Origin of the sequence: Nannocystis pusilla, assembly GCF_026626665.1 — a bacterium.
Taxonomy (GTDB): Bacteria; Myxococcota_A; Polyangia; order Nannocystales; family Nannocystaceae; genus Nannocystis; species Nannocystis pusilla.
Genome location: NZ_JAPNKE010000002.1, coordinates 10,115,443 through 10,346,128, shown reverse-complemented (window position 1 = coordinate 10,346,128; position 230,686 = coordinate 10,115,443). Strand labels below are relative to the sequence as shown.

Below are 230,686 nucleotides of genomic sequence, written 5' to 3'. Positions count from 1 at the left end.
GCGCGGAGGCGCTGCTGCGCGAGGGCGTGCCTCCGGCCACCCTGTACCACCGCCTGGTCACGCCCAAGACCCCGAGCGGCGGGCGCTGATCGGCGCGGAACCGAGCCCCGCGCGCGCCTGCGAGCCGGCTGCCGACACCGCGAAGCGGTCGCCGATTGGGTGATACTTCCGCGGTGCCGGACACACCGACTGCGCAGCTGCCGGGCGTGCAGCTCCTCGAGGAGGTCGGTCGCAGCGCGCGGAGCGTGGTCTACCGGGCGCGGCGCGGCGACTTCGTGGTGGCCGTCAAGCTCCTGCGCACCGACGCCGGCGGCGACGCCGAGGCCGCGCTGACCTTCCGCCGCGAGGCCGCCACGCTGGCGACGCTGTCGCACCCGTGCGTCGTCCAGGTGTTCGAGATCGGCGACGCCGGCGGCCTGCCGTACGTGATCATGGAGTACGTCGAGGGCCGCACGCTGGCCGCGCGCCTGGCCGCCGGACCGCTGTCCGAGGTCGAGGCGATCCAGCTCGGCGTGCAGCTCGCGGGCGTGCTCGGCGAGGTCCACCGCCGGCGCCTGCTCCACCGCGACCTGCGGCCGCAGAGCGTGGTGTACCCGCCGAACGCCAGCGGCTTCGTCAAGCTGGTCGACTTCGACCTCCGCCTCGACGCCGCGCCGCCGGGCGCCGCCGGGCCCGCGGCCTACCGCGCCCCCGAGCAGAGCGGCATGGTCGGGCGCACCGTCGACGCCCGCTCCGACCTCTACGCGCTCGGGGCCATGCTGTTCGAGGCCGTCTCGGGCCGCCCGCCCTTCCTCGCCCGCGACCCCGATGAGCTGCTGCGCCAGCACGCGGTGCTCGCCCCGCCGCCGCTGCGCGAGCTGGCCCCGCGCTGCTCGCCCGCGTTCGCGGCCGCGGTCGCCCGCCTGCTGGCCAAGGACCCCGACGACCGGTTCCAGTCGGGCGAGGAGACCGCGCGGGCCCTGCTCGCCATCGACGAGTCCGTTGCGACAGGTCCTTTCGGACATATCTCGAAGGACAGGCTCGACGGCCCGCTGGTCGGCCGCGAGCCCGAGCTGCGCCGGCTCGAGGAGGCCCACGCGCGCGCCCGCGAGGGCCTCGGCGGCGGCGTGCTGGTCAGCGGCGAGCCCGGCAGCGGCAAGTCGCGGCTGCTCGCGGCGTTCGCGGCCGCGCGGGCCGCCGAGGGTGTACCTGTCCTCGCGGTCAGGTGCCAGGCCGAGGCGCGGCCGCTCGCCGGCCTGCGCGCCGCCGTCGACCCGCACCTGCGGAGGCTGCGGCCCGACAACACCGCGCTGGCGGGCGGCGACGGCGGCGAGCTGGTGTCGGCGACCGTCGACGCCCTGGCCCTGATCGCCGAGGCCCACCCGGGCGCCGTGCTGTGGGTCGACGACGCCGAGGTCATCGACGAGGCGACCCTGGCCGCGCTGCGCCTGTTGGTCGGGCGGATCGCCGAGCTCCCGCTGCTGCTGGTCGCCGTCGGCCGGTTCGAGCGCTGGGCCGGCGAGCTCGATCGCGACGGCGCGTGCGAGTTCCTCGCCCTCGAGGCCCTGTCCGAGCCCGCGGTCGCGCGCCTGATGGCCTCGCTGCTCGGCCAGCGGCGCGTCGACGACGGCCTCGTGCGCCTGGTCGCCAACCGCAGCGGCGGCCTCCCGCTCGGCGTCATCGAGTACGTGCGCGCCATGCTCGACGGCGGCGTGCTGCGGCCCTACTGGGACGTCTGGCAGGTCGAGGTCGCCGGCCTCGCCAGCCTGCACCTGCCCGGCGACGTCCAGCAGCTCCTGCTGAGCCGCGTCGCCCACCTCAGCGAGCGCACGCGCGACGCCCTGCGCGCCGCCGCGGTCCTCGGCCCCGAGATGAGGCCGGCCCTGCTCTGCCGGGTTTTGGCCCGCGCGCCGCAGGCGGTCGCCCACGCCCTCACCGAGGCCGCGGCCGCGCGCCTGCTCGAGCGCGGCCCGCAGGGCGACTTCAGCTTCGTCCACAACCGCGTGCGCGAGGCCTTGCTGGCCGGCCTGGACGCCGCCGGCCTCGCCTCCTACCACCAGCGCGTCGCCGAGGCGCTCGACGGCCCCGACGTCGATGGCGACGGCCTGCACCGCCTGGCCCACCACTACCTCGCGGGCGACCACTCGAAGCCCGACCGCGCGATCGAGATCTGCCTGCGCGCCGGTCGTCTGGCCCAGGCCGAATCGGCCGACGAGGACGCGTACCGCTACTTCCGCCGCGCCGACGAGCTGCGCGCCCGCGTCGGCCTGCCGCCCGACCCGCGCCTCGACGAGGGCCTCAGCGAGGTGTGCAGCCGCACCGGCCGCCACGACGAGGCCGACGTCCATGTCTCTCGGGCCATGTCCCGAGAGCAAGATCCGCTGCGGCGCGCCCAGCTGCTGCGCAGGCGCGCCCGCGTCGAGCTGTTCCGGCACGAGCACAGGCGGGCGCTCGCCAGCCTGGCCGCCGCGTTCGCCGAGGTCGGCGCGACCATGCCGTCGCGCAGCCCGCTGGCCCTGGCGCTCAGCGCCGTCATGGGCCTCGTGGCCGCGCTGATCGCCGTCACCGGCGTCGGCCGGGCCCCGCCGCCCCGCCGCCCGCGCGCCCTGCTCCTGGCCCAGCTCTACGACGACGCCGTGCGCGTCGCCTACTTCGACATCCGCCCGGCCACCCTGCTGCAGGCCGTGGTCCGCCAGCGCTACTACGGCGAGCGGCTCGGCCCCTCGCCCGAGCTGGCGCGGGCCAAGACCGCGCTCGGCATCGTCTACGCCGCCGTCGGCCGCTCGCACGCCGCCCGCCGCTGCGCCGCCGAGGCGGTGGCGATGGCGGCCGCCGCCGGCGACCGTCGCACCCTCGCGCGCGTCAGCTTCTACGCCGCCGCGATCCACGAGACCTGCGGCGACGTCCTCGCCGCCGAGCAGATGCTCACGCGCACCCTCGCCGAGCACCACCGCTGGCTCGAGAGCTGGGGCCTCGCCTTCACCCACCAGTTGCTCGCGCTCAACCTCTGGGCGCGCGGCCACGACGCCCGCGCGCAGGCGGTCCTGCGCCGCCTCAGCGTCGAGCTCGAGCTCGAGGGCGACCGCACCACCCGCCAGGCGATGGTCCTCACCCACGCCCTGCAGGCCGTCGTGCTCGCCGGCGCCGGCCGCCGCGACGAGGCCCTGCGCCACCTCGGCCAGGCCCGCAGCGGCGGCATCGCCTTCCCCGAGGACCACGGCCAGCTCGCCAACCTCCTCGGCCTCGAGGCCGTCACCCTGATCTTTCTGCACGAGCCGATGGCCGCCGTCGACGACGCCATCGCCCGCCTCGACGCCCTGCCGCTGCGCCCGCGCCAGGTCCCGTACCACGTCCGCTTCGCCTACGCCTTCGCCGTCCACGCCCGCCTCCACCAGGCCCTCGCCGCCCCGCCGGCCCAGCGCGGGCCGCACCTGGTCCGCCTGCGCGCCGCCGTCGACACCCTCGCCCTGCTGCCGAACCACCCGGTCCTGCGCGGCTTCCTCTTGCTTGGCCGATCGGGCATGTCCTGGATGACAGGTCTCTTCGACCATGCCCTTACGGACCTGTCCGAAGCGGAGCAGATCGCGTTCGCCAGCGAGAACCGGTGGCTGCGCTGCGAGGCGCTGCACCAGCGGGCCCACGCCCTGTGCGGCGCCGGGCGGGTCGACGCCGGCCGCCGCGAGGCCCGGGCCGCCGCCGCGCTGGCCGAGGAGCTCGGCTGGCGCCCGCGGGCCGAGGCGATCCGCCGCGCCTTCGACCTCGGCGCCGGCGCCGACCCGCGCGCCGGCGGCGACGGCCACCTCGGCGACGTCCAGGCCGCGCGCCTGCGCCGTCACCTCGACGCCCTGCTCGAGCTCAGCCTCGCCTCCGCCACCGCGCGCGCCTTCGAGGAGCAGGCGCGGATCGCCATCGACGAGCTCGCGCGCCTGCTCGCCGCCGAGCGCTGCGCCCTGTTCCTGTGCGACGACGCCGGCCAGCTCGAGTTCAAGGTCGGCCGCGACGCCCGCGGCAACGAGCTCGCGGCCGACTTCGGGGTCGTGCGCGACGTCGTCGAGCAGGTCCAGAGCACGCGCGAGCCGGTCGTCGTGTCCGGCGAGGACCGCGGCGGCCGCGGCCGTCACAGCGCCATGGCGGCCCCGCTGATCCTCAAGGACCGCATGATCGGCATCGTCTACCTCGACAACCGCCTGGTCCGCGGCGCCTTCACGAGCGGCGACGTCGAGATCCTGTGCGCCATCGCCGGTCACATCGCCATCGCCCTCGAGACCGCCCGCGCCGCCCGCCTCGAGGCCCAGGTCGTCGCCGCCGCGCAGGAGAAGTCGGCCCTGCTCGAGCACGCCACCAGCGCCGTCGGCATCGGCATCGCCGTGCTGCAGCCCGACGGCGAGCTCGCGCGTCACAGCCCGATCCTCGCCGACATGACCCGCCGCTGGCCCTCCGTCGCCGACTGGTGGGCCGGCGCCGCCCGCCAGCTGCTGCTGCCCGAGCCGCGCCCGTGCCCGCACTGCGGCGAGATGCAGTCGCTCGGCCGCAGCGTCGCCGACCTCGTCCAGGACGGCGAGCGCCAGGTGTTCGAGATCACCTTCACCGGCCACTTCCACGAGCTCGACCTCAGCACCCCGGGACATGTCCTTTTGGTCAGCGACATCACCCCGCGCAAGATCTCTGAGGAGAACCTGCTGCGGCTCAACGAAGAGCTGACCGCCGCGCGCGACCAGGCGCTGGCGGCCAGCCGGGCCAAGAGCACCTTCCTCGCCAACATGAGCCACGAGCTGCGGACCCCGCTCAACGCCATCATCGGCTTCAGCGAGATGCTCGTCGAGGACGCCGAGCACCTCGGCAACCGACAGATGGTCACCGACCTCGGCAAGATCCGCATGTCGGGCGCCCACCTGCTCGACCTCATCAGCACCATCCTCGACCTCAGCAAGGTCGAGACCGGCAAGATGCAGCTCGAGATCGTCGAGTTCTCGCTGCAGGCGCTGGTCGCCCGCGTCTCCGCCATGCTCACGCCGATGATCGCCAAGAACCGCAACATGCTGGCGCAGGCGATCCAGGCCGACCTCGACACCATGATCGGCGACGAGACCAAGGTGAAGCAGATCCTCTTCAACCTGCTGTCGAACGCCGCCAAGTTCACCACCGACGGCGTCATCACGCTCGGGGTCGAGCACGAGGTCGACGAGGCCGCGGGGCGCGACGACATCGTCTTCACCGTCGAGGACACCGGCATCGGCTTCCGCCCCGACCAGATCGACAAGCTGTTCCAGGACTTCTACCAGGCCGACATGTCGACCACCCGCAAGTACGGCGGCACCGGCCTGGGGCTGGCCATCGTCCACCGGTTCTGCCGCTTGATGGGCGGCGAGATCGGCGTCTCCAGCGAGCCCGGGATCGGCTCGACCTTCCGCGTCCGGCTGCCGCGCCACCTGGTCGCTGAGCCGCACAACGAGGTTCCCGCCGCCTGACCGCCGGCCGGCGCCCGGCCGCCGGTGCGCGTTGCGCCAGGTCCGCAGCCCCGGAGAACGCACGCAGGGACTTCCCTCCGGCCGCACGGGCGGACGCTGGCCCTCGTGGGGTGCTTTTGGCGACAATGGCGGGGCCAGATGACGGACGCGCCCATCTTGCGGCGGTGGCTCTCGTGGGTCCAGGGGCTCGTCCCGGCGCAACTCCGGCGCGACCCCGTCACGCGTCGTCGCTCGCTGCTCGCGCTCGGCATCCTCGGCGCCAACCTCATCGTCGGCAGCGCCCTCCTGATCCCGCTGGCGATGATCGGCGAGCCGGAGCTCCGCCGGATCGCGCTCGTCAACACCATCGCCTGCCTGCTGCTGATGCTGCTCGGCGTGCTGTTCCTGCGCCGCGGCTCGCTGTGGCTGACCGGCAACTGGATCTGCGCGATCCTCTACGCCGGCTTCGCGTTCGCCACCTGGACCGGCGGCGGCGTGCGGGCCCCGTTCACGATCTGCCTGGCCCTCCTGCCGATGCTCGCCGGCATCATCGCCGGCCGCCGCAGCGGCCTCGCGTGGGGCTGCATCAGCGTCGCCACGCTCACCGCCGTCTACGTCGCCCAGGCCAGCGGCGTCGAGCTGCCCGAGGTCACCCACCCCGAGACGACCGTGCTGCTGGCCTTCGGCGCGCTCGCCGGCACGACGATCCTGGTCACCTGGATGACCTCGTTCTCGGAGGCGACGAAGGAGGCCGCGATCGTGCAGATCGAGCAAGCCTCGGCGCAGCTGGCGGCGGCGATCCAGGAGGAGGAGAAGGCGCGCCACGCCGCCGACCAGGCGATCGCCGCCAACGCCGCCAAGTCGGCCTTCCTGGCCACCATGAGCCACGAGCTGCGGACCCCGCTGAACGCGATCCTCGGCTACAGCGAGCTGGTCGTCGACGAGCTGCGCGACCGCGGCGGCGGCAACGAGGACCTGATCGACGACATCCGCAAGGTCCACGCCTCCGGTCGGCACCTGCTCGGGCTCATCACCGACGTCCTCGACCTCACGCGCATCGAGGCCTCGCGGCTCGAGCTGAGCCCGACCGACTTCGACCCGGCGCGGCTGCTGCGCGAGGTCGCGGAGATCTTCATCCCCCTGGCCCTGCGCAACAACGACGTCCTCACCCTCGACCTCGGCGACGACACGGGCCTCGTCCACCACGACGCCACGCGCGTGCGTCAGGTCGTCATCAACCTGGTCGGCAACGCCATCAAGTTCACGCGTGACGGCACCGTGACGGTGCGGCTGCGCGGCGACCCCGACAAGTTCGAGGTGTTCGTGGAGGACACCGGGATCGGCATCCCGATCGACAAGATCGAGCGGATCTTCGAGCCCTTCACCCAGGTCGACGCCTCGAGCACGCGCCGCTACGAGGGCACCGGGCTCGGCCTGGCGGTGTGCCGGCGCCTGGTCTCGCTGATGGGCGGCGCGATCGAGGTCCGCTCCTCGGTCGGGCGCGGCAGCTCCTTCACGGTCCGGCTGCCGCGGCGTTACACGATCCCCGAGCACACCGCGTCCGTGACCACCAGCGCCTTCTGAGGCGCCGTCCGCACGCACTTTTCTCGGGTTGCGCCCGGCTCGCCGTCCGCCGTTCTCGCGCTGTGTGCTGGGGCACGAGTTCGCGCGTGACCCCACCCGCGACGCCTGGTAGATTCCGCGCGCCATGACGAAGGGCACCACGTCGCTGCTCCTCCTCGCTTGCTTCGCCGCCGCCGCCGGAGTCGCGGCCTGCAAGCGCCCCAACGCCGGCTACGCGCTGTCGCCGTGGGACGCCACCGCGATGTCCGGCTGCGACCAGCACGGCCCGCTCGCGCGCACCTGCAACGAGTGCAACGGCGGCGACCTCAAGGCCTGCCTCGCCGTCGCCACCGAGTACGAGTCGCGCCACGACCTGTCCCGCGGTTATCGCGACCTCAACACCGCGGCCAGCTTCTACGGCCGCGCCTGCGAGCTCAATTACATCCCTGCCTGCGTGCTGCTCGGCAACCACTACTCGGTGGTGCGCCCCGAGCCGCCGGCCCGCCAGGACGCGATCAAGGTGCGCGACGCCTCGTGCGCCGAGGCGACCGCCGCGTGCAGCAAGAAGGACGCGCTCGCCTGCCGCATCGAGGGCATGTGCCTGAGCGACGAGTGGCTGGCCCGCAAGAGCCCGCCCGACTACCCGAAGGCCATCGCGGCGCTCAACTCGGCCTGCGAGCTCGGCGACGCGATCGGCTGCGCCCGCCTCGGCTGGCTGCAAGCCGCCACCAGCAAGGACGAGTCGTCGCTGTCGCAGGCGTTCGCCGCCTACCAGAAGGCCTGCGACCGCGAGCTCGCCGAGGGCTGCGTCGGCGTCGCGGCCTACCTGCAGCACGGCATCGGCACCCCCGCCGACCCCGACAAGGCCCGCACGATCGCCAGCGAGTGGTGCGCCCGCGGCTCGCTCGAGGCCTGCCACGCCGAGACCGGCCACTACACCGCGCTGTCGGCCCTCCTGGCCGACGACGCCGCCACCAAGACCTGGACCCCGCCCGACACCAAGCGCCTCAACGCGCTCGACCTCCAGGTCGCGTGGTCGCAGGGCATCGGCCGCACCGGCTTCTGCGTCGAGCCCACCGGCGCCGTCGACAAGATCACCACCCTCGACTCGGTCGGCGACCCCGCCGTCGACCAGGTCCTGCGCGATACCGTCAAGAACTGGAAATTCCCGCGCCACCCGAGCACCCCGATCTGCGTCAGCCACGAGCACAACTTCGTGTTCGCGGTGCGCCCGTGGATCTTCCGCAGCTACTACATCGTCACCAACCAGTGGGTCACCGCCCGCGGCGGCGTGACGATGCTCGACCACGACTGGCAGCGCCCCGCCCGCAACCGCTGAGCCCCGCGCCCTGCGGCGGCCGCGAGCCTGTCTGCGCCCGCCTCGCCCAGCGCAAGGTGGGCGTCGTGCTACGATGACCTGCGTGCGCGCCGACGCCTCACGCCTCGACCTCGAGGACCGAGCCCACGCGCGTTCGGTCCTCGATCTCCGCGGCGACGAGCTCGACCTCACCGGCGTCGTCCCGGCGCTGGAGCGCCTCGTCGCCCGCTGGCGCCCGTCTCAGGTGTGGCTGTTCGGCAGTCGGGCTCGCGGCGAAGCGACGGCCGAGAGCGACTGGGACCTGCTGGTCGTCGTCCCCGACGCGACCCCGGACGACGACCTCGATCCGCTGGTGGGCTGGCAGCTCCGCAAAGAGTCGCGGGTCCGGGCCGATCTCATCCCCTGTCGTGAGGGCGACTTCCGCGCAGATCGCGACACCCCGAACACGCTCGCCCACGAGGCCGCCCACCGCGGCGTGCTGATCTATGAGCGTTGAGAGCAGGATCGCCGGCTTCTTGCGCGTGGCCCACGAGGACCTCGCGGGAGCGCGTCTGCTCGCCGCCGCGAACAACCGCAACGCGATCTACCTGTGCGAACAGTCCGCCGAGAAGCTGATCAAGGCGATCCTCACCTCGGAGGGGATCCACGTCGGCATCAAGCACGAGCTCGACGTGCTGGTCGACAAGCTCCCGGACGAGAACCCGATCAAGTCATCGCTCCGGGACATCGAATATCTCGGCGCCTACGCGACCTCCTATCGATATCCCACCGACGACGGCAAGGTCCGCCGCGTTCGCCGGGAGCATCGCGTCAGCGACGCGATCGCTGCCGTCGAGGCGGTGCTCGTCGCGGTCGCCGCCCGCTTCGAGGTCGACCTCGAGCATCCGGACGCTCCAGCCCGTCACTCGCGGCCCATTCGCTGACTCGTAACATCGATGGACACGCGGCGAGCTCGCGTGCTCCCATGACCCATGCCCGAGCTCGCGCAGCGACTGGCCGAGTTCGCGGCCCACGTCGGCGCGCTCGCGGGCGACGAGCACGACGCGCGCGGCTTCTGCGAGCGGCTGTTCCGCGCCTTCGGCTGGCCTGACCTTCACACCGCCGGCGCCGAGTTCGACGCCCCGACCCGGCTCGCCTGGGGCCCGACCCTGCTGCTCGAGCTGCACCCTCGCGGCACCGCCCTCGCCGCGGAGGCGCGCCGGCTCTTCGAGCACTGGCAGTATCACACCTCGCACCCGCGCTACGTCGCCCTCTGCGACTTCGCCGAGCTCCTTTTGTATGACTTCGCCGCCCAGGTCCGGGAGCCGATCGATCGCCTTTCGCTCGCCGACCTGCCCGGCGATCACGCCGCCCTGAATTTCTTGCTCCGCGAGCCGCGACCGCCCGTCTTCCGCAGCGATCGCGTCGCCCTCACGCGCGAGGCCGCCAGCCACCTCGCCGGCCTGTTCGACCTCCTCGTCGCGCGCGGCACCGATCGCAACCTCGCCCGCCAAATCACCCTGCGCTGCGTCCACGCCCTGTTCGCCGCCGGCCTGGGGCTGATGCCGCGCGACCGCCTCGAACAATCACTCGCGTCCATGGAGCTCTCCGGGGAAGAACACGATCTCCTCGCCCGCGCCGCCGACCTCGACTGGTCCAGGGTGCAGCTCCCGGTGTTCGGCGATCTGTTTCAAACTGCGATGGACCCCGCACGCCGCCACGCTCTCGGGGTCCACTTCACCAGCGAGGCCGACATCCAGCGGATGGTCCTGCCGAGCCTCGTCCGCCCCTGGCGCGAGCGCATCACCGCCGCCGATTCTCCTGAAAAACGACTCGCACTTCACGACGAGCTCGCGCGCCTGCGGATCCTCGACCCCGCGTGCGGCAGCGGCAACATCCTCTGCGTCGCCTACCGCGAGCTTCTCCACCTCGAGGCCGATCTTCTCTCGCGCTTGCCGATCGAGGCCTCTCTCGCTACTCGCATCTCGCTCGCCAACCTCTGCGGCATCGACCGCGACCCGTTCGCAGTCGAGCTCGCGCGCATCACCCTGCAGCTCGCCGAGCTCAGGCCCGACGCGAGCTCGGCCTGCCGAGCTCACGTCCTCTTTCACAGCCCGACCTCTGCGTCGCCGACGCTCTCTTCACCGACTGGCCGGCTGCCCACGTGATCCTCGGCAACCCGCCGTTTCAGGCCAAGAACAACATGCAGCGCGAGTTCGGCCCCGAGTACCTCCGCCGCCTGCGCGCCGCTTATCCGCGCGTCTCGGGCCGCGCCGACTACTGCGTCTACTGGTTCCGCAAGGCCCACGACGTCCTCCCGCCCGGCGGCCGCGCCGGCCTCGTCGGCACCAACACCGTCCGCCAGAACGCGTCGCGCGACGGCGGCCTCGGCCACATCGTCGCCGACGGCACCATCACCGAGGCCGTCGCCGCCGAGGTGTGGTCCGGCGACGCCGCGGTCAACGTCTCGATCGTCAACTGGATCAAGCACGCCGACGTCCCGGGAAAAAGTTCCTCTCGTGGCAGACCGGCGACGCCGCGCACAGCCCGTGGCAGACCGTCGAGGTCGAGCGGATCGGCCCCTCGCTCAGCCCCGCCACCGACGTCAGCGCCGCCCGCTCCTTGCGTACCAACCTCGCCGCCGCCTGCTGCTACCAGGGCCAGACGGTCGGCCACGACGGCTTCCTCGTCGCGCCCGCCGACGCGCGCAGCATCCTCGCCGACGCCGGCGCCAACGCGGCGGTGCTGTTCCCCTACCTCGGCGGCGACGACCTCCTCGGCCGCCGCGACGGCGCCCCGAGCCGCCACGTCATCGACTTCGGCGAGCGCGACCGCCTCGCCGCCGAGGCCTTCGCCGCGCCCTTCGCCCGCGTCGCGTCCGCCGTCCTGCCGGCTCGCCGCCGCGCCGCCGCCGAGGAGCAGCGGCGCAACGCCGCCGTCCTGCGCACCGGTCCGCGCGCCCGCATCAACCGGCACCACGCGGTCTTCCTCGACCAGTGGTGGCGCCTGTCGTGGCGCCGCGGCGAGATGCTCGCGGCGATCGCCGGGCTCACCCGCTACATCGCCTGCGCCCGCGTCACCCGCCGCCCGATCTTCGAGTTCGTCGACCGACGGATCCGCCCGAGCGACGCCCTCGTGGTGTTCGCCCTCGCCGACGACTACTCGTTCGGCGTCCTGCAATCGGCCCTGCACTGGCAGTGGTTCACCGCCCGCTGCTCCACCCTCAAACGCGACTATCGCTACACCTCGAGCACCGTGTGGGGCGCCTTCCCCTGGCCGCAAATCCCGACTGCCGCGCAGGTTCAGCAGATCGCCGCGGCTGCTCGCGCATTGCGTCAGGTCCGCGCCGCCGAGATGGAGCGCCACGACGCCTCCCGCCGCGAGCTGTACCGAAGCCTCGACACCCCCCGCCGCACTCCGCTGCGCGACGCCCACGAGGCCCTCGACGAGGCCGTGCGCGCCGCCTACGACCTCCGTGGCGATCCGCTGCGCTTCCTCCTCGACCTCAACCTCGAGCTCGCCGAGCAGGAGCGCGCGGGCCGTTCGATCGTCGGCCCCGGCCTCGCCGCTTTGTCCCCGAGCCCCGAGCTACAGGCCGCCTGCACCTCGAGCGACTGTATCGCCGCGGCCTGAGCGACCTGTCAGCCGCGGGGCCACATCTTCGTGCCCTTGCGGCCCCACACGAACGACACGCCGAACGTGAACTCGCCGTGGTGGGCGTAGCTGAGCTCGCCGCCGGCCGCCTTCGCGTACGACGGCGTCATGATGTCGCGGCCGTCGATGCGGATCGCCACCCACTTGCTGACGTAGATCTTCAGGCCGCCGCCGACGTGGAGCGCCCCGTCGACCTTCTTGCCGACGAGCTCGTCCTTCGACGAGCCGCCGAACATGCCGCCGCCGGCGACGATGAACGGCGTGATGCGGGTCGGCAGCTGCAGGATGACGTGGCCGCGCAGGCCGAACAGCACCGCGCGCTTGCCCTCCTCGACGTCGACCTTCGTCGGCGACACGTTGCCTTCGATCTCCACGCCGACGAAGCGGACCGGCAGGTACGCCAGGCGCAGGCCGATGTCGAAGCCGGTCTTGAACGGGCGCGGCGGGTTCGGCGGCTCGACCCCGTAGAGCCCGTGGTCCTTGGCCCCGAACAGCGCGCCCATCAGCCAGCCGACCTCGATCATGTGCATCTCCTTGCGCCACGGCGGCACCGGCTTCTCGGGCTTGGCCTCGGCCGCCTCCGCGGCCGGCTCCTCACCCGGCTCCTGGGCGCGGGCGAGCGACGGCAGGGCCAGGACGGACACGAGGACGGAGGCCAGGGCGACGAGGGTCGGGGTACGCGGCATGCGGGCTCCGGGCGAGGCGGACCATCATGTACCGCGAAGCCGGGCAAAAGACGAGCCCCCACGCGCCTGCGACAGGGCGGCGCGAGCTCCTGCGCCTTTTATGCGCCTTGGTACCGGAACTTGACCTCGGCCATCGCCGGGTGAGGCCCCGGCACCGTCGCCTGCTCGCGGCACACCGCCCAGCCGTCGGCCCCGAGCAGCAGCGCCGTCGACACGCGCGTGCCGTAGCCCGGCATGGCGATGCACAGCGGCGACAGGGCCCGCTCGAGCTCGAGCCCGACGCCCGTGTCGGGCAACTCCGCGACGGCCGCCGGCGTCGCGTCGGCCAGCATCGCCACGATCGCCGCCGGCGCGATCGTCTCGGCCGTCAGCAGCCGCGCCAGCCCCGACTTGCCGCGCACCACCTTCGGCCACGGCGTGTCGAGGGCCGCGTTGCTGATCCCGTACAGCCCCGGCTGAAGGCGCAGCCGGTCGCCTGTCTTGTTGTTCATGTACCAAACGCCATGCGGATCGCCGCACACCAGGTTGAAGCCGGCGTACTGCTCGCCCGCGATCGCCCCCACGTACGCCTCCGGCCCCGCCGCGCCGCGCAGGTAGTCGGCGACCAGCGCCCCGCGCGAGCGGACGCCCGGGCGGATGTCCGAAGGGTCACGTACGTTCGTCAGCGCCGCCCAGCGGCCGCGGCGGGTCACCCCGAACCACGTCCCGCCGGCCTGCAGGTCGCGCCCCGCGAACAGCTGCGGCGCCTGGGGCCACCACCCGGCCGGCGCGGTCTTGCGGGCGTAGAACTCGTCGCGGTTGGCCGCCAGCACCAGCGGGTAGCGGGGATGGACCCCGAGCGCGAACAGCAGGGTACACACTCAGACCTCGTCCTTCTGCCCGCGCAGCCGTCGACCGGCCCGCGACAGCGCGTTGCCGGCGTCGTCGAACAGCGAGTACGCGACCGGCACGATGAGCAGCGTGATCAGCAGCGACAGCGCCTGCCCGCCGATGATGACCTTGGCCATCGACGCCCGCGAAGCCGCGCCCGGACCCTTGCCGAGGGCGATCGGGATCATGCCGGCGATGAGCGTGATCGTCGTCATCAAGATCGGCCGCAGGCGGGTCTTGTTGGCCTCGACGATCGCCGCGTCGCGGGCCACGCCGCGCTCGCGCAGCGTGTTGGTGTAGTCGACCTGCAGGATGCCGTTCTTCTTGATGATCCCGAACAGCATGAACACGCCGAACGTCGAGTAGATGTTGAGCGTGTCGCCGAGCAGCATCAAGGACAGCAGCGCGAACGGCAGCGACAGCGGCAGCGACAGCATGATCGTCACCGGGTGCAGCAGGCTCTCGAACTGCGCCGCCAGGACCATGTACATGAACAAAAACGACAGGGCGAGCGCGCCGAGGAAGTTCGTGATCGTCTCGCTCATGGTCTTCGCCCGCCCGGTGAAGACCACCTCGTACTCCGGCGGCAGCTTCATCTCGCCGATCATCCCCTGCACGCGCGCGACCGCGTCGCCGAGCGGCAGGCCGTCGAGGTTGGCCCCGAGCTCGACCTGGCGGATCCGTCCCAGCCGATCGATCTGCGCCGGCCCGCGCTCACGCTCGAACTCTGCCAGCGCCTCGAGCCGGATCAGCCCGCTACGTGCCTGGATCGGCAGGCCGCGCAGCGAGTCGACGTCGCGCCGGTCCTCCGGCCGCAGGCGCAGCCACAGGTCGTACTGCTCGGCGCCCTCGCGGATCTTCGAGATCGGCTCGCCGCCGACCATCGTCCGCAGCGCCGCCGCGATCTCGCCGGCGCGCACCCCGAGGTCGGCGGCGCGGTCGCGGTCGATCTTGACCCGCACCTCCGGCTTGCGCACCGCCGCCGACGAGTCGATGTCGACGAACCCGGGGTCCTCGGCCATCTTCGCCATCAGGGTCGCGGTGTACTCGCCGAGCTGCTCGAGGTCGGGCCCGCGCAGCGAGAACGCGAGCTGGGTCCGGCGTCCGCCGCCGCCCATGCCGCCCAGGTCCTGCACGCTCGGGCGCAGGTCCGGGTACGGCCGCAGCGCCGCGCGGGCCTGCTTCTGCACCGCGTCGAGCGGGTAGTCGCGGTGCTCGATGTCGGTCACCTGCACGTAGATCTGGACCTCGGTGACGTCGTCGCCGCCGCGGGCCGCACCGATGCTCGTGAACAGCCGCTCGACCCCGCGGAGCTCGCGGAGGTGGCCCTCGATGCGCGCCGCCATCGCCGAGCTCGCCTCGAGGCTCGAGCCCTCGGGCATCGTCAGCACCACCATGAACTCGCTGGTGTCGTCCTTGGGGATGAAGTCCTTGCCGATGCGCTGGCCCAGCGGCACCACCATCGCCACGGTCGCCAGCGACAGCGCGACCACCAGCCAGCGCCAGTTCAGCGACCAGCGGACCAGCCACGCGTAGCCGCGGTCGAGCCCGTCGTTGAGGCGCGCGACCAGGCTCGGCCTGTCGCGGTCCTTCGGCTTCGGCGGCTTCAGCAGGCGCGAGCACAGCATCGGCGTCAGCGTCAGCGACACGAACAGCGACACCCCGATCGAGAACGCCGTGGTGATGCCGAACGAGCGCCAGAACCGGCCGATGCGGCCCTCCATGAACGCCGTCGGCAGGAAGATGACGATCAGCGACAGGGTCGTGGCGAACACCGCCAGGGTGATCTCACGCGTCCCTTCGATCGCCGCCTGCACCGGCGGCTCGCCGTGCTCGACCCGGCGGTACACGTTCTCGAGCACCACGATCGCGTCGTCGATGACGATGCCGACCGCGAGCGTCAGCGCCAGCAGGGTGAAGTTGTTGAGCGTGTAGTCGAGCGCGTTGAGGACCGCGAAGGTCGTGACGATCGAGCACGGGATCGCCAGCGCCGCGATCAGCGTCGAGCGCAGCGAGCCCATGAACAGCAGCACGGACACGCTGGCGAGCAGGGCGCCGAGGACCAGGTGGAGCTCGACCTCGTGGATCGATCTGCGGATGAAGCGCGAGGCGTCGCGGATCGGCGTGACCTCGATGTCGCCCGGCAGGCTGCGCTTCAGCCCCGCGATGCGCCTCTCGATCGCGTCGACCACCTCGACCGTGTTGGTGCCGGCCTGCTTCTGCACCACCAGCGCGACCGCGTTCTCGCCGTCGAGCCGCGACAGCGAGCGCGGGTCCTCGGTGCCGTCCTCGACCTCGGCGATCTGGCCGAGCAGCACCGGCGCGCCCTGGCGCTCGGCGACCACCAGCCGCCGCAGCTCGCGCGCGTCCTGCACGCGGGCCATCGTCCGCAGCACCTCCTCGCGCCCCGAGCTCTCGAGCCGCCCGCCCGGCAGCTCGAGGTTCTGCTGCTCGATCGCCTGCCGCACCTGCTGGATCGACAGCCCCTGGGCCGCCAGCGCGTCGGCGTCGAGCAGCACGTTGAAGGCCCGCCGCTGCCCGCCGGTCAGCTGGATCTGCCCGACCCCGGCGACCCCCTGCAGCGGCTCCAGCACCTGCTTGCGCGCCAGCTCGGTGACCTCGCGCAGGTCGCGGCGGTCCGACGACACCACCAGCGTGATCACCGGCACCGCCGTCGTGTCGAAGCGGGTGACCACCGGCGGGTCTGTCCCTTCGGGCAAGTTCTTGAGCGCCGCCGCGACCTTGTCGCGCACGTCCTGGGTCGCCTGGTCGCGGTCGCGGTCGAGCAGGAAGTTGACCGTGACCACCGACACGCCCTCGAGCGACGTCGAGCGCAGCTCGTCGATGCCCTCGGCGGTGCTGACCGCGTCCTCGACGATCTTCGAGACCTGCGTCTCGATCTCCTCCGGGCTGGCCCCGCGCAGCGTGGTCGTCACCGTGACCACCGGGATCTCGACGTCCGGGAACTGGTCGACCCCGAGCGTGCGGAACGACAGCACGCCGAAGGTCATGCACGCGAGGATCAGCATCAGGGTGAAGACCGGCCGGCGGACGCAGATCTCCGACAGCGTCACGGCGCCTTCCCCTTCGCGCCTGCCCCTCCGGGCATGTCTGCGGCGGCCGTCGTCACGGCGCCTTCTCCTTCGCGCCTGCCCCTCCGGGCATGTCCTTTTTTTCAGGCGCCCCCGCCCGCGCCGCAGCCTTCGCCTCCGCGCTCTTCTCGCCTAGCCCCGGGGGCATGTCCTTACCTTCAGGCGTCCCCGCCGGCGCCAGAGCCTTCGTCTCCGCGGATTTCTCGCCTGGCTCGTGGGGCATGTCCTTCGCGCCCTGGCCCTCGGGGCCTGTCCCGACGGACATGTCCTTCGCCGCGCTGGGCGCCACCGGCGTGCCCGGGGCGATCAGCGCCGCCCCGCGGACGATCACCTGCGAGCCCGGCTCGAGCCCGAGGACGATCGCGTCGCCGCCCTCCTCGGCGACGAGGTCGACGTCGTGAGCGACTGCCACCGCGTCCTCGACGCGCATCACCCGGTCGCGGCCGAGCACGTGGAACACGGCGGCCCGCGGCACGCGGACGCTGCCCGCCTCGTGGCCGAGCGACAGCGTCGCCACCGTGAACATGCCCGGGCGGAGCACGCTGCCGGCCGGCGAGAACACCGCCTCGACCGTGAACGTGCGCGTCGTCGGCGACACCACCGGCGACACCCGCGTCACCGCGGCCTGCACCGCGCCGGCGCCCGCGGCGATCTTCGCCCCCGCCTCGCCGGGCTCGCCGACCAGCGAGTCCTTGAGCGTCACCGTCGCCGGCGTGCCGATCTGGACCAGCGCCGCGTAGCGCTCGGGCACCTCGACCGTGAGCCGCAGCTTGTCGTCGGCGACCAGGTCGAACAGCGCCGTGCCCGGCTTCACGTACGTCCCCGGCGCCACGTGTCGCGCCGCGATCGCCCCCGCGAACGGCGCCCGCACCGTCGTGTCGCCGAGCTGGCGCGACGCCTGCGAGCGCTGCGCCTTGGCCCCCGCGAGCCGCGTCCGCGCCTTCTCGAGCTCCTCCTGCGTCGCCACCCCGCCGAGGCTCTCCAGCCGCTTCACGTCGATCTCCGCCTGCGCCAGCGAGGCCTCGACCTCCGACACGCGCGCGCGGTAGTCGATCGGACGGATCGCCGCCAGCTCTTGCTCGCGGGTCACGCGGTCGCCGAGGTCGACCTTCACCTCCGTGATCGGCCCCTCGACCCGCGCCGCCACCTGCACTTTTTCGAGCGCCGCGAGAGTGCCCGAGAGCGTCAGGAGCCGCGGATGGGGCGCGGCGCGAGCCTCCGCCACCTCGACCGCCCGCGGCTGCGGCCCCGCGGCCGCCTTGCCGGCGTCGGCCGGCGCGCTCGTACACGCCGCCGCCAGCAGGGCCGTGAGCAGGACGACGCGCGCGAGGGCGAGCGGCACGCTCGACACACTGTCCCGCGGCGCCGCCGCGGTCAAGCGGGACCGCCCCTTGCGCTGCATCCACGGCCCCGCCCGCTGCGGCGCGGACGCATTCCCCGCCGCGCGACTCGCCGACAAACGATCGGACCGGCGCGGACCCGAGAAGCGCCGCGGCGCGGGCGGTTCGGGCGCGAACTCCGGATGCGGTCAGGCGGACCGCTCCCTCTCCATCCTCGCCCTCGCGTGTGCTCCGGTACCGAGCCCGCGCTCCGCGAAAACGATCTGCCACCGCTCGATCGATCGCCTCGACCGAAGCTGCTCGCCTCCCGTCCTCGAGCGGGTCCTTCGACCATGTGTCCTTTCGGACAGCTATCGAAATCCGGTCGAGCCCGCGAAGGAGCGGGCCGCTGTGGCGCCCAGGCCTTCGAAACACGCGGCGCCCGAGGAGGGCGCCGCGCAGGCGGCTCAGGCCATGGCGATGGTCGGGCCAGCCTTGACCTTGCTCTTTACCTTCATGACGTCTCCCTTTCTCGGGTCCCCAAGTGGACCCGCGTATCGACGGCTTCTTACGGCCTCGCCCAGCATGGCCGCGGCTGCCGTGCGGGTCCACTGCCGCCCACGAGCGCGACCTCAAACGTCCGCGGCGGCCTTTTCTTCGCCTCGCCTGCGACATCCGCCCCGGTCGCCTGTCATGACGCAACACTTCCTCCGCCGGCGACACCACGAGCGACGGCGCGACGCCCACGCGGAGCGCCGCTCGGCCGGCGCGAAGCATTGTGGCGATCGCCAGGCCCTGCGTTCGCTCGCCCCGTCGCTACCGCGGACCGCGAGCGAGCGTCGCGCGCGTGGCGAGGCGATCCCGGCGCTCGTCGTGCACGTCGCCCCGCGCGCGTCGTCGAGCCGATGCACGCGCGAGCGAAGCTCGATCCCGACGACGCGTCGCCCCTCCTCACCGTTCGACACGTGAGTGCAGACGGCCTTCGCGCATACGGAGCGAGCCATCGCCCCACGTCCTCGACTGCCCGCTCGGGTCGTGGCCCGCGTCGTCCACAGCGCGTCCCCGACCTTCGCCCCACGCTCTCCACCACCTCGAGCCCACGCACGCGCCGATCGCTCCGCGTGCTCTCGGCCCGCAGTGGGGCACGCGATGCACCGCCGGGGTCCCTGGCCCTCGGGACAGATGGCCCCCTCGCCGCGTCACGGCCTCGCGTGCGCGCTCGCGTGAGCTTGACACGATCTTCGTCGCCGCTTCAAAGATGGAGGATGCAGGGGACGCGGAGGTGAGGATGCAGCGGCGCAGATCGATCAGCGCATCACTATGGTTGTGCGTGGCGAGCGGCTGTTACAGCGGCGCCGCCAACACGAGCGACGGGCCCGACACCGGCGCCACCGCGGCCAGCGAAAGCGGCACTCCCGGCACCACCGATACCGTTCCCACCACCGGCGAGCCGACCACCGGCGAGGCCCCGCCCGCGGAGGAGTGTCAGACCCTCGATCTCTCGCCCACCCCGCTGCGCCGCCTCACCCGCGCCCAGTACGACTTCACGATCCAGGACCTGCTCGGCGTCGCCGACGTCCCCTCGAGCGCGCTCGACGGCCTCGACGCCAAGGTCGGACCCTTCGACAGCAACGTCGTCGTCCCGCTCGACACCATCGGCGTCGCCTCACTGGCCGACATCGCCGAGAAGGTGGCGGGCGTCGCCGACCTCGTCGGCCTCGTCCCGTGCGACGTGCAGAACCTCGCCCCCGACGCGCCCGAGCTCGGCAGCTGCGTCCGCGAATTCATCGCCGACTTCGGCGCCCGCGCCCTGCGCAAGCCGCTGACTTCCGAGGAGGTCGACCGCTACGTCGGCGTCTACGACCTCACGCGCGCGCTCGCGGGCGAGACCCCGGCCACGGCAGTGCGGCAGGTGATCGCCACCATGCTGCAGTCGCCCTACTTCCTCTACCAGGTCGAGCTCGGCGCCGGCGCGCCGGACGAGCGCGGCTGGACCCCGCTCGGCGATCACGAGCTGGCCGCGCGGCTGTCCTACTTCCTGTGGAACAGCATGCCCGACGACGCCTTGCGGGCCGCCGCCGACGCCGGCCAGCTGCAGGACGACGCCCAGTTGCAGGCCCAGTTGGAGCGCATGCTCGCCGACGACAAGGCGCGGCGCGGCCTCGGGGCCTTCGCGGTCCAGTGGCTCGAGCTCGACCACCTCGACTGGGTCGAGAAGTCGCCGCACCCGCTCGTGCCGGAGTTCGGCGACGACCTGCGCGAGGCGATGAAGCGCGAGGCCGCCGACTTCATGGCCATGGTGATCCGCGACGACGACGCGCGCCTCTCGACCCTCCTCACCGCGCCCTACTCGCCCGTCCCCGACGAGCTGCTGCCGCTCTACGGCCTGGCCCAGCCGGCCGAGCCGGGCAGCTACGTCCAGCTCGACCCGGCCCGCCGCGCCGGCCTGCTCACGCAAGTCGGCTGGCTCGCCACCCACGCCAACCCCGGCCAGTCCTCGCCGGTGCTGCGCGGCGTCGTCGTGCTCGAGAGCCTGCTGTGCACCTTCTTGCCGGCCCCGCCGAACAACATCTTCCCGCCGCCGCCCGACCCGAACGCCACCACCCGCGAGCGCTTCGAGAAGCACTCGAGCGAGCCGAGCTGCGCCGGCTGCCACCTCTTCATCGACGGCATCGGCTTCGGCTTCGAGGGCTACGACGCGTTCGGCGTCGTGCGCGAGCTCGAGAACGGCCTGCCCGTCGACGAGAGCGGCACCCTGCGCGGCTACGGCATCACCGAGAAAGCATTCGACGGCCCCGTCGAGCTGGCGCACCTGCTCGCCGACGACCCCGTCGTGCGCGACTGCGTCGCCTTCCAGTGGACCACCTACGCGCTCGGACGGATCCTCGCCACCGCCGACACCTGCCAGGTCGCCGACCTGCAGGACCGCTTCGCCGCCCACGACGGTGACATGCGCGCCCTGCTCGGCGACATCGTCACGAGCCCCGCCTTCCGCACCCTCGTGTTCGCCGCCGAGTGAAGGAGCCGCCGCCATGACCGCAACGAATCATCGCAAGAGCGGCCGCTGGGGCCGTCGCAAGCTGCTGCAGGCGCTCGGGCTCGGAGCCGCGTGCGCCCCCTTCGTCCCGCTGCTCGACGCCCGCGGCGAGACCGACCCCGCGCCGCGCCGGCTGATCCTCGTCTACACGCCGCACGGCACCCTCCACAAGTTCTGGAACCCGACCGGCACCGAGACCGACTTCGTCCTGCCCGAGCTGCTGGCCCCGCTCGCGCCCTATCAGCACGACAACCTGATCGTCCTCAAGGGCATGCGCCTCAACGGCCAGGGCGGCGCCGGCCCGCACACGCGCGGCATGCCGCTGCTGTTCACCGGCTCCGAGCAGCTCCCCGGCGACAAGTACAAGCACGGCGGCGCCCCGCCCGACGACCCGCTCGGCTGGGGCGGCAATGTCAACGCCTCGATCGATCAAGTCATCGCCGACGGCCTCGCCGGCACCACCCCGCTGCACTCGCTGCACCTCGGCTACCAGGTCGGCGGCGTCCACGTCGCCAACCGCATGTCGTTCACTGCGCCCGACACCCCGAGCGAGCTGTACGAGAACCCGCAGCACGCCTACGACCAGCTGTTCGGCCTGGCCACCCTCGACAAGGAGGCCTACGAGCGGCTCAAGGCCAAGCGCATGAGCTCGATGGGCGTCGTGCGCGCCGAGCTCGAGGGCCTGAAGTTCAAGGTCGGCGGCGACGAGCGGCCGAAGATCGAGTCGCACCTGGCGGCCCTCGGCGACATCGAGGCCGCGCTGGTAGGCGGCTATCAGTGCGAGGTCCCGCCGCTCGGCGAGCCGATCGATCACGTCGCCAACGAGTCGAGCGCGGAGGTGCTGTCGCGCCACATCCAGCTGATCACCGCCGCGCTGCGCTGCGACCTCACCCGCGTCGTCACCCTGCAGGTCGCGCGCGGCGAGTGGGACGCCAACACGTACCCGTGGATCCCGGCGCCCATGACCGACTTCCACCACGCGCACACCCACAACGCCCCCGAGAACAGCGAGGCCGAGGCCTACCTCCGCGGGATCCGCCGCTACTACGCCGAGAAGATCCGCGAGCTCGCCGACGCCCTCGCGGCCGTCCCCGAGGGCGACGGCACCATGCTCGACAACACGATGATCGTGTGGGGCACCGAGGTCGGCCACGGCCAGACCCACCAGTTCACCGAGATGCCGTTCGTCGTCGTCGGCGGCAAGACCTTTGAACTCGGGCCGCTTCGTCACCCACCAGGACGTCGCCCACCACCGCCTGCTGGTCGGCATCCTCCACGCGATGGGCCAGACCTCGATCGCCAACTACGGCGAGAACGACATCGACGTCGGCTCCGGCCCGCTCCCCGGCCTGCTGCTGTGACGTGATCCTGCGCGCAAGGACATGCTCGTCGGGGCATGTCCTTTGTGACATGTGATGCACGCGGGTGCAGGTCGCGCTGTCCTCGCTCGGCGGGACGGGTCGACGGCGATCGCCTCCGCCGACAGTATCGACCGCCGGCGCGCAACGGCGGCGCCCGCGGGGACTCCTGGGTCATGGAGGACTCACTGGTTTCACCGCCGAAGTACCGGACGCATCGTGACGGGCCGGCACAACCGGTCGGTCGACCGCTCCCGCGCCGGCCTTCGCGCGCCGCCCTCCGCGTTCGGGTTATCCTCCGCGACGAATGCCTCGCCTCCTCGTCGTTCCGCGCTGGGCCGGGACTCCGCGCTCCGACTATTACCCCTGGCTCGTCGACTCGCTCGCGGCCGCGCCCGGGCGGCTGTTCGCGCCGGTCGTCGTCGCCGACCTCCCGAACCCCGGCACCCCGCGCCTCGACACCTGGCCCCCCGCGATCGCTCGCCTCCTCGGCGACGACCCGGATGTCCTTCGGGACACCTTTGTCCTCGGCCACAGCGTCGGCTGCCAGGCATTGCTGCACGCCCTCGCGGCTCTGCCCGCGGGCTCCCGGGTCGCCGGCATGCTCGCGGTCGCCGGCTGGTGGCGCGTCGACGAGCCGTGGCCGACGATCCTCCCCTGGCAAGACGACCTGCCCGACCTCGCGCGCGTGCGTGCGGCGGTGCCCCGCCTCACCGTCCTCCTGAGCGACGGCGACCCGTTCACCCGCGACCACCAGGCCAACGCGGTCCTGTGGCGCGAGCGGCTCGGCGCCGAGGTCGAGGTCGTTCCGGGCGCGCGCCACTTCAACGCCGCCCAGGAGCCGGCCGTCCTGGCCGCCCTGCTGCGCCTCGCGGCCGGCTGAGCGGCTCACATGGCCTTGAGGTCATGTTCGACGGGCACGCAGGACGCGACGCGACCAATCGCGGCGCGAGACTGCCCCGGTCGCCTGCGAGCGCCCGCCGGCGCCACGGGGCCCGGTCTGCGCCGCGCCGCGCCGCGGCATCGCCTGTCCCTCGTGACATGCCTTGAAGGACACGTCGATCTCCCGACTTGACGCCGCGCCGGCGTCCGCGGGATACCCGGCCTTATGGCTTCGCCTCGCCTCCTCCCCCTGCTCCTCGTCGTCGCGGCCGCCTGCGGTGACGACGGCACCGCCAGCGGCTCCGCCTCCGACTCGAACTCCGGCGACACCACCACCGCCGGCACCACCAGCACCGGCGGCGCCACGGCCAGCGACACCGCGGTCCCGACCACCGGCGACGCTGGTTCGAACAGCGACTCCGAGAGCGAGACCGGCACGCCGACCGACACCGACCCCACCGCGGCATCGGCGGTCAGCGCCTCCGAGTCGGGCGCGACCGAGACCACCGCCGCCACCGTCACCGACGGCACCGCGACCGCGGACACCGCAGTCACCACCGAGACGACCCGCGACACCACCACCGACGCGACCACCGAGACCAGCACCACCGACACCACCACCGGCTGCGTCGACGCTTGTGAGGACGGCGTGGCCCAGTGCGTCGGCGACGGCGCCGTGCACACCTGCGGCCTCGGTCGCGGCGGCTGCCTCGAGTGGTCCGAGCCCGAGCCGTGCGCCGCCGATCAGGCGTGTCAGGACGGGGCGTGCGTGGCCGGCTGCGTCGACGTCTGCGACGCCGGCGCCAGCCAGTGCACCGGCGGGGGCGTCAGCGAGTGCGTCGACGACCCGAACACCGGCTGCACCGTGTGGGCCGACGCGGTCGCCTGCGGGCCCGGCCAGGCGTGCCAGCAGGGCATGTGCGTCACCCCGCCGCCGGCCTGCCTCGACGACTGCGTGTTCACCAAGCAGAGCGTCCCCGGCGACGTCGACTTCTACAGCGTGTGGGGCAGCGACGCCAAGGCCGTGTGGGTCGTCGGCAACAGCGGCACCGCGCTCTACCACAACGGCGTCAACTGGAAGTCGATCGACAGCGGCGTCGGCAAGCGGCTCGAGTGCGTCCACGGCAGCGCCGCCGACGACGTGTACGCGATCGCCAGCGACGGCGCGGTCATCCGCTGGGACGGCCTCGAGTGGCTGCCCTACGTCGACCTCAACCCGATCTGGGAGAGCAACGCTTGCCTCTCGGTGCTCGGCCAGGAGGACCTGCTCGCGCTCGTGTACGACGAGAACGGCGAGAAGCAGGTGCTCTGGCGCGTCACCGGCGGCGTCAAGACCCAGCTCGCCGTCTACACCCCGCAGGCCGTGTTCACGCCCGACGGCAGCAAGGCCCGCACGATCTCCTTGCGCGCCTTCTCGGCCGACGACGCCTTCATCACCGCCGATCGGGCCCTGCGCTGGAACGGCACCAACATCGTCAACATGGGCGCGCCGAACCCCTCGTTCGGCCTGTGGGCCCTCACGCCGCAGCTCGCCTACGCGGCCGCCAGCCACAGCGGGATCGGCCACCGCTGGGACGGCCAGGCGTGGAAGATCGTCAACCCCGGCCTCAACGGCTATCTCCACATGTTCGCCGGCACCGCCGCCAATCGCCTGTTCGGCGCCGGCGAGACCCAGCAGGGAGTCGCCGCGATCGTGGCCTTCGACGGCATCGGCTGGGGCCCCGTCGCCACCCCGGCCGACGCCAAGGCGCTGTTCGCCGCCTGGGCCGCGCCGACCGGCGAGGTGTTCGCGGTGGGCAAGGCCGGCACCGTGCTGATCGGCAAATGATCGGTGCGGTGATCTTTGATGAGAAGACGATGAATGTCGCCAGCGCGCGAGTCCTGTGATTCGCGCGCCGGGCAGCCGTGCGGCCTCGACCGGAATGATGGCGTGCCGCCCGGCCCGATGACGCAGGACGGGCGCACCAGCGAAGAGATCGGTCCTGCCCGTCGGGGCGAGGCGCCGCGAATACAGCGAGCCGTCACCGTCCACTCCGCCGCGGGCGGTCGACCGGCGCGTCCTATGGTTCGCGCGCGGTCCTGCATGAATCGCGGCCCACCACCGCGGCGGACGCCGACCCGGACGACACGCTCCGCCACGGCCTGCACGCGTCACCTCGAAAATCCGCGCCAGGCCGGTTGCCTCACATCTGCCCGTGCGGTCGCGCCTGAATCCGCCCCGACCGCCGCGCGTTCTCTCGCGCGAATGCTCGCCGGCACCCTCCCCGCGACCGCGGCCCTGTTGTTATTCGAGACACTTCGGCCCGCGCGGAGGATCGTCCCGCTCCTCGCGGCCGCGATCTTGCTGCTCCTCGCACCGCGACCCGCGTCGGCCTGCAGCAAGCGCCACCAGACCCCCTTCGAACTGTTCGACGAGGCCGCGCGCGTGGCCGAGGTCCGCGTCGAGCAGGTACCCGGACACCACAAGGCCGGCATGGCCCGCCTCCGCGTGCTGCGGACCCTCAAGGGCTCGCCGCGCGCGATGCTGGAGGGGCAAGAGACCAACACCAGCTGCCACGTCGGCTATCGCACCGGTCGCCGCGCCATCGTGTTCCTCGGCCCGCGCGGCGAGACGCTCGGCCAGTACGAGGGGTACCTCGAGCGCCGCGCCGACGACCCGCTGGTCCACGCGCTGCGGGCCTACGCGGCCGCACGGGACCCCGACGCCCGCGTTCGCGTCCTCGTCGACGCGATCGCCACGGGGCCTGCGGCGGTCAAGGACGAGGCCGCGGCGTTTCTGATGAACCGCCCGGACTTGCTGGCGCGCGTCGACTTGCCGTCGCGCGAGCGCCTGCTCGTCGCCGCCGACGCGCGTGACCAGCCGCTGCTCGTCGTCCTCGCGCGGCTCGAGCTCGACTTCCCCCAGCCGCCGCGGCCCAGCTACCGCAACTACTACGCCGAGCTGGCCGCCATCCTGCGCCCGCGCGACGACCTGGACGACCTCGGCCCCGAGGCCCTCGCCGAGCAGATCGAGCACGGCCGGGACGACTCCAAGCCGCAGCGGCTCCGCGCCATGGACCGCTGCGAACGGCTCCACGCGCGCAAGCTCTTCTCCCTCACGTGGTACGCCCAGGGCGCCGCCGCCTACCTCTGGCCCAGGCTCGCCGCCGCCTGCCGCACCGGTGAGCCGCTCGCGCCCTGAGCGAGCTCGTACACGCTCATCGGGACATGTGCTTACGAGCATGTCCCGAAGGACTATCCGCCGGCCGGGCCCATGTCCTCGACGCCGCCCGGGTACACGAACGAGTCGCGCGGCGAGTAGAAGCTGGCCGCCGGCAAGATCTGCAGCGGCGACGCCGGGCGCAGCGCGTAGACGGGGTGGCTCGGGTCGAGGAACTCGATCGACTGCACCTCGAACTCGTCGACGAGCTCGCCGATGTACGGGTAGTTGCCGCCGACCAGGCGGTCGCCCACGCGGGTGACGTACTTGAGGTGCCCCGAGACGGTCACGCCGATCTTCTTGCTCACCTTGACGGTGGTGCGGATCAGCGGCTTGCCGTCGACCGAGGTCGTGGCCGTCAGGGTGTGCGCGTGCAGGTCGAGCTCGGTGTTGCCCGGGCTGGCCGGCACGCCGCGCTCGGCCACGTAGGCGCGCACGATCGGCGAGGAGTTGAAGTAGTGGGTGAAGAACCGGGCCGGCGTCGCGCCGTCGGGCGCGAACGAGTCGAGGTCGAGCCCGATGTACGTCAACGAGTAGGCGCCGAAGCCCGTGGTCTGCTCGGCGGAGTCGACGACGTACTGATTCATGTAGATGGCGCCGTTCGGCGCCGGACGCAGGGCGGGCGGCAAGAACTTGCGGGCCGCGGCCGGATCTGCGGGGATCCAGCTCGTATAGAGCATCCGGCTGTTGATGACGAGCTGGGGCGCGGCGAGCTGCGGAAGTTCAGTCATGGTGTCTCTTTCTAAAAGACTGGGAGCGTCGCCAGCTTAGGCAGTCCGCGTCACGATGAAAAGCGCCGCTCCCGCGCGCGGCCCCGCTCACGCCCGTTCGGTCGGCCGCACGTGCCTGACCGCGGGTCGGTGGGATCGCCCGCGAGCTCGCACGCTCGCCCCCGCTCGACGCGACCCGCGAGCGCGAATCAAGCACCGGCGTCGCGCGCTCGCTCCGAGCAGCGCGTCCACCGGGCATGAAAGGACGACTGTGGTGATTGCGACCGAGCGCCGCAATCACCCTACTCCGCCGCGGCCAGCGCCTCGATCGCGCGGCGCGTGTACACGCGGATCATGTCGCGGCGATAGGCCGCCTCGTAGGGCACGTTCTCGAGCGGCTTGCACTGCGCGTAGGCGGCGTCGGCCACCATGCGGGCGACGGCCGGGTCGGCCAGCTTCTTGCCGGCGACGTCGTCGAGCTTGCCGAGCGTGCGCGGCTTGGAGCCGAGCACGCCGACGACCACCTTGACCGCGGCGACGGTCGCCTCGTCGGCCTCGAGGTCGAAGCGCAGCGCCACGCTGACCAGCGGGAAGTCGATGCTCTTGCGCACCGACCATTTGATATAGTGCGACCGCCGCGGCCCCTTCGGCAGCGGCACGCGCAGCTCCGTGGTCACCTCGCCGGGCTTGGCGTTCGTGTGCGCCAGGCCGTCGGCTTTGTAATATTCCTCGATCGGCAGCGCGCGCACGCCTTCCGGCCCTGCCTGCACGATCGTCGCGTCGAGCGAGATCAGCACCGGAACGTTGTCGGAGCTCATCGCCGCCACGCAGTTGCGGCCGCCGGGCACCACGTGGCACACGTTGCCCTCCGACTTGAGGCAGCCGCCCCCGAGCGCCTCGCGCCAGAAGTGGGTCTGGTTGACGTAGCGGCAGCGGGTGTCGAGGTTCACGTTGCCGCCGATGGTCCCCATGTTGCGGATCGGCGGGCTCGCCACCGCACCTGCGCTTTGGGACAGGCTGGGGAAGCGCGCCACGACCTCGGGGTGCTCGCTCAGCTGCGACAGCGTCACGCCGGCGCCGATCCGCAGCACCCCCGCGGCCTCGTCGAGCGCGATCCCTCGCAGCGCCGTCACGCGCGACAGGCTGACGAGGACCGGCGGCAGTTCGGCCGGGTGCTGCGGCCCCTCAGGCCCGGAGGGCCGTGAAGGCAAGCCGAGGTGGTGCTTGAGGTTGGGGAGAATGTCGGTGCCGCCGGCGACGACGCGGGCGCCGGGCCGCTGCAACGCGGTCACGACGTCGGCGACGCTCTCGGGGGCGACGACCTCGAATTGCGGCAGGCGCAGCATCAGGCGCTCCTCCGAGCTTCACGGTCCGCGGGTTTGTGCGGTGCAGCTGGCCGGCCCGCTCCTGCTCCTCGCGCTGGCGCAGGGCCGCGAGCACGCTCTGCGGCGTGAACGGCAGGCGGTCGAGGCGGACGCCCACGGCGTCGTAGATCGCGTTGGCGATCGCCGGGATGCTCGAGTGCAGCGGGCCCTCGCCGGCCTCCTTGGCGCCGTAGGGCCCGTTCGCGTCGGGCGCCTCGACGATCATCGCCTCGAGGTCGGGCGTGTCGAGGAAGGTCGGCATGCGGTAGTCGAGGAAGCTCGGACCGACGTGCACGCCGCGGTGGGCCGGGTCGACCGCGTGGCGCTCCATCAGCGCCTCGCCGAAGCCCATGTAGGTCGAGCCTTCGATCTGGCCCTCGACGATCTTGCGCGACAGCGCCTTGCCGCAGTCGTGGGCGATCCAGATCGTCTTGACCTCGACGAGGCCGGTCTCGGCGTCGACCTCGACCTCGGCCACGTGGGCGGTGAACGAGTACGCCGGCGAGGCGCCGATCGTGCCGCCGCGGTACTCGCCGTGGCGGTCCTTCGGCGTGTTGTAGCTGCCGGTCTCGCCGAGCAGGCCGTGGTCGGCCTCGGCCCACTGGAACGCCTGCGCGCTGTCGACGTGGCGCGACGGGTCCTCGCGGTCGATCGCCATGCGGCCGGCCAGAGTGACCCGCTGGCGCGGGATGCCCCAGCGCTTGGCCACGCTCGCGCACACCTTGCGACGCAGCCGCTGCGCGCCCTCGAGGCAGGCGTTGCCGACCATCAAGGTGATGCGCGACGAGTAGGCGCCGAGGTCGACCGGGCACAGGTCGGTGTCGGCCGACAGCACGCGGATGTCCTCGAGCGGGATCCCGAGCTCCTCCGACACGATCACCGCCAGCATCGTGTTGCTGCCCTGGCCGATGTCGTTGGCGCCGCTGAACACGCGCGCGCGGCCGCTGCGGTCGAGGCAGATCTGGACCGCCGCTTGCGGCATCTCGTTGGGGTAGATCGGGTAGTTCGTGCCGCTGATGTAGGTCGAGCCGGCGATGCCGATGCCGCGGCCGAAGGGCAGGTCGCGCCGCTTCTCGATCCACCCCGACGAGCGCTCGACCTTCTCCAGGCACTCGAGGAAGCCGGACGAGCCGACGGTGAACTCGTTGACGGTCTTCTCGCCGGCCTTGATCGCGTTGCGGCGGCGCAGCTCGATCGGGTCGAGGCCGAGGGCCACCGACGCCTTGTCGAGCTGGATCTCCATGGCGAAGCGCGGCTGCACCGAGCCGTGGCCGCGCTTCGGGCCGCACGCCGGCTTGTTGGTGTACGCGCGCGTGCTGTCGAAGCGGTAGGCCGGGAAGATGTACGGCGAGCACATCAGCTGGCCCGAGTAGTACGTGGTGACCAGGCCGAAGCTCGAGTAGGCGCCGCCGTCGAGGATCGTGCGCGCGTCGACGCCGAGCAGGCCGCCGTCCTTGGTGAAGCCCGTGCGGTGCTTCATCTTCATCGGGTGGCGGCCGCGGTGGGCGTAGAACACCTCCTCGCGGGTGTACAGCAGCTTGACCGGCCGACCTGTCTTCATGGCCAGCTTGGCGACCACGAACTCGAGGTCGAACGGCTCGCTCTTGCCGCCGAAGGCCCCGCCGAGCGGCGGCTGGATCACGCGGATCTTGTGCGCCGGCAGCTCGAGCACCTTGGCCAGCTCGCGGTGCAGGTAGTGCGACACCTGCGTCGCCGACCACACCGTCAGCACCCCGGCGCCGTCGACGTGGGCGAGCGCGCAGTGGGGCTCGATCGCGCCGTGGGTGGTGCCCTCGAAGAAGTACTCGCCCTCGATCACCAGGTCGGCGCGCTGCAGCTCGGCCTCGATGTCGCCGAACTCGAGCAGCACGTGCTTCGACACGTTGCCCTTGCGCGAGTACGGGTTGATCGTGCCCTCGCGGTCGCGGACCTTGAGCGCCTCCTCGGGGTCGAAGTAGGGCTTGAGGACGTCGTACTCGACCGCGATCGCGCGCAGGGCCGCGTTGGCGGTGTCCTCGTCGACCGCCGCGATCGCGGCCAGGCCGTCGCCGACGTGGCACACCTTGTCGACCGCGAGCGCGTTCTCGTCGGGCGTCCACGGGATGATGCCGTAGGGGATCTTGAAGTCCTGCCCGGTGACGACCGCGAACACGCCGGGCATCGCCAGCGCGGCCGAGCTGTCGATCGACTTGATGCGGGCGTGCGCGTGCGGGCTGCGCAAGATCTTGGCGTGCAGCATGCCCGGCAGCTTGAGGTCGTCGGTGTAGCGGGTGACGCCCCGCATGCGCTCCATCGCGTCGACCTTGCGGTGAGACTTGCCGAGCTGCCAAGAGGCGCGGTCGCGCTCGGCCTGCTCGCTCGCCTCGTCGGTCAGACCGGCGACCGCCTCGCCGCTGCCGTCGCCCGTCGCCTCGCGCTCTGCGTCGTCACTCGCCACGGCCAGCCTCCTGGGTGTGCGCGCCGGCCATCACGCGGCTCGCGTCGACCACCGCATCGATGATCTTGGTGTAGCCGGTGCAGCGGCACAGGTTGCCTGCGAGCGCATCGCACACCTCCGCGCGCGTGACCTCGCGGCCGCGCTTGCGCAGCAGCGCCTCGGCGCTCAGCAGGATGCCCGGCGTACAGAACCCGCACTGCGCCGCGGTGTGGCGGTCGAACGCGTCCTGCAGCGGGTGGACCCCGCCGGCCAAAAGCCCCAGCCCCTCGACCGTGGTGACCGCGCGGCCCTCGGCGTGGATCGCCAGAGTCAGGCACGCGAGCTGCGGCACGCCGTCGATCTGCACGGTGCACGCCCCGCAGTCGCCCTTGTCGCAGCCCTGCTTGCTGCCGATCAGGTCGAGGCGGTAGCGGAGCACCTCAGAAGCGTCCAGTGCGGCGGCGCGGCCACCTGCACCGGTTCGCCGTTGACGGTCATCGACAGCATGATCGCCGCGGGCGACATGCGTCGACTTTTGCCCGACCCCCTGGGGCCGCGCAAGCGCGCCTTCGGCCCCACACCGTGCGTAAGCTCGCCGCTGCGCCCCGCAGAGGCCGGTCCGGCGCGAGGCCGGAGTGTGCGACGCGCCGCACGCTCGCCCTCGCGGCCGCCGCGAGCCCGCGAGGCCCGCCGCGCCAGCCGCCGCCGCGTCCGCGCGGGCGCCCGCGTGTTATGCTCGCGCGTCCATGACGGCTGCGCAGGCTCGCGGATCTCGCTGGCATCGCCGTCGCGGCGGCTCCCCACGGAGCGCACCGACGGGGCGCCGCTCCGTCCTCGCGGCCGTGGTCGCCGTGACCGCGCTGTCGGCCTGCGCGATCGAGCGCGGCAAGCAGTGGGGTCCGCCGGTGGTGCCCGCGGTGCCGGCTGTCCCCGAGGTCAGCCTGGTCCTGCTCGGCGACGTCGGCGCGAAGGGCCGCTCGGGCCAGGCGACCGCCGTCGAGCTCGAGCGCGTGCTGGCCGAGCACAAGCGCCGCGGCCGGCCCGCGGTGGTGCTCTGGCTCGGCGACAACATCGGCCCGGTCGGCCCCGGCGACCTCGGCCGCTGCACCGCGCCGGCGGCGGCGTGGCGGCAGAAGGGGCCGGCCGCGCTGGCGCGGGTGGTCCGCGCCCACGCGGCCGCCGGCGGCGCCGCGCTGGCCGCCCTCGGCGAGCAGGACTGGCGCTGCGGCCAGCCCGAGCTCGAGCTGCAGCCGGAGCCCGGCAAGGGCCCGCACCCGTGGGCCATGCCGGGGCACAACTACGCGGCCGCAGTCTATCCGGACGGACATGTCCGGGTGACCATGTCCTGCGCGACAGGTCTTTGCGCACCGGGCCCCAAGGACATGTCTCCCGAGACATCTCCGCTGGTCGAGCTGGTGGTCGTCGACAGCGCCGCCTGGCTGGTCCCGCCGCCGGTGAACACCCCCGCGGCCGCGCGCGCCGACCAGAGCGTGGCCGAGCAGGAGGCGCTGCTGAAGGCCCTGACCGCCGCGCCCGCCCCGTGGCCGCGCCTGCTCGTCAGCCACCACCCGCTTGAGAGCGCCGGCCCGCACGGGGTCGGCGGCATGTACAGCGACAGCGGCTACTACCTCCACGCCGCGCCGGTGCGCCGGGCGGTCGACGCCGGCCTGTTCGCGGGGTCGCTGTCGGCCCACGACCGCATGCTCCTGGCCACCGGCGACATCGGCCCGGCGACCAAGCGCTCGAGCCGGTACTGGCTCGAACACCCTGTCTTTCAGGTCATCTCGGGCTCGGCCTCGGCGCCCGACAGCCGCGGCGGGGCCCGCGGCCTGTGGTACTTCCAGGGCACCGCGCTCAAGGCCGAGCTGCAGACCAACCGCGCCGGCTTCGCCGAGCTGTACGTGCGCGAGGACAGCGTCTCGGCGGTGCTCCGCCGCCGCCGCGCCGGCCGCTGGGGCGCCGGCACCGTGACGATCCCGCTCGGCCGCCCGCCGCACCCGGCCGAGACGCCCTCGCCGGTGATGGACCCCTGCCTCTACTGCGACCCGGTCCCGCCGCGCCAGTGAGCGCGGCGCACCAGCTGTCCCGAAGGCCAGATAGCGGCCGAGCTCCCGCGCACGGGCGCCCTGCCGCTCCGCGCCCGCCCCGGTGAGCCCGGCGCTCGAGCTGTCCCGAAGGCCAGCTCACGGCCGAGCTCCGCGCACGGGCGCCCTGCCGCTCCGCGGCCGCGCCGGGGAGCGCAGGCGGTCCGACCGCTCAGGGCTGCATCTCGCAGTCCTTCGCCGGCATCGCCGCGATCCAGTCGCGGACCAGCTGGACCCCGCGCTCGTCGATCACCCGGTTGGGCAGCTCGGGCATCTTGATCTCCGGGTCCAGCGAGTTCATGCGGAAGATGACGATGCTGTCGTCCGGCTGGCCGGGGACGATGTCGTAGTGGTGACCGCCGGTGCCCGGGCCCGCGGCCGCCGGCACCTTGCACACCCCGAGCTTGGCCTCGATCTCCTCCCAGTCGAGGAACACCAGCCCGCTCTTGCCGGCCCCGCCGCCGAGGCGGTGGCAGTGCGAGCAGTTGGCGTGCAGGTACGAGCGGGCGCGCTCGTCGAGCGGCGCGTCGCCGAACGGGTCGACCAGGTGCGGCAGCGTCTGCATCTCGGGCAATGTCCCGGAGAACATGTCCTGAGAGGCGAGCCACTCGAGCTGGTTGACGGCCTGGCCGTCGACCACGATCTCGGTGTTGAGCTGGTGCGTGATCGTCCCCAGCAGCTCGGTGGCGTCGTCGCGCTCGTGGCAGCTGCCGCACTGGTCGAGGTTGGGCACGATGTACTCCTCGACCTGGGCGTTACCCGCCTCGTCGATGAACTCGACGTCGACGCGCTTGCCGATCTTGTGCAGCGTCGCCTCGGTCTGGGCGTCGTCCCACAGGTACGTCACCGACTTCCAGGCGCCGCCCTCGCGGTAGAGCAGGCGCGTCTCGATCATCCGCCGGCCCGCGGCGGGGTCGCGGCGGTCGTGGTCGAACCAGAAGTTCTTGATGATCACCGCGCCTTCGGGGAAGCCCCAGCCCTCGCCGTCGGTGAATTCGATCTTGCCGCCCTCCGGCAGGACGATGAAGCGGCCCTTGCCGGCCGCGTCGGACCACAGCGGCGCCGCCACGGTGTAGGGCACCACGCCGTCCTTGGGCCCCAGGTCGACCATCGGGTCGAGGAAGAAGTCGTAGTCGCTGAGCTTCGGCAGCGGCCACTCGCCAAGGGCCGGGCAGCGGGTCGGCCCGGCGCACGGGTCGCCGGTGGTCGGCGCGGTCGTGTCGCCGCCGCTCGCCTCGGTGCCGCTGCTCGTGCCGGTCGTCGTCCCCGGGTCGCTCGTCGCCTCGGTGGCCCCGCCGCCGCCGGCGCCGCAGCCCGCGCCGACGAGGATGGCCCAAAGTACATGGCCTCGCATACATGTCCTCCGGAGCATGCCCTCGCCTCCGCTCAGCCGGCCGGCAGCTCGGGCAGGGTCTGGTGCTGGCAGGTGACCGGCTCGAGGTCGGTGCTCTTGTTGGCGAGGCCACCGCACAGGTCGAAGTTCAGGTAGTCGGCGTCGCCGTTCTGCCACAGGCAGTTGACCAGCGCCGGGTCCATCGCCATCGCGTCGGGGTCGAGGCAGCCGTCGAACAGGATGTCGGCCGCCGGCGCGCCCGCCACCCCGTCGACCGGCGAGGCCGGCATCGCCCCGTTGTCCTCGAAGCTGTTGTCGTGGATGTAGTTGCCCTCGGCGTACTGGTCGAAGTTGGGGTCGTCGGCCGGCTCGAGCCCGATCGCCTCGTTGTAGCTGACGACGATCACGCCGGTGGTGCGGTTGCCGCGGATGATGTTGTCGCGCAGCTCGTTCTCGTCGGCGGCCAGGATCATGAAGCCGACGCCCGGCGGGACCGCGGCCACGGAGGTGCCGGGGATGCCGAAGTTGTTGCCGTTGTTGTTCTCGACGATGTTCTCGTAGCAGAGCGTGTGCTTGCCGTCCTGCACCGGCAGGCCCGGGAGGTTGAAGATCAGGATCCCGGCGGTGTTGTTGTAGGTGTGGTTGCGCCGCACCGTCGCCCCGGTCGAGTTCTCGATCTCGATGCCGGCGACGTTGTCGTAGGCCTCGTTGTCCTCGACCAGGATGTTGGTCGACTGGCCGACGTAGATGCCGGCGTCGCGGGCGCCGATGACCCGCGAGTTGCGGATCACCACGCCGGTGGAGCCGACCGGGTAGAAGCCGTAGGCGCCGCTCTCGAGCGACTCCTTGGCGGCCCACTCGACCGAGACGTCGTCGAAGGTGATGTCGGCCACGTCGTCGCCGCGGATGCCGTCGCCGGGGGTCTCCTTGACGGTGAACGACTTCACGGTGACGCCGTCGCCGCTGATCTTGATGCCGTTGGCGCCGAGGTCCTGGGCGCTGAAGTCGAGGATCGTCTGGTCGCGGGCGGCGCCGCGCAGGGTCAGGTTGTTGACGGAGATCGAGATCTCGGTGTTGAGCGAGAAGGTGCCCGCGGCCATGCAGACGGTGTCGCCGTCGGCCGCGTCGATCAGCGCGCCCTGCAGCGCCGCCACGTCGTCGTCGCTCGGGCTGACGAAGGCGTCGCAGTCGGCCGGGACGTCGTCGCCGGTGGTCGGCGCGGTGCCGCCGTCGGTGTCGGTGTCGGTGTCGGTCGCGCCGTCGGTGCCGGTCGGCTCGGTGCTCATCGTCGCGTCGGTGGCGTCGCTGCCCTGGGTGCCGACCGTCGAGTCGCTGGTGGCGTCGGTGTCGCCCTTGTCGTCGCCGCCACATGCCCCGAGGGACAGGCTGAGCGCGAGGCCGGTGGCGCCGGCGCGCACGAAGGAGGAGAAGCGACGGTGACCAGGAGACTTCATGCCAGACATTGCACCCTTCATACCCGATGCGAGTACCACGTCGCCAGATCGACAATCGCGTGACAACTTCTTCACGCGGCGCTCCACGGCGCTCCTGGGGACGCTCCTTATGGCGGCCCTCATGCCCATGCGCGCCGCATCGCGTGGCGCGCCGTATCGATGAGCCGCGGCAAAACGCACGGGGCGCGGACCCGCGAGCGTCTGCGCGGACTGCGATAGAGTGGCTCGCCGGAGCCACCGACTCATGACTCAACGATTCTCTCGCCGCCAATTCCTGCGCGCGACGCTCGTCAGCGTCGTCTCCGCCGGCCTGTCCGCCTGCAAGGGCGACGGCGACGGAACCACCGACAGCGACGGCTCGACGGGGACCGACGGCACCGAACCGACCGGCAGCACCGCGCCGACCACCGGCGCCGAGGAGCCGCTGCTCGACGGCGCGGCGTACTTCCCTCAATCGGTGGCGTCCGGCGACCCGCGGCCCGACAGCGTGATCCTGTGGACCCGCCTCGACGACGAGACGGCGGGCGACGGTGATCCGAGCTCACCGTCGAGGTGGCGACGGACCCAGATTTCACGATGCGCGTCGACCTCGACGCGGCCAGCGCGGCGGTCCCCGCCCGCGCGATGTTCGACCGCTGCGCCAAGGCCAAGATCAAGGGCCTCGAGCCGGCCACTGTCTATTATTATAGATTCGTTCATAATCGTGAAGACGGCCGATACAGCAGCCAGGTCGGCCGAACCCGCACTGCGCCCGCTCCTGACGCCGACGTCGCCGTGCGTTTCGCCTACGCGTCGTGCCAGGATTACAACGGCCGCTATTATAATAGCTACCGCGGCCTGCTGGCCCAGCCGGACCTCGACTTCTTCGTCCACCTCGGTGACTACGTCTACGAAACTACCGGCGACCCGACCTTCCAGGCGGCCGGCCGCGGGATCACGTTCTCCGACACCGCCGGGGCGATCGTGTTCAACGAGGGCAGCGAGACCGAGTACTTCGCGGCCAAGAGCCTCAGCAACTACCGCGAGCTGTACCGCGGCTACCGCTCGGACCCCGCGCTGCGGCGCGTGCACGAGAGCCTGCCGATGATCGCGGTGTGGGACGACCACGAGTTCAGCGACGACTGCTTCGGCGCCACCGCGACCTACTTCGACGGCCGCGCCGACGAGCACGACGAGGCCCGCCGCAAGCACGCCAACCAGGCGTGGTTCGAGTACATGCCGATCGACTTCGGCGACGACGAATTCGTGTACGACCCGAGCAAGCCGTACCCGCAGGACATCACGATCTACCGCGACTTCCGCTTCGGCAAGCACCTCCACCTGGTGATGACCGACCTCCGCAGCTACCGCCCCGATCACTTGATCCCCGAGGACGGGTTCCCCGGCGCGGTGGTGATCGACGAGGCCGCCCTGGTCGAGCAGCTCGGATCGGTCCCCGAATTCGCCACGCCGTACGTCGAGGACATCGACGCCTACCAGGGCGGCGTCTACAAGGACGCGCTGATGGCCGCCGCCGACGCGCTGGGCTTCGACCCCGCGCTCCTCACCGGCAAGATCGACGCCGGCTTCATCAACAGCACCCTGGCGGCCGTCGAGGACCCGACCCCGCCCATCGACGAGGCCGAGCTGGCCACGCTGCCGCGCGGCCTGTCGTTCCTCGGCCTCGGCAAGCGCAGCTTCAACGGCTCGATCGGCGCCCGCTACTTCGTCGTCAAGCCGGCCTTCGACGCCTGGGCCGCCGCGCGCGGCCGCCGACCCGAGCTCTGTCGACGTCATGGGTGAGGCCCAGCGCGAGTGGTTCCTGTCGACGATGAAGGGCTCGACGTCGACGTGGAAGGTGTGGGGCACCGAGTACACGCTGATGCCGCTGGTGATCGACCTGACCTCGTTCCCGATCGAGCCGTTCAACCAGCTCTACTACATGAACGTCGACCAGTGGGACGGCTTCAGCCCGGCCCGCGACGCGCTGCTCGGCGAGCTGCAGGCGGTCGACAACGTCGTCGCCATCACCGGCGACATCCACGCCTTCTACGCCGGCACGCCGATGGTCGCCGGCGCGCCTGAGCAGAAGATCGTCGAGCTGGTCGGCGCGGGCATCAGCTCGACGCCGTTCCAGTCGCTGCTGGTCCTGCAGGTCGCGGCCGACCCGACCCTCAGCAGCCTGCCCGGCGCCGGCATGCTGGCGTCGGCGATCGACGCCCTGTTCACCGGCACGACGACCAACCCGCACCTCGGCTTCGCCGACTCGAGCCGCAACGGCTTCGTCAGCGTGGTCGTCGACGGCGCCGCGTTCAACGCGACCTTCCACATGCTGAGCGAGGACGTGTCGCTGACCGACTACGAGGGCATGGACGACGCGCTCGCCGGCAAGTTCAAGCGCGAGAAGTTCCAGGTCAAGGCCGGCCAGCGCGACCTCTTCCGCGACTTCGCCGGCACCTTCAAGCGCTGGGACCCGACCACCAACACGTGGGTCTGACCTTCGGGCCCTGTCCTCGCGGGCATGTCTGAAAGGACATGCTCCGCGGAGAAAAAACGCGGCCACCGACGTTGCGGTGGCCGCGGTGGGCCGCCCGGGCTCCCTCCCGGGACGCGCTCACGGAAGGCTCAGCCGTTGAAGATGAGGGCGAACACGGCCATCTTGGCGCTGCCGGCGGTGCCGACCAGGCCGATCGGGTTGCCGTCGAGCTGGGCGGTGAACTTCTCGGCGATCGCCGGGTTGAGCAGGATGAACACGCCGTTGCTGCTGGTGCCGTCGGTGTTGAAGCCCATGCCGTCCTCGTTGAGGTAGCGGATCGCCGCGGTCGAGCTGTCCATCTCGGGCACGACCACCGCGCCGGCGACGGGGACGCCGCCCTGGCGCACGAGGCCGACCACGCCGCCGTTCTCGCCGAGCGGCAGGGCGTCGACGACCGCCTGGTCGGCGTCGGCCATGAGGTAACCTGACCATTCGGTCAGCTTGGCCGCGGGCACGCCCCAGATGTCGTGGATGCCGTTGAGCGGCGGGTACAGCGTGGTGCCGGTGTACGGCTGGGCCAGGCCGGTGGCGGTGAGGTAGTAGTCGCCGCCGCCGACCACGCCGATCACGCCGATGCCGGTGTTGACCGGGGTCTCGGAGGTCGCGTCGATGTGGCCGTCGGCGCCCGAGGTGACCTTGACGATGTCGACCGCGCTCTCGATGCCCTGGATCGCGGCCAGGGCGCCGACGACCCGCAGCTCGGCGCCCGCGATCGGCTCACCGGTGGCGAAGTCGGTCAGCGTGCCGATGAAGCGGGTGTTGCCGCACTCGGCCCGCACGCCGCAGACAGCGTCGGTCTGGCTGTCGGTCCACTTGATGCACGACTCGGACTCGCAGTCGGCGTTGAGCGTGCAGGCCGAGCCCTCGGCGCCGGCGCCCGGCATCTGCATGCCCTCCTCGCACGCGCCCTCGGTCGTGGTCGGCGTGGTGGTCCCCTCCGTCTCGTCGGTCGTCGCGGTCCCGGCCGTGGTCTCGGTCGTCGTGCCGGTCGGCGTCGTGCCCGCGGTCGGCTCCTCGGTGTCCGCCGCGGTGCCCGTCGACGCCTCGGTCGCGGAGGTGCCTTTGTCGTCGCCGCAGCCGACCGTCGCAACGAGCGCGGTCAGCAAACCCAGGGTAACCAGTGAAGTGCGCTGCATGGTCTGTAGTCGGCGCCACGGTACACAGCCGAGACCCGTCGCGCAACCAACGCCGGCCGCCGCGATCGCTTCCGCAAACGCGAGCGGGCCCGCACGCAACGCGCGCGGGCCCGGACCCTCACCGCGGCCATGAAGCCGCGTTCACTGCCTCGTCTCGACGTAGCCCTTCGGCACCACGTACTTGAAGTCCTTGGCCGCGAGGTTCTGGTTGCTGGCGACGTCGGTCAGCACGAAGTGGTTGGTGCTGTTGTCCTGCGCCCGCACCACGAACGAGTCGACCCGGCCGGTGAGATCGTCGACGATCAGCAGCAAGGACTTGTAGTGCGGGTTCTGCTCCTTGGGCTTGAGCTCGATGACCTTGTGCCCCGGCATCCCGTAGCTCTTGGTCGGCTGCTCCGGGGCCATCCGCACCTTGAACTCCTTGATCAGCTTCTGCCCGCCGAACAGGAACTTCATCGCCCCGGCGAGGTTCGAGTTGCCCTCGACCTTCTGGCTGACGACCTGCCGCGTGTCGTGCTCGACCACCCAGAGCTTCTGGCCGTCGACGTAGAAGTCGGGGTCGGCCTTGCCCTCGTAGTCCCACACCATCATGCCGGGCTTCTTCAGCCGGAGGTCGCCGCTGCTGACCGTGCGCGTGCCGTAGACCGGGTGCACGTAGGTCTGCTTGAACTTGCAGACGAGGTCGGTGGTGCCGTCGTAGAAGGACTGCACCGAAGCGAGCACAGCCGAAGCGGAGGGCTTGACGTCGGGCGCGGTGGCCGGCGCAGCGGCGGCTGCGGGGGCCACGCTCAGGGGCAGCAGCGGAGCGTCGATCGCGTCGGCGAGAGCAACATCGCTGCAGAAGAGGCCGAGGGAGAGCGCGCAGATCGTGAAGGCTTCCATGTGTTGAGCTCCTGGGGCGAGCGCCCCGTGGCCGAGGAGACGGGCGGAGGCTGGGGGCGATTCACCGCCGCGCCGACGCCGCGCGCGCGCCGCGCAGGGCCGCGCCGCGAGAGTCCTAGCACACTTCGGGCCGCGCGAGCCCGGCCGGCGGAGATCTCGCCGACTCACGCGGCCTGGACGAACACCTCGCGCGGCGCAGTGCCCCGCGCCGGGCCGATCACGCCCTCGGCCTCCATCATCTCGACGATCTTCGCGGCGCGGTTGTAGCCGATGTTGAGCCGGCGCTGGATCATGCTGGTGCTGACCTTGCGCGTCTCGGCGACGATCTGCACCGCCTTGTCGTAGAGCGGATCGGCGCGCCGATCGCTCGGCGCCTCCTCCTCCTCTTCGTCGCGCTTGGCGGTGATCGCCAGGTTGTACGTCGGCCGCGCCTGCTTGCGGATGAACGCCACGACCTTGAGGATCTCGTCCTCGGACACGTAGCAGCCGTGGACGCGCTGCGGCTGACCGCCGCGGTCCATGTGCAGCATGTCGCCCATGCCGAGCAGCTGCTTGGCGCCCTTGCCGTCGAGGATCGTGCGGCTGTCGATGTCGCTCGTCACCTGGAAGGCGATGCGCGAGGGGAAGTTGTTCTTGATCGTGCCGGTGATGACGTCGACGCTGGGCCGCTGGGTCGCCAGGATCAGGTGGATGCCGCAGGCGCGCGCCTTGGCGGCGATGCGCGCGACGCTGGTCTCGACCTCCTTGCTGGCGACCATCATGAGGTCGGCGAACTCATCGATGATGACGACGATGTACGGCATCTTCTCCGGCTTGTCGCCGACCTTGGCCCCGCTCGGCAGGCCGCCCATCGACTCGACCGGGCCGTCCTCGTCGAAGCCGACGCCGCCGAGGAACTCGGCCGGGATCGCGTCCTCGCCCTCCTCGCGCGCGGCGGCGCTGGCGTCGGCCGCGGCCTCCTCGAGCGCCCGCTTCTCCGCCTCCCACTCGTCGATGAGCTGCGGCAGCTTCTTGTTGTAGCCGGCGATGTCGCGCACCTGCGCGTCGCTCAGCACGGCGTAGCGCCGCTCCATCTCGTCGACCGCCCAGCGCAGCGCCATGCTGGCCTGCTCGGCGTCGGTGATGACGGGCAGGAGCAGGTGCGGGATGTCCTTGTAGATGCTCAGCTCGAGCATCTTCGGGTCGATCATGATCATGCGCACGTCCTCCGGCGTACAGGCGAAGAGGAGCGAGCAGATCATCGCGTTGACGCCGACCGACTTGCCCGAGCCGGTCGCGCCGGCGACCAGCAGGTGCGGCGCCTTGGCCAGGTCGATCGCCACCGGCTTGCCGGTGATGTTCTTGCCGAGCACCATCGGCAGCTTGCCGCCGCGCGCGGCCTCGAACGCCTCGCTCTCGAGGATCTCCTTGATCGAGACGGTCTCGCGGGTGGCGTTCGGGACCTCGAAGCCGACGGTCGCCTTGCCGGGGATCGGCGCGAGGATGCGGATGGCGATCGCCTCGAGCGCCATGGCGAGGTCGTTCTCGAGGCTCTCGATGCGCGACAGCTTGACGCCAGGGTCGGGCTTGAACTCGTAGCGGGTGATCACCGGGCCGGGGTGGATCTTGGTCACCTTGCCGTTGACCTTGAACTGCGCGAGCGCGTGCTCGATGCGCTCGGCCTGCTCGAGCACGAAGTTCTTGTCGACCTCGACCGCGGGCGTGTCGGCGGCCTCGAACAGCTTCGACGGCGGCAGGTTGTACGGGCCCGAGGTCAGGCGGACGATGCCGGGGATCGCCGGCACGCGCTCGACCGGCTTGACGGCGGCCGCGGCGGCGGGCGCCAGCGGCAGCTGCTCGGGCGCGCGGGCAGACACGGGCACGGGCGCGGGCGCGACGGGGGCGCGAGCGACGATCGCCGGCGGCGGCGCGCTCTCCTCCTCGTCGAGCTCGGTCGTGACCTCGACGGTCGCCGCCAGCTCCTGCGGCCGCGGCGGGGCCTTCTTGACGGTCTTGGCCGCGGGCGCGGCCTTGGCGGGCGCGGGCACCTCGATGGCTGTCTCTTCGGCCCTGTCCTCAGCGACATGTCCCGAAGGCTCTTCAAGATCGGTCGACACCTCGGGCTCGACCTTGGTCGGCTTGCGGCGGCGCTTCGGCGCGACGTCCTCGGCGGGCTCGACCTTCTCGAGCTCGCTCTTGTCCGCCTTCGGCTTCTCGGCCTTCGCCACCTCGGCCTCGGGGCGCCCGGCGGTCAGCACGATCTCCGGCATGTCCTCCGGACGACGCGCGACCTTCCGGTTCTTGCGCGGGGCATCGGCCACGGCCGCGGCGGGCACCGACGGCGCCGGCGCCTCGTCCTCCTCGACCTCGGCGGGGGCGGCCTTGGCCTTGTTGTTGCGACGGCGCCGCTTGGGCTTCGGCTCCTCCTCGACCTCCTCCTCCTCTTCCTCTTCTTCCTCCTCGGCCTCTTCTTCGTCGACCTCTTCCTCCTCGTCGACCTCTTCCTCTTCCTCCTCGTCCTCGACCTCCTCGGCGCGGCCGCGCAGCGACTCACCGATGCCGACGAGCCCGCCCCACAGGTACTGGCCGATGGCGATAAAGCCGCGGCCGACCATGCGCACCGCGGCGATCAGGTGGTTGGTCGACAGCGGCGTCGAGGCGAACAGGCCGACGCACAGCAGGGCCCCCGCGATCAGGTAGGTACCTGCCCGATCGAACATGCCGAGGCCGATCTCCCCGAGCACCTCGCCGGCCAGGCCTCCGGCCGTGAAGCCGTAGATCCGGTAGGCCGGGAACATCACGTGCAGCAGCACGCAGCCGGCCACCGTCGCCAGCGAGAAGCCGAGGCCCTCGCCGGAGCGCAGCTCCATCGCGTCGCCGTGCAGCGCCTTGACCCCGAGGCCGAGCACGCCGAGCACCAGCAGGTACGAACCCATGCCGAGCGAGGCGTACAGGGCCCCGGCGACCAGGCGACCGACCGGGCCCATCAACGTGCCGGTGCCGAACTGGTACGAGAACAGTCCGCCGAGCATCAGCACGCCGATGGCGAGCAGCACCACGCCGAGGAACTCGCCCCACGGCCGTGGCAGCCCGGAAGAACTTTCGCGCACTCGCGCATCTCGCGCAGAAGGAGAGTTGGCTCGTGGCTTGGCCATTTTCTCTGTGATCTCGCTGCGTTATGGCCCAGATCCCGGGCCCGGACCGCGAGGGTACGCCCCGAGGTCGAGATGCGTCGCAATTGGCCGGCATGGGATAGCCTTGCGCCATGCGCAAGCTCGCCGTCCTCATGCTCCTGTCCACGCTGGCCGTCTCCGGCTGCAAACGCAAAGAACTCGAGGCAGCCCTCGCGGAGACGCAGGCCAAGCTCGCGAAGACGGAGGGCGAGCTGCGCGACGAGCAGGGCAAGAACAAGAAGCTGAACGAGGAGAACACCTCGCTGAAGGACAAGATCGCCCAGCTCGAGAAGGACGTGGCGCGGCTCGGCAACGAGATCAAGGTGCTCGAGGAGCAGAACGCCGACCTCGCGCGCAAGGCCGGCGCGACCGCCGACGAGCTGAAGAAGCTGCGCGACGAGAAGGCCAAGCGCCTGGCCGAGTTGCAGGTCTACAAGGACCTGTTCGCCAAGCTCAAGTCGCTCATCGACGCCGGCACGATCCAGGTCGAGGTCCGCAAGGGCCGCTTCGTCGTCAAGCTGGCCAGCAGCATCCTGTTCGACTCCGGCAAGACCGACCTCAAGCCCGAGGGTCAGGCCGCGCTGTCGAACCTCGCCGGCGCGCTCAAGAGCCTCAACGACCGCGAGTGGCTGGTCGCCGGCCACACCGACAACGTCCCGATCAAGACCGCCAAGTTCAAGAACAACTGGGAGCTGTCGACCGCGCGCTCGGTCGAGGTCGTGCAGTTCCTCGTCACCCAGGGCATGCCGCAGGGCACCCTCGGCGCGGCCGGCTACGGCGACGTCGACCCGGTCGCCGACAACACCAGCGAAGAGGGCAAGGCCAAGAACCGCCGCATCGAGATCGTCCTGATGCCGCTGCTCGGCGAGATCCCCGGCCTCAAGGAGATGCTCACCGGCGGCGGCCAGAGCTGAGCCTCGCTCGCCCGTCGCCCGCGGCCGCCTCCGGGCGGCCGTTTTCGTTGGGTCGCCGGCCCGCGAAAATAAATGGCCGCGACGTGTGAACCTCGCGGGGGCTCGCGCGAATCATCAGCGCAGACGCATGACGAGCGACGACCTCCGGCCGCGATTTCTGGCGCTGCTGCGCGAGCACCACAAGATCGTGCTCAAGGTGGCGAGCGTGTACGCGCGCGGCCGTCAGGACCGCAGCGACCTGGCGCAGGAGATCGCGATCCAGCTGTGGCGCTCGTTCCCCCGCTACGACCCCGAGCGACGGTTCTCGACGTGGATGTACCGCGTCGCCCTCAACGTCGGCATCTCGTTCGCGCGGCGCGAGCGGGTCCGCGACGGCCGCATCGAACCGCGCGCCGAGCCGCCCGACCTGGCGGACGACGCCGGCGAGCCCGACGAGCGGCTCGCTCGGCTCCACGCGGTGATCGCCGGGCTCGCGGAGCTCGACCGGGCGCTCATCCTGCTCTACCTCGAAGAGCGCCCGCACAGTGAGATCGCGGCGATCCTCGGCATCAGCGAGACCAACGTGGCGACCAAGCTCGGCCGCCTCAAGCAGCGCCTGCGCGGCCAGCTCGCCGCGACGGCGACGGAGACGTGAAGCATGGAACTCGACGACCTCAAGCAAGCCTGGCAGGTGCTCGACCGCCGGCTCGACCGCCACGACGCGCTCCAGCTGCAGCTCCTCCACGAACGGGCGACGGACCGCGCCCGCTCGCGCCTGCGCCCGCTGGTGTTCGGCCTGTGGTGCCAGACGCTGATCGCCGGCGCGCTGGTGTTCGCGTGCGCGTCGTTCTGGGCCGACCACCACGACACGCCGCACCTCGTGCTGTGCGGCGCCGTGCTGCAGGCCTACCTGCTCATGGTCGTGGTCCTCGGCGCGCGCGAGCTGGTGCTGGTCCGCGCGATCGACCCGGCCGAACCGGTGGTGCTCAATCAGCGCCGCCTGGCCGTGCTGCGGGCCTGGCGGGTGCGCACTTCCCCGTGGCTGGGGCTGCCGTGGGCCCTCTTGCACGTCCCGCTGCTCGTCTGCCTGGCCGCGAGCAACGGCGAGGACCTGATCGCCCGCGCGCCGGGGTTCGTGGTGATGCAGCTCGTGATCGGCGCGGTCGTGCTGGCGGCGATCCTGGTGTTCATCCGCGCGTCGCGGTCGCGGCCGCGGCTGCGGGCCGCCCTCGAGCGCAGCGCCAGCGGCAACAGCCTCGAGCGGGCCCGCGCCGCCCTCGACGCGATCGATCGCTTCGAGCAGGAGTGATGCGCCGGCGCGGGCTCGCCACCGCGTGGCCCGCTCGTCAGGCCAGCACGCGCAGGCGCTTGCGCTCGACCAGCTCGAGCTGCACGCGCAGGTTGGCCTGGCCGGCCACGTGCCAGCGGTCGCCGGGGGTCGATGGTTGCACCTGCAAGAGCGGCGTGCCGGGCATCTCGGTGAGCTCGGCGTCGTCGTCGCGCACGTGGTAGAGCGCGGCGTAGGGCGCGTTGGCGATCGAGCCGTGGATGATGAGCTGCACGTCGAGCACGCCGCGGCGGGCCGCGACGCGCAGCACCTCGGCGCAGCGGCTCCTCGGCACGCGGTACAGCCGCGGGGCCGGCTCGAGCTCGCGGCGGTAGGCGATCGTCGGGCCGAGCACCGCGTTGCGGTTCAGCTGCAGCTCGACGCGGATCCCCTGCGACGGCGGCGCCTCGGGCGACGGCGGCCGCTCGAGCGACACCCAGCGCAGCCAGACCACGAACACGTCGCGGTCGAGGTCGAAGGACAGGCGCGGGTAGACGACCTCCACGGGGCGGGGAACATACCTCAGCTCGCCCGCCGAAGGGGCGAGGCGAGCGCCGCGATGCGGCTGGCGTGAGGCCCCGCACCCGCCCGCCGCTGCCCGCGGACGCGGGCCTTGTGGGATTTTGCCCGCGACCCATGCCCGCTCCGATCGTCGTCCCCGATCGCCTCAACATGGCCGAGTGGTTCCTCGACGCCCGCGTCGCCGAGGGCCTCGGCGACAAGACCGCGATCTACTGCGGCGACGCGCAGGTGACCTACCGCGAGCTGATGGCCGCGTCGTGCCGCGTCACCAACTTGCTGCGCTCGCTCGGCCTGCGCATCGAGGACCGCGTGCAGCTGCTATTGCTGGACACGCCCGAGTTCGCGGCGGCCTACTTCGGGGTCTTGCGCGCCGGCTGCGTGGCGGTGCCGACGAACACGTGGCTGCTGCCGGCCGACTACGCCTACTACCTCGAGTACGCGCGGCCGCGGGCGGTGATCGTCGACGCCGAGGTCTACCCGCAGCTCGAGCCGGTGTGGCGCGACGCGCCCTACCCGCCGATCGTGATCGTGGTCGACCGCGCCGGCGCGCCTGTCCCGAAGGACACCCTCGACTGGCACGCCGAGCTGGCCCGCCAGCCCGACACCGCGCGCACCGAGCCGACGTACCGCGACGACTTCGCCACCTGGCTGTCGTCGTCGGGCTCGACCGGCAAGCCGAAGTGCGTCGTGCACATGCACCACGACTTCGTGTGGAACACGGTCGCCTACGCCCAGCGCACCCTCGGCATCCAGCGCGAGGACGTCACGATCTCGGCGCCCAAGCTGTTCTTCGGCTACGCCCTCGCCAGCAACATGCTGTTCCCGTTCAGCGTCGGCGGCAGCTGCGTGCTGGTGCCCGAGCGGGTCGCGCCCGAGCGGTGGTACGGCCTCGTCGAGAAGTACCGCGCGACCCAGTTCGTGACGGTGCCGACGACGATCGCCAAGATGCTCGACCACCTCGACGAGGCGGAGCGGCGCGACCTGTCGTCGCTGCACTCGTTGGTCAGCGCCGGCGAGGCGCTGCCGTCGCGGCTGTACCGGCTGTGGAAGCAGTCGACCGGGGTCGAGATCTACGACGGCATCGGCTCGGCCGAGATGTTCCACGTCTACATCACCAACCGCCCCGGCGACGTGAAGGACGGCAGCCTCGGCAAGCTCGTCGAGGGCTACAGCTACCGCCTGATCGACGACGACGGCCGCGACGTCCCGCCGGGCGAGATCGGCACCCTCGTGATCACCGGGCCCTCGGCCGGCCAGGGCTACTGGCGCATGCGCGACCTCAGCCGCGCGACCTTCTGGGGCGACTCGGTCAAGGGCGCCGACAAGTTCCTCGTCGACGCCGACGGCTACTTCTGGTTCTGCGGCCGCGGCGACGACATGCTCAAGTGCTCGGGCGTGTACGTCTCGCCGGTCGAGGTCGAGAACTGCCTCTTGGGCCACCCCGCGGTCCACGAGGCCGGCGTGGTCGGCTACCGCGACGCCGACGGGCTCGAGCGCGCGGTCGCCTACGTCGAGCTGGCCGCGGGCCACAGCCCCGGCGAGGCGCTGGCCGCCGAGATCCTCGCCCACGCCCGCGCCAACATCGCCGCCTTCAAGGCGCCGCGGCGGGTCGAGTTCGTGGCCACCCTGCCGCGCACCGAGACCGGCAAGATCAAGCGCGGCGAGCTGCGCAAGCTGGCGGCCGCGCTGACCTGAATATTTTTTAGAACATGTCCCCTCGCACCTGGTCGATTCGCCATGGCTGAACAGACACCCGGTCTCTACGTCCGCTTCGCCGAGCTGAGCTACCCCGAGGTCGAGCGGCTGCTCGCGCTGCCGCAGCCCAAGGTCGCGCTGCTGCCGGTCGGCAGCACCGAGGCGCACGGGCCGCACCTGCCGCTGTCGACCGACAGCCTGATCGGCGAGGCGGTGGTCGGGCTGGCCGCCGGCGAGCTGGCCGGGCGCGGGCACCTCGCGGCCGTGCTGCCGCCGATCCACTACGCGGTGACCGAGTGGGCCAAGGACTTCGCCGGCTCGACGTCGATCGGCGCCGAGGTGGCGATCGGCCTGGTCCTCGGGACATGTCGGGCGATCCGGGCGATGGGCTTCGACCGCGTGGTGGTGTTCACCGCCCACCTCGAGCCCGACCACATCGCCTCGCTGCGGGAGGTCGCGCGTCGCTACGAGGCCGACACCGGTGACACCCTGCTGTTCGTCGACACCACCCGGCGCGCGCTCGCGGCCCGCCTGACACCGGAGTTCCAGAGCGGCTCGTGCCACGCCGGCCGCTACGAGACCAGCCTGGTCCTGGCGATCCGCCCCGACCTCGTGCGCATGGACCTCGCGGCCGGGCTGCCCGAGCACCCGGTGCCGCTCGCCGAGCACATCCGCGCCGGCAAGCGCGGCTTCCTCGAGTGCGACATGCCGCGGGCCTACTGCGGCGCGCCGGCGGCCGCGACCGCGGAGGAGGGCCGGGAGATCCTCGCTACCCTCGCCACCCTCGTCGTCGAGGCCGTGGTCGCCTCGCTCGCCTGAGCCTCGGCGCTCGACGCTGCGGTCGAGGCCGCCTCGCTCGCATGAGCCGCAGCGCTCGACGCCGGGTCGTCACTCTGCGCCACGAGCTCGCGGTCGCCTCGCTCGCATGAGCCGCAGCGCTCGACGCCGGGTCGTCACTCTGCGCCACGAGCTCGCGGTCGCCTCGCCCGCCTGAGCCTCAGCGCTCGACGCTGCGATAACGGGCGAACCGCGGCGCCGCGCGCAGGAGCGGCGTCAGGCGGGCCAGCGCCACGGTCACGTGGGGGCTGCGCATGTGCGCGTCGGCCGACGCGTCGCCGTCCCAGCGCTCGACCGTGACGAGCTGCGTCGGGTCGGCCGCCTCTTGCAGCACCTCGAAGCGCGAGCAGCCGCGCTCGGATCGGCTGCGCTCGGCGAGCTCTTGCAGGAGCGCGAGCGCCCGGTCGAGGGCGACGCGCTCGACCGACAGCTTGACCACGGCGAGGATCGACGGGTTGAACACGGGCATGGGTCTCTCTCGTTCTTCTTTTCTCTTTAAAGATAAGGATTCAGCCGAGGGCCGCGCGCATGCGCGAGATGGCGTCGGGGAGCACCACGCTGACCATGATCCCGAGCTGGGCCCGGGTGCAGTCGAGCGCCATGCCCATGCGGTACTTGTCGGACAGGTCGACGACGATGATCATGACCTGGCCGTCCTCGCCGAGGCGCAGCATGGTCTGATGCACGTACTCGGGCACCGGCAGGCCGGTCTTCTTGAGGGTGTCGCTGATGCGGTCGAACAGGATGTTGAACAGGGCGCACGCCCGCGGCGAGGTGCGCAGGCCGGCGATCGACATGCCCGACGTCTTGGCGAACACGTCGATCGCGGCCAGACCGCCGAACATCGAGTCTTCCATCTCCGTGAGCGTGGCGCGGACTTCCTGGACGTTCATGGCGCTCCTCCTCGCGGCTCAGGCGACGCGGACGTGGCGGACGATCGCCGACGGCTGCTCGAGCAGCGGGCCTATCGCCACGAACGCCTGCTCGGTGTGCTCCGCGCTCAGGTGCGCGTCCGCGGCCTCCTCGCTGGCCCACACCTCGATCACCACGAACTCGCGCGGGTCCGTCGTGCCCTGGTAGGCCTCGAAGCGGCGGTTGCCGGGCACCTCGCGGCCGGCCTGGACGAGCTCGCGCATGGCCCCGGCGAACGCCTCCGGCGCGTGCGGCCGGGTCGACAGGGTGGTGACGACGTGGACCGTGGGTTCTTCCATGCCGGCAAGGTGCAGGCCGCTCGCGGGGCTGTCGATTGCTGATTTCGTCGCTTCGATGGGTCGAGCGGCGGTCGCGGTCGCGATTCGCGAGCGCCGCGGCCAGCCGCGCATGGCGCTCCCGGCGGCCCCGGCGGCGGCCTCGCGCGGCGATCGCCGCAGTCACATGTCCTCGAAGACAGGCCCGATCGACCCTCCCCGCTTGTCGATATCCGTCACCGGGGCCGCGGGGCGAGCCGTGCGACGGCGTCAAAGTCGCGAGTACGCGCGGGTGGCCGGCGCTCGCACGTCGGGGCCGTCGGGGTGTATCCTGGCCGCGATGACGCGCGCTGCCCTGTCCTGCCTCGTCCTTTTGTTGGCCGCTTGCGACGGCGGCGCCGCCAAGTCCGGCGAGCCGCCGGCCGAGCCGGCCAAGAAGGTCGAGGCGCCGCCGCCCGCCAAGGCCGAACCTGCCGCCCCGCCGGCGCCGAAGTACCCGCAGGGCGAGGCCGACGAGGCGTGCGCGAAGATCGTCGTGGTCGCCTGGCAGGGGGCCGAGGGCGCCGAGCCGACGGTCACCCGCGACAAGGCCGCCGCCCAGGCGCGCGCCGAGGAGCTGCGCACCAAGCTGTCCTCGGGGACAGGCTTCGCCGAGCTCGCCGGCGAGTCCGACGAGCCGAAGACGAAGGCCAAGGGCGGGGCGATGGGCACCTACGCGAAGGACAAGTGGCCCGAGAAGTACGCGCCGCTGAAGGACGTGGTGTTCGCGCTCGGCATCGGCGAGACCTCGGCGGCGGTCGAGCACCCGCACGGCTTCGTGGTCGCGCAGCGCTGCAAGGTCGAGAAGGTCCACACGCGGCACATCCTGGTCCGCTACGCCGGGGCCAAGAACGCCGAGGCGAAGATCAAGCGCAGCAAGGAGGAGGCGCAGAAGCTGGCGACGGAGCTCCACGCCGAGGCCAGCAAGGCCGGGGCCGACTTCGAGGCGCTGGCCAAGAAGCGCAGCGAGGACAGCTCGGCCGAGCGCGGCGGCGACCTCGGCTCGGTCGGCCGCGGGATGTTCGCGCCGGCGTTCGAGACCGCCGCGTTCGCGCTGAAGCCCGGGGAGCTCAGCGCGGTGATCGAGACCGACTTCGGCTTCCACGTGATCCAGCGGGTCGACTGAGCGCCGGCGCGGCCGGCTCACGCCGCCGCCGACCCGCCTCGCTCGTGCCCGACGAGCCGCTTGCGGCCGCCGACGGGGCCGCCCAGACGGTCCTCGCGGGGACATGACCGATCGGACATGCTCGCAAGCGAATGTACGAAAGGGCATGTCATCTCGGACATGCTCTTCCGGACATGTCACTGCAGGCTGACGCAGTCGATCAGGCCGAGCTCGGTCGCCAGCGCATGGACGCCGACGTCGTGAGGCTCCTCGGGCAGCGCCTCGACCAGCTCGTCGCTGAAGCACAGGCCGACGCGGACCGGGCGCGAGAGGGTGCGCAGCGGGGCCATCGCGCCGTCGTAGTGGGCCTTGCCGTAGCCGAGGCGGACGCCGGTGCGGGTGAACGCCAGGCCCGGCATCAGCACCAGGTCGACGTCGGTCTCGGCGAGGGCCACGCCCGGGCCTTCGCGCGGCTCGAGCAGGCCGAACGGGGCCGGGGCGAGCGCCACGAGGTCGGTGACGGCCACGAACTCGATGTGCTGGCGGCGCGGGCCGGCCATGCGCGGCAGCCACAGCTGTTTCCCGGCCGCGAGCGCGGCGATCAGCAGTGGGCGGGTGTCGGGCTCGCCCTTGACGCCGACGAACGCGGCCACCGAGGTCGCCGCGCGCCAGCGGGCCTCCGCGAGCACGTGGGCGCACAGCTCGGTCGAGCGAGCGGCTGCGTCTTCGGGGTCCGTTCGCGCCGCCTGGCTGCGCTGTGGGCCCGGATGTCCGCCTTCGAGTGCATCCTCCGCGCACTTACCGCGAGCAGACGCGCGCCGCAAGAAAAGCGCGGCGCACGGAGCGTCAGGCCCGGCAGCGCCGCCCGAGCCCGGCGCTCGCGGGGCCCGTGGCGGATGCGCACCGGACTTGCGGCCGGGCGCGCACCCTGGTAGACATACCGGCCCCGCGGGAGTAACTCAGTTGGTAGAGTGTCAGCTTCCCAAGCTGAATGTCGCGGGTTCGATCCCCGTCTCCCGCTCTCTCGCACAAGGCCCCGATTCGGGGCCTTGTTCGCTTCGGGGCTGCGCGCTCGCCTCCGTTGACGCTCGTGGTCCGCGTGTGAAACGCTGCCGGCGATGCTGCTGGCGTGGTCGTTGCTGCTGGCGCCCTTCGACGCGCAGCAGCTTGATTGCCGCGTCCCCGCCGCGAGCTGCCCGCCGGGAATGACCGGACCCGCGTGCGACCTGCCGTGCCTCGCCGCGGCCTGCGACCACGCGCGCTACTGCCACGGCGACGGCGACACCTACGGCCTCGCGGCGTTCGGGGCCCGGCTGTTCGCGCTCGGCCCCGGTGAGCCCGACTGGCTGGTGCGGCTGCGGCTGCTGCAATTCATCGTCGACCACCCGCGCGACCTCGGCCTGGCCGCCGGCCTGCGCGCGCGCGACCTCGGCCTGCCGGCGACGCCGATCGGCCGGGTCGAGGCCGGGGCGCTGCGCCTGCTGCGATTGCGTCAGCACTACCGCGAATGGCCGGTGTTCGGCGCCGACGCCACGCTGACGCTCGTCGCCGATCGCGGCGGGGTGATCGGGATCCGCGGCGCCGTGGTCGACGGCCGCGAGGACTACGCCTTCGTCGCCGCGCCGGCCGCTCGCGACGTCGCGGTCGCCAGCGTCCTCGCGCACGCCGCCGCGCGCACGGGGCTCGACCGCGAGGCATTGCGGCCCGTGCAGCTGCGCCTGGTCGCGTTCCCGCGGGCGCGCGCTGGGGTGGGCGGCCGCGGTGTTTCACGGCTCTGCGCGGGTCGCCGACGTGGTCGTCGCCGCCGATCCGCGCGCCCAGCTGTTGCCGCTGCTGTCGTTCACCGACCCGACCGCCGCCGGCCTCGGCGACGCGCTGGCGTTCGAGGTGCGGGCCGAAGCGCTCGACGGCGACATCTTCACCGCGCCGATCGAGACGGTGCGGCTGCCGACCACCGGGTCGCTCTCCGACGGCAACGTGCGGCTGGCCGACGCGCAGGTCGTGCTGATCGACGCCGCGGGGGCCGAGTCGCGCGCGGAGGCGCTGGCGAGCCCGATCTACGGCGAGCTCGGCGGCGAGTTCGACGCCTACCCCGACTCCCGCGAATACGGGCTGCAGAACTCTTATTATTTATTGCGCAGCTTCTATGCCCATACCGACGCCTTCATGCACGGGCGCTGGGACAGCGCGCTGCCCACTTTGGGGCTGGACAGCGCGCTGCCGGCGGGGCAGTTCGCGCCGCGCCTGGTGGTCGCCGCCGATCCGGCCGCGCCGCTGTGCGGGGCCGAGGCCGCTGGTGCGTGTCGTCGGCCTGGGCCGGGGCGACCGCCGAGCCGCCGGAGGCGCTGCAGCACCCGGCCGGCCCCGGACCGCACGAGGTCGTCGGGGCGATGTACCTCAAGGGCGCGAACCAGTCGTCGTCGGTGCTGCCGCACGAGTTCGGCCACTTCGTCGATCTGTTCGCCGCGCCGGGCCTGATGTTCGAGCCGTTCGTGTGCATGCCGTGCGCGGCCGACTGCCACCCCGGCACCACCGACGACGTCCTGCCGCTGTCGGAGACCTACGCCAGCCTGATGGCGCTGTGGTTCTACCGTTCGCTCTACCCCGCGGCCGGCCGGAGCGACTCGTGCGCGACGCTGACGCGGCTCAGCCTCGGCGAGAACCGCAACCCGCACAACGCGGCGTGTCGCCCGAGCGGCGCCGACTTCTCGCGCTTCGTCGCCGACGACGACCCCGCGTGCACCAGCGACGAGAACGAGTTCCCCGACCTGTGCGACCTGCCGACGCAGACGGACATCGACTTCGCGGAGGGCACCGGCCTGTGCGACCGCGGGGTCGGCTATGCCGTCGACAGCTGGTTCCAGGCCTTCTGGGAGCTGCTGCACGCGGAGAGCTGCGCGACCGCGCCGCCCTACGAGTGCACGCCGCTGCCGGCCCTCGCCGCCGCGCCGGCCCATGACGCGATCGGCCGCGCGCTCCTCTACGCGGCCCAGGTCAGCAGCAGCACCTACCGCGGGTTCGCCGACGACAACGCCACATACATCGCCTGCAACCACGGCGAGGCGGCCTACGCGGTGCTCAACGAGGTGCTGTGTCACCACCAGATCCGCCCGTGCGAAGCCCCGATGCCGGCGCTGTGCGAGTTCTGCGGCGACGGGGTCCGCAGCGGGGGCGAGGCGTGCGACGGCGGCGACCTCGGCGGCCAGACCTGTGAAGATTCGGGTTTCGCCGCGGGGACGCTGAGCTGCGACGCGCGCTGCCGCTGGTGGTCGAGGGCTGCATGTCCCCGGAGACAGGTGATAATTTGACCGGCTCGACCGGGGCCGAGGAGTCCCCGACGACCGGGGCCGAGGAAACGCTCACCACCGGCGCGACCGGCGAGACCACGGGGAGCTGGAGCGCGGGCGCGGCGTTCGTGGCTCCGCAGACGAGCGAGGACGGCTGCGCGTGCGACTCGCGAGCCGGCGGGGCGTGGTGGCTGGCCGCGCTGGGGCTGGCGCGGCGACGGCGGCGCGCTCGAGGCGGATGTCTGAACGGGCATGCTTGATAAGACATGCTTATTAAGACATGCTCTTATGAGCATGTCGTATGAGACCTGCTCGATCGCGCCGCCCGTGAGATGATCCACGCGACCGCACCGGCGCGATGAACCCGCGCGCCTCGTCTCGGCGTCATCGCCGGACGCGGTCAGGGGCTCCGCGCATCGGCACGTGACCGTCGGACCCGCGCGATTCGAGCACCCGGGGTCGCGCGAGTCGCCCTGGCGTCGGCGTTGGACCGACGCGCTTCGAGCGGTCGCAGCTCCACGCATCGGCACCATCGGACCGACGCGATTCGAGCGGTCGCGGCTCCACGGGCATCGGCACGTCACCGCCGCGCCGGGCGCAAGTCGAGCGTCCGGGGTTCCGCGCGCTTCGGCACGGCACCGTCAGGCCGGGCGCAAGTCGAGCGTCCGGGGTTCCGCGCGCATCAGCGCTGCACCGTCGCGCGCGCCGGTCCGCACGTCAGCGCCGGCGGCGGCGCAGCCCGAGCAGCGCGAGCAGGCCCCACGCCGCGCCGGTCGGTGCGCCGTCGGTCTTGCACGCGCACGAATCGTCGGCGTCGCCGGCCGCGGCGCCGTCGCTGCCCTCGCCCTCGCTCGCGCCGCCCGCCGTCGCGCCGCCGTCGCTCGTGGCGCCGGTCTCGTCGCCGGTGCTCGCGTCGCCCGTGCTCGCGTCGCTGTCGCCCTCGCTCTCACCGGCGCTGGTGGTCGGGGCGGCGGAGCCCTCGACGGTGATCGAGATCGTGTGCTCGGCGGTCTGCTCGGCCTGGTCCATCACCAGCGCGGTCAGCTCGTAGCTGCCGGGCGGCATGTTGCTGAGGGTGAACTCGAGGGTCGCGTTGTAGTCGACCACGTCGGCCACCAGCTCGCCGTCGTGCTCGATCATCAGCTTCCAGCCGTAGCCGCCGTAGTCGTCCCACGGCTCGAACACCACGGTCACGTCGTCGCCCTCCTGGAACACGGCGCCGTCGGCCGGCGCGGTGATCGTGATCTCGGGCGGCACGACGTCGGGGCCCGGCGGGGCGTAGATCGCCGACAGGGTGCGCGAGTCGTCCTGCAGCTCGCCGTCGTTGCAGTGGCACTTGTTGATCCCGACGCACGCGCCCGACTGACCCTGCACGGTGATGATCGGCGTGCACTCGGCGCCGAAGCCCATGTCGATCGGCGCGTACGTGTCGTAGCCGAACGCCATCACCCGGTCGTTGCCCTCCGTGTGCCCGAGCCCCATGGTGTGGCCGATCTCCTGGCTCGCCACGTTGGCCTGGTTGCTCGTCGACTCGTCGTTGACGAACGCGTAGCAGACGTTGCGCAGCCCGATGTCCTCGCAGTCGGAGCCCGGCGCCACGCCGCCCGACGGCCCGGCGGTGGTGTCGCTGTAGTGGCCGCCCATCATGATCATCACGTAGGGCAGCACCTTCGGCGGGCGCTCGAGGTAGACCACGCGCAGGGCCCAGGCGGCGAAGTCGGCCTGGACCGCCTGCGCGACGGCGATCGCCCGCTCCTCGCCGCCCGTGTACACCGGGTACTTCGAGCCGGTCTTGGCCAGCGCCGACCAGTTCTCGGCCGAGTTGTCGCCCATGCCGTTGTAGAGCACGCCGCCGGTGTAGTTCATGTAGATCGTGCCGCGGCGCGGGTACTCGGTGCCGCGGCGGAACTCGCCGGGGTAGATGCCGCCGGGGACGGCGTCGGGGTACGCACACAGCTCGTCGGCGCCGGGGCCCTCGACCTTGCCGGCCGCGACCTCCGGCCGCGCGACGAACGGCGAGATCACGGGCGCGCCCTGAGCGACGGCCTCGGGCACGACCATGCCGCCGAGCTGCACCCAACCCGGCGGCAGCGTCCCGGGCTCCTTCTCGACCACCGGCAGGCCCTCGTGCGCGGCCAGGTCCGAGAAGGTCGCGCCGTCCGCGGGCGCGGGCAGGAGCGGCACCGCGTTGACGGCCCCGGGGCGGAAGTCGAGCACCACCGGCCGCGCGTCGGGGGCGTACGGATTCGCCACCGCGGCCGCGGCGAGCGTGAGGACCAGCGTCGAGCTCGACATCGGCCGATCGTAGTCGCGGATTGACCCCGCCCCGCGGACCGCTACGATCGCTCGCCGTGCGCGACCTCTCCACCTCGACGCGACAGCGGGCCTTCGTTTCGCGTGTCGCGTCGCTCGGCTCCGCCTGTGCGGAGCACGTCGGGTCGTCGCGAGGCGCGCGGGCCTGCGGTCGGTCGGTGCAGGTCGTCCTCGCGCTCGCGGTCGCGGGCGCGACGATCGAGGTCCACGCGGCCGAGCCCATGCTGACCCCGGTCGCGCCGTTTCGCCGCCGCGGCGGTGAGCTGGGGCTCTTCGCCGACAGCAGCATCGCCAGCCAGCTGACGCTCGTCGGGGTCAGCCTGCGCGGCGGTTACTTCCTGCGCGAGAGCCTCGAGATCGGCGGCGAGCTGCAGGCGACGGTGCTCCTCGCCTCGCCCACCGACCCGTCGCAGCGGCCGCGCGCCGGCGACCCGGGCGCGGCCTTCCGCATCGCGCCGATGGTGCGGTGGATCCCCCTGCGCACCGAGACCTTCGCCGCCTACCTGCTCGCGGCCGTCGGCCCGCAGGTGCTGGGCGCCCGCGGCGGGGTGCTCGGCCACGCGGTCGCAGCCCCCGGCGCGACCATCCACCTCGGCGGCCGCGTCTGGCTCGACCTGGCGATCCGCTTCTCGCTCAGCTTCCCCGGCGGCCGCTGCCGCGCCGCGTTCTCGGCCCCGGCCGCGCCGGGCTTCTGCGAGCTGCAGTTCGGCCCGCAAGTCGGCCTGCTCGCGGCGTTTAAACGGCCTTGGCCCCGAAATGGACATGTCCGTTCGGACATGCTTTTTACGGCATGCTCTTTCGGTCATGCTCTTTCGGTCATGTCCGTTGAGCTGCGATCGTCGGCGATCGTCGATCGCTCGGCGGCTCACGCATCGCCCGGCCGCGGCGTGGGGCGAGTTCGCGGCGGGTGTTCAGGAGCGCCGTCGCTCGTCACGACCTCGGCTCGTCCCGCCGCGCCCTCGATGATGCAAGCGACGCGTCCTCGCTCGGGCGCGTCGCTCCGGCGTCACCGCCGGTCCGGGTGCTTCACCCGTCGTTGCGTTGCGCGGCTCAACTTCGGGCCGCGCCGGCTACGCCCACGCCGGGCTGGTCATCAGCGCCAGGCTGGCGCCGAAGCCGACGCTCCACACCAGCGAGCGCGCGTAGTGGATGTCGGCGAGGTAGAGGACCGGATACACCAGGCGCGCGGCGATGTAGGCCAGCGCCAGGCAGTCGACCACCCCGCCCTTCGGGGCCGCGACCGTCGCCACGAGCACGCCGGCGGCGAACAGCGGGAAGCTCTCGATCTGGTTGGCGTGGACCGCCCGCGCCCGCGCGCCCCAGCCGGTCAGGCGCTCCTGCTGCGCGCGCGGGTTGCGGTTGTCGTAGCCGCTGCCCTCACGCGCCTGAGCGGCGGCCAGCGGGAACTTGCTGAGCGGATGGAGGAGCGCGGCGGCGAACAGACACCAGAGGGCGACGGTCATGGCGGCGACGCTAGCACGAAGGCATCGCCACGACCTGCGGGCGAGCCCGCCTCCGAGGCGCGGCGCGCGGGCAACCGCGCTCGCGTCGGAGCGTGCGAACCGGGCCGCGGACGGCGGAGCGAACTCGACAGCGAGGCCGCCAGAAGCCGGCAACGTCAGCCGATCTCAACGGCGCCGCTGCGCCGCCGCCTCGAGAGCCGCGCAGCCCCGCGGTCTCTGCCGACGCCGCGCAGCCGTCTCCCGGCCGACGCCTTCGTGTCGCCGGCCTCTCCGCAAGTGACCGCGACTACATCCGCCGCGGCACGGAGATCCCGAGCACCGCCAGCGTCTCGCGCAGCGCGTGGACGAACGCGTGGACGAGCAGCAAACGCGCCTGCAGCAGCGGGCCCTCGCTCGGCTTCACGCGGCAGTTGTCGGCGTTGTAAAACCGGTTGAAGGTGCGGCACAGCTCGAACGCGTAGGTGCACACGATCGACGGCCGCAGCTGCTCGGCGGCGGCCGCCAGGGTCTGCGGCAGGCGGTCGAGCGCCAGCAGCAGCTCGCGCTCCTGCGGCTCCTTCAGGCTGGCGGTGACGGCCTGCACCGCGGCCTCGCTGGCGAGCAGCGCCGGGTCGAGGGCCTTGCCGACCTCGCCGCACTCGCGGAGGATCGAGCCGGCGCGGGCGCCGGTGTACTGCAGGTACGGGCCGGTGTTGCCGTCGAGGTTGAGCCAGGCCGCGAGGTCGAACACGATCTTCTGGTTCACGTCGCGGTTCAGCATCCCGTACTTGATCGCGCCGAGAGCGACGGTGCGCTCGGCGGCGTCGATCTCCTCCGGCGACCACTGGCCCTCGAACTGCTGGAACCACGTCTTGCGCAGGTGCGCCGTCATCTGCTGGCGCAGGCTGCGGAACAGCACCACGTTGCCCTTGCGCCCGGCCATCGGCCCGTCGGGCAGCTCGACCATCTCGTACGGCACGTGCTGGCAGCGCTCGGCCTGATAAAAACCCATCTTCTTGAGGGTGAGGAAGACGTGGCGGAAGTGGTCGCTCTGGCGCACGTCGACGACGTAGATCGAGCGGTCGATGCGGTACTCCTCGAACTTGAGGCGGGCGAGCGCGAGGTCCTTGGTCGAGTAGAGGCTGGTGCCGTCCTGCTTGCGCAGCATGAAGAACGGCATGTGCTTGACCTCGTCGTTGACGACCCCGACCGCGCCGTTGGAGACGACGAACACGCCCTTGTCGAGGAACTCGGCGACCAGCTTGAGGCCGGGCTCGTCGACCTCGCTCTCGAAGAACACGCGGTCGAAGCCGACGTCGCACCACTTGTAGATCTCGGCGAACTCCTCGAGCGACCACTCGCGGGTCTCTTGCCACACCGCCATGATCTCCGGCTCGCGCGCCTCGAGGCGGTGGAGGATCTCCGACGTGCGCGCCTTGGCCTGCTGCAGCTCCGCCGCGGCCGCGACGTCGCCGGCCTGCGCCTGGTCCTCCCAGGTGTCGAGCTGGTTGCTGGCCGCCGCGTACAGCTCGCCCAGCCACTCGCCGCGGCGGTCGGCCGGCGGGGTGCGGTCGTGCAGGCGATCGAGGTACCACCACAGGCACTTGGCGATGTGCGCCCCGACGTCGCCGAGGTAGTTGGCGGCCACGACGTCGTCGCCGGCCACGCGCAGCAGCCGGACCAGCGAGTCGCCGAGGCACAGGTTGCGCATGTGGCCGACGTGGAACGCCTTGTGCGTGTTGGGCTGCGAGAACTCGACCATCACGCGCACGCCGGTGGCCGGGCGCCGGGCGGGCTCGCCGGCGGCCAGGCGCGGCAGCACCAGCGCGGCGGCGCGACCGAGGTCGAGGGTGAGGTTGACGTAAGGGCCGGTGGCGACGGCCCGCGAGAACATGCCGGCAGGATCGGCGAGGCCCGCGGCGATCTCGGCGGCGATCTGCGGCGGACCCTTGCGCAGGGCCTTGGCCAGCTTGAAGCACGGGAACGCGAAGTCGCCGAGAGTCGGGTCCGGCGGGGCCGCGAGGCTGGCAGCGACCTCGTCCTCGGTGAGGCCGGCGGCGGCGGGGAGGACCGGGTGCAAGGCGCGGGCGACCGCGGCGACGAGCGAGCCTGGATGCATGGCCGGCGAGGGTAATCGCGCGCCGGAGCCCCTGCAACCGGGGCGCGCGCCGCGTCCGCCGGGACGTGGTAGAAGCGGCCCGTGGGCAACGTCTACGCGCTCGTCGCCTTCGGGCTCCTGTGGCTGGTGCTGGCCGCGTTCTTCGTCTTGCTGATCCGCACCCTCGTGATCCAGGCCCGCCGCCGCCGCGAGGGCGACCCGCGCGTGTGGGAACACGGGCTGTGAGCCGCCGACCGGCGGCTCACTGGAGCTCGACCCCCAGCGGCGCGCCGGGGAGCTGCGCTCACTCCCAGCGGATCTCGACCAATTGCAGCGTGCCGCTGATCGACACGATGTCGTTGGAGAAGGCCTCGAAGAAGGTGAGGTAGTCGACGGCGCCGCCCTCGCGCGCGAGCTCGGGGTGCAGCATGGCGTCCTGGATCCGCGGCACGCGCTGCGGATCGCGCGGCCGAACCAGCTCGGCCGCGTCGGACCACGGACCCGTGAGCGCCGGCGCCGTGCGCAGGACCACCGCCGGCTCCTCGCGATCGGCGTAGACCGCCACGTAGGCGCCGGCGTGGTCGCTCCAGTGGACGCTCATCGCCCCCGCGCCCTCGAACAACTCGTCGGCCCGGCGCGGCGACGACGACCACCCGCCGTCGGCGTACCAGCGCCAGGCGTCGCGCTCGAGCGCGTGCGCCAGCGGGGCGCGCTGCAGGGTGCAGGCGCCGCCCCGGCCGCCGCAGGCGAACGCGTACACGTGCTCGTCCTCGGCGAGCGCGGCGGAGATCCGCGGGCCCTCGGCGCCGAACAGCAGGGTCGGTTCGGCGCTGCCCTCGGCGACCTCGGGCCGGACCGGGCGGCCGCCGAGGTCGTCGCGCCACACCGCGATCGAGCTGCCCACGTGCTGGTTGTCGCGGTTGTCCGGGTACTGGATGACCTTGCGGTAGAAGATCAGCACGCGCTCGCGCTCGCGGTCGTGGACCATCGGACCTGGCCAAAGGGACACCCGCGGGCAATCCTCTTCGAGGTCGCAGTCGCCGCCGCGCTCGTAGCGGTAGCGGCCCTCCGCGCCGACGTACGGCAGCAGCTTGTCGTCGTCCTCCTCGTCGGCGGTCTGATAGGCCGTGAACGGGTAGAGGCCGTCGCGCGCGTCGAAGTCGGCGGCCACCGCGGCCGCCGTGGCCACCCGGGAGGAGCTGAGCCGGCCGGTCGCGGTGCGGAACGCCCACACGGCGCGGTCGCCGACGGCGACGCTGTGACCGCCCTGGACGGTGGGCAGATCGGGCGCTCGCCCCAGCGGCAGCTCGCCGAGCGGGAGCGCCTCCGCCACGCTCAGGCTCGGCGGCCCGCCGCCGCAGCCGCTGACCGGCAGCGCCAAGAGACATGTTCCGACGAGCATGTTCGTTCGGACATGTGATTTTCGCCGCCGACGCCCGAGGAGCAGCAGCCCGAGCAACAGCGCCGCGCCGCCCGGCTCGCCGCTGCGGCAGCCGCAGCCCGCAGGGGCCAGGCAGGTGTCGGGCGGCGCCCAGCTCGAGTCGGGCTCGACGAAGTTGAACGGGGACAGCTCGCGGGTGCCGGCCCAGGTGAACTCGAGGCTCGCCGACAGGTCGCCGTGGCGCGCCCGCAGCAGCAGCTTGCGCGCGCCGTCGCGGTCCTCGGGGGCGATACAGTCGTCGGCGAGGACGAGGGTGTCCGGCGGCGTCAGCTCCGGCCAGTAAGCCATGTTGCCGGCCTCGGCCGACCACGCGATCGGCAGCCCGACCACCAGGTCGCCTTCGTCGTCGCGCGCGACCGTCCGGGCCGCGAACGGCACCGAGGTGCGACCGATCAGCGGCGCGTCGTCGTCCTCCATGAAGTAGAAGGCGCCGGCCAGCTCGAGCGAGGTCACCGCGTCGGCGGACACGCCCGTCACGCGCGCGAGCGGCCAGCGGTGGCCGGCCAACTCGAAGGTCGCCTCCGCCTCGGAGCCGGCGAAGGTGACGAGCTCGAGCTGCTGGCTGGGATAGGTGACGGGCGCTCGCCCGCGCGTGGTCGTCCAGGTGACCGCGGGCGCCGGCTCGGACTGCCGCGCGACGATGTGATGCGTCCCGGGCTCGAACAGGGCGACGCCGATGGCGACCTGCTCGCCGGCGACGACCTTGAACTCGCGCGGCAGCCGATCGAGCCACTCGGCGCCGAGGACGGTGACCACCGGGTTGTCGCGCATCGCATAGCGCACGACCGTCGCGTCGAGGCCGGAGGTGACGCGAGCCTCGACGGCGTCAAGGCTGACGACGCGCATCTGCACGCGGTCGGGCTCCTGGCCGGGGGCGCCGCAGGGCGCGTCGACCGTCCACACGACCTCGCCGGGCGACTCGACGACGAAGCAGCCGTCCTCGTCGACCACGACCGGGCCGCTGGCGTGGACGGCCGCGTCGTCGCAGGCCCCCTCTTCCGGACAGGCCTGGCAGCGCAGATCGGGGCAGATCCGCGTGCCTGTGAGGACGGGGTACGGAGGGTCCCAGTAGTCGGCGGCGAAGAGGTCGCGGGCGGTGCTCAGGCCGTCGACCACCAGCCGGAAGTCGCCGCGCTCGCTGACCATCTCGGGCGGATCACAGGCCGTGAACATGACTGCACAGGATGCCACCGACCACACACGTCTCATGCCGGCAGGATAACCGCAGTCTTCGCGGCTGTCGAAGTCGCCGGCGATCTTTCTCGATCGTGCCAGCGGCGCCCGTCGACTTATGCGACGTGGCGAAATGCGACGCCGGCTTCAGGCGAGGCGGCGGAAGAACAGGCGCTCGCGGGCGTCGAGCGGCTCGTAGTCGTGCTCGTGCGGGCTGCCGCTCAGCGACTCCTTGCGCCCGAGCGCCAGCAGGCCGCCGTCGCCGAGGCTCTCGTGGAGCAGCCGGTGGGCCCGACCCTGCAGCTCGGCCCCGAAGTAGATCAGGACGTTGCGGCACACGATGAGGTCGAAGCGGCCCGGCGACGGGTCGCTGCCGAGGTCGTGGCGGTCGAACACGATGTTTCGCCGCAGCGCCTGCTTGACGATCGCGCGGTCGTAGCGGGCGGTGTAATAGCGGGAGAAGTCGCCGCGCGCGCCCGAGTGCAAGTAGTTGGCGGTGTACTCTTGCATCAGACTGATCGGGAAGATGCCGGCCCGGGCGCTGCGCACCAGCGCGTCGTTGATGTCGGTCGCGTGCAGCCGGGCGCGCTCGTACAGGCCCTCCTCCTCGAGCACGATCGCCATGCTGTAGGCCTCCTCGCCCGTCGAGCAGCCGGCGTGCCAGATCCGCAGCGATGCGCGCTCGCGCAGGCGCGGCACCACCTGCTCGCGCAGCGCCCGGTAGAAGCTCGGGTCGCGGAACATCGCCGTGATCCGCACCGACAGGGCCAGGCGCAGGCGCTCCATGCAGGCGACGTCGTGCAGTACGCGCTCCTGCAAGGCGGTGACGGTGGCGAGCCGCTCGGCGCGGATCTGGTTCCAGATCCGCCGGCGCAGGGAGGCGCGGGCGTAGCCGCGGAAGTCGAGGCCGTAGCGGCGGTGGATGGCCTCGAGCAGGAGGTCGAGCTCGAGCTCCTCGAGCTCGGACACGGGCCGGAGGTCCGCGACCGAGAGCACGCGGACCGGGGCGTCAGCCATACAGCCACACGCGGAGCAGCGAGAGCAGGCGGTCGGGCTCGACGGGCTTGGTGATGTAGTCGGAGGCGCCGGCGCCGAGGCACTTCTCGCGATCGCCGCGCATGGCCTTGGCGGTGAGGGCGATGAGCGGCAGCGAGGCGAACCGCGGGTCCTTGCGGATCTCTCGCATCGCCTCGTAGCCGTCCATCTCGGGCATCATGACGTCGAGCAGGACGGCGTGGATGTCGGGGTTGTCGCGCAGGATCGCCAGGCCGCGCCGGCCGTCCTCGGCATACAGCACCCGCATCTTGTGCCGCTCGAGCACGCTGGTGATGGCGAAGATGTTGCGCACGTCGTCGTCGACGACCAGCACCCGCTTGCCCGTGAACACCGGGTCCGCGTCGATCTGCTGCGCGAGCAGCTGGTGGCGCGTGGACGGCAGGTCGGCCTCGACGCGGTGGAGGAACAGCGCGGCCTCGTCGAGCAGGTGCTCGAGCGACTCCGGGCTCTTGACGATGATCGCCTCGGTCATGCGCCCGAGCTCGAGCTCCTCCTCGGCGCTCAGCGCCTGGCCGGTGTGGACGATGATCGGCAGCTCGCGCAGGCGGGCGTCGCCACGGACGGCGCGGATCATCTCGAAGCCGGACATCGCCGGCAGGCCGAGGTCGACGATGGCGCAGTCGAAGTGACGCTCGCGCAGCAAACCGAGGCCCTCCTCGGCGCTGCGGACGGCGGTGACGACGACGTCGCCCTCGCCGTCTTCGATGAGGTCGACGAGGGCGTCGCGCTGGAGCGGGTCGTCCTCGACGACGAGGAGGCTGCGGACGCGGCGCTCGACGAAGCCCTTGACGTCGGCGAGCGCGGCGGCCAGCGCCCCGCGCGAGACCGGCTTCGACAGGAAGGCCAGCGCGCCCTGCTTGAGCGCCCGCGGGCGGGCGTCGACCTCGGCGCCGGAGATCAGGTGGACGGGGATGTGGCGGGTGCGCGGGTCGTGCTTGAGGCGGTCGAGGACGGTCCAGCCGTCGAGGCCCGGCAGGTTGAGGTCGAGGGTGATGGCGTCGGGCTTGATGTCGCGGGCGAGCGCGAGGCCGTCGTCGCCGCGCAGGGCGACGAGGCCCTTGAAGCCCTTCTCGCGCGCGAGGTCGAGGATCAGGCGGGCGAAGGTGGTGTCGTCCTCGATGATGAGGAGGGTGCGGTCGCCGGGGACGATGCGCTCGCGGTCGTCGCGGAGGAGCGCCGGCGAGGCCTCGTCGGCCGCGCCGTCGGTCGGCAGGTCGAGCGAGCTGGGGCCGCCGAGCACGGCCTCGGGGGTCTGCGGGATCAGCAGGGTGAAGGTGCTGCCGGCGCCCGGGGCCGAGCGGACCAGATTTCGCCGCCGAGCAGGCGGGCGATCTCGCGGCTGATCGAGAGGCCGAGGCCGGTGCCGCCATAGCGGCGGCTGGTGGTGCCGTCGGCCTGCTGGAAGGCCTCGAAGATGATGCGCTGCTTGTGCGGCGGGATGCCGATGCCGGTGTCGGTGACGGAGAACGCGATCACCTGGCCCGCGCGGCCGTGGCGGTCCGGCGCCGGCTCGATGCGCAGGTCGACCTTGCCCTTGTCGGTGAACTTGAAGGCGTTCGACAGCAGGTTCTTCAGCACCTGCAGGAGCCGGCGCGGGTCGGTGTAGATGACGGGCGGGAGGTCGGCGCCGACGTGGATCTCGAAGGCCAGCCGGCGGGTCTCGGCGACCGGACGGAAGCTGCGCTCGACCTGGTCGCGCAGGCTCTCGATCATCAGCTCGTCGATGTCGATGCCCATGGTGCCGGACTCGATCTTCGACAGGTCGAGGATGTCGTTGATCAGCGCGAGCAGCTCGGAGCCGGCGCTGTGGATCGTGCGGGCGAACTCGACCTGCTTGGCGTCGAGGTTGCGCTCGGGGTTGTCGGCCAGGAGCTGCGCCAAAATCAGCAGGCTGTTCAGCGGCGTGCGCAGCTCGTGCGACATGTTGGCGAGGAACTCGGACTTGTACTTCGAGGACAGGATGAGCTGCTGCGCCCGCTCCTCGAGGTCGAACTTGGCCCGCTCGATCTCCCGGCTGTTGCGCTCCACCTCGAGGTTCTGCTGCTGCAGCAGCTCGGACCGCTCCTCGAGCTCGCGGTTGGTCTGCTGCAGCTCCTCTTGCTGCAGGCGCAGGCGCTCCTCGCTGGCCTGCAGCGCGAGCGCCTGCTGCTCGAGCCGGCGGTTGGTGGCGGTGAGCTCGCGCTGCTGGCCGCGCAGCTCCTCGGCGAGCGACTGCGACTGGGCGAGCAGCTGCTCGGTGCGGGCGCTGGCGGCGAGTGTGGAGGACGACGCCGATCGAGTCGGTGAGCTGGTCGAGGAAGGCGAGCTGGATGTCGCCGAAGGCGTGGACGGAGGCGAGCTCGATGACCGCCTTGAGCTCGCCCTCGAAGGCGACCGGGAGGACGACGACGTTGCGCGGGTCGGCGTCGCCGAGGCCGGAGCCGATCCGCAGGTAGCCGGGGGGGACGTCGGTCAGGAGGATCTGCCGCTGCTCGAGCGCGCACTGGCCGACGAGGCCCTCGCCCAGGCGCACGACCTCGCGGCCCAGCTCGGCCGGCGCGGCCCAGCTCGAGACGAGGCGGAGCAGCCGCGGCTCGTCGGCCGACTCGCCGCCCTCGACGACGTAGAAGAGGCCGAGCTGGGCCCGCACCAGCGGGGTCAGCTCGCGCAGCACGAGGGCCGCCAGCTGGGCGCGGTCGCGGTGGCCCTGGAGCAGCCGGGTGATGCGCGCGAGGTTGGTCTTGAGCCAGTCCTGCTCGTTGTTCTTGCGGGTGGTGTCGCGCAGGTTGGCGATGAGGAGGCCGATGCTGTGGGCCAGGGCGCCGAACTGGCCGCGCGCGTCGCCGGGGATGCTGCGCGTCAGGTCGCCCTCGGTGACCGCGACGACGACGTCGGCGAGCGCCCGCATCTGCGTGCCGAGGTTGGCGACCATGCCGTCGACGCGGTCCGACGGAATGATGCCGCCGACGTGGGCGACCTCGGCGCGGACGCGGTCGAGGTCGCGGGTGAGCCGGCGGTTCTGGTCGAGCAGCTCGTTGAGGGCGGCGTAGAGCTCGCCGATGGGGCCGGGTTCGCCGACGGGCAGGCGCCGCGAGGGATCGAGGGAGCGCAGGATGTCGAGCAGCGGCCGCAGCTCGGGGGCGTCGGCGAAGCTGCGCGGCAAGGTGACTCGCGACATGACGGGACTCTACGTGGCGAGCAGTCGGAACAGATCGTCGAGGTCGATCGGCTTGACGAGGTGGGCCATGAAGCCGGCCTCGAGCGAGCGCCGACGGTCCTCGGGTTGACCGTAGCCGGTCATGGCCACGAGGCGCGTGCGCATGTCGGGCTCGGACTGGAGGATCTGGGCCACGCGGTAGCCGTCGAGGCCGGGCAGGCTGATGTCGATGAGGGCGAGCTCGGGGTGCGCGGCGCGGATCCGCTCGAGCCCCTCGTGCCCGCTCTCGGCGACCTCCACCCGGTGACCGAGCAGCTCGAGCTGGTCGGCGAGCGTGGCCCGGATGTCGGGGTTGTCGTCGACGATGAGGATGTGGCGCGAGAGGTCGGGCGCGGCGACCTCCCGCGGCGCGACGGCGGGCGCCGGGGCGCCGGCGCTGACCGGCAGGCGGACCACGAACTCGGCCCCCTGCCCCTCGCCGCGGCTGTGCGCGGCGACGCTGCCGCCGTGCAGCTCGGCGAGGCGCTTGACCATGGCGAGGCCGACGGCGAAGCCGCCCTCGGCGCGGTCGCGGGCGCGGTCGTTGTGGACGAAGAGCTCGAAGATCCGCGGCAGCACTTCGGGGCGGATCCCGCGGCCCGGGTCGCGCACGCGGAACTCGAGCTCGTCGCCGTCGCGCGCGACCGCGACGGTGATGGTGCCGCCGGGGTCGGTGCAGCGGGCGGCGTTGTTGAGCAGGTTGACCAGCATCTGGGCGACGCGGTCGGGGTCGGCCACCAGGTCGAGCCGGCCGTCGGGCAGCTGGACGTCGAGCCGGTGCCGGCGGGCGCTGAACAGCGGTTGGCTCATCTGCGCGGCCTGCTGGACGACGGCGGCGACGTCGAGGGCCTGGTGGTGCAGCTCGATGGTGCCGGCGGTGTAGCGCGAGGCGTCGAGCAGGCCGTCGACGAGGCGGACGAGGTGCTGGACCTGGCGCTCCATGGCCTGGCGGGCGCGTTCGAGCTGGAGGGTGCCGGGCTGGGCGCGCCGCAGGGTCTCGAGGGCGGTGGCGATCGGCGTCAGCGGGTTGCGCAGCTCGTGCGCCATGACGGCCATGAACTCGTCCTTGCGCCGGTCGGCCTCGGCGAGCACCTGCGCGCGGGCCTCGAGCTCGGCGACGGCCAGGCGCCGCTCGTGGGCCTGGCGCTCGGCGATCCGCAGCTGCTCGGCCTGGCGCCGGACCTCCTCGGTCTTGCGATAGAGGTCGGCGAACACCGCCACCTTGGAGCGCAGGATCTCGGGGACGATCGGCTTGAACAGGAAGTCGACGGCCCCGAGCGCGTAGCCGCGGTGGACCTGGGTGTCGCTGCGGTTGAACGCGGTGAGGAAGATGATCGGGATCCGCCGCGACCGCTCGCGGCCGCGGATCATGGCGGCGGTCTCGAAGCCGTCCATGTCCGGCATCTGGATGTCGAGGATGATGAGCGCGAAGTCCTGCTCCAACAGGCACTTGAGGGCGTCGACCCCGGACCGCGCCTTGACGAAGCGCGCGCCGATGTCCGACAGCAAAGCCTCGAGCGCCAGGAGGTTGTTCGGGTTGTCGTCGACCAGCAGGATGTCTACGGGCGCTTCCACCAGGTGTGCTCCCTCGTGAGAGGAGCCTATCGGTGTTCGTTCCAAGTTGTCGGCCGCACCGGCGCGGGGTCCTCACGCACACGCCCCCGCGGACGCGCGCGACGGGCCTCTCTGCGGGGTGAGCGCACATCGCGCGTCGGCGATGAATCGATGTTCATGCCCGCTGCGACGATGTTCCGTAGCGTCGCGGCGCAACCCGGAGAGGCGGCGGTGCGGCCGCCGGAGCGGCGCGTCGGGGTCGGAAGTCCGCGCCGAAACGGATCGTCCTGACCCCCACGCTGGGCTCAGGCGGACCGGTCGGCGCCGCGATTGACGAGGTAACCGAACGCGGCCGCGGTGAAGAACATGATGAGGCTGTAGACGGCGGGCGGCACCGCCATGGTGGTGTTGTTGAGCAGGGTCGGGGCGCTGGCGATGGCGATGGCGAGGGTGCCGTTGTGGATCCCGATCTCCATGCCGATCGCGACCGCCTGGCGCTTGGGCAGGCGCACCACCACCGGCACGAGGTAGCCGACGGCCATGCTGACGAGGTTGAAGGCCAGCGCGGCCAGGCCGACCTGCTGGAAGTACTCGACGACGTGGGCCCGCTCCTTGGCGACGGTGGCGGCGATGACGAGCAGGAGGAACACCGCCGAGAGGATCTTGACCGGCTTCTCGAGGCGGTCGGCGAGGCCCTGCTTCTTGGCGCGCACGAACATGCCGATGCCCACCGGCACGAGCACGATGGCGAACACCTGCACGACCTTGTCGAACTGCAGCGGGATGACCTTGCCCTCGCCCATGAAGTGCACGAGCGAGTAGTTGACGATGAACGGCAAGGTCAGCAGCGAGAGCACGCTGTTGACGGCTGTGAGCGTGATGTTGAGGGCGACGTCGCCCTTGGCCAGGTGGCTGAACAGGTTGGCCGTGGCGCCGCCCGGCGAGGCCGAGAGCAACATCAAGCCGACCGCGAGCGCCGGCGGCAAGTCGAAGCCGGTGGCGATCGAGAAGCACACCGCCGGCAAGAGGAGCATCTGACACAGGAGGCCGATGAACACCGGCTTCGGCATCAGGACGACGCGCTTGAAGTCCTCCAGCGTGAGGCTGAGGCCGAGGCCCAGCATGATGACGCCGAGCGCGATGGGCATCAGGACGGCAGTAAGAACACTCGACTCCACGCGGGACCTCCGACGTTCGCACGATACCCCGCCGCTCACCCGCGCCCAAGCGCCGCGCACGCGGGCTCAGGGGGCGACGGGCGCGAGTCCGCGCAGGCACCGCAGCGACGACCGCAGCGACGACCGCAGCGGCTCCTCGGGCGACGGGGGGTGGGTCAGTCGAGACCCAGGCGCTGCATGTCGTCCTCGTCGAGGCCGAAATAGTGGCCGATCTCGTGGAGGATCGTGACCTCGACCTGCTCGCGCAGCTCGTCCTCGTCGGCGAACATGGCCAGGAGGTTGGCGTAATAAAGGACGATCCGGCTCGGCGCCGCCGCGGCCTCGATGCCCCGCTGATGGAAGTGATCGGGGCCCTCGAACAGGCCCAGGGCGCGCGGGTCGAAGCCGTCCTGCACGAGGTACTTGGCCGGCCGGGCCTCGAGCACCACCGGGACGTTGCCGAGGCGCCCCTTGAACTCTTCGGGCAGGTGCTCGAGCACAGCCTCGGCGACGCCGGCGATGAAGCGCTGGTCTTCCTTGGTGCCGATGCCGGCGCCGATGTCGTCGTGAGCGTCGAGCTTCAGGACCTCGAGGTAGTGGCGGATCATCGCCGGCCGCTCGTCCTTGGCCTCGTGGACCTGGGCGAGGGCGTGGTGGGCGTCGGCGAACCGCGGCTCGCGCTCGAGGGCGCGGCGGAAGTGCGGCTCGGCGGCCTCGGGGCCCTCGAGCGTCCACACGAGGTCGCCGCGGAAGTAGTGGAGCTCGGGGTGGTCGTGCCAGTCGGGGCTGGCCTCGTCGAGCAGCTCCAGCGCCTCGGCAGGGTCGTCGGCGGCGACGTCGGCGACGTCGTCGAGGAAGGCGTGGAGGGCGGGATCTTCGGGGGGCCGGGAATCCACGGGCGGGGCTCCGGGGCTGGCGGGACGAGGACGGTGATCTTGGAGATCCGCTGGATGAAGGCGCCGCGCGAGGTGCCGCGCCCGAGCTCGAGGTCGCTGACGTGGACGCCGTCGACCTTGAGCAGGGTCTCGCGCTCGCCCGCGGGGGCGCCGTCGGTACGGCCGGAGCACGGGACCAGGTACTCGGCGAAGGAGTGGATCGCCATGGCCGTGCCGGCGTCGTCGCGCCCGAGGTAGAGCATGATGTGCCCGGGGAAGTGCAGCAGGACGACGCCGCGCCGGTGAGCAGCGTCGATCCGCTGCAGCCGCTCGGCCTCCGGCAGGTCGGGCGCGAGGTCCTCGACGGCGCCGGCCAGCGCCTGGTCGCTGGTGTGCCGCGGGAGCACGAGGCCGAGGCCGCCGAACATGTCCATGAGGAAGCGCGAGCAGTCGCGGCCGCCGGCGTAGTCGCCCCAGCCGTACGGCCGGTGCAGGAAGGAGAAGGCCTCGGTCAGGACGGCCCGGCGCGTCAGCGGGCGCCCGGGGGTGGAGACGAGCGCAGGGTCGACGCGGCGCGCGACGACCCCGGCGGGGCCGGCCAGCAGGACCTCGCTCCGGCCCGCGGCGGTCGGCAGGAGGCTGGCGAATGGGACATGGATTTGGGGACCTTTCCCGGAGGACATGTCCTCGGGGACATCGAAGTCGCGGGCGGCGCGGACGAACGGGCCGCCCGTGAAGCGGCGCACGTGCTCGGCGGCGATCGGCGGCGACAGGGCGGCGCTGCCGAGGTCGATCCAGCCCATGACGTAGGGCGTGCGCGCGAGCGCGAGGCCGCCGTCCCAGGGCCGGAGGATCTGCACCGGCTCCTGCGCGCGGGCCATGCTGCACAGGTTGCGGTCGAAGGCGAGGTCGCGGGTCGGGGTGTAGTAGGGCTCGCGCTGGGGGGCGCAGCGGATCGGGATCAGGTCGAGGGCGACGCGCACCTCGACGGGCAGCTCGGCGAAGGCGCCGGCGTCGAGGACGGGCGTGAGCGCGGCGATCTGCTGCGGCGTCATGGCGGCGCCGTCGGGGTTGACGTAAGCGGCCGACTCGAACTTGCCGCGCAGGTAACCGAGGCGGGTGTTGAGGTCGTCGGCGAGGCGCGCAGGATCGACGGGGGCGAGCAGGTCGGCGCGCGCGCTGGCGCCGAAGATGTCGCGGCGGGCGATCCGGGCGTTGTGCGAGGCGAGCTCCTGGGCGCTGAAGAGCGGGCGATCGAGGTCGGCGACGGCGGCGGTGCGCGCGAGCCAGTAGTCGAGCTGCTCGTGCTCGGGGAGGGTCCGCGGCAAGGGGTCGACCGCGACGCCGGTGGCCGGGCAGTCGCCCACGGGCTCGGCCGGCCCCTGCGAGCGCGCAGGGCCGGGCGGCGGCGGAGCCTGGGAGGCGAGCTCCGGCGGCGGGGTGCCGCAGGCGAGCCCGAGGAGGCCGCCGAGGAGGGCACCGCAGAGAGAGGCGGACTTCACGGGTCGCGGCAGTGTACGCGAAGCGGCCGGAGGAGGCGAATTCGCGGCCGAGCGAGCACATGCGCGCGGGGCAGCGCGAGTTTTCGGGGCGAAGCGCCGGCGCTCGTCGCGGCGCCAGGACGCGGAAGGCTCCCTGAACTCGCAGTCGGTGATGCGGGCTGGTTCGGCCTCGCGCTGCATCCGACGGCGTCGGTGCGAGCCGCGGCGCTCCTGCGCGGCTGCAGATCGCGCGCGGGCTCGTGCAGCGCGGACGGTCGGAGGCGAAAGCTGGTATGAGGTCGCTCGTGCGGTGCTTCGGGCGACCCGGCACGAGGAGGATCCGGCGGCGAGACCCGACGTTGGCCGGGAGCTCGCTGGAAGATGTCTCTCGGGACATGTGTGGCGTGGGGGGCGAACCGACTGGGGCGCCGCCCCCGGTGACCGGAGGCTCGTTCGCACATGTCTCTCGGGGCATGTATAGCGGGTGCGAGCCGGCAGTCGCCGGACGGGCTCCGGAGCGCCCCCGCTCTGTCACGCTGGAGGCGAGTCGCGCACCGCGGGCCGGTGCGCTGCGGGGGGCGCTGATTCTGGCGCTGGCGTCGGGCTGCGCGGGGCGGCCCCCAGAGGAGCGCGGGAGGGCCGAAGCGAAGCAGGAGGAAGCTCCTTCCCGCGGGTCGCTCGGACAGGACCGATCGGACATGTCCGATCTGCCAGCGGCGGCCCAGCCCGCGGCCGCGCTCGATCCGTCGTCCGGGCCCTCGCATGGAGTCGATGGGAGCGACGGGACTGGGGCCCCGGATCGTCATGGCGCGAAGGACATGTCTGATGCGACAGGTGCGCGAGGGGTTGCCGGAGCGGGCGCTCCCCTGCCCTCGCCGCGGCCGATGCCGGCGGGCTACCTGGCGTTCGCGCGCGCGTGCGAGCCGGGCGAGCGGATCGTGGTGGCGGCGGTCGGCGACCTGCTGCTGCACCACGAGCTGCAGATCCAGGCGACCTCGGCGAAGCAGCGGTTCCGCGTGCTGTGGGAGAACGTCGAGGACCTGCTGGCCGCGGCCGACCTCGCGTACGCGAACCTCGAGGTGCCGCTGGCGGCCGGGGTGCTGCGCTCGGGCGAGGAAGTGACGGACCCGGGGCTGGTGTTCGACCGCAAGGTGTACACGGCGTACCCGCGCTTCAACGTGCACCCGTCGCTGGCGCTCGACCTGGTCGCGAGCGGGATCGACGTGGTGTCGACGGCGAACAACCACGCGCTCGACCGCGGGGCGCTCGGGGTCGACAAGACGCTGGCGGCGCTCGACGCGGCCAAGCTGCCGCACACGGGGACGCGGGCGCGCGGCAAGGACGGGCCGTGGCACGCGGTGACGAAGGCGGGCTCGTTCACGGTGGCGTGGCTGGCCTGCACGCTGCACACGAACATGATCGCCGACGAGGCCGGCCAGGTGCTGCGCTGCTTCGACTCGCCCACGGCGGTGGCCGACGCGGTGCGCACGCTGGCGCGGACGCCGGGGATCGACGCGGTGATCGTGACGCCGCATTGGGGCAAGGAGTACGCGCCGACCGCGACCAAGCAGCAGACGGAGTTCGCCCGCCGCTGGGCCGAGGCGGGCGCGACGGCGATCGTCGGCAATCACCCGCACGTGCTGCAGCCGTGGGAGTCGATGACGACCACCGACGGCCGCGAGGTGCTGGTGGCGTACTCGCTGGGCAACTTCGTCAGCCACCAGCCCGAGCTGCCCAAGCGGTCGACGGCGATTTTGTACTTCGGCCTGGGCCGGGCGGCGAAGGGGCCGGCGTTCGTCACCGGCGCGGGCTACGTGCCGGTCCACGTGCGCCAGACGGGGGATGAATTCTTCGCGGAGGCGATCGACCGCGTCGGCGGCCCGGCCGACAGCCGCGCGCACATCGTCGCCAACTTCGGCGCGGCCAACCTGCTGGCCGCAGACAAGCCGATCGAGGTGACGCCGCAGTGCCAGCCGCGGCGCGAATGATCGCGGCGTCGCCCGTTGGCGCGCCCGCCCGTCAGACGATCGTGGTGCCGGCGAGGCCGGGCGGGCTCTTGGGGTACTCGAGGTCCATGCGCTCGAGCTCGCGGACGACGATGCGGGCGACCAGGTAGTTGCGGAACCACTTGCGGTCGGCGGGGATGATGTACCACGGCGCGTCGTCGCTCGAGGTGCGGACGAAGATCTGCTGGTACACGGCGGTGAACTCGTCCCACTCGGCGCGCGCCTTGAGGTCGTGCGGGTCGAACTTCCAGTGCTTGTCGGGGCTGTCGAGCCGCTCCTGCAGCCGCTTGCGCTGCTCGTCCTTGCTGATGTGGAGGAAGAACTTGAGCACGCAGGTGCCGGCGTCGTGCAGCAATTCCTCGAAGCGGCGGATGTGATCGTAGCGCGGCTCGACGACGTGCTTCGGCAGCAGCTTCTCCACCGTCGGGACCAGGATGTCCTCGTAGTGCGAGCGGTTGAAGATGCTGACCTGGCCGACCGGCGGGACGTGGTGGTGGATCCGCCACAGGAAGTCATGCGCCCGCTCGAGCTCGTTCGGCGCCTTGAACGCCATGACGTGGGTGCCGAGCGGGTTGAAACCGCCGGCGACGTGCTTGATCGTGCCGTCCTTGCCGCTGGCGTCCCGGCCCTGCAAGATCAACAGCAGCGACCGCTTGCGCTCGGCGTACAGCCGCTCCTGCAGGTCCTGCATGCGCGAGAGGAGCCCGGGCAGCTCGGCCTCGGCCTCGGACCGCTCGAGGCCCCCGTTGTCGTCGGGCTCGTACCCGCTGAGCTTGGCCCCACCCGCGCCGCGCACCCGGTAGTCGTCGAGATCCATGGAGTGTTTCTTGCGCGATCGTCGGCGAATGTCCACCCGGCCCGCAGGACCGCCCCCGCGCGGGGCGGAGCCGAGCGCCGCTCGGCGTGCTCTTTGGGACAGATCGTCGATCGATAATGTCTCTCAGGGCATGCTCTCATGGACATGTCTGAAAGTTGTGCCGAATCTCGGCACGGGAGAGGGACCCGTCACGGCGCCGGAATGGCGACGGCCGCCGCGTGAGGACACGGGCGGCCGCAGTCGAGGTGTCGGGTTAGCGACGGCCGGCGCGCGGGGTCGGGCGCGGGGTGGCCGAGGGGCGCGGCGAGGACGGACGCGGGGACGGGCGCGCCTCGGGACGCGGGGACGGGGTCGGCCGCGACTCCGGCGGGCGCGGGGTCGGTCGCGGGCGCGACTCGGGCATCGGCGTGGGCCGCGACTCGGGCGGCCGCGGGCGCGACTCGGGTTGGGGCCGTGGCTGCGGGCGGGGTTCGGGGCGCGGGCGCGACTCGGGCTGCGGGCGTTCGGGGCGGGGGCCCGAGCCGGGCTCGAAGGGTCGCGGGGTCGGCCGCGTGCTCGGACCGGGGTCAGGCCGCGGGCCGGATCGGGACGCGTGCTCGGGCCGGGGTCCGGCCGCGGCTCCGGTCGCGGGCTGGGCCGCGGGATCGGCACGGGCCGGTCCGGGACCGTCGGGTCGGGACGCGTGCCCGGGTTGGGCCGCGGGATCGGGATCGGCCGGTCCGGGCGCGTCGGATCGGGCCGCGTGCCGGGGTCGGGCCGCGGGATCGGGATCGGCCGGTCCGGGCGCGTCGGATCGGGCCGCGTGCCGGGGTCGGGCCGCGGGATCGGGATCGGCCGGTCCGGGCGCGTCGGATCGGGCCGCGTGCCGGGGTCGGGCCGCGGGACCGTGGGATCGGGCCGATCGGGCCGCGGGACCGGCACGGGTCGCTCGCCGGGCTGGGTCGGATCGGGGCGCGGCACCGTGGGATCGGGCCGGTCCGGGCGGTCAGGCAGCGGCTGGCCGCCGGGGCCGGGAACGGGGCGCGTGCCCGGAGGCGGGACCGGGATCGGCTGGCCGCCGGGGCCCGGGACCGGCCGCGTGCCCGGCGGCGGGACGGGGACCGGCTGGCCGCCGGGGCCGGGCACGGGTCGGGTGCCCGGAGGGACAGGTCGAGGCACGGGCTGGCCGCCAGGGCCCGGCATCGGCCGCGTGCCCGGGTCCGGATAGTCCGGGTACGGGCGGTCCGGGTACGGGCGGCTCGGCGGGATCGGCACGGGCCGGCCGCCAGGACGCGGGTACGGGCGCACGCCGGGACGCCCCGCGGGCACCGGCAGGACCGGGCGATAGCTGGTGTCGGCGTAGCTGTGGAAGCCGTCGGTGCGCGCGCCGCCCCAGTACCAGCCTGCGCCGTAGCAGCCGTCGCCCCAGCTGTACTGGCGGGCCGGATAGGCCCCGTTCCACACGTAGATCAGCGCGGTCGGCGGGGTCCAGTAGTAGACCCACGTGTGCATCTCCGGGCTGAAGAACACGAGGTGGCCCTCGATGTTGTAGTAGGGCCGCCCGGCCCAGGTGACCCGCGGGTACGAGTCGATGGGCATCGTCGACAGGTGGGTGTACTCGACCAGCTCGAGCTGCTGGCTGTCGTACGACTCGTAACCGACGACCACGCTGGACCGGGTGCCGCACACCGACTCGCAAGTGCCAGTGCCGTAGCCGTAGCCGCCGATCGTCTCGACCCGGGTGTCCCGGGCCTGGGGATAGACGCTGTAGTAGGTGCAGCCGGAGCCGCCGAGGAGCGCCGCGACGGCTATCGCGGCGAGCGAGAGGAACCGAAACCGAGAACCACTCATAAGTTGACCGACTCTCGAGAATGAAAAACTGTTCATGTTCCCCTTCACTTCCCGGCCTCGTCGCCGTCCGCGGATGCAGACCAACCTCGCTGGTCGTCCGCGCGCGGCCCCAGGCGGTCGCGGCGATCGGGATGCCCACTTCGACGGCGACGAAGTCGAGGAATTCGCGGAGCTCCCGGCTGTCAGGGCCGCTCCAGCCGGGCAGCCGGCGCCACCGCGGACGCGCCTGCAACAGGGCGTGGGTGGCCTCGGCGCGGGCTTCGAGGCTGCCCTCGACCGGGGCGAAATCGCGCACGAGGGCGCCGTCCTTCGCGATCCATGCGTCGCAGACGGAGATCTGCCGGCGACCGGCGAGGCGATCGAGGTGGGTGACGACGAGGCCGTCGACGCGACCGGCGATCGCCCGGCCGAGCCGGGCGGCGACGAGGTCGAACCAGCCGACGCGCATCGGGCCCTGCCACGGACCGGGGAGGTTGTGCGGTTCGGGCAGATCGAGGGCCGGGTCCTCGGCGACGAAGGGACCGGGGCCGTGGCGCGTGCCGTGGGCGCGCAGCACCCCGAGCCGGCGCAGCGGCGGCGCCGACGGGACCTCGGCGCACAGCGCCTCGGCCTGGGCGAAGGAGACCGGCGACGGGGTGACGAAGGGGAAGAAGCCGCGGTCGGCGTCCAGCAGCGCGCCGTGGGCGCCCTCGAAGATCACGGCCGCGGGGTCGCGCTGCAGGGCTGCGCGCAGCTGCTCGCCCTCGTCCGCGTGCAGGCGCGCGGCGATCGCGAGGTAGGCGTCGGCGACGACGTCGGCGAGGTCCGGGCGCGCGAGCTCGGCGACGAGCGGGGCGATCGCGGGCGCCGGCGCGGCCTCGGCGAGCTGCTCGGCGCGGTCGAGCTTGAGCAGCTGGATCTGCCGGAGCGCGCGGACCAGGCCCGCGCGGTCGCCGGTGAGCGCGCCGACGCGGAGGCACGGCGCGTGCGGGTTGTGAGCGTCGCGCCACGCCGGGCCGACGCCGAGGCCGCAGCTGCCGTGACGACCTGTCCCTCGGGACAGCTCCTCGATGCGGCCGAGCAAGCGGTGGAACGGGGTGACGACGGCGCAGCGGCGATCGACGACGAGGTCGGCCCACGGATCGACGAGGCCGGCCGCCTGCAAGGCCTCGGCCTCGCGGGCCAGCGCCAGCGGCTCGACGAGCATGAAGCGGCCGAGGCAGCTGCGGGCCCCGGCGAGCGCGCCGGCGCCGAACTGGGCGAAGCAGTGGACGCGCCCCGCGGCGGTGACGACGTGGTGGGCCGCCTGCGGGCCGCCGTTGAAGCGGGTCACCAGCGGCCGGCGCCCGCGGGCCCGCACGCGGGCGAGCGCGTCGACGACGGCGCCCTTGCCCTCGTCGCCGAAGCCGAGGCCGAGGACGGCGACAGGTCCTTCGGGACAGGTTCTAAGTGCCAGGTCACCGCCCACGGACGCGTCGCGGCAGGCTGGCACGAGGCGGCCGCGACGGTCAAGCCGCGCGCCGCTGCGCGCGAACCCGCGGCCGCGGCCGCAGCGGTGATCGTGAAGCGCTCTTCAGCGCAGCGGTGCGACGGCGTCGAGTGGCTCGGCTAGGCGCTGTACTTCAGCGTGCCCTCGACGACCAGCGCCGCATGTCTCTTGAGCCAGGTCGTCACCGTGTCGCGGTGGCGCAGCTCCTGGGCCAGCGGCTCGCGCAATTTGTGGGCCAGGGCGGCCTCGCCGAAGTCGTCGGCGAGGCCGACGAGCTGCTCCCACGAGGCGCTGTCGACCAGCTCCGCGACGAGGTGAGCGTGGAGCGCCTGCGGCAAGGTCGTGCGCGGGTCGGACACGACCTGGACGATCCCGGCCAGCTCGACCCCCGCGAGGTCGGCCGAGGGCGTGACCGCGGTGGGGTCGGCGCCGAGGTTGATGAGGACGTCCTGCAGCAGCGCGAAGTGATGCGCCTCGTCGGCGCGGAACTGCGCCAGCTCCTCGAGCGTGGGCCCGCGGTCCCAGCTGCCCTGGGCCTCGAGCTTGGCCATCAGCGCGTCGAACAGGCGCACTCCGGTGCGCTCGAACGCGAGGCGCTCGCCGAGCTTGTCGAGCAGCAGGTGGACCTTGTGCCGCCGCAGCACCGCGCCGCCGACGTTCTCGACCACCCGCAGGCTGGCCGGCGCCGGCATGTGGCCGATCAGGCCGACCTCGCCGGCGTACTGCCGCCGCACCTCCGCCAGCGCGCGCGCAGCCGGGCGAGCTCGGGGCGTCGCGCGCCCCCTCGACCACCGCGGGTCCGTCGGTCGGCGAGAGGTAGATGCCGGTGCGGTTGAGGGCCAGGTCGGTGGGTCGTCGGGCGCGGTTCATGATCCGGTCGCTTTCAGCGGGGGGAGGACGGAGGCGTCGCGGATCCGCGGGTCCGCGAGCTCGGTGCCGGGCGACCAGCGATAGCCGGCCGCCACGGTCTCGGAGGGCGAGCCGTCGCGCTCCAGCTGGGCGCGATAGCTCTGGGTGGCCCGCGACTCGGCGTCGCGCGGCACGAACTCGGTGCCCGCGGCCCCGAGCTCGACCTCGGCCGCCAGGACCTCGCGGATGAACGCGCGCTCGCCCGCGAACTCGAGCGGCTCGGTGAAGCTGAGCGGCACGACCTCCGAGGCGTCGCGCATCTCGGTCTTCTCGTACAGCTCGCGGACGATCCGCAGGTGCTCGAGCTCGTAGGCGAGGAAGCGGTCCCACACCGCCAGCACCCGCGGGTTCGTCTCCGAGGACAGGCAGCCCCAGTACAGGTAGACCTCGGCGGCCTCTTGCAACAGCCACCGCTCGAGCCAGGTCTCGGCCGGGTCGAGCAGCGACTCGCACTGCGTGACGTGCTGCTCCTTGACCGAGGCGAGCTCGGCGTAGAGCTGACGGGCGACCGGGTCGGCGAAGGTCGGGCCGACGTCGAGGTAGTGATCGCGGGCGTGGTAGGCGATGGCGCAGGCGATCCGCGCGTGCAGCTTGGTCGCCGGCGCGGTCGCGTAGCGGTCGTACCAGCGGCGCAGGTCGTCCTCCGGCGCGCGGTGCTGGGCCGAGGTCGGCCGGCCCGGGCGGATGTCGGTGTACGACTGGAGCATCGCGTTGGCGTCGCGGCCCTCCAGGCGGTCCATCAGCGCGGCCAGGCGGTAGAGGTGATCGAAGTCTTCGAGCAGGCCGAGGCGCAGCGCCTGGGCCACGTACGGGTCAGGCTCGCAGCGGGCCATCTGCGCCCCGACCTCGACCGCGGCCTGGGCGACGGCGATCGAGCTCTCGAGCGGCGACTGATCGGCGGGCTGCAGCCAGCGCAGCAGCGTGGCCTGGTGGTGCTCGACGCGACGGATGTCGGCGAGGAGGAGCCGGTGCTCGGCGCCGAAGCGGACCGCCGCGTGCTGGAAGCGCACGGCCGCCTGCTCGACCGCGTGGCCGACGATCAGCCGGACGCGCGTGAAGGCCTCGTCGTCGAGCTTGCTGATCGGCTCGCGCACCAGGTCCTTCCACGTGAACACCTGACGCGCGAGCGGGGTGCCATGCTCTCGCAGCAGATCGAGGGTCATGGCGAGAGATGTGATCGGGACGGCGGACCAGGCAAGCTCAGGCGCAGCGCCGAACGCGGGGGACGGCGCGAGCGCCGAAGCCCCGGCCAACGGCAGAGCCGGCGTGCGCCGGCGAGGGCGACGCCGCGGTCATCGCGCGCGGCGATCGAGCAGCTCGCCGCTCATCCCCCGGGCCGCGTCGCTGGCGAGGAACACCAGGTCGCCGGCGCCGCGCTCGTGATCGCCGTCGGGCACGACCGCGTTGACGCGGATCTTGACGCGCGCGAGGTTGGTGGCGAGCGAGCGGGTGCAGGTGTCGAGCGCGGCGCGGATCGCCTCCTCGTCGCGCACCGGGTCGGCGGGCGGCCGCGGCGACGAGGTGTTGACGATGCTCGCACCTGGCCGATCGCGCAGGTACGGCAAGAGCCGCCGCGTCAGGAAGAACAGCGAGAAGAAGCTCGGCGGGCTGCGGCGCGCGACCAGGTTGTTGACCAGCACGTCGACGCCGCCGAAGCGCTCGACCACCCCGGTGACCAGCGCCTCGCAGAAGCCCGGGTCGTCGACGTCGCCGCACACCGCCAGGCACGCGCGGCCCTCGCGCTCGACGGCGCGCACCAGCGCCTGGGCGTCGCCGTGCGCCGACAGGTGGGTGAAGGCCACGTCGGCGCCCTCGCGGGCGAACCGGATCGCGGCCGCGCGGCCGATCCCGGTCTCGCCGCCGGTGATCAGCGCGACCTTGCCGGCCAGCGTCGGGGTCCGCCGGGTCGCCGGCGACGAGGGCTCGCGCGCCCGGGCCCGGCGCGCGGGGCCTTCGGCGGAAATTTCGGCGGGATCGTCCATATCCCGGGTCTTTGGGCGGGGTCCCCCGGCCTCGCAAGGAAAAGCGAGGGGACCTGTGATCCGTTGCGTACCCTCGTGACACTACCCCACTGCGACGACCGAGCCGGGCGCGGTCGTGCGCCGCCTCGGTGGTATTCGGGGCGACTATCCCGGCCCTCGTCGAACCGCCGCACTATCGTATTCGCGGCCTCGATCGGCGCTATTTTATATGGGACATGTCCATTAGGACATGCAGGCCGGATAGACAACAGCGGCGTATGAGCCCGCGGTCGCTGAGGGCCGGACTTAACTCACGGACCTCAGCGCCCGCCGCGGATACCGCCCCACGGCGGCCGTTTATGGCCTGCTATCGTGCGGGCATGCGTACCAGTTTTCGGCTCATCGCAGCGATGACGATCATCGCCGGCTGCGGCGATTCGACGGCAAACACCGGCGCGAGCGAGGGGACGAGCTCGACCGGTGAGTCGACGTCTTCGTCGACCACGGGCCCCGACACGCCGACGACCACCGGGACCACCGCGCCGCCCGAATGCGCGCCCGACAGCGTGGTGTGCGTCAGCGAGACCGAGGTGGCCGAGTGCGGACCCGACGGCCAGCTGGGCGCGCCGAGCTCGTGCCCGAACGGGGGCGTCTGCGTCGCCGACGTCGGCTGCACCGGCTGCGAGCCGGGCGCGGTCCGCTGCGACGGCGACCAGCTGCAGCAGTGTAACGACGGCGCGTGGGAGGCCCAGCAGACCTGCAGCGCGGCCCAGGGCCTGACCTGCGACGCCGACGCGATGGCCTGCACGGGCGCGTGCGCCCCCAAGTCGCTGCCGTTGACCGCCTCGGGCTGCGAGTTCTACGCGCTGACCGCCCTGCAGCTCAACCAGAACGGATCGATCTTCGCGATCGTCGTCGAGAACCCGGGCGACAGCCCCGCCACCGTCACGATCACGCAGAACGAGGACTTCACGCCGGTGGTCGAGACGGTCGACGCCGACAGCTACCGCGTGATCGAGCTGCCCTACACGATGGGCCTGTTCAACGCCCTGGTCGGCAAGCTCATCTACGACGGCGCCTATCACATCGAGAGCGACGCGCCGGTGCGGGTCGTGCAGTACAACTCGATCAACCTCACCGCCTCGAGCGACAGCTCGCTGCTGTGGCCGCGGCACACCTGGGGCGCCGACTACTTCGTGTCGTCGTACGCGCCGAGCGAGATCGAGGGCGGCTTCTACCGCGGCGCGTGGGCGGTGGTCGCCGGCGCCGACGAGATGTCGGTCGAGGCCATCGCCCTGCCGGGCACCAAGTCGAAGGCGGCGCCGGGCATCGGCCTTGACGGCAACGGCAAGGCGCCGCTCGACGCCGGCGACGTGCTGCAGCTCGTCAGCGCCGACGACGGCGACCTCACCGGCACGCGCCTGGTCGCCGACCGGCCGATCCAGGTGCTCGGCGGCCACGAGTGCAGCTTCATGCCCAAGGACGTCCCGTACTGCGACCACCTCGAGGACATGATGCTGCCCGTGTCGCAGCTCGGCACCGAGTACGCGATCGTCGCGCCGTCGAGGCACAACCCGCCGACCGAGCGACGGCCCCAGGTCCTGCGCGTGATCGCCAGCGAGCCGAACACCGAGCTGACGTTCGAGCCGCCGATCTTCGCGCCGATGACGATCGCCAACCCCGGCGAGTACGTCGAGCTCGAGCCGGAGAGCGAGCACTACGCGCTGGTCAGCAGCGCGCCGGTGCTGGTCACGCAGTACATGGTCGCCTCGACCGCCGAAAACGACGCGACCGACCCGTCGATGCTCGTCGCGATGCCGGTGACGCGCTGGCACGACACGCACTACGTCCACGCCCTGCCCGACTGGCTCCCGGTCGACGTCGACGTCGTCGCGCCGCTCGGGGCGACGGTCACCGTCGACGGCGCGCCGCTCGCCGGCTTCGAGGCCATCGGCGACACCCCCTACCAGACCGCCCACGTCCGCTTCGACGAGGACCCGGGCCTGGTCGAGATCGCCGGCGACCAACCGATCTCGGTGAGCGTCTACGCCACCCGCACGGACTCCCCCGCCAGCAGCTACTGGCACAGCACCGGCGGCCTGCTCGCGCCCGAGTGAGGCACGCCTGACCCGAAGGGCATGCTCGAAAGGGCATGCTCGAAAGGGCATGTCCTCATCGACATGTTCGATCGGCCGTGCCAAGCTACCGGGGCCGACGCGCCGGTGAGGCCGTCCTACCGAGCTCGCAGCGTCGCTCCCCACCCCGCTCCATCCTGTCGAGCTCGGCACCTCCGGGTGTCGCCGCCCCGCGTCGGCGAGGCGTGACGCGACGTCCCCCGCTCACTCGACTCGCGCGCCGACGAAGGCGTGGCCGCGCAGGTCGCTGGCGTGCGCGTCGGCCCCGGTGAACACGAACGTGAAGCCGCCCAGCTCCGGCCGCCCCGCGACGACGAAGCGAGCGTCGCCCGCGTGCTCGAGCCGGACGTCGGCGAGCCCCAGCGCGGGCGCGGTCAGCCGCAGCTCGCCCCCCTGCGCCGCGATGCTCACCTCCTCGCCGAGCCGCGCCGCGCGGTACGTGCCGGCGTAACGGCTCGCCGGTCCCATCGCCGCCGCGCGCTCGGGCGCCGCGCCCAGCAGCTCCTGCAGCACGGTCGCCAGGGTCACGCGCAGCGGGTCCCCGGTGTTGCTCAGCACGGCCGCCACGAACTTCCGCTCCGGCACGAACACCAGGTCGGCCGCGAAGTCGCCGGTCGCCCCGCTGTGGCCGTAGATCGCCGGGCCGCTCGAAGGTCGCACGCGCACGCCGAGGCCGTAGCGCTCGCCGGGCCGCTCGAAGGTCGGCACCTCGGCGCTCAGCAGCTCGCCCAGGGCTGTCGGCGACAGCGGCGAGCGCCCCGGGTCGACGAGATCGCGGACCGCGGTCACCAGCTCGGCCGCCGACGCGATCGCGCCGCCGGCGGGGGCGGTCCAGCGGGCATCGCCTGTCCCGAGGGCCAGGTCTTCGACGACGCTGAAGGCCCGCGCCCCGGTGCCGCGCCCGAGGTGTCCGCAGGCGGCACCTGTCCGCAAGGCCAGCTCCGGCTCGACGTTCGCCGCGCCCAGCCCCAGCGGCGCCAGCAGCTCGTCGACGAGGAGGCGCGGGAACTCGACCCCGCGCAGCCGCGCGAGCGCGGCCCCGACGACCGCGTAGCCGTCGCTCGAGTAGCTCCACAGCGCCCCGGGCTCGCGCCACAGCGGCCGCTCGCCGAGGGCGGTCAACCATTCGGTTCCCAGCTCGAGCGGCGACGGGTCGGGCAGGCCGGCGGTGTGCGCGAGCAGCTGCCGCCAGGTGATCGCCGCGGCTCGCTCGTCGACCCCCGCGGCCAGCTCGGGCAACACGCGCGCGACCTCGGCGTCGAGGTCGAGCCGCCCGGCGTCGACCTGACGCAGCACCAGGGCCGCCGTCCACAGCTTGGTGATCGAGCCGACGCGGAAGCGCGTGGCCTCGGTGACCTCCTGTCCCGAGAGACAGGCGCTGCCCGCGGTCGCCACGAACGGCGGCCCGTCCCCCTCGACGATCGCCAGGCTCGCGCCGATCCCCTCGAGGTTGTGATGCTCGGCGCAGAACGCCGCGACGATTTTTTTGAAGTGCGCCGGCGCCCCCGCGTTGCGGCGCAGACACTCGCCCCGGCGATCGCCCCTGTCGGCGAGCCCCGCCTCCCCCTCGATCGCCTCTCTCGCGCCGCCCGCCGCCACGACCCCGCCGCTCGGCCTCGCCTCTCGCCCGCCGCCCACAGCCCCGTCCCTCGAGGTTGCGTCTCGCCCTCCGCCCGCGACCCCGTCCCTCGAGGTTGCGTCTCGCCCACCACCTGCCGCCCCGTCACTGGGGGCCGCCTCTCGCGCGCCGCCCGCTCGCCCGTCTCTCGGCGGCGTCTCGGTCCCACCGCCGCGCTCCGCTCGTCTCGCGGTCGCCCCGGCATCGGCCCGCTCCTGCCCGCACGCGAGGACCAGCGCGCACCAGCCGATGCGCGCGCCTCGCCTCACCGGCGCTCGCTCCCCGCGCCGAAGAGTCGCGCGCACCAGCCGCTCGGCACGCCTCGCATCACCGGCGCTCGCTCCCGGCGCTCGACCGGGCGCAGCCGAAGATCCGCGCGCCTCGCATCACCGGCGCTCGCTCCCCGCGCTCGATGCGACGCAGCCGAAGATCCGCGCGCCTCGCATCACCGGCGCTCGCTCCCGGCGCTCGATGCGACGCAGCCGCCCGGTCGAGCGGCTCCTGACATGTTCATCAGGACATGCTCGAACGGACATTTCCCTTCGGACATTCTTTTAAAGACATGTGCGATGAGGCATCTTGCGTCCCGCCTCACGGGAGCGCCCGCGGCCTCGCGCTTCGACCCCCCCGAAGTTCTCGCCCCGACGCCTCGACGGCGCGCCTCCTCGGCGACGAGGCGCCGCGCGCCGCAACCCACCACTCGACCTCACTCCGCCTCGCCGCGGATCGTCCGCAGGCGCACGGGTGCGCGCGCGCTGGCGGAAGCGGCGCTCGGCGTACGCGACGTCTTCGACCCACAGCCTGGCCGCGCGGCGCTCGATGAGCGGGCGCAGCAGTCGATTCGCCCCGAGCGCCCACTTGAAGCCCGGGCGGTCCGACGTCGCCAGGGTCGCCTCGAGCACCGCGCAGCGGCCGGGGCCGAGCGGCGTCGCGTGGGTCTCGACCACCGAGCCGACGCCCTCGCCGCCGACGATCGTCATCACGATCGTGCGCGGATCGGGGCAGTGGAAGGTCGCGTCGACCTCGACGGCCAGCGGCCCGAACACGCGGTAGGCCACGCGCACCAGCAGCAGGTCGGGCTCGTCGGCCAGGACCTTGAGGCGGGCGAACGAGTGCGGGTGGTAGTGGGCGCCGTGCCACGGATCGAGGCGGTTGGCGAGGATGTCCGAAGGGTCACATTCGGCCTCCATCCGCACCACGCCGCGCAGGAACCGGGCCGGCCGCGGGGCGAGGAGCGGCGCCGGCGTCGGCGCCTCGCCGGGCGAGTGAGCTGTCTCTTCGGACATCTGCACCCACACCAGCACCCCGTCGTCGAACGTCGGCAGCGGCCGCCAGCGGCCGTGCGGCTCGTCGCCGAGCTCGAGCCCGTGCCACGGACAGACCAGGTTGTCGCCGCGGACCTTGGCGCACGCCAGCGACGCGCCCATGTGCGGGCAGGCCTCGGGGGCCGCGCGCACGCTGCCGTCGCTGGTCCGCCACAGCACCAGCTCGTGGCCGTCGACCGCGTAGGCCCGCGGGGTGCGGCCGATCTGCTCGCGCGCGTCGACGGCGAACCAGCCGCCGCCGGGCAGCGCCAGCGCCCGCTGCAGGGCTTTGTCGATCCGCCCCGGGTTGGCCTGCACCCAATCGGGCGCCTCGCTGGATGCCTCGCCGGGAGCGCCCGGAGCGTTGCCGAAGGTGTAGAGGCGCGTCATCGGGGCGGCAGGGAGCGCCAGTGTACTACGGGCGCGCCCGGTCCGCACCTCACGCGCCGCGCCGGGTCGCGGCGCCTCGAAACATCGTCACCGGCAGGCCGAGACCTCGCCGCGAATTCGGCGGCGAACGCGAGGCGTGCCACGGGCCGGCCGAGCGCGCCCGGCCGGCCGGGACGACGCGCGCCGCGCTACCACGCCGCGAACGCCGTGCACGCCATCGCGTCGAGCGACCCCGTGTGGCTCAGCGGGATCAGCTTCGTGCTGTTGTTGGCGATCGGGCCCGAGGAGCTGCCGACGAAGGGCCCGGGCGAGCCGAAGTAGTGCGTGACCGTGTACGAGATGAGGGCGCCGGACGGGACGCCCCCGCTCACCGAACAACCCTCCGAGGCGAGCGTGGACAGCCGGACGTTCGGGTTGAAGATCGACGGGAAGGTGATCGAGCAGCACAGCGAGACGACGCCCTTCGCCGTGTCGGGCCGATCTTTCACGACGTCGATGCCCTGCTCGAGCGGGCTCCCGGCGGCCTCCTCAGCCTCCGCGGCCTCCTCGGCCGCGAGCTCGTCGCTGGCGTCGATGTCGTCGAGCGCGGCGAGCTCCGCCTCCTGATCGGGGTCGTCGCAGGCGGTCGCGAGCAGCACACACGGCAGGGCCAGGGCGAACAGCGGGAGCATGCGATTCGCGGGGCGATACTTACGGATTGCGATGATCATGGGTCATTTCCTGTGATTGACGAGTCAACAGCGCGCCCGCTCGTCGCTCTCGGAACGAGAGCCACGACCGTCGCGCTCGATCGCTAGGTGGCCCTCGTCGACCGACCAATTGCAGCGTCGCCGGATTTTTTATGCGACGACCACCTGCCCGATTCTTCCCTTTTAAAATTAATGCAGCGAAAGAGAATGGGTGGGATCCAGGGCGAGCGTCGGGCCGAACCCGAGCGCAACGCCGCCCCCACCCGCCTCTCAGGGGCTTCTCCGCCTATTTGCCAAGGGAATACGGCAAGCCGCGCATCGGCGCATATCGCTCGATTCGCGTCGGAACAATGAATGCGTCGACATGGCGCCCTCTCGGTAAAAGTCCCCGCCGCCGGGCCGATGGCTCGACCGTCCCGATTGGCCCGTGACGGCCCGCAGATCGACGTCGCCGCGCCCGGCCTCAGGTCGCCGCGCGGAGCCACAGCGCCCGCGAGCGCACCACCGCCGCCGTCATCTCGGCCATCGGCGTCGCCAGCATCACCCGCGGGTAATCGAGCGGCCCCGCGTGGTCGCTCAGGAAGCGGCACAGCAGGTCCGGCGGCAGGCGCTCGAACAGGTCGACGAACAGCGGCGGCCCGCGGCTGGGCGAGCGCTGCAGGTGGGCCAGCAGCACCCGGTCCATCGCCACCGCCGCGGCCGGCCGGGGCGCCGGCACCCGCGGCGGCGCACCTGGCCTTCGAGCAGCTCGCGCGCCAGCAGCTCGGAGGAGCGCTGGATCGCCTGGAACGCGTAGCCGGTCGAGCCCTTGGCCAGCCCGCCGCGCAGGCCGAGGTGGATCACCCGCGGGCTCTCGCGCAGCGACGCCGGCCGGCTCGTCATCGCGATCGCCCCGCGCTCGCGCCAGCGCACCTCCGGCGCGGTCAGCCCGTAGCGCGCGCGCAGATAGCCGCGCAGGTCGTCCTCGTAGGTCGCGTCGGGCAGGCTCGCCGGCGAGATGTACGTCGTCTCGACCAGCGCGCGGGTCGGCGCGAACGGCAGCACGTACATGAAGTGGATCCCCCGGCTCTGGTCGACCGCGAAGTCCATCAGGGTCGGCACCTCGGGGTCGAACACCGGCGCGGGCGCCTCCACCTCCCAGCCGACGAAGTGCTGCAGCAGGTCGACCTCGTCGCCGCCGGGCGCGGGCGCGGGCGCGGGCCGGCTGTCGAACACCAGCCGCGCGCGCACCACCTCGGCGTCGGTCACCACCTCGCACCCGCCCGCGCCCTCGCGGATCGCCCGGACTGCGCAGCCGCGGCGCAGCTCGATCTCGGGGAACTCCGCGAGTGTCTCGAGGGCCATGTCGTAAAAGACATCCGACGGCACGTGCTCGTACGGGTGGCGCTCGCTGCCGCGGACCGGCGAGCGGTCGGCGTCGGCGACGCGCCAGCGGGTCCAGCGGTGGCGGACCGCGGCGGCGAACGGGTGATCGACGAAGCGCCAGTAGCACCACGTGCGGTCGCGGGCGTGCCGCGCGCGCGGCTCGATCAACACCACGCGCGGGCAGGGGACCCCGCGGCGACGGGCCTGGAGGGCGATCTGCACCGCCAGGCTGAGGCCCGCACAGCCGGCGCCGGCGATCACGTAGTCCGCGCGCACCGCCGCATCTATGGCCCAGGCGCGGCGAGATCACAAGCGACCGACGATCTTCGCGACGGGCATCGCCTGGGCACCTTCATGCTAACGTCGGCCGCATGCGCGACCTCCGGCTGCTCCGCCGACGCCTGCACACCGCCCTCACCTCGGGGCTCTTGCTCGCCGCCTGCGGCCCTGCCCCCGCGCCTGCTCCGGTCGAGGCCGCCAAGGCCGCGCCGGCCAAGCCCGAGGCGCCCGCGCCCGCCCGGGTCGAGGCGCCTCCCGTCGCCGAGGCGCCGCCCGTGCCCGCCGGTCCGCAGTACCCCGCGCGCACCGGCATGGACCCGTACGACCCTGACGGCCTCGAGGAGGAGGGCTGCAACAACGGCGACTGGTGCGGCGCGCCGGCGGCCGCCGACAAGTTCCGCGCCCCCCAGGCGACCGACGAGATCGGCTGCCCGACGCGCCTCATCGGCCGCCCCGACCCCGGCGTCAGCCCGAACGACAAGGTCTACAAGGGCCTGTCGATGAACCCGATGATGATGGGTCGCCTGCGCAAGATCGCCACCGGCGACAAGCGCAAGGCCACCGGCGACGGCGAGATCTGCTGCTACCACTGGTTCGACTACTGCAGCGGCCGCCCGCTGCTGGCCGGCGACGACGCCGTGGCCGCGCCCGTGGTGTCCGGAAGTACATGGCTCGGAGAGCATGTTTTCCAGGACATGCTCGGAGAGCCAGCCAGCGACGAGCGCCCGCTCGTCGCCGCCGCCTGGCTGGAGGACGCGCAGATGGAGCACGCCTCGGTCGCCGCGTTCGCCCGCGCCGCGCTCGAGCTGATGGCCGTGGGGGCCCCGCCCGAGCTGCTGGCCGGCTGCGCCGAGGCCGGGCTCGACGAGGTCCGGCACGCGCAGGTGTGCTTCGCGCTGGCGGCCGCGTACGGCGGCGTCGCCCGCGGGCCGGGTCCGCTGCCCCCGGTGCAGCCGCGCGCCGGCGGCCTGGTCGCGCTGGCCTGCGACACCTTCCGCGAGGGCTGCGTCGGCGAGACGATCGCCGCGCTCACGGCTCTGCGCGGCCGACGCGGCTGCGAGGCTGCGGCCGCCGACGCGGCTCTGACGGCGATCGCCGCGGATGAGACCCGTCACGCCGAGCTCGCCTGGGCGACGGTCGCCTGGGCCGTCGACGTCGGCGGCCGCGAGGTCGCCGAGGCGGTGCGCGCCGTCGCGGCCGAGCTGCGGGCCGCCGCCTTCGTCGACGAGCCGCTGGCGGTCGAGGCCGACCTGCGTCGGTTCGGCCGGCTCGGCCCGCAGGAGCGCGTGGACACCCGCCGCGACGCGTGGACGGGCGTCCTCGATCGCATGCTGGCGCTGGCGCTGGGTGACGACGAACCCGCGTTCGCCGATCCTGGCCCCCGGGGCGCCGAAGCCGCGAGGGCGGACGCGAACTTGAGCGCCTGAATTGCAGGCGCGTCGGCGCCGCCGCCTATGATCGGGGGATGGTTCGCCGCATCCCCTACCTCGCGCTCGTCATCCTCGCGGCCTGTGCCGGCGGCGAGGACGTGACCCAAAGTTCAGGTTTCGGCGGCTCCTTTCCGTCGCCCACGGGCTCGCAGGTGACATCGGCGACGGCGGGCATGTCGGGCACCTCGGCGCCGAGCACCGACGACTCCGCCGGCACCACCGACATGATCCGCCCTGACTTCGGCGACGGCGCCCCGACCACCGACGCGCAGCCGACCACCGGCGACGTCGACCCGACCGCCGTCACCGCGAGCGATCCGGGCACCACGACCACCACCGGCCCGGCGATCACCTGCGGCGACGGGATGATCGAGCCCCCCGAGGAGTGCGAGGGCGCCAACGTCAACGGTCAGACCTGCCAGGGGCTCGGCTTCACCGGCGGCCTTCTGACCTGCGACGCCGCCACCTGCACGTGGAACAAGAGTCAGTGCGTCAGCGAGTCGTGCGGCGACGGCATGAAGAACGGCGGCGAGGAGTGCGACTGCGGCCAGCAGGGCAGCAACTGCAGCGCGGCGCAGCTCGGCAACGCGGTGTGCGCGAGCCTCCCGGCGCCCGCCAACGGCAACTACCACGGCGGCACGCTCGCGTGCGGCAGCCCGGGCAGCTGCCTGTTCAACAAGGCCGGGTGCTTCTGGTGCGGCGACGGCGTGCGCAACGGGCCCGAGTCGTGCGAGGGCGGCGACCTCGGGGGACAGACCTGCAACGGCCTCGGCTTCAGCGGCGGCACCCTGAGCTGCAACGCCAACTGCACCCACAACACCGCCGGCTGCGTCAACATGGTCTGCGGCGACGGGCAGTGCAGCCCCGGCGAGGACGACTGCACCTGCCCCGAGGACTGCCCCGAAGACCCGTACTCGTGCTCGGACTGCGAGTGCGGCGGCTTCAGTGGCGCCTGCGCCTGCGACGATCAGTGCATCTTCTACGGCGACTGCTGCATCGACGGCCCGTGCTGAGCAAGAACCTCGGTTCGTCGATTCATTTTCCGGGCTGACATTCGCGAGAGAATCCCCGCCGCGCGAGCGACGTCCGCCCCCGCACGATTCTTGCCGGCGGTGGCGCGGATGCTATCGTCGCCTCGCGTACCCGGGGGAACTGCACATGCGTCCAATCGCTCTGTTCAGCCTGACCTTCGCGGCCGCCGCTCTGCTCGGCTTCGGACCCGCCCGCGCAGCCGCGCCGGCCAGCGACTCCTGCTTCGCCGGCTGCACCGCGCCCGGCCTGTCCGCCGACGACCAGGCCACCTGCCGCCTCCAGTGCGCCCGCCTGGCCCAGTCCGCGCCCGCGTCCCCGCCGGCGGCCAAGCCTCCCGCGGCCGCACCACCGTCGTCCACGCCCCCTGCGACCCCGCCGGCAGCCAGGCCTCCCACCGCCCCGCCGCCCGCGACTTCGCCCTCCGCGTCTTCGCCGCCGCGTCCGGCTCAGCCCGCTCCCGACCTCGCGCACCAGAAACTTGTGCGAGTCGCAGTGCGACAACGAGCCCACCCCGGGCGACCGCGCGACCTGCCGCCTGCAGTGCAATCAGCTGAACCGCGCCCCGCAGCCGACGTCGGCGCCGGTCAGCAGCACCACCGTCGGCAGCACCACCACGTACAGCTTCGCCCCCGGCGGCGGCTCGGTGCCGGTCACGACGTCTCCGGGCACCTCGCCCGCGTACCGCCCCGCGCAGCCGGGCAGCACCGCCGCCACGTACAACCCCCAGGCCGCGCAGCAGCAGCAGCAGCAGGTCGCCGCCTGCCAGGCCACCTGCGACCGCGAGGCCTCGGCCACCGACCGCGCCACCTGCCGCAACAACTGCGGCGCCGTGGGCACCGTCGTCGGCCCCGCGGCGCCCAGCCAGTGGGTCCTCGGCCCGGCGCCGACCATGACCGAGGCCGAACAGCGCGCCGCGGTCATCCGCTCGTCGAACGGCGTGGTCCCGGGCAGCGCCCCCGGCGGCGCCCCGCGCCCGGTCGCAGTCCCCACGAGCCAGCCCGCGGCGCCGGCCCAGGCCACCACCACGACCCTGCCTGGCCAGCAGCAGCCGAACCCCCACTGCGCCGCCCAGGCCCAGAGCTGCAAGGTCGGCTGCGCCGGCGAGCAGACCTCGTGCAGCGCCCAGTGCGACCAGGGCAAGATGTCCGAGACCGACCGCGCCACCTGCAAGCTGACCTGCAGCAGCAGCGGCGACATGTGCCGCGACGACTGCCGCATGAAAGAGGCGGCCTGCAAGCCGGCCGTCTACCGCTGAGCCGGCATATGCACGAAGGGACATGCTCCATGGGGCATGTCCTTCGAACATTTCTCGAAGAACATGCCCCCGCGGACATGTCCTCCCGGTCACCCGGGGATCGGCACGTCGCAGCCGAACACCACGTCGACGTCGACCACCTGCCCGGCCTTGAGCGCCTCGCAGGCGGTGCCGTGGAAGGTGACGGTGTTGGTGTTCGGGTCGTACGTCCAGCCGTTGTTCGGGTCGTTCGGGACGCCCGGGACCATGTCTTCAAAAAACACGTAGATCTCGTTCGGGTCGTCGGGCACCGTGTCGAGCTCGAACGTGCACGACACCACCGCGCCGGCGATCGCGTCGAGCGCCGCCTCGAGCGAGGCCGGGTTGTTGGCGTTGTAGGGCATGCCGGTCCCGCCGTTGGTGGCGATCTCGGCCAGCGAGCCGAGGATCCCGTCGGCGAAGCCGACCGCGTAGGTGCGGACCGAGATCGCCTGCGCGAACAGGTCGGCCGCCGCCGCCGGCCCGTTGGTGGTGCCCTGGCAGTCACCGCTCTCGTCGCCGTCGGTGATCAGCAGCACCGCGTTGGCGCGCGTCGGGTCCTGGACCTGCGGCTCCCCGACCAGCGCCTTGAGCGTGTTGCCGGTGCTCGTCTCCGGATCGCCGGAGTCGCACAGGTAGCCGTTGCCCTTGTCGCTGAGGAACTGCTGGATCGCCCCGCCGTTGAGGTCGGCCAGCGGCACCACGATCGTCCCCGCCGAGCAGCCGTTGCCGACGCACGCCGAGTAGGTCACGAGGCCGAAGCGGATCTCCTCGTTGAAGCTCGTCACCAGCTTGTTGATCGCGTCCTTGGCGACCTCCCAGCGGTTCTTGTCCGAGTCCTGGACGTCGCCCTCCATGCTGCCGCTGCGGTCGAGCACGATCATCACGTTGGGCACGACTTGGGTCAGCTCGAACTCCTGGGCCCCGCACTCGCCGCCGATCTCGCACATCCCGTCGGTGCAGGTCTGGCCGCCCTCGCAGTCGCCGTCGAACAGGCAGCCGCCCGCCGGCAGGCACACGCTCGACCAGTCGCCGCAGTGCTGGCCTTCGGGACAGTCGGCGTCCTCGCTGCAGCCGGCGCCGCCGGTCGGCTGGGTGGTCGGGTTCGTGGTGGGGTCGCCGGACGGATCGACGCCGGTCGCGGTCCCGTCGGTGCCGGCCTCGGTGGTCTCGCCGCCGGTCTCGGTCGCCCCGGTCACGCCGGTCACGTTCGTCGCGCCGCTCGCCCCGGTGATGCCCGTCGGCGCGGTCACCCCCGCGGTCGTCTCGCCGCGGCCGTCATCGCCGCAGCCCACGACCATCGCCCCCGCCAGCAGCCAATTCGAGACTCGCCCCGTTCGCGTGCGCATGATCGACTCCTTCGGGCGCAAGGTGCGCCAGGCCCGGCCTGGCTCTTACCGGAGCGCGCGCATTCGTGTCAATCAGCCGCGCTCCGACCGATAAACCCTCATCCAGGCGAGCCGGGTTTTCGAGCGCGACCGCGGAACCAGCCGAAGCACGCCAGCAGCGAGACACGAGCCCGCACGACCTCGCGCCCCGTCTCAGCGGACTCGACCGCATCGCCGCCGCCCCGCCCTCTCCGGCGAACTCGCACGCGCTGCGCTCCACACCGCGAACCCCAGCGCTGTCGCCATCGACCCGCTGGCCAGTGCCGGAAAGCATTGCTTCATCATCCGCGCCACGACACCGTTCTTGGATCTTCAACACATGTCCCCGAGGACAGCTCGCCTCCGTGCCGGAGTCGGCCCCCCGTTGCCGCTCTCGGCCGCCGTCCCCCTCACGATCTTCGCGACCACGCCTGAGAATCTTCGCGACCCCCCTCGCGGCAGCCGCGCGTTCGCTCGAAACCCTTGATATTTCCGGCCTGACCCGTGCCGTGCATATAGAGGCGCGTGCCCCTCGCGCGCAGCCTCTGCCTCGTCCTCGCCCTGCTCGCGGGCCCCGTGCGCGCGGCGCCGGCCGAGTCGGCCCTGAGCGGTCCGTTCGACATCGACACCGCGGTCGCCGTCGCGCTGGGGCGCAGCCCCGGCCTGCAGGCGGCGGCCCACCGGATCCGCGCCGCCGAGCACCTCGCCGAGGCCGAGCGGCGCCCCGAGGCCACGCGCCTCACCTTCGACATCTGGCAGGTCCCGCTGAACCGGCCGTGGGCGTGGAACGAGTCGCCGATGGTCATGCTCGGCCTGCGTCAGCCGGTGCCCGCCGCCGGCAGCCTCAAGCTGCGCTCCGCTGCCCGGCGCAAGGACGCCGCCGCCGACGGGGCGGGCCGCGACGTCGTCGCCCAGGATCTGGCCACCGCGGTGCGCCACGCCTTCATCGACTACGCCGCCGCGATCGCGCGCCACAGCGTCCACCTCGAGCACCAGCGGGTCAGCGAGCACGTGCTCGGCCTGGCGCGCGCGCCCAGGTCGTCGGCGGCACGCTCCTCGAGATCGCCCGCGCCGAGACCGAGGTGGCCCGCGCGCGCGCCGACGTGGCCACCGACGCGACCGCGACCACGGCCGCGCGCACCCGCCTCAACACGCTCATGGCCCGCGAGGCCGACGCCCCGCTCGGCGCCCCGCGGGACCCTGCGGCCGCGACCGTCGACGTCGGCGCGCGGGGCCTTATCGCCGACGCCCAGCGCGAGCGCCCCGAGACCCGGGCCGCCGACGCCCGCCGCGAGGCCGCGGCCCTCGACCTGCGAGCCAGCAAGCGCGAGGCCAACCTGCCGAGCGCGATGCTCGGCGTCGCCTACTTCCCGGCCACCAAGCCGATGCCGATGCACGGCTACGGCCTGATGGTCGACCTCCAGCTGCCCTGGCTCACGGGACAGGGTCGAAAGCGCAGGGACGCCCAGGCCGAGCTCAGCGCCGCCGCGGCCCGCGACGTCGCCCAGGTCAAGCTCGGCATCGCCGGCGAGGTCTCGGGCGCGCTCGCCACCGTCCAGAGCGCCTCCGAGCGCTACCAGGCGCTGGTCCGCGAGGCCGGCCCCGCCAGCGCCCGCGCCCGCGAGGTCGCCCTCACCGGCTACGAGTCCGGCCGCGGCGACTTCACCGCCCTCCTCGCCGCCGAGGCCGTCCACGTCGAGGTGGCGATGGACGTCATCGCCGCCAAGTCCGACCTCGACCACGCCCTCATCGACCTCGACCGCGCCGTCGGCTCGCCCGTGGCCCGCCGCCCGCTCGCCCCGGGCCCCGTCGACCGCTGAATCACCTGTCCCCGAGGACATCTTCCTCGCCCCGGCGACTCCGCCCTCCTGTCCCCAAAGACATCCGCGCCGGCCTCTCCGCACCTGTCCCCGAGGACATCTCATGCTCGACCCTCACCCCGACGACCCCGAGTCCCTGCGCGAAGGCGCCGAGGCGCCCCCGCCCGGCGTCGCTCTGATGGCGGGCGTCCGCTGGCTGCTGCTGCTCGGCACCCTCGCCGCGGCCTGCTTCTCCTGGTGGTCGTACGCGCGGGCCGAGCCGGTCGCCGTCCAGCACGCCCCCAAGTACCGCTGCCCGATGCACCCGCAGATCACCGCCCACGAGCCGGGCGAGTGCCCGATCTGCCACATGGCGCTGGAGCCGATCCCGGAGGACGAGGTCGAGACGGTCTACCGCTGCCCGATGCACCCGCAGATCCAGCAAGCCGAGCCCGGCTCGTGCCCGATCTGCGGCATGGACCTCGAGCCGGTCGCGGCCGAGGCGGTGGCTGTCTCTCCGGACATGCCCGCGGGGACAGCCGCGATCACCCTCGGCCTCGACCGCCTGCAGGCGATCGGCGCCCGCATCGTCGTCGCGGCCGAGCGAGAGTTCGCCGCCGAGCTGCGCAGCGCCGCCCTGACCGAGTTCTCCGAGGACGGCGCGGCGCGGGTCCACGTGCGCGCGGCCGGCTTCATCGAGAAGATCGCCGTCGAGGAGACCGGCGTCCGCGTGCGCAAGGGTCAGGTGCTGGCCGAGTACTACAGCCCAGAGATCTACCAGGCCCAGGCGGAGCTGCTGGCGGCCCACAGCTGGTCCGGGCCGGTGGTCGGGGCGGCCCGCCAGCGCCTCGAGCTGCTCGGCCTGTCGTCCGCCGCGGTCGACCGGATCCTCAAGTCAGGCAAGCCCGACCGCACCACCCCCGTGCTCGCCCCCGCGTCCGGCGTCGTCATCGCCCGCACCGCCGTCCTCGGCGCCTACGTCCGCCCCGAGGAGCCCCTCTACGAGCTGCGCGAGGACCACGCGCTCTACCTCGTCGCCGAGCTGCCGGCCGCGCAGGCCGCCGCCGTTCACAAAGGAACCAAGGGACATGTCCGATTCACCAGCCGGCCCGCGCAGGGCCGCGACGTCACCGTCGACCTGGTCTACCCGAGCGTCGCCGCCGACAGCCGCAGCGTCCGCGTGCGCATGCCGCTCGACAACGACGACCGCGCGCTGGTGGCCGGCATGCCGGCGGTGGTGAGCTTCGCCCTGCCGAGCGAGACCGGCGTGGCCGTGCCGCGCGACGCGATCGTCGACGCCGGCAGCCAGCCCTACGTGTTCGTCGACGCCGGCGGCGGCCGCCTGGTCCCGCGCCCGGTCGTGCTCGGCGCCCGCGACGCCGAGTTCGTGCGCGTGCGCGAGGGCGTGAGCGCCGGCGAGCGCGTGGTCGCCGGCGCGACCTTCCTCGTCGACGCCGAGAGCCGCCTGCGCGCCGCGCTGATCCCCACGAGCACGGCGAGCGCCGCAGTGCCTCCGCACGCGCACCATTCGCCGAGCGCGTCGACGCCCGCCGCGCCCTCGCAACCTTCCTCCGGCGACCACGCCAACCACTCCGCCGCGAAGCAACCGCCCGACCCCCACGCCAACCACTCCGCCGCGAAGCAACCGCCCGACCCCCACGCCAACCACTCCGCCGCGAAGCAACCGCCCGACCCCCACGCCAACCACTCCGCTGCCCCACCATCGACCGACCCGCACGCGCAGCACGCCGCGAAGCCGTCCTCCGATCCGCACGCCGCGTCCGCCTCGCACTCCGATCCGCACGCCGGGCACGCCGGGCACGCCCCCTGACCTCGCCCTTCTCTTTCCTGCGAGACAACCATGATCTCCGCCATCGGCAAGCTGATCGACGCCTGCGCGCACCACCGCGGCCTCGTGATCATGGCCTACCTCGTGCTCGGCTGGCTGGCCTTGCGGGCCCTGGAAAAAGTCCCGCTCGACGCCGTGCCGGACCTCTCCGATCCGCAGGTCATCGTCTTCACCGAGTGGCGCGGGCGCTCGCCGACCCTCGTCGAGGACCAGGTCACCTACCCGCTCACCGCCTCCTTGCTGGCTGCGCCTGGCGTCGAGGCCGTGCGCGGCTACTCGATGTTCGGCATGAGCTTCGTCCACGTCCTGTTCGCCGAGGACGTCGACGTCTACTGGGCCCGCTCGCGCGTCCAGGAGTACCTCGCCGGCATCGGCCCGCGCCTGCCCGAGGGGGCCAGCGTCACCCTCGGGCCCGACGCCACCGGCATCGGCTGGGTCTTTGAATATGCCCTGGTCGATCGGACAGGTCAGCACGACCTCGCCGAGCTGCGGGCCATCCAGGACTTCGAGCTGCGCTACGCCCTCGAGAGCGTCCAGGGCGTCGCCCAGGTCGCCAGCGTCGGCGGCTACGAGCGCCAGTTCCAGGTCCAGCTCGACCCCGAGCGCCTGCGCGCCAACGGCCTCACCGTCGCCGACGTCGCCGACGCGGTGCGCAAGACCACCGGCGAGTCGTCCGGGCGGATCCTCGAGATCGGCGGCCGCGAGGCCTTCGTGCGCGGCCGCGGCTACTTGAAAGATCTGTCGGGCCTCGAGTCGGCTGTCCTCAAGGCCAGCCCCGAGCTCGGCGCCCCGCTGCGCCTCGGCGACGTCGCCGACGTCCGGTTCGGCCCCGACATCCGCCGCGGCCTCGCCGAGCTCGACGGCCAGGGCGAGGTCGTCGGCGCCATCGTCGTCGCGCGCTACGGCGTCAACGCCCGCGACGTCATCGAGCGCGTCAAGGCCCGGCTCGACGAGGTCGCCGCCGGCTTGCCGCCCGGCGTCGAGGTCGTCACCACTTACGACCGCAGCGGCCTCATCGACCGCGCGATCGACACGCTCAAGCACGCGCTGGTCGAGGAGGGCATCGTCGTCGCCCTCGTCATCCTGATCTTCCTGCTCCACGTGCGCAGCGCCCTGCTGCCGATCGTCGGCCTGCCGCTGGCGGTGCTGCTCGCCTTCTTGCCGATGGCGTGGCTGGGGATCCCCGCCACCATCATGAGCCTCGGCGGGATCGCCATCGCCATCGGCGCCACCGTCGACGCCGAGATCGTCATGGTCGAGGCCTGTCACAAGCGGCTCGAACATGCCCCCAAGGACATGTCCGAAGAGCAACGCCGCAACCTGCTCGCCGAGGCCGCGCGCGAGGTCACCCCGGCGATCTTCTTCTCCCTGCTCATCATCGCCGTCGCCTTCATCCCGGTGTTCGGGCTCGAGGGTCAGGCCGGGCGCCTGTTCAAGCCGCTCGCCTACACCAAGACCTTCGTCATGCTGGCGGCCGCGCTGCTCAGCGTGACCCTCGCGCCGGCGCTGCGCGACCTGCTCGTGCGCGGCAAGATCTACAGCGAGCAGCGCCACCCGATCTCTCGCGCCATCCGCGCCGTCTACGAACCGTTCGTCTACGTCGCCCTGCGCAAGCCCCGGACCACCCTGGCGATCGGCGTGTTCGCGGTGCTGTCGGCCATCCCCGTGTTCATGCGCCTGGGCAGCGAGTTCATGCCGGCGTTGAACGAGGGCGACATCCTCTACATGCCGACCACCTTCCCCGGCCTGTCGATCGAGGAGGCCAAGCGGCAGCTCGCGCGCCAGGACGCGGCGCTCGCAGAGTTCCCGGAGGTCGAGCGCGTGTTCGGCAAGGTCGGGCGGGCCGAGACCGCGACCGACCCTGCGCCGCTCAGCATGGTCGAGACCGTGGTGATGCTGCGGCCGCCGGAGGAGTGGCCGAAGGTCACGCGCGAGCGCTGGTGGAGCGGCTGGGCCCCCTCGTTCTTGCGCGGCCCGCTGACGCGCGTGTGGCCCGAGGAGACCCCGGAGACCTGGGACGAGCTGGTCGCCAAGCTGTCGGCCGGCGTGCAGATGCCGGGCTGGACGCAGGCCTTCACCATGCCGATCCGGGCCCGCGTCGACATGCTCACCACCGGCGTGCGGACCCCCGTCGGCGTCAAGGTGTTCGGCCGCGACCTGCCGGCGATCGAGGCCGCGGGGGCCCGCATCGAGGCCGTCCTGCGCGACGTGCCCGGCACCCGCAGCATCCTCTACGAGCGCTCGCTCGGCGGCGTCTACGTCGACATCGTCCCGCGCCGCGACGACCTCGCGCGCTACGGTCTGCAGGTCGCCGATCTCGGTGAGTTCGTCGACGTCGCGATCGGCGGCGAGCCGATCGCCGCGACCATCGACGGTCGGCGCCGCTACACCGTGCAGCTGCGGATCGCCGAAGATCTGCGCGGCGACCTCGAGCGGCTGCGCGAGCTCCCGGTCGCCGTGCCCGGGCCGGCGAGCGCCGTCACGCGCACCGTGCCGCTGTCCGAGGTCGCAGACGTCGCGCTCGCCGAGGGTCCGCCGATGCTGCGCAGCGAGGCCGGGCTGCTGGTCGGCTACGTGTACGTCGACATCGAGCCGTGGCGCGACCTCGGAGGATACGTGACCGACGCCCGCACCCGCGTCGACGCCGCGCTCGCCTCGGGGGAGCTCGTCCTCGGGCCCGGGATGTACCTGAAGTGGACCGGGCAGTACGAGCAGATGCAGGCCATGGAGGCGCGGATGCGGGTGCTCGTCCCCCTCGCCCTCGCGCTGGTGGCTCTGCTGTTGTGGCTGCAGTTCCGCGACCTCACCGAGGTCCTCATCGTCCTGCTGTCGATCCCGTTCGCGCTGGTCGGCAGCGCCTGGCTGCTGTGGCTCCTCGACTATCGCCTGTCGACCGCGGTGTGGGTCGGCATCATCGCCCTCGTCGGCCTCGCCGCGCAGACCGGCGTGGTGATGATCGTCTACATCGACCAGGCCTTCTTCGAAGGCTGCGGGCCGGCAAGATCCGCGACCTCGACGACATCATCTGGGCCCACATGGAGGGCACCGTCCTGCGGGTCCGCCCCAAGTTGATGACCGTCGCCTCCATGATGCTGGGGCTCGTGCCGCTCTTGTGGGCCACCGGCAGCGGCGCCGACGTGATGAAGCGGATCGCGGCGCCGATGGTCGGCGGGCTGGTGTCCAGCGCCTTCCTGACCCTCGAGCTGATCCCCGTCGTCTACACTTATTGGCGTTACGCGCAGCTCCGCCGGTCCCAACGGACAGGTCGTCCGCTGGCCGAGATCTGCGGCCTGCACCGCTGAGCGCGCCCACCGTACGCATGCGCAGGCGCGCAATCTGCTCGCGCGCCCACGCACCCCGGCGGCCGCAGCGCCGCAGGCCTACAAGTGGGCGTGATCCGTCGCTGGCGATTTTTCCGCTACAGTCGTCGCAGTGTCGACGGCCATCACGGACGGAGCAGGCTCCGCTCCTGTGGCGAGACGTTCGCCAGCGTCCGCCTCGCTCGGCGACGCACGGATCCGCCAGATCCGCTTCGCCATCATGGCCTTCGTCGGGCTGACCACGACCCTCGTGGGGGCCGCGATCCTGAGCACCGCCGGGCCCGAGCAGGACTGGGACCGGCTGTCGGGCGTGGTCTACGTGGTCATCGCCGCGTTCTGCTTCGCCACCTGTTCGCTCACGCGGACGCGGCTGACCCGCACCTCCGAGCTGATGATGCTCGGCACCGCCTACGGGGGGACCGCCGGGGTCGTCATCACCAGCAAGCCCGACACCGCCCTGCTGGCCGGGGTCGCCGCCCTCACCCTCGTCGTCTTCCTGCCCGGCATCGCCATCCGGACCCGCGGCCGCTCGGGCATCGCCCACATCGTCACGATCAGCGTCGTCTACGTCGCCAGCGTCATGGCCCGCCTGGCCCTGCGCGAGGATGAGACCGGCACCCAGTTCGGCGACATCGCCATCAAGCTGCTGGTCCCCCCGACCGCGTTCTGGCTGCAGTGGCTGATGGCGCGCGCCCTCAACCAGCGGATCATGGAGGCCCTCGAGGAGAGCGAGCGCTCGCGCAACGCCCTGGCCGTGTCCAACCAGCTGCTGGAGCTGACGAACCGCAGCCTCGAGGCCGCGCGCATCGACGCCGAGCGGGCCCGCGACGGGGCCGAGGCCGCCAACCGGGCCAAGAGCGCCTTCCTGGCCAACATGAGCCACGAGCTGCGGACCCCGCTCAACTCGGTGATCGGCTACACCGAGATGATCATCGAGGAGGCCCGCGAGGACCGCCAGCGCCCGATCAGCGGCGTCCTGCCCGACCTGCGCAACGTCGTGCTGGCGGCCAAGCACCTGCTCGGCCTCATCGGCGGCGTGCTCGACCTGTCGAAGATCGAGGCCGGCCGCATGGAGATGGTCCACGAGCAGTTCGCGCTCGAGGAGTTCGTCCGCGAGGTCGAGCAGACGATCTTGCCGGCCGTGCGCCGGCGCAACAACCAGCTCCACGTCAAGTGCGACGGCGACGTCGGCTGGATCGTCACCGACCGCGGCAAGCTCAAGCAGGTCCTGCTCAACCTGCTCGGCAACGCCGCCAAGTTCACCAGCGAGGGCCAGATCTTCTTCCGCGTCCGCCGCGAGGCCGTCCGCCTGGTCTTCGAGGTCCGCGACACCGGCATCGGCATCGACCCGTCCAAGCTGAACCTCATCTTCGAGAAGTTCACCCAGATCGACGCCACCTCGACCCGCCGCTACGAGGGCGCCGGCCTCGGCCTCGCCATCACCCGCGAGCTGTGCGCCATGATGGGCGCCACCATCGACGTCGCCAGCGCGATCGGCAACGGCACCACCTTCACCATCGTCCTGCCGCTGGGCCCCACCCTGCCCGAGCGCGCCGCGGCCTGACGTGTCCCACGGGACATGCCCTCTCGGGCATGCTCGTTCGGACATGCTCGCTCCAGCCGCGGGACGGGCCTGAAGCGCGGGGTCATGTCCCACGGGACATGCTCGCTCGCGCCTCTCCCGGGCCCGACACGACCGAGACCACGACCGACCCCCGGGCGCCGGCTCCCTGGTCGTCGGCACGAGCATGCCCGATCGGACATGCCCCTTTGAACATGTCCGAGTCGCCACCTCCTCGCCGCCCGCCCCGGGGCCGCCCGGTCGCGCTCGCTCGCGGACTCGCGCGCGGCGTGACGGTTCGCTGCAGACCGCGACCATGCTCACACCCGGCGCACCGCCGGGCCGGTGTTCCGCGTGCGGCGCCCCGCCGCAGGTGCTGTTCGCCGCCTGAACCGGCGCGGGTTCCGGGTACACCCTCGCCATGCCGTCCGCGTCCGAACCGGTCTCGCGCCCGCGCCTTTTGGTGGGCGGGGTCATGCTCCTGCTGGTCGCGCCGATCGCCGTCCAGGGGCTGGTGCGCCTGCTGTCCTCCTGGACAGGTGAGCCGCACGCCGCCCTGCCGATCACCCTGGCGACCCTCCTCGCGGTCGCCCTCGCGTGGGCGGTCGCCCTCGTGCGCGGCGCCGTTCACCCGCTCGTCGCCTGGCTCGCCGCCGGGCTCGCGGGCGGCCTCCTGTGGCTCGTCACCGGCGCGCCGCTGTCGTCGCTGGCGGCCGCCGCGATCGTCGGCGCCCTGACTGCCGCCGGTCTGCCCCTGGCCGCCGCCCGGGCCCCGCTGCCGCGCGGGCGCGTCACCGCGGCGCTGTGGGGCCTGCTCGCGGTCCTGGCGCTGCTGCAGTTCGGGCGCATGAGCGTGTTCATGGCCGATCCGCAGCAGCGCTGGGGCGCCCTGGCCGAGGCCGAGTTCCTGTCGCGCCACTCGTGCCTCACCAGCTACGTCCACGGCGCCGAGCTGGCGCGCCGCGGCGACGCCAACATCTACGACGACCGCTACGGCTTCGAGCCCGACACGATGGTCGCCGAGCTGCCCTCGGCGATCGACATCGGCCCGCTGACCATGGACACCTACGAGTACCCGCCGCAGTTCTTGGCGCTGCCGCGGCTGATGCTGGCGCTGACGGGCGAGTTCATGGCGATCCGCGCGCTGTGGTTCACGCTGACGGCCGCGGCGTTCATCGCCGTCAGCCTGGCCCTGGCGCGCTGGCTCGGCGGCGAGGCCGAGCGGCGGGCGCGGCTCCTGCTCGTCGCCGTCGGCCTGTCGCCGCCGCTGCTCATCACCGCCTACTTCGGCAACTTCCAGCCGATGGCGATGGGCCTGTCGGCGCTGGCGATGCTGTGGATCGTCCAGGGCCGCACGCGCCGCGGCGCCGCCCTGCTGGCGTTCACGATCAGCGCCAAGATCTTCCCCGGCATCCTCGGCGTGTGGCTGCTGGCCTCGCGCCGGTTCGCCGCCGCCGCCTGGACCGCGCTGTTCGCCGTCGGCTGGGCCGCGCTCGCCCTGCTGCTGTTCGGCACCCGCCCGTTCGACGACTTCCTCGGCTACCACCTGCCGCGCCTCGCCAGCGGCGAGACCTTCGCGTTCCTCAGCCAGCCGCTGCCGTCGATGTCCAACCTCGGCGTGTTCGGCCTCCCGTTCAAGGCGCGCCTCGCCGGCTGGAGCGGCTCCGAGGCCGACGCCTGGGCGCTCGCCCGCCAGCTCGCGTGGGTCTACACCCTCGGCCTGTTCGTCGTCGCCCTGGTCTCGGGCTGGCGCCGCCCCGCGCCGACCACCCCCCACGGCCGCGCCGTCATGCTCGGCGAGTGGTTCGGCCTGCTCGCCCTCGGCGCCCTGCGCAGCCCGTTCGCCCCGCCCGAGGCGCTGATCCCGATCGTCTGGGCCCTGGCCTTCCGGGCCGCCGCCGCCCGCCGCCGCCGCGAGGTCGCGTGGATCGTCGCCGCGTGGCTCGCCATCATGATCGCGATCCCCGCGCCCTCGCAGCCGGCCGCGGTCGTCGCCCTCGTCGTCCAGGCCGTCGTCTACGGCGCCGCCCTGTGGCTGGCCCTGGCCGGTCGTCGCAGGGAGTGACCCTTCGGGCATGCCCCATCGAACATGTTCCCGAGGGCATGGCCTTTCGCTCATGTCCTGTTCGACATGCTCTCAAGACCCTTCGCCCGCGCCGGCGCGCGCGACCGGCAGGCTGAAGCGGAACACGACGTCGTCATCGCCGCTCTCGGCCCAGATCTTGCCGCCCTGGGCCTCGACCAGGCCGCGGGCGATGTAGAGGCCGAGGCCGATGCCCTCGGCCCGGGCCTCGGGGCGGGCGCGGTAGAAGCGGGTGAACAGCCGCGCCAGCTGCTCGGGCGTCAGCCCCGGCCCGCGGTTGCGCGTCGACACCACCACCATCTCCGCCGCGACCTCGGCGGTCACCTCCACCACCGCGCTCGCGTCGCCGTACTTGAGCGCGTTCGCCAGCAGGTTCTCCATCACCTGCTCGACGCGACCGGCGTCGGCCAGCACCGGCGGCAGCGAGGGCGGCACGTGGACGCGGATCTGCCGGTCCGCGTCGCCGCAGGTGCGGGCCGCGACCTCGATCAGCAGGTCGCGCAGGTCGACCGGCGCGCGCGCCAGAGTCAGCCGGCGGGCGTCGAGGCGGGCGGCGTCGTAGAGGTCGCGGATCATCCGGCCCAGGCGGCCCGTGGCCCTGTGGATCCGCACGAGCGCCCGCGCCGCGGTCGTGTCCGGCTCGATCGCCGCGGTGCGCACCAGCGCCTGCGTCGACATCGAGATCACGTTGAGCGGCTGCCTCAGATCGTGGGCCACGATCGCCGTCCACTCCTCGCGCAGCCGCTCCATCTCCTTGAGCACCGAGATGTCCCGCAGGACAGACACCGCCCCCACGCGGCGGCCGCCGGCGTCGGCCAGCGGCGACGCGCTGACCAGCACCGGCACCCGCCCGGAGCGGGCGTCGTGGGCCACCAGCTCGCGCCCGCTGCAGGCCTCGCCGCGCCGGAGCGCGCGCATCAGCGGCAGCTCGGTCCACCCGACCGCGGCCCCGTCAGGCTCGCGCAGGTCGAGGCCCGGCGCGCCGTCGCCGGCGGCGATGAACCGCTGCGCGGCCTTGTTGTGCGACAGGTTGCCGTCGGCGTCGACCAGCAGCACCGCCTCGGGCATGCCGTCGAGCACGCCCTGCAGCCACGCCTTGGCCAGCGCCTCCTCGTGGTAGAGGCGCGCCAGGGCCGTCTCGGCGGCCTTGCGGGCCCGCTGGTCGCGGACGAACAGCGCCAGCGACCGCCGCGGATGGCGGCGCTGGCCTCGACGGGGACCCGCGCACCATCGGCGGCGACGAGCTGCCAGTCGCCGACCTGGGCCTCGCCGTCGAGCAGGGCCTCGCGGGCGGCGACCAGGCGGGTGGCGTCCTCGGGGGGGATGAACTCGCGGATCGATCTCCCGACGACCTCGCCGCGGCGGCGCCCGAGCAGGCGACAGCCGGCCACGTTGACCTCCTCGATCACGCCCGACGGGTCGGCGATGAAGATGCCGTCGGACGCGCTCTCGAACAGCTCGGCGTAGCGGCGCTCGGCCGCCTTGCGCTCGCGCAGGTCGCGGATGATCGCCGCCATCCCCACGATCCGCCCGTCGCCGTCGCGCACCGACGCCAGCGACAGCGACACCTCGATGCGCGTGCCGTCCTCGCCACGCGCACCGTCTCGAACGCCGGCACGCGCTCGCCGCGGGCCAGGCACTCCGCGAGCATCGACACCTCCGGGCGGCGGTCCTCCGGCACCAGAGTCAGCTCCGAGCTGCCGACGATCTCCTCGCGCCGCCAGCCGAACAGCCGCTCCGCCGCCGAGTTCCAGCCGATCACCGCGCCCTCCGGCGTGCGCACCATGATCGCGTCGTCGGCCTGGTCGACGACGTCCCGCCACAGCCGCAGCTCCTCGCTGACGAGCGCGCGCGCCTCGTCGACGCGGTTGAGCGACGCCGCGGTGAGCAGCGTCAGGGCGCCGGCCACCGTGGCGCTGGCCGTGGCCAGGAGCGCGTGCGACACGGGCAGGCTGGGGTTGTCCTCGCGGGTGATCGCCAGCACCACGAAGCCGAGCAGCGCCGGCCCGGCCACCGCCGGCGCGAGCAGCCGCCGGGCCATCGACCCGCCGAGGCGCGCCGAGGTGACGATCGCCACCACCCCGCGCTCGGGCCGCGCCATCAGGATGCTCGCCGCCAGCAGCGCCTGGGCCACGGCCGCCGGCAGCGACATCCCGCGCGGCGACCGCGGCGAGAACCGGAACAGCAGCTTCGCCCCGTAAGCGTGCCCGGTGAGCACCGCCAGGACGACCACCGCCACGATCAGCACGGGCACCTGCGCGGGCCGGGTCAAGCGGCCCCAGGCGGCGTCGAACAGCAGCAGCCCGCAGCCCAGCAGCGTCAGGCACAGCGCCGCGATCGCCGACGAGCGGTACGACTGCGGCGTGAACAGGCCGTCGACGCGCAGGTCGACCCCGCGGACCTCGGAGACCAGCGTGGTCGCGGCCACCGCGAACACCACCAGCCCGCACAGCTGCCCGGCGGCGCGGCGGCGCGGCGACAGCACGCGCGGCGCCAGCAGGTGGACCCCGGCCGCCAGGACGATCAGGCTGACCGCGGAATTCGGGGTGATCGTGGGCCGCCCGGGGACGAACGTCTGCAGCCCCACGCTGCCGCTGGCCCAGCCGAGCAGCCCCAGCGCCCCCAGGCCGGCCGCCATCGACGCCATGACGCGGGCGGCCCGCCGCGAGACGGCGGCAAGCCCTGGCTGGGACGCTGCTCGCACGGCGCGCACGGTCGAACCCCCGCCGGCCAAGCATGACACGCCCCGCCCCCGCCGCCGGCCCGCCCTCGCCCGCCGCGCCGCCCGCCGCGCCGCTGGACATGCTTCTTCAGACATTCCTGAACGAGCATGTGCTTACGGACATGCCCCTGAGAACATGCCCTCAGGGACGGGTCCGATCAGCCAGGGTGTTCGGTCAGCCACGCCTCGATGCGCCGCTGCACCTCGGCGGGGTCGGCGAGCGGCAGGCCGTCGGCGGCGGCGCGGGCGAGGGCGCGGCCGGCGGCGCGATCGCTGCGCCAGCGGACGTGGGCGGCCGCGAGGTGGTCCTGGACGATCTCGAGCCCCGCGGAAGGGGTCTGGGCCACGATCGCCCGGCCGCGGGCCAGCAGGGGCGCGGCCTCGGCGTCGCTACCGGCGGCCGCCAGCGCCTCGCCGAGCAGGTTGGCGGCGAAGCCGACCTCGACGTGCTCCGGCCCGAACACCCGCTCGCGGATCGCCAGCGCCTGCTGCAGCGGTTCGATCGCCGCGGCCGGGCGCGCCTGCATCTGCATCACCAGCCCGAGGTCGTAAAAAACCCACGACGCGTCGCCGCTGGCCTGCTCGCCGCGGGCCTGCACGATCGCCTCGGCGCGGCGCAGGTGGGCCTCGGCCGCCGCGAACTCGCCGAGCGACGCCAGCTCGAGCGCCAGGTTGCACAGCGGGTTCAGCAGCGCCATGTCGGCGGGCCCGTGCGCCTCCTCGGCCAGCGCCAGCGCGCGCCGGTTCAGCGCCAGGCACTCGGCGTCGCGGCCGGCCTGGCACGCGGCCACGGCCAGGCCGCCGAGCGTCTCCGCCACTCCCGGGTGCCCCGCGCCGAGGCTGCGCTCGCGGATCGCCAGGGCCCGGCGGAAGTGGTCGAGCGCCGCCTCGTCGTCGAGGCGGGCCACCGCCACCCGGCCGAGGTTGTGCAGCACCACCGCGACGTCGGGGTGGTGCTGCCCGAGCACCTGCTGGCGCAGCGCCAGCGACTCGCGCAGCAGCGCCTCGGCCTCCTCCAGCCGGTTCTGGTCGATGCGCGAGGCCGCCAGCGAGTTGGCGGCGCGCACGTAGTCGAGCGGCGCCTCGCGCTTGCGCGTCGCGGCCAGCGCCAGGGCCTGCGTCTGCACCTCGGCCGCCTCGACCAGGCGGTCGGCGTCGGCGAGGGTCAGGCCGAGCGCGGCCAGCTGGGCCAGCCGCGGCGTCGGTGGGTCGCCGATCCGCCGCAGCTTGGCGTCGGCGACGTCGCTCCACAGCAGCGCCTCGGCCGGCTCGCGCAGGCGGACCCCGTTGACGTGGCTGAGCTGGATCGCGGCCAGCGCCGCCACCTCGTCGTGCGCGGCCTCCTCGGCGACCGCGAAGGCCCGCCGCAGGGTCGCGCGCGCCTCGGCGTACGCGCCGGCGGCCGCCTGCGACGTGCCGTGGCGGACCAGCGCCTCGGCCAGCGCCGGCGCGTAGCCGATCGCCTCCGCCGTCTCCACCGCCGCGCGGGCGGCGTCGCGGGCGGTGGCGAAGCGGCCGGCGTCGTGCTCGGCCTTGGCCGCCGCCAGGCGGTCGCGCAGCGCCGCGACCGCCTCGACCTGGGCCTGTTCGCGCGGCGGCGGCACCCGCTCGGCCTCGGCCCGCAGCGTCGCCAGGTCGGCGCAGCGGGCCGGCGGCGTCAGCCCGGCCGCCGCCTGGGCCGCCCCGCGCACCGCGTCGACGTCGGCCGCCTGCAGCACCCCCGCGACCGCCCGCAGCTCGGCCCGCCGGCGCTCGAGGCAGCCGTCGTGCAGCGCCTGGACCTCGGGCGCCAGGGCGCCCGCGTGGCGCATGAGACATGCCCTCTCGGTCATGTCCCGAAGTTCATCTGCGTACGCGTCGAGCCGGTGGGCCGCGGCCGCCCACGCGTCGGCGGCGAACGGGGCCGCGGTCGCCAGCACCGCCGCCCGCGCGGCCGCCCGCCCGTCCTCGTCCCAGCCGGCCACCAGCGCCGCGGCCGCGCGGCACTGCGCGCCATGTCCTTCAGGACCTGTCCCTGCGGCCATGTACCCGAAGCCAGCCGCCATCGCGATCGCCGCCAGCGCCCCGGCGATCAGCAGCCGCCGGCGGCCGCGCTGGGCCGCCTCGGTCAGCGCGGCCAGCAGCGCCGGCATGTCGGGGAAGCGGGCGTCGGGGTCGAGCGCCAGCCCGCGGCGCAGCACGGCCGCCACCGCCGCCGGCACCGCGCCCCGCGGCGCCCGCAGCTCACCGGCGAACACCTGCGGCGCCAGCTCCTCGACGCGGCGGCCGACGAACGGGCGCGCCCCGTAGAGCCCCTCCCACAGCGACACGCAGAAGCCGAACTGGTCCGAGCGGGCGTCGGCCGGCCCGCGCATCATCTGCTCCGGCGCCATGTAGGCCGGCGTGCCGAGCAGCGTCCCCGCCTCGGTCAGCGGCCCCGACAGCGCCGACGCGTCGGACGCGAACAGCCGCGCCGACTCGGTCAAGGCCAGCGGCAGCCGCGGCGGCCCGCCGGCCTCGTCGTCCGCCTGCGCCGGCGCGCGGGCGATCCCGAAGTCGACCACGCAGACCCGGCCGCTCGCGTCGATCATCGCGTTGTCGGGCTTGAAGTCGCGGTGCACCAGCCCGGCCGCGTGCGCCGCCGCCAGCCCGCGGCCGGCCTGCACGTACGCCGCGAGGACCTCGCGCCACTTCCTGACCTGCCTCTTCTGCCATGTCCTCAGGGTCAGGCCGTCGAGGAACTCCATGGCCAGGAACACCCGGTCCTCGGCCTTGCCCACGGCGTACACCTGGACCACGTTGGTGTGCGACAGCTTGGCCAGCGCCTGCGCCTCGCGCAGCATCCGCGCCCGCCCGAACGAGCCCTCGTTCTCGCCGGCGTGCATCCACTTGAGCGCGACGCAGCGGTCGAGCTCCTCGTCGTAGGCCAGGTAGACCGCCCCCATCCCGCCGACGCCGAGCTGGCGGATCACCGTGTAGCGGTCGATGCGGAACGGCTGCGGCGCCGCGACGTCCCGCGGCGGCGACCCGGCCTCGTGCCGCGTCGGGGCTTCGCTGGGGTCGCCTGTCGCCGCCGGTTCCACCCTGGCCGCTTCAGCCTACCGAGCCGGTCCCGCGGCGGGAACGCGGACGCGTCACTGTCTCGCAATTGGGAGGCACTCGCCGCACAGGTGCGTACTCGGGCCCTCGCCGAGCCCGCGCGCGCGCCTTCGAGCCGCGCGCCCCGGCCGCCGTTCACTCGGGGTCGCAGGCCCCGTCGCAGAAGTTCTCGATCTGCCCACCTGGCCGGAGGAACATGTCGATCTGCTCGCGGACCTTCGGGTTGCGGCGGACCAGCTCGTGGACGTTGTACTCGTCGGCCGGCTCCGGCGGGATCTTCGCCTCGATGCCCGGCAGCTCCGGCACGTGGAAGTCGACGGGCACGCCCGCCGAGCCCGCCGCCGGCGCGGGTGTGGTCTGCAGGCCGTAGACCGGCTGCGCCGTCGGGTCGAGCAGGTCGATCCCGGTCGCGCGCAGCAGCAGGTGGCTGGCGAGGTTGTTGACCGAGTGGTCGCCGACCCCGTACGTGAACAGGATCTTGCGCTCGGGGCTGTCGTCGTACGGCTGCTGCAGCACGCGCGGCGCGTAGGTCAGCGGGTCGACGCGGTCCCAGGTGTGCTGCGACAGGGCGATGAACTTCTGGATCGCCAGCGGCTCGTCGCCGATCACCACCTTGACGATGTCGAACAGCATCGAGAACGAGCCCGAGCGCGTCATCATCAGCGAGTAGGGCCCGCCGCCGACGTCGAGCACCGCCTTCTCGATCACCGGCGACAGCGCCATGAACGTCAGGCCGAAGATCGAGCCCTGCGAGATGCCGTACCAGTAGACCTCGTCGGGCGCGTACAGCAGCTTGTCGAACGCCTTGAGCTCGTCGCTTTCGGCGAGCGTGGTCTGGATCGCGTACGACAGCGCCAGCTGGTTGGCGAAGCCCTGGTGCAGGCGGTCGGTGAACAGGAACACGTTGGACGGGTCGTCGAAGATCGACTCGACCACCGCGCCCTGGTCCTCGAGCGCCATCCCGGCCCACTCGGTCGCGACCATGATGAACTTGCGCTCGGTCGAGAACGCCCGCATCGCGCTCCAGTTGATCTCCTCGCGCTCGCCGAAGAAGCCGTGGCCGTACTGGATGATGCGCGCCGGTTCGAAATCGGCGTCGAGCGGGTACACCGACTTCGGCACCTGCAGCGTGAACGGCACCCAGATCGTCCCGTTGGCCTCCGGCTTGCCGTCGGCGCCGCGGTGGATCCGCGCCATCGGCTCGTCCGCCTCGAGGTACAGCGGCACCTCGATCTTGCCCTCGACGCGCAGCGCGAACTCCTCGCTGTAGTCGGGGATCACGTTGTCGAACTCGACCGCCGGCCCGCTCTGTCCGAGCGTGGCGATCACGTCCTCCCGGATCGCCACCAGATCGTCGGTGTTGCGCGCCTCCGAGGCCGTGGTGAAGTCCCACGCCAGCTGCAGCCCCGCGCGGCTCACCCCGGCCTTTTCGAGCGCCGGGAAGATCTGCTCCTCGTAGCGCTGCGCCAGCGGCTCCAGCACCGGGTGGCCGGCCACGTCGCCCTGCAGCACGTGCGCGAAGCCCAGCGGGGGCGCCACCGCCGAGCCGTCGCCCGCCACCAGCCCCTGGAACGCCACGATGTAGCGCGCGCTGTCCTTCAGCCGCACGAACGGCCGCACGATCAGCGCCTGCCGCGTCGGGTCGGACGTCATCGCGTCGAGCTCGACCCAGTGCGGCACCAGCTCGCCGGTGTCCGCCTCGATCAGCAGCGTCGGGCTGGTCGCCGCCAGCGTCGCGTCGCCGCCGTCGCTGTGGAACGTCAGGTTCTGCGTGTCGATGCCCTCGGGGAACAGCGCCAGGATCGGCATGTGATGCGAGAACCCGTCGGCCGGGTGCGACGCCAGGTTGTCGACCGCCACGCCCATCATGGTCTTGGGGACAGCCTGCTCCGTCAGCGCCACGCGCACCCCGCCCGGCAGCCCCGCGTCCTCGACCAGGAAGAAGTCCGACGGGTACGGCAGCATGCAGTCGGCCGCGTACGCGATCGGGTTGCAGCCCTCGGGCACCTCCGCCGGCGGCAGCGGCTCGCCGGTGGTCGGGTCCTCGCTCGTCGTGCTCGCCGTCTCGGTCGTCGTCGCCTCGGTCGTCGTCGGCGTCTCCTCGGTCGTCGCGGCCTCGGTCGTCGTCGCCGTGCCCGTCGAGCTGGCGTCTTCGGTCGTCGCCGACCCCGCGTCGCCGCAGGCCAGCACCATCAGCGCCGCCAGCGACGCGAGACACGAACAGGAGAACGGGGGCCGCGAGTACTTCATGATCGGCGGATCATAAGCGCCGCGCGCCGAAGTGGGCGGCCCCGCCCTCGCGGGCCCGCTCACCCTCGCCAGCCCCCGCGCCCCCTCGCCGACCCCGCGCCGTGGGCCCGCCCCGTCGCTCGTCCCTCGCCGAAACCGCACCGCAGGCCCGCCTCCACGTCACGGGCCCGCGCGCTCGTGGGCCCGAGGGCGCCCGCGCGAACGCCCCGAAGCGAGGAAGTCCGACCCTCCTCGGCGGCCGCGCCAGCGCCGGACCGCGGCCTCGCACACACCGCCGAACCGGCGCGACCGCGCCGGCTCACGCGCCTCGCGCACGGGCCGCAAACGCCGGCCCGAGCCGGCTCACGGCCGCCCGGAGGGCAGCGCCCGGCGCACCAGCGCCACGTACACCAGCAGCCCCACGGGCCCGAGCAGCAGCGTCAACACCTGGCACGGCACCACCAGCAGGCGCGGGCAGTCGCGGGCCGCCGCGTCGCGCCCGATCCACGCCCCGATCCACAGGTCGAACGCCAGGTAATGCACCCACCCGGCCAGCATCACCCACGGGTCCTGGAACAGCCGCATCACCCCCTCGAGCGAATTGAACGCGCGCAGGTCCTCGAACGCGAAGTGCGGCACCAGGATCGCCAGGTAGATCGCCGCCAGCAGCAGCGAGAACAGCCCGCTGTACACCAGCCGCTGCGTCACGCGGGCCCGGGGCGCCAGCCACAGCAGCACCCACCCGGCCAGCGACGCGCTATTGAGGATTGTGAACAGTCGATGCGGATCCACGACCCGCATCTTTTCACATTCCCCCCGCCGCGCAGCCCCGATCGCTCACTCCTCCGAGAGCTCGCGCTCCTCTTCGCGGAAGCTCTGCAACAGCTCGAGCTCGTCGGCCTCGAGATCGCCGGCCGGCACCGACCCTAGCGCCTCGCGCACCGCCCACCCGTCGCCGGAGAACAGCCGCGAGCGGTCTTCCATCACCACCAGCCAGCGACGCGCCGCCGGGACCAGGGGCCGCTCGGACAGGCAGATCAGCGCCACCACGACCTGTGAGTCCACGAGCTGGAGCGGCTCCACGTACTCCGTCGCCAGCGCTTCGGCGATCGGTTGCAGCGCCTCCCACGGAGCTCTGCGTCCCGCTGTCGTCAACGCCCACAGCACCGCCGACCACCGCGGCAGCGCGGTCTCCAGCGCCGACAGGGCCTCCGACCACGGCAGCGGCGACGCGACGAGCTCCCTCGCCGCTCCGAGCGCCGCGGCGAGCAACGACGCGTGGTGGTCCGAGCGGGCCCAGCGCGCCAGCATCTCCTCGTCCAGTTCGGCCAGCCCGATCGCCTGCACTGCCGGCGACGCGATGTCATGGCGGCTCAGCTCCCGCGCCGCGAGCAGACGCAAGGTGCGGTGCGGCGCCTGCAACAGCCGGGACAGCTCCGGACTCAGCGTCGAGGGCACGTCCTCGCCTGCGAGCAGGAGCACCAGCGCCGCGTCATCGTCGCTCACAGGCGACACCGCGCCTTCGCGACAGGCGCCCGCGAATCGCTGCAGCAGCACCTCGATGTCTCGCCCCTCCGCCAGCGCCGCCCTCATCTGCCCCAAAAGCCAGGCCCCGGCCGGCGGCGAGTACGGCGGCCCGAGCAGCTCCGTCACCGCCGCAGCGTCGCCCGCGGCCGCCACCGGCGCCAACATCTCGAACGGATAGCTGCGACCCGCCCCCACCAGCGCCTGCACGATTGCCTCGCGTCCGCGCACCCACGCCGTCAGCGCCTCGATCAGCGCCGCGTGGTCGGCCGACTGCGCCCAGCGCGACAGCATCGAGCGCTGCAGCACCGCGTTGACCTCGACCTCGACCGCGCTTCGGAGCGCCGGCGGCACCGTGTCGCCCAGCTCGAACAGGCGATCGCTCGCGCGGGCGCGCGTCGCCACGTCGGCGGCGGAGAGCCGCAGCTCGAGCTCCGCCGCCAGCGCGTCCCAGGCGAACTGCCGGTTCGCCTCCACGAGCTCGAACGCCAGATCGGGCTCCTCCGCGGCCGCCTCGCGCACTCGCAACATCGCCGGCACGGGCGAGGGCGCCACGCGGATCAGCCAGCCCAACGCCTCGCGCCGGATCGCCGGCTCCGGGTCGAATTGGGCCACCGCCTCGAGCAGCTCCACCTCCCGCGCCACCGCGAAGTTGAGCAGGAGCAACCGTCGATGACCCGCGTCGGGCCCGCCCGCCCCGATCGTGGTCAACGCCTGCCCCCGCGTCATCAGCCGCCAGCACGCCAGCGCCCGGTCCTCCGCCGCGCCGTCCTGCGCCGCCGCCCGCAGCGTCGCGTCGTCGACTCTCGCCGTCTCGGCGTACGAGGCGAACCGCCGCACCGTCACCCCGACCTCGTCGCGGCCACGTGCGACCTGACCATCCGGCCAGCTCCGAGAAGCCGCCGAGGATCTGCCGGGTTCATCGCGCCGATCGAGAACATGTCCCTTCGGACATCTCCAGGCCGCATGGCCCCGACCCGTCTTGGTTCAATCTCCCGCCGACGCGATCGCCTCCGCACCCCCGCCGTCGCCCGCTCGCGTCGCAACACTCCCCGCACGCGCGACCTGCCCCTCCGACCATCTCGCCCGCACCGACGCCCCTTCGTCGCCCGCACGCGCGACCTGCCCCTCCGACCATCTCGCCCGCGCCGACGCCCTCGGAAGTGACCTGTCCATTCAGACATCTCGCCTCCTCGCCCGCCGATTCATGGCGTCTGCGACACAAGCGGCTCCGTGACGCGGCCAATGTTAACAGATCGGGCGCGGCCCGCAGCTCTCGTTTCGTCATGTTCGCCGACTCTGCAGGTCTGTCCCCAGGGACATCTCCTTGCGCGCACACCGACTCGCGGCGGTGGGGTCTGGGGCCCTCGCAAAAGCGCGCGCGGATCCGTCCGATCGGCCGCGAATCGGTGCCTGCGCGGCCTACGATCTCGCACCCGTCGCACCCCGCGATCGTGCGCGCCGCGCCGTGGGTGCCCGTGATAGATTGGCGGTGCTCCGGCCTGCCGCCGCACCGGGCGCCGGTCATCGCGGGAGCCAGCCTCGTGTACTTCCGTGTCGTCCAGCAGTCGCGCGACGCGCTCGCGTTCCAGGTCGTCCTCGAGGGCGAGCGCGTCGGCCTGACCAGCGTCGAGTTCCGCGACCAGGCCGCGGTGCAGCGCGCGATCGAGGCCGTCATCGCCAGCCTGCGCGAGGGCGTCGACGCCTCCTTGCAGGTCGACGGCGACAGCTATCACTTCACCTTGCGCGGCGAGGACGGCGAGCTCCTGGCCCGCGGGATCGCCTGCCCCAACCCCGCCGAGGCCGACGCCGGCCTCGCCGAGATGCAGCGCTGGGCCGCCACCGGCGAGCGCTTCCGCGTCATCAACCTCGCCAGGCCGCAGAAGAGCGGCGCCAAACCGGTCGACACGATCCAGGTCGCCGTCCGCTACGACCTCGCGGCTTGCACGACGGCCAAGAAGCCCGGCCTCGAGCTGCTGAACCGCGCCAGCGACGGCCTCTTCACCGCGCACGTCCACGGCGAGCGCGGCGAGGTCCTGCTCTACCTGCGCGGCTTCACCACCCGGTTCGCGCGCGACGAGCAGGTCGAATCGGTCCTCGGCGCCGCCGCCGATCCGCGGCGCTACGATCGCCGCGAGGCCGAGGGGCGGCGCTACTTCGTGCTGACCGCCCGCAACGGCCGGGAGATCGCGCGCAGCCCGTGGCTGGCGAGCGAGGCCGAGTGTGACGCCGCGATCGCCCAGCTCGTGCGGCTCGCCCCGATCGAGGCGAAGGAGTACGCGGGCGCCCGCACCCGCCGCAAGGTCGCCGAATCGGGCTACGACCTGACCCGCAGATCGACCTCGGGCGTCGCCGGATTCGAGGCCTTCAAGGCCGACGACGGCCACCATTACTTCCACCTCAACGACGAGCGCGGCGAGGCCCTCCTCTTCAGCCACGGGTACAGCACCCCCAAGGCCCGCGATCACGGCATTCGCAGCTTGCTCAAGGGGGCCGGCGATCCGGTGTGTTACCGCGTCGCCGCCGACGAGCTGCGCTTCGCCATCTCCGCCGTCAACGGCCGCGAGCTCGCGCGCAGCCGCCTGTTCGGCGGCCGCGCCGCCCTCGACCGCGCGATCGCGTGGATCCGCAGCGACATCATCCCCCTGGGCCGCAAGTACGGCATTCGCCTGTGGGAGTCTTCATTCATCGAACTCCCGCAAGCGCTCGTCGGCGGCGACGAGGCCAGCGCGCAGGACCCCGACGAACTCGCCCGCCAGGCCCTCGACACCACGGGCGACGCCTCCCTCTCACGCCTGGGCCCGCCCTCCCCACCAGCCCCTCCCGTCTCGCGCGACGCCTCTCCCCGTTCCCCCAGCGACGCCTCCCCCATTCCCCTGACGCCGGCGACGCCTCCCCTCATTCTCCGCTCTCCCCCAGCGAAGCGTCCTCTCGAGTCGCCTCAATCCATTCCTCGGACCCCGCCGCGGACGACGCCTCCCCTCGGTCCCCGCTCTCCCCCACCGACGCGTCCTCTCGACTCGCTCCAACCCATTCCTCGCTCACTGCCGCGGATGACGCCTCCCCGCGCGCCCCCAGCGACGCTCCCTCGCCGGCCGCCTCTCACCATTCCTCAGTCGCCGCGGACGACGTATCTCCTCATTCCCCGCTCTCCCCCGCGGACGCGCCCTCTCGAGTCGCCTCGGCCCATGCCTCGCTCACTGCCGCGGGCGATATCTCCACTTCCCCGCGCTCCCCCAGCGACGCTCCCTCGCCGGCCGCCTCTCACCATCCCTCAGGCGCCGCGGACGACGCATCTCCTCATTCCGCGCTCTCCCCCACCGGCGCCGCTTCCTCTGATTCCCCGCTCCCCGCCAGCGGCGCCCCTCACGAGCCGCGTCGCGCGTTTCTCCGCTCGCCGCCGCCAGTGACGCTCCCTCACCAGCCGTCTCCCCCCGCTCCTCGCTCTCCGCCGCAGACGACTCCTCCTCTTATTCTCCGCTCTCCGCCGCCTCTGAACCAGCCACTCCGCTCTCCGCCAGCGGCGCCTCCCCCCATTCCTCCCTCGCCGCCGCGGCCGAGACCACCCGCGGCGCATCTCCTCATTCCTCGCTCCCCGCCGCGGCCGAAACCTCTCATTCCCCGCTCCCCGCCGCGGCCGAGACCTCCCCCCATTCATCCCTCGCCGCCGCGGTCGAGACGACCCGCGACGCATCTCATTCCCCGCTCCCCGCCGCGGCCGAAACCTCCCCTCATTCCTCGCTCCCCGCCGCAGTCGAGACCTCCCCCCGAGGCTCGTCTCCTCATTCCGCGCTCCCCGCCAGCGACGCCTCATCTCATTCCCCGCTCCCCACCAGCGACGCATCCTCCCGCGGCGCATCCCATATCTCGCGTCCCGCGGCCGACACCTCCTCCCACGACCCGCACGCCGTCGCCCGCGACCAAACCTCCCGCGACGCCTCCTCTCATTCCTCGCTCGCCCTCGCCAGCGACCCCGCTTCCCCGCTTTCCGCCGCCCGCGACGGCACTCTCGATTCGCCCGAGCTCGCCATCCCCTCGACCTCGGCTCAGCATGTCGTCGCCGGCGACGACAAACCTCTCTTCGAGCCCACGGCCCCGCAGCCCGCCGCATCCTCGCCGTCGCGGACCGAGCCCGACGCCATCGACCTGCCCGACCTCCAGCTCTTCGACCCTTCGCCGCGCCGCAACGACTCACCGCGTCCGGTCGCCGGAGCATCGGAGCCGCCGAGCGGTCCCTTCTCGGCCCGCGAGCTCGACGACGCCCTCGCCCCGCTCAACGCCCTCGAGTTCGACGACGCCACCCCGCTCGTGCTCGACCCGCACGACTCTGCGACCTTCGCAGCAGCGTCCGCGCACGCCCTCCCGCACGTCCCGCTCCCCGAGGACTCGCTGACGATCGAGCTCGACCCGACCGAGCTCTCGACCTTCGCCGCAGCCGACACCGCCCGCGCCGCCTCGATCCTCTCGGGTTCCGAGCAAGCGCCCGCCCAACCTCTCGCGGTCGTCGACGCCGCCCCCTTCACGTTCGAGGCCCACATCAGCGGCTCCGGCCATGCATCGGCGGAGACCTCGATCGATCTGCCGCGCCCTGACGACGCCGGAGTCACCCCCTCGCGCGGCGACGATTCGCTGACCCTCACCCTCGACGCGCTCGAGGCCGAACCGCCCGCCGCCGAGCCGGCACAGGACGCCCGGCTCGGCGCGCTCGCTCATCACACCGATTCCTCTCCCGACGTCCACCACGCTTCCCTCCTCCTGGACACTCGCGACGCCCCGCAATTCATCGCCCTCCCCGACGCCTCGCAATCTCCCGGCACGAACGAAGCTCTGCAATCCTTCGCTGCCTCCGACGCTCCGCGTCTGCTCGACGCTCGCCACGACCGGGAAGACTCTCTGACGCGAGCCCTCGACGCGCTGGACATCGCCGAACCTCTCGCCGAAGCTCACGCGACCGGCATTGTCGAAGAATCGCGGCCGCTCCAGCCCCTCCCCGTTCCGACCGTCGAGCGCACCGATTCGCGCCCGCTCGCGGAGCTTCCAACCCGCGAGCGCCCCGCTTCCCGACCCGTCGACCACGAGCCGCCTGCGCTCCCCCTCGCCGCAGCTTCGAGCTCCGACACGGTCTCTCCCCACGCCGGCGATTCGGAGCACGTCGGCCTCTCCTCTCGCCGCTTCCCACCACTTCGGGGTCGCGAGGATTCGCTCACGCGAGCCCTCGACGCGCTCGACGTCTCCTCCGACGCCGAGCCTCCCCGCACCCCCTCCGCGCTCGACATTCGCACGGAACTCCGGCCGCCCCCGCCCTCCGCCGGTTCTCTGCGCCCTCTCGACGCCGCGACCCTCCGCACCGACCGCCACGACCTCGGCACCCCAACCCGCGAGGACTCGCTGGCCCGGGCCCTCGACACCCTCGAGGCCTCCCCGGCCGACCCATCCTCCCCGCGCAGTGATTCCCCGTCGCTCGAACTCGACGCCGCACCGCTCGCCGACGCATCACCCGACCCCCAGGACTCCCTGACTCGAGCCCTCGACGCCATCGAGGCCTCCCCGCCCCCGCCGGCCCCCGAAGCGCGCACTGATTCACCGTCGCTCGAACTCGACGCGGCATCTCCTGCCGACGCATCACCCGACCCCCAGGACTCCCTCACTCGAGCCCTCGACGCCATCGAGGCCTCCTCGCCCTCGCCGGCCCCCGACGCGAGCACTGATTCCCCGTCGCTCGAACTCGACGCCGCACAGCTCGCCGACGCATCACCCGACCCCCAGGACTCCCTGACTCGAGCCCTCGACACCCTCGAGGCCTCCCCGCCCCCCGCCGGCCCCCGAAGCGCGCACTGATTCACCGTCGCTCGAACTCGACGCGGCATCTCCTGCCGACGCCTCGCCCGATCCTCAGGACTCCCTCACTCGAGCCCTCGACGCGATCGAGGCCTCCTCGCCCTCGCCGGCCCCCGACGCGAGCACTGATTCGCCGTCGCTCGAACTCGACGCCGCACCACTCGCCGACGCATCACCCGATCCCCAGGACTCACTCACTCGAGCCCTCGACGCCATCGAGGCCTCCTCGCCCTCGCCGGCCTCCGACGCGCGCGCTGATTCACCTCCTCTCGAACCCGACGCCGCACCGCTCGCCGACGCATCACCCGATCCCCAGGACTCCCTCACTCGGGCCCTCGGCGCTCTCGAGCTCGAAACCCTCGACTCCCGCGACAAACTCGAGCCCGCCCCGCCGACCTCAGGCACGCGCCTCCGCGCCGACGCACCGACCGCAGAAGAAGCCACCCCGCTCGCCCCTGCTCGCATCCAGGCCGCCCCCGCTGCCGATCCGCCGCCCGCTTCGCCCTCGCCGGATTCGCCCCACCGCGAAGCCGCCGCCGCATCTTCTTCCCGCAAAGAGGCCGATCCCGAGCTGCCCTTCGAGGCCGTCCCGCCGAACTACGCCGCCGACGATCGAGCCCCGAAGCCAGGAGATTCGCTCACCTCGCTGGCCAGCCTCGGAACGCAGGACTCGGGCGGCTTCCGCTCTGCCCCGGAGACCCCGGACCCCGCCGATTCCCTCTCCGCCCGCCAATCGGCCCCCCTCCTCGCCGATTCTCTCTCCGCCCGCCGATCGGCCCCCCTCCCCGCCGAGCTCGACCCCGCCGATTCTCTCTCCGCCCTCGCATCGAGCTCGCCCGCATCCTCCGAGCTCGACCCCGCCGATTCTCTCACCTACCTGCAATCGCGTCTCCACTCCGACCTCGACCCCGCCGATTCTCTCTCCGCCCCGCGATTGCGCCCCCTCTCCGGGCCCGACTCCGCCGATTCTCTCTCCGCCCCACAATCGCCCCCTCGCTCCGAGCCCGACTCCGCCGATTCTCTCTCCGCCCCACAATCGCCCCCTCGCTCCGAGCCCGACTCCGCCGATTCTCTCTCCGCCCCACAATCGCCCCCTCGCTCCGAGCCCGCCCCGCAATCACGCGACCTCTCCGAGCTCGACCCCGCCGATTCTCTCTCCGCGCTCGCCGACCTCGAGCCTGACGCATCCGGCGTCGCCCCCCGCACTCCGGACCTTCGCGCTCCACCTTCCTCGGAGCGCCTCGACCCCGCCGATTCGCTCACCGCCTTCGCCGTCCTCGATCCCCGCGACTCCGGCAGCGCACCGTCGCCGCGCCTGCTCGACCCCGCCGATTCGCTCTCTGCCTTCGCCGTCCTCGATCCCCGCGACGCCGGCGAGCGCGTCCCTGACTCCTCGCCGCTCGCCCTCCTCGCTCGCGGCGCCCCGGACCCTTCCCCTGCCGAGTCGCTCACCTCGCTGGCTGTCCTCGAGCCTGACGACGACGACCCGCCCGCGCCCCCTCCTGCGCCCAGGCGCCGCGAATTTTCCCCCATCGTCACCGACGACGACGAGTCCGACGACACCCTCGCGATCGCGGCCGAGCCTACCGACCCGCTTGCGCCTGCCGCCGAATCGACGCTCGCCGCGCCTCAGCCCGATCAATCGATCGTGAGCGATTCGCGGCACAGCTCCTCCGACCCGCCCTTGCTGGCCCAGCCGCCGATGTTGCCGGCCCTCGAGGACGCCGCTCCCCTGTATCGACTGAGCGCCCCGCCGCAGCCCGTCCACGACGGACCGCTGATCCTCTCGATCCCGCTGAACGATCCCACCGCCGCCGCCACCGCGCCGCTCGGCGAGCAGGCCGTCGCCGACGAATCTCGCCGCTCTGCTCCGCGCGAGCCCGCCGCGCGCCCCGAATCGCGCCCCACCATCCGCCCGCTGCCTCGCCCGCCCTCGGCCGGGTCCGCGCGCGCGCCGTCCCGCCCGCAACCCGCCTCTCCGCCCCTCGCTCCCCCGAAGCCCGCCGGCGAATCCTCCCGCCCTCACCCCGCCTCGCCCTCCCTCGAGCCCAAGCCGAAGGCCGGCGAATCCTCCCGCCCCCATCCCGCCTCGCCCTCCCTCGAGCCGAAACCGAAGGCCGGCGAATCCTTCCGCCCCCATCCCTCCTCTCCCTCCCTCGAGCCCCGCCCGAAGCCCTCCGGCGAATCCTCCCGCCCCCATACCGCCTCTCCCTCCCTCGAGCCGAGGCCCAAGTCGTCCGGCGAATCTTCCCGCCCTCATCCCACGTCGCCGTCCCCCGACTCCCCTCATTCGCCCATTCTCCCCGCAGCCCCTCGCCCGGCCTCCCATTCTCACCCCGCCACCGCGTCTCTCGAATCCCCCCGAGGTCCTTCGGCGAATCGCCATCTCTCGACGGCGCGCCCGGCCCCGCTCGCGCCTCCTCCCGCCCCGATTCATCGCACCGCTCCGCCCCGACTCCCCTCGCCGGCGAATCCATCCCGACCCCATCCGACGCAGCGCCCGCCGCCCCTCGCGACCCCGCCTCGCCCGGCCCCGCTCGCGCCTCCTCCCGCCCCGATTCCGCGCGCCACGCCTCCGCGAAAGACGAATCCCCTCTGACCTCCTCGGACGACTCACTCGCCGCTCTCGCCAGTCGCGACTCTGGTGATTCGCCGCGCGACCCCCTCATCGTCGACCCTCCCTACGACCCACCTCTCTCCCCCGCTTCATCGGGCCCCGGCCTCCGCCTCCCGCTCTCCGAGTTCCCGGCCGTGTCGGTCGGCCAGCCGACAGCGTGGATCCCTCCGCACCTCCCGCTCGTCGTCGCCAAACCCGGCCCGCCCGGACCGATCCCCCGATCACCAATCCATACCCGCGACCGTTCATCCCGCCCGGCACCCTCGCCGCCATCGGTCTCGCCAATCGCCCCGGCGCCGCCGGTGTCGCCGGCCCCGCGCCAGCCGCCCGCGTCGTCGCTCCCTCGCCCCCCGCGCCGGTCGACCCGCCCGCCCCACCTCTCGTCCCCGCCGCGCTGCCCGACCTCGGCCTGCTCACCCCGCCCGAGTCCGACCTCCAGCGCGCCGAGGCGCCCGCGCTCGTGCCCGAGCTCTCCGTCCTCCTGCAGGACGCCACCGTCCCCGGCCCGCGCCGGCGCGAGGGGTCTGCTCCGCTGTTCGCCGCCCGCCGCGAGCCCTCGAGCACCCACGCCGTCCCCACCTTGCTCGCCCGCCGCGAGCCCTCCAGCGCCCAGTCCTCGCCCGCCCTGGTCCCTGCCCTCGACGCCCTCGAGTTCGAGTCTCCGAGCGGCCCGCGCCCGCGGCGTGCGCTGCCCAACCTCATCCCCGAGCCCGGCGCTCCCATCACCGTCATCCTCGACAAGCCCCTCGTCGAGCGGCCCCTCGTCGAGGCCCCGCGGCGCTCTCTGCCCAACCTGTTCCCCGAGCCCGGCGCCCCCGTCTCGCCGCTCGATCGCACCCTCCTCGCCGACGCCGAGCGCCGCGAACCACCGGCCAGCGATCCACCTGTCCCGAGGGACATCTCATCGTCCTCGCCCGGCGCCGCCCAGCCCGGCGCGCTCCACGACCTCCCGACCCTCTTGCCGGTCGGCCTCGCGGTCACCCAGCCGGCCCCCATCAAGCCCGCGCCCGCGCCCGTCCTGCCCACCAACCTCCCGCTGCCCAGCCTCCCGCCGATCCGCATGGCCCCGAGCGCCCGCGATCGCTGGCTGAGGGTCGGCGTCGTGCTCGCCGCGCTGGTCTTCCTCGGCGCGGTCGTCTCCCGCTTCAATCGCGGCGACGAGCCCACCTCCGAGGTCGCCGAGCGCGTCGACCCGCCCGCCGATCCGGTCGACCCGCCGCCCGAACCACCGCCCCCCGCTCCCCCACCCGTCGATCCGCCCGCCGAGCCGCCGGCCGTCGTACCGCCCTCGCTCGCGGGTGCCACCATGGATTGCCCCGAGGCCGACGATCCCGCGATCGGTCTCCTGGTCGCGCCATTTTCCCCGCTGGCCGGCGAGCCCCTGCGGATCTTCGCCGCCACCCTCGACGACGACATCGCTCTCGGCCTGCACGTCCTCGCCGGCGACGGCGCGCCCGCCGAGGCCCTCGACGCCCGCGTGCACCTCGGCACCCCGTCCTCCGCCGTCGCCGGCTTCACCCCCGCCGCCGCCGGCGAGTACACCTTCGCGGTCGTGCGCGACGGCGCCGCAGTGACCTGCTCCAAGTACAGGTCCTCGCCGAGCCGCCGCAGCGCCCCCCGTTCGCCGCCAAGGGCCGCGCCTGGGCCGTCGAGCGGGCCTGGACCGCCGCCGAGGAAGCGCTCTACAGCGCCTGGGTGCGCGACCTGTTCGCCGCCCCGCCGAACGAATCGCCGGCCCTGGCCCGGCTCGACGTCGCCACCGGAGATCCCGCGCGCAACCTCCTCCACGACGCGCTCGGCCTCCAGGAAGATCGGCTCGACAATCCTCTGGCCCTGCGCCTGCGCCCCGACGGCGCCGACCTCCCCTACGTCGTGCGCGCCTACTGGTCGTGGAAGCGCCGGCTCCCGTTCGCCTATCGCAAGTGCCAGCGCGGCGGCGACGGCAAGGCCCCGCGCTGCGGCGACGCGCGCACCAACCTCGCGCCCGGCCCCGGCTTCACCATGCCGGCCACCGAGCTCGCGCGGGTCCAGCGCTTCGTCCACCGCAACCTCGGCTGGGGCGTCCACGCCGGCAATCCGCGCACCGCCGTCGGCGACTCCGCCTCCGACCTCTACCCCGTGCGCCTCGACCACCGCGGCCTGCGCCCCGGGGCCGTCTACGCCGACCCCTACGGCCACGTCTTCTTCGTCGTCGACCTCGTGCCCGCGCAGGACGGCCGCCCGGGCGCCCTGCTGGCCGTCGACGGCCAGCCCGACGGCGGCATCGTCCGCCGCGAGTTCTGGGAGGGCGAGTTCTTGTGGAGCACCGAGCGCGCCCACGGCGGCGTCGGCTTCAAGCAGTTCCGCCCCGTCGTGCGCCAGCCCGGCGGCGGCCTCGTCCAGCTCGGCGACGCCGCGATCGCCGGCGCACCTGACCTCGGGGACATCTGGACCGGCCACGCCGAATTGGCCGGCACCGCCTTCTACGACGCCGTCCGCGCGCTGCTCGAGCCGCCGCCGTGGGACGCCTCCCGGCAGCAGCGCGAGGCCGTCGCCGCCTTCGCCGCGCTCGCGCGCGACCGCGTCGGGCCCATCGATCGCGCCGCCGAGTTCCAGCGCGACCGCAAGCGAGCGATCGCCATGCCCAAGGGCTGGCAGGTGTTCGAGGCCACCGGCGCGTGGGAGAGCCACTCGACCCCCGGCCGCGACCTCCGCCTGCTCGCCGCCCTCGACGTCGTCCGCGGCCTGCCCGACCGCGTGCGCGAGCGGCCCGCCCTCTACGTCACCGGCGGCGACCCCGAGGCCCGCGCCCACGCCCTCGCCGACGAGCTCGACGTCCTGCTCCGCGACCCGCAGTACGCGATCACCTACACCCGCAGCGACGGCAGCCCGTGGACCCTCACCCTGCGCGACCTCGCCGACCGCGAGGCCGCGCTGGAGCGCGCCTACAACCCCAACGATTGCCCCGAGCTGCGCTGGGGCGCCCCCGAAGGCAGCGACGAGCTCGCCACCTGCAGCTTCCGCGCCCCCGCCGACCAGCACGCGCGCATGGAGGCCTACCGCGGCTGGCTGCACCAGCGCCGCCCGCCGACCCGCGGCGACAAGGCCCCCTGACGGCGCATCGGGCCCCGCGCCAACCCCCGCGTTCTCGGGCGCGCCGCGACTCGCCGATCGACATCCGCCTGGCCAGCGAGCGGCATCGTCCCAGTTTCCCGAGAGCAGCTCCCCGCGGTCTACCGGCTATCCGTCGCTATCCGGTTTGACTCCCTTCAGCGAGAGCACGCTCAGCAGGACTCACAGTCGATGCCTTCCGCACCGTCTCGCCCGCCGATCCCGTGGCCGACGACCGAGTACCACCCTCAGGAACATTCGCGGGGGTGTTGCACCCGGCGGGCGACCAGAGTGCCGCGGACCTCGTAGTCGGTCCCCTGCATCACCAGAGCGAGCACGAGCTCGGTACGGCCGTCCTCGAGGTCGCGCCAGCGGACCTGGCCCTGCAGCCGCCACACCGCGGATCCGGCCTGGAGGCTCTCCATGTAAACCGCTCCCGGACCGCCGTGGACCTCGGCCTCGCCCTCGCGGGCCTTCGGCAGCTCGATCAGCAGCTCGCCGATCCGCGGCTCGACCTCCCCCCAGCGATGGCTGGCGGTCAGCGTCGCGCGGCCGGGCGCAGGCCGGAACTCGACCGTGCGCCCGGACGAGCGGTGCAAGCTCGTATCGTCGACCACACACGCCTGCTGCCACTCCGCGGGCACGAACGGCTGCGGTGTCACCTGCGGACGCGCACACGCGCAGGCGAGGAGCATGACGGCGGTCGAGGCCAGGCGAACAGCGACCATGGGCCCATGATACCCGCGTCCCCCCCGCGACGTCGCCCGGTCGGCTTCGGACGTCCGTCGACGAGGTCGAGGAGACCGGGGACACCCGCGGCGCGATCCAGGGCGCCGACCGGCATCCGGGCGCGGTCCGTCCGGCCTCACATGTCCCCCGCGACATGCTCTTTCAAGCATGTCCAGAGAACCACCTCCGTCCCGCCGCCCCGGCGACATGCTCGATCCCGCGATTCGCCGACGCACGCGGTCAGGCCCCTCGGCGCGCGAACCCACCCGTCGGGTCATCGCGCCGCTTCGCCGCCCGCGCGCCGCCGACGTAGCGATTTCGTCACCTCGCGCGGATCCGCCCGACCATCTCAATATACACACCGTTCCCCGCCCTGCGCGCCCGCGCCCGCCGCCCGCGAGCTTCCGTCGCGTCGTCCTTCCTGGCAGCCTGTCTGTTCAGCCGCGCCTGCAGGAGGCCGCCGTGTTCGACTCCGTCGTCCTGGACATCGCCATCGGACTGATCTTCGTGTTCCTCGCCACCAGCCTGGCCATCACCGCGGGCAACGAGCTGCTGGCCTCGATCTTCAAGTGGCGCGCCAAGGACCTCGCCGCCGGCCTGCGCCTGCTCGTCGGCAGGGACGACGGCGAGGCCCGGGCCGGCCAGCCCGACATCACCCGCGCCCTCTACCAGCACCCGCTGCTGCGCGGCCTCCACCGCGACGCCGCCACCGGCGGCGACAGCAGGGCCCCCTCGTACATCCCGCCGCGGATGTTCGCCATGGCGCTGCTCGACATCGCCTTGCGGCCGGCCGACGGCACCGGACAATTGGTGGCAGGCAACCTCGCCGAGATGCGGGCGCAGATCGAGTCGAAGCGCGGCGAGCTCGGCAATCGCGTCACCGACACCTTGCTCACCTTCGTCAATCACGTCGAGCTCGACACCCGCGCCGGCGTCAACAAGCTCGCCGTCCTGCAGCACGACGTCGAGGCGTGGTTCAACGCCGGCATGGGCCGCGTCAGCGAGGTCTACCGCCGCCGCGCCCAGCTGTGGAGCACCCTGCTCGCGGTCTTCTTCGTCGCCGCCCTCAACCTCGACGCCATCCGGATCACCCGCTCCCTCGCCAACGACCCGGTGCTCCGCGCCTCGCTCATCGCCCAGGCCACCGAGGCGGTCAAGCAGGAGTCCCCGCCCGCGCACCTCACCCCGGCCGCCCCGCAGCCCGCCGACGTCAAGTCGCCCCTGCCGACCCCCGCGGCCGAGACCGCGCCGTCGGCCACCGCCGGCGCCTTGCGGCAATTGCAGACCGACATCAGTACCATCAATCAATTGGGCATCCCCGTCGGCTGGGAGGACAACCCGCCGCAGCAGAACGTGTGGTGGTGGGTCAACAAGGTCCTCGGCCTGCTGCTCACCGGCCTCGCCGCCTCGCTCGGCGCCCCGTTCTGGTTCGACGTGCTCAAGAAGGTCAGCAGCCTGCGCGCCGCCGGTCGCATGCCGCCGCCGCCCGACACCTCGAATACGCGCCGCGATCCGCCCGCCGCCGCGTGAACCGGCCTCGCGGCTGCTTGAGGCCCGGCCGCGCGGCGCGGTACCATGAAAGGACCATGTCGCCGCTCCGCCTGACCCTGCTCGCAATCGTGCTGACCGGCTGCCCGCCCGTCTACAAACAGGGCAACACCACCGCCGAGACCACCACCACCACCGGCGGCACCACCAGCGCCACCACCGAGCCGATCGAGCCGACCGGCCCGGGTGCCACCATTGGCACCACCACGGTCGACACCAATCCGACCACCGGCGCCGTCGACACGACGACCACCACCACCGGCGAGCCCGCGACCACCGGCGAGCCCGCGACCACGACCTCCACCACCGAGGCCACGACCACCACCGGCACCACCGGCGAGCCGGACCCGGGCCTGATGGGCGAATGGGGCCACGCCTGTCAGTCCGACGACGAGTGCTCGGCGATCCTCGGCGACAAGGGCGTGTGCCTCACCGACATCCTGATGCTCTATGCGTTGCCGGGCGGCTACTGCACCAAGGAGTGCACCCTGCCCGACGCCATGACTTTCTATGAGGCCGGCGACCCCGCCTGCGCCCCCGACGCCCTGTGCATCGGCGCCTCCGGCTATTTCGAGGCCTGCGCCGTCGAATGCACCGACGACAGCGATTGCCCGCGCGAGGGCTACGAGTGCCGCCTGCTGCCGCAGATCGGTCAACCCGGCGACCCGATGTTCTGCCTGATGACCGACGAATACATGCTGTGAACCACGGCCGCCCCGTGGCAACCGGAGCGGGCCCACTGCCCCGCGACGCACAGCGAGGAGGCGTCGTCGGCGGCGCTCCTGAGGCAGGCGAGGAACGTGGCCCCCTCGTCGGCGGCGGCGCGTCACTGCGACAGCGTTCGCCCTCAGGAGGACGAAGCGCGCGTCCTGCCCCCTCTCGCGCCGCTTCCTGCCGCGAACGCCGTGGCGCTCACGGGCCGCGGATCGTCAGCACCGTGGTCGCATCACGGCTGCCCGCGATCAGGTCGACGCCGCCGTCGCCGTCGACATCGGCGATTCGCAGCACCTCGGGCGCGGTCGCGGCCGGCGCGGCGAGGAGCTGCTCGCACGCGAAGCCGCCGGCCCCGTCGCCGACCAGCACGCTGATCACCGGCGCCTGCGTCGCCGACACCAGGTCGAGCAGGTCGTCGCCGGTCACGTCGATCACCTCGGCGCCGAACAGCGGCTGACCGACCACGAATTCAGCAGCGCCCTCGTCCCACTCGCTGGCCTCCGTGGATCGCCACACTCGCGCGAGCCCCTCGCCGCTGTGCTGCCGCGTCCCCACCAGCTCCGGGCCCGCTTGACCGTCGAGATCGCCGCCGAGCACCCGCGTCCACGTCGTTGGCCCGACCTCGAGCGAACCGCCTGACTTCCACAGGCCCGTCGCCTGTCCGAGCAAGATCCGGATCTCGCCGGAACCGGCGGCCGGCGGCGCGAGCACATCGGCCCTGCCATCGCCGTTCACGTCGAACACGCTCGCGCCGAGCCCGACGAAGCTCAGGTTGTCATCTTCCACCGCCGCGAAGCCTCCGAGGCCGTCGCCGCGCCAGAACCGCAAGCCCGGCAATTTTTCGTTGATTGCGATCAGGTCCCGCGCGCCGTCGCCGTCGCCGTCCGCCATGTGGATGACCCGCGGTCCGCCGTTCGGCATGAAAATCGGCCCCGGCGTGAACAGCCCGCCTTGCCCGAACCACACGCCGACCACCTCGTCGTGCAGCACCGCCAGATCGGGCGAGCCGTCGCCGTCGAGGTCGGCGGCGGCGATCCGCACGTCGATTCGCGGCCCGCCGAGGTCGACCGCGCCGTCGGCGACGAACGTCCCGGCCCCGTCGTTCCACGCCAGCTCGATCTGGCCCACCGAGGGCTGCGCCGCCAGCAAGTCGACGTCGCCGTCGCCGTCGAGGTCGGCCAGCGCGAGCGCGCTCGGAGCATGGCTCAGCCCGGACATCGCCACCTCGCCGGGCGCCTCCGGGCATGCCGGCAGCTCCGCCGGGCCGACCGGCACGCACGAGTGCTCCGCGAGGTCGCATACCTGGCCCTTGGGACAGTCACTGTCGTCCGCGCATTCGAGCTCGGGCGGCGTGCAGCGCTCCCCCAGATCGTCGCGCCCGCAGCACGCGAGGTCCTCCAGGCAGAGCCCGAAGATGCACAGCTGGCATTCGCCGCAGTCCAGCGAGCTCTCGCACTGCCGCCCGCCGGTCGTGCTCGTCCCCGGCTCCGTCATGCTCTCGACCGTCGTACTCGCGACCGTCGCCTCGCTCGTCGGCGCCTCGCTCGTCGGCGCCTCGCTCGTCGACGTCCCGCTCGTGCTCGTGGTCGAGCTCGAGCCCGCCGTGTCCTGTCCCGGCGGCTGCGGGCCGCAAGCGCCGAGCAAGCCCGCCATGACCCATCGCCGCGGCCCCGAGCACTTCCATCCCATCTTCCGACGATGTCACGCCCGCCGCCTCTCCGCAAGCGCAGGACGCGGCCGCGCGAGGTCGCCGGCCAAACTCCCGCCTCGTCAGCGCGCGCGACCTGTGCCATCCGTGCCCGCCATGCCCGCCGCGTTCGACCGCGTCGTCGTGCTCGACTTCGAAGCCACCTGCGACTCGAGCAACCCGCCGAGCCCACAGGAGGTGATCGAGTTCCCCTCGGTGTTGGTCTCGCTGCGTGACCGCGAGGTCGTCGACAGCTTCAGCACCTTCGTCCGCCCGGTGCATCACCCGACGCTCAGCGCGTTCTGCACCGAGCTGACCACCATCCGCCAGCAGGACGTCGACGGCGCCCCGGTGTTCGCCGACGTCCTGGCCGCCCACCGCGCCTGGCTCGAAGGACATGGTCTCTTCGACAGCCAGGGCCGCGAGCGGTTCGCCCTCGTCACCTGCGGCGACTGGGACCTGCAGACCATGCTCCCGGTCCAGTGCGCCGCCGCCGGCATCCCGATCGGCAGCCTGCCGCGCGCCTATCGCCGGTGGATCAACATCAAAAAGATCTTCCTCGACGTCCTGAAGAAGGCCAAGACCACCGGCATGCCCGCCATGCTGCAGGCGCTCGGCCTCGAGCTGCAGGGCACCCACCACCGCGGCATCGACGACTGTCACAACATCGCCCGGCTCGCCCTCGCCCTGGCCGACCGCGGCGCCCGCTTCGAGCTGACCGGCAAGCTCGCCGCCTCCCACTACCCCGAGCTCCCGCTGGAGCTGCAGTGGGGCGACCGCGTCGATCGCGTTTTTCTAAAAAGCGCCACCTCGCCAGCTTGCTCGGCCTCGCCAGCGGGATCTTTCGCACCAAGATCGTCCGCGCCACCGGGCCCGACGGCGCCGCGATCGAAGACGACGACCCGCTCGCCGAGCTGCCCCCCGAGTCGCGCCTCCGCGTGTTCAGCGCCCGTGACCCCGTGACATGACCGCTTCGACATGTCTCTTCATACATGTTCGTGAGAGCATGTCCTTTCATTGCATCGCGCCATGTCCGAATCCTCCGCGCTGACTCGTTACGCCTACGTCGGCCCGCCGGCGATCCGCGACCGCGAGCGCGGCGAGCCCGGGGCGGTGATCACCGGCGGCGACGACCTCGAGCGCTGGTTCTCCGCCCACCCGGAAGCCGCCGGCGAGGGCGCCACCTACGTCGTCGACCTGCAGGGCCGCCTGCGCCTCGCCGCGCGCCGCTCCGAGCACATCGACTGCGCGGGCGGTCAGGCCGTGCTCGCGGCCGGCGAGCTCCGCCTCGGCCGCGCCGCCGACCGGCGAATCGTCGTCCGCGAGGTCAGCAATCAATCGACCGGTTATTGCCCCGACCCCGACTGCTGGCCGGCCGTGGCCACCGCCCTGAACGCCGCCGGCCTCGCCGCGCCGGCCGGCTTCACCCGCGCCTTCGTGTTCCGTCGCTGCCCCGCCTGCGCCCAGACGAACCTCGTCAAGGACGAATGGTTCGTCTGCGCCGCCTGCGACGCCGAGCTGCCGCGCGCGTGGAACTTCGCCGAGTCCGCGGCTCAGACGATGTCGTAGCTGTCCTTGCCGCGCCCGAGCCCGAGCGCTTTCGGATGGACCTTCGGCCCGGTCTTGAGCCGCTCGCGCAGCGCCGCCATGACGACAATCTACTACGAATCGCCGCTCACCCCGCCACCAGCGCCGCGATCTGCTCGCGCTCCGCCGCGTCGGGCAGGCGGCCGAAGCCGGCGCGCACGTTGTCGGCCATGTGCTTCGGCGAGCTCGTGGCCGGCAGCGGGCAATGCACGGCCGGGTGCCCGAGGATGAACTTCAAGAAGAGCTGACCGAAGCTCGTGCAATCGAGGTCGGCCGCCCACGCCGGCAGCGGCTGGCCCTTCACGCGCTCGAACAGCGAGCCGCCGTCGAACGGGCGCATCACCAGCACCGCCACCCCGAGCTCGGCCGCCGTGGGCAGCAGCCGCTGCTCGGCCGCGCGCGTCGCCGCCGAGTAGGGCAGCTGCACGAAGTCCAGCGGCTCGCGCCGGAGCACCCGCTCCAGCTCGTCGAGCCCCGAATGGGTGTAGTGCGTGATCCCGAGGTAGCGCACCCGCCCCGCCTCGCGCAGGCGCCGGAGCGTGGCGATGTGGGTGTCGAAGTCGAGCAGGTTGTGGACCTGCAGCAGATCCAGCCGGTCCGTCCGCAGCAGGCGCATCGACCGATCGATCTGCGCCTCGCCCTCCGAGCGGCCGCGCGTCCACACCTTCGTCGCCCAGAACGGCCGCGCCGGCGCACCTGTCTCCGCGACCAGGTCACCCGCGACCGCCTCCGCCCGCCCGTACATCGGCGAGCTGTCGATCACTTGCCCGCCCGCGCCGGCGAACTGCGCCAGCACCTCGCGCAGCGGCGCCCGCTCGCCCGCGTCGCGCCCGACGTCGAAGGTCTGCCAGGTGCCCATGCCGATCACCGGCAGGGCCTCGTGCGTACGAGGGTGGGCGCGCGTCAGCATGGTCGTCGTCTCCGTCGAGGTCGTCGGCGTCGCCGCGGTCGTCGCAATCGGTGCTGCCGCCGCGGTCGGGCGCGGCCCGTCGACGGCATCGACCTGTCCTTTTCGACAGCCGACCATCAGCCCGCCGGCGACCCCGAGCAGCGCGCGACGGCTCAGCATGCCGCAAAGCTACGGGAGCCCGCGCCGCCTCGCAACCCGCTCAGCGGCCGCAGCAGGCGTCGAGGCGCGCCGGCGCCAGCTTGATGTCGTCGCACACGCCCTCGGGCGCGCACGTCCCGGCCGGGGCGCCGTCGATCTCGCAGGTGCACTCGGCCGCGTCGCACACGAGGCGGCGGCTCGGCGCCTCGAGGCACTCGTCGACGTACACGCAGCCGTCCGGCGGCGTGTCTCCGCCGAACTCCTGGAAGAGCTCGCAACCATCATCGCCGAACAGGCACCATTCCGTCGCGGCGGAGAAGTCGTTCCAGCACGGCGACTCGCCCGACTCGAGCGACCTGCAGGTGTCTATTTCAAAGCACTCGGCGGTCAGCTGCCACCGCTGCAAGCAATTCGTGCCGCTCAGCAGCTCCGGCTGGCACGGGCAGCCGTCGAACGCGCCTTCGAGCTCGCAGGCGACCAGCCGGTCACAGAACTGCTGGCACACCGCTGCCGGATCGCCGCCCGGGTCCGAGCTGCTCGTGCCGGGCGTCGGCTCGGAGCCGCTCGAACTCGACGTCGCGCCGCCCGTCGTCGGCTCCGGCGCGCCCGACGACTCGCTCGTGCTCGACTGACCGCCCGTACCTGAACCGCCGGTCGGGTCTGGCGCGCCGGTCGCGTCGGTCGCGGTCGACGCCGCCGTCTCGGTCTCCCCCTGCGGATCGCCGTCCTTCTGCTCGCAGGCGAGCATCACCACCAAAGTAAGCCAGATTCGCTGCATTCCCCGAGCATGGCACGCCTGCAGACGGCAGCCAAACGCGACCGCGCCCGGTGTAGTGTCGGGGCATCTCGAAGACGCACCCAGACACCCTGCCGCCGCGCGACGACCGGCCGGTCCGGTGGATCGGTCGGATCATCGACGGTCGCTACCGGATCGTCGAGCTGCTCGGCGAGGGCGGCATGGGGGCCGTGTACGTCGCCGAGCACCTCAAGCTGCACAAGCACGTCGCCCTCAAGACGATCCGGGCCCAGTTCGCCGCCAACAGCCAGGCCGAGGCGCGGTTCACCCGCGAGGCGCTGGCGACGGCGCGGCTCGATCACCCGCACGTCGTCAGCGCGATCGACTACGGCCATTTGCCGGAGGGCGGCGCGTACCTGGTGATCCAGCTGGTGCGCGGCCACAGCCTGACGAAGCGGATCGAGCAAGGCCCGTTGACGTGGCAGCAGGCGTGCAAGCTCGGCGCGCAGATCGCCGACGCCCTCGCGGCCGCGCACGGCCTCGGCATCATCCACCGCGACCTCAAGCCGGACAACATCCTGCTCGAGCCGCGCGAGGGCGACGAGTTCCACGCGCGCGTCCTCGACTTCGGCATCGCCCGCGTCTCCGGCGGCGAGGGCACCGGCACGATCGCCGACATCAGCCTTCCTATCACCCGCATGGGCGCGGTCGTCGGCACGCCCGGGTACATGGCGCCCGAGCAGGCCGTGGGCGAGAAGGTCGACGTCCGCGCCGACCTCTACGCGCTCGGCGTCATCCTGTGGGAGGCCTGCACCGGCCGCTATTTGTGGGACGCCGAGTCGCTCACCGACCTGTTCGCCGCGCAGCTGTCGAAGCCCGCCCCGCACCTGCACGGCGCGACCCGCCTCGAGGTCCCGCCGCCGCTGGCGAACCTCGTCGCCCAGTTGCTCGCGCGCAAGCCCGAGGAGCGTCCCGCGACCGCCGTCACAGTGCGCGACGAGCTGCGCAAGCTCGCCCTCAGCGCCGAGGTCAGCCTCATCCTCGCCGCCGCCGGCCCCGCAACGCCGGCCGCGATCTCTAAATTGCCACCGCGAGCGGCAGCGCGAGCCCTGCTGCAGCGTCCGCAGCTCCCGCGGCCTCCGCTCCCGCTGCTTCTGCCTCCGCTGCTTCTGCCTCCGCTGCTTCTGCTCCCGCTGCTCCTGCTCCCCCTGCTTCTGCTCCCGCTCACGCTGCTTCTGCCTCCGCTGCTTCTACCTCCGCTGCTTCTGCCTCCGCTGCTTCTGCTCCCGCTGCTTCCGTCTCCGCCTCCGCTCCCGCTACTTTCACCTCGCAAGCCGCTTCCGCGACTCCCACGCCTCCCGCTGCTTCCGTCGCGCGCTCCGCCGCGCGTCCCGGCTCCCCCGCGCGTCCGGGAGCCGCCGCGGCTCCTGGCTCCGTCGCGCGGCCCGGCCCGGCTCCCGAAAAGACCCCCTCCGTCGCCGAGGTCGTCGCTGCCGTCCCGTTCGCCAGGCTCTCCGTGGTCATGCCCGGCTCTGCGTCCGCACCCGCCTCCGGACGCACCGACGCATCGCCTGCCCCTCCCTCGCCGAGCGCCGCTGCAGGCTCGGCCTCTCACCCGACCGTTCGACCTGCGGCCGATACGTCTGCCGCCTCGACCGCGCCCCCGGCCGCGTCGCTCTCCGCCCCTGCCCTCGCCGCCGCCGCGAGCCGCGCCGACACGCGCTCCGAGCCGACCGGCAGCGCCACCGCGATCCCGCGGGTCGTCTGGCTCGGCGGGCTCGTCGGCCTCGTGCTGGTCGTGATCACCATCTTCGTCGCGGTCGCCCTGTCTGGCCGAAAGGACAGCCCCACGAGCGATCCCGCCGCGAGCCCCGCGGGCGCCCCGGCGAACGACGTCGCCAGCGACGACCCGCGTCCGCGGCGCACCGGTCACAGCGCCATCGCCGAGCTCGTCGCCGAGGTCCCGGAGCTCTACGCCGAGCACGCGCGGACCCTGCTGACCAGCGACGACGCCCGCGCCCGCGAGCGCGCCGGCACGGCGATCGCCCTCGCCCCGCCCGAGGACAAGCCTGGCATCCCCGAGTACCTGCGCAACCTCGCCTGGTTCGAGCAGGTCACCGACTGCGAGGACAAGCGACCGATCCTCGACAAGATCTGGGAGTCCGGCGACACCCGGGCCTTGCCCGGCCTGCAGCGGATCGCCGCCACCCCGCCCGGCGACTGTCGCGTCGGCTTCATGCGCTTCGAGTGCATCGAGTGCCTGCGCGACGAGCTCGCCCGCGTCATCGCCCGCTCTGAAGCCCAGCGCTGACGGCAGGCGCACGGGCCGCACATGTCTCTTCGGACATGCCGTCCTCGCGCCGCCGCCTGTCTCTTCAGCCAGGCGCCGCATTCGCTCGCCCGCGTCTCCTGCATGTCCTTTCGGCCAGGTATCATCCGCCTCCGCCGCGCGCCTCACGAGCGCCCCCGCGCTTCGCTCTCGGCGCGCCCCTCTCGACGTCCTCGCACCGCGGCCGCATCCTGGTTCGCATGAGCGACCGCACCTCCTTCAGCTGTTTCCGCGACCTCGTGCACCACATGCAGCTCGGCGCCGGTCACCACGCCGTCGTCGAGCTGCTGCTGCGGCTGTGCACCGAGGTCGACGCCTTGCGGCAGGCGCTGGCCGACCCGCGCGTCCCGGCCGAGGTGCGGCACAGCTACCGCGAGGCCCACGCTCGCGCCGTCACGCGCGCGCACAACTCTGCCGGCCCGTACGGCTCCGGCGAAAAAGTCCTGAGCGCCTATTACAACCGCGAGGCCGACGCCGACCGGCTCGCCCCGGAGCTCGACATGGCCGCCAGGCTGGGAGCCGGCCCCGAGGAGCTTGCGACCCTGCGCGCCACCCTCGAGGAGGTCGAGATGTACACCTGACCGCCGTCGCGGAAGTCGCCGGCGGGTCAGGCTCCAGGGCCGCGAATTCGCCGTCTCCGCCGGCCCTCGCGGTCTCGCGCCGTTCACGCCGTGCATCACCGCACGGCCCGCGCGAGGCCTCCCCGCCGCGGCTCATGTAGTCTCCGCGCCCGTGATCCACATCGACGCCATCTCCAAGCAGCACGGCAGCCAGCTGCTGTTCGTCGAGGCCTCCGCCACCGTGTTCCGCGGCGAGAAGGTCGGGCTCGTCGGGCCCAACGGCGCCGGCAAGACCACCATCTTTCGCATGGTCATGCAGACCGAGAGCCCCGACGAGGGCCAGGTGCGGGTCGAGAAGAACATCTCGCTCGGCTACTTCAGCCAGGACGTCGGCGAGATGGCCGGGCGCAGCGTCGTCGCCGAGACCATGGACGGCGCCGGTCCGGTCGCGGCGGTCGCCGCCGAGCTGGCCGCGCTCGAGCAGGCGCTCGCCGACCCCGCGCGCATGGACGAGCTCGACGCCCTCGTCACCCGCTTCGGCGAGGTCCAGGCCCGCTTCGAGGAGCTCGGCGGCTACGGCCTCGACTCGCGCGCGCGCGAGATCCTCGCCGGCCTCGGCTTCGACCAGGACATGATGGACGGCGACGTCGGCAAGCTCTCCGGCGGCTGGAAGATGCGGGTCGCGCTCGCCCGCATCCTGCTCATGCGCCCCGACGTGCTGCTGCTCGACGAGCCGACCAACCACCTCGACCTCGAGTCGATCCTGTGGCTCGAGGGTTATCTCAAGGACTTCCAGGGCGCGCTGGTCATGACCAGCCACGACCGCGAGTTCCTCAACCGGATCGTCACCAAGATCCTCGAGATCGACGGCGGCGAGCTCACCACCTACGGCGGCAACTTCGACTTCTACGAGCAGCAGCGGGCCCTCGGCGAGGCCCAGCAGCAGGCCCAGTACGAGCGCCAGCAGGCCATGCTGGCCAAGGAGATCCGCTTCATCGAGCGGTTCAAGGCCCAGGCCGGGCGGGCCGCGCAGGTGCAGTCGCGGGTCAAGAAGCTCGACAAGATCGAGAAGCTCGAGCCCCCGCGGCGGCGCAAGGTCCTGTCGTTCGACTTCCGCGTCGCCCCGCGCAGCGGCAACGACGTCGTCAAGATCAGCGGGGTCCACAAGGCCTACGGCAAGAAGATCATCTATTCGGGCTTCGACCTGATGATCCGCCGCAAGGAGCGGTGGTGCATCATGGGCGAGAACGGGGCCGGCAAGTCGACCCTGCTCAAGCTGATCGCCGGCCAGACCCAGCCCGACCGCGGTGATGTCACGATCGGCGCCGCGGTCAAGCTGGGCTACTTCGCCCAGCACGCCATGGACCTGCTCGAAGGGACAGGTACCGTCATCGACTCGCTGATGGCCGCCTTCCCGCTGGCCTCGATCGGCCAGCTCAAGGCGCTGGCCGGCGCCTTCGGCTTCTCCGGCGAGGACGCCGACAAGCCGGTCCGGATCCTCTCGGGCGGCGAGAAGGCCCGCGTCGTCCTGGCGCGCATGCTCTACGACCCGCCGAACCTGCTGGTGCTCGACGAGCCGACCAACCACCTCGACATGGCGACCAAGGACATGCTCGTCGGCGCGCTGTCGAACTTCGAGGGCACGATCGTGTTCGTCTCGCACGACCGCCGCTTTTTGGCCGCGCTGTCGAACCGGGTCCTGGAGCTCGGCGCCGGCGAGCCGCGGGTGTACGGCGGTGGTTACAGCGAATACGTGGCCCAGAGCGGCCACGAGGCTCCAGGAATGCGGGCGTAAGCCGATTACAGGGCGCCTGCGCTTGACGATCCCGATCGTCCGGCTCAAGTAGTGGACCGCCGCACATCCGCGGCCTTGGTTTCGGCTACGCTCCGGATGATAGGTTCGTCATGTCCATAACTCGTCGTCCTCACGTCCGTCTCCGCGCCATCGCCACCGCCGTGCTCGCCCTCGAAGCGGCCGGCTGCGGCTGCCCCGACCCCGAGCCCGACACCAGCGAGTTCACGGGGACCGTAAAAGGCCCCGATCTCAAGAACGCGCGCGAGGACGGCGATACCGACGAGGCCCGCTGCGAGGCCGCCTGCCGGGTCGTCGCCGCGGAGGTGCTCGACGAGATCGAGAAGTGCGAGGCGAAGGGCCCCGAGACCGATCCCTCCAAGCCCTGGGCCGAGGGCGTCGAGGAGATCACGGTCACCTGCACGGCCACCTATACGCCGTTCCAGTTCTGCACCGGCCGCCGCCCGCAGGGCCACAAAGAGGCCGACATCGCCGTGCAGTCGCGGGCCGGCTGGTTCGCGGTCCACGCCCACCTCGAGCGCGCCGCCGTGACTGCGTTCCGCGAGTTGGCAGCGTGGCTGACCGGCCGCGGCGCCCCCGCCGGGCTGGTCGGCCGCTGCCGCGACGCCGCCGCCGACGAGGTCCGCCACGCCGACGCCCTCGAGGCGCTGGCCCTCCGCGACGGCGCCGAGGTCCCGCCCCCGCGCGCCGACCCGCCGGTCGACGACCTGTTCGCGGTCGCCTGCCACAACGCGGTCGAGGGCTGCGTGTCCGAGGCGTTCGCCGCCGTCGTCGCCGCCCACCAGGCCGCCCACGCCCGCTCGCTCGAGCTGCGCGTCCTGTTCACGCGGATCGCCGCCGACGAGCTGCGCCACGGTCAGCTCGCCTGGGACCTCCATGCCTGGCTGTGGGACCGCCTGACGCCCGCGCAGCAGACCGCCGTCGCCGAGCTGCAGGCCCGCGCGCTGCTCGACCTGCCCGGCAACTCGCGCGGCGCCGCCGCGGCCACCCCGCGCGAGCTCGGCTGGCCCGACCCCGCCCACGCCGCCCGCATGGCCGAGCTGTTCGCCCGCCGCCTGCGCGACGCCGCCGGCCTGGCCGCCTGACGGGGCCGCCGGGCGCCGGAGCGTCAATGTCCCCAAGGACATGCATGGATCGACATGTCCTCGAGGACCTGCTCACGAGAGCATGTCCCATGAGACTGGTCGCCGCAGCACACCTCTCGCGGCCCCGGGTAGCTGTCGCTACCAGGATGTGACTTCCACGCAGCGTGCCCGCCCTCGCGCGGACCCGGCCGCCGGCGCGAGCCCGCCGTGGAACCTCGCTCGCGTGCTGTCGCTATTCCGGTGTGACTTCCACGCAGCGTGCCCGCCCTCGCGCGGACCCGGCCGCCGGCGCGAGCCCGCCGTGGAACCTCGCTCGCGCGCGCCGCGAGCTGCGATGATCGATCGCCGGCGGCGGCTCCCGGCGCTCCGCTCAGCCGCACGGGTCCAGGTCGTGCACGGGAGTCTCGGGCCGCCGCGGCGACCCGTAGCCTCCCCGGCTCGGCCGCTCAGCCGCAGGGGTCGAGATAGACCACGTTGTCCTGGCCGCAGAAGAAGTTGTCGCCGTTGGGCATGCAGCAGCCGATGCCGTTGACCGCAGTGTCCGCGCTGCACGCGTCGCCCTCCGCGACGTCGGGCGGGCAGTCGATCGGGCTCACGCCGTCCGGGTCGGGGCCGGCGCCGCCGCAGCCGTAGTACATGTTGGCGGCGTCCCAGCCGCAGTTGCCGTAATTTTCGCCGGTGGTCTCCGACTCGGTCGTGACGAAGGACGTGCTCGGCTCGGAGGTGCCCGGCCACTCGGTGGTGGTCAGCGGCCCGGTCGTGCTGATGTCGGTGGTCGACGTCGACCCGCTGCCGAGGCACGCCGGCTCGTCGGGGAACAGCACCCCGTAGTTGGCGAGCGCCGAGGAGCAGGCCGCCAGGCACTCCTCGGTCAGCTCGGGCGTCGTCCAGCAGGTGCCCTCGGGCCCGTAGGCCATCTCGACCTCGGACGCCGAGTCCGGGTTGATCGCCACCACGCACAGGATGTACTGCGGACAGTCGCCGTACTGCCCGCCGCTGCTGGTGGTGCCCTCCGTCGGGCCGCCGGTCTCGGTCGCGCTCGCGCTCTCGGTGCCGCCCTCGGTCACCTCGCCGGTCGGGTCGCCGCCGCTCGGATTGCCGCTCGGGTTGCCGCTCGGGTTGCTGGTCGGGCCGGCCGACGCGGTGATGTTGCCGATCGTGTCGAGCGGGTCCTTGTTGTCGCCGCAGCCGACGAGCAGGAGCACGGACGAGACCAAACCGACGAGAGGACGAGACAGGGACGCGGGGGACATCGGCGCCGCTTCTACCAAGCGCCCTGGCCCCTCGCAAGCGGCGCCCCGGGCCGCAGGCGGGGTCCCGGGCGTCCTGGAGCCTTCGCCTTCGCTCCACCCCGTACATGTCCCGAAGGACATCTGACAGTGACACCGCTCCCCCCGCTCCTCGGCCTCGGGCGACGCGGCTCCGGTGCGCGGGTCAGCCGGGTGCCGAGGCCCCCTCGCGCCCTTCGGGCCCCGGGCCCGCGCCGCGAGCACGAAGAGGCGGCGCTGCCGGGCACGGGCACGACCTCGTCGGTCCCTGCCCGACCCGGCGAGCATCCGCGGCCGCGCCGGCCCTGCGGCCCGGCGACGGCGAGCGCCAGGTCACCCGCGCGGGCCGACGCGGCCCGCCCGGGACCTGCATCACGGGGTGCAGTAGGCGATCGTGCGGCCGGCGTAGTCCGCCGTCGCGCAGCCGGAGTAGCCCTCGGCCACGCAGTCGATCGTGCCCGGCTGGTCCCAGTCGCAGAACGAGATCGTCGCGCCGTCGCAGCTCTCGGGGGCATCGAGCCCGCACTGCGTGTCGACGAGGCCGCACGAGGCCCCGCCGGCGAACGGGCCCTCCTGCAGGTAGCCGCAGCTCTGGCCGAGCGGCTCGACCGTCGCGCAGTCGCGGCGGCTCAGCTTGCCGCCGGCGCACGTCTCGAGCACGTCGCCGTCGCACTCCTGGGAGAAGAAGTCGCACGGCTCGCCGGTGCCGATGCACGCGTTCGCGTTGCGCATCGGGTCGAAGCCGCAGACCTCGCCGGCGATCGTGAAGCGCTTCTCGCCGTCCATGCCGTTGATGAACACGAAGTTGTTCTGGGTGCGGCAGTCGACCCGCTCCAAAAACCCGTCCGGGTTGCACTCGATCAGCACCCCCGGGTCGTCCGGGTCGCACGTCGACTCCGTCACCCCGTACTCGCACGTCTCGAGCCCGCAGCCGGCCCAGATCTGGGTCCCGCACTGCTGCCCCGCCGCCGCGCAGTCCATCGCCGCGATCGGCCCGCCCTCGAAGTCGCACAGGACCCACTCGTCGCCGACGCACAGGCCCTCGCCCGGCTTCTCCGTGCAGGCGTCCGCGTGCGCCTCGGCGGGCGGCGTGCAGGCCCGCACCGTCTCGCAGTCGGGCGCGGCCAGCTTGCATCCATCGCCTCGATCGCCAGCAGCATCGAACCGGTCGACGCCCACTTCCACGGCAGGTCGAGCGCGTGCGCCAGGCAGGCCTGAAGCCCCATCGGCGTGCCGCCGTCGGCCTCGCAGGCGTTGATCCGCAGACAGTCGGCCACCCGCGGATCGGTCTCCGACCCGGTCGTGCTCTCGCTCGTCTCGCCGCTCGTCGGCGCCCCGGTGGTCGGCTCGGTCGTCCCCGTCGTGGTCGTCGTCGAAGCCGTCGTCGTCGGGCCGTCCGTCGTCGCCCCCTCGGTCGTGGAGTTGCTCGTGGTCGCCCCCTCGGTCGCGCCGCCATTGTCGCCGCAACCGATCATCAACGCCCCGCCGAGCGCGAGGGCCGTGAAACTTCTATGTACATGCCAAGAACGCTGCATACGGCGAGGGTTAGCACGTCACCCCCGCGCAGCCACGTGACGTCTTGGCCGCGCGCTGCGACGCGAGCTTGCGATCCTCTCGCGTCGCGTGACCGCCGCCGCGATTCATCACGTCGACGCGCCTCGGTGTCGCACCTGATCCGCATCGCCCGCACCTGTAGATCTTTCCCACATGCCTTGGAGGACATTCCCCTTGCGTCATGTCCTTATGAACATGTCTTCGTGGACATCTCGACTCGCGCGCGGCGAGCGTTGCCGCGACGAGCCGCGGACCGGACCGGCGGACTCGGGCGTCCGCGCGCGCCGGGTGGCCGTTTCCGCGCGTCTCGCGGCGGGATTACCCCTTCGCCGGCGATCCGGAATACCCTCACCGTGACCGGCCGTACTCCGCGGGCCGAGCGAGGCGACGATGGCCCAGCGAGCCGAACCCCCCAGCCCCACGCCGCGCCGCCGCGGGCTGCGGGCCCTGTCGATCACCTTCCAGCTGCTGTTCGGCCTCGGCCTCGGCCTCGCGCTGACCGAGGTCGCCTTCTCGGTGCGCGACGGCGGCGCGTTCCCCCACGTCAACTTCTACGTCGCCGACCCCGAGCTCGGCGTCCGCCTCGAGCCGGGCGCGACGATGGAGTTCCAGCTGAAGCCGAACCCGTCGTCGACGATCCACGTCAACGGCCGCGGCTACCGCGGCGACGAGTGGCCGGCCCCCGGCGGCGACGAGGTGATCGTGGTCGGCGACTCGCAGGTGTTCGGCCTCGGGGTCGACGACGACCGCACGTTCTCGGCCCAGCTGGCCCAGCTCACCGGCCGCCCGGTGATCAACGCCGGCGTGCCGACCTACGGGCCGATGGAGTACCTCGCGGTCGCGCGCGAGCTGCTGGCCGAGCGCCGCTCGAAGACGGTGGTGGTGGTCCTCAACTTCGTGAACGATCCGTTCGAGATCGATCGCCCCAACCGCGAGCGCCACGCGGTGTGGGACGGCTGGGCGGTGCGCAGCGAGACGGCGCCGACCCAGGTCACGCAGTTCCCGGGCCGCAGGTGGCTGTTCTCCAAGTCGCACGCGTTCTACACGCTGCGTCGCTGGCTGCACGCGCGCGGGACGGTGGAGATCCCCGAAGACTCCGAGCTCGGCAGCCCCGTCGACGTGGGCACCCCCTCGGAGGGCGGCCTCGACGACCTCGTGCTCGCCAGCCGCACCGCCCGCGCCGCCGCCGACGCCGAGCACCAGACCGCCGTCACCGCGCTCACCGGCTCGCGCACCCGCCTCGACGCGGTCGACAAGCAGATCGCCGACCAGCGCGTGACCATCGACCGCAAGCTCGCCGCCGCCAGCGAGGACGGGAAGGTCAGCAACTTCCAGCTCGAGGTCGCCCGCGGCAAGCCCGGCGACATCGTCCGCGAAGACTACGGCGAGTCGAGCCGCTCGCTGCAAGTCACCGCGAGCCTCATCCGCCAGGCCGCCAAGCTGCGCAACGACCACCTCGCGGCGCAGCTCAAGAAGGAGGAGAAGGCCGGCAAGAGCGAGCTCAAGGACCTCGTGAAGGCCGAGGCCGACCTTTTCGCCGAGCAGCAGCGCCTGCGCAAGGAGATCGCCGCCGGGGTGCCGCCAAAGGGCCGCCCGCCGTCGCGCTTTCACGAGTACCTGCAGCAGTTCAAGGCGATGTGCGACGAGTACGGCGCCGAGCTGGTGGTCGTCGCCCTGCCGATCGACGTGCAGGTCGACTCCGGCGAGTGGGCCAAATACGACGTGAGCGACGCGCCCGACATGCAGGACTCGCTGATCCTGCTCGATGATTTAGTCGCCGACGCCGCCGCGCTCGGCCTGCGCGCGGTCGACGTCACGGCGGCGCTGCGCTCGGCCCAGCCGGGGGCGTTCCTCGATCACGACATCCACATGACCGCGAAGGGCCACGCGGCGTTCGCGACCGCGCTGGCCGATCGCCTGAAGACGCCGCTGGCGGTGCCGCTGGAGCGGCCGCAGCCGGGTCTGCCCCCGGGGCGCTCGTTCGTGCCGACGGCCGCGGAGTGGACCTCGGCGCCGGAGGTGAAGGTGGTGGGCTCGACGGCGCTCGGCTGCTCGACCCAGATCGAGCGCGAGTGGCTGCGCGTGCAGTGCCGCCGCCGCGCCGCCGGGGAGGGCTTCGGCGGGGTGGTGGTCCGCGAGGGCGCGACCCCGGCGACGATGGCGATGCGGACGCCGGACAGCCTGTCGCTGGTGACGCCGCTGACCGTCGGCGAGCCGCTGACGGCCCGCTTCTACTGGAAGAAGGAGGTCCAAGATCTGCAGATCCGCTGGCCCGCGGGCGAGGACGGCAAGCCGAAGTTCGCCGGCGAATTCGTCAAGGCGGAGCTGACGATGCCGCCGGCCGACGCGGCCACGGAGGCGGCGATCGCGGGTCTTTGCGCCTGCCACGCGCAGACGCGCAAGGAGCAGCTGTGCCCGCAGGTCGGCAAGCTGTTCGACGAGTACGAGCAGGACGTCTACGACTGCAAGAGCGTGTGCAGCGACCTGTGGGGCGACCCGTCGCTGATCGCGGGGTGCACGCTGAAGTACGCCGAGGACAAGGACTGCGCGGCCCGCCTGGCCTGCGTGCAGAACGACCCGCTGTTCGCGCCGACGTGTCCTGAGGGTCATGTGTTGGCATTCGCGAGCAACCGCTGCCGGACGCCCTGCGACGAGAATCACCCGTGCGAGGGCGGGCAGCGCTGCATGCCTTGGCACGGAGGAGGCGTGTGCTTGTGAGGCTCGGAGTTCGGGACCGCGGAGACCCGGGCGCGGCGCTTCGCGTATTGCCGACTGCGCCTCGCCGATGCTCCTGCAGAGAGCCTCTCGTCGCGCTTCGCGTATTGCCGACTGCGCCTCGCGGGGTTCGGGACCGCGGAGACCCGGGCGTGACGCTTCGCGTATTGCCGACTGCGCCTCGCGGGGGGTCCGGGAAGGGGCGGCGACGAGTTCAGCGTCTGGCTGGACGCTCGTGCCTCGCGCCCAGCCTGCCTCGTATTCGTCGCCGCCCCTTCCCCGAACCCCTGGCACGGCTGCAGCCGTGAGAGGCCGACCCGCCGAACTCGGCTCCGATGATAAACCGTCGCCAGAAGTCGACCGTCGGGCGCCTGTTCGACGGCCAGGGCTGGCCGCCGAACAGACGCCTTCTCGCGTCATTCACGGCGTCTCCTCTCTCTGCAGAGACACTCGCGCCGACCTCGCCTCGGACGACGCACCCCGGGCCTACGCCGGCAGTTCGATGCCCCTGCGACGGCCTGGCCTGGCCGCCGAACAGACGCCTTCTCGCGTCATTCACGGCGTCTCCTCTCTCTGCAGAGACACTCGCGCCGACCTCGCCTCGGACGACGCACCCCGGGCCTACGCCGGCAGTTCGATGCCCCTGCGACGGCCAGGGCTGGCCGCCGAACAGATGCCTTCTCGCGCCATTCACGGCGTGTCCTCTCTCCGCGAGGACTCGCGCGACGGCCTCGCCTCGGACGACGCGCCCCGGACCTACCCCGGCAGTTCGATGCCCCTGCGACGGCCTGGCCTGGCCGCCGAACAGACGCCTTCTCGCGTCACTCACGGCGTGTCCTCTCTCTGCAGAGACACTCGCGCCGACCTCGATGGGCCGGCGTACGTGCGAAGGCCGGAGCGGACGGCGACCTCGGCTTCAGCCGGGCCGCCGCCCGGTGAAGTGCGACACGTGCGCCTGCATCGGACGACCTTCAGGACATGTCTATATGGACATGTTCAAAAGCACATATCGCTGACCGGCAGAGGGTCACGGCGAACGGGGCCGATCGCCGCTCGGAGGCCGGCGCGATGAGCCGCGACGTCACCGGCGCGCTCGCGCGTTTGCTCAGCCCGCTGGCCTGGCGCGGGCCGGCTCGCAGCGCGCGCAAGCTGTACGCGTTCGCGCTGGCCGAGCAGGGCAGCATGCTCGACCTGCGGCTGGCGGCGGCGCGCACGTCGTCGCCGGCGCGGGCGGCCGCTTATCTGCGGCACGCCGACGACGAGGCCCGGCACGCGCAGATGTTCGCCAGGCGGGCGGCGAAGCTGGCCGGCGAGGCGGCGCGGCCGTTCGTGCTGCCGCCGCTGCGGGCCGACTCCGAGCGGCTGTTCGAGCTGCTCGGCGAGCGCGACTTCCTCGCCTTCGTCCACTTCGGCGAGGAGCGGGCGCGGCGGCAGTTCGAGGCCTACGTCACATGGTTCAAGGGACAGGCGCGCGAGCAGGACGCGGCCCTTTTTGAGACGATCCTGGTCGACGAGCGGCGGCACGGGCAGTACACCCGCGAGCTGTTGGTCGCGCTCGCGGGCGAGGTCGAGGCCCGTCGGGCGCTGCGCCGCGTGGCCCGCTGGGAGCTCGGGCGCCGCTGGCTGCGGGCCGGGCGGTTCGTCGCCGAGCGGGTCTACCTCGCCCTCACGCTCGCGCTCTACGTCCTCGCCGCGCCGCTGGCCCTGCTGGTGCGCCTGGTCCGGCCGATCCGCCCTGGCCTGCGCGCCGAGGCGCCCGCGAGGCCTCTGCCCGCGTCCGAGTGATCGCGTCATGGCCCGCGTCCTCGGCATCTCCGCCCACTACCACGACGCCGCCGCCGCGCTGGTGGTCGACGGCGAGGTGGTCGCGGCGATCCAGGAGGAGCGGCTGTCGCGGATCAAGAACGACCCCGGCCTGCCGCTGGCCGCCGCCTTCGCCTGCCTGCAGCACGCCGGCCTGCAGCCCGGCGACCTCGACGCCGTCGCCTTTTACGAGGAACCGTTCGCCAAGCTCGAGCGCGTCCTCGTCCACCTGCTGCGCCACCTGCCGCGGACCTGGCGGGCCTTCCCGCGCGCCCTCGCCGGCCAGCTCGGCAGCAAGATCTGGGTCCTCGATCACCTGTCCGAAGGGCTAGGTGTCGCCCGCGACCGCGTGGTCCGCTTCGACCACCACCGCAGCCACGCCGCCAGCGCCCTGCTGGTCTCGCCGTACGAGCGCGCCGCCGTGCTCGTCGTCGACGGCGTCGGCGAGGCCCACGCCACCACGATCTGGGACGGCCGCGGCGACGACCTGCGGCTGCTCGCCAGCGTCGACTTCCCCCACTCGCTCGGCCTCCTCTACGCCGGCCTCACCGCCTTCCTCGGCTTCGCCGTCAACGAGGGCGAGTACAAGGTCATGGGCCTGGCCGCGTGGGGGCAGCCGCGCCTGCGCGAGCATTTCCAAAAAATCGTCCGCCTCACCGGCGACGGCGCCTACGAGCTCGACCTGGCCTGCTTCGCCCACATGAGCGACGCCGACCTCGGCTTCGGCCCCGCGCTCGAGCGCCTGCTCGGCCCGCGCCGCCCGCCCGGGCGCCCGTGGGACTTCGAGCGCGCCGACGACCGCCACTACGCCGACGTCGCCGCGACCTTGCAGGCTGTCCTCGAGGACATCTTGCTCGCGCTCGCCCGCAAGGCCCGCGTCCTGACCGGCGCCGACCACCTGTGCCTCGCCGGCGGCGTCGCCCTCAACGCCCTCGCCAACGCCCGCCTGCAGGCCGAGGCCGGCTTCTCGCGCGTGTTCGTCCAGCCGGCCGCGGGCGACGCCGGCGGCGCGCTGGGGGCCGCCCTGCTGGCCGCGAAGGGCCGCGGCGACCCGCGCCCCGCACCGCTGCGCAGCGCCGCCCTCGGCCTGCCGATCGACGCCGCCCGGGCCCACGACATCGCCGGCGAGCTCGGCCTCCCGGTCCGCCGCGTCGACGATCCCGCCGCCCACGTCGCCCGCCTCGTCGCCGCCGGCAAGATCGTCGCCCACGCCCGCGGACGCTTCGAGTGGGGCCCGCGCGCCCTCGGCCAGCGCTCGCTGCTCGCCTGCCCGCGCGACCCCGCCACCCGCGAGCGCATGAACCGGCTGATCAAGGAGCGCGAGCCGTTCCGCCCGTTCGCCCCCGCCGTCCTGTCCGAACGGACAGGTGATTTTTTCAATGCCGCTCCTGACGACATGACCCCGTTCATGACCACCACCGCGCGGGTGCGCGACGCGACGCAAAGCCGCCTCGGCGCGACCACCCACCGCGACGGCACCGCCCGCCTGCAGACCGTCGAGGCCGCGCGCGCCCCCGAGCTGCACGCCGTGCTGAGCGAGCTGGCCGCCCTCGGCCACGACCCGGTGGTCCTCAACACTTCGCTCAACGGCGCGGGCGAGCCGATCGTCGCCGGCGCCGAGGATGCCCTGGCCTTCTGGCTGCGCCACGGCGTCGACGCCCTCGTCATCGAAGATCTGCTGATCGAGAGGTCCCCATGACCGCGCCGCGCACGATTGCGAGGACCGCATGACCGACTTGCACGCCCCGAGCTCCGCACCGCCAGCGATTGCGAGGACCGCATGACCGCCCCGCCCCGCTCGGCCTTCGCCCACACTGCGAGGACCGCATGGCCGCCCCGCCCCGCTCGGCCTTCGCCCCCACTGCGAGGACCGCATGGCCGCCTCGCCCGCTCGGCCTTCGAGTCGCCCACCGCTGCGAGGACCGCATGACCACCTCGTCCCTCCGAGCTTCGAGCCGCTTGCGATTGCGAGGACCGCATGACCGCCCCCGTGGTTCGTCCGCCGCGCCCCGGCCTGCTGCGCCGCCTCGCCGCTCGCCTGCGCACGATCGGCGGCCTCGTCCTCCACTTCCTCCACCCCGCGCGCTTCGTCCTCGCGCCGCTGCTCCTCGTCCTGCTGCTCGCCGGCGTGCTGCTGTGGCTCACCGGCGGCCTCGCCTACGTCGCGCCGTTCGTCTACACCCTGTTCTGAACCGATCCGCCGACCGCGGCTGCGCTCGCGAGCGGACGAACGAGCGCTCGTATCTCGCGGGCGCACCGGCCCGCCTCGTGCGAGGCGAAGCCGGTCGTGTGATGCGGCCCCTCCTTGGGCAGGGTCATCGGGCTGCGAACGGGCACGTCGTACCCGCGGCGCGCTCACGCCTTCTCTCGCCTCGCTCTCGCCCCGCCCCGTTTCACGCGGACGGTCGCAGGAATGGCGGAATGCCGCCATTCATGTCAGGGCGCTCACGCCTTCGGCGATTCGGGCTCGCCTCGGGGAAGCGCTTCGCCATCCACGCGCGCCACTGCGGCTCGGCCTCCGCGGCGGCCTCGCTCGCGCCGTCGCCATAAAAATAGACGCTCAGCGCGGTGCGGGCCTTGCCGCCCCACGAGTACGTCCCGATCTCGGCGATGCCCGGCGCGGGGTGGTCGAGGCGCAGCATCACCTCGCAGGTCTTCGCGCCCTGCTGCACCCGCTCGACCGTGCCCGTGAGCGTCGGCGCGTCGACCGGCGTCGTGCGGTGCTCGCCGACGTTGGGACCCGACACCCCGAGCGCCAGGCTCACCTCGCGCCACGCGTCGTGATGCGTCCCCGCGACCACGCCCGAGGCGCGGAAGGCCGCGGCCTTCTGCCCCGCGAAGTGCTGCAGGTACGCGCGCAGGACCTCGAAGAAGCCCGGCCAGCCCGCCTCGAAGCCCTCGAGCTCGTCGTCCCAGGTGTCCTCGGCGGTGAACAGGCTGTGGACCATGCGGACCACGCAGGTGTCGCCGGAGCGGGCGCGGATGGAGATCTCCGTCGCCACCGGCGGGGCCCCGTCCTTCCACTCGCGCTCCTCGTAGCAGAGGCGCGCCGGCGGTTGCCACGCGGTGATCGTGCCCCGCGAGACCGCGCCGTCGCCGAAGTCGAACGCGATCGCGCCGCCCTCCTGTGCGTCGACCGTCGTGGTCGTGAACCACGCGCTGATGCCCGGCCCGGTGGCCATCGCGTGCCACAGCTGCTCCGGCGTCCCGGGGAAGATCACATCGAGCTCGACCCATCGCTTCTCGGCGTCATTCTTGACTGGCATGGCGCTCCTTTCGTGCTGCGTCGGCGGGCCGGGGTGCGCCATCACCAGCAGGCGATAGTCGCGGCCGCCGGGCGCCGAGGTATTGTGATAGCGGGCGACCAATGTCGTGATCGCCAGAGTGAGATCCTTGGTGAAGGCGGCCCGCTCGCTCGCCGAGGCGAAGCGGACCTCGGTGTCGATCGAGAGGGTCGCCAGCCGCCGGTCGGCGTCGACGGCCCGGCGCCACAGCGCCCCGACCTCGCGCACGACGCGGGCCGCGAGCGCGATCAAGTAGCCCGCCGACAGCCGATCGCGGGTGCGCCCCGGATCGGCGGCGACCGGCCCGAGCGCGGCGGGCGAGACGACGTACGAGCCGGCCGTGGCGACGAACAGGCGCTCGGTGAGGCCGCCCCAGCGCCGCTGCTCGGTCTCCCGCACGAGGTCGTGGGCCTCCAGCGCGCGCAGGTGGTAGTTCACCTTCTGCCTCGGCAAGCCGAGCCGCGCGGCGAGGCTGGCCGCGGAGGCGGGCTCGGCCGCGAGCTCCGCCAGCAGCCGGCCACGCACCGGGTCGAGGGCGACGGTGGCCGCCGCCGGATCGTCGATGACGGCGATGTCGAGCATGCCTTTTAAAATAGTTTGAAAAATTTTCTTGTCAATGACCTACGAATCGTGAAACGCTGGCCGCACCCACCGTCGAATGAACCCAAGGCCGCGGGACATTCGTGCCCCTCTCCGCGCATTACGAGACGTGGGCGAACGAGCGGATGAACCCCGGTGCAGAGCCGCCATCGCGTCGCTACGGGTCCAAAGTCGCGACGCATGAGCTCGCCGGTACCGACCTGCCGCGGCCGTCGCACCGCAGGTGCGCGAGCTCCTGCTCGCCCGTCAGATGAGGCGGAAGATCGCGTGGCGCAGCGGGCGGATCAGCCCGATCGTCGCCTCGTCGCCCTTGAGCAGCGCCGCGGCGGTGAGGCACGCCTCGGCCAGCACCACCTCGATCAGCTCCGCCGACAGCCCGAGCTGCTCGCCGACCTCCCGCACGCGCGTGCGCTCGGCGCCCGACAGACCGTCGAGCGCGGCCAGCAGGGTCCCGCCCGACAGGATGTACAGCGCCAGCGAGCTGTGCGGCTGCACCACCTCGGCGACGTGCTCGGGGCGGACCGTCGACACGTCGAACTCGAGCAGGTGGCGCTGCGCCACTTCGGGCAGACCGTGGCGGTCCATCAATCGCTTGAGGCCGGTGACCTCGGCGCCGCTGACCCCGTCGGCCGCGGCCATGTATTTCGACAGCAGGATCAGGTGCAGCTCGGTCTCGACGCTGATCTCCGCGCCCAGCCCGTGGACGGCGTGATCGCGGACGCTGAGCTCCACGTTGCGGTACGTCTCGTCGTCGAGGCCGTCCAGGAGCTCCTGGACCGACGCCAGGATCGGGTTCGTCGCCGCGTTCACGCAGACCTCCGCCGGGTTCGTTTATAACCCACGCGATCCGCCCCAGCATGGGGGCCCGGCCATGCGCGCCCGCGCGCGATCTCGTCCCGCGCGACGTCCGGGCCGCACGCCCCGTCTCGCGGCGATCGTGACGGGTCGCGAGCGCCGGGCTCGTCCGCGCGGCGTCCGAGACCCGCGTCGGGATTGCCCGACGAAGACCTCGCGCCGCAGCGCACGCGCTCGCGCTTGCGTGCATTTCAGCCCGGTAAGGCGCGGCCCCGTCGCGGCTTGCCGGGCCTCGTGCGCGCGCACTACAATGGTCGCCGCAGCATGCCGAAGCACGTCGTGACGCCCGGCGAAGGGGTCTCCAGCATCGCCGACGCGTACGGGTTCTTCCCCTGACCCTGTGGAACCACCCGGAGAACGCGCGCCTCAAGGCCGAGCGCGAGGACCCCAACATCCTCGCGCCGGGCGACGTGGTGTTCATCCCGGACAAGCGCGTCCGCCAGGAGGACGTCGCGACCGACGACGTGCATCGCTTCGTCAAGCGCGGCACGCCGGCGCTGCTGCGCCTGCAGGTGTTCGTCGCCGGCGCGCCGCAGCGCGAGCAAGACTACGAGCTCCGGATCGACGGCGTGATCCGCCGCGGCCGCACCGACGCCGACGCCGTGCTCGAGGAGACGGTCCCGCCGGCGGCGAAGCTGGCGATCCTCGAGATCGGTCCGGCGCGGACGCGCTTCGAGATCCGGATCGGCCACGTCGATCCGCTCGACCTGCAGCGCGGCGTGCAGCACCGCCTCGGCAACCTCGGCTTCGCCTGCGGCGACGAGGCCTCGACGCGAGCCGCGATCGCGGCGTTCCAGCGGCGCTGCGGTCTGCCCGAGACCGGCGACTTCCGAGATCCGCAGCTGCTCGCGGCGCTCCGCCGCTACCACGACGAGCGCGAGCCGCTGCCGGCCGCGGGCACGAGCGGCCGGCTCTGGCGCGACGAGCCGCTCTAGGCGCTACGCCGGCAGCTTGTCGCGCAGGCCCAGGACCTGCCGCTTCGTCGTCTCCAGCCACGGCTCGAGCCGGTGCACCCGATCGGTCGCCGTGACGTGCTGGCGGAACTGCTCGGCCGACTGGATCGCGGCCTCGTAGGTCGTGATGACGTTGCGCAGGCGGATGGCGCGGGCCACCAGAGCCGGGTCGTTGCTGTTGATGCCGAGCGCGTTCTTCCGCTGCAACAAGAACGCGTCGTAGGACTGCACCGCGGCCTGCGCCAGCTGGTCGGCCAGGGGTTGGGCGAGGGCGGCGGCGCGAGCGGCCGCGGGCCGAGCAGCTCCGCCGCCGGCATGGGATCGTGGTCGTCCTTGATCGCGTTGAGCGCCGCGTTGAGCTTGCCGAAGTCGGCGCCGCCGCGCAGCGCAGGGTCGACCTCGGCGGTGGTGCCCTGGAAGTACCACTTCGCGAGCGCCGCCACCCCGAGGCGCGGCAGCAGCTCGGCGGCGACGAAGTGGAGGAACTGGATGTAGCTCGGGTTGAGGTTGAGGAACAGGTGGGCCTGGAGGTGCGGCGCGGTCGCGTAGCGGTGATGCGCGAGCATCAACGCGAACAGCTCCGTGAGCCCCTCGTGGAACATCTTGTCGTGGTCCCAATCCTGGTACACGTGGACGATCTCGTGGAGCGGCACGTCGGCCCCCCACAGCGCGTGGTGGACGTTGAGGCCCATCGAGCCGCCGCCGCGGCCGTCGCCGGCCGTGACCCCGCCGATCAGGAACAGGTACTCGTGGTGCCGCTCCCACGCGCAGGCGTATCCGCTGTTGTCGCCGGCGAACACCGCGGCCTCGGGTCGGTCGGCGCCGTCCGGCACGTACGTCGCAGGCGACACCTGGAGCGGCGCCCCCGTCAGCGCATCGACGGCCGGGCACGGGCTCCACTCGTACTTGGGCACCCCGCGGATCGTCCGCAGCGCCGGGTTGCTCTGCACGCACAGGCTGGCCTGATCGAGCGTGAAGTCGCGCTGCGGGTTGACCCCCAGGACGTTCTGCAGCAGGTGTTCGATGTCGACGTGGAGCTGCGCCGGATCGGGCAGGCTCACCTGGTTTACCGGCGCGACGACGTGGGCCGGCTCGACGAGGCGCAGCGCCGCCGAGCTCGCCGGCATCGCGCCGGCGTGGATGTCCCAGCCGCGCAGCTTCAGGTTGCACTTGCCGCAGAAGTTCGGGCGATAGCGGGTCGTCTTGAAGTGCGATTCGCACGGGTCCCGCCCCTCGAACTTCGACGCGTAGTCCCACGCCGCGTAGCTCATGATGCAGTTGGCGTCGGCGCGGTCGTGGTCGTCGGGGTTGGAGAAGTCGGCGTCGATGGTGTCCTGCGCGTTCTGCCAGTGACGCAGGAACAGGCAGTGCGCCATCTCGTGGGTGACGAGGTGCTCCTGGTCCATCGGCAGGTCGGAGCAGACCATGCAGACCCCGTCGCTGACGCCGGTGGACGTGCCGTAGGTGAGGTTCTGCAGGCTGTTGGGCGCCCCGGTGTCGACCGGCGCCGGGGTCGGGTGCGCCTTGTAATAGACGATCGTCAGGCCGGCGCCCGGGCGCGTCCCGGGGGCCGCGGGGTGGCGGGCGATCTCGTAGAACTCCTCGACCAGCGACTTGGTGGCGAGCGAGCCGACGGTCGAGTTGACGCGGTCGCGGAACAGGTGGGTCTCGTACGCGGCGACCGACCGGCAGTAGCGCGCGTCGTCGTCGGCCTCGAGCTCCGGCGCGAGCGCCGGGTAGGCGCCCGGCGGCGGCCCGTTGGCGCCGGCGGCCGAGAACTGCGCGAAGTGGACGCTGAAGCGCTCGAGGCACGGATGGATCGGCGACGGGCACCCGGCCTTCTGCGCGAGCTTCGTCGTCTCGGCGATGTCCTTCGTCAGCTGCCGCATCAAGTTGCGCAGCGCCGTGACCTCCGCCGGCGTCGCGGGGTTGACCGCGGCGACGAGCATCTCGTTGAGGATGTCGACGCGGCTGGCCGGCAGGCCGACGAGGTTGGTGGTGTGCGGCAGCGGCCGCACCACCCGCGCGGCCCGCCCGACGGCGCGGCACGAGCCCATGCCGGCGGGGTTGTAGACGAGGTTCAGCTCGGTGAGAAAGTGCTGCGCCACGGCCTGCAGCCAGGCCGGCCGGGCCGGTTGGTTCCACAGCGCCAACATGTTGTAGCGGACCTTCACCGGGTCCTTCGGCGCCCCGCCGAGCGAGGCCCGCCGCCACTTGACCAGCGCCGACGCGAGGGCGCCGACCATGAGGTCGTTGATCACGTTGACCGGCGCGCTGAACTGCGCGGCGCCGTGGGCGGCGAGGTGGCGGAACTCGACGGAGCGCGGGTCGAACGGGAAGAACGCGGCCGTCGAGAACTCGGCGAAGTCGGAGTTTATCCCCGGGTCCTCGTTCGGGGTGAACCACGACTTGCTCTGATCCTGCGTGAAGCTCTCGTACGAGGCCTTCAGCGCCGCGAGGTCGCCCGGCTGCAGCGCCGACAGGGCGAAGCTCCGCACCGGCGGGACGATCTCGATGAAGGCCGGCGCGAACTTGGCGGCGATGGCGTTCCAGTTCGGCGCCGCGGGGGTGTTGCCCCACTGGATGAACGCGGCCATCGGGATCCGTCGCCACAGCTCGAAGGTGCCGGTCGCCGCGGTGATGGCGTTCGGGTGGGCCGCCTGCACGCTGGCGTGCGCGTGCGACAGGTCGAGCGCCGCGGCGAGCTTGAAGCTGTCGCCGGCGACGCGCGAGGCGTGGAGGTACACGACAGACTGCGGGGCGCAGCTCTTGTGATTGGGGTCGACGTGCGGGCGCGTCTCCAGGCCCGTGGGCACGTTCGCGGCCGGGTACGGCGCGCACGCTTCGAGCGCGGCGACGACGTCGCTGACGGCGATGCCGGTGACGATCCCGCCGACGATCGAGCGCGCGTTGTGATAGGTGCTGGCGACCGCTCCGCCGAGCGCCTGCACCGCCGCGTCGACGTAATCCTTGGTGCGGCTCGGCCGATCGGGCTGGGCCGTGGGCAGGCCGTTGTCCCGCGTCGCGCGGTCGGTCCAGGTCCAGCGGATCCGGAAGTCGCCGAGCGCGCCGAACCCGGCAGCGGGGGCGCGGTTGCCGGCGCTGTCTTGCAGGTAGACCGTGGCCCGGACGGGCAGCATGGGCCGCGGCAGGTTGGCCTGCTCGACCGCGACCTTGCGGTCCGGGTTGAACTCGGCGTCGATGCCGACGTAGAAGCGCTCGGCGTCGAGGTAGAGCGGCTCGTCGCGGTTGGCGTCGGTGAACACGCGGGCGTCGCCGAGGATGAACTCGGCCGCGTTGCCGGCGCTGTCGAGACGGTGACGATCGCCGCGGTGCAGCGCGGCCAGCAGGTCGGGCGTGATCGCCTTGAGCCCGCCGGGCGCGTCGACCCACGGGGCGAGCACGTCGTCGCCTCTGGCGTCGTAGTGAAACAGCCGGCGCGACAGCTCCGGGTGGTTCCGCTTGTAGCGCAAGATCGCCAGCTCGAGGCCGGGGGTGACCGAGGGCGGCGTCGGCTGCGGGCCGGGGAAGTAGCCCAGCGCGCCGAGGCGGTACCACGTGTAAAGAATGATGTCCGGGTCGGTCAGCGTCGCCGCGGCGAACGTCGGCGCGAGCCCGGCGACGACGCCGCCCAGCCGCGCCACCTCCTCGGCCGGCAGCCACTCGCCGAGCGAGAGCTCGAGCGAGTGATAGAGCACCGCGACCTGATGCACGGTCGGCACCGGCGGCGCGTCCTTGACCAGGCTCGTCAGCTTGTTCTTGGCGCTGGCGAAGAAATGCAGGGAGGCCGCGAAGAAGGCCGTGGGCGCCGGGTTCTCGACCCCGTAGAGCCGCGCCCGGTACGGCGAGTCGAGCGGGCTGACGAAGCGCATGGCGGCGTCGGGCGCGGTGTGGTCGCCGCGGCCGTCCCACAGCGTCCCGTCGTAGAGGCCCACGGTCCGGGCGCGGTAGACCACCCGGCCCTGGCGGTCGCTGATCTCGAACTCGTAGGAGTCGTAATGCGTCGGGTTGCCCGGGTCGTACACGAAGGTCACGTTCTCGTGCCCGGGCGCGAATTGCTGCACGTCGGCGCTGTGAATGTTCAGCTCGGTCCGGGGCACGGCGAAACCTCGGGCGACGCTAGGAGGCGCTGCCGCGGGTGTCAAGGCGACGAGAATGCGCATTCGCGCGGGCGCCGGCGCGGCCCGGGGGCGCGCGCGAATGCTCGCTCGCGCGACCGGCTCGGGCGGCGACGCGGCGGCGAGCGCGGATTCGCGGCGCCGCCGGTCAATGTGCGTAGTGCGTCGCGGTCACCCGGGCCGCGCGTCGTGCGTCCCCCGACCCGCGGGGGCCGCCGCGGCCCGCGACGTGTCGCGCGCGGACACGCGGCCGCGGGGCCACGCGCGTCCGCACGGCGCGGGCGTCAGCGCTTGAGCTGGAACCCGGGGGCGCCGGGCGAGCTGCGCGCCGTCCCGCCGGCCCAGCTGTTGAAGAACGCCTGCGCCGACTTGTTGTCCGGGTCGATGCGGATCACCCGCTGATAATAATCGTTGGCGCGGTCGTAGCGGGTCATCAGCTCGTTGACCTGGGCCAGCCCGAGCAGCGCCGTCAATGCAGGTCGCCGGTCGCCTTCAGCAATTGTTCATAGTAGACCTCGGCGTCGTCGTACTTGTCGATCTGCCGCATGCCCTGGGCCATGCAGCGCAGCGCCTCGATGTTCTGCGGCTTCTGCTCGAGCACCGCTTGCAAGATCTTCACGCCCGCCTGAGCGTCGCGGAAATTCACCTGATAGCAGCCGTCGTCGACCCGCTCCTCGATCGTCTTCTTCGGCCGCTTCTGCCCGACGTTCGGCGCCGCGGGCGGCTTGTCGTTGCCCGGCTTGCTGGTGGTCGCCTCGCTGGCCTTGCCGGCCGTGCCGCTCGCGTCGAGCGGGTCCGCCTCGCCGGTCGTCGTGCCGTCGGTGGTCTCGCTGCCCGGCTCGGGCCCGGACGTCGTCACCTCGGGCGGCTTCTCGCCGGTGGACGGCGGCGGCGCGCTCGTCACGGTCGCCGGCGGCAGCTCGGGGCCCATCTTCTCGAATTGCGTGGTGGAGCCGTCCTGCTTGGCCTCGGGCGGCGCGGGCTCGGTGGCCGAGGGGTCGCGCTTCTGCTCGCTCTTCGACGGCACGAACTGCCGCGAATCACCGGAGTCACTGCCGCCGCGCTCGCTCGTCTCGCGCAGGCTCGGGCCTGCGATCTGCATCGCCAGCAGCACCAGCGCCGCGCTGGCGCACAGGCCCAGCAGCGCGTACACGCCGCGGCCGGGCGCCCGCGCGTGGACTGCCGCCGGCGGCACGGCCTCCGCCTGCGCGGCGGCTCGCGGGTAGACCGCGCCCGTGGTCGGGTGACGCGCGCGCTCGACCGCGTCGATCTCGGCGCTCGCCACCGTCGCTTCGTCGAGGGCCATCTCGGTGGCGGTCGCCTGCCGCGCCGTCGCCGACAGGGCCGCCGTCGTCAGCGTCGCCTCGGCCGCGCGCGGGGCCTCTTCTTGCTTCGCCACCGCGAGCTTCGCCGGGGCCATCGGCGCCGGGGCCATCGGCGCCGCGAGCATCGGCGCCGCGAACGATCGCGGCGCGGCGGCTTCCAGCGCCGGGACGATCGGCGCCGCGTCGTCGTCCCGCTCCGCCTCGAGCAGCGTCGCGTCGTCCAGATCCACCTCGACAGGCGCCGCGCTCCGCAGCGTCATCGGGGCCGCCGCGCCGCCCGGCCCCCCGCCGGAGCCGCCGGCTTCGCCGCCGCCAGCGGTCCCGACTCCGGCAGCGGCAGCGTCGCGAACATCGCGGTCCACGTCGGCGCCATCGACTTCTGCGGCGGCGGCGCGGCCTCGACCTCCTTCTCCGCCCACGCCGTCGACAGCGCCTGCGTGAACTCGGCCGCCGAGCGGAAGCGGCGCTCGATCTCCCACGCCACTCCCTTCTTGAGCACGTCCTTCATCAACCCCCCGCAGTGCAGGCGGTCGATGAAGCGGTCGGCGTCGCGGACCACCTCCAGCGGCAACTCGGCCCCGTGGAGCCCGAACACCGCGGTCATCGCCAGGCCGTAGATGTCGGCGCGGTGGTCGGCGTCCTGCGGCCGGTTGAGCACCTCGGGCGCCGCGTAGATGAACGAGCCCATCGGCCCCGTGCGGGTCGAGCCTGACGCGTCCTGTTCGCGGACCAGGTCGAAGTCGGTCAGCTTGGCCGCGGCGGCCTCGCCGAGCAGCACGTTCGACGGCTTCACGTCGCGGTGGACCAGCCCGCGCTCGTGCGCGTGGACCAGCGCCTGGCCGACCGCGACGACGCCCGCGACCACCTGATCCGCGGTGAGCTTCTTGTCGAGCACCGCCTCGTGGAGCGTCCCGCCGGACATGTACTCCATCACGAAGAAGTGGCGCCCGGCCTCCTCGCCGTACGGCTCGAGCACCTGCACGATCGCCGGGTGGCGCAGCTCGGACATCTTCCACGCCCCGCGGAAGAAGCGGTCGCGGCGGGTCTTGTCCTCCGCGAATTGCCCGTGCAGCACCTTGAGCGCCACCTCGCGCTTGGTCGTCTCGTCGCGCGCGTGCCACACCGTGGCGAACCCGCCCTGACCGACCATCCCCAGCAGGCGGTAGCGGCCGCGGGCCAGCACGTCGCCCACGCGGAGCTGCGCGCCCTCGCGGAACTCTCGCTTCAGCGCCGCGATCTCGATCTCGACCTCGGTCGTCGCGCCGCCCTCGTCCGCGAGCTGCTGGCGCTTCGTCAGCGCCGCCTCGAGCTTGCGGCCGAGCGTCGCCTTGGCGCCTGCGACCTTGAGGTCGAGCGGGCCGCCGGTCCCGAACACGCGGGCGTACACCTCGTTGCGGAACGGGTCCATCCCGCGGCACAGGCCGGTCAGCTGCAGCTCCTTGCGGTCCTCCTCGCCGAGCTCCTCGCCGTCGACGAGGCGGCGGAACAGCATCGCCAGGCGCGCGTCCTGGGTGACCAGGCGGAAGATGTTGTAGAAGTGGATGTTGCGCGAGCTCTCGGCGACGATCGTCGCCACCACCGCGTCGACGTCGCTGGCGTCGAGCTTCTTGGCCCCGCGGGCGGCGCGGTTCCACAGCGCCTCGAACACCAGCTGGCACAGGAACACCGAGCCCGCCGTCAGCTCGAACACGCGGGACACCAGGTCGGGCCCGGCGAACGCCCCCGCGGTGGCCAGGTACGACGCGAGCTGGCTGACCTGCGCCAGCGACAGGTCCTCGAGCGCGATCTCGATGGCGACGTTGAACGGCGACCAGCGCGGGTCGGAGATGAAGCGCGACGAGTGGGCCGCCCCGGCCAGCACGAAGGTCAGGCGCTGCAGCGCCTCCTCGTGCGCGCGCAGGTTGAAGAAGGTCCTGATCTTGCTGAAGATCTGCTCGCGGCACTCGACGTGGAGGAGCACGTCGATCTCGTCGACGAAGATCACCAGGCGGCCGGGGAACGCCGCCAGCCAGGCCTTGAACACCTCGCGCGGGTCGCCCTTGCCGATCGGCGCCGGGTCGAAGTTGGCGCTGCGGGCCACCTCGTGCAGGAACTGGCGCCAGAAGTCGTCGTACGAGCGGACCACGAACGGCGACAGGTCGACCAGCGCGCAGCGGAACTCCGGCGCCGGCAGCGACGACATCGTGCGCGCGATCAGGCTCGACTTGCCGCTCTGCCGCGGCGCCGCGAAGTACGGGTAGTACTGGTTGTCGCGGATCTGCTCGACCAACTCCGCGTCGGCGCCGCGGCGGATGTACGCCTTGCCGGCGAACGCCCCTGCCGCCCGGTACGGGTTGTCGACCGTCACCGGTAGCTCTTCTTGCGCACCCGCGCCGCCAGGTCGGCGTCGCCGGCCCCGGCCGCCTCGTCCTTCCACAGGTTGAAGCACAGGCACTGGGCCGGCTTCGGCAGCATCTTCGTGCGCTCGCGGATCGTCGCCCGCTCGGCCTCCGCCACTGCCCGCGCCCGCGGCGGCAGCAGGGCCAGCAGCTGGCCGAGCTCCGCCTCGGTGAACGGGCGCAGCTCGACCTCGAGCCAGTCGCCGAGGTTGGGGTTCGACAGCTCGAAGCTCGCCAGCACCTCGGCGATCGGGTCGCGCGTCGTCACCACCAGCCGCAGCGACCCCGCGAGCTGGCTGACCACGCGGTACAGCGCCGGCACGAACCGCTGCGCCACCTCCGGCGTCAGCCCGCCGAACTCGTCGAGCGTCAGCAGCAGCGGCCGCTGGGCGGCGGCCGTCTGGACCTCGCGCCAGGTCTTGAACGTCTGCCCGTAGGCGCGGCCGACCTCGGCGAAGAACTCGTCGAAGAACAGGTTCACGTCGTCGACCCGCATCATCTGCAGGTCGAGCAGGCACACCGCCGCGCCCGCCCCGCCGAGCCACGCGCGGTCGGCCCGCAAGAGCAGGCTCGACTTGCCGATCGAGAAGTCGCCGCGGACCACCACCACGCTCGCGCCGCCCTCGAGCGCCTCCGCCAGCGCCGCGTCGGCCGCCCGCGCCACGTACGAGCGCGCCGCCAGCCCCAGCATGCCGGCCTTCTGGAACGGGTTCGGCCCCTGGGGCATGCCCGGAGCGACATGCCCTGCAGGACCGGTCCCCGAGGACATGCCCGAAGCACCATGTCCTTGCGGACCTGTCCCCGAGGACGAGCTGGGCGGCGTCGTCCCCGGCGCGCAGGCGGCCTCGGCGTGGGTCCCGAGCACCGCGGCGAGCGAGCCGGCGGTGTGCGACGACGACGCCGCCGGCTCGGAGGGCGGCACGATCGGCCGCTGCCCGCTCTCGCCGGCGAAGAACGACCCGCTCTGCCCCGGCCGCGCCCCGCTCTCGCCCGCGAGGTGCGCTCCGCTCTCGCCGGGCCGCGCCCCGCTCGCGCCCGCGTGCTGCGCCCCGCTCTCGCTGGCGTGCTGCGCCCCGCTCTCGCCGGGCCGCGCCCCGCTCGCCGGGCCGCGCCCCGCTCGCGCCCGCGTGCTGCGCCCCGCTCTCGCTCGCGGTCGGCTCGGCCAGGCGCTCGGCCAGCCGCGGCAGGAACGTGTGCGCGTCGATCCCCTTGTAGAGCACCACCCGGCCGAGCTCGATGCCCGGGCGCAGCGCCTCGAGCAGGCGGCTCGACCCGCGCACGATCGCCGCCTCGTCCTCCGGATAGAACGCCCACGCGATCTTGAGCGGCGCCAGCCCGCCGCGGACCGTCGCGATCAGCGAGCGCGTGAACACGTCGTCCCACCCGCTGTAGCCGAGCACCACCAGGGTGCGCGCGCTGATCAGCTGGGCCAGCGACGCCGACAGCTTGGGCCGGTCCTGGCCCAGCTGCGCCGGCGTGTGCAGCGTGTCGGTGCGAAACCAGTCGCCGTGGAAGTGGACCACCAGGCAGCCCTGGCCGTCGACGCCGGCCAGGCTGCCGTCACCGTGGAGCGCGGTCACGTAGGCGCGGCCGCCGGCCCGGCGCACGCTGATCGCCACCAGCGGGTCGAAGTTCGACGTCAGCACCAGCGGCCGCGTCGGCGCCGGTGCGCGCGAGCACCTGCCCGAGCGCGTCGGCGGCCGGCGGCAGGTGCCAGCCCTCGACGTCGTCCTCGAGCGCGCGGCACACCTCGTGGTCGTGGATCACCGCCGGCGGCGCCGGGAACCGCGGCGACGGCCGGCGGGCCGCCAGCACGGCGCGGCGGATCACCGCGTTCGCCACGTCCTGGTCGCGCGTGCGCAGCAGGTGGCGAAACGCCGCCTGGTAGCGGTTGTCCGGCTCCTTCGTCAGCGCCGCCTCGAACCGCTGCAGCTCGCTGGCCCGCTGGTACTCGCCGCGGATGAGCTCGATCACCCCGTCGACGCGCGGCACCCCGGGCTCGCCCGCGCGGCTCGGGGCCGTCACCGCCGAGCCCACCAGATACACCACCTCGTGCGGCCGCGAGGAGAGCCGGTCCAGCAGATCCTCGTCGCTCGCGAACTCGGGCGCCATCTGGCCGGCGGAGGAATCGGCGGGCATCGTGTCACCCGAGGATACCCCACGCCCGACCCTGGAGCCCCGCCGGCGCCGAGTCTCGTCCTCGTCGCGAACCTCGGACGTGCCGCGCGGGCCGGCGCTTGCGCTTGCGACGACGCCGGGGCTCCGCGGTTCGCAGCGCGATTCCGCCCGTTCCTCGGGGATCGCTCCGCCCTCGTCCAGGCCCGAGCGGAGCCGTCGGCGTCCGCGACCGGGCCGCGACGCAGACGCTGCGGCACATGACACCTCGGGCCCCATCTCGACAGGACGAGATTGTCGTGACGATCGGCACGGTTCGCCCGAGAAACAGCGTCCCCTGGCCGCGGCTCCAAGCCCTGCCAATATGTCGATAGTCTCGGTCCTGATATTGCGACGCGGACGCGCCGCGCTGGCGTCGCTGTCCGTCCTGCTGGCGCTGCTCGTCGCCGGCAGCGCCGGCGCCGACGATCGCCCCGCCGACTTCCACGCCCTGGGCGTGAGTCTCGGCTGGAGTCGCCTCGCCGTCCTCGATCGCAGCGCCTCCGACCTCACCTACATCGGCCACCTCCCCACCCTCGGGCTCGGCTGGGAGCTGCGCCGCGGCGGCAACATCTTCGCGGTCCGCCTGCGCGCCGGCATCCTCGGGCCGTACTACGCCAAGCAATATCGACACCGCGAATTCGACCTGATCGAGTCCGACCTCCACGGCACCGAGACCCTCCACGCCGACGCCCGCGGCGTGGTCTACACCGGCGGGCTCTCCTTCACCTACCTGCGCCGGCTCCTGCGGCCCGCGGGTCACCGCCCTGGCGTCGCGCTCGGGGCCACCCTCGCCGAGGACATGGTCTACCCGCAGGGCTTCGTCGCCCCCGGCTTGATGCTGGCCGGCACCCTCTCGCCGACCTTCGCGCTCGAGCAGCCGCTCGGGCGCCGCGGCCTCCTCACCGTCGGCGCGCGCATGCCGGTGCTCGCCGTCGTCTCGCGGATGCCGTACCACGGGACCGTCTCGCGGCCCGAGCGCGGCCTCCTCGGCGGGTTCGTCAGTCAGCGCACCGAGGTCGAGTCGCTCGGGCGCTTCCGCCAGGTCCAGTGGAGCCTCGGCCTGCAAATCCGCCTCGGCCGGCGCTGGCTCGGCGGCCTGGCGTACGAGGGCACCTACACCTACGACCGCGACCCGCGGCCGCTGCGCTCGGTGCAGCACTCGTTGCTCGCCTCGATCGCCTTCGACTTCAGCGCCCGGAAGGGAGATTGATCGTATGTCCTTTCGTACATTGACCCCAGCGTTCGCGCCGCTCGCCGTGTGCCTCGCCCTCGCGTGCGACCCCGAGCTCGGTGACGACGTCAGCCGCGCCGACCCGGTCGCCAACTTCGAGCGGCTGTGGGACGACTTCGACCGCTACTACGGCCTGTTCGCCGTCAAGGGCGTCGACTGGGACGCCCTCCACGCCGTCTACGCGCCGCAGGTCCGGCCGGGCAGCACCCGCGCCGAGCTCTACGCCGTGTTCGCCGACCTGCTGGGCCACCTGGGCGACACCCACGTCAGCCTCTACCCGGCCGGCGATCCCGAGCTGCCGGTGTGGAACCACCTCCGCGTCGACGGCGTGATGCCGGTCGGCAACTACGACTACGACCTGATCCGTAGCGACTACCTGCGCGACCACGTCGACGGCGGCGAGCTCGTCGAGTACGGCCGGCTCGACGGCGATGTCGGGTACGTCCACCTCAAGCTGTTCGACGGCGACCGCCGCGAGTGGCGCCGGACCATGGACGACATCTTCGCCGCGCTCGGCGACGCGCCCGGCATCGTCGTCGACGTCCGCGACTGCCCCGGCGGCCTCGACCCGCTGGTGCAGTACGTCGCCGGCCGCTTCGCCGCCGACCGGCGCCTGTTCATGACCGCTCGCAAGCGCAGCGGCCCCGACCGCGACGACTTCACCGCCCCGGAGGCGTGGTACGTCGAGCCGACCGACGACACCTACACCGGACCCGTCGTCCTGCTCACCAGCTTCCTGACCCAAAGTGCAGGTGAGACCTTCACTCTGGCCATGGGCACCCAGGACCACGTCGTCCACCTCGGCGAGGCCACCAACGGCGCCCTCTCCGACAACATCATGCGCGACCTCCCCAACGGCTGGATGGTCTCGATCTCCGTCGGCGACTACCGCGGGCCGACCGGCGCCAGCTACGAGGGCGTCGGCGTCCCGCCCGACGAGGAGGTGCTCAACACCGCCGAGGAAGTGCTCGCCGGCACCGACCGCGCGCTCGAACGCGCGATCGCCCGCCTCTCCGGCGAATGAGGCCACCCGCGCGCCGCTGCGAGGTGCCCTCATTCGCCGGGCCTGCGGTCACGACCCGGTCATGTCGAGCCGCTCCTGTCGCGCCCAGCGAGCGATGATCTCGCGCGCCAGGCCTTGCACGCGGCTGTTGGCGAACCCGCGGATCTGCACGATCCGCCGGCTCTGCGGCTCGACCTCGATCGTGAACCGCGACGCCACCATCCCCTCGCGGTCGGCGCTGCGCAGCGACCAGATGCTCGACATCCCGCGGACGCACCGCCCGACGTAGGTGCCCACGCAGTGGCGCAGCGCCTGGCCCTCGGCCCGCAGCCCCTCGCTCGACAGCAGCTCGCCGATCATCCACTCCGTCACGGCAGGGTCGCCGCAATCGTCGGAGATCCGCAGCCCCGCCCAGCCGGCGGCCGCCCAGGTCTTGTACGGCCCCCGCGCGCCCCACTGCTGGCGTTGCGCCGCCAACCGCAATTCGTGCTGCCATTCGCGGACCTGTCGCCACAGCGATTCGGGCGTGCGCCCGGCCGTGGCGAACCGCGGCATCGACTCGGGCTGCTCGCTCGCGGCGCCGTCGCGCAGCTGCGTCGCCCGCAGGTACTTCACGATCGGCTCGACCTGCTCCACCGGCAGCGCCTCCCAGTGGCGGATCATCCACTGGAACACCCCGCGCCAGTACTCGCTGTGGCGCAGGTCGGCGCCCAGCTCGGTCTGCAAGATCGCCTGCGCCAGCTCCGGCTCGGCCCCCAGCCCCAGCAGCTCGGCCCGGCGGATCGCCGCGCGCACGGGCAGGTCCGCCGGCGACTTCAGCAGCTGCTGCTCCATCTTGCGCGTCAGCTGCACCGGCAGCCCGGTCAGCTTGCGGAACGGGCACCCGCCTGCGTGTTCGATGAACCAGCTGCGCTCCTCGTCGCGCCGCGGCGAATCGTCGCCGAACCACGCCGAGGCCAGCATTCGCGGCACCGGATAGCGCCCCATCAGGTGCTGCGCCAGCGAGTGTACCAGCGCCACCGGGTGGCCGCGGCCGCCCTTCCAGCCCTCGACCTCGGCCCGATGCCACGCGTGGAAGCGGGCCAGATGGACGATCGCCTGCACCGCCGCGGCGCCGCCGTCCAGCAGGTTGGAGCGCTCGCTCGCCATCCACAGCACCCGCGCGAACATCTGCTGCGCCGCCAGATCACCGCGCAGCGCCGAGTACCCGAGACTCACCGCATGATCGACCGACCGCCGCGCGTGGCGACGGAAACAAATCATATTGGACACACGACTCTCCCTGCGCGCGGCCATCACCGCGCGCCGTACGAACCGACGATTCGACGCGTCGTGTGTCTCGAGCGTCGATTCGGTCGCCGGCGGCGCGATGGCAGCTCCGCCGCGCGCACCCGACCCAATCGCCCGCAGATCGCCGCGAACGCGGCGTCACGACCCGTCGATGACTCTTCGTAGAGACCGGCGCCGCGCCCACCCAGCGCAGACGCGATCAGCCGGCCTCAGGAGAACCGAACGAACATGCCGGGGAGAATGCACGCACCCCCCGCCCTGTCAAGCGCCCTTGCACCCGAGCGCGCCCGCTCACCTTCTGCATCGGTCGACCGAGCGTCCCGGGCAACGTCATCACATGTCCCTCGGGACAGCCCACGACCTCCTCCCTGCGACACCTCGCCCCCGCACCTCCGCCCGCACGCCCCTTCCGCCGCGCACCGTCCGGGTCGGCGACCCATGACCGCCGACGAAGAGGCCGCGCGCCTCGACTTCTTCGGCGAGCCGCCGGCCGAGACCCACTTCGCGGACGCGACGCTTCGCTCGCCCGTGGCACCTCGCATCACCGCGAACCCCTCTCGTCCCGCGACGAGCAACCTCGACCGACCCCCGCACGAGTGGTGCGAGCAGCCCCCGGTTGCAGGCCACGCCCCGCCGCCGCACTGCGCTTCGCCCTTCCGCGATCTCCGCGAGTCGTGCCCGGCGCGCAAGGGATGCTACGTTCGCGGCGATGCCCCGCCGCGCCCTCGCGTCCCTCGTCCTCCTCTTCACGGCTTGCAGCGACGACCCTGCGACCTCGACGGGCGAAGCGAGCGGCACCGACCCCGGCACCGCCGCGACCTCGTCCGTGGCCACCACCACCGACGACCCCGCGCCCACCGGCACCACCAGCACCACCACCGGCGAGCCGACCAGCACCTCCGCACCCGGCACCACGAGCCCCAATCCCAGCGAGCCCGGCACCAGCGACACCGACGGCCCCGTCACCGGCACCACCGGCGTCGACACCACCGGCCCGACCCTGACCACCGACGCGACCACCGACACGCCCGACCCGCCGCCCGACCCGATCTGCGTCGACCCGCCGGCGTGCGCCGACGTCGAGCCCACCGCCACCGAACACCATCTAAAAACACTCGACGGCTGCGCCTTCGCCCTCGCGCCGACCGACTTCGCGGCCGGCATCGCCCGCGCCGACGCCCTGCTCGCGCGCGCCGGCACGGCCGTCGGCATCGACGCGGTCCTCGGCCAGCTCAACCGCGAGGCCGTGCCGGGCCTGTCGGCCTACCAGGCCGAGCGCATGAAGAACCACGACTACGTCGGCTTCCGCTGGAACTCCGGCGACGGCTCCGTCGACTACTGGTACCCGCAGGGCATCACCGGCTCCTCCGACGCGCGAGCCGACCACAAGATCGACGGCAAGCGGCTGCTCCTGGTCTCGTGGTACCACAACATCGAGCGCGAGGAGACCGATCCGCCGGCCCGGGGCGTGCGCCTCAGCCTGGTCGACATCAGCGACCTCGACGCGATCCGCTACCGCCACCTGCTGCTCGTCACGCCGACCGGCGACGGCCCCGACGTCAATTTCGCGGCCGCCAACACCAACAGCGGCAACGCCCTGCACGCCGGCGGCATCACCTGGGTCGGCGACCGCCTCTACGTCGCCTCGACGTCGGCGGGCTTCCGCGTCTACGACATGTCGCGGATCTTCGAGACCACCGCCAGCGACGACGAGAACGCGATCGGGATCGCCGGCGGCGAGGTGCAGGCCCACGGCTATCGCTACGCGGTGCCGGAGATCGGTCGCTACAACCTCACCGCCGACTCGTGCCCGCTGCGCTTCTCCGCGGTCGCGCTCGACCGCAGCGCCGAGCCGCCGGTGCTCGTCACCGCCGAGTACATGACCGACCTGACCGGCCGCGTCGCCCGCTGGCCGATCGACCTCGCCAGCACCCGCCTGGTCGAGAACGGCGGCACCGTGTTCGCCAGCGACGCCGCCATCGCCGGCCAGACGCGCATCCAGGGCGCCGTCACCTACGAAGACGTCTATTACCTGTCGTGCTCGAGCCAGACCTCGCAGTGGGGCCGCCTCTACCGCAACCTCCCCGACTCGATGAGCGAGATCACCGCCTGGCCCGACGGCCCCGAGGACCTCTACGTCGAGCGCGACCTGAAGCTGATCTGGACCGCCGCCGAGCACCCGAACAAGCGCGTCACCCTCGGCATCCCGATGCAGGGTTATTAAAAAACGATCGGTCATGTCCTACGGGACATGCATTTAAAAATGCATGTCTGAACGGGCATGCTCGATGAGACATGCGCCGCAGATCGCCCGGCACCATCGGCCCGGGCCGACATATCCCTGCGGACATGCCTGAGCCCTACCGCGCCTCCGCCTCGGCGCCCGCCTGCATGCCGGCGGACGATCGCTTCGGCGGCCGTCCGTTACGGCCTGTCCCTGCAGACATGTCCCGGCTCTGCCGCGCCTCCGCCTCGGCGCCCGCCTGCATGCCGGCGGACGATCGCTTCGGCGGCCGTCCGTTACGGCCTGTCCCTGCGGACATGTCCCGACTCTTCCGCGCCTCCGCCTCGGCGCCCGCCCGCATGCCGGCAGCCGATCGCGTCGGCGGCCGCCCGTTACGACATGTCCCTGCGGACATGTCCCGGCTCCGCCGCGCCTCAGTTCGCCTCGGCGCCCGCCCGCATGTCGGCGAACGCTCGCTTCGGCCGCCGCTCGTCACGACATGTCCCTGCGGACATGTCTCGACTTCTCCGCGCCTCAGTTCGCCTCGGCGCCCGCCAGCATGTCGGCGACGATCGCATCGGCCGCGGCGGCCGGGTCGGGCGCGCCGAGGATCGGCCGGCCGACCACCAGATACGCCGCCCCGTCAGCGATCGCCTGCCCCGGCGTCATCACCCGCTTCTGGTCGCCGACCTCCGCGCCCGCGGGGCGGATGCCCGGCACCACGCAGGCGATGCCCGGCGCCGCCGCGCGCACTCCGGCCAGCTCTTGCCCGCTGCACACCACCCCCGCACAGCCGGCCGCGCGAGCCAGGGCCGCGCGCGTCGCCACCAACTCCGCCGGCGTGCGCGTGTGCCCGGCCTCGGCGCAGGCGGCCGCGTCCTGGCTCGTCAGCACCGTCACCGCCAGCACCCCGAGCTCCGCCCCGGCCTCGGCCACGCACGCCTTGAGGTGGGCCAGGCCCGAGCCGGCGTGCACCGTGATGAAGCGGCAGCCGAGCGAGCGAGCCGAGCGGATCGCGCCGCACATCGTGTTGGGGATGTCGTGCAGCTTGAGGTCGAGGAAGATCTCGAGCTCGGGCACCTCGCCGCGGAGGCGGCGCACCACCTCGGGCCCCTCGGCCACGAACAGCTCGAGCCCGACCTTCAGCATGCCGACGTGGCCCTGCAGCGTCTGCGCCGCCGCGACCGCGGCCCGGGCGTCGGGCACGTCGAGCGCGACGATCAGGCGGCGACGCAGTTCGGACTCGGAGGCGAGGGGCAGCGGCATGGCCGGCGATCTAGCAAGCGCCGCGCGGGTGTTGCAAGCTCGCCGGCGTGCGTGAAGATCCGCATCGCGACCTGTTCGACCTCCTCGAGCACGGCGTCCGCGCCGGTGTCTACCCCGGCTGCGTCGCCCTCGTCTGGCGCGACGGCGCCGAGGTCTACCACGAGGCCCACGGCGACCTCGGCAGCCGCGAGGGCGCGCCGGGCTACCTGCGCGCGGTCAGCCGCGACACCGTCTACGACCTCGCCTCGCTGACCAAGGTCCTGGCCACCACCAGCCTCGCGGCCCTGGCCGTCGCCGAGGGGCGGGTCGAACTCACGACCCCGGTGCCCGCCGAGTGGGATCGCGCCTGCCCGGGGGCCACGCTCGCCCACCTCCTGTCCCATAGTTCAGGTCTGCCCGCGCACCGCGAGTACTTCGCCGACCTGAGGCCCGGCCGCCCCGAGCGGGTGCTCGACCGGATCGCCCAGACCCCGCCCGAGTACCCGCTCGGCAGCGAGGCCGTCTACAGCGACCTCGGCTTTATGATCCTCGGCGCCTGGCTCGAGCGCCTGTTCGCCCAGCCGCTCGACCGCCTGTTCGACGACAAGATCGCCTGGCCGCTCGACCTGCACCGCGGCGACGTCCCGCGCCTCGGCTTCCACCGCCTGCTCGGCGCCCGCGGGCCTTCGTCGGCCCAGCAGCACCGCGTCGCCCCGACCGAGGTCTACGACCCCGCGCTGCACCCCGAAGGCGTCCCGAGCTGGTTCGCCTGCCGCACCCCCGTCCGCTGCGCCCACTACGAGGTCCACGACGACAACGCCTTCGTCATGAGCGGCGTCGCCGGCCACGCCGGCCTGTTCGGCGACGCGGCCGCGGTGCTGGAGCTCGCCCGCGCCTGGCTCGAGTGCACCCTGCCCGGCCTCCACCCTTCGCTGCGAGATGTCTTTTGGACCCTGTCTAAAGTGCCAGGTTCCACGAGACAGCTCGGCTGGGACAGCCCGAGCCCCGACGGCAGCGGCACCACCGCCGACGTCCTCTCGGCGCGCGCCTCCGGCCACACGGGGTTCACGGGCACCACCCTGTGGATCGATCCGACCCCGCCCGACAACCGCGGCCCCTTGATTGCGATCTTGCTGGCCAATCGGGTCCACCCGACGCGCAACGGCCCGCCGATCCTGCCGATCCGCCAGCAGTTCCACCGCGCCGCCGTGCGCCTGTAGACCGGCACCGCGGCGAGCGGAGCCGGCGTGCGCCTGTAGACCGGCACCGCGGCGAACCGCGTCGTCGGAGCCGGCGTGCGCCGATAGACCGGCACCGCGGCGAGCCGCCGTGCGCCGGTAGACCGGCACCGCGGCGAGCCGCGTCGTCGCCTGCGCGCGCGGCCGGGCGCTCGTCTGCAGGGCGAGCGCCCGACCCCGGCAGTTTCCGCCTCGCGCGAGCGCCCGGGCAGCACGCGAGGCTCGCCGGTGAACGCGCCGGGCGGCCTCGTCGGCGCCGCGACGGGCCCCCTCTTCACCCCAGGCCGCGGGCGTGCGATCCTCCGCGCCACGATGCCCGTCCGCCGCGCCGTCCCGTTCGCCCTCGCCCTCTTCATCACCACCGCCTGCGGCGGCGAGGCCAAGAAGGCCGAGCCCGAGGTCAAGGCCGAGGAGCCGAAGAAGGTCGAGGACGACGCGATCGCCAAGCGCCGGGCCGAGCGCGAGGCCAAGGCCAAGGCCGAGAAGGACGCCGAGGACGCGCGGATCGCCGCGGTCAACGCCCTCGCCACCCTCCCGCCCAAGCTCCCGAAGGACATCAAGAAGGCCTGCGACGCGGTCGCCGACGCCCGCTCAAGTTCTTCGAGCGCATGTTCGAGGGCCCCGAGCTCGAGAAGCTCAAGGCCGCCCAGGGCACCCAGCGGCCGATGACCGTCAACGGCTGCACGGGCCTCGGCAGCATCGAGGCCGCCGCCTGCCAGGTCGCCGCCCTCGACGCCGCCACCGACAAGACCCTCAAGTCGTCGATCTCCGACATCATGCGGGTCTGCATCGAGAAGTACGCCAAGCCGGCCGGCTGAGCGACCTGCTCTTTCGCACGTGTTGCGAAGGACCTGTCCTAAACTCTAGCCTACCCCCCGCGCCTCCTCCTAAAAGGGGCCGCGCTCGGCTCGCTACTCACGTGCCAGCCTGAACCCGACGCTGGTGTCGGCCGACGCACGCCCGAACAGGCGCAGTACGTAGCGCCCCGCCGCGAGTTCAACGCTGCGGCCGGCCTCGCCCGCGCGCATTTGCACGCCCTCGCCCGCCTCACAGCCGCCGCAAGGCCGCAGCGACACTTCGTTGTTCGCGTCGTCGCCAATCACCGAGAGCGCGTACTCCCCCGCCTCCGGTACCACGAAGGTCCGGAATACGACTGTATGGTCACCAGCATACGGTCCGACCACGTCCTCCAAGTCGCACGCCACGCTGCGGTGCAGCGCGAGCACGTCCCCGTCCCACGTCAACTCGGGCGCACTACACTCGACGAGCTTGGCGTCGTAGGCCGCGTGGCGACAACCCCACTTCGTCGCTTCGAATTCGTCGGCGGCCTCGGCGAGCGACACCCCGAGCTCGGCGACAAACACCGCGTCGAGGGCCGCGCGATCGTCTCCGGCTCTCAACGCCGCGTAGATCCGCAAGTACGCATTCATCCCGTACCGCTCCAGGAGATGCGCGGTAAACCCTCCGGCCGTGTTGTAGCCGTAGCGAGCGTTCAACAGCTGCTCGCTTCCTGGCAGATCGAGCAAGTCGTCGACTGCAACGCTGCGGGAGTACCGATCGTCGAGGTCGTCTGTCGAAGCCAACCCCTCGAGGGCGACCGCCAGCCCCTCGTTGAAAAAAGCACCCGGACGCCCCACTCGCGCCGCGAATATATGCACGAATTCGTGATTGGCGGGCACGTTCCGCGTGAAGAACGACCGCTCCTTAGCGCAGCCCATCACACCCACGCGACAGCCCGAGCGCTCGGTGAAACCGTCGGGATCGAGCCAGTAAACGCGAATACGGTCCGTGCCAGTAGGCGCCACGAGCCCGAGCTCGGCCGCGAGGGCAGCCACGAAAACGTCCATATGCGCTACCGTCCCTCCGCACGGGACGAGGCCTGGGTCCGCCCCGAGCACCACGTGCTCGCCCTCCGCCGTGACATCCGGCAGACCGAAGCAGCCCGTGAGTAGCGCGCAGGCCACGAAAACGGCCCTACTCATCGGGTCGCCTCACGATCGTCGCGCCCAGCTCATCGATCAACACAAGCGCGGGACGCCCACTGCCGGCGAGCCGGCGGATCTCGCGGACCTCGCCCCCCACCAGCGCCAGGCGCTGAAAGACCGTCTCCCCGCGGCCGACCAATGCCCGACGTCCAGCATGTTGAGGCCTTCGCCCTGAGTGCTGGCCACGACGATCTCATCGATTCCATCACGCTCTAGATCGACCGCCGCAACCGCCGTCGCCGGTACGTCGAGCAACAGACGGACGTCCGTCGCGCTCCCCTCGCCCCCCCGACGCACCCAGACGGGCCTTCGTCCAGGTCCGGCAACGACCAGGTCCGGACGGCCGTCGCGCTCGAGATCGGTAGCGATCAGCCGCGTGCCCGCGACCTGCGTCCACTTGTACGCGCCGGCGAACTGCGCGTCGCCGAGCGCCTCGGCCACCCAAACCCCGTCCTCGGCCAGAGATAGGAGATCGAGGCGCCCGTCGCCATTCATGTCGACGAACAGTCGATCTTTCGCTCCCGACACACCGTCGAGTGCCTGCGGCTGGGAAAATCCGCCGTCGGTACTCCCGCTGAGGATGACGGAGCGCGAAGTCTGCCCGAGACCCGCAGCCACGAGATCGAGCCGACGATCGCCGTCGACGTCCGCGCCTGAGAACGAGTATTCGCCCGCCGGCAACGAAGCAATGGGGTCGAAAAGAACGTGCTCCTCACGGTCCAAGGACACCCCATATAGTTGGTAATCATCCTCCTCACTGATTACGATCACTTGCTCGTCGCCGCGACCGGCGAAGTCCGCAACGACCACGCCGCGCATCTTCGACGTCGGGGCCGGAGGGTGCCCGGCGAAGTCTCGTATAGTAAACGGACCGAAGCTCTCATTACCAGCGTCGCCGAAGGCCAACCAGGCGCGAGCCCCGAGCGCGAGCAGATCCAGAGCCCCGTCGCCGTCGAAGTCACCAACGCGGACCTCAGGGGCCGCGTCCAGCTTGTTCGGGTCGTCTCGGCGAAGCCGGGCCCTGGCTCCGCGTAAAACAAGGTTGTCTGGGCGTTCTCGATCACCACGACCCCGGGCCGCAGTTCGACACCAAAGCGCCCGTACGCGACTTTTGCCGCGACCTCCGCCGAGAGCAGACTGGCGCCGCCGGGGACCCAAGTCCCGTTCACTCCCGACCATGATGTCAGACGCACGCGATCGAGCGACCCATCCTCGACCAACAGCGAGGGTCCGACCTCACCGTCGAGCTCGAAGCGCGTCAGTCGAAGACACGGCAATCCATCGAGGCGGCGTCCCGGGCCGGGGGCCGGCCCAAACAGGTCCGCGACAAGAAAGAGCCCTGCATCGCCGCACACCGTCGCGTCGAGCGCTCCGTCGTCGTCGACGTCGAACAACTCCACGTCCAGGATCTCTCCGCTCATGGGCGTCACGACTCTCGGGGCTGCCTGCAGATCTTCGACAACGTACAACCTCTCCTCGTCACTGACCACGAAGGTCGGGCCCGCACCATCATTGGTGTTGTTTACGTGCAGCTTCCCGGACGCGCCCGGAAACGCGACCTGAGCGAGCAGCTCGAGCACCCCGTCCTGCGCGCTTCGATATACATCAAGCACGCTCGCCGACCCCTCGGTGCGCAGGAACAAGACCTCCGAAACGGTATCGCCGTCGACGTCGGCCAAGGCGAAGTCGAGCGTCTTGGCGACTATCGGCAGCCGTCGGGTCTTCCAGGTCGCGTCGGCCTGCTGGACACTGCAGTACAGCGTCTTGTAGTCGGAGCTCACCAAATCGACGCGACCGTCGCCGGTGATCTCGCCCCCAATCACGCCAAAAAAATGCTCTACGAGATCGACTTGGAGCGACTCTTGCCATCCGGAGACGCTGCTCCAATTTGCAACATTCCGGGCGCCCCTTCCCACTCGCGCACGATCAGTTCGTCGGCGCCATCGCCGTCGACGTCGGCGACCCATGTATTTCGCGCGCCTGGATGGCTCCAGGCTGGCTTGAGGAGCGTGCCCTCGGCGGGTGACAGCGAGGTGATATGCTGACTTCCTGCATAGTAGAAGCCTCCGTCCTCTCCCGCAGCGAGGGCGCGCGGCACGCGCGAAGGCGCCAGCGACGTCACTTGACCATCCCGCGGATCAAGTATCTGCAGCGCCGCCGCGGTTTCCGACGCGACGACGAGTCGAACTGCCGCGCCGTCTTCCACCGCCACCAACGCTCCGGGCTGAGCCGCGGTCGGCCACGTGGAGCGGCCGCCACTCCAGAGCACGCTCACGGAGTCATCGAGCGCGTTGGCCGTCGCTATTTCCGGAGACGCATCCCCGTCGAAGTCGGCGACGACCAAAGAATAAGGCGCGGCACCGACCGGATATCTGGTTCCGGTGCGAAATGAGCCGTCGCCCGTGCCGAGCAGGATCTGCACGGCGTCCGCGTCGGCGAGCGCGACGACGAGGTCGAGGTTTCTATCCCCGTCGAGGTCGCCTGTCGCCATTCCTCGTGGCCCAGGCCCCACGTCGAACGACTCGGTGGCCTTCAGTTCGCGCAGCACGCTTACCGTACCGTCGCTCGCGTTCGCGGTGAGAAGTTCCAACGGACCCGCACCATCGACGTCGACGGCCAGCAACGACCGCGGCGTCGCGCCCGTCGGGTAGAACTCGGGCCCCCAAAGCGCGCCCTCCTCGCCCCGACAGGACGGCCACAACATCGTCTTTAGGTAGCGCCGTGGCGAGGTCCATGTGTCCATCCCCATCGAAGTCACCGACGGCGAGACCGACGCTGTCCCGGCCGACCACCCAGTTCGCCACTCCACCGTCGCCCTCCGCTGACGCACCCCAAACGACCGTCAGCACGCCCGAGCCACCGCTCGAGCCCACGAGGTCCTTCTGACCATCGCGATCGAGATCGACATGCGCCACGGCATCGAACTCGAAATCCAACTGGATACGGAGCGCGTCCTCACTCCGCAGACAAGACTCACCGGCCCGCTTGCAATCCCTGGGTACGGAGCACCCGCTCGGTGCACTTTCAATCATCGCCCAGAAGGCCCACGCCGCACCACCGCGCGACTTCACACTCCGAGGAGGCCGAGTAGCCACGAGATCTACATCGTAGTACAATCACCGCCGCGCAACAAGACCGTGGTAGCCCCCGGTCGGATACCCTGCGTCTGGAGGATCCGCTCCGTGCCGCGTCGTCGACGCCCCGCGGGGGCGAGCACGGAGACCTCGCACACCAACTCGCGTCGACGACGCGAGGCGCACATCTGTAGAAGGCGCCGCGAACCGAGCGTGAGGTGCCTCAGCTAGAGGTATTTCATCTTTATTAAGTAGAAATAAGGTGTTGGGTAGAGTATGAACGTAGAAGCGTAGAGCCATGAATCACCGACATCAACGTCTATTCATACAAAACCTGATCCCATCGCTCCTGGGCACCCTGATCAGCGCATGTGGCGACCCTATGGGTACCTCGGATTCGGCCACAGACGCCGTTGAGACGATGAGCCCGACCACCGGAAATCCAACCACCGGCGGGCCCATCGATCCGACGGGAGGGCCCGTTCCCAGCATATATTGCGCGATACCGGAATTCAGCGGTTCTCAAACTGAAGGGAAGAGATACATATGCGAGGGTGGCATTAATGCGGGCAAGATCGACTTCCTGTACTGCGACTCCGACACCACTCCATGCAACACCCCTGATCAGATCATCATCCATTCGCGCCCGTTCCCCGTCGTGCCGACCGAGGGCGACTGTCCCGTCGAACCCTACGTGGAGGCGTGTTGTCTCGAGGCTGTGGAGGACACCGGAGGCGTGCCGGAAGAGGTCGAGTCCGCTTGCCTGTCCGACTGTGCTCACAAGGCCTGCGCAAATGCCCTGGAGGAGCTGCGGGACCTGGCGTTCAGCCCGGACTTCCTCGCGCGCTGCGATGGGAGCACGGACGTCCTAGCCTGCAAGGCCAACCTCAAGACGTCTCTGGAGTACTACGAATCTCAGCTACTCGACACTTTTCAAATGTGCGTGAACTCGGTCGTCGACCCTCAAAAGACGATCAGCCTGGGCACTCCGCCCTGCCTGGGAGAAGGATGCCTGCACGGCCTCGTGCTCGACCTCTCCTGTAACATCGACGAGGTCGAATCGGCACCACCCCCGAGGGCGAGCAAACCTGCACCGAGGCCAAGCACCAGCCTCCGCCGAAGCTCGAGCCGAGTTGCGCCATCACCGGGGGAGACGCGAGCCTCAGCAACGGCACCACGACCTGGAACACCACCGTCATCGAGGGCAGCGCGAGCTATCGCAACTTCTACTGCGACGGCCCCGGGTGTACGTTCGCGCTCGACACCCTCGACCTAGAAATCGCGGACTTCGTAGTTGACGACTACGCTCTTTCCAACATCCAAGTGACGCTCCGCACGCCGGCTCTCGGCCGATCCGACGGCGAAGTCGTGACCTTCCCGCCGGGGGCGATACGGGTCGACATCACGGCGGATACCCGGTGGATCGGGGCCGGCCCCCCGCCGTTCGGCCAGTACGACATCCCCTTCGGCGACACGACGAGCAACTCGACGACCGCCACCGCCTCGTTCGCCAACGGCCGATTCACGCTCGACGAGGTGACCCTGGGTTTCGACACCTTCAGCATCACGGCGTCGCTCGACCCCGCGACGTGTAGCGGGCTGCTGCCGCTCGATTGGCTCGATCTGGGATTCCCCGACGACGAGGAGACCGTGTCGTGGGTCAAGACGGATCCCGAAGACGATGACATCGTCTACGTCGGATATAATGGCGGCGTCATGATCTCCTTCGACGGCGCGAATCCGGAGACGATGGTGTGGGAGACGATCGCCACGGGCATGGACATGAGCGAGAGCCGGTTCGCTATCGATCCGAACGATCCGGAAACGCTTTATGCCGTCATTGGGACTCAAATCTTCGTCTCTCACGACAGGGGAGCGACCCCGTTTACCCTCCTCACCGAACAGCTCCCGACCGGGCTCGGGATTACTGTTCTTCATGCAAGCGCCGACGGGTCGCTCTACGTCGGTACATCCTATAAGTTCGGGCCCCCCGCAGATCCGGGCTCACCGGGCGTGTACAAGTGGGACGGGGGTCCGGGCCCGTTCGTCGAACTCCCATTCGATGAGGACGAGTACGAAGATCCGGGGTCCGCTTACAGTCTTTTCGCACATGTGATCGCAGAAGATGCAGCCAAGGGGATCCTCTATTACGGTGGAGAGATCACCCCCATCCCGGATTTGAATGGGTACGATGCCCCGAACATGCGCTCCGTATCCGGGGGCCCTTGGTCGAACATGAACGCCGGCTTGCTGGATTGGCATGTCACGAGCATCAACGTCGATCCCAACAACTCGAAGGTTTATGCGAAAGAGGAAAACTCCACGCTCTGGGAATCCGACGATTCGGGCGCTTGCTGGCTTCCCTCACGGGCCACGAAGCCCTCTCCATCGTCCTGGACCTCAACGACACCACGCGCATGTTCGCGGGAGCACCGGCTCCCAGCATGAGTTTTCCGACGCGGCGCGGAGGCGTGTGGGTCTCCACCGACGGCGGGCGACATTTCGCGGCGGCGGGGCTTCAAGCGGGCCACCCCGAGCCTGCAGATCCGGCTCGCGACACCACGAGCGTCGCTTTGAACAGCTCTAGCACCCGCATTTTTGCGACTGGCTCGCAGGGGGATGTGGGTTTGTGGACCGCTCCCATTCCGACGAACCTGTGAGGCGCACCGGAAAGCGCCCTCAGCCGGAGGTCACCTAGCTAGCGTCGCCGGCGACGCACGAGCAAGCCCATCATCAGCCCTATCACGCCTCCCGCGTGTGTTTCCCGACAATCGCACCCTTCGGGAGGCGTCGCACCGGCGGAGGTCCCCGCCCCGCCAGTGGTGTCCGTGCCGCCGCAGTCCGAGTCCATACATTTGATACAATCCGCCGAGCAGTCCTCCTCCTCGGCCACATCGCACCGTCCGTCGCCGCAAACACACAGTCCTGCGGACAGCCCAAATCCTCGCCAAGCCCACAGACATTGTCGCCACACACATCCCCGGTGGTGGGATGTTCGTTGCAGGGCCCCCCTCCCCGACCGAGCAGTCGACCGGGCACGACGCATCGAGTTCCAGGGGCTCGCAGATGCAATCGCCACACACGGCGGCGCACGAGATGCAGGAAGGGTCCTCGGGGTCGTCGCACCTCTCCCAGGGATCGACGACGCCGTCGCCGCAGGTATCCGGCGGCAGGACCGAGGCGCCGTACACGGGGCCGCAGCCCTTGTTGCCGGCCGCATCGACGGCGCAGATCCGCCAGCGCAGCGCGCCGGTCGGCTCGGGCCCGATATCGGGGATCGTGAACGAGAAGCGCCACAGCGCCTCGCCGAACCACACGCCGGGCGCGATCTGCTTGTTCGGGTCGTCGTCGGCCAGCGCGATCAATTCGTCGGCCTCGAGGCCGAACGCGAACTCCACGTACGGCAAGCGCCGCCGGTGAGCCGTGAGCGCGTCCTCGGTGAGGTTGTACGCGGCGAGCTGCGGGTCGAAGCGGAAGTCGTGCCAACGAGACGGCACCTTCGCGTCGTCGACCCGGGCTCGGTAGGTCACGCGCTCGCGGTTGTGCACCGACAGCGAGAACAGCTGCGGAACCCCGATCCGCGGCGGCGTGGTGTCCGGGGGCACGCCGTCCTGCGGATCGTCGCTGCCGAACAGGACCGCGTTGCGCTGCAGCTCGTCGCGCACCGCGACCACCGCGTCGTCGCGGCCGTCGTGATCGAGATCGGCCAGCTGAAGCCCGAAGCTCTGCGCCAGCTCGGGGACGACCGGGAACGCCGCGCCGTCGGCCGCCGCCGCGGTCGTGAGCGCGACGCCCGAGTTGAGCAGCAGCCGCGTGTTGACGTCGAGCATCCCCCACCGCAGCCCGGTCACCACCACGTCCGGCGTGCCGTCGTTTTCGAAGTCGAGGGTCGCCGCGTCGAAGTCGAGCTTGACCGGGTTGTCGGCCGGGCCCCAGTACGGCCCCGGATTGGCGAGAAAATCGCCGTGGCCGTCGTTGCGCAGCACCGAGTTCCGACCGCCCCCGGGCGCGTCCTGCAGCGTCAACACGTCGAGCAGGCCGTCGCCGTCGAGGTCGATCGAGGAGAGCGCCGCGAGGACCTGGTCGGCGAGCGCCGGCACCTGGTGCGAGCTGAAGACGCCGGTGCCGTCGTTGAGCAGCACCACCGCCGGGCCCGGCCCGCGGGACGCGACCATCACGTCGAGGTCGAAGTCGTCATCGAAGTCGAAGAGCTCGAGGTCGAGGGACCACGAGACCAGGTTCTCCACGCCCATCGGCAGCTGGCTCCCGGCTTCGACGAACCCGCCCTCCCCGTCGCCCGCCCACAGGCGAAGCGGGCCGCCGAGATCGCCGGCCTCGCCGAACGGCGCGTGCTCTCCCCAATCCGTGGCGATGATGTCGAGGTCGCCGTCGAGGTCGACGTCCCCGAGCTCGAGGTCGCCGATGCTGAGCGACTCGCCCGGCGACAGCTCGTGGCGGACGAAGGTCCCGTCCTCGTTGAGAAGGACGTAGCTCTGCCCGCCGAAGTTGACGCCGACCACCAGATCGGGGTCGCCGTCCTCGTCGACGTCGGCGGCCTTGATCACGTACGCGTTGTCGGGCTCGGCGAAGACCCCTGCTTGCTCGACGAACGCCTGCCCGGCCTCGTTGCGCACCAGCTGGTTGAGCTGAGCGTCGGCGGCGTCGCCGTCGGCGTCGCCGCGGCTGTTGGCGAACACGAGGTCGACGTGGCCATCGGCGTCGAAATCGACGAGCTCGACCTTCTGAGTGACAGCGTCGCCGTCGGCCGGGAGCGAGCGTTGCGGGTCAAATCGCCACGGCGTCGCAGTCGACACGGCTGGGAGGAACGTGAAACCCAGCGCGAACAACACCGCGAGACCCTGCCGCCTCCCGCGAAACAGCTCAGGAACCACGCCCACGTCAGGAATGGATGCCGATGCCGGCATCCTCGTCGTTCGTCGTCGCGGCATGGACTTCATGCTAGAAGAACGCTCGCATCATCGCAAGGCGCGCCGGCGCGACTGGCGCCACCGGCGCAGCGAGCGAAATGCGCGGCTCTGCGGCGGGTCAGCGGGGAACGAGAGCCGAGTAGCGAGCCGAGTGTTCGGCGTCTTATAAGGCAAGCCCGAAGAGCTCGGTTAAGAGCACTTCGCTGCGCCTTGATAGGTCCTTCTGGCTGCATAATCGAGCCCGACACCACCCTATACACAGAGAACGTCTTCACTCTATACGTATGGTAATCGCCGACAAGTACGCGGCGGACCTGCTGCGATGAGTACTTCTCATGACGACAGGCGGGCGCCGATGATCTCCCGAACGACGACTCGGCATGTCAGAGCCGGACACCTCACCGTACACCGCCACCGCGGTCTCGGCCGATACAGCCATCCGTGAGGTCTCTCAGCGAGGCACCCTCTCAATTTATTGTTCGTTGAATCGAGTTCATCCAGAATAGGCCTCTCGCCCGTCGTTGCGTACCAGCAGGATCGCTTTCGGATGCCATCAGGGCATGACTTGACACTAGCATCGCCGATGCTTCACTTCGGCTTTGATTGAGTGGCTGTAACAAGTGGCGCAGGTGCGTGGGCGACCCGTTCGTCGCGGGCCCACGTCGGTGTCGTTCATGATAGGGCCGCAAGTATCCACCCATACTCGTGACGCTCCCCGAACGCTTGCGCCGGTTCCAGATCAGTGACAGAGAGGTACAAATGAAAGACTCTGAGCCTTCCGGGCTTCGACACGGTCACCGCGTCAGCACGTTTCTCATCGTATTCATCTTTGCCGGCTGCGGCGACCCGATCGCCACCTCCGATTCTGCGACATATGGGGAAGAGACGGCAGGGGCCATGACCGCCGAACCAACCACCGGGTCCGGCATGCCTACTACAGGGCAGGTCGATCCGACAGCGGGTCTTCCTCCTAGCGCCTACTGCGCGAACCCCCAATCGCAGGAGGCTCGCACACCGGCACTCGGTACACATGCGAAGGGGCGATCAACGATGGTTCGTTCAGCTTCCAGTACTGCACCTCGGACGACCCGGCCTGCATCGTTCCGGTCTATGCGGCAATGACCTCGAAGAGCTTCCCTTATGAGGCGACCGAGGGGAACTGCCTGCCCATGCCCACCATCGAGGCGTGCTGCGTCGACAGCGTGGAGGAGGATAGCACCGGGGGCTATCCGGAGGAGGTCGAGAGGGCTTGCATCTCGGACTGTGCCCACGAAGCTTGCCGTCTGGCCCTGAAGCGTTTGGAAGAGCTTCATCTGGACCTCAATTTCATAGATCAGTGCGATTTGCCGCCGACCAATCGGCCTGCGAGGCCAACCTTCGATTGTCGCTCGACGCCTACGCTGCCGCTCTGCAGGCCGATTTCGCCGCGTGCGTCAACGCGGTTGTAGACGATGACTGGACGATGTCGCTGGGTACCGCCCCATGTCTGGGCGAAGGATGTTTGCAAGACGCCGTGCTGCATATCTCATGTTCGGTCGATCCGGTCGAGTTCGGCGTCACCGGTGAATCCCCGCAGCCGTGCTACGAGGCTCCCCACCAGCCACCGCCGTTCTTCGAATCGACGTGCGACATCGGTGAAGGCGAGGTGACCATCACCTCGGGAATTGAGACGTGGTCTACGTCGATCACCAGCGGCAGCACCAGCTACCGCAACTTCTTCTGCGAAGATTCGGGCTGCTCGGTGGTGCTCGACGGTCTGGCACTCTCGGTTGACGACTTCGCTGTGGGCGACTATGTCCTCCATCACGTCGAGGTCTCACTGCACACGCCGGCCATCGGCTACATGGACGGACAGGTCGTCACCTTTCCCGCGGGTGCAATTCGGATCGACATCGCCGCCGGCACTCGGTGGGAGGGCGCGGGCACCCCGCCGTTCGGGTACGACCCCCGTTCGCCGACACGACCAGCAACTCGCAACCCGCCACGGCCTCAATCGCCAACGGCAGGCTCATCTTCGATACGGTGGTCTTCGGATACGACGGATACGGTATCACGGTCGAGCTGGAGCCCGCGACTTGTGATTCGCCGCTGCCATTCGCCTGGGTTTGGCTTGGATACCCCGACAACGAGCCGTCAGTCAGTTGGGTGAAGGCAGACCCTGTCCAGCCCGAGGTGCTGTACGTCGGTTACAACGACGGCGTCCTCGTATCCGAGAACTACGGTTTGACCTGGGACGTATTCGCTGCGGGAGATTGGCCGCAGGAAGACCAGTTTGCGTTCGACCCCAACGATCCTGATACGATCTACATGGTCGTCGGTTCGGATATTTACGTCACGCACGACAAGGCCCAAACCCCGTGGACTATGCTCGCGGAACAGCTCCCCGAGGGCTATTCGATCACCACGCTGCACCCGAGCACGGACGGCACCCTATACGTCGGGACATTCAACCCGTTCACCAATCCCGAAGATCCCGGCATCTTCAAGTGGGATGGCGGTCCGGGTCCCTTCGTGTATGTCGAATTTCCGACGAACGCCTACGAGGATCCTCTGAACGCTACCTCGTTGTTCACGCATGTCATCGCGGACGATCCGGCCCATGACATGGTTTACCTAGGCGGAGAGCTCACTCCGGTGCCTGGCTCCGAGTACAACCCGTTTCCCGATCCAGAAGACGATCCGAGCCCGGTCGGTTACGATGCGCCGAACCTTCGGTCGACCTCCGGTGGCTCGACCTGGGAGAATATGAACAACGGCTCGATCAGCTCGCACGTGACCAGTCTCATCGTTGACCCGGGCGACTCGCGGATTTACGCCGCCCAGGAAGGCTCGACGCTGTGGGCCTCGGATGACCTCGGGGTCTGCTGGCAACCGCTCGCCACAGCGGGTTATCCCGCGCTGGTGCTCGACTCGAACGACAACACGCGCTTTTTCGGCGGCTCCTGGGGACCCACGGATGACGTCCCCGAATGGAAGCGCGGTGGCGTGTGGGTCTCGACCGATCGCGGCGCTCATTTCGCCGCAGCGGGCCTGCAAGGCGATCACCCCGTCGTTGGAGATCCGTCACAGTACACCACCAGCGTCGCTGTGAACAGCACCAGCGCGCGAATCTACGCGACAGGATACTTCGGGACTGGCCTGTGGAGCGCGCCGATTCCCGCGGGCCTGTGACACCAAGACGCCAGCGGGCGCGCGTCTGCGCTCGCCTGCATCCGCCCCTCTGGATGCTACGCTCCCGGGCATGCACGACCTCCGCGACGTCGGCGGCACCCCCGGGGGCTCCCCGTGTTTTTGCTCGGCCTCGGCATGCTGGGCGGGGGCGCGTACCTGCTGCTCAACCAGGTCATGGTCCACAGCGGCTACTGGGGCTTCTGGGGCGACAACACCTTCGGCCTCACCTTGCTGCCGCTGCTGTTCGGCATCGGCTGCTTGTTCTACAGCGCGCGTTCGGTCGTCGGCTGGGCGCTCACGGGTCTGGGCGCCGTCTTCATCTTCGTCGGCATCATCGCCAACCTCGAGATCCATTTCCGCCCGACGACCCTGTGGAACACCCTCGTGATCCTCACCCTGCTGGTGGGCGGCCTCGGCCTCGTGTTTCGCTCGCTACGGCCCATGCGGCGGCGCTGAAGCGACCCGGCTCGCGGCCGCGAGCATTGACAGCCCTGGCCGGCGCGTGGTGCCATTCGGACATGGCCCCGCCGCCCTTACTCCCTACGACTCGCCTCTACGCCTGCCCCGCCTGCCGCGAACACATCAAGTCGGACACCTCCACGTGCCCGCACTGCGGCGCCGAGCTGCACCGCGAGAGCCGGCTGGCGCGCGCGGCCTCGGCGGTGATGGTGACCCTGGCGCTCTCGGGTTGCCCCGACAAGGGTGACGACACGATGGGCGGCAGCGGCTCGAGCACCGGCAACACCTCGACGGGCACGGGCACCGACACCACCACCACGGGCAGCACCACCGAGGGCAACACCGGCACCGAGACCGACTCGCCGACCTCCGCGGAGCCCGAGTACGGCGTGCCCGCCACCGACACGATCGGCACCACCGCCAACACCACCCTCGAGCCCGACTACGGCGTCCCCGGCACCACCACCGAGGGCACCGCCGGCACCACCACCCAGGACACCGAGACCGTCGGCGAGCCCGAGTACGGCGTGCCCCAGACCACCAGCGGCCCCGAGCCCGACTACGGCGTCCCCGGCACCACCGGCGGCCCCGAGCCCGACTACGGCGTCCCCGGCACCACCTGAGCGCCCAGCCGCGCGGCTCCGGGCGCCCCGCGAAGCGACTGCTCCCAGGGACAGGCTCCAAAGGCCATGTCCTTCGTGGCATGTCGCTTCTGCCATGTCTTGAACGCCATGCCGTCCGCGCTGAACTGCGCCGCGCCGCTTCGACACGTCGCCGCCGCCCGCGCCCGGAGGGGGTCCGCCACGCCGTCTACGAGGGCGTGCGCAGGGTATCCGTTCCGTGAACCGCGTAGCGACAAGAGAACCTCGAGCGAGCGGAGCCGATCGAGCTGATTCCGGGTGTCGTGGTCCCGGTCGCAGCCACCGGCTGGGGGCGACGATTTCATCTCCGGTGGCGAGGGCCGGGACACCATCTTCGGCGGCGCCGCTCACCTGCGACCCGTGACCGGGGTGGCGTAGCCAGCAGGGACCGCCGCCCAGCGGCGCGCGTCTCCGCTTGCACGCCGGCCGCTCGTGGACTATACACTGAACCAGATGGTTCAGTATTCAAGAGCCCGCCTCGACGACTCGTTCGCCGCGCTCTCGGACATGACCCGACGCGGGGTGCTGGAGCAGCTGGGACGCGCCGACGCCTCGATCACGGAGCTGGCCGAGAAGTTCGACATGACCCTCACGGGCATGAAGAAGCACGTCGGCGTCCTGGAGCAGGTCGGTCTGGTCACCACGGAGAAGGTCGGGCGCGTGCGGACCTGCAAGCTCGGACCGCGCCGGCTGGACGAAGAGGCGGCCTGGCTGGAGCGGTACCGCCAGCTGTGGGCCTCCCGCTTCGACGCACTGGACGAGGTTATCGAAGCACTGAAACAGAAGGAGATGATCGATGGACGCAAGAAGAGAGACTGAGCCCGCCCCCGCGAAGAACCGCACCACCGTGGAACGGACGTCCGACCGTGAGCTGGTCGTCCGGCGGACCTTCGATGCTCCCGCGCGCATCGTGTTCGAGCGTGGACCCAGCCCGAGCTGTTCAAGCGCTGGTGGGTACCGAAGTCGATCGGGATGTCCCTGCTGTCCTGCGAGATGGATGTTCGTGCCGGGGGCAAGTACCGGCTGGTGTTCGACATGAACGGCACGGTGCTGGAGGTCTTCGGTAAGTACATCGAAGTGACCCCGCACTCGCGCCTGGTCTGGACCAACGAGGAAGGGGAGGAGGGAGGAGCGATCACCACGGTGACGTTCGAGGAGAAGGGCGGCCAGACGCTGCTGGTCAAGCACGACCTCTACCCCTCGAAGGCAGCCCTCGACGGCGAGCTCGCCTCCGGGGCGACCGAGGGGATTCCCGTGCAGCTCGAGCAACTGGCCGAGCTGCTCGCCACCCTGGGCTGACCCGCGCCCGGACGACGAAACGCCCGGCCCCCTCGCGGGTTCCGGGCGTTTGCTGCGGAGCGGGATATCGGGTTCGAACCGACGAATCCAGCGACATGAGACCGAGTCGTGCGTCGCTCACCCCTCGCTCGGCAAGTCCCGACGGACCTCCTCCTACGCCAGGCTTCCTCGTGCACGCATGCCCCGCAGAGCATGCTCTTCGGGGCATGTTTCATCGAACATGCCCCATCGGGCATGTCCGAATCGCCAGCCAGCCTCACCCCGCCAGCACGGGCAGCCGCACCGTCGTGCGCGGCGGGGCTGCGTCCCACGGCTCCTCGAGGATCTCGTACAGCCCGAAGTCGTACGGATCGCCGGGGGCGGCCTGGCGCAGGACCACGCGCTCGCGCAGCCCCTTGCGCTTCATCTGCGCCGCCCGGTAGTAGCAGAAGGGGTTGTTGCCGCGCTTGCCGATCGCGCTGTGGGCGGTGAACGAGCAGCCCGCGCGGCACACCTCCGCGTAATAGCAGGACTTGCAAAAGCCCCACAGCTCGGACGTCCCGCGCTCGCGGGCGAACGCGATCTCCGGCGCGTCGTTCCAGATGTCCTCGAGCGCCGCGGTCTTCACGTTGCCGCCGGTGTAGGGCGCCGTCGGCAGCGACGGGCAGCCCTTGATCGTCCCGTCGGACTCGATGCCCATCACGAACTTGCCGGCCGAGCAGCCCTGCCAGTAGCTGTCGGGCGAGCCCGGGCGGGTGCGCAGCAGCTGCTCGTGCGGCCCGAAGTAGCCGAGGTTGTTGCCGAGGCGGACGTGGAACGCCCGCTCCCACGCGATCCCCTGCGCCGCCGCGCGCTGTTGGCACCAGCGCTGGATGTCCGCGAGAGTGTCGATCACCTCGAGCACCATGTACGGCTCGAGCAGCCAGTCGGGGCGGTCGGCCGCGCGGCCCATCGGCGCCGTCATCTGCGCCCGCCACACCGCCACCCCGGCGTCGGCCAGCAGCTCCGCCGTCTCGCGCAGCACGTCCTTGTTGAGGCGGTTGATCTGCGAGTTCGACGTCACCAGCATCCCCGCCTCGCGGGCGTTGCGGATGCCCTTGAGCGCCGCCGCGTGGCTCCCCGGGCTCGCGCGCAGCGTGTCGTGGGCCGCCTCCGGCCCGTCGACCGACACCCCGATGGCCGCCAGCCCGGCCTCGCGCAGCTTGCGACAGCGGTCCTGCGTCAGGCCGCGCCCGCCGGTCTGCATCGTCACGCGGATGCCGGCCTTCGTCATGTGCTCGATGAGCCGGTAACAATCGCCGCGCAGGTACGCCTCGCCGCCGATCAGCGTCACCTCGCGGCTGCCGAGGCGCACCAGCGCGTCGGCCACCTCGAGCAGCTCCTCGGTGTTCAGCTCGTCGGGCCGCGCGTCGCCGGCCCGCGACCCGCAGTGCGCACACTCGTGGTCGCAGCGCAGCGTCGTCTCCCACACCACGTAGATCGGTCGCGGCTGCCTCAAGTCGTCCGGGCGCAGCGCGCGTGCAGGCGAGTTCATACGGCCATCCTACCCGATCGGGCCGCGCCGCGTCCTCCCGGGCGTACGGTCCCGGTCTCCAGGAGCGGCGCGATACGGGCCCCACCGGCGAGCGCGACCATGAGCGAGGCGAACGGAAGCCCATCGCGCGGCGCCCTCGCGTCCGCGAGGCGACGCGCAGCTCGGCCGCCGACGTGGCCTGAATGCGGTCGCTCGCACCGCGAGCGCATGGCACCGCGGGGCGACGCTCGCAGGTCGGCCGCCGACGTGGCGTGCGCCCGACCGCGGCCGCTCGCACCCGCGAGTGCGCGGCGCCTCGAGGTCACGACATTTTTGTCTCACCGCAGCGACGAGGTCAGCCGCCCGAGTCGGCGTCCTCGGCGTCGGGGCCGGGCGGCGTCGCGTCGGCGAGGTCTTCGAGGTAGCCGTGCGGCAGCGCGACCTTCTGCGGCGCCCCGCTCTTGCCGCGCACGATCGGCCCCGCCGGGAACGGCTCGGCGAGGTCGACTTCGCCCGCCAGCGCCGCCAGCTCGGCCAGGCGCTGGGCCTGCATCAGCTTCGGCACCACCGGCTCGGCGCTGTGAAAGCCCAGCGTGTACCAGCGCGCGTGCTTGCGGAACGCCGCCATGGCTGGCTCTTCGGACATCCACGCGCACAGCCGCTCCGCGTGCTCCAGCATGACCGCCCACACCTCGCCGAGCGACGGCGGGGCCGGCGGCGGCGCGCCGGCGAACGCGGCCGCCAGCTCGCGGAACAGCCACGGTCTGCCGAGGCAGCCGCGGCCGACCACGACCCCGTCGCAACCTGTCTCTCGGACCATGCGCAGCGCGTCGTCGGCCTCCCAGATGTCGCCGTTGCCGAGCACGGGGATCGTCCGCACCGCCCGCTTGAGCGCCGCGATCGCCTCCCAGCGGGCCGCCCCCGAGTACAGCTGCGCGGCCGTCCGCGCGTGCAAGGCGACCGCGGCGCAGCCCTCCTCCTCGCCGATGACGCCCGCTTGCAGGTACGTCAGCAGCTCGTCGTCGATGCCCATGCGGAACTTCATCGTCACCGGCACCGCGCCGGCCGCCTCGACCGCGCCCCGCACGATCGCGCGCAGCAGGTTGGGCTTGACCGGGATCGCCGAGCCGCCGCCCTTGCGCGTCACCTTGCGCACCGGACAGCCGAAGTTGAGGTCGATGTGATCGACCCGCCCCTCGCCGACCAGGAAGCGCACCGCACCCGCGATCGTCGCCGGGTCGACGCCGTAGAGCTGGAGGCTGCGCGGCGACTCGTCGGCGCCGAAGTCCGACAGCTGCAGGCTGCGCGCGTCGCCGCGCACCAATGGCCCCGCGGTGATCATCTCGCTGACGTAGAGCCCGGCGCCGAACCGGCGGCACAGCGCGCGGAACGGGTAATTCGTGATGCCCGCCATCGGTGCGAGCACGACCGGCGGCCACACCCGCAATGGCCCGATCTGCAACGCGGACGTCTCGTCCGACTCGCGCTTCGCCTCCGCCGTCGTCACGCCGCGCTCATAACACAGGGCCTTCCTCTCGCACAGAGCGGCGCGCACGGCAGCGACGTAGGTGGCGTGCGGTGGCAAATCCACCGTTGACGGTTCGCGGCGGCCGCGGCCACGATAAGGGGCATGAGATTTGGAATGATGGGACGCGAAACCGCGGTCGCGCTGCTGCTCGCGACCGCCTGCGGCGATTCGGGCAACACGACCGCCGGCGCCGACGGCACCGAGACCCAGGCCAGCACCACCGACACCAGCGCGGGCACCGCCGGCGACCCGACCGGAGGCGCCAGCGACAGCGAGACCGGCACGCCGACGACCTCGGCCGGCAGCAACTCGGGCGCCAGCGAGACCGCCACGACGACCACCACCGGCGAGACCGCGACGACCAGCACCACCGCGCCGACCACCGAGACCGGGCCCGACACGACGACCACCACGACGTCGCCCGGCACCACCACCGAAGAGACCACCAGCGACACCACGACCACCGGTGACACCACGACCACCGGCGACACCACCATGGGCGTCGACGACACCGGCGTGAGCAGCACCACCGCCGACACGACCACCAGCACGAGCGAGCCCGACACGACCACCGGCGACCTCCCGTGCGGCAGCGTGCTCAAGGCGACGATCCGCGACTTCGCCTTCGCTCACCCCGACTTCGAGAACTACAGCGGCAACGGGGCCTACAAGGGCCTCGTCGAGCAGAACCTCGGCCCCGACGAGAAGCCGACCTACGCCCACCCCGGCCCGACGCCGCAGACCAGCGGGCCGGCCGCGTTCGCCCAGTGGTACAACGACGTGCCCGGCGTCAATCACACCTTCCAGGTCGATCTGCCGCTGACGGAGGTCCAACCCGGCCTCTATCAGTTCGCCGACAACACCTTCTTCCCGATCGACGGCCTCGGGTTCGGCAACGAGGGCCAGCCCAACAACTTCGCCTTCACCACCGAGATCCACACGACCTTCTTCTACAACGGCGGCGAGGTGTTCACCTTCATCGGCGACGACGACGTGTGGGTGTTCATCAACGGCAAGCTGGCCCTCGACCTCGGCGGCCTCCACCCGCAGCTGCAGGACTCGGTCAACCTCGACAACGCCGCGAACGCGCTCGGCATCGTCAAGGGGATGTCCTACTCGCTCGACGTCTTCCACGCCGAGCGCCACACCAACGAGTCGAACTTCCGCATCGACACGACGATCGCCTGCTTCGTGCCGATGTGACGCCCGCGCTGCCGTGATGATATGACCGAACAGACATGTCCTTCACGGCATGTCCGTTCAGCCATGATCGTTCACCGGCGACGGCGCCGCCCCAGCCACGGCAGCAGCAGCGCCAGGACGCCCCAGCCGCTCGCGCCCGGGTCCGCCGCGCACGCGCAGCCGTCCTTGCCCGTGTCCGAGCCGGCGGTCGCAGAGTCGCTCGCGCCCTCGGAGTCGCCGGCGGTCTCGCTCGCCTCGGTGGTCGGCGGCTCGCCTCCCGACTCGGAGTCGCTGCTCTCGCCGGTCTCCGCGCCCGTGGTCGGCGCGGTGCCCTCGGGCCACGGCGTGCACGCGGCGGGATCCCACGCCCGCGGCACCAGGTCGCTGGTGACGAGGCAGGTGTACGGCTGCTCCGCGCAGGCGGCCAGCGCCGGCGCGGGGTCCACCGCTTGCTCGCCCAGCATGGCCTCGAGCTCTTGACCGACGCACACCTCCGGCCCGAGCAGCTCCTCCCCGGTGGCCGCTGGATCGCCTTCACCTGGCCGCACATCGACACGAAGCTCTGCGCCGCCACCTGATCCGCTCCCGGCGGGAACGCAAACGTGCCGCCGCTCGACTCGAACACGTAGCCGACCTGGCCGTGGACCATCCCCACCGCCTCCGGGTCGAGCGACAGCGTGGCGTCGAGCCGGCCGAGCCCGTCACGCCAGGCGCAGGTCCCCTGCGCCCACTCGATGCCTATCCCGCAATTGTCGACGAAGGTCTCGGTCGGGAACGCGCCGTCGCAGCACACCAGAGTGTCGAAGTCGATCTGCGGCAGCACGGTCACCGCCGCCTCGCCCGTCAGCTCCGGCACCACCAGCGGCGCGGTCGTCTCGGCGCTGCTCCCCACGGTGAACAATTTCTCGAGCGGCTTCGGCACGTCGGAGGTGCACATCAGCGCCGCGTTGTCGACCGTCACGGTCGCCTCGAACAGCGAGTCGGCCGGCAGCGGCGCCGCCGGTCGCCACACGATCGCCCGCAGCGACTCGACCGCCACCACCGTCCCCGGCACCTCGGGCCCGCCGCCCATCGGCGTCACCACCACGCTCGTCGCCGCCTCGATCGACGCCGCCGAGAAGTACGTCGACGACCCGTCGGCGTACACCGGCCGCCACACCAGCGCGCCGTCGATCGGGATGGCCTCGACGGTCACCAGCTCGAGGTCGGCCAGGCACTCGTCGGCGCTCGGGTCACACGCCTGCGCGGCGCTCGGGGTCAGCACGGCCGCGAGCGCGACCAGTCCGAGGCAACTCGCGGGGATCCATCTTTCCGTAAGAGACATGCGGCCGAGCATCGCACGAAGCGGCGCGGCGCGCCCGGCCGCGAACTCGAGCCCCGGGCTCGTCCTCGCGCCCGCGTCACCACGGTAACTGCGGCGCGAACGAGGCCGCGAAGTCGGCGAACGCGTGCTCCCAGATCGCCATCGTCAACGCCGGCCCGACCGCCGTAAACAGGTAGGTCTCGCCGCGGTACTCGACGATCGCCGCCATCATGCGGTAGTTGGGGTCGTTGTAGCGCTCCTTCGCGTCGGGCCCGACCGGAGCCGCGTAGGTGCCGGCCATGTCGGCGAGCGTGACCTCGAGCGGACCGCGGACCATCTCCTGCACCCGGACCTGCTCGTCGGCCAGCGGCGCCCCGGCCTCGGTCATGAATTGCGAGCGCCACTGGCGGACGTACGCCGTCGGCTCGACCCCGGCCGTGGCGAAGCGGGTGATGTCCAGGCGCGCCTCGCCTCCGGGCCCGGGCAGGACGAAGCCCGCCCCCGCGTCGGCCGGCGCCGCGACCCACTCCACGGGCACGCGGAAGAACAGGCGGTCGACCGCCTCGACGCGCGTGCGCCCGCTGAGGTGCACCTCCGTCGCGTTGATGGCGGGCCGCGGCGTCCGCGGGTTCATCCCCGGCGGCGGCGACGTGGTCGGCGGCAGCGGGTCCTTGTACGACGACGCCCGCGTGTCGATCGCCGCCACCACCGCGAACGGGTCGGCCTGCGTCTCCTTCATCACTTCGGGCTCGCGCTGGCAAGCGACCAGCGCGAGCGCGGCGAACCAGCGCGAGAGACCACGCGACATCACGCCGGAGTCTTAGCAAACGGCCCCCGCGCGACAACCGGGCCGGGCCGCCGCGACTGCGCGCAATCCGTTCGCGGTTGCTCGCGGCGCGGCTTGTGTCAAGCCCGGGCGCGTGTTGTGGATCGGCACCTCGGGCTGGCAATACCGCGACTGGCGCGGCCGCTTCTATCCCGCCGAATTGCCGCAGCACCGCTGGCTGTCGCACTACGCGGCCGCCTTCCGCACCGTCGAGCTCAACAACAGCTTTTACCGCCTGCCCGACGCTGACACCTTCGCCGCCTGGCGCCGCGACACCCCCGCCGACTTCGTGATCGCCACCAAGGCCAGCCGCTTCCTGTCGCACATGAAGCGCCTCAAAGATCCGGAGGAACCGGTCGCTCGCCTGCTAGAGCGCGCCTGCCGGCTCGGCGACAAGCTGGGCCCGGTGCTGGTCCAGCTGCCGGCGCGGATGGCCCGCGACCGCGAGCGCCTCGAGCACTTCCTCGCGGTGTGGCCCGCGCGTCCGCGCCTGGCGATCGAGTTTCGCCACCCGTCCTGGTTCACCCCCGAGACCTTCGCCGCGCTGCGCCGCCGCGACGTCGCGCTGTGCCTCACCGACGTCGACGGCCGGCCCCAGGGCCCGCTCGAGCGGACCGCCGACTGGGGCTACGTCCGCCTGCATCGGGGCACCGCCGCCCCGCGCCCGTGCTACGGCGTCACGGCGCTGGCCTCGTGGCTCGCGCGGATCTCCCGGCTCTACGCCGACCGCCGCGACGTCTTCGTCTTTTTCAATAATGACCCGCGCGCGTGCGCGGTCGCCAACGCGGCCCGCTTCGGTCGCCTCGCCGACGCCGCCGGCCGCGAGCGCACCCGCACGCCGGATCCCGCCGACGTCGAGCCCGGCTGAGCGCCCGGGCCGGGGGTCGCCGGCGACGGCGGGGCGCGCCGAGAGCGACGCGACTTCTGGCGGTCGTCCTCGTGCGCGAGCACGAGGCCCGGGCGCCGCAGAGTTACACCTCCCCGTTCGCTTCTCGCCCGCCGCGGCGTACCATGTCGGCCTCGCCGTCCGGCGCGCTCTCTGTTCCCGAGGACATGTCATATGAGCCAGGTAACCATCCTCGCCGACGCCGACGGCGCGCTCGTCGACTACGACGCCGAGTTCCTCGGCGCGGGCGAGCGGTCGGCGCTGCTCGCCGAGCTCGCGCAGGTCCAGGACCGCTTCGACCGCGACCGCGTGGTGATGTACGGCAAGACGATCGACTCGCCGCGAATGGTGTGCGCCTTCGGCGACGACGGCCTGCATTACCGCTACGCCGGGGTCGACCGCACCACGCACCCGTGGCCGCCGCACCTCCGGGCCGCCCGCGACCGCATCGCCGCGGTCTGCGGCCACCCCTTCAATTATGCCCTCGTCAACCTCTACCGCACCGGCGACGACTACATCGGCTGGCACGCCGACAAGGTCAGCGACCTCGTCCCCGGCTCCGCGATCGCCAGCCTCAGCCTCGGCGCCGCGCGGCCGTTCCAACTGCGCCACAAGAGCTCCGGCGAGCTGCACGAGGTCCTGCTCGCGTCCGGCAGCCTGCTGGTGATGCGCGGCACCTGCCAGCAATTCTACAAGCACGCGCTGCCGAAGCGGCGCGGCGTGAGCGAGCCGCGCTTCAACGTCACCTTCCGCCACGTGCGCGCCGGGTGATCGCGAAGCATGTCCCGATGGACAAATGTCAATAGTGGCGCCTCCGCCTCGCACGGGCTCGTTCCGATACTTTAGCCTGGCGCGGAGGACATGTCCCGATAGACATATGATATTCACCCGTTTCGCGTGCGAGTCGTTCGCCGGGGTCGAGCACCGCCGCGCGGCTCTTCGAGCACGTCGACGACGCCCACGATCGCGCCCCCCATTGCGCCCCGGGCCGATGTGGACGGCGGAGCGCACGAACGCGGAGGTCGTGGACTCGCCGTCCACGACCCGCGCGTGGTGGCCTCGCAGGCCACTGCCAGGCCGCGCGGCCGGTCAGCGGGCGGCGAGCCAGGTCCGAACGACGTCTGCCTCGCTCGCGTAGCCGTCGGCGGCGGCCAGCACCGCGAGGGCGGCCTCGGCGAGGCGACGCGCGGCTTCCGGGTCGTCGGCGGCGAGCAGGACGGCGCGATCGAAGCGCACCTGCGCCAGCGCGGGCAGGTCGGCGTCGGCCTCGGCTTCGTAGATCTGCTCGGCGCGCTCGAGGTGCCCGCGCGCCTGCGAGCTGCGCCCCGCGGCCGCTTCGCAGAGGCCCAGCAGCGCCAGCGTCTGGGCCGTGCGCGGGTTGTCCTCGGCGACGACCTCGGCGAGCACGGCGACGGCGGCCTCGCTGGCGACGAGCGCCTCGTCGTGGCGGCCCAGCGCCCGGTACGCGCGCGCCTCGAGCTGCGCGCGCGCGCCAGCGACAGCCCGAGGCTGGGGACGCGGCGCAGCTGCTGGGCCACCGAGCGCGCGGCGGTCAGGGCCTCCGCGGGGCGGCCGAGCGTCAGCTCAAGCTCGGCGCGGTCGCTCTCCAGCTCGAGGCGCCGCGCGTGGCCGGGCGGGAGCGCCTGCGCGAGCAGGGCCTCGGCGCGCGCGAGGTGCTGTCGGGCGGCGGCACCGTCCCCGGCGAGGGCGGCGGCGTGGGCCTGCAACACGGCGATGTTGGCGGCGGCGAGCGGGTCGTCGCTGCGCGCGAGCAAGGTCTGGGCGATGGCGAGGTGGTCGAAGGCCTCGCCCGGCCTCCGGCGCACGGTGGCCAGCCACGCCAGTGCGGCTCGACGAAGGCGAGGGCGGCGTGGTCGGGGTCGGGGCGGGCCTCGGCGTCCGCACGCACGCCGAGCAGGAGCGCCTCGGCGTCCGCCAGGCGGCGGTGCTTGAGGGAGGCCATGCCCAGGTTGGCGCGCACCAGCAGGGTCGTCGGATGGGCGGCGCCGAACGCCCGCTCGCCGATCGTCAGCGCGGCCCGCAGGGCCTCGATCGCGGCCCCGGTGCGGTAGAGGTCGTTGCGCAGGGTCCCGAGGTTGGCGTGGGTGTAGACCAGCTCGCCCGCGTCGGGGCCGACGGCGGCGGTCTTGGCCGCGATCGCGGCGACGAACAGCGCCTCGGCGCGGCCCCAGTCGCTCTGGCCGAGAGCCACGGCGCCGGCGTTGTTGAGGAGCTCGCCGCGCAGAGCGTCGGGGTCGTCGACGCGGCCCAGCAGGGCGAGGGCGACCTCCTGATCGCGGGCGGCGTCGGCGGGCTGGCCGAAGCGGTAGCCGCGGACGTAGATCCGGCGAGCCAATGCCTCGGCGGCGACGCGGTCGTGGCCGCTGCTCAGGCCGTCGCGGAAGGCCGCGGTGAAGGCCTCGTCGGCGGCCGCGGGGTCGCGGCCGAGGAGGGCGCGACCGCGGTACAGCGCCAGCTCGGCGGCGAAGGGGCGGTGCCCGGTGGCGGCGAGCTCGGGCGCGAGGGCGTCGGCGGCCGCGACGGCGCGGTCGTAGAGGCCGGCGCTCTCGAGGGCGCGCACGCGGGCGAGGCCGGCCTGGAAGCGCGCGACGGCGGACGCGACGGCCGGGTCTCGCGGCGGGCGCAGGGGATCGGCGAGCAGGGCGTCGAGGTCGCCGCAGGCGGCGATCGGCGGCAAGGCGTCGGCGGCCAGCGCCGCGCCCTGCAGGGTCGCGTCGTCGACGTGGGCGAGCACGTCGGTGAGCGCCGCGAGGTCGGTGCGCCGCAGCTCGAGGCAGCGCATGCGCAGGTCGTACTGGGTGTCCGACTGGCGACCGGCGCGGTGGGCCTGGCAGGCGTCGTCGTGCATGGTCGCCCAGTCGGCGGCGTAGGCGGCGAGGCGGGCCTCGAGGTGGGCCCAGGTGGCCGGCGCGTAGGGCTGGCGGAGGGCGAGCATGGCCGCGCCGAGCTGCTCGCGCCGGGGGTCGTCCCAGACGCCGCGCAGGGCGGCCGCGCCGTCGGGACAGGCCTGGGCCTCGGAGGCGGCGAAGAACCAGCCGCAGAGCAGGCCGAACGCGCCCAGGGCGGCGCCGAACAGGCCGGTGCGGAGGCGGCGGCGATGGGCCCGGGCCGGGTCGTCGGCGAGGGCGGCCAGCAGCGCGTCCATCGACGGATAGCGGCGCGCCGGGTCGGCCGCCAGGCCGCGCACGACGGCCCGCCGCAGCCACGCCGGGACGGTCGCCCCGGGCGGGGCCGCCTGGACCTCGCCGCGCTCGATCGCCGCGCGCAGGGCCGCCACCGAGGTGCGCGGGAACGGCGGCGCGCCGTACAGCGCCTCGTAGGCCGTGACGCAGAAGCTGAACTGGTCGCTGCGCTCGTCGCAGGCCAGGCCGGCGTGCTGCTCGGGGGCCATGTACGCGGGCGTGCCCAGGACCGCGCCGGCCCGCGTGAGCGCGAGCTGCAGCATCCGCCGCCCGGACGAGGCGGGCACCGGCGCCGGCTCGGTCTCGCCGGTGTCGAAGGCCCGCGCGAGCCCGAAGTCGGCCACCTTCACGCTGCCGTCGACGCCGACCAGGGTGTTGTGCGGCTTGTAGTCGCGGTGGACGATGCCGGCCCGGTGCGCCGCCGCGAGGCCGCGACCGGACGCGAGCAGCACCGGCAGCACCTCCTGCCAGCCGCGGGCCTTCGCGGCCAGCCAGGCGTCGAGGCTCTGGCCGCGGACGAACTCCATGGCGATGAAGTGCTGCGCGCCGAGGCCGACGACCTCGAACACCGAGACGATGTTGGGATGCGACAGGCGGGCCATGGCCTGCGCCTCGCGCAGCAGCCGGTCGTCGTTGCGGCCGCCGTCGTGGTGCAGCAGCTTGAGCGCGACCTTGCGGTCGAGCAGCTCGTCGTAGGCGGCGTACACCACGCCCATGCCGCCCTCGCCGAGGCGCCCCAGCACGGTGAAGCGACCGAGCCGCACGGGCGCGGCGGCGGGGCTTCCGAGGCGCCCCAGCTCGTCGGCCAGCGCGTCGTCGGGCGCGAGCGTGACCCGGGAGAGCTCGGCGAGCTCGAAGGAAGCGGCCCGCGGCGACGCGGCCTCGATGGCCGCGGTGGTGGCGGTCCGGAGCGGCACCGTGTCTCGCGAAGGGGCCCCCGACGCGGCGGGATCGACCGCGCTGGTGGGGGTCGCGAGGAGGCCGGACCCCGCGAAGGGACCTCGGGCGGCGCGACGGGCTCGCGGGTCACCGCGGGAGGCTAACGGCGTGACCGCGGCCCGGCAAATCGGCGCGGTCCCGCGCCCCCACCCCAGGCCCGGGACTTGCACAGGCGGCGGGCATGCGTCCTGTCTTACAGTCCCGGTCCCCTGTCGTCTCCCTCCTCGCGTCCCTCCTGCTGATCGCCTGCGCCCCCGAAGAAGACGACGACGTCGCGCTGCGCGGCGTCCTCATCACCGGCGGCAATTCGAGCGGCGGCACCGTGTTCAACACCCACGCGCTCGACGACCAGGTCTTCTCCGAGCTCGAGCCGCTGGGCCAACCACACATCGGCCCGGGGCTCGACTCGGTCAGCCTCGCGGGCAACATCGAGGTGCTGCAAGTAGCGGAGGAGGCGGGCGAGCTGGTCGGCTACGACTGGCTCGGCCTCAAGTACAGCGGCGAGGCGCTGCTCGGCTCGCAGTGGATCATCAGCTTCCAATCGGGCCTGCTCGAGATCCCGATGGTCCTGCACCACATCGTCGACGACGGCGCCGCGCCGCACTACCAGTTCTACCACCACGATAACGCCGTCAAGAAGCCGAACTGTCCCGAAGGCCAGGACGGCCCCGGCCACGCGCGGGTGCTGTCGGGGCTGAGCGTCGACGAGGACAACGGCGAGGTCTCGGAGGTCCCCGGGCTGCTCTACCTCGCCTGCGACACAGGCGCGACCGGCAAGGCCGCCGATCTGGGGTACTATGATTGGGCGAGGTCGCAGGGGGACCTCGAATTGTTCGAGATCGCCATCCGGGTGCTCCGCGCCGATTATTGCTACGACGGGGACTCGCACACGAAGCCCGGCGTGGAGCTGGTGCTCGAGGACCGCTGGGGGATCCACGGCGCCAGTCCAGAACACGCCGACAACCCGGTGGAGGCCGTGTGGGCCCGAGCGGCCTGCTCTGCCACGGCAAGGGCCGGCTCACCGACATCGACTGCCTGAGCAAGCGCAAGGTCCCCGAGTGCCCGAAAGGCACGTCGTTCGAGACCTACGCGGACGCGCAGTACATCACCCGACTGCCATGAATGGAGGCGGGCGCGGCAGGCCTCGCCGCGCTCCGTCGATTCGCCGATTCGGCGACCTCGCGCTCACGGCTGCTGACCCCAGACCCACCGGATCTTCGCCGCCGCGCGGCGCTCGGCCAGCCACGTCTCGAACAGCCGATCGCGGACCGCCCGGCGCGTCGCCGGATCGAAGGTCGCCGGCTCGATCGCCCGCACCACGAGGATCTCGTGGCCGGCGGGCGTGTCGAGCGGGTCGAGCACCGTGCCGGGCGCGGCGGAGAAGACCGCCGCGGCGCGCGCCTCCGGCAGGTCGCCGCGGCGCACGCGAGCGAGCAGCGGAGGCGGCTGCTGCCACGGCAGGTCGGTCCGCCCCGGGGCCCGCAGCGCCGTCGTGGCCGCGTCCAGCAGGTCGACCTCGCCCGCGCGGAGGCCCGCGCACAGCGACAGCGCGCGCTCGCGGCCGGGGACGACGATGCGGGCGATCACCGCCGCGTCGAACTCGGCCCGGTGCTCGGCGAAGTACGCCTCCTCGCGCCCGGCGGTCACGTGGTCCCGCAGCTGGTCGCGCGCGCGAAGCCGTCGACCAGCTGCTCGAGGCTCTGCACCGTGGTGCCGTGCTGCTCCAACCAGCGCATCGTCGCCTCGGCGGTGAACAGGCCGCGTCGCTTGCGGAACCCGTCCACGGCGGTCTGCAGCTCCTCGCGCGTCGGCTCGAACGCCGCGGGGTCGCGGTCCAGCGCCTCGGCGACCAGCGCGGTCTCGACCAGGCGATCGGTGAGGTAGGGCGTGTCCCACAGGAAGTCGAGCAGCGCGACCACGTCGGGGATCGTCATGCGCTTCTCGTTGACGCGCAGCATCTCGTTCTCGCTCCAGCGGAACGCGCCCCGCAGCGCCCAGGGACGCCGCGATCGGGGCAGTAGCCCACCGACACGGTGCCCTGGCCGGGTACGCGGAGCAGCGCGTCGTAGTGCACGCCGCTGTTCATCGCCTCCTGCTCCCAGAGCACGTCCAGCTCGACTCCCTGCTTGTCGCGCGCGACCTGCCGCAGGCGCCGCTCGCCGTCTCGCGGCGACAGCCGCTCGCCGGCCAGCCGGACCATCTCGTCCAGGATCTCGATCGTCGTCTTGCTGATCTCGCTGTTCATGTCGTCATCCTCCTGCGCGCTCAGGCCGCCTCGCGCTCCATGAGCAGGTCGCAAATCGCGTCGCTGATCGGCAGCCCCGTGCTCGTCTCGATCCACAGGTACTGGCCGTTGGGGTTGATCTCGAGGAACACGTACCTGCCGTCGGGGGTGAGCACCATGTCGATGGCGCCGTAACGGAGGCCGAGCCGCCGCACCAGCTCGGGCAGCCGCGCCGGACGTCGTCCGGCAGGGTGTGCGGATAATGAGGGTGTGGGTCATGTCATAACGCCGCCAGTCCACGCGCGTGCGGTTGGCCTTCTGCGAGTGGATCTCGGCGGCGAAGACCTGCTCGCCGACGACCGTGATCCGCAGCTCCACCTGCTTCGGCACGTAGGCCTGGAAGATCATCGGCGCGTAGCGGATGCTGTCCGCGTAGCCGACGTCGCGGCGGGTGACCCGCTGCGTGAAGCGAGCCAGCTGCGAGCCCCCCAGCGCCTTCGTCAGCGCCGTGCCGAGCAGCTTGCTCACCAGGTCGCCGTCGTGCTCGCGGTAGAAGTCGAGGAACGCCTGCGGATCGCTGGTGATGAGCGTCGGCGGCAGCTCGAGCCCGAGCTCGGCCGCGAGCTTGAGCTGCAGCGGCTTGAGGTCGGCGCGGCGCAGCACCGAGGTCGGCGCGGGCAGCCACCGGCACGGCAGCGTGTGCCACACCGCGGTGAGCATCGCCTCGCACTCGAGCTCGACGTAGCGCCGCCACGCGGGGTCCTGGACCGCTGCAGGCGGCTCCGGCGGCGACGGCCGCCGGCGCCAGATCGTCGAGACGCGCTCGAGATCGACGGTGCGCTCCTGCGTGCGGAGGATCGTCGCCGTCCGGCCGTCCGGGGCGCACCCGAACGACAAGTTCGCCCGCGCGGGATAGTCGCCCTCGTCGAAGCGGAGGTACTCGGCGCCCCGCCGCTCGAGCCGCTCGATGACGGCGTCGGCGTGGGGATCGGTCGGCCCGGTGAGGATGATGATCATAAGTCTCTTGTTTTATGAATGAGTCGGAGGTGAAGGAGAGGAGGAGCGGCCTCTCGCGCCGCTCCCTCCCCTCGCCCGGGAGCTACGCGCTCCCGGGCGGTATGGACCGCGCTTCACAGGTCATCGCCATCGTCGGCGCAGGTGGTGGAGAGGTGCTCAGGTCTTCCTGCGCTGCGCGGTCCCTGGCGCGACGCGCTAGTGGTCGTCGGTCTCGCCGCTGGCGGAGCTGTCCTGGGAGGTGTTGGGCGCCGTGGGCTGCTGGCCGCCCGTGACGAGCTCGAGCTCGTTGTCGTTGAGCTCGCGCCCGTCCTCGGTCTCGATGATGTCCTTGATCTCGATGGTCTTCTTCATGGCTATTTCCTCTTTCAGGGTCAATTCACGGTTCAATTGCGTGGAAATCTCCGCCGAGCACGCTCACGCGTATTCGTCGGTGTCGCCGCCTCGATCGTCGGTCTTGGTGGCCGGCTGCTGGCCGCCCACGACGAGCTCGAGCGCCTCGTCGCTCAGCTCGCGCCTGTCCTCCTGCTCGCGCAGATCCTCGATCTTGATCGACTTGTTCATGGCTAATCTCCTCATTCCCGGGTCGGCCACCGCCGCGCGCCGGTCCTTTGTCGTCTGCCTGCGCCCCGAGCAAACACAAGCCCGGTCACCACCCGGGGCGCGAGATGACGACCGTCGGATCACTCTGACCTTATTCCCGACGAATGCAACGAGGACAGGTTGTTCGTCCGCGCCACGTGCTTCGAAATCACGACGGGGTCGCGTACGACGAATCGCAGGACGCGGTCGCAACCCCGGTGTGAGGAGGATGCGCCGCCTCACCCGCGTTTCGCCGCAATTCACGGAATGCGAGAAACTCGCCGTGATCCGCGGCGGTCCAACCCTCCGCTCACGTCCAGGCGCCCATCGCCGCCACGCCGCCGGGGTCGTCCTGCGACACCCACGACGTCGTTGCAGCCGTCGGCTGCAAGCGCGATTCGCCGGCGCGTCCACACATAAACATTCATCCGCCATCACCCTGAGGTAAGTCGATGCACTTTAAAAAATCGTCCCGCTCACAGTGAGCAGCGCCTTCCTCGCCCTCACCGTCGGTCCCGGCAGCGCCCGCGCGGACGCGCCCAGCGCGTGGGTCTACTGGGACAGCGATCCTTACAACGACGTGTACTTCGCCCGCCCGCACAACACCTACGAGAAGACGGCCCAGTTCCCCGCCCTCGACTACGCGCTGTGGAACGGCTTCCGCGCGCTCGAGCTCGACGTGCACGAGTTCAAGACGGTCAACGGGGCCCGGCAGTTCCCGGTGAAGCACGACGCCTGGGCCGGCGACACCAGCAACAACTGTCGCTGGGGTCAGGGCGGCTTCTTGCGCGATTGCTTGCACGACATCCGCAATTGGAGCGACTACAACCCGGGGCACCTGCCGATCACGGTGCAGATCGACCTGAAGACCCTCGACCCCTGGGGCTGGGGCGACGGGCAGTACGACGAGCTGCACGCGCAGGTCGCCGAGGTGCTCGGCAGCAAGCTGTACCGGCCCGACGACCTCCGCTTCTTCACCGCCTACGACAGCATCCGCCAGGGCGTGGCCCAGAAGGGCTGGCCGACGCTCGACGCCCTGAAGGGCAAGGTCATCGTCCTCATCATGGGCGGGCCGATCGGCGACAAGAACGACATGATGGAGAACTACGTCCGCCGCCACGGCGCGAACGCCAACTTCTTCGTCTGTCCCAACGCGGGCAGCGCCGAGGACTTCGACTCGTGGGGCAACGCCGACGACTTCGACGAGTACGGCACCAACAAGTGGGTCATCTGCGGCAACGTCGGCTCGCCGAAGTACTGGCCGGAGATCACCAGCAACGCGGACGACAACAACCAGCTCGTCAACCTGTGGAGCAGCGACTACGAGCACGACGAGTTCTACCGCATGTACCTGGCGGTCGGCTGGGGCGCGACCATGATCAGCCGCGGCAACGGCGACACCTTCGGCGGCAAGATCCCCCTCGTCGGCCTGCGCAGCTCGGTCCCGGTGCAGTTCGAGATCGTCAACGACAACAGCGGCAAGTGCCTCGAGGTGCGCAATGCCGACTTCGACGACGGCACCGACATCGTCCAGTGGACGTGCGACAACGGGATCGATCAGCGGTGGATCTACAGCGACGAGACGCAGCTCCGCGCGTGGGGTGACACGTCCTATTGCTACGACATCGACGGCGGCGACGGCGACCAGGGCGACCGCCACCACATCTGGGACTGCGACGGGGGCGACAGCGAGAAGTGGCGCCTGCAGCCGAACGGCTCGTTCGTCGGCATGAACGGCCGCTGCATGGACGTGCCGAACAGCAGCACCGCCAACGGGGTCCAGCTCTGGCACTACGACTGCAACGGCACCAACGCGCAGCGCTTCCACCTCACCTGGTGACGCGCGACTACGACGATTCGTGCGCGTCCTCGGCCGGCTCGAAGCTGTAATACAGCACCTCGCTCCACCAGCCGGGGCGCGCCGCCTTCTGCCAGTTCGCGCGCATGGGCGAGCCAGGGCGCTTCGCCGCCGGCGATCGCACGGTCGACGCGCGCCCCGAGGTCCGCGATCTCGCCGACCAGCCGGCGCGCGTGCTCGACGAGGTCGCCGCCCATGACGCTGAAGATCTCGCCGGCCTCGAGCAGCAGGTACTTCGTCGGCGGCGTCGCGCCGAGGAAGGCCCTCATCTCCGCGAGCTCGGCGTCGAAGCCGTCGCGCGCCGGCAGGTCGCCCTCGCCGATCCGGGCGAAGAACGCGAGCGTGCGCTCGAACGCCCCCGCGCGCTCGGCGAGCACGCCGATGTCGCGGGCCCAGATCGCCGAGCGGACCACCCGCGGCGCGTTCGCCATCATCACCTTGTGGACGAGCGGGACGTCCCAGTTGTATTCGCTGAGGCCGCGGGCGTAAAAGCCGTCCTTCGGCGGGATGTCGTCGCACGTGTAGAGATGAGAGCGATTCGCCATCGGCGCGGACGATACCCGCGGGCTGATGCAGGTGTCCACCGCGCGGTTACAGCTGGGTGAAGATATCGCCCAGGGCGGCGACCATCGCCTCGGCTTCGCGCACGCGGAACGCGGCCTCGGTGACGCTCGCCGCTGCGATGCGATCGACGCGGAGGGCCCGGACCGCGCCGCGCAGGTGGTCCCAGACCAGCAGGTACCACGCCGCCCTCGACGCGGTCTACTACCTGCAGAAGTACGTGCCTCGCCGGCGCGGCAGTCGGTGGTCGCAGATCAACGTGGCCAAGGTGGAGGCGCTGCTCGCCGCCGGGCGCATGCGACCGTCCGGTCTGGCCGAGGTCGTGGCCGCGAGGGCCGACGGGCGCTGGGCCGCGGCCTACGAGTCGCAGCGCGACGCGACGGTCCCGCCCGACCTCGCGGCCGCCCTCGCGGCGAGCCCGCGAGCGGCGCGGACGTTCGCGGGGCTCGGCAAGACGCGGCAGTACGCGGTGATCCTCGGCATCGTCACCGCTCGCTCCGCAAACGCCCGGCAGCAGCAGCTCCGCAGGGCGATGGCGACGCTCGGCGCGGCACCGTAGAGCTCGGTGCCGGCCGGTCGCGCGACCTGCGGCGTCGGTGTCGATCTGGCTGAAGAGACAGGTCTCATCAGGGCCAGGGTGCGCAGATCTCCGCCAGCTCGTCGGGCGCATGGGTTGCGCAGTCGCGATGGTGCCCCAGCATCGCGGGCGCTGGCCCCCGCATGCGCCCGACCGGGCTCGACTGTCAAAACACCTCGGGGCATCGCTGAAGAACCGATGAGTCGTAAAAAGCTACCTGGTCCTCGAACCATGTTGCGAGACCCCCAGGCTGCGGGCGGGAGCGGCCCCGGAGGTGGACCTCGCCGAATCGTTCGTCATGACGGTGCGATCGGCGTCGAAGCACAGGCGCGTGCTCGAGGCCGCTGGTTCGTCCGGGAGCGCGACGCGCAGCGACGGCCGAGCCGGATCCGTGCCGAGCCGCTGGCCGACAGCGACCGGCTGGTTCGAGGGTTACAGGCGACTATGGGACCCCCGCTGCGATCGTCTGGACGAGCGGTGGAAGCGGCGGCACAAAGGCAAGCACCATGACCCGACCGGATGATTCACAGGACCGTGAGATCGAGATCGTGCGCGTGTTCGACGCCCCGCGCGAGCTGGTGTTCGACAGCTGGATCCGCGCCGAGCACGTACGCGAATGGTTCGCGCCCGACGGTCACACCACCACCGATTGCGAGGTCGACGCGCGCCCCGACGGCAGCTGGCGCGTCGAGTACCGCTCCGAGCGCGGGGCCCGGTTCAGCGAGCGCGGGCGCTTCAACGAGGTGTCACGCCCCGATCGCCTGTCGTTCACGCTCACCCAGGTCAGCGAGAGCAGCGCGGGCCCCGAGACCGTCGTGACGGTCACCTTCGCCGCGGTCGGCAACGGCACTCAAGTGCGCTTTCATCAGACCGGCTTCGAATCGGCGCAGCGGCGCGACGGCAACGCCGAGGGCTGGAACGAGTGCTTCGCCAAGCTCGGGCGGCACATCGCCACCAGCGGCGCCGCCGAGGCCGAGCTGCGCGCGTTGTTCCGGGCGTGGTCGCAGGCCACCGCGACCCGCGACCTCGAGGGCTCGATGGCGCCGATCGCCCGCGACGTGGTGTCGTACGAGCACGAGGCCCCGCTGCAGCTCGTCGGCGCCGACGCCGTGCGCGAGGTGTGCCGGCGCGGCTTCGAGGCCACGCAAGGCGGCATCGGCTGGGACGTCCCCGATCTCCGGGTGCTCGTCTGCGGCGACCTCGCGGTCACCTGGGGCCTCAATCGCATGCAGGCGCAGGAGCACGGCCAGGCGCAGGTCGAGAGCTGGTCGCGCGGCACCCGGGTGTTCCGCAAGATCGGCGGCGCCTGGCAGATGATCCATCAGCACGTCTCGTTCCCGTACGACCCGCAGACCTCGCAGGCCAGGCTCGACCTGCGACCCGACGAAGCATGACGTCGCGTCAGTAGCCTCTCCCACGAATCACCGCAGGAAATCGCTCTCGGAATCATCTGACCTCAGGGACCGCGACACCCGACCTTGGTCGGATGTTCGCGGTCGGCGAACTCGTCCATATCGACGAGCATGTCCCAGACCTCGATCCCCGGTTACACCTACGGCACTCCCCAGGTCGCGCCTTCGCCCGTCACGGACGCCGACTTCGCGCTGCTCAAGCAGACCGTCCTGCTCGGCGACGAGGACCTCCGTTACCTGCGACTCGCCGGCGAGGTGCTCGGCGACCAGATCGAAGCGATCCTGGACGTCTGGTACGGCTTCGTCGGCGCCAACGCCCACCTCGTGCATTACTTCAGCGGCGCCGACGGCCGCCCCGACCCGCAGTACCTCGGCCGCGTGCGCCAGCGCTTCGGCCAGTGGATCCGCGACACCTGCGGCGCGCAGTACGACCGCGCCTGGCTCGATTATCAGCACGAGATCGGCCTGCGCCACACCGCCGCCAAGAAGAACCGCACCGACGGCGTGGCCTCGGCGGCCCCGCAGATCCACCTCCGCTACCTGATCGCCTTCATCGTCCCGATCACCGCCACCATCAAGCCCTTCCTGGCCAAGAAGGGCCACGCCGCCGCAGACGTCGAGGGCATGCACGCGGCGTGGTTCAAAGCCGTGACTCTGCAGGTCACGCTGTGGAGCGAGCCCTACGTGGCAACCTCGGTGTTCTGAGCGGGCTGCCCGACGCCCGCACCGGATTGACATGACATGGCCTTGCAGTCAGGTTCCCATTCAACCTCACTCGGCCGGCGAGAGCCGGAGGATCTTCGCGTTCTCCTTGTCGGTGAGCACGTAGACCAGCCCGTCGGGTCCCTGCGCCACGTCGCGGATGCGCTGGCCGAGGTCGCTCAGCAGGCGCTCCTCGCCGACCACGCGGCCGTCTTCGAGGTCGAGGCGGGACAGGTGCTCCTCGACCAGCGCGCCGACGAACAGGTCGCCCTGCCAGGCCGGGAACGCGTCGCCGGTATAAAACATCGCCCCGCTCGGCGCGATCGACGGCACCCAGTAGTACAGCGGTTCGACGAAGCCGGGCCCGGAGGACTTGCCGGTGCCGACCGGCGTGCCGTCGTAGTTGACGCCGTAGCTGACGCGCGGCCACCCGTAGTTCTTGCCCGGCTCGGGCAGGTTGACCTCGTCGCCGCCCTTCGGCCCGTGCTCGACGATCCACAGCTGTCGGGTCTCGGGGTGGATCGCCGCCGATTGGATGTTGCGATGGCCGATCGACCAGATCTCCGGCAACGCGCCCGGCTCGTCGATGAACGGGTTGTCGCCCGGGATCGAGCCGTCGCCTTTGATTCGCACGACCTTGCCGAGGTGGTTGTCGAGGGTCTGGGCCTTCTCGCGGGTCTCGTCGGTGAAGCGCTCGCCGAGGCCGACGAACAGCGCGCCGTCGTCCGCCACCGCGATCCGCGAGCCGAAGTGCTTGCCATTATTAAAAGTCGGCTGTTGGCGGAAGATCACCGCCACGTCCTCGAGCCGCGGCGTCCCCTCGAGACGCAGCGTCGCCGCGGCCACGCTGGTGCCCGAGCCGCCCTCGCGCGGCTCCGCGAAGGTCAGGTAGATCCGGCTCGACGTGGCGAAGTCGTGCGCGAGGGCCACGTCGAGCAGCCCGCCCTGGTCCTCGGCGGCGACCTCCGGCACGTTCGCCAGCGGCTCGGACACCGAGCCGTCGACCGCGACGATCCGCAACCGACCTGGCCTTTCGGTCAGCAGGATGCGCCCGTCCGGCAGGAACTCGAGCGCCCACGGCCGATCGAGCCCGACCGCGAACTCCTCCACCCTGTACTCCGCGGTCTCCGCCGGCGCCGGCGCGTCGGTGCGATCGCTGCGCGAGGTGGTACAGGCGACGAGCAGCGTGAGGACCGCGATCGAGTGACGCATGGGCGCTGCCAGCATTGACGATGCCCGCGCGCCCGCAAGCTTCAGCGCGGCGTGAACCCGTCCGCAGGCCCCTCCGAGAGCGATCCTGGCGCGAACCGGGCTCCGCTGCGGTGCATGCGCCCGCTGGGCGCGCGACGTCCTCGCCATCCGCCCCCGGCCACGCGATCGGATGCATTTCGCCCGGGCGTGCGACCCCGGGCCTGGCGATCCCGCGGATCGATTCACGTATCCCGGGCCGGAGCCTCGACTGTCTCGCGCGCGAGCGCCCGGGCTTCGAGATCCCGCGCCGCCGGAGTGTGATGTTTTGAACGCGGCGCGTCCGCGGCTGCGAGCGGCCGCGCGAGCTCGAAGTCGTCGCGCGGGCCGCAGCGCCCGCTTTGGGGCCGCAAACCCGGCTCGCCGCGGCGCTGCGGCGGGCCCCGGTCTGCGTCGGACGAGCCCTCGCGCCGTCACCGGGAATCTGTCTTTCGAGACAGTCGGGCCCGCGAGCGCGGTCGGCTTCGCGCTCGCGCTCGACTTCAAGCCGCGCCGCCGCGTTGACCTCGCCGGCGCTCCACCCTACCGTCGATCGTCGTGACGCGCGCTTTTCGGCCCGTGAACCTGGTTCTGTGCGTCTTCGGTGCGACCGCCTGTGCCACGGGCGAGGACCCGCAGGGGACCGCCTTCACCGGCGCACCGAATTCGTCGAACCCGATGTCGATGTCCTCGCCGATGACCATGCCGACCGACGGCATGGGCTCGACCTCCGCGCCTGCGACCGACACCGACGGCGTCGACGACACCACGGGCACCACGAGCACCGGCACCACCGCCGGCAGCGACACCGACGCGCCGGCCACCGACACCACCGCGGTCACCACCACCGAACAGGCGACCAGCGCCGGCACCGATGGTTGCCCCGATGGCGGCCTGTTCTGCGCGTGTTACGGCAACATGACCTGCAACGACGGCCTCGTCTGCGAAAACGACGTGTGCGTGCCGGAGTCGGAGCCGGTGTGCGGCGACGGCATGCTCGCGGGCATGGAGGAGTGCGACAACGGGGCGGGCAACGCCGACACCGCCACTTGCAAGAGCGACTGCACCCTGCAGAAGTGCGGCGACGGCTTCCTCGGCCCCGGCGAGGCGTGCGACGACGGCAACGCGGTCGACAACGACGCCTGCTCCAACGCCTGCATCGCCGCCACCTGCGGCGACCTCGTGGTGCAGATGGGCGAGGCCTGCGACGACGGCAACGCGGTCAGCACCGACGCCTGCATCAACTGCAAGGCGGCCGTGTGCGGCGACACCTTCGTGTACGCCGGCGTCGAGCAGTGCGACGACGGCAACGCCTCCGGCGGCGACGGCTGCAGCGCCTCGTGCCAGATCGAGGCGCCGCAGTGCGGCGGCAACTTCACCACCGGCTGGTGCCCTCAGAACGGCACCAACCAGCAGTTCACCCGCTGCGAGAGCGTGTCCAACAACAACAAGACCTGCAACAACCCGTTCATCAAGTACGGCACGGTCGAGAACGGGGTGCCGGCGCAGCACGTCGGCAACGACTACAACGCCTGGTGCACCAGCTCGGCTTCTCCGGCTGGAGCGGCCAGGTCGGCTACGGCAACCGCGCGTGCGACCCGCCGCAGGGCCGGCTGTTCGGCTGCACCGGCTACGACGAGGGCGTGTGGCACTGGTGCGACTGGCAGGACGGCTACTGGCTCAACCAGCAGCTCAACTACTGGCAGTGCAACGACGGCACCCAGGTCACCTCGATCACCTGCCAGTGACTACATGGCCCATGTGACATGTCCTCCTGGACATATCCGGTGAGCTTCAGGGCGTCGGGCACATCGGCTCGGCCGCCGCCTCGCAGCTCTCGAACCACGCCGACCACAGCATGCACTGGGCGTGCGCCGGGTCGTCGGCGGCGACGGTCAGGCAGTTTGCGAAGAAATCGAGCGGCTTGAGGACGCAGCGCTCGACCGGGCCCTCCGGGGCCGCGTCGGAGGAGCCCGGGTCTTCGAGCCAGTTCTGCCGCAGGGCCCCGCCCTCGCCGTCGAACACGAGGTCGTACCACTCGACCTCGCCGTTGAACCCGTTGACGTCGTAGCGCAGCGGGAACCGCTCGCCGGCCGCCAGCCGCTCGAGCACGCACTGCGTCTCCGTCGAGTACGGCTCGATGCACCCCTCGCTCCACCGGTCACTCCCGCAGCGCAGCACGATGTCGTCGCACGGGCTCGTGATCCCGCAGCCCATCGCCAGCTCGTCGGGGAAGCCGCCGCCGGTCTCGGTCGTGTCGCCCTTGTCGGAGCTACAGGCAGAGCCGAGGCCCAGCAACCCAAGCAGTAAGAGTCGTTCGCATCTCATGGCCGGCAAAATAGAACGTCTCGCCCGCCCTCGCCAGTGAGCGACAGCTTGCGGAGGGACACGACAAATGTGTCTGAAGGGTGTCTACCCGGACGTCTGGGCCCGCGACTGCGCGGAAGCCCGCGATTACCAGCTGTCTTTCATCCCCGCGCTGCGCGGGTTCACCGGCGGCGCCGCCGACCGCGAGGCCGGCGCGGCGGTCGTGATCGGCTGACCGGGCGACAGCGTCGATCTGTCCTTCGAGACAGCTGCATCCCCGGCGCGCGAAGCCCGTCTTCTGCGTCAGGAACGCGGCTGCATGAGCGCGGTGCGCACGTCCGAGCCCGTGCGCCCAAGGAGTAACGACCTCGCGGGTTTCGATCACCGGTTTCTCGCGGGCGCGCCGTGAGGTCGTCGCGACGGTCGCCCGATTCGCGCAGATTCGGCGCCTGACGCCGCGCTGCGGCCGGTTCTGCCGCGGCGCCGTGCGGCGCCCCTCTTGCGCCCGCGAGGGAGCCGGCGTAAGGACGATGGTGTCATTGTGATGGCCGTTTTCCGGCCGCCCGGAGCTGCGACGTGTCGCTCGCGGCTCTGCGCGTGAGGACGTGTCGCTTCACGCGCGCAGGGCAACGTATCGCCGCATTCGAAGGTTCCGCCATGACGATTCGCCCGCTCCGCATCCTGACCAGCCTCGCCCTCCTCGTGCCCGCCTGTACCGGCGACGACCAGCCCGCCGACAGCGACGCCGACCTGGGCGCGGCCGACGACAACGACTCCACCGCCGACGAGGAGCTCCCGGAGATCGATCCGGGCGCGCAGTTCGGCGGGCTCGACGACGAGTTCCGCGACGCGGCCGAGGAGTTCGGCGTGCCGATGACGATCCTCCAGGCCGTCGGCTACGCCGAGACGCAGTGGCAGATGATCGCCGGCGAGGCCGAGTTCGAGGGCCAGGAGCCGGCCTACGGCGTCATGGCGCTGCGCGGCGAGCACCTCGGCCTCGGCGCCGGGCTCATCGACGCCAGCCTCGAAGACGTCAAGAACGACCGGCGCAGCAACATCCGCGCGGCCGCGGCGGTGCTGCGCAGCTACGCCGACGACCTCGAGTTCGACCGCGACGACCTCGGCGCGTGGGCCCCGGCGATCGCCTCGATGAGCGACATCGCCGTCGAGGACGCGCTCGTCAGCTACATCCACCACGACGTCTACGGCGCGATCCAGGGCGGCATCGCCGTGCTCGACCTGGCCGGCGCCCCGGTGGCGCAGCTCAAGTCCGAGGCCCACGTGGTCCCCGACTTCACCGCCCCGAGCCAGCCGACCCTCGCGCCCGGGCCCGACTACGCCGGCTCGATCTGGCGCGCCTCGCCGAACTACAGCGCCCGCCCCTCGGGCGAGACCGGCAAGGTGAAGATGGTCATCATCCACACCTGCGAGGGCAACTACTCCGGCTGCTGGGGCTGGCTGGTCAACTCGCAGGCGGGCGTCAGCGCCCACTACGTGGTCAAGGAGGACGGCTCGGAGATCTCCCAGCTCGTCAAGGAGTCGAACAAGGCCTGGCACATCGGCGCGACCTACGACTGCGACCTCAACGCCAAGAAAGAGTGCGGGCTCGAGGGCTACAACTGCAACAACTTCACCGTCGGCATCGAGCACGCCGGCTTCGCCAGCCAGAAGACCTGGAACTCGAACCTGATCAACCAGTCGGCCAAGCTGACCTGTGACATCACGAAGGGTCACGGGGTCGTCCGCGACAAGTACCACATCGTCGCGCACGCGCAGCTGCAGCCGTACAACCGCACCGACCCGGGCGCCAACTGGCCGTGGACGACCTACCTCAACAAGGTCAACGAGTACTGCGGCGTCCAGCTGCCGAGCGAGCCCGCGCCCACGGGCACGATCATCGTCGACAGCAACGCGTCGAACAACGACCCGGCCAAGGCCAAGATCACCGTGTCGGGCAACTGGACCTCGACGGCCTCGACCCCGGGCTACTACGGCAGCGGCTACTGGTTCGCCAACACCGCGCCGGTGTCCGACGGCGCCGAGTTCTCGTTCTACCTGTCGGCCGCCGGCACCAAGACGATCGACGCCTGGTGGACCTCGGGCACCAACCGCTCGTCCGCGGCCCCGTTCGTGATGTTCGACAGCGCCGGCGTCAAGGTCGGCACCGTCAACGCCAACCAGCAGACCAACGGCGGCAAGTGGGTCCAGCTCGGCACCTTCAACTTCAAGGCCGGCTGGAACAAGGTCGTCGTGTCGCGCTGGGCGGCCGAGGGCTTCGTCGTGATCGCCGACGCCATCCGCGTCCGCTGACCTTCAGGACATGTGCGTAAGGCCAGGCGCCCGGCGGGCGCCTGGCCTTCGTCGTTCGCGGCGGGCCGCTCAGCGCGACACGCCGAGGCGAACGCGCAGGGCCGACTGCGCCTGCGCGCCGACGACCAACAAGAAGAGGTCGAGCGGGACGCTCCCGATCCCGTCCCCGGTCGCGCCGGCCGGGGTGGAGGCGATCACCGGAGCCACGAAGTAACGGTCACGCTCGAACACGCCGTGCCGCTCGGCGAGCGCCGTCAGACCGCGGCGATGGTGGCCGGCGCCTCGTCCGACCTCGATCGCAAGCGGCGCCGAGGGCTCCTCGAGGATCATGTCGACCTCGGCGAGGTTATCCTCGCGCCAGTGGTGGAGCCGGACCTGGCGCAGCTGGGCCAGCGCATGCAGATGACTGGCGACCACGTTCTCCAGCAAGAGCCCGTACTCCTCCGGGTTCGCCAGCGGCTGCGGGTCGCGCTGGAGCGCCGCGTTGCGCACGGCGCCGTCGACGAAGTAGAGCTTCCGCCCGCGCTTCTGCACGTTGAGCTCGACCCGCCCGTAGTTGGTGGTGGTGAACACCAGAAACGCCTGCTCGAGGTAGGACAGGTACTTGTCGAAGGTCGGCGCCGACATGCCGAGCGCCCCGGCGATCTTCGACGGCGAGAGCACACCCGTGATCTGTCCTCCCAGCGAGTACAGGAGCCGCTCGAGCAGCATCGGATTGTCGATGCCGAACGCTTGCGGGATGTCCTGGTAGATGGCGCGGATGACCGCGCCGTCGCGGAGCCGCCCCTGCGCCTGCAAGAAGAAGTCGCTCTCCTCGCCGGCGCCGAGCTCACCGCCGGCGAGGAGCAGCTCGGGGAAGCCGCCCGTGAGCAAGAATCGGCGCAAGGCCGGCTGCAGATCCGGGCGCACGGGCGGATCCGACGCCACGGCGCGCAGCGACTCGTTCAAGGTCGCCTCGGCCGGTATGTCGAGGCCGTTGCCGAGCAAGTCGAGGTACTCGGGGAACGAGTAGGGCGGGAGGTACAGCTGGTCCCAGCGGCCCACGCCGCTCTCGTGGCTCTGGTTGCGCAGCATCGCCGTCGCGCTCGACGAGGCCGCGATCTGCACCGGCCAGCCGTCGTCGTAGAACGTCTTGAGCCAGCGATCCCAATGCGGGCGTACGTGATCTCGTCGAGGAACACGTAGACGGGCTCGTCCGCCGTGGCCGCGCTCGACTGCACGATGAAGCGCATCAGCCGGTCCAGCGACCACTCCATCAGCAGCGGATGATCGAGCCGCAACCACCATAGTCGCCGCGGTGCCACCCCCCGCAGCCAGCAGGTGTTCGACCGTCTGGTACATGCACGTGGACTTGCCGACGCGCCGCGGCCCGACGATCAAGTAATACCGCCGCGGCGTCGGTCGCAACATGGCCCGAAACAACCACTTCGCCAGCGGGCGCTGCTGAAGCGGCGCGAACAACCTGGGCACCTCGCCGGAGGTCCGCCACGGGTTCTGCTCGGCGAAGACCTGCGCGAAATCGTCCGTGCTCGGCTGCCAGGAGGGTCGCTTCGGCGCGGCATGTCGCCGCGAACTTATACGGTAAGATCGAATCAAGCAAATCCTGGATTTATTTATTCCTGCAAGAAGCAAGGTCTAGGCGCCGAGGATTGGCCTCACGCCTGCGTATTCGCGCCTTCGCGGAGATCGCGCTCGCGACAGCGGCGGCGCCCGCGAGGACGCCGCCGCTCCGATGCAGCCGCAGGGCCTATTTGAACTTCTGCGACGTCTTGGCCTGCTCGAGCGCGATCTCCTTGACCGCCGCGAACGACGTCGAGTTGGACGCGCCGTCGATCGCCTTGATGGCCAGGTCCTGGGCCTGCTTGAGCGCCGTGGCGAGCTGCTTCGACAGCTCGAGGATCTGCTCGTCCTGCTTCTTGCTGGCGGCCTCGAGCTCGCCGATCTTGAGCTCCTGGACCTTCTTCTTGCCCTCGAAGTCCTTGAGGGCCAGGTCGGACGCGATCTTCGACTGCCGGCGCGCGATGGCCATACCCTCGGCCTCGGCCTTGTTGGTGGCCGCCTCGAGCTCCTTCGGGTAGGCCACCGACTTCGCCTTGAGGTCGGCGTACTCCTGCTCGCGGGTAGCGATCGCCTGCTCGCGCTCGTTCCACTGGATCGTCTTCACCTCCTGCAGCCCGTCGAGCTCGGCCTGCAGGCGCTTCTTCTCCTGCGCCAGCGCGTCGGCGTCGGCAGTGCGCGCGCGTGGTCGCGTAGCCGTACTCGTCGGCCTCGCGGGTGCGCGCCAGCTTGCCGGCCGCGTCGGTCTCGGTGACCGAGCGGGCGCGCTCCTCCTGCTGCTTGCGCCAGCCGGCCTTGCGCCCCTCGAGCTCCTCCTCGACCTTGCGCTTGCGGGCCGCGAACGCCTCGTCGGCGCTGCGCTGGGTGTCGAGGTAGCGGCGGACCAGCTCGCGCGTCGTGTCGTCGCCGACCTCGATCGCGTGCAGCGTCTTCAGGTGCTCCGTGTAGCCGGCGATCTCGGAGCGCAGGTTCTCGAGGCGGCCGGACTCGCGGAGGAGCTGTTGCTGCAGCGTCGACGAGGCGTCGCCGAAGCGGGTGCGGATGCTGTCGAGGTCGCGGGTCAGGTCGTCGAAGTTCACGGGGGAGTTCTCCTGGGCGGCGGGGGCGGACGGGGCGGCCGGAGCGGCCTCGGCCGCCGCGGCGCGGGCCGGCGCGGCCGCGGGGCCCTTGTCCTTCAGGTTCTTCAGCTCCTGGGCCAGCTCGCCGTAGGCCTCGAGGATCTCTTGCTTCGTGCTCTTGCTGGTGAACGTCTTCATCGCGCGCCTCACTTCCGGGCCGAGGTGCCCTCGATGGCCTTCTGCGCCAGGCCCTGGGTCTGGGCCAGTGCCGCGGTCAGTTGCGCGTTGAGCTCGGCGATCTGGGCCCGCTGCTTCTCGATGCGGTCCTCGAGCGCCTTGATCTTCAGCTCGCCGACCTCGAGGTTGGCCGCGCTGTCGCGCGACGCCAGCTCGGCGTCGACCTTGGCGTCGGCGCTGATCTTGACGATCACCTTCTCGCGCGCCGACTTGCCGGCGTCCTCGATCTCCTTGGCGTAGGCCGCCGTCTTGGTGCGCAGCGCCTCGATCTCGGCCGTCGCGGCCGCCAGCAGCTTCTCGCGCCCGTCCCAGTTCTTGTCGCGCTGCGCCTGCGTCTCCGCCAGCTGCCGCTCGAGCAGGCGCCGCTTCTCCGCGAACTCGTCGGCCACCAGCCGGCGCTGGCGCTCGATCTCGTAGGCGTACTTCTCCTCGTCCGCCTTGCGCTCCTTGGCCCGGGCCGCGTCCGTCTCGGCCTGCGCGCTCGCCTTCTCCGCGTCCTCCTTGGCCCACGTCTCCTGCTGGCGGGCGATCTTCTCCTCGAGCTCGCGGACCTCGGCGGTGAACTTGTCCTCGAGCGCCTGCAGCCGCTTGGCGTCGTCCTGATGCAGGATCTCGAGCGCCTCCGCGGCGATCCGCACGTGCTTCAGGTCTTCGACCCGCGCCGCCTCGGCCGCGATCGCCTTGCGCAGCTCGTCGAGCCGGATCGCCTCCGACGCCAGTCGATCGGCCAGCGCCTCGACCGCGGCGCCGAAGCTGACCTGCAGCTCCGCGAGCCCCTTGATGATGGTCTCGCTGGTGTACTGCGCGGCGCGTTCGACCGCCTCGCGCAGCTTGGCCCGCTCGGCCGCCTCGGCCTTGGTGGCCGGTTGTGCGGCCTGCTGCAGGTGCTTCTGCAGCAGCGGCGAGAAGCTCTTCAACACTTCATCTCGGGACTTCGGGACGATCACACTCGACACTTTCGACTCCTAGACTGCGAACCCCACCAGGGCAGCGATGCGAGGACTTTATCAGAGGCGCATCGCCTGGCGGAGATCACGCGAGCGCGGCTGCGTCGTCGTCCGGCGTTGCAGATGCACCGGTGCGCGCAGCCGCGCCGCGGCTGCGCGGTTCTGCACAATCACAGCGTTCCGTCGCTGCAGCGAATCGTCGGGTCTCGTCAATCCCGGCATGTCGACCGCATCGACACGGCTGACCTTCGCGGTCGCATTGTTCAGTGTCTCGCGGACGCCGGCGACGGCGGACCCGAGCCGCTCGCGCGACGTGACCCTCGCGGCGCTCCACCGCGTTCGTCGCCTCGACTCGTCGGCCGTACGACTCGCCCGGGTCGCCGTACACCGGGAAGAGCTCGCTGTCCGCTGGGCACCTGCATCATCCCGTGCACCCGGCGCCCGCGGCACAAAAAGCCGGCCGCCGGGGCCGCGCGGGGCGAGTTGCGCTACCCTGTCGGCGACGATGCGGTACCGACCGCCCAGCATCATTCAGCGCCTCAACGCCTTGCAGGCGGAGCACGGCTGGCTGCGCCAGGACGACCTCGTCCTCGCGGCCCGCGACCTCGGCGTCCCGCTGCACCGCATCGAGGGCGTCGCCTCGTTCTACCCGCACTACCGGCGCACGCCGCCCGCCGCGCATCGCCTCGACGTCTGCCGCGACCTCGCCTGCGCCATGCGGGGCGGCGCCGACTGCCTCGCCGCGCTGCAGGCCGGGGCCGCCGCGCACGAGGCCGCCACCGGCGAGCGCGTCGAGGTCTGCGAGGTCTCGTGCCTCGGCCGCTGCGACCGCGCCCCGGCGGTGCTCGTCGGTCACGACCCGCACACCGGCGCCGCGGCCGCCCTCGCTGCCCTGCACGCCGAGCACGCCCCCGAGCACCTCGAGGTCTCCGCCAAGTCGTATCGCGTCGATCCGTACGCGCGCCCGGGCGAGCGCTACGCCACCGTGCGCGCCCTCGCGGCCGGCGGTGCCGCGGCCGCCGAGGCGTTGCTCGGCGAGCTCAAGGAGGCCGGCCTGCGCGGCATGGGCGGCGCCGGCTTCCCGACCGCCTTGAAGTGGCGCACCGTCCGCGACGCCGTCGGCGACGAGAAGTTCGTCGTCTGCAACGCCGACGAGAGCGAGCCCGGCACCTTCAAGGACCGCGAGCTGCTGGCCAGCCTGCCGCACCTCGTGTGGGAGGGCCTCCTGCTCGGCGCGCTGGTCGTCGGCGCCCGGCGGGCGATCGTCTACCTGCGCCACGAGTACGAGCTCGAGCGCCGCGTCCTCGCGCGCGAGCAGGAGATCGCGGCGCGGATCGCCGGCGAACTCGGCGTCGCGCTCGAGATCTTCGTCTCCCCTGGCGGCTACATCATGGGCGAGGAGACCGCGCTGCTCGAGGGGCTGGAAGATCGGCGCGGCGAGCCGCGCAACAAGCCGCCGTACCCCGGGATCGCCGGCCTGTTCGGCCAGCCCACCCTCATCAACAACGTCGAGACCCTCACCATGGCCACCGCGATCGCCGCCCGCGGCGCCGCGTGGTGGAAGGCCCAGGGCCTGCGCGGCTGCGCCGGCCTCAAGTTCGTGTCGATCAGCGGCGACGTGGTCCATCCCGGCGTCCACGAGCTCGCCAGCGGCACCACGATCGCCGAGCTGATCGCCCTCGCCGGCGGCGTACCGGGCGGCGCTGCGGTGCAGGCCGTGATGCCCGGCGGCGCCTCGACCGCGTTCCTCGGCGCCGACGCCCTGGGCACCCCGCTGGACTTCGATCACCTGCGGCGCGCCGGCTCGTCGCTCGGCTCGGGCGCGGTGATCGTGGTCGCCGAGGGCCGCGACATGCTCGAGCTCGGGGCCAACGTCACCCGCTTCTTCCGCAACGAGTCGTGCGGCAAGTGCGTGCCGTGCCGGGTCGGCACCGAGAAAGCCGTCGTCCTGCTCGACCGCTGGCTCGCCGGCGAGGCCGACGAGGGCACCCCCGAGCTGCTGCGCCAGCTCGACCGCACCCTCGCCCAGACCAGCATCTGCGGCCTCGGCCAGGTCGCCCTCCTGCCGGTCGTGTCGATCCTCGACCGCCTGCCGCCGACGCGCCCGGCCCGGAGGTCATGAGCGGCGGGCCCAAGCCCGGCGGTCCGGGCGACGCGGCCGACCGGGACGCCGGTGCCTCGCAGCGCGGCCTCGGCCGACATGTCCCCGAGGACATGCCGTTCGCGGGCGAAGCCGGCGCCGCCGGCAGTGAAACGTTGGGACATGTCCCCGAGGACATGTCATTCGCGGGCGAAGCCGTCACCGACGCCCGCGAAACCACGGGACATGTCCCATCGGCCATGTCCCATCCCTCCGCCACCGGCCCCTCGCGTCACACCTCCCGACCCGGCGACGACCCGCGCATGCGCGGCTTCCAGGCCCGCGCCGACCTCGCCGACGCGCTGGCCCTGCTGCGCGGGCGCGCGGTCCGCCTGGCGGCCGAGGTCGTCCCGCTGGCGGCCGCGTTCGGCCGCGTCCTCGCGGGCGACGTCCTCGCGCCGATCGACGTCCCCGGCTACGTGCGCGCCGCGGTCGACGGCTACGCCCTGCGCGGCGAGGACAGCTTCGGCGCCACCGTCGACGCGCCGCTGGTCCTGCCTGTCCGCGGGGACAGCTTGCCGGGGCGCCCCTACCCGGCCGCGCTGGGCCCCGGCGAGGCCGTGCGGATCGCCACCGGCGCGCCCCTGCCGGCCGGGGCCGACGCCGTGCTGCAGGCCGAGCTCGCGCGCGAGGTCGTGCGCGGCGGGCGGGTCCTGGTCGAGCTGCTCGGCTCGGTCCCGCCGCTGCGTCACATCGGACAGGTCGGCGAGGACATGTCCCGCGGGACATGTGTGCTCGCCGCCGGGCGCCGCCTGCGGCCGCAGGACGTCGGCGCCCTCGCCTCGCTCGGCCTCGCCGAGGTCGCGGTGGTCCGCCGCCCGCGCCTCGGCCTGCTCGTCACCGGCGACGAGCTCGTCCCGCCGGGCGCGCCCCCGGCCCGCACCAGATCGTCGACAGCAACTCGCTCGTGCTCGCCGGCCTGGCCGCGCGCGACTGCGGCGAGTGGCTGGCCCCGCTGCGCGCCCGCGACGGCGCCGAGGCCCTGCGCGCCGGCCTCGACGCGCTGCTGGCCGGCCCGGCCGACGTCCTGCTGATCACGGGCGCCACCAGCGTGGGCCCCGAGGATCTGATGCCGCAGATCTTCCGCGAGCGCGGCCACCTCGACATCCACGGCCTGGCGGTCCGCCCGGCCAGCCCGACGGCCCTCGGCCGGGCCCACGACGGCCGCCCGGCGTTCCTGCTGCCCGGCAACCCGGTCTCGTGCCTGTGCGCCTACGAGCTGGTGGTCGGCCCGCTGGTGCGCGCTCTCGGCGGCCTGCCCGACCCGTGGGCCTTCCCGCACCGCAGCGTCGAGCTCGTCCTGGCCCGCAAGCTGACCAGCAAGGTCGGCCGCACCGACTTCGTCCGCGTGCGCCGCGTCGGCGCCGGCGAGGTCGAGCCCGTCGCCACCAGCGGCGCCAGCAACCTGTCGTCGACCGTCGTCGCCGACGGCTTCGTGCTCGTCGACGCCGACAGCGAGGGCGCCGCCGCCGGCGAGCCCGTCCGCGTGCACCTCTTCGACCCCTGACCTTCAGCTCGCCGACCCCGAGCCCGCCGCCGCGCCGCCTGTCCCTCAAGACATCTGCTCTCGCCTCGCGTCAGCCCTCCCACGACTCTTGCTCTTGGCTCTCCGCGACCGAGCAGCCCCCGTTCCTTCAGGCGCCGACCCCGAGCCCGCCGCCGCGCCACCTGTCCTTCTGAACATCTGACCCGCCCCGCGTCAGTCCTCCCCCACCGCCTCTCTTCAGCCGCCTCTCCCCGTGACCGAGCAGCGTCAATTCCTTCAGGTCGCCGACCCCGAGGTCGCGGTCGCCCGCTGGTGGGCCGCGGCGCGACCGGTCCCATTGGCCAGCGAGGACGTCCCGCTGGCGGCGCTGTGCGGGCGGGTGCTGGCCGAGGCCGTGGCCAGCCCGCGCGACGTCCCCGGCTTCGACCGCAGCAACGTCGACGGCTACGCCGTGCGCGCGGCCGACACCTACGGCGCCAGCGAGCGCGCCCCGGCCCGGCTGCGCCTGCGCCCCGAGGTCGTCGTCCCGGGCGTCCCGCCGGACATGACCCTCGGGCCAGGTGAAGCCGTCGCCGTCGCCACCGGCGGCGCCCTCGTCCGCGGCGCCGACGCGGTCGTCATGGTCGAGGACACCGACGAGGCGCGCGGCGAGCTGCTGGTGCGCCGCCCCGTCGTGCCCGGGGCGATGATCGCGGTCGTCGGCGGCGACATCACCCGCGGCGAGGTCGTCCTGCGCCCGGGCGCCCGCCTCGGCCCGCGCGAGACCGCCGTCCTCGCGGCCGTCGGCCGGTCCGCCGCCCGCGTCGTCCGCCGCCCTCGGGTCGCCATCCTCTCCACCGGCGACGAGCTCGTCGCCCCCGGCGCGCCGCTGCTGCCCGGGCAGATCCACGACTGCAACCAGACCTTCCTCGCCGACAGCTGCCGCGAGCTCGGCGCCGAGCCGTTGGCCCTCGGGATCGTCGGCGACGACCCCGCCGGCCTCGACCTGGCCCTGCGGACAGCCCTGCACGCGCACGCGTGCGACCTCGTGCTGCTCAGCGGCGGCACCAGCAAGGGCGCCGGCGACCTCAGCGCGGCCGCCGTCGCCCGCCTGCCCGGGCCCGAGCCCGGCGCCCCTGCGGTATGCGTCCACGGCGTCGCCCTCAAGCCCGGCAAGCCGCTGTGCCTCGCCGTCACCGCGGTCCGCGAGCGGCGGGTCCCGCTGGCCGTCCTGCCCGGCTTCCCCACCTCGGCGCTGTTCACCTTCCACGAGTTCGTCGCCCCGCTGCTGCGCGCCCTCGCCGGCCTGCGCGCGGCCGCAGTCCCGGCCCTGACCGCCAGCCTGCCGCACGACCTCGCCAGCGAGCGCGGCCGCCGCGAGTACGCCCTGGTCCAGCTGCTCGCCGGGCCCGAGGGACATGCTCCCGAGGACATGCCCCCCGCGACAGGTCCTTCCGAACATGCCCCCAGGACCAGCCTCCCGCTGGCGCTGCCGATCGGCAAGGGCTCGGGCTCGGTCACCGCGTTCTGCCGGGCCGACGGCTTCATCGCGGTGCCGCGCCAGACCGAGCGCCTGCTCGCCGGCGCTCGGGTCGAGGTCCACCCGATCGACCGCGACGCGGCCGCGCCCGACCTCGTGATCGTCGGCAGCCACTGCACCGGCCTCGAGCGCCTCGTCGACCGCCTGCACGCCCGCGGCCTCGCGGTGCGGCTGCTGGCCCAGGGCAGCCAGGGCGGCCTCGCGGCGGCCGCCCGCGGCCTGTGCGACGTCGCCCCGATCCACCTGCTCGACCCCGAGACCGACGCGTACAACCGCGCCTTCGTGCCGGACGACTGCGACCTCGTGCCCGGCTACGGCCGCATGCAGGGCCTGGTCAGCCGACCCGACGACCCGCGCTTCGCGGCCTGTCCGGAGCCGTTCGCCCTGCCCGCGTGCGTGCGCGACCCGGCGGTGTTCCTGGTCAACCGCAACCGCGGCAGCGGCACGCGGATCTTGCTCGACGCGCTGCTCGGCCCGGGGCCGCGGCCGTCCGGCTACTCGCACGAGGCCCGCTCGCACAGCGGCGTGGCGGCCTGTGTCGCCTCCGGCCGCGCCGACTGGGGCGTGGCGATCTCCACGGTCGCCCGCGACGCCGGCCTGCGCTTCTGCCCGATCCGCCTCGAGCACTACGACTTCGTCATCCCCCGCCCCCGCCGCTCCCGCCCCGCCGTCCAGCTCTTTTTACAAGTCCTCGCCGACCCCGAAGCTCGCGCCGAGCTGCGGGAGGCCGGCTTCGACGCCTGACCTTTGCAGCATGTCCTCATGAACATGTCTCTTGAAACACTCCATTTGCAGCACCTGCGCGACCTCGAGCTGTCGGCCGCGAGCGGCCTGGTGCGCCGCGGCGGCTGGTCGTTCGTCGTCGCCGACGACGAGCTCGAGCTGCACGCCTACCCGGAGGTCGGCCCGCCGCGCCGCTGGCCGCTGCGGGCGGGCGAGCTCCCGCGCGAGCCGGCCGCGCGCAAGCGGGCCAAGCCCGACTTCGAGGCGCTGTGCCCGTGGGACGGCGGCGCCCTGCTCGCGCTCGGCTCGGGCTCGCGGCCGAACCGCCATGCCGGCGTGATCATCCATGTCTCCGAGGACATGTCCTCCGCGACATGCGAAGAATTCTCGCTCGCCCCGCTGCACGCCGCGCTCGCCGGCCTCGTGCCGGAGCTCAACCTCGAGGGCGCGGCGGTGTGGGGCGACCACCTCGTGCTGCTGCAGCGCGGCAACGGGGCCGGCAACCGCAACGCGCTGATCCGCCTCGACCGCGCCGGCGTCGCCGCGGCGGTGGCCGCCCGCGCGGCGTGGACCGCCGACCTGATCCGCGACCTCGCGTTCATCGACGCAGGCGACCTCGCGGGCGTGCCCTACAGCGTCACCGACGCCGCCGCGCTGCCCGACGGCGGCCTCTTGCTCACCGCCGCCGCCGAGGACACGCGCGACACCTACGCCGACGGCGCCTGCCTCGGCTCGGCGCTGCTCCGGCTCGACCCGCCGCACCAGGTCGTCTGGCGCCAGGCGCTGCCGGGCCGCCTCAAGTTCGAGGGCGTGTGGGCCGAGCCCGACGGCGACGTCGTCCGCGTCCACCTCGTCGCCGACGCCGACGACCCCACCGTCCGCGCGCCGCTCTACGTCACGACCCTCGATCCGCGCAGCGGTCTGCGGCGCTGAGCGAGCCGCGTCGTCGACGCCACGCGCGTCCGCCTCGTGCACGCGTGCGCGACCGGTCTGCCGCGCCGAGCGAGCCGCGTCGTCGACGCCACGCGCGTCCGCCTCGTGCCGCGCACGCGTGCGCGACCGGTCTGCGGCGCCGAGCGAGCCGCGTCGTCGACGCCACGCGTGTCCGACTCGCGCCGCGAACACATGGCCGGGCGGGTCTGCATCCTGGAGTCGCTCCGCGAGCGCCGCCGCCAGCGCCGCTCTCTTGCCAACGCAGGCTGCCTTTGTCACGCTCGCCCTCGGCCGCCATGTCCGACGCCTCCATCCAGTCCTGCGGCGCCATCGTCCTCGCGGGCGGCCGTTCTTCTCGCATGGGCGCGCCCAAGGCCCTGTTGCCGTGGCGCGGGCAGCCGTTGCTGCTCCACGTCGTCGACGTCCTGCGCGAGGTGTGCGACCGGCCGATCGTCGTCGTCGCCCAGACCGGGCAGCCGTTGCCGCCGCTGCCGCCCGAGGTCGTGCTGGCCTACGACCCGCCCGAGTTCGACCACGGCGGCCCGCTCGTCGGCCTGTTCGCCGGCCTCGGCGTGCTCCTCGCCCACCGCGCCGAGTTCGCCTACCTCGGCGCGTGCGACAGCCCGTTCCTCAGCGCCGACTACGTGCGCCTGCTGGTCCGCCGGCTCGTCGACGAACCTGGCCTCGGGGGCATCTTGCCGTTCGACGCCCCGGCCTCGGGCGACCCGGCCGACCGCCACTTCCCGCACCCGCTGGCCAGCGCCGTGCGCGTCACCGCCGCTCACGCCGCGGCGGCCGAGGTGCTGGCCAAGAGCGGCAGCCGGCCGCTCTTCATGTTCGACCGCCTCGGCGCGCGCTGGCTCGACGCCGCCGAGCTGCCCGACCGCCGCGTCCTCCGCACCTGCAACACCCCGCAAGAGTACGACGAGGCGCTCGCGCTCGACCGCCAGGATCGCGGCCCGACGGGCGCGTGATCGGCCCGCACGCGCAGCCCGAGCCACGCCCGCGGCACGCTGATTCGCCGCAGATGCGCGGCCTCGCAGCCCGGTCGTCGGCTGTCTCTTGCGCCAGGTTCTCCTCGCGTCCGCGCGCAGGTGAGTCACGCCACGCGTTTACGCGCGCCGCAGGAGGCTCACGCGTGGTACCGTCACGCCGGTGAACGACCCCGTGTCCGTGCCCGCGCCCGCCGCCTCGCGCAACCCGCTCCGGCGGATCTACCACTGGGTGCTGAGCTGGGCCGAAACCCCGTACGGCGTCCCGGCGCTGGTGGCGATCGCGTTCGTCGAGTCGAGCGTGTTCCCGATCCCGCCGGACGTCCTGCTGATCGCGCTGGCGCTGTCGGCACCCACGCGGGCGTTCCGCTTCGCCCTGTGGTGCACCCTCGGCTCGGTGCTCGGCGGCCTGTTCGGCTACCTGATCGGCTACGCCCTGTGGTCGACCTTCGAGCCGTACATCATCGGCCCGGTGTTCTCGCGCGAGACCTTCGAGCTCGTCACCGGCGAGTACCAGAAGCACGGCGAGCTGGCCGTCTTCATCGCCGCGTTCACGCCGATCCCCTACAAGGTCTTCACCGTGGCCGCCGGCGTCGCCCAGATCAACATCGTCGGCTTCATCCTCGCCAGCATCCTCGGCCGCGGCGGCCGCTTCCTCCTCGTCGCCGCCGTCATCAAGCTGGCCGGCCCGCGCGCCAAGCAGCTCATCGACAAGTACTTCGACGTCGTCACCATCGTCACCGGCCTCCTGCTGGTCCTCGGCGTCGTGCTCTACCAGCTGCTGCGCTAGCGCCCGGCGGGACCTGCCCGATCGGGCATGTCGTAAACTTCGGGACATGAACCAAAGAGCATGTCCCTTCCGGATCGGGAAGGGCCCGACCTCGCCGACCCCTTGACGCTCGCGCCGCCACGGGGCACGCCTTGAGGGCGACATGACGGACCCTGCCTTCGTGAGCTGCCCTGGCCTGACCGACGACGAGCTGCGCCAGGTGCTGCGCGAGCTGAAGGCCGCGCGCACGGAGCCTTTGCGGATCCATCGCGCCCTGAAGGTGTGCAACCGCGTGGCCGACTGGCACCAGGTGATGTGGCACGTCGCGCGCCACCGCCTGACCCGCATCGAGGATCACGAGCCGCTGCTCGACGTGCTCGCCGAGACCGCCACGATCGATCCGGCATCGTCGCCCGATCTGCCGCAGATCGCCGCCGAGCTGCTCGCCCGCCTCCCCGACGACCGCGATCACGGCCTCCCCTCCGGCTGGAACCAGCACGTCGACGACCTCGTGTTCGCGCTGTACCGCCGCGATCGGCGGCCGTTCCTGGCCTTGCGTCCGAATCTGCCGCCGCGCCTGCGCTGCGCCCTCGACTTCGTGCGTGACCGCGTCGGCGAGCGCCTCGCCGACGACGAGCGCGCCGACGTTTTGACGATGCTGCTCGCCCACGCCGGCAGCGTCGGCCTCACGCGCTTCGACTACCTGCGGCTCGTCGACGACGAGGGTGAAGTGCAGGACCTCATGATCGAGTCGGCGGACGAGGTCCGCGCCGTCGCCCTGCGCTTCGGCAGCGGCGACGCGTGGGACGACGGGCTCGTCGCCGAGGTCCGCAAGAACCGCTGGACCCGCTTCGACGACGTCTTGCCGGCGCTGATCCGCCTGCCGCTCGGCGAGCTGCTGGCGCTGCTCCTGCCGCACCGCCTGTCCGCCGGCCTGTTGCACGCTCTCCTGTCCGATCGATCCGACGACGACGAGGCCCTGCGCGCCGCGGCGCTGACCCTGCCCGCCGACTCTGACGGCGCCTGGCTGCGGCATGGCCTGGCCGAGACGCTCAAGGCGCGCACGACCCCGCCGGTCGAGCAATGCGCGGTGCAGCTCACCCGCGCAGGTCCCGAGCGCATGCGCCTCATCAAGCTGCTCGCCACCCGCACCCCGCTCGGCGTGCAAGGGGCGCGCGCCGCCATCGAAGCCGTACCCGCGGAGGTCTCGTCCGGCATGCCGGCGGACGCGGCGAGGAGCTCGCCGCCGCCGTCACGGCCCTGGGCGGCGAGCTCGAGCTGAGCCGCTTTCGCACCGTCCCCGGCCACATCGTCCGCGACCCACGCCCCTGACGGCCGCGCTCGCGCGACCGTCTCGCGCACCGTCGTCGTCCGACCCCGACCGCAGGACGAGGCCCGCCGCGAAACTCGAGCCTCGCGCCGCGAATCGAGCTACACAGGCGACAGCATGCACGCACCGCCTCGAACGGCCCTCCTCGTCGGCGCTACCGGTCTCGTCGGCCGCGAGCTCCTCCGCCAGCTCCTCGCCGATCCGCGCTACGCCGCGGTCACGGTCCTGGCTCGCCGCTCCGCCGGCGCGCGGCACGACAAGCTCACCGAGCACCTCGTCGAATTCGACCGTCCCGACGACTGGCGCGTCCTGGCGAAGGGCGACCACCTGTTTAGCGCCCTCGGCACCACGCTCAAGGCCGCCGGCTCGCGCGAGGCGCAGTACAGGGTCGATTACACCTACCAGTACGAGGTCGCCCGCGCGGCCCGCCACCACGGCACCGAGGTCTGCGTGCTCGTGTCGAGCACCGGCGCGGCGGCGAAGTCCGCGATCTTCTACTCGCGCATGAAGGGCGAGCTCGAGCGCGACACCGCGGCCCTGGGCTTCCCGCGCGCCCGCTTCCTGCAGCCCGGCCCGCTCGACGGCGACCGCCAGGAGCACCGCACCGGCGAGCGCTGGGCCCTGCGGATCCTCCGCCCCCTGGCGCCGATCCTGCCCGCCGCGGCGCGACCGATCGACGCCGCCGTCGTCGCCCGCGCGGGCATCACCGCCGCCTTCGATCCCACGCCCGGCGCCCTCCGCCTCGGCGCCGCCGACCTGTTCCGCCTCGGCAGCCCGGCGTGACGGGCCGTCCCATGTTCCGAGGGACATCTCGCCACCGAGCAAGGGTGAGGCCGGCGCACCCGCGCAGCATGACATGTCCCAAGGAACATCTCGCCTCCGAGCGCGGGTCAGGCCGGCGCGCCGGCGAATCACGATATGTCCCAAGGAACATCTCGCCACCGAGCACGGGTGAAGACCGGATCACCGGCGAATCACGATATGTCCCAAGGGACATTTCCTACGAATGCCGTCCGCACGCGCCACCACGGCCTCACCCGGGCGCCTCCGCGTCTTCCAGGCCGCGCGCCCGCGACGACGCCGCGAGCGCAGCGAGCGGTGAGCCTCAGCGCCGCGTCCCGGCGATGAACACCGCCTCCGGCTCCGCCAGCGTCGACGGCGTCACGCGCGGGTCGGCGGTCACGATCAAAAAACTCGCGACCCCGCCCACCACCAGCACCCCGGGCCCCTGCGAATCGAGCCCCCAGTACTGCGCCGGCCCCGACGTCATCGCAGTCACGATCGCCTGACCATCGAGACCTGCCGCCGCGAGCAGATCGATCTCCTCGCCGGAGATCCCCGCCAGCTGCGTGTTCCCGAAGTCGGTCCCGTACAGCACCGTCACCCCGGCCGCTCGCAAGTTCAAGATTCTCGACGGCCGCGCCGCCGAACGCCGACAGCGTCGAGATCGCCGCCCGGCCGGCCCACGCCTCGACCGTGCGCGCCTGCAGCGGCTCCACCGGCACGTGCGCCAGCAGGTCGACCCCGGCCTCCGCGGCCGTGCGCGCGTGGCGGTCGAACAGCGCGTGCGCGGCCACCTTCAGCCCGCGCGCGTGCGCGGCCGTCACGATCGCCTTCAGCGTCGCCGGCGGCAGCGTCGGCCCGTCGGTCACCGGCACCTTGATCAGCCTCGCTCCTGCCGCGGCCAGCGTCTCGACCGCCTCGGTCGCCGCCGCCGGGCCGTCGACCTCGAGCCCGTAGCCGTCGCTGCCCCAGTCGCGGGTCGGGTAGCCGGCGCGCGCGGTGATCATCGGCCCGCTCGGCAGCACCACCAGCTCGGGCGGCGCCTCGCGCTCGCGCAGCGCCGTCAGCGGCGCGGCCAGGTCGACCGCCGCCGCCACCCCGCCGTCGAGCATGCGGCGCCCGCCGGGGAGGTAGCTCAGGTGGACGTGGCTGTCGATCGCGGCCGGCACGATCCACCGCCCCGCGCGCGGCAGCTCCGGCGGCCCCGCGGCGACCGCCCCGATCGCCGCGATCCGCCCGTCCTTCACCTCGACGTCCGCGACGCCGACCCCGACGATCTCGGCCCCGCGGATCACGAAGTGCCCCGCGCGCGGCTCCGCCTCGCTCGCCGCGGCCTCTCGCGGGGCCGCCTGCTCCGCCCGCGCCTCCGCGACCGGCCGCGCCGCCTCGGGCGCCCGCCCCGGCGCGCAGGCCAGCAGGAGCAGCCCGCACAGGCCCGCCCGCCGCATCACCGCCCCGCGCCTGTCCGAACGACCCTGCGCTCCAGCCCCCGCCCCTCGCAGGCGCTGCAGGCTCGCCCGACCCCGACGCCCCGGCGCGCGCTCGCGGCTCGTGACCTGCCCGCCTGCCTCGCTCGAGCGCGGCCGCGCCCGTCGCGTCATGTCCTTCAAGGCATGCCCGAATCGACATGTCCATCGGCCCATGTCCTCATGCACATGCCCCTTCGGACCTGTCCTTCACGACTTCTTCGCCTGGGCCTTCGCCGCCAGGAACGAGCCGATGCGGGCGCGCAGGGCCGGGTCGGTCCAGTGGGGCAGCAGCGCCGCGCGCTCGGCTCGGCGCTGGGCCGGGTCCATGTCGAGGACGCCGCCGCGGATCGCCCGCTTGGCCGCGCCGTAGGCGTCGGCGGGGTGGCTGGCGAGCTCGCTGAGGCGCTGGCGTGCCACCGCCTCGGCGGCCGCGGCCACCTCGTCGACCAGGCCGACGCGGAGCGCGTCCTCGGGCGCGTACAGGCGGGCGCCGAGGATCACCTCGTCGAGCGCCTGCGGGTTCACCCGCCGGCGCGCCAGCGCCAGCGCCGTGCCGGGGAAGTGCAGGCCGAGCGCCACCTCGTTGAGGCCGATCTTCAGCCGCGGGTCGGCCGCGCACACGCGGTGGTCGCAGCACATCGCCACCAGGCAGCCGCCGGCGATCGCGTGGCCGCTGACCAGCGCGACCGTCGGCCCCGGGTAGTTGTAGAGCTCGTGCAGCAGGTCCTCGAGGACCGCCAGGAATTCGTCGAGCCCGGCGGCGTCGAGCGTGGCCAGCTCGAAGAAATTGAGCCCGGCGGAGAACGCGTCGCCTTCGCCGCGGACCAGCACCGGCTGGCCCTCGGCCCGCGCCAGCTGGCCGCGAAGCGACTGCATCAGCGCCGAGCTCAGCGCGTTCTTCCCCGGACCCGACAGGACGACATCGATCATCGCCCTGATTTTACCGCGTCGGGCCGGTGCGGCTCAGCGGAACAGCGACATGATCTTGTCCCACCAGCTCCGGGCGCCCGCCGCCTTCGCCGCGAGCCCCTCGTCGTCCGCCGTCCGGTCGCCCCCGACCGACGGCGCGCTCGCCTCGTCGGCGTCCGCGCCGGCGTCGTTCCAGTCGGCCAGGATCTCCTCGAGCGTCTCGACCAGCGAGGTGTAGTCCTGGATCTCCGACTGCAGGTAGATCCGCTCCGGCACGTTCTTGTTCTGGATCGGCGCGAACGCGGCCTGCGCCGTCGCCAGGTGCTCGCGGCCGCGGAGCAGGCAGCGGGTCACCGCCCCCTTCGCCTCGTCGCCGGTCTGCCCCAGCTCGACCAGGTCGCGCGCCGCGGCCTCGGCCGAGCTCACGGTCTCCTTGTCGTGGCGGTCGAGGGCCTCGAGCAGCTGCGGCACGCAGGCCGCGAGGGCCTGGCGCTGGCGCGCGCGGTCGCCTTCGAGCTCGGTCTGGATCTTCTGCGCCAGCAAGTGAGCCGCGTGCCAGCGGGTGCGCGGCACCGGCGACTGCAGCTCGGCGAGCGCCGACTCGACGGTGTACTCGACCTCGGGCTCCTCCTCCTGGGCCGACACCGCCGCGCGGTTGGCGATCATCTGCGCCGCCTGGGCCTGCATCGCCGCGACGTGGGCCGGGTTGTACTTGGCGTACAGCTGGCCGTACTGCGTCGTGATCTTGTGCATCGTGTCCTGGCTCATCGCCTGGTTCCACGCGTCGCGGCCGCTGTTCCACACCGCCATGCCGACGCCGTGGCGCGCGAGCAGGCCGTCGAAGTCGACGCCGGGCTGGCTCGCCTCGGCCGACAGGCGCGCGAACATGTCGAGCGTCAAGCCGCCGCGGACCTCCTGGCTCATGTCGGCGACGTCGCCGAAGTGCGCCTGCATCGTCAGCGCGGTCTGGGCCGCGTTGAAGCGGGCCCACAGCTGGCCGCTCTTGTCGGCGTCCATGCGGGTGTGCCAGCTGTTCCACGCCTGCGCCCAGGCCGACTCGTCGACGCCCTTGGTGGCGAGGTAGCGCAGGAAGTACGGCTTGAACGCGGGCTCGCCGTGTTGCGCCCGCAGCTCGTTGTGTTTGCTCATGGTCTCCGCCATGGCTTCGATCGTCAGTCCGTGAATTGCGTCCATTAGGGGGGTTCCGGGGGCGGGCGGATACCACTGGCGCCGCAGCGCGCGCAAGCCGGCGAAACCGCGCGTCCATCCTGTTATCCTCCCGGCCATGCGTCCCTTCCTCGCCCGCCTCGCGGCCCCGTTGACCGTCCTCGCCCTCGCCGCGTGTCAGGGCCCGAGCAAGCCCGCCGCCGACAAACCCGTCGACAAGCCCGCGACCGA

General features: G+C 72.2%; 182 protein-coding genes, 1 tRNA gene and 9 pseudogenes (2 of these 192 running past the window's edge). 92 read left to right on the top strand and 100 right to left on the bottom strand.

The window, feature by feature from the left end:
• The 9 genes and pseudogenes from OV079_RS45725 to OV079_RS45690 form a co-directional block, all read left to right on the top strand.
• On the top strand, positions 1 to 89 hold the 3' end of the coding sequence (locus OV079_RS45725) for a DsbA family protein (protein WP_267776227.1). The gene continues 1,327 nt to the left of window position 1, outside the view; only the last 89 of its 1,416 coding nucleotides appear in the window; its start codon lies beyond the left edge, outside the window; its stop codon occupies positions 87 to 89.
• Positions 90 to 173: 84 nt separating this feature from the next.
• Positions 174 to 5,447, top strand: coding sequence for an ATP-binding protein (locus tag OV079_RS45720; RefSeq protein ID WP_267776225.1), 5,274 nt, complete (start codon positions 174 to 176; stop codon positions 5,445 to 5,447).
• A gap of 138 nt (positions 5,448 to 5,585) precedes the next feature.
• Positions 5,586 to 7,010, top strand: coding sequence for a sensor histidine kinase (locus OV079_RS45715; protein ID WP_267776224.1), 1,425 nt, complete (start codon positions 5,586 to 5,588; stop codon positions 7,008 to 7,010).
• 124 nt (positions 7,011 to 7,134) lie between these two features.
• A complete protein-coding gene (locus OV079_RS45710; RefSeq protein WP_267776223.1) occupies positions 7,135 to 8,328 on the top strand; it encodes a hypothetical protein in 1,194 nt (397 codons plus the stop codon).
• Between the two features lie 82 nt (positions 8,329 to 8,410).
• Positions 8,411 to 8,803 carry a nucleotidyltransferase domain-containing protein gene (locus tag OV079_RS45705; RefSeq protein ID WP_267776222.1) on the top strand — a complete coding sequence of 131 codons (393 nt, stop codon included), beginning with the start codon at positions 8,411 to 8,413 and terminating at the stop codon, positions 8,801 to 8,803.
• The gene (locus OV079_RS45700) at positions 8,793 to 9,230 is read left to right on the top strand and encodes a HEPN domain-containing protein (protein ID WP_267776221.1); all 438 of its coding nucleotides are present in this window, start codon (positions 8,793 to 8,795) and stop codon (positions 9,228 to 9,230) included. The genes OV079_RS45705 and OV079_RS45700 overlap by 11 nt, the downstream gene beginning before the upstream one ends.
• 48 nt (positions 9,231 to 9,278) lie before the next feature.
• Positions 9,279 to 10,454 carry a DNA methyltransferase gene (locus OV079_RS45695; RefSeq protein WP_267776220.1) on the top strand — a complete coding sequence of 392 codons (1,176 nt, stop codon included), beginning with the start codon at positions 9,279 to 9,281 and terminating at the stop codon, positions 10,452 to 10,454.
• Between the two features lie 35 nt (positions 10,455 to 10,489).
• Positions 10,490 to 10,588: pseudogene (locus OV079_RS59695) on the top strand (hypothetical protein); the annotation flags it as partial.
• A gap of 137 nt (positions 10,589 to 10,725) precedes the next feature.
• A complete protein-coding gene (locus tag OV079_RS45690; RefSeq protein ID WP_267776219.1) occupies positions 10,726 to 11,919 on the top strand; it encodes a type IIL restriction-modification enzyme MmeI in 1,194 nt (397 codons plus the stop codon).
• A gap of 8 nt (positions 11,920 to 11,927) precedes the next feature.
• On the opposite strand, the gene OV079_RS45685 is transcribed toward OV079_RS45690, so the two are convergent.
• The 4 genes from OV079_RS45685 to OV079_RS45670 form a co-directional block, all read right to left on the bottom strand.
• Positions 11,928 to 12,626, bottom strand: coding sequence for a porin family protein (locus OV079_RS45685; protein ID WP_267776218.1), 699 nt, complete (start codon positions 12,624 to 12,626; stop codon positions 11,928 to 11,930).
• Between the two features lie 98 nt (positions 12,627 to 12,724).
• Positions 12,725 to 13,486: an NRDE family protein gene (locus OV079_RS45680; RefSeq protein ID WP_267776217.1), complete on the bottom strand. Its 762-nt coding sequence runs from the start codon at positions 13,484 to 13,486 to the stop codon at positions 12,725 to 12,727.
• Positions 13,487 to 16,570 (bottom strand): efflux RND transporter permease subunit, encoded by a 3,084-nt coding sequence (locus tag OV079_RS45675; protein ID WP_267776215.1) that lies wholly within the window; start codon positions 16,568 to 16,570, stop codon positions 13,487 to 13,489.
• Positions 16,571 to 16,622: 52 nt separating this feature from the next.
• A complete protein-coding gene (locus OV079_RS45670; RefSeq protein WP_267776214.1) occupies positions 16,623 to 17,930 on the bottom strand; it encodes an efflux RND transporter periplasmic adaptor subunit in 1,308 nt (435 codons plus the stop codon).
• A 1,307-nt stretch (positions 17,931 to 19,237) separates the two neighbouring features.
• Between OV079_RS45670 and OV079_RS45665 the strand changes: the two genes are divergently transcribed.
• From OV079_RS45665 to OV079_RS45645, 5 genes are all read left to right on the top strand, one after another.
• Complete coding sequence (locus OV079_RS45665) at positions 19,238 to 20,926, top strand: DUF1592 domain-containing protein (protein ID WP_267776213.1); 1,689 nt, start codon at positions 19,238 to 19,240, stop codon at positions 20,924 to 20,926.
• 13 nt (positions 20,927 to 20,939) lie between these two features.
• Positions 20,940 to 22,310 carry a DUF1552 domain-containing protein gene (locus tag OV079_RS45660; protein WP_267776211.1) on the top strand — a complete coding sequence of 457 codons (1,371 nt, stop codon included), beginning with the start codon at positions 20,940 to 20,942 and terminating at the stop codon, positions 22,308 to 22,310.
• Positions 22,311 to 22,609: 299 nt separating this feature from the next.
• The gene (locus OV079_RS45655; RefSeq protein WP_267776209.1) at positions 22,610 to 23,185 is read left to right on the top strand and encodes an alpha/beta hydrolase; all 576 of its coding nucleotides are present in this window, start codon (positions 22,610 to 22,612) and stop codon (positions 23,183 to 23,185) included.
• Positions 23,186 to 23,410: 225 nt separating this feature from the next.
• The gene (locus OV079_RS45650) at positions 23,411 to 25,012 is read left to right on the top strand and encodes a hypothetical protein (protein ID WP_267776208.1); all 1,602 of its coding nucleotides are present in this window, start codon (positions 23,411 to 23,413) and stop codon (positions 25,010 to 25,012) included.
• Positions 25,013 to 25,429: 417 nt separating this feature from the next.
• Positions 25,430 to 26,365: a hypothetical protein gene (locus OV079_RS45645; RefSeq protein ID WP_267776206.1), complete on the top strand. Its 936-nt coding sequence runs from the start codon at positions 25,430 to 25,432 to the stop codon at positions 26,363 to 26,365.
• 53 nt (positions 26,366 to 26,418) lie between these two features.
• Here OV079_RS45645 and OV079_RS45640 read toward each other — a convergent pair whose 3' ends face one another.
• The 4 genes from OV079_RS45640 to OV079_RS56765 form a co-directional block, all read right to left on the bottom strand.
• Positions 26,419 to 27,114 (bottom strand): acetoacetate decarboxylase family protein, encoded by a 696-nt coding sequence (locus tag OV079_RS45640; RefSeq protein ID WP_267776204.1) that lies wholly within the window; start codon positions 27,112 to 27,114, stop codon positions 26,419 to 26,421.
• A gap of 281 nt (positions 27,115 to 27,395) precedes the next feature.
• Positions 27,396 to 28,385, bottom strand: a complete 990-nt coding sequence (locus OV079_RS45635; protein WP_267778800.1) for an FAD binding domain-containing protein — start codon at positions 28,383 to 28,385, stop codon at positions 27,396 to 27,398.
• Positions 28,279 to 30,894 (bottom strand): xanthine dehydrogenase family protein molybdopterin-binding subunit, encoded by a 2,616-nt coding sequence (locus OV079_RS45630; protein ID WP_267776203.1) that lies wholly within the window; start codon positions 30,892 to 30,894, stop codon positions 28,279 to 28,281. The genes OV079_RS45635 and OV079_RS45630 overlap by 107 nt, the downstream gene beginning before the upstream one ends.
• Positions 30,884 to 31,312: a (2Fe-2S)-binding protein gene (locus OV079_RS56765; RefSeq protein WP_267776202.1), complete on the bottom strand. Its 429-nt coding sequence runs from the start codon at positions 31,310 to 31,312 to the stop codon at positions 30,884 to 30,886. The genes OV079_RS45630 and OV079_RS56765 overlap by 11 nt, the downstream gene beginning before the upstream one ends.
• 403 nt (positions 31,313 to 31,715) lie before the next feature.
• On the opposite strand from OV079_RS56765, the gene OV079_RS45620 reads away from it, so the two are divergent.
• Positions 31,716 to 32,939 (top strand): hypothetical protein, encoded by a 1,224-nt coding sequence (locus tag OV079_RS45620; protein ID WP_267776197.1) that lies wholly within the window; start codon positions 31,716 to 31,718, stop codon positions 32,937 to 32,939.
• Between the two features lie 190 nt (positions 32,940 to 33,129).
• On the opposite strand, the gene OV079_RS45615 is transcribed toward OV079_RS45620, so the two are convergent.
• On the bottom strand, positions 33,130 to 34,329 hold the full coding sequence (locus OV079_RS45615) for a hypothetical protein (RefSeq protein ID WP_267776196.1): 1,200 nt from the start codon (positions 34,327 to 34,329) through the stop codon (positions 33,130 to 33,132).
• Positions 34,330 to 34,343: 14 nt separating this feature from the next.
• Positions 34,344 to 35,744, bottom strand: coding sequence for a parallel beta-helix domain-containing protein (locus tag OV079_RS45610; protein WP_267776194.1), 1,401 nt, complete (start codon positions 35,742 to 35,744; stop codon positions 34,344 to 34,346).
• A gap of 552 nt (positions 35,745 to 36,296) precedes the next feature.
• On the opposite strand from OV079_RS45610, the gene OV079_RS45605 reads away from it, so the two are divergent.
• Positions 36,297 to 37,526: an alkaline phosphatase D family protein gene (locus tag OV079_RS45605; RefSeq protein WP_267776193.1), complete on the top strand. Its 1,230-nt coding sequence runs from the start codon at positions 36,297 to 36,299 to the stop codon at positions 37,524 to 37,526.
• Positions 37,519 to 38,220 carry an alkaline phosphatase D family protein gene (locus tag OV079_RS45600; protein ID WP_267776192.1) on the top strand — a complete coding sequence of 234 codons (702 nt, stop codon included), beginning with the start codon at positions 37,519 to 37,521 and terminating at the stop codon, positions 38,218 to 38,220. Before OV079_RS45605 ends, OV079_RS45600 begins: the two co-directional genes overlap by 8 nt.
• A gap of 128 nt (positions 38,221 to 38,348) precedes the next feature.
• Here the strand turns inward: OV079_RS45600 and OV079_RS45595 are convergent, their stop codons facing one another.
• The 3 genes from OV079_RS45595 to OV079_RS45585 all read right to left on the bottom strand — a co-directional run bounded on the left by OV079_RS45595 (position 38,349) and on the right by OV079_RS45585 (position 43,366).
• Positions 38,349 to 39,365, bottom strand: coding sequence for a hypothetical protein (locus OV079_RS45595; protein ID WP_267776191.1), 1,017 nt, complete (start codon positions 39,363 to 39,365; stop codon positions 38,349 to 38,351).
• 171 nt (positions 39,366 to 39,536) lie between these two features.
• Positions 39,537 to 40,277: a LolA family protein gene (locus OV079_RS45590; protein ID WP_267776189.1), complete on the bottom strand. Its 741-nt coding sequence runs from the start codon at positions 40,275 to 40,277 to the stop codon at positions 39,537 to 39,539.
• A 164-nt stretch (positions 40,278 to 40,441) separates the two neighbouring features.
• On the bottom strand, positions 40,442 to 43,366 hold the full coding sequence (locus OV079_RS45585) for a DNA translocase FtsK (RefSeq protein ID WP_267776187.1): 2,925 nt from the start codon (positions 43,364 to 43,366) through the stop codon (positions 40,442 to 40,444).
• A gap of 155 nt (positions 43,367 to 43,521) precedes the next feature.
• Between OV079_RS45585 and OV079_RS45580 the strand changes: the two genes are divergently transcribed.
• From OV079_RS45580 to OV079_RS45570, 3 genes are all read left to right on the top strand, one after another.
• The gene (locus OV079_RS45580; RefSeq protein WP_267776185.1) at positions 43,522 to 44,343 is read left to right on the top strand and encodes an OmpA family protein; all 822 of its coding nucleotides are present in this window, start codon (positions 43,522 to 43,524) and stop codon (positions 44,341 to 44,343) included.
• Positions 44,344 to 44,470: 127 nt separating this feature from the next.
• A complete protein-coding gene (locus OV079_RS45575; RefSeq protein ID WP_267776184.1) occupies positions 44,471 to 44,977 on the top strand; it encodes an RNA polymerase sigma factor in 507 nt (168 codons plus the stop codon).
• A 3-nt stretch (positions 44,978 to 44,980) separates the two neighbouring features.
• On the top strand, positions 44,981 to 45,631 hold the full coding sequence (locus OV079_RS45570) for a hypothetical protein (protein WP_267776183.1): 651 nt from the start codon (positions 44,981 to 44,983) through the stop codon (positions 45,629 to 45,631).
• Between the two features lie 37 nt (positions 45,632 to 45,668).
• On the opposite strand, the gene OV079_RS45565 is transcribed toward OV079_RS45570, so the two are convergent.
• Entirely contained in the window at positions 45,669 to 46,154 is a 486-nt protein-coding gene (locus OV079_RS45565; protein WP_267776182.1) for a hypothetical protein, read from the bottom strand.
• A gap of 131 nt (positions 46,155 to 46,285) precedes the next feature.
• Here OV079_RS45565 and OV079_RS45560 point away from each other — a divergent pair, with 131 nt between their 5' ends.
• Complete coding sequence (locus OV079_RS45560) at positions 46,286 to 47,866, top strand: benzoate-CoA ligase family protein (RefSeq protein ID WP_267776181.1); 1,581 nt, start codon at positions 46,286 to 46,288, stop codon at positions 47,864 to 47,866.
• 42 nt (positions 47,867 to 47,908) lie between these two features.
• Complete coding sequence (locus OV079_RS45555; RefSeq protein WP_267776180.1) at positions 47,909 to 48,685, top strand: creatininase family protein; 777 nt, start codon at positions 47,909 to 47,911, stop codon at positions 48,683 to 48,685.
• Positions 48,686 to 48,863: 178 nt separating this feature from the next.
• On the opposite strand, the gene OV079_RS45550 is transcribed toward OV079_RS45555, so the two are convergent.
• Genes OV079_RS45550 through OV079_RS45540 form a run of 3 tightly spaced genes read right to left on the bottom strand, consistent with a single transcriptional unit; the run spans position 48,864 to position 49,914 of the window.
• A complete protein-coding gene (locus OV079_RS45550) occupies positions 48,864 to 49,172 on the bottom strand; it encodes a putative quinol monooxygenase (protein WP_267776179.1) in 309 nt (102 codons plus the stop codon).
• 40 nt (positions 49,173 to 49,212) lie between these two features.
• Positions 49,213 to 49,596 (bottom strand): hypothetical protein, encoded by a 384-nt coding sequence (locus tag OV079_RS45545; RefSeq protein ID WP_267776177.1) that lies wholly within the window; start codon positions 49,594 to 49,596, stop codon positions 49,213 to 49,215.
• An 18-nt stretch (positions 49,597 to 49,614) separates the two neighbouring features.
• The gene (locus tag OV079_RS45540) at positions 49,615 to 49,914 is read right to left on the bottom strand and encodes a putative quinol monooxygenase (protein WP_267776175.1); all 300 of its coding nucleotides are present in this window, start codon (positions 49,912 to 49,914) and stop codon (positions 49,615 to 49,617) included.
• Positions 49,915 to 50,230: 316 nt separating this feature from the next.
• Between OV079_RS45540 and OV079_RS45535 the strand changes: the two genes are divergently transcribed.
• Positions 50,231 to 51,055 carry a foldase protein PrsA gene (locus tag OV079_RS45535; RefSeq protein WP_267776174.1) on the top strand — a complete coding sequence of 275 codons (825 nt, stop codon included), beginning with the start codon at positions 50,231 to 50,233 and terminating at the stop codon, positions 51,053 to 51,055.
• A 176-nt stretch (positions 51,056 to 51,231) separates the two neighbouring features.
• Here the strand turns inward: OV079_RS45535 and OV079_RS45530 are convergent, their stop codons facing one another.
• Complete coding sequence (locus OV079_RS45530) at positions 51,232 to 51,858, bottom strand: 5-formyltetrahydrofolate cyclo-ligase (protein ID WP_267776172.1); 627 nt, start codon at positions 51,856 to 51,858, stop codon at positions 51,232 to 51,234.
• A gap of 124 nt (positions 51,859 to 51,982) precedes the next feature.
• Between OV079_RS45530 and OV079_RS45525 the strand changes: the two genes are divergently transcribed.
• The 4 genes from OV079_RS45525 to OV079_RS45510 all read left to right on the top strand — a co-directional run bounded on the left by OV079_RS45525 (position 51,983) and on the right by OV079_RS45510 (position 54,581).
• A tRNA-Gly gene (locus OV079_RS45525) sits at positions 51,983 to 52,055 on the top strand.
• 740 nt (positions 52,056 to 52,795) lie between these two features.
• The gene (locus OV079_RS45520) at positions 52,796 to 53,512 is read left to right on the top strand and encodes a hypothetical protein (protein ID WP_267776170.1); all 717 of its coding nucleotides are present in this window, start codon (positions 52,796 to 52,798) and stop codon (positions 53,510 to 53,512) included.
• Positions 53,425 to 54,342, top strand: coding sequence for a hypothetical protein (locus OV079_RS45515; RefSeq protein WP_267776168.1), 918 nt, complete (start codon positions 53,425 to 53,427; stop codon positions 54,340 to 54,342). Before OV079_RS45520 ends, OV079_RS45515 begins: the two co-directional genes overlap by 88 nt.
• Positions 54,315 to 54,581, top strand: a complete 267-nt coding sequence (locus OV079_RS45510; protein WP_267776167.1) for a hypothetical protein — start codon at positions 54,315 to 54,317, stop codon at positions 54,579 to 54,581. Before OV079_RS45515 ends, OV079_RS45510 begins: the two co-directional genes overlap by 28 nt.
• A 457-nt stretch (positions 54,582 to 55,038) precedes the next feature.
• Here OV079_RS45510 and OV079_RS45505 read toward each other — a convergent pair whose 3' ends face one another.
• The 4 genes from OV079_RS45505 to argS form a co-directional block, all read right to left on the bottom strand.
• Positions 55,039 to 56,616: an Ig-like domain-containing protein gene (locus OV079_RS45505; RefSeq protein WP_267776165.1), complete on the bottom strand. Its 1,578-nt coding sequence runs from the start codon at positions 56,614 to 56,616 to the stop codon at positions 55,039 to 55,041.
• 41 nt (positions 56,617 to 56,657) lie between these two features.
• The gene (locus OV079_RS45500) at positions 56,658 to 57,398 is read right to left on the bottom strand and encodes a hypothetical protein (protein WP_267776164.1); all 741 of its coding nucleotides are present in this window, start codon (positions 57,396 to 57,398) and stop codon (positions 56,658 to 56,660) included.
• A gap of 306 nt (positions 57,399 to 57,704) precedes the next feature.
• Positions 57,705 to 58,097 (bottom strand): MAPEG family protein, encoded by a 393-nt coding sequence (locus tag OV079_RS45495; protein ID WP_267776162.1) that lies wholly within the window; start codon positions 58,095 to 58,097, stop codon positions 57,705 to 57,707.
• Between the two features lie 286 nt (positions 58,098 to 58,383).
• Positions 58,384 to 60,195 (bottom strand): arginine--tRNA ligase, encoded by a 1,812-nt coding sequence (gene argS, locus OV079_RS45490; RefSeq protein ID WP_267776160.1) that lies wholly within the window; start codon positions 60,193 to 60,195, stop codon positions 58,384 to 58,386.
• A gap of 81 nt (positions 60,196 to 60,276) precedes the next feature.
• Here argS and OV079_RS45485 point away from each other — a divergent pair, with 81 nt between their 5' ends.
• The gene (locus tag OV079_RS45485; RefSeq protein ID WP_267704541.1) at positions 60,277 to 60,420 is read left to right on the top strand and encodes a hypothetical protein; all 144 of its coding nucleotides are present in this window, start codon (positions 60,277 to 60,279) and stop codon (positions 60,418 to 60,420) included.
• A gap of 58 nt (positions 60,421 to 60,478) precedes the next feature.
• Here the strand turns inward: OV079_RS45485 and OV079_RS45480 are convergent, their stop codons facing one another.
• The 4 genes from OV079_RS45480 to OV079_RS45465 form a co-directional block, all read right to left on the bottom strand.
• The gene (locus OV079_RS45480) at positions 60,479 to 62,788 is read right to left on the bottom strand and encodes a DUF4185 domain-containing protein (RefSeq protein WP_267776158.1); all 2,310 of its coding nucleotides are present in this window, start codon (positions 62,786 to 62,788) and stop codon (positions 60,479 to 60,481) included.
• A 147-nt stretch (positions 62,789 to 62,935) separates the two neighbouring features.
• Positions 62,936 to 63,805 (bottom strand): CheR family methyltransferase, encoded by an 870-nt coding sequence (locus tag OV079_RS45475; RefSeq protein WP_276602958.1) that lies wholly within the window; start codon positions 63,803 to 63,805, stop codon positions 62,936 to 62,938.
• Entirely contained in the window at positions 63,798 to 65,084 is a 1,287-nt protein-coding gene (locus tag OV079_RS45470; RefSeq protein ID WP_267778799.1) for a response regulator, read from the bottom strand. The genes OV079_RS45475 and OV079_RS45470 overlap by 8 nt, the downstream gene beginning before the upstream one ends.
• A gap of 20 nt (positions 65,085 to 65,104) precedes the next feature.
• Positions 65,105 to 65,872: a sensor histidine kinase gene (locus OV079_RS45465; RefSeq protein ID WP_267778798.1), complete on the bottom strand. Its 768-nt coding sequence runs from the start codon at positions 65,870 to 65,872 to the stop codon at positions 65,105 to 65,107.
• Between the two features lie 69 nt (positions 65,873 to 65,941).
• Here OV079_RS45465 and OV079_RS45460 point away from each other — a divergent pair, with 69 nt between their 5' ends.
• The gene (locus tag OV079_RS45460) at positions 65,942 to 66,130 is read left to right on the top strand and encodes a hypothetical protein (protein ID WP_267778900.1); all 189 of its coding nucleotides are present in this window, start codon (positions 65,942 to 65,944) and stop codon (positions 66,128 to 66,130) included.
• A 31-nt stretch (positions 66,131 to 66,161) separates the two neighbouring features.
• Here OV079_RS45460 and OV079_RS59690 read toward each other — a convergent pair.
• The 5 genes and pseudogenes from OV079_RS59690 to OV079_RS56755 form a co-directional block, all read right to left on the bottom strand.
• Positions 66,162 to 66,731: pseudogene (locus OV079_RS59690) on the bottom strand (GAF domain-containing protein); the annotation flags it as partial.
• 279 nt (positions 66,732 to 67,010) lie between these two features.
• On the bottom strand, positions 67,011 to 68,594 hold the full coding sequence (locus OV079_RS45450) for a response regulator (protein ID WP_267776155.1): 1,584 nt from the start codon (positions 68,592 to 68,594) through the stop codon (positions 67,011 to 67,013).
• 284 nt (positions 68,595 to 68,878) lie between these two features.
• The gene (locus OV079_RS45445; RefSeq protein ID WP_267776153.1) at positions 68,879 to 69,721 is read right to left on the bottom strand and encodes a bile acid:sodium symporter family protein; all 843 of its coding nucleotides are present in this window, start codon (positions 69,719 to 69,721) and stop codon (positions 68,879 to 68,881) included.
• A 185-nt stretch (positions 69,722 to 69,906) separates the two neighbouring features.
• A complete protein-coding gene (locus OV079_RS45440) occupies positions 69,907 to 70,338 on the bottom strand; it encodes a metallopeptidase family protein (RefSeq protein WP_267778797.1) in 432 nt (143 codons plus the stop codon).
• Positions 70,335 to 72,107 (bottom strand): NlpC/P60 family protein, encoded by a 1,773-nt coding sequence (locus tag OV079_RS56755; RefSeq protein ID WP_267776151.1) that lies wholly within the window; start codon positions 72,105 to 72,107, stop codon positions 70,335 to 70,337. Before OV079_RS56755 ends, OV079_RS45440 begins: the two co-directional genes overlap by 4 nt.
• An 863-nt stretch (positions 72,108 to 72,970) precedes the next feature.
• On the opposite strand from OV079_RS56755, the gene OV079_RS45430 reads away from it, so the two are divergent.
• Positions 72,971 to 74,074, top strand: a complete 1,104-nt coding sequence (locus OV079_RS45430; RefSeq protein WP_267776150.1) for a CapA family protein — start codon at positions 72,971 to 72,973, stop codon at positions 74,072 to 74,074.
• Positions 74,075 to 74,105: 31 nt separating this feature from the next.
• Here the strand turns inward: OV079_RS45430 and OV079_RS45425 are convergent, their stop codons facing one another.
• The 6 genes and pseudogenes from OV079_RS45425 to OV079_RS45400 all read right to left on the bottom strand — a co-directional run bounded on the left by OV079_RS45425 (position 74,106) and on the right by OV079_RS45400 (position 81,098).
• Entirely contained in the window at positions 74,106 to 74,909 is an 804-nt protein-coding gene (locus OV079_RS45425) for a PPK2 family polyphosphate kinase (RefSeq protein ID WP_267776149.1), read from the bottom strand.
• 123 nt (positions 74,910 to 75,032) lie between these two features.
• The gene (locus OV079_RS45420) at positions 75,033 to 76,739 is read right to left on the bottom strand and encodes a hypothetical protein (RefSeq protein ID WP_267778899.1); all 1,707 of its coding nucleotides are present in this window, start codon (positions 76,737 to 76,739) and stop codon (positions 75,033 to 75,035) included.
• Between the two features lie 154 nt (positions 76,740 to 76,893).
• Positions 76,894 to 78,186: pseudogene (locus OV079_RS59685) on the bottom strand (adenylosuccinate synthetase); the annotation flags it as partial.
• A 140-nt stretch (positions 78,187 to 78,326) separates the two neighbouring features.
• The gene (locus OV079_RS45410) at positions 78,327 to 78,941 is read right to left on the bottom strand and encodes a ferritin-like domain-containing protein (protein ID WP_267776148.1); all 615 of its coding nucleotides are present in this window, start codon (positions 78,939 to 78,941) and stop codon (positions 78,327 to 78,329) included.
• 132 nt (positions 78,942 to 79,073) lie between these two features.
• Positions 79,074 to 80,279: a hypothetical protein gene (locus OV079_RS45405; protein WP_267776146.1), complete on the bottom strand. Its 1,206-nt coding sequence runs from the start codon at positions 80,277 to 80,279 to the stop codon at positions 79,074 to 79,076.
• A 129-nt stretch (positions 80,280 to 80,408) separates the two neighbouring features.
• Positions 80,409 to 81,098, bottom strand: coding sequence for an SDR family oxidoreductase (locus tag OV079_RS45400; protein WP_267776144.1), 690 nt, complete (start codon positions 81,096 to 81,098; stop codon positions 80,409 to 80,411).
• 359 nt (positions 81,099 to 81,457) lie between these two features.
• On the opposite strand from OV079_RS45400, the gene OV079_RS45395 reads away from it, so the two are divergent.
• On the top strand, positions 81,458 to 83,194 hold the full coding sequence (locus tag OV079_RS45395; protein ID WP_267776143.1) for an IgGFc-binding protein: 1,737 nt from the start codon (positions 81,458 to 81,460) through the stop codon (positions 83,192 to 83,194).
• A 222-nt stretch (positions 83,195 to 83,416) separates the two neighbouring features.
• Here OV079_RS45395 and OV079_RS45390 read toward each other — a convergent pair whose 3' ends face one another.
• The 5 genes from OV079_RS45390 to OV079_RS45370 all read right to left on the bottom strand — a co-directional run bounded on the left by OV079_RS45390 (position 83,417) and on the right by OV079_RS45370 (position 88,854).
• Positions 83,417 to 84,811 carry a serine hydrolase domain-containing protein gene (locus tag OV079_RS45390; RefSeq protein ID WP_267776142.1) on the bottom strand — a complete coding sequence of 465 codons (1,395 nt, stop codon included), beginning with the start codon at positions 84,809 to 84,811 and terminating at the stop codon, positions 83,417 to 83,419.
• Positions 84,812 to 85,384: 573 nt separating this feature from the next.
• Positions 85,385 to 86,524 (bottom strand): DUF5914 domain-containing protein, encoded by a 1,140-nt coding sequence (locus OV079_RS45385; protein WP_267776141.1) that lies wholly within the window; start codon positions 86,522 to 86,524, stop codon positions 85,385 to 85,387.
• Positions 86,525 to 86,712: 188 nt separating this feature from the next.
• Positions 86,713 to 87,195 (bottom strand): hypothetical protein, encoded by a 483-nt coding sequence (locus OV079_RS45380; RefSeq protein ID WP_267776140.1) that lies wholly within the window; start codon positions 87,193 to 87,195, stop codon positions 86,713 to 86,715.
• A gap of 481 nt (positions 87,196 to 87,676) precedes the next feature.
• Complete coding sequence (locus tag OV079_RS45375) at positions 87,677 to 87,889, bottom strand: hypothetical protein (protein ID WP_267776138.1); 213 nt, start codon at positions 87,887 to 87,889, stop codon at positions 87,677 to 87,679.
• The gene (locus tag OV079_RS45370) at positions 87,790 to 88,854 is read right to left on the bottom strand and encodes a lycopene cyclase family protein (RefSeq protein ID WP_267776137.1); all 1,065 of its coding nucleotides are present in this window, start codon (positions 88,852 to 88,854) and stop codon (positions 87,790 to 87,792) included. Before OV079_RS45370 ends, OV079_RS45375 begins: the two co-directional genes overlap by 100 nt.
• 95 nt (positions 88,855 to 88,949) lie before the next feature.
• On the opposite strand from OV079_RS45370, the gene OV079_RS45365 reads away from it, so the two are divergent.
• The 3 genes from OV079_RS45365 to OV079_RS45355 all read left to right on the top strand — a co-directional run bounded on the left by OV079_RS45365 (position 88,950) and on the right by OV079_RS45355 (position 92,574).
• The gene (locus tag OV079_RS45365; RefSeq protein WP_267776135.1) at positions 88,950 to 90,284 is read left to right on the top strand and encodes a hypothetical protein; all 1,335 of its coding nucleotides are present in this window, start codon (positions 88,950 to 88,952) and stop codon (positions 90,282 to 90,284) included.
• Positions 90,285 to 90,322: 38 nt separating this feature from the next.
• On the top strand, positions 90,323 to 91,300 hold the full coding sequence (locus OV079_RS45360; RefSeq protein WP_267776133.1) for a hypothetical protein: 978 nt from the start codon (positions 90,323 to 90,325) through the stop codon (positions 91,298 to 91,300).
• A gap of 497 nt (positions 91,301 to 91,797) precedes the next feature.
• Positions 91,798 to 92,574: a hypothetical protein gene (locus tag OV079_RS45355; protein ID WP_267776131.1), complete on the top strand. Its 777-nt coding sequence runs from the start codon at positions 91,798 to 91,800 to the stop codon at positions 92,572 to 92,574.
• A gap of 89 nt (positions 92,575 to 92,663) precedes the next feature.
• Here the strand turns inward: OV079_RS45355 and OV079_RS45350 are convergent, their stop codons facing one another.
• Together OV079_RS45350 and OV079_RS60690 are read right to left on the bottom strand one after the other, a co-directional pair.
• Positions 92,664 to 93,941 carry a vWA domain-containing protein gene (locus OV079_RS45350; protein WP_267776130.1) on the bottom strand — a complete coding sequence of 426 codons (1,278 nt, stop codon included), beginning with the start codon at positions 93,939 to 93,941 and terminating at the stop codon, positions 92,664 to 92,666.
• A gap of 351 nt (positions 93,942 to 94,292) precedes the next feature.
• The gene (locus OV079_RS60690) at positions 94,293 to 94,970 is read right to left on the bottom strand and encodes a hypothetical protein (protein ID WP_267776128.1); all 678 of its coding nucleotides are present in this window, start codon (positions 94,968 to 94,970) and stop codon (positions 94,293 to 94,295) included.
• Between the two features lie 71 nt (positions 94,971 to 95,041).
• Here OV079_RS60690 and OV079_RS45340 point away from each other — a divergent pair, with 71 nt between their 5' ends.
• The 6 genes from OV079_RS45340 to OV079_RS45315 all read left to right on the top strand — a co-directional run bounded on the left by OV079_RS45340 (position 95,042) and on the right by OV079_RS45315 (position 104,553).
• Positions 95,042 to 95,779, top strand: a complete 738-nt coding sequence (locus OV079_RS45340) for a TolC family protein (RefSeq protein ID WP_267776127.1) — start codon at positions 95,042 to 95,044, stop codon at positions 95,777 to 95,779.
• A gap of 103 nt (positions 95,780 to 95,882) precedes the next feature.
• Positions 95,883 to 97,589 carry a heavy metal-binding domain-containing protein gene (locus tag OV079_RS45335; RefSeq protein WP_267776126.1) on the top strand — a complete coding sequence of 569 codons (1,707 nt, stop codon included), beginning with the start codon at positions 95,883 to 95,885 and terminating at the stop codon, positions 97,587 to 97,589.
• 30 nt (positions 97,590 to 97,619) lie between these two features.
• Positions 97,620 to 100,679, top strand: coding sequence for an efflux RND transporter permease subunit (locus tag OV079_RS45330; protein WP_267776125.1), 3,060 nt, complete (start codon positions 97,620 to 97,622; stop codon positions 100,677 to 100,679).
• On the top strand, positions 100,643 to 100,909 hold the full coding sequence (locus tag OV079_RS45325) for an efflux RND transporter permease subunit (RefSeq protein WP_267776123.1): 267 nt from the start codon (positions 100,643 to 100,645) through the stop codon (positions 100,907 to 100,909). The genes OV079_RS45330 and OV079_RS45325 overlap by 37 nt, the downstream gene beginning before the upstream one ends.
• 169 nt (positions 100,910 to 101,078) lie before the next feature.
• Positions 101,079 to 102,491: a sensor histidine kinase gene (locus OV079_RS56750; RefSeq protein ID WP_267776122.1), complete on the top strand. Its 1,413-nt coding sequence runs from the start codon at positions 101,079 to 101,081 to the stop codon at positions 102,489 to 102,491.
• Positions 102,492 to 102,909: 418 nt separating this feature from the next.
• Positions 102,910 to 104,553 carry a glycosyltransferase family 87 protein gene (locus OV079_RS45315; protein WP_267776121.1) on the top strand — a complete coding sequence of 548 codons (1,644 nt, stop codon included), beginning with the start codon at positions 102,910 to 102,912 and terminating at the stop codon, positions 104,551 to 104,553.
• 72 nt (positions 104,554 to 104,625) lie between these two features.
• On the opposite strand, the gene OV079_RS45310 is transcribed toward OV079_RS45315, so the two are convergent.
• The 7 genes from OV079_RS45310 to OV079_RS45280 form a co-directional block, all read right to left on the bottom strand.
• On the bottom strand, positions 104,626 to 105,321 hold the full coding sequence (locus tag OV079_RS45310; RefSeq protein ID WP_267778796.1) for a sensor histidine kinase: 696 nt from the start codon (positions 105,319 to 105,321) through the stop codon (positions 104,626 to 104,628).
• 167 nt (positions 105,322 to 105,488) lie between these two features.
• Positions 105,489 to 106,088, bottom strand: coding sequence for a PAS domain-containing protein (locus tag OV079_RS45305; protein WP_267776120.1), 600 nt, complete (start codon positions 106,086 to 106,088; stop codon positions 105,489 to 105,491).
• The gene (locus OV079_RS45300) at positions 105,977 to 107,218 is read right to left on the bottom strand and encodes a PAS domain S-box protein (RefSeq protein WP_267776118.1); all 1,242 of its coding nucleotides are present in this window, start codon (positions 107,216 to 107,218) and stop codon (positions 105,977 to 105,979) included. Before OV079_RS45300 ends, OV079_RS45305 begins: the two co-directional genes overlap by 112 nt.
• 233 nt (positions 107,219 to 107,451) lie before the next feature.
• On the bottom strand, positions 107,452 to 110,355 hold the full coding sequence (locus tag OV079_RS56745; protein ID WP_267776117.1) for a tetratricopeptide repeat protein: 2,904 nt from the start codon (positions 110,353 to 110,355) through the stop codon (positions 107,452 to 107,454).
• A 151-nt stretch (positions 110,356 to 110,506) separates the two neighbouring features.
• Positions 110,507 to 112,621 carry a hypothetical protein gene (locus OV079_RS45290; RefSeq protein ID WP_267776115.1) on the bottom strand — a complete coding sequence of 705 codons (2,115 nt, stop codon included), beginning with the start codon at positions 112,619 to 112,621 and terminating at the stop codon, positions 110,507 to 110,509.
• Between the two features lie 342 nt (positions 112,622 to 112,963).
• Positions 112,964 to 113,392 (bottom strand): ABA4-like family protein, encoded by a 429-nt coding sequence (locus tag OV079_RS45285; protein WP_267776114.1) that lies wholly within the window; start codon positions 113,390 to 113,392, stop codon positions 112,964 to 112,966.
• 45 nt (positions 113,393 to 113,437) lie between these two features.
• A complete protein-coding gene (locus OV079_RS45280; RefSeq protein WP_267776113.1) occupies positions 113,438 to 114,970 on the bottom strand; it encodes a hypothetical protein in 1,533 nt (510 codons plus the stop codon).
• Positions 114,971 to 115,578: 608 nt separating this feature from the next.
• Here OV079_RS45280 and OV079_RS45275 point away from each other — a divergent pair.
• Positions 115,579 to 117,534, top strand: a complete 1,956-nt coding sequence (locus tag OV079_RS45275) for a YegP family protein (protein WP_267776112.1) — start codon at positions 115,579 to 115,581, stop codon at positions 117,532 to 117,534.
• 781 nt (positions 117,535 to 118,315) lie between these two features.
• On the opposite strand, the gene OV079_RS45270 is transcribed toward OV079_RS45275, so the two are convergent.
• From OV079_RS45270 to OV079_RS45260, 3 genes are all read right to left on the bottom strand, one after another.
• Positions 118,316 to 119,482 carry a hypothetical protein gene (locus OV079_RS45270; RefSeq protein WP_267776111.1) on the bottom strand — a complete coding sequence of 389 codons (1,167 nt, stop codon included), beginning with the start codon at positions 119,480 to 119,482 and terminating at the stop codon, positions 118,316 to 118,318.
• Positions 119,483 to 121,079: 1,597 nt separating this feature from the next.
• The gene (locus OV079_RS45265) at positions 121,080 to 121,604 is read right to left on the bottom strand and encodes a hypothetical protein (RefSeq protein WP_267776109.1); all 525 of its coding nucleotides are present in this window, start codon (positions 121,602 to 121,604) and stop codon (positions 121,080 to 121,082) included.
• 1,876 nt (positions 121,605 to 123,480) lie between these two features.
• Positions 123,481 to 124,062 carry a hypothetical protein gene (locus OV079_RS45260; RefSeq protein ID WP_267776108.1) on the bottom strand — a complete coding sequence of 194 codons (582 nt, stop codon included), beginning with the start codon at positions 124,060 to 124,062 and terminating at the stop codon, positions 123,481 to 123,483.
• Positions 124,063 to 124,274: 212 nt separating this feature from the next.
• Between OV079_RS45260 and OV079_RS45255 the strand changes: the two genes are divergently transcribed.
• Positions 124,275 to 125,672, top strand: coding sequence for a hypothetical protein (locus tag OV079_RS45255; RefSeq protein ID WP_267776107.1), 1,398 nt, complete (start codon positions 124,275 to 124,277; stop codon positions 125,670 to 125,672).
• Positions 125,673 to 125,917: 245 nt separating this feature from the next.
• On the opposite strand, the gene OV079_RS45250 is transcribed toward OV079_RS45255, so the two are convergent.
• Entirely contained in the window at positions 125,918 to 126,397 is a 480-nt protein-coding gene (locus OV079_RS45250) for a hypothetical protein (protein ID WP_267776106.1), read from the bottom strand.
• A gap of 463 nt (positions 126,398 to 126,860) precedes the next feature.
• Here OV079_RS45250 and OV079_RS45245 point away from each other — a divergent pair, with 463 nt between their 5' ends.
• A complete protein-coding gene (locus OV079_RS45245; RefSeq protein ID WP_267776104.1) occupies positions 126,861 to 127,928 on the top strand; it encodes a hypothetical protein in 1,068 nt (355 codons plus the stop codon).
• Positions 127,929 to 127,984: 56 nt separating this feature from the next.
• Entirely contained in the window at positions 127,985 to 128,650 is a 666-nt protein-coding gene (locus tag OV079_RS45240; protein ID WP_267776102.1) for a hypothetical protein, read from the top strand.
• A 208-nt stretch (positions 128,651 to 128,858) separates the two neighbouring features.
• Here OV079_RS45240 and OV079_RS45235 read toward each other — a convergent pair whose 3' ends face one another.
• A complete protein-coding gene (locus OV079_RS45235; protein ID WP_267776100.1) occupies positions 128,859 to 130,349 on the bottom strand; it encodes an FG-GAP repeat domain-containing protein in 1,491 nt (496 codons plus the stop codon).
• 115 nt (positions 130,350 to 130,464) lie between these two features.
• On the opposite strand from OV079_RS45235, the gene OV079_RS45230 reads away from it, so the two are divergent.
• Together OV079_RS45230 and OV079_RS45225 are read left to right on the top strand one after the other, a co-directional pair.
• On the top strand, positions 130,465 to 131,310 hold the full coding sequence (locus OV079_RS45230) for a 3'-5' exonuclease (RefSeq protein WP_267776099.1): 846 nt from the start codon (positions 130,465 to 130,467) through the stop codon (positions 131,308 to 131,310).
• Between the two features lie 66 nt (positions 131,311 to 131,376).
• Complete coding sequence (locus OV079_RS45225; RefSeq protein WP_267776098.1) at positions 131,377 to 131,916, top strand: hypothetical protein; 540 nt, start codon at positions 131,377 to 131,379, stop codon at positions 131,914 to 131,916.
• A 106-nt stretch (positions 131,917 to 132,022) separates the two neighbouring features.
• Here the strand turns inward: OV079_RS45225 and OV079_RS45220 are convergent, their stop codons facing one another.
• Complete coding sequence (locus tag OV079_RS45220; protein WP_267776097.1) at positions 132,023 to 133,003, bottom strand: aldo/keto reductase; 981 nt, start codon at positions 133,001 to 133,003, stop codon at positions 132,023 to 132,025.
• A 40-nt stretch (positions 133,004 to 133,043) separates the two neighbouring features.
• Positions 133,044 to 133,760 (bottom strand): hypothetical protein, encoded by a 717-nt coding sequence (locus OV079_RS45215; protein ID WP_267776096.1) that lies wholly within the window; start codon positions 133,758 to 133,760, stop codon positions 133,044 to 133,046.
• A gap of 65 nt (positions 133,761 to 133,825) precedes the next feature.
• Here OV079_RS45215 and OV079_RS45210 point away from each other — a divergent pair, with 65 nt between their 5' ends.
• The 5 genes from OV079_RS45210 (at position 133,826) to OV079_RS45190 (ending at position 139,505) form a co-directional block, all read left to right on the top strand.
• On the top strand, positions 133,826 to 135,520 hold the full coding sequence (locus tag OV079_RS45210) for a serine/threonine-protein kinase (protein WP_338089141.1): 1,695 nt from the start codon (positions 133,826 to 133,828) through the stop codon (positions 135,518 to 135,520).
• On the top strand, positions 135,508 to 136,029 hold the full coding sequence (locus OV079_RS45205) for a hypothetical protein (RefSeq protein ID WP_267776095.1): 522 nt from the start codon (positions 135,508 to 135,510) through the stop codon (positions 136,027 to 136,029). The genes OV079_RS45210 and OV079_RS45205 overlap by 13 nt, the downstream gene beginning before the upstream one ends.
• 218 nt (positions 136,030 to 136,247) lie before the next feature.
• A complete protein-coding gene (locus OV079_RS45200; protein ID WP_267776094.1) occupies positions 136,248 to 136,628 on the top strand; it encodes a hypothetical protein in 381 nt (126 codons plus the stop codon).
• Positions 136,629 to 136,779: 151 nt separating this feature from the next.
• Positions 136,780 to 138,402, top strand: coding sequence for an ABC-F family ATP-binding cassette domain-containing protein (locus OV079_RS45195; RefSeq protein WP_267776093.1), 1,623 nt, complete (start codon positions 136,780 to 136,782; stop codon positions 138,400 to 138,402).
• Positions 138,403 to 138,512: 110 nt separating this feature from the next.
• Positions 138,513 to 139,505, top strand: coding sequence for a hypothetical protein (locus OV079_RS45190; RefSeq protein WP_267776091.1), 993 nt, complete (start codon positions 138,513 to 138,515; stop codon positions 139,503 to 139,505).
• A 446-nt stretch (positions 139,506 to 139,951) separates the two neighbouring features.
• Here the strand turns inward: OV079_RS45190 and OV079_RS45185 are convergent, their stop codons facing one another.
• From OV079_RS45185 to OV079_RS59675, 3 genes are all read right to left on the bottom strand, one after another.
• Positions 139,952 to 140,710: a hypothetical protein gene (locus OV079_RS45185; protein WP_267776089.1), complete on the bottom strand. Its 759-nt coding sequence runs from the start codon at positions 140,708 to 140,710 to the stop codon at positions 139,952 to 139,954.
• A 435-nt stretch (positions 140,711 to 141,145) separates the two neighbouring features.
• Complete coding sequence (locus OV079_RS45180) at positions 141,146 to 141,754, bottom strand: hypothetical protein (protein ID WP_420829456.1); 609 nt, start codon at positions 141,752 to 141,754, stop codon at positions 141,146 to 141,148.
• A complete protein-coding gene (locus OV079_RS59675) occupies positions 141,673 to 142,248 on the bottom strand; it encodes a hypothetical protein (RefSeq protein WP_420829588.1) in 576 nt (191 codons plus the stop codon). Before OV079_RS59675 ends, OV079_RS45180 begins: the two co-directional genes overlap by 82 nt.
• A gap of 469 nt (positions 142,249 to 142,717) precedes the next feature.
• Here OV079_RS59675 and OV079_RS45175 point away from each other — a divergent pair, with 469 nt between their 5' ends.
• The 4 genes from OV079_RS45175 (at position 142,718) to OV079_RS45160 (ending at position 149,036) form a co-directional block, all read left to right on the top strand.
• Positions 142,718 to 145,045, top strand: coding sequence for an alginate O-acetyltransferase AlgX-related protein (locus OV079_RS45175; RefSeq protein WP_267776085.1), 2,328 nt, complete (start codon positions 142,718 to 142,720; stop codon positions 145,043 to 145,045).
• 1,065 nt (positions 145,046 to 146,110) lie between these two features.
• A complete protein-coding gene (locus tag OV079_RS45170; protein ID WP_267776084.1) occupies positions 146,111 to 146,827 on the top strand; it encodes a ferritin-like domain-containing protein in 717 nt (238 codons plus the stop codon).
• Positions 146,828 to 146,834: 7 nt separating this feature from the next.
• Positions 146,835 to 148,544, top strand: a complete 1,710-nt coding sequence (locus OV079_RS45165) for a carbamoyltransferase family protein (RefSeq protein ID WP_267776082.1) — start codon at positions 146,835 to 146,837, stop codon at positions 148,542 to 148,544.
• Between the two features lie 348 nt (positions 148,545 to 148,892).
• Complete coding sequence (locus OV079_RS45160; protein ID WP_420829587.1) at positions 148,893 to 149,036, top strand: DUF5989 family protein; 144 nt, start codon at positions 148,893 to 148,895, stop codon at positions 149,034 to 149,036.
• Positions 149,037 to 149,238: 202 nt separating this feature from the next.
• Here the strand turns inward: OV079_RS45160 and OV079_RS59670 are convergent.
• The 3 genes and pseudogenes from OV079_RS59670 to OV079_RS45150 all read right to left on the bottom strand — a co-directional run.
• A pseudogene (locus OV079_RS59670) lies at positions 149,239 to 150,039 on the bottom strand (SRPBCC family protein); the annotation flags it as partial.
• A gap of 96 nt (positions 150,040 to 150,135) precedes the next feature.
• Positions 150,136 to 150,711, bottom strand: a pseudogene (locus OV079_RS59665) (helix-turn-helix domain-containing protein); the annotation flags it as partial.
• 264 nt (positions 150,712 to 150,975) lie between these two features.
• Entirely contained in the window at positions 150,976 to 151,539 is a 564-nt protein-coding gene (locus OV079_RS45150) for a hypothetical protein (RefSeq protein ID WP_267776076.1), read from the bottom strand.
• Between the two features lie 455 nt (positions 151,540 to 151,994).
• Between OV079_RS45150 and OV079_RS45145 the strand changes: the two genes are divergently transcribed.
• Positions 151,995 to 152,519, top strand: a complete 525-nt coding sequence (locus OV079_RS45145; RefSeq protein ID WP_267776075.1) for a peptidoglycan-binding domain-containing protein — start codon at positions 151,995 to 151,997, stop codon at positions 152,517 to 152,519.
• On the opposite strand, the gene OV079_RS45140 is transcribed toward OV079_RS45145, so the two are convergent.
• The 7 genes and pseudogenes from OV079_RS45140 to OV079_RS45115 all read right to left on the bottom strand — a co-directional run bounded on the left by OV079_RS45140 (position 152,516) and on the right by OV079_RS45115 (position 162,497).
• Positions 152,516 to 156,637 (bottom strand): hypothetical protein, encoded by a 4,122-nt coding sequence (locus tag OV079_RS45140; RefSeq protein ID WP_267776074.1) that lies wholly within the window; start codon positions 156,635 to 156,637, stop codon positions 152,516 to 152,518. The genes OV079_RS45145 and OV079_RS45140 overlap by 4 nt on opposite strands.
• 302 nt (positions 156,638 to 156,939) lie before the next feature.
• The gene (locus OV079_RS45135; protein ID WP_267776072.1) at positions 156,940 to 157,128 is read right to left on the bottom strand and encodes a hypothetical protein; all 189 of its coding nucleotides are present in this window, start codon (positions 157,126 to 157,128) and stop codon (positions 156,940 to 156,942) included.
• Complete coding sequence (locus OV079_RS45130; RefSeq protein WP_267776070.1) at positions 157,125 to 158,210, bottom strand: hypothetical protein; 1,086 nt, start codon at positions 158,208 to 158,210, stop codon at positions 157,125 to 157,127. Before OV079_RS45130 ends, OV079_RS45135 begins: the two co-directional genes overlap by 4 nt.
• Before the next feature lie 26 nt (positions 158,211 to 158,236).
• Positions 158,237 to 160,327, bottom strand: coding sequence for a protein kinase domain-containing protein (locus OV079_RS45125; protein ID WP_267776069.1), 2,091 nt, complete (start codon positions 160,325 to 160,327; stop codon positions 158,237 to 158,239).
• Positions 160,324 to 161,280: a hypothetical protein gene (locus OV079_RS56740; RefSeq protein ID WP_267776068.1), complete on the bottom strand. Its 957-nt coding sequence runs from the start codon at positions 161,278 to 161,280 to the stop codon at positions 160,324 to 160,326. The genes OV079_RS45125 and OV079_RS56740 overlap by 4 nt, the downstream gene beginning before the upstream one ends.
• 427 nt (positions 161,281 to 161,707) lie before the next feature.
• Positions 161,708 to 161,965, bottom strand: a pseudogene (locus OV079_RS59660) (SIR2 family protein); the annotation flags it as partial.
• A complete protein-coding gene (locus OV079_RS45115) occupies positions 161,919 to 162,497 on the bottom strand; it encodes a hypothetical protein (RefSeq protein ID WP_267776067.1) in 579 nt (192 codons plus the stop codon). The gene OV079_RS45115 and the pseudogene OV079_RS59660, both read right to left, overlap by 47 nt.
• A 364-nt stretch (positions 162,498 to 162,861) precedes the next feature.
• Here OV079_RS45115 and OV079_RS45110 point away from each other — a divergent pair, with 364 nt between their 5' ends.
• Together OV079_RS45110 and OV079_RS45105 are read left to right on the top strand one after the other, a co-directional pair.
• The gene (locus tag OV079_RS45110; RefSeq protein ID WP_267776066.1) at positions 162,862 to 163,725 is read left to right on the top strand and encodes a hypothetical protein; all 864 of its coding nucleotides are present in this window, start codon (positions 162,862 to 162,864) and stop codon (positions 163,723 to 163,725) included.
• A gap of 4 nt (positions 163,726 to 163,729) precedes the next feature.
• Positions 163,730 to 164,770: a S41 family peptidase gene (locus tag OV079_RS45105; protein WP_267776065.1), complete on the top strand. Its 1,041-nt coding sequence runs from the start codon at positions 163,730 to 163,732 to the stop codon at positions 164,768 to 164,770.
• A 48-nt stretch (positions 164,771 to 164,818) separates the two neighbouring features.
• Here OV079_RS45105 and OV079_RS56735 read toward each other — a convergent pair whose 3' ends face one another.
• Positions 164,819 to 165,967: a PcfJ domain-containing protein gene (locus tag OV079_RS56735; RefSeq protein ID WP_267776064.1), complete on the bottom strand. Its 1,149-nt coding sequence runs from the start codon at positions 165,965 to 165,967 to the stop codon at positions 164,819 to 164,821.
• A 781-nt stretch (positions 165,968 to 166,748) separates the two neighbouring features.
• Between OV079_RS56735 and OV079_RS45095 the strand changes: the two genes are divergently transcribed.
• A complete protein-coding gene (locus OV079_RS45095) occupies positions 166,749 to 168,263 on the top strand; it encodes an LVIVD repeat-containing protein (RefSeq protein WP_267776062.1) in 1,515 nt (504 codons plus the stop codon).
• A 534-nt stretch (positions 168,264 to 168,797) separates the two neighbouring features.
• Here the strand turns inward: OV079_RS45095 and pyrF are convergent.
• A complete protein-coding gene (pyrF, locus tag OV079_RS45090) occupies positions 168,798 to 169,529 on the bottom strand; it encodes an orotidine-5'-phosphate decarboxylase (RefSeq protein WP_267776061.1) in 732 nt (243 codons plus the stop codon).
• A gap of 47 nt (positions 169,530 to 169,576) precedes the next feature.
• Here pyrF and OV079_RS45085 point away from each other — a divergent pair, with 47 nt between their 5' ends.
• From OV079_RS45085 to OV079_RS45075, 3 genes are all read left to right on the top strand, one after another.
• The gene (locus tag OV079_RS45085) at positions 169,577 to 170,728 is read left to right on the top strand and encodes a serine hydrolase domain-containing protein (protein WP_267776060.1); all 1,152 of its coding nucleotides are present in this window, start codon (positions 169,577 to 169,579) and stop codon (positions 170,726 to 170,728) included.
• Between the two features lie 330 nt (positions 170,729 to 171,058).
• A complete protein-coding gene (locus OV079_RS45080) occupies positions 171,059 to 171,415 on the top strand; it encodes a hypothetical protein (RefSeq protein WP_267776059.1) in 357 nt (118 codons plus the stop codon).
• Positions 171,355 to 171,564, top strand: coding sequence for a hypothetical protein (locus OV079_RS45075; RefSeq protein WP_267776058.1), 210 nt, complete (start codon positions 171,355 to 171,357; stop codon positions 171,562 to 171,564). The genes OV079_RS45080 and OV079_RS45075 overlap by 61 nt, the downstream gene beginning before the upstream one ends.
• A gap of 93 nt (positions 171,565 to 171,657) precedes the next feature.
• On the opposite strand, the gene OV079_RS45070 is transcribed toward OV079_RS45075, so the two are convergent.
• From OV079_RS45070 to OV079_RS59655, 5 genes and pseudogenes are all read right to left on the bottom strand, one after another.
• Positions 171,658 to 172,581, bottom strand: coding sequence for a hypothetical protein (locus tag OV079_RS45070; RefSeq protein WP_267776057.1), 924 nt, complete (start codon positions 172,579 to 172,581; stop codon positions 171,658 to 171,660).
• A gap of 183 nt (positions 172,582 to 172,764) precedes the next feature.
• Positions 172,765 to 173,541, bottom strand: coding sequence for an FG-GAP repeat domain-containing protein (locus OV079_RS45065; RefSeq protein WP_267776056.1), 777 nt, complete (start codon positions 173,539 to 173,541; stop codon positions 172,765 to 172,767).
• A complete protein-coding gene (locus OV079_RS45060; protein ID WP_267776054.1) occupies positions 173,499 to 174,554 on the bottom strand; it encodes an FG-GAP repeat domain-containing protein in 1,056 nt (351 codons plus the stop codon). Before OV079_RS45060 ends, OV079_RS45065 begins: the two co-directional genes overlap by 43 nt.
• 14 nt (positions 174,555 to 174,568) lie before the next feature.
• Entirely contained in the window at positions 174,569 to 175,435 is an 867-nt protein-coding gene (locus OV079_RS45055; protein WP_267776052.1) for a VCBS repeat-containing protein, read from the bottom strand.
• 31 nt (positions 175,436 to 175,466) lie between these two features.
• Positions 175,467 to 175,763, bottom strand: a pseudogene (locus OV079_RS59655) (FG-GAP repeat domain-containing protein); the annotation flags it as partial.
• A gap of 1,410 nt (positions 175,764 to 177,173) precedes the next feature.
• Here OV079_RS59655 and OV079_RS45050 point away from each other — a divergent pair.
• Positions 177,174 to 178,253: a hypothetical protein gene (locus tag OV079_RS45050; RefSeq protein ID WP_267776051.1), complete on the top strand. Its 1,080-nt coding sequence runs from the start codon at positions 177,174 to 177,176 to the stop codon at positions 178,251 to 178,253.
• Positions 178,254 to 178,495: 242 nt separating this feature from the next.
• Here the strand turns inward: OV079_RS45050 and OV079_RS45045 are convergent, their stop codons facing one another.
• Complete coding sequence (locus OV079_RS45045) at positions 178,496 to 180,619, bottom strand: FG-GAP repeat domain-containing protein (protein ID WP_267776049.1); 2,124 nt, start codon at positions 180,617 to 180,619, stop codon at positions 178,496 to 178,498.
• Between the two features lie 1,450 nt (positions 180,620 to 182,069).
• Here OV079_RS45045 and OV079_RS45040 point away from each other — a divergent pair.
• From OV079_RS45040 to OV079_RS45015, 7 genes and pseudogenes are all read left to right on the top strand, one after another.
• Positions 182,070 to 182,882: a hypothetical protein gene (locus OV079_RS45040; protein WP_267776047.1), complete on the top strand. Its 813-nt coding sequence runs from the start codon at positions 182,070 to 182,072 to the stop codon at positions 182,880 to 182,882.
• A 23-nt stretch (positions 182,883 to 182,905) separates the two neighbouring features.
• Entirely contained in the window at positions 182,906 to 183,904 is a 999-nt protein-coding gene (locus OV079_RS45035) for a WD40/YVTN/BNR-like repeat-containing protein (RefSeq protein ID WP_267776046.1), read from the top strand.
• A 114-nt stretch (positions 183,905 to 184,018) separates the two neighbouring features.
• The gene (locus OV079_RS45030; RefSeq protein WP_267776044.1) at positions 184,019 to 184,360 is read left to right on the top strand and encodes a hypothetical protein; all 342 of its coding nucleotides are present in this window, start codon (positions 184,019 to 184,021) and stop codon (positions 184,358 to 184,360) included.
• Positions 184,361 to 184,422: 62 nt separating this feature from the next.
• Positions 184,423 to 184,986 carry a paraquat-inducible protein A gene (locus OV079_RS45025; RefSeq protein ID WP_267776043.1) on the top strand — a complete coding sequence of 188 codons (564 nt, stop codon included), beginning with the start codon at positions 184,423 to 184,425 and terminating at the stop codon, positions 184,984 to 184,986.
• 276 nt (positions 184,987 to 185,262) lie between these two features.
• Positions 185,263 to 185,382, top strand: coding sequence for a hypothetical protein (locus OV079_RS59650; RefSeq protein WP_420829455.1), 120 nt, complete (start codon positions 185,263 to 185,265; stop codon positions 185,380 to 185,382).
• Between the two features lie 75 nt (positions 185,383 to 185,457).
• The gene (locus tag OV079_RS45020) at positions 185,458 to 185,823 is read left to right on the top strand and encodes an ArsR/SmtB family transcription factor (RefSeq protein ID WP_267776042.1); all 366 of its coding nucleotides are present in this window, start codon (positions 185,458 to 185,460) and stop codon (positions 185,821 to 185,823) included.
• Positions 185,801 to 186,303: pseudogene (locus tag OV079_RS45015) on the top strand (SRPBCC family protein). Before OV079_RS45020 ends, OV079_RS45015 begins: the two are co-directional and overlap by 23 nt.
• A gap of 256 nt (positions 186,304 to 186,559) precedes the next feature.
• On the opposite strand, the gene OV079_RS45010 reads toward OV079_RS45015, so the two are convergent.
• Entirely contained in the window at positions 186,560 to 187,816 is a 1,257-nt protein-coding gene (locus OV079_RS45010) for a radical SAM/SPASM domain-containing protein (RefSeq protein WP_267776040.1), read from the bottom strand.
• Between the two features lie 334 nt (positions 187,817 to 188,150).
• A complete protein-coding gene (gene dusB / locus OV079_RS45005) occupies positions 188,151 to 189,302 on the bottom strand; it encodes a tRNA dihydrouridine synthase DusB (RefSeq protein WP_267776037.1) in 1,152 nt (383 codons plus the stop codon).
• A 135-nt stretch (positions 189,303 to 189,437) separates the two neighbouring features.
• Between dusB and OV079_RS45000 the strand changes: the two genes are divergently transcribed.
• Positions 189,438 to 190,526, top strand: coding sequence for a fibro-slime domain-containing protein (locus OV079_RS45000; RefSeq protein WP_267776036.1), 1,089 nt, complete (start codon positions 189,438 to 189,440; stop codon positions 190,524 to 190,526).
• Positions 190,527 to 190,597: 71 nt separating this feature from the next.
• Here OV079_RS45000 and OV079_RS44995 read toward each other — a convergent pair whose 3' ends face one another.
• Positions 190,598 to 190,969, bottom strand: coding sequence for an MYXO-CTERM sorting domain-containing protein (locus OV079_RS44995; protein ID WP_267776035.1), 372 nt, complete (start codon positions 190,967 to 190,969; stop codon positions 190,598 to 190,600).
• A gap of 333 nt (positions 190,970 to 191,302) precedes the next feature.
• On the opposite strand from OV079_RS44995, the gene OV079_RS44990 reads away from it, so the two are divergent.
• Positions 191,303 to 191,917, top strand: a complete 615-nt coding sequence (locus OV079_RS44990) for a hypothetical protein (RefSeq protein WP_267776033.1) — start codon at positions 191,303 to 191,305, stop codon at positions 191,915 to 191,917.
• Here the strand turns inward: OV079_RS44990 and OV079_RS44985 are convergent.
• On the bottom strand, positions 191,906 to 192,616 hold the full coding sequence (locus tag OV079_RS44985) for a hypothetical protein (RefSeq protein ID WP_267776031.1): 711 nt from the start codon (positions 192,614 to 192,616) through the stop codon (positions 191,906 to 191,908). The genes OV079_RS44990 and OV079_RS44985 overlap by 12 nt on opposite strands.
• Positions 192,617 to 192,728: 112 nt before the next feature.
• Here OV079_RS44985 and OV079_RS44980 point away from each other — a divergent pair, with 112 nt between their 5' ends.
• Positions 192,729 to 193,502: a DUF72 domain-containing protein gene (locus OV079_RS44980; protein ID WP_267776030.1), complete on the top strand. Its 774-nt coding sequence runs from the start codon at positions 192,729 to 192,731 to the stop codon at positions 193,500 to 193,502.
• 192 nt (positions 193,503 to 193,694) lie between these two features.
• Positions 193,695 to 194,291, top strand: coding sequence for an alpha-ketoglutarate-dependent dioxygenase AlkB family protein (locus tag OV079_RS44975; protein ID WP_267776029.1), 597 nt, complete (start codon positions 193,695 to 193,697; stop codon positions 194,289 to 194,291).
• Positions 194,292 to 194,609: 318 nt separating this feature from the next.
• On the opposite strand, the pseudogene OV079_RS44970 reads toward OV079_RS44975, so the two are convergent.
• Both OV079_RS44970 and OV079_RS44965 read right to left on the bottom strand, forming a co-directional pair.
• Positions 194,610 to 194,981, bottom strand: a pseudogene (locus tag OV079_RS44970) (tetratricopeptide repeat protein); the annotation flags it as partial.
• A 118-nt stretch (positions 194,982 to 195,099) separates the two neighbouring features.
• A complete protein-coding gene (locus tag OV079_RS44965; RefSeq protein ID WP_267776028.1) occupies positions 195,100 to 197,640 on the bottom strand; it encodes a serine/threonine-protein kinase in 2,541 nt (846 codons plus the stop codon).
• A 203-nt stretch (positions 197,641 to 197,843) separates the two neighbouring features.
• On the opposite strand from OV079_RS44965, the gene OV079_RS44960 reads away from it, so the two are divergent.
• The gene (locus OV079_RS44960; RefSeq protein ID WP_267776026.1) at positions 197,844 to 198,701 is read left to right on the top strand and encodes an ADYC domain-containing protein; all 858 of its coding nucleotides are present in this window, start codon (positions 197,844 to 197,846) and stop codon (positions 198,699 to 198,701) included.
• A 146-nt stretch (positions 198,702 to 198,847) separates the two neighbouring features.
• Here the strand turns inward: OV079_RS44960 and OV079_RS44955 are convergent, their stop codons facing one another.
• From OV079_RS44955 to OV079_RS44935, 5 genes are all read right to left on the bottom strand, one after another.
• Positions 198,848 to 199,309 carry a peptidyl-prolyl cis-trans isomerase gene (locus OV079_RS44955; RefSeq protein ID WP_267776024.1) on the bottom strand — a complete coding sequence of 154 codons (462 nt, stop codon included), beginning with the start codon at positions 199,307 to 199,309 and terminating at the stop codon, positions 198,848 to 198,850.
• Complete coding sequence (locus OV079_RS44950; RefSeq protein ID WP_267776022.1) at positions 199,306 to 199,620, bottom strand: hypothetical protein; 315 nt, start codon at positions 199,618 to 199,620, stop codon at positions 199,306 to 199,308. The genes OV079_RS44955 and OV079_RS44950 overlap by 4 nt, the downstream gene beginning before the upstream one ends.
• The gene (locus OV079_RS44945; protein WP_267776021.1) at positions 199,593 to 200,903 is read right to left on the bottom strand and encodes an ATP-grasp domain-containing protein; all 1,311 of its coding nucleotides are present in this window, start codon (positions 200,901 to 200,903) and stop codon (positions 199,593 to 199,595) included. The genes OV079_RS44950 and OV079_RS44945 overlap by 28 nt, the downstream gene beginning before the upstream one ends.
• Positions 200,904 to 201,098: 195 nt before the next feature.
• Positions 201,099 to 201,254: a hypothetical protein gene (locus OV079_RS44940; RefSeq protein WP_267776020.1), complete on the bottom strand. Its 156-nt coding sequence runs from the start codon at positions 201,252 to 201,254 to the stop codon at positions 201,099 to 201,101.
• Between the two features lie 63 nt (positions 201,255 to 201,317).
• Complete coding sequence (locus tag OV079_RS44935) at positions 201,318 to 201,464, bottom strand: hypothetical protein (RefSeq protein ID WP_267776019.1); 147 nt, start codon at positions 201,462 to 201,464, stop codon at positions 201,318 to 201,320.
• Positions 201,465 to 201,963: 499 nt separating this feature from the next.
• On the opposite strand from OV079_RS44935, the gene OV079_RS44930 reads away from it, so the two are divergent.
• On the top strand, positions 201,964 to 203,322 hold the full coding sequence (locus OV079_RS44930; RefSeq protein ID WP_267776018.1) for a Ca2+-dependent phosphoinositide-specific phospholipase C: 1,359 nt from the start codon (positions 201,964 to 201,966) through the stop codon (positions 203,320 to 203,322).
• Here the strand turns inward: OV079_RS44930 and OV079_RS44925 are convergent.
• Both OV079_RS44925 and OV079_RS59645 read right to left on the bottom strand, forming a co-directional pair.
• Positions 203,274 to 203,885 (bottom strand): DUF7822 domain-containing protein, encoded by a 612-nt coding sequence (locus tag OV079_RS44925; RefSeq protein ID WP_267776016.1) that lies wholly within the window; start codon positions 203,883 to 203,885, stop codon positions 203,274 to 203,276. The genes OV079_RS44930 and OV079_RS44925 overlap by 49 nt on opposite strands.
• A gap of 46 nt (positions 203,886 to 203,931) precedes the next feature.
• The gene (locus OV079_RS59645) at positions 203,932 to 204,060 is read right to left on the bottom strand and encodes a hypothetical protein (protein WP_267778794.1); all 129 of its coding nucleotides are present in this window, start codon (positions 204,058 to 204,060) and stop codon (positions 203,932 to 203,934) included.
• Between OV079_RS59645 and OV079_RS44915 the strand changes: the two genes are divergently transcribed.
• The 3 genes from OV079_RS44915 (at position 204,023) to OV079_RS44905 (ending at position 206,595) form a co-directional block, all read left to right on the top strand.
• Positions 204,023 to 204,460 (top strand): YdeI/OmpD-associated family protein, encoded by a 438-nt coding sequence (locus OV079_RS44915; protein WP_267776015.1) that lies wholly within the window; start codon positions 204,023 to 204,025, stop codon positions 204,458 to 204,460. The genes OV079_RS59645 and OV079_RS44915 overlap by 38 nt on opposite strands.
• 524 nt (positions 204,461 to 204,984) lie before the next feature.
• Positions 204,985 to 205,872 carry an SRPBCC domain-containing protein gene (locus OV079_RS44910; protein WP_267776014.1) on the top strand — a complete coding sequence of 296 codons (888 nt, stop codon included), beginning with the start codon at positions 204,985 to 204,987 and terminating at the stop codon, positions 205,870 to 205,872.
• A gap of 129 nt (positions 205,873 to 206,001) precedes the next feature.
• The gene (locus OV079_RS44905; protein ID WP_267776012.1) at positions 206,002 to 206,595 is read left to right on the top strand and encodes a protoglobin domain-containing protein; all 594 of its coding nucleotides are present in this window, start codon (positions 206,002 to 206,004) and stop codon (positions 206,593 to 206,595) included.
• 66 nt (positions 206,596 to 206,661) lie between these two features.
• Here the strand turns inward: OV079_RS44905 and OV079_RS44900 are convergent, their stop codons facing one another.
• Positions 206,662 to 207,804: a PQQ-dependent sugar dehydrogenase gene (locus OV079_RS44900; protein ID WP_267776010.1), complete on the bottom strand. Its 1,143-nt coding sequence runs from the start codon at positions 207,802 to 207,804 to the stop codon at positions 206,662 to 206,664.
• A gap of 711 nt (positions 207,805 to 208,515) precedes the next feature.
• Between OV079_RS44900 and OV079_RS44895 the strand changes: the two genes are divergently transcribed.
• Entirely contained in the window at positions 208,516 to 209,610 is a 1,095-nt protein-coding gene (locus OV079_RS44895) for a DUF4215 domain-containing protein (RefSeq protein WP_267776009.1), read from the top strand.
• Positions 209,611 to 209,613: 3 nt separating this feature from the next.
• Here OV079_RS44895 and OV079_RS44890 read toward each other — a convergent pair whose 3' ends face one another.
• A complete protein-coding gene (locus tag OV079_RS44890; protein ID WP_267776007.1) occupies positions 209,614 to 210,117 on the bottom strand; it encodes a hypothetical protein in 504 nt (167 codons plus the stop codon).
• Positions 210,118 to 210,214: 97 nt separating this feature from the next.
• Between OV079_RS44890 and OV079_RS44885 the strand changes: the two genes are divergently transcribed.
• Together OV079_RS44885 and OV079_RS44880 are read left to right on the top strand one after the other, a co-directional pair.
• Entirely contained in the window at positions 210,215 to 210,361 is a 147-nt protein-coding gene (locus tag OV079_RS44885) for a hypothetical protein (protein ID WP_267776005.1), read from the top strand.
• Positions 210,362 to 210,783: 422 nt separating this feature from the next.
• Positions 210,784 to 212,436 (top strand): golvesin C-terminal-like domain-containing protein, encoded by a 1,653-nt coding sequence (locus OV079_RS44880; RefSeq protein ID WP_267776004.1) that lies wholly within the window; start codon positions 210,784 to 210,786, stop codon positions 212,434 to 212,436.
• A gap of 69 nt (positions 212,437 to 212,505) precedes the next feature.
• Here the strand turns inward: OV079_RS44880 and OV079_RS44875 are convergent, their stop codons facing one another.
• From OV079_RS44875 to OV079_RS44865, 3 genes are all read right to left on the bottom strand, one after another.
• Entirely contained in the window at positions 212,506 to 214,032 is a 1,527-nt protein-coding gene (locus OV079_RS44875; RefSeq protein WP_267776002.1) for an ATP-binding protein, read from the bottom strand.
• A gap of 151 nt (positions 214,033 to 214,183) precedes the next feature.
• On the bottom strand, positions 214,184 to 214,600 hold the full coding sequence (locus OV079_RS44870) for a translation initiation factor eIF-2B alpha/beta/delta subunit family protein (protein WP_267776000.1): 417 nt from the start codon (positions 214,598 to 214,600) through the stop codon (positions 214,184 to 214,186).
• 657 nt (positions 214,601 to 215,257) lie between these two features.
• Positions 215,258 to 216,244 (bottom strand): coiled-coil domain-containing protein, encoded by a 987-nt coding sequence (locus OV079_RS44865; protein ID WP_267775999.1) that lies wholly within the window; start codon positions 216,242 to 216,244, stop codon positions 215,258 to 215,260.
• Between the two features lie 496 nt (positions 216,245 to 216,740).
• Here OV079_RS44865 and OV079_RS44860 point away from each other — a divergent pair, with 496 nt between their 5' ends.
• The 9 genes from OV079_RS44860 to OV079_RS44820 all read left to right on the top strand — a co-directional run bounded on the left by OV079_RS44860 (position 216,741) and on the right by OV079_RS44820 (position 226,910).
• On the top strand, positions 216,741 to 218,357 hold the full coding sequence (locus tag OV079_RS44860; protein ID WP_267775998.1) for an NAD(P)H-dependent oxidoreductase subunit E: 1,617 nt from the start codon (positions 216,741 to 216,743) through the stop codon (positions 218,355 to 218,357).
• Positions 218,354 to 219,409 (top strand): MoeA family protein, encoded by a 1,056-nt coding sequence (locus OV079_RS44855; protein ID WP_267775997.1) that lies wholly within the window; start codon positions 218,354 to 218,356, stop codon positions 219,407 to 219,409. The genes OV079_RS44860 and OV079_RS44855 overlap by 4 nt, the downstream gene beginning before the upstream one ends.
• On the top strand, positions 219,295 to 219,882 hold the full coding sequence (locus OV079_RS44850; protein WP_267778793.1) for a molybdopterin-binding protein: 588 nt from the start codon (positions 219,295 to 219,297) through the stop codon (positions 219,880 to 219,882). The genes OV079_RS44855 and OV079_RS44850 overlap by 115 nt, the downstream gene beginning before the upstream one ends.
• A 232-nt stretch (positions 219,883 to 220,114) precedes the next feature.
• The gene (locus OV079_RS44845) at positions 220,115 to 222,124 is read left to right on the top strand and encodes a molybdopterin biosynthesis protein (protein ID WP_267775996.1); all 2,010 of its coding nucleotides are present in this window, start codon (positions 220,115 to 220,117) and stop codon (positions 222,122 to 222,124) included.
• 24 nt (positions 222,125 to 222,148) lie between these two features.
• On the top strand, positions 222,149 to 223,036 hold the full coding sequence (locus OV079_RS44840) for a DUF6910 family protein (protein ID WP_267775994.1): 888 nt from the start codon (positions 222,149 to 222,151) through the stop codon (positions 223,034 to 223,036).
• Positions 223,037 to 223,332: 296 nt separating this feature from the next.
• Positions 223,333 to 224,010: a molybdenum cofactor guanylyltransferase gene (gene mobA, locus OV079_RS44835; RefSeq protein WP_267704658.1), complete on the top strand. Its 678-nt coding sequence runs from the start codon at positions 223,333 to 223,335 to the stop codon at positions 224,008 to 224,010.
• A gap of 181 nt (positions 224,011 to 224,191) precedes the next feature.
• A complete protein-coding gene (locus OV079_RS44830) occupies positions 224,192 to 224,818 on the top strand; it encodes a YqaA family protein (RefSeq protein ID WP_267775993.1) in 627 nt (208 codons plus the stop codon).
• A 142-nt stretch (positions 224,819 to 224,960) separates the two neighbouring features.
• The gene (locus tag OV079_RS44825; RefSeq protein WP_267775991.1) at positions 224,961 to 226,079 is read left to right on the top strand and encodes a hypothetical protein; all 1,119 of its coding nucleotides are present in this window, start codon (positions 224,961 to 224,963) and stop codon (positions 226,077 to 226,079) included.
• A gap of 165 nt (positions 226,080 to 226,244) precedes the next feature.
• Positions 226,245 to 226,910, top strand: coding sequence for an NAD-dependent epimerase/dehydratase family protein (locus OV079_RS44820; protein WP_267775989.1), 666 nt, complete (start codon positions 226,245 to 226,247; stop codon positions 226,908 to 226,910).
• 191 nt (positions 226,911 to 227,101) lie between these two features.
• Here the strand turns inward: OV079_RS44820 and OV079_RS44815 are convergent, their stop codons facing one another.
• The 3 genes from OV079_RS44815 to OV079_RS44805 all read right to left on the bottom strand — a co-directional run bounded on the left by OV079_RS44815 (position 227,102) and on the right by OV079_RS44805 (position 230,437).
• Complete coding sequence (locus OV079_RS44815) at positions 227,102 to 228,361, bottom strand: amidohydrolase family protein (RefSeq protein ID WP_267775987.1); 1,260 nt, start codon at positions 228,359 to 228,361, stop codon at positions 227,102 to 227,104.
• A 225-nt stretch (positions 228,362 to 228,586) separates the two neighbouring features.
• Complete coding sequence (locus OV079_RS44810; RefSeq protein WP_267775986.1) at positions 228,587 to 229,309, bottom strand: enoyl-CoA hydratase/isomerase family protein; 723 nt, start codon at positions 229,307 to 229,309, stop codon at positions 228,587 to 228,589.
• A 33-nt stretch (positions 229,310 to 229,342) separates the two neighbouring features.
• Positions 229,343 to 230,437, bottom strand: coding sequence for a hypothetical protein (locus tag OV079_RS44805; protein ID WP_267775985.1), 1,095 nt, complete (start codon positions 230,435 to 230,437; stop codon positions 229,343 to 229,345).
• Between the two features lie 136 nt (positions 230,438 to 230,573).
• On the opposite strand from OV079_RS44805, the gene OV079_RS44800 reads away from it, so the two are divergent.
• Positions 230,574 to 230,686: the 5' end (the start) of a TolB family protein gene (locus OV079_RS44800; RefSeq protein WP_267775984.1), read on the top strand. 1,039 nt of this gene lie beyond the right edge of the window; 113 of the gene's 1,152 nt are visible here — the first part of the coding sequence; its start codon is at positions 230,574 to 230,576; its stop codon lies off the right edge, out of view.

Excerpts from the sequence above, each read along its gene's own strand:
- OV079_RS45715 (WP_267776224.1), top strand. The coding sequence starts at position 5,586 with ATGACGGACGCGCCCATCTTGCGGCGGTGGCTCTCGTGGGTCCAGGGG.
- OV079_RS45710 (WP_267776223.1), top strand. The coding sequence starts at position 7,135 with ATGACGAAGGGCACCACGTCGCTGCTCCTCCTCGCTTGCTTCGCCGCC.
- OV079_RS45700 (WP_267776221.1), top strand. The coding sequence starts at position 8,793 with ATGAGCGTTGAGAGCAGGATCGCCGGCTTCTTGCGCGTGGCCCACGAG.
- OV079_RS45695 (WP_267776220.1), top strand. The coding sequence starts at position 9,279 with ATGCCCGAGCTCGCGCAGCGACTGGCCGAGTTCGCGGCCCACGTCGGC.
- OV079_RS45685 (WP_267776218.1), bottom strand. The coding sequence starts at position 12,626 with ATGCCGCGTACCCCGACCCTCGTCGCCCTGGCCTCCGTCCTCGTGTCC.
- OV079_RS45660 (WP_267776211.1), top strand. The coding sequence starts at position 20,940 with ATGACCGCAACGAATCATCGCAAGAGCGGCCGCTGGGGCCGTCGCAAG.
- OV079_RS45655 (WP_267776209.1), top strand. The coding sequence starts at position 22,610 with ATGCCTCGCCTCCTCGTCGTTCCGCGCTGGGCCGGGACTCCGCGCTCC.
- OV079_RS45650 (WP_267776208.1), top strand. The coding sequence starts at position 23,411 with ATGGCTTCGCCTCGCCTCCTCCCCCTGCTCCTCGTCGTCGCGGCCGCC.
- OV079_RS45645 (WP_267776206.1), top strand. The coding sequence starts at position 25,430 with ATGCTCGCCGGCACCCTCCCCGCGACCGCGGCCCTGTTGTTATTCGAG.
- OV079_RS45640 (WP_267776204.1), bottom strand. The coding sequence starts at position 27,114 with ATGACTGAACTTCCGCAGCTCGCCGCGCCCCAGCTCGTCATCAACAGC.
- OV079_RS45615 (WP_267776196.1), bottom strand. The coding sequence starts at position 34,329 with ATGCTCCGGAGGACATGTATGCGAGGCCATGTACTTTGGGCCATCCTC.
- OV079_RS45610 (WP_267776194.1), bottom strand. The coding sequence starts at position 35,744 with ATGAAGTCTCCTGGTCACCGTCGCTTCTCCTCCTTCGTGCGCGCCGGC.
- OV079_RS45600 (WP_267776192.1), top strand. The coding sequence starts at position 37,519 with ATGGGTGAGGCCCAGCGCGAGTGGTTCCTGTCGACGATGAAGGGCTCG.
- OV079_RS45590 (WP_267776189.1), bottom strand. The coding sequence starts at position 40,277 with ATGGAAGCCTTCACGATCTGCGCGCTCTCCCTCGGCCTCTTCTGCAGC.
- OV079_RS45580 (WP_267776185.1), top strand. The coding sequence starts at position 43,522 with ATGCGCAAGCTCGCCGTCCTCATGCTCCTGTCCACGCTGGCCGTCTCC.
- OV079_RS45575 (WP_267776184.1), top strand. The coding sequence starts at position 44,471 with ATGACGAGCGACGACCTCCGGCCGCGATTTCTGGCGCTGCTGCGCGAG.
- OV079_RS45570 (WP_267776183.1), top strand. The coding sequence starts at position 44,981 with ATGGAACTCGACGACCTCAAGCAAGCCTGGCAGGTGCTCGACCGCCGG.
- OV079_RS45560 (WP_267776181.1), top strand. The coding sequence starts at position 46,286 with ATGCCCGCTCCGATCGTCGTCCCCGATCGCCTCAACATGGCCGAGTGG.
- OV079_RS45555 (WP_267776180.1), top strand. The coding sequence starts at position 47,909 with ATGGCTGAACAGACACCCGGTCTCTACGTCCGCTTCGCCGAGCTGAGC.
- OV079_RS45550 (WP_267776179.1), bottom strand. The coding sequence starts at position 49,172 with ATGCCCGTGTTCAACCCGTCGATCCTCGCCGTGGTCAAGCTGTCGGTC.
- OV079_RS45545 (WP_267776177.1), bottom strand. The coding sequence starts at position 49,596 with ATGAACGTCCAGGAAGTCCGCGCCACGCTCACGGAGATGGAAGACTCG.
- OV079_RS45540 (WP_267776175.1), bottom strand. The coding sequence starts at position 49,914 with ATGGAAGAACCCACGGTCCACGTCGTCACCACCCTGTCGACCCGGCCG.
- OV079_RS45535 (WP_267776174.1), top strand. The coding sequence starts at position 50,231 with ATGACGCGCGCTGCCCTGTCCTGCCTCGTCCTTTTGTTGGCCGCTTGC.
- OV079_RS45515 (WP_267776168.1), top strand. The coding sequence starts at position 53,425 with ATGTACCTCAAGGGCGCGAACCAGTCGTCGTCGGTGCTGCCGCACGAG.
- OV079_RS45510 (WP_267776167.1), top strand. The coding sequence starts at position 54,315 with ATGTCCCCGGAGACAGGTGATAATTTGACCGGCTCGACCGGGGCCGAG.
- OV079_RS45505 (WP_267776165.1), bottom strand. The coding sequence starts at position 56,616 with ATGTCGAGCTCGACGCTGGTCCTCACGCTCGCCGCGGCCGCGGTGGCG.
- OV079_RS45500 (WP_267776164.1), bottom strand. The coding sequence starts at position 57,398 with ATGTCCATTTCGGGGCCAAGGCCGTTTAAACGCCGCGAGCAGGCCGAC.
- OV079_RS45495 (WP_267776162.1), bottom strand. The coding sequence starts at position 58,097 with ATGACCGTCGCCCTCTGGTGTCTGTTCGCCGCCGCGCTCCTCCATCCG.
- argS (WP_267776160.1), bottom strand. The coding sequence starts at position 60,195 with ATGCATCCAGGCTCGCTCGTCGCCGCGGTCGCCCGCGCCTTGCACCCG.
- OV079_RS45480 (WP_267776158.1), bottom strand. The coding sequence starts at position 62,788 with ATGTTCACGGCCTGTGATCCGCCCGAGATGGTCAGCGAGCGCGGCGAC.
- OV079_RS45475 (WP_276602958.1), bottom strand. The coding sequence starts at position 63,805 with ATGGCTGACGCCCCGGTCCGCGTGCTCTCGGTCGCGGACCTCCGGCCC.
- OV079_RS45445 (WP_267776153.1), bottom strand. The coding sequence starts at position 69,721 with ATGCCCATCGCGCTCGGCGTCATCATGCTGGGCCTCGGCCTCAGCCTC.
- OV079_RS45440 (WP_267778797.1), bottom strand. The coding sequence starts at position 70,338 with ATGATCCGCCACTACCTCGAGGTCCTGAAGCTCGACGCTCACGACGAC.
- OV079_RS45430 (WP_267776150.1), top strand. The coding sequence starts at position 72,971 with ATGCCGGCGGGCTACCTGGCGTTCGCGCGCGCGTGCGAGCCGGGCGAG.
- OV079_RS45425 (WP_267776149.1), bottom strand. The coding sequence starts at position 74,909 with ATGGATCTCGACGACTACCGGGTGCGCGGCGCGGGTGGGGCCAAGCTC.
- OV079_RS45420 (WP_267778899.1), bottom strand. The coding sequence starts at position 76,739 with ATGAGTGGTTCTCGGTTTCGGTTCCTCTCGCTCGCCGCGATAGCCGTC.
- OV079_RS45405 (WP_267776146.1), bottom strand. The coding sequence starts at position 80,279 with ATGACCCTCGATCTGCTGCGAGAGCATGGCACCCCGCTCGCGCGTCAG.
- OV079_RS45400 (WP_267776144.1), bottom strand. The coding sequence starts at position 81,098 with ATGGACGATCCCGCCGAAATTTCCGCCGAAGGCCCCGCGCGCCGGGCC.
- OV079_RS45395 (WP_267776143.1), top strand. The coding sequence starts at position 81,458 with ATGCGTACCAGTTTTCGGCTCATCGCAGCGATGACGATCATCGCCGGC.
- OV079_RS45385 (WP_267776141.1), bottom strand. The coding sequence starts at position 86,524 with ATGACGCGCCTCTACACCTTCGGCAACGCTCCGGGCGCTCCCGGCGAG.
- OV079_RS45380 (WP_267776140.1), bottom strand. The coding sequence starts at position 87,195 with ATGCTCCCGCTGTTCGCCCTGGCCCTGCCGTGTGTGCTGCTCGCGACC.
- OV079_RS45365 (WP_267776135.1), top strand. The coding sequence starts at position 88,950 with ATGCGCGACCTCCGGCTGCTCCGCCGACGCCTGCACACCGCCCTCACC.
- OV079_RS45360 (WP_267776133.1), top strand. The coding sequence starts at position 90,323 with ATGGTTCGCCGCATCCCCTACCTCGCGCTCGTCATCCTCGCGGCCTGT.
- OV079_RS45350 (WP_267776130.1), bottom strand. The coding sequence starts at position 93,941 with ATGCGCACGCGAACGGGGCGAGTCTCGAATTGGCTGCTGGCGGGGGCG.
- OV079_RS45335 (WP_267776126.1), top strand. The coding sequence starts at position 95,883 with ATGCTCGACCCTCACCCCGACGACCCCGAGTCCCTGCGCGAAGGCGCC.
- OV079_RS45330 (WP_267776125.1), top strand. The coding sequence starts at position 97,620 with ATGATCTCCGCCATCGGCAAGCTGATCGACGCCTGCGCGCACCACCGC.
- OV079_RS45325 (WP_267776123.1), top strand. The coding sequence starts at position 100,643 with ATGGAGGGCACCGTCCTGCGGGTCCGCCCCAAGTTGATGACCGTCGCC.
- OV079_RS45315 (WP_267776121.1), top strand. The coding sequence starts at position 102,910 with ATGCCGTCCGCGTCCGAACCGGTCTCGCGCCCGCGCCTTTTGGTGGGC.
- OV079_RS45310 (WP_267778796.1), bottom strand. The coding sequence starts at position 105,321 with ATGGAGCGGCTGCGCGAGGAGTGGACGGCGATCGTGGCCCACGATCTG.
- OV079_RS45305 (WP_267776120.1), bottom strand. The coding sequence starts at position 106,088 with ATGGCGGCGATCATCCGCGACCTGCGCGAGCGCAAGGCGGCCGAGCGC.
- OV079_RS45300 (WP_267776118.1), bottom strand. The coding sequence starts at position 107,218 with ATGGCGTCGATGGCGGCCGGCCTGGGGGCGCTGGGGCTGCTCGGCTGG.
- OV079_RS45290 (WP_267776115.1), bottom strand. The coding sequence starts at position 112,621 with ATGAAGTACTCGCGGCCCCCGTTCTCCTGTTCGTGTCTCGCGTCGCTG.
- OV079_RS45250 (WP_267776106.1), bottom strand. The coding sequence starts at position 126,397 with ATGGTCGCTGTTCGCCTGGCCTCGACCGCCGTCATGCTCCTCGCCTGC.
- OV079_RS45240 (WP_267776102.1), top strand. The coding sequence starts at position 127,985 with ATGTCGCCGCTCCGCCTGACCCTGCTCGCAATCGTGCTGACCGGCTGC.
- OV079_RS45235 (WP_267776100.1), bottom strand. The coding sequence starts at position 130,349 with ATGGGATGGAAGTGCTCGGGGCCGCGGCGATGGGTCATGGCGGGCTTG.
- OV079_RS45230 (WP_267776099.1), top strand. The coding sequence starts at position 130,465 with ATGCCCGCCGCGTTCGACCGCGTCGTCGTGCTCGACTTCGAAGCCACC.
- OV079_RS45225 (WP_267776098.1), top strand. The coding sequence starts at position 131,377 with ATGTCCGAATCCTCCGCGCTGACTCGTTACGCCTACGTCGGCCCGCCG.
- OV079_RS45220 (WP_267776097.1), bottom strand. The coding sequence starts at position 133,003 with ATGCTGAGCCGTCGCGCGCTGCTCGGGGTCGCCGGCGGGCTGATGGTC.
- OV079_RS45215 (WP_267776096.1), bottom strand. The coding sequence starts at position 133,760 with ATGCAGCGAATCTGGCTTACTTTGGTGGTGATGCTCGCCTGCGAGCAG.
- OV079_RS45200 (WP_267776094.1), top strand. The coding sequence starts at position 136,248 with ATGAGCGACCGCACCTCCTTCAGCTGTTTCCGCGACCTCGTGCACCAC.
- OV079_RS45190 (WP_267776091.1), top strand. The coding sequence starts at position 138,513 with ATGTCCATAACTCGTCGTCCTCACGTCCGTCTCCGCGCCATCGCCACC.
- OV079_RS45180 (WP_420829456.1), bottom strand. The coding sequence starts at position 141,754 with ATGGACTGCGCGGCGGCGGGGCAGCAGTGCGGGACCCAGATCTGGGCC.
- OV079_RS59675 (WP_420829588.1), bottom strand. The coding sequence starts at position 142,248 with ATGATCGGTTGCGGCGACAATGGCGGCGCGACCGAGGGGGCGACCACG.
- OV079_RS45175 (WP_267776085.1), top strand. The coding sequence starts at position 142,718 with ATGGCCCAGCGAGCCGAACCCCCCAGCCCCACGCCGCGCCGCCGCGGG.
- OV079_RS45170 (WP_267776084.1), top strand. The coding sequence starts at position 146,111 with ATGAGCCGCGACGTCACCGGCGCGCTCGCGCGTTTGCTCAGCCCGCTG.
- OV079_RS45165 (WP_267776082.1), top strand. The coding sequence starts at position 146,835 with ATGGCCCGCGTCCTCGGCATCTCCGCCCACTACCACGACGCCGCCGCC.
- OV079_RS45115 (WP_267776067.1), bottom strand. The coding sequence starts at position 162,497 with ATGCCCGCCGATTCCTCCGCCGGCCAGATGGCGCCCGAGTTCGCGAGC.
- OV079_RS45105 (WP_267776065.1), top strand. The coding sequence starts at position 163,730 with ATGTCCTTTCGTACATTGACCCCAGCGTTCGCGCCGCTCGCCGTGTGC.
- OV079_RS45095 (WP_267776062.1), top strand. The coding sequence starts at position 166,749 with ATGCCCCGCCGCGCCCTCGCGTCCCTCGTCCTCCTCTTCACGGCTTGC.
- pyrF (WP_267776061.1), bottom strand. The coding sequence starts at position 169,529 with ATGCCGCTGCCCCTCGCCTCCGAGTCCGAACTGCGTCGCCGCCTGATC.
- OV079_RS45080 (WP_267776059.1), top strand. The coding sequence starts at position 171,059 with ATGCCCGTCCGCCGCGCCGTCCCGTTCGCCCTCGCCCTCTTCATCACC.
- OV079_RS45075 (WP_267776058.1), top strand. The coding sequence starts at position 171,355 with ATGTTCGAGGGCCCCGAGCTCGAGAAGCTCAAGGCCGCCCAGGGCACC.
- OV079_RS45055 (WP_267776052.1), bottom strand. The coding sequence starts at position 175,435 with ATGTTGTGGCCGTCCTGTCGGGGCGAGGAGGGCGCGCTTTGGGGGCCC.
- OV079_RS45025 (WP_267776043.1), top strand. The coding sequence starts at position 184,423 with ATGGCCCCGCCGCCCTTACTCCCTACGACTCGCCTCTACGCCTGCCCC.
- OV079_RS45020 (WP_267776042.1), top strand. The coding sequence starts at position 185,458 with ATGGTTCAGTATTCAAGAGCCCGCCTCGACGACTCGTTCGCCGCGCTC.
- OV079_RS45010 (WP_267776040.1), bottom strand. The coding sequence starts at position 187,816 with ATGAACTCGCCTGCACGCGCGCTGCGCCCGGACGACTTGAGGCAGCCG.
- OV079_RS45000 (WP_267776036.1), top strand. The coding sequence starts at position 189,438 with ATGATGGGACGCGAAACCGCGGTCGCGCTGCTGCTCGCGACCGCCTGC.
- OV079_RS44995 (WP_267776035.1), bottom strand. The coding sequence starts at position 190,969 with ATGCTGGGCGAGCAAGCGGTGGACCCCGCGCCGGCGCTGGCCGCCTGC.
- OV079_RS44985 (WP_267776031.1), bottom strand. The coding sequence starts at position 192,616 with ATGTCGCGTGGTCTCTCGCGCTGGTTCGCCGCGCTCGCGCTGGTCGCT.
- OV079_RS44975 (WP_267776029.1), top strand. The coding sequence starts at position 193,695 with ATGAGCCAGGTAACCATCCTCGCCGACGCCGACGGCGCGCTCGTCGAC.
- OV079_RS44960 (WP_267776026.1), top strand. The coding sequence starts at position 197,844 with ATGCGTCCTGTCTTACAGTCCCGGTCCCCTGTCGTCTCCCTCCTCGCG.
- OV079_RS44950 (WP_267776022.1), bottom strand. The coding sequence starts at position 199,620 with ATGCTGCGCGTCAACGAGAAGCGCATGACGATCCCCGACGTGGTCGCG.
- OV079_RS44945 (WP_267776021.1), bottom strand. The coding sequence starts at position 200,903 with ATGATCATCATCCTCACCGGGCCGACCGATCCCCACGCCGACGCCGTC.
- OV079_RS44940 (WP_267776020.1), bottom strand. The coding sequence starts at position 201,254 with ATGAAGAAGACCATCGAGATCAAGGACATCATCGAGACCGAGGACGGG.
- OV079_RS44935 (WP_267776019.1), bottom strand. The coding sequence starts at position 201,464 with ATGAACAAGTCGATCAAGATCGAGGATCTGCGCGAGCAGGAGGACAGG.
- OV079_RS44925 (WP_267776016.1), bottom strand. The coding sequence starts at position 203,885 with ATGGCGAATCGCTCTCATCTCTACACGTGCGACGACATCCCGCCGAAG.
- OV079_RS44915 (WP_267776015.1), top strand. The coding sequence starts at position 204,023 with ATGCGATCGACGCGGAGGGCCCGGACCGCGCCGCGCAGGTGGTCCCAG.
- OV079_RS44910 (WP_267776014.1), top strand. The coding sequence starts at position 204,985 with ATGACCCGACCGGATGATTCACAGGACCGTGAGATCGAGATCGTGCGC.
- OV079_RS44905 (WP_267776012.1), top strand. The coding sequence starts at position 206,002 with ATGTCCCAGACCTCGATCCCCGGTTACACCTACGGCACTCCCCAGGTC.
- OV079_RS44900 (WP_267776010.1), bottom strand. The coding sequence starts at position 207,804 with ATGCGTCACTCGATCGCGGTCCTCACGCTGCTCGTCGCCTGTACCACC.
- OV079_RS44895 (WP_267776009.1), top strand. The coding sequence starts at position 208,516 with ATGACCATGCCGACCGACGGCATGGGCTCGACCTCCGCGCCTGCGACC.
- OV079_RS44885 (WP_267776005.1), top strand. The coding sequence starts at position 210,215 with ATGTGTCTGAAGGGTGTCTACCCGGACGTCTGGGCCCGCGACTGCGCG.
- OV079_RS44880 (WP_267776004.1), top strand. The coding sequence starts at position 210,784 with ATGACGATTCGCCCGCTCCGCATCCTGACCAGCCTCGCCCTCCTCGTG.
- OV079_RS44860 (WP_267775998.1), top strand. The coding sequence starts at position 216,741 with ATGCGGTACCGACCGCCCAGCATCATTCAGCGCCTCAACGCCTTGCAG.
- OV079_RS44855 (WP_267775997.1), top strand. The coding sequence starts at position 218,354 with ATGAGCGGCGGGCCCAAGCCCGGCGGTCCGGGCGACGCGGCCGACCGG.
- OV079_RS44840 (WP_267775994.1), top strand. The coding sequence starts at position 222,149 with ATGTCTCTTGAAACACTCCATTTGCAGCACCTGCGCGACCTCGAGCTG.
- mobA (WP_267704658.1), top strand. The coding sequence starts at position 223,333 with ATGTCCGACGCCTCCATCCAGTCCTGCGGCGCCATCGTCCTCGCGGGC.
- OV079_RS44825 (WP_267775991.1), top strand. The coding sequence starts at position 224,961 with ATGACGGACCCTGCCTTCGTGAGCTGCCCTGGCCTGACCGACGACGAG.
- OV079_RS44820 (WP_267775989.1), top strand. The coding sequence starts at position 226,245 with ATGCACGCACCGCCTCGAACGGCCCTCCTCGTCGGCGCTACCGGTCTC.
- OV079_RS44810 (WP_267775986.1), bottom strand. The coding sequence starts at position 229,309 with ATGATCGATGTCGTCCTGTCGGGTCCGGGGAAGAACGCGCTGAGCTCG.
- OV079_RS44805 (WP_267775985.1), bottom strand. The coding sequence starts at position 230,437 with ATGAGCAAACACAACGAGCTGCGGGCGCAACACGGCGAGCCCGCGTTC.